Source organism: Sphingomonas tabacisoli (assembly GCF_042678385.1).
Taxonomy (GTDB): Bacteria; Pseudomonadota; Alphaproteobacteria; order Sphingomonadales; family Sphingomonadaceae; genus Sphingomonas_B; species Sphingomonas_B tabacisoli.
In genome coordinates this window covers 1-223,399 of sequence record NZ_JBHUDY010000002.1, presented here as the reverse complement: position 1 = coordinate 223,399, position 223,399 = coordinate 1, and the positions used below count along the sequence as shown (strand labels likewise).

212 protein-coding genes, 3 tRNA genes and 2 pseudogenes (1 of these 217 cut by a window edge) are annotated in these 223,399 nt (G+C 66.1%); 109 read left to right on the top strand and 108 right to left on the bottom strand.

Annotated elements, in window-relative coordinates; genetic code table 11:
• The 4 genes from ACFSCW_RS14245 to ACFSCW_RS14230 all read right to left on the bottom strand — a co-directional run.
• A protein-coding gene (locus ACFSCW_RS14245) for a class I SAM-dependent methyltransferase (RefSeq protein WP_380890573.1) crosses the window boundary here: on the bottom strand, positions 1–182 show its 5' portion. The gene continues 1,078 nt to the left of window position 1, outside the view; 182 of the gene's 1,260 nt are visible here — the first part of the coding sequence; the start codon lies at positions 180–182; its stop codon lies off the left edge, out of view.
• A 49-nt stretch (positions 183–231) separates the two neighbouring features.
• Positions 232–984: a molybdopterin-dependent oxidoreductase gene (locus tag ACFSCW_RS14240; protein WP_380890571.1), complete on the bottom strand. Its 753-nt coding sequence runs from the start codon at positions 982–984 to the stop codon at positions 232–234.
• Positions 981–1,796, bottom strand: a complete 816-nt coding sequence (locus ACFSCW_RS14235; RefSeq protein WP_380890569.1) for a cytochrome b/b6 domain-containing protein — start codon at positions 1,794–1,796, stop codon at positions 981–983. Before ACFSCW_RS14235 ends, ACFSCW_RS14240 begins: the two co-directional genes overlap by 4 nt.
• A 196-nt stretch (positions 1,797–1,992) precedes the next feature.
• Complete coding sequence (locus tag ACFSCW_RS14230) at positions 1,993–3,384, bottom strand: M20/M25/M40 family metallo-hydrolase (RefSeq protein WP_380890567.1); 1,392 nt, start codon at positions 3,382–3,384, stop codon at positions 1,993–1,995.
• 130 nt (positions 3,385–3,514) lie between these two features.
• Here ACFSCW_RS14230 and ACFSCW_RS14225 point away from each other — a divergent pair, with 130 nt between their 5' ends.
• A complete protein-coding gene (locus tag ACFSCW_RS14225) occupies positions 3,515–4,282 on the top strand; it encodes a YEATS-associated helix-containing protein (RefSeq protein WP_380890565.1) in 768 nt (255 codons plus the stop codon).
• Between the two features lie 7 nt (positions 4,283–4,289).
• On the opposite strand, the gene zapE is transcribed toward ACFSCW_RS14225, so the two are convergent.
• The 4 genes from zapE to ACFSCW_RS14205 form a co-directional block, all read right to left on the bottom strand.
• Positions 4,290–5,402, bottom strand: a complete 1,113-nt coding sequence (gene zapE, locus ACFSCW_RS14220) for a cell division protein ZapE (RefSeq protein ID WP_380890563.1) — start codon at positions 5,400–5,402, stop codon at positions 4,290–4,292.
• Positions 5,402–5,863, bottom strand: coding sequence for a PaaI family thioesterase (locus ACFSCW_RS14215; RefSeq protein WP_380890560.1), 462 nt, complete (start codon positions 5,861–5,863; stop codon positions 5,402–5,404). Before ACFSCW_RS14215 ends, zapE begins: the two co-directional genes overlap by 1 nt.
• A gap of 118 nt (positions 5,864–5,981) precedes the next feature.
• Entirely contained in the window at positions 5,982–6,767 is a 786-nt protein-coding gene (locus ACFSCW_RS14210) for a succinate dehydrogenase iron-sulfur subunit (RefSeq protein WP_380890558.1), read from the bottom strand.
• Between the two features lie 62 nt (positions 6,768–6,829).
• Positions 6,830–7,897, bottom strand: a complete 1,068-nt coding sequence (locus ACFSCW_RS14205; RefSeq protein WP_380890555.1) for a D-alanine--D-alanine ligase family protein — start codon at positions 7,895–7,897, stop codon at positions 6,830–6,832.
• A 14-nt stretch (positions 7,898–7,911) separates the two neighbouring features.
• Here ACFSCW_RS14205 and ACFSCW_RS14200 point away from each other — a divergent pair, with 14 nt between their 5' ends.
• Together ACFSCW_RS14200 and ACFSCW_RS14195 are read left to right on the top strand one after the other, a co-directional pair.
• Complete coding sequence (locus ACFSCW_RS14200; protein WP_380890553.1) at positions 7,912–9,339, top strand: hypothetical protein; 1,428 nt, start codon at positions 7,912–7,914, stop codon at positions 9,337–9,339.
• Between the two features lie 106 nt (positions 9,340–9,445).
• Positions 9,446–10,594 carry an alpha-hydroxy acid oxidase gene (locus ACFSCW_RS14195; protein WP_380890550.1) on the top strand — a complete coding sequence of 383 codons (1,149 nt, stop codon included), beginning with the start codon at positions 9,446–9,448 and terminating at the stop codon, positions 10,592–10,594.
• Between the two features lie 10 nt (positions 10,595–10,604).
• Here the strand turns inward: ACFSCW_RS14195 and ACFSCW_RS14190 are convergent, their stop codons facing one another.
• Positions 10,605–12,206 (bottom strand): methyl-accepting chemotaxis protein, encoded by a 1,602-nt coding sequence (locus ACFSCW_RS14190; protein WP_380890549.1) that lies wholly within the window; start codon positions 12,204–12,206, stop codon positions 10,605–10,607.
• A gap of 127 nt (positions 12,207–12,333) precedes the next feature.
• Here ACFSCW_RS14190 and ACFSCW_RS14185 point away from each other — a divergent pair, with 127 nt between their 5' ends.
• The 5 genes from ACFSCW_RS14185 (at position 12,334) to ACFSCW_RS14165 (ending at position 16,646) form a co-directional block, all read left to right on the top strand.
• On the top strand, positions 12,334–13,173 hold the full coding sequence (locus ACFSCW_RS14185; RefSeq protein ID WP_380890547.1) for a tetratricopeptide repeat protein: 840 nt from the start codon (positions 12,334–12,336) through the stop codon (positions 13,171–13,173).
• Positions 13,174–13,180: 7 nt separating this feature from the next.
• Positions 13,181–13,651, top strand: coding sequence for an NUDIX hydrolase (locus ACFSCW_RS14180; protein ID WP_380890545.1), 471 nt, complete (start codon positions 13,181–13,183; stop codon positions 13,649–13,651).
• Positions 13,652–13,680: 29 nt separating this feature from the next.
• Positions 13,681–14,538, top strand: a complete 858-nt coding sequence (gene panB / locus ACFSCW_RS14175) for a 3-methyl-2-oxobutanoate hydroxymethyltransferase (RefSeq protein ID WP_380890544.1) — start codon at positions 13,681–13,683, stop codon at positions 14,536–14,538.
• A gap of 96 nt (positions 14,539–14,634) precedes the next feature.
• Positions 14,635–15,303, top strand: a complete 669-nt coding sequence (locus tag ACFSCW_RS14170) for a tetratricopeptide repeat protein (RefSeq protein ID WP_380890542.1) — start codon at positions 14,635–14,637, stop codon at positions 15,301–15,303.
• Positions 15,300–16,646: an outer membrane protein assembly factor BamB family protein gene (locus ACFSCW_RS14165; RefSeq protein WP_380890540.1), complete on the top strand. Its 1,347-nt coding sequence runs from the start codon at positions 15,300–15,302 to the stop codon at positions 16,644–16,646. The genes ACFSCW_RS14170 and ACFSCW_RS14165 overlap by 4 nt, the downstream gene beginning before the upstream one ends.
• 102 nt (positions 16,647–16,748) lie before the next feature.
• Here ACFSCW_RS14165 and ACFSCW_RS14160 read toward each other — a convergent pair whose 3' ends face one another.
• Positions 16,749–17,030: a circumsporozoite protein gene (locus ACFSCW_RS14160; RefSeq protein ID WP_380890539.1), complete on the bottom strand. Its 282-nt coding sequence runs from the start codon at positions 17,028–17,030 to the stop codon at positions 16,749–16,751.
• Between the two features lie 29 nt (positions 17,031–17,059).
• Positions 17,060–18,781, bottom strand: coding sequence for an alkaline phosphatase family protein (locus ACFSCW_RS14155; RefSeq protein WP_380890537.1), 1,722 nt, complete (start codon positions 18,779–18,781; stop codon positions 17,060–17,062).
• On the opposite strand from ACFSCW_RS14155, the gene ACFSCW_RS14150 reads away from it, so the two are divergent.
• A complete protein-coding gene (locus tag ACFSCW_RS14150) occupies positions 18,752–20,785 on the top strand; it encodes a protein-disulfide reductase DsbD family protein (RefSeq protein WP_380890535.1) in 2,034 nt (677 codons plus the stop codon). The genes ACFSCW_RS14155 and ACFSCW_RS14150 overlap by 30 nt on opposite strands.
• Here ACFSCW_RS14150 and ACFSCW_RS14145 read toward each other — a convergent pair.
• From ACFSCW_RS14145 to ACFSCW_RS14105, 9 genes are all read right to left on the bottom strand, one after another.
• Entirely contained in the window at positions 20,776–21,477 is a 702-nt protein-coding gene (locus tag ACFSCW_RS14145) for a PEPxxWA-CTERM sorting domain-containing protein (protein WP_380890532.1), read from the bottom strand. The two genes, ACFSCW_RS14150 and ACFSCW_RS14145, sit on opposite strands and share 10 nt — an antisense overlap.
• 78 nt (positions 21,478–21,555) lie before the next feature.
• The gene (locus ACFSCW_RS14140) at positions 21,556–22,146 is read right to left on the bottom strand and encodes a hypothetical protein (RefSeq protein WP_380890529.1); all 591 of its coding nucleotides are present in this window, start codon (positions 22,144–22,146) and stop codon (positions 21,556–21,558) included.
• On the bottom strand, positions 22,133–23,860 hold the full coding sequence (locus tag ACFSCW_RS14135) for an amidohydrolase (RefSeq protein ID WP_380890526.1): 1,728 nt from the start codon (positions 23,858–23,860) through the stop codon (positions 22,133–22,135). The genes ACFSCW_RS14140 and ACFSCW_RS14135 overlap by 14 nt, the downstream gene beginning before the upstream one ends.
• Positions 23,861–23,904: 44 nt before the next feature.
• Positions 23,905–24,771: an NAD(P)-dependent oxidoreductase gene (locus ACFSCW_RS14130; RefSeq protein ID WP_380890524.1), complete on the bottom strand. Its 867-nt coding sequence runs from the start codon at positions 24,769–24,771 to the stop codon at positions 23,905–23,907.
• A 127-nt stretch (positions 24,772–24,898) separates the two neighbouring features.
• On the bottom strand, positions 24,899–25,510 hold the full coding sequence (locus tag ACFSCW_RS14125; RefSeq protein WP_380890523.1) for a PEPxxWA-CTERM sorting domain-containing protein: 612 nt from the start codon (positions 25,508–25,510) through the stop codon (positions 24,899–24,901).
• 244 nt (positions 25,511–25,754) lie between these two features.
• Positions 25,755–26,723 carry an SDR family NAD(P)-dependent oxidoreductase gene (locus ACFSCW_RS14120; protein ID WP_380890520.1) on the bottom strand — a complete coding sequence of 323 codons (969 nt, stop codon included), beginning with the start codon at positions 26,721–26,723 and terminating at the stop codon, positions 25,755–25,757.
• Positions 26,724–26,728: 5 nt separating this feature from the next.
• Positions 26,729–29,023 (bottom strand): UDP-galactopyranose mutase, encoded by a 2,295-nt coding sequence (gene glf / locus ACFSCW_RS14115; RefSeq protein WP_380890517.1) that lies wholly within the window; start codon positions 29,021–29,023, stop codon positions 26,729–26,731.
• Positions 29,024–29,317: 294 nt separating this feature from the next.
• Entirely contained in the window at positions 29,318–29,740 is a 423-nt protein-coding gene (locus ACFSCW_RS14110; RefSeq protein ID WP_380890516.1) for a GFA family protein, read from the bottom strand.
• The gene (locus tag ACFSCW_RS14105) at positions 29,737–31,374 is read right to left on the bottom strand and encodes an FAD-dependent oxidoreductase (protein WP_380890514.1); all 1,638 of its coding nucleotides are present in this window, start codon (positions 31,372–31,374) and stop codon (positions 29,737–29,739) included. The genes ACFSCW_RS14110 and ACFSCW_RS14105 overlap by 4 nt, the downstream gene beginning before the upstream one ends.
• Positions 31,375–31,507: 133 nt before the next feature.
• Here ACFSCW_RS14105 and ACFSCW_RS14100 point away from each other — a divergent pair, with 133 nt between their 5' ends.
• From ACFSCW_RS14100 to ACFSCW_RS14090, 3 genes are read left to right on the top strand one after another with little or no spacing between them, the layout of a single operon-like run.
• Positions 31,508–32,626, top strand: coding sequence for an 8-amino-7-oxononanoate synthase (locus tag ACFSCW_RS14100; RefSeq protein WP_380890512.1), 1,119 nt, complete (start codon positions 31,508–31,510; stop codon positions 32,624–32,626).
• Entirely contained in the window at positions 32,623–33,252 is a 630-nt protein-coding gene (gene bioD / locus ACFSCW_RS14095; protein WP_380890510.1) for a dethiobiotin synthase, read from the top strand. Before ACFSCW_RS14100 ends, bioD begins: the two co-directional genes overlap by 4 nt.
• Positions 33,249–34,499, top strand: a complete 1,251-nt coding sequence (locus ACFSCW_RS14090) for an adenosylmethionine--8-amino-7-oxononanoate transaminase (RefSeq protein WP_380890507.1) — start codon at positions 33,249–33,251, stop codon at positions 34,497–34,499. The genes bioD and ACFSCW_RS14090 overlap by 4 nt, the downstream gene beginning before the upstream one ends.
• A gap of 9 nt (positions 34,500–34,508) precedes the next feature.
• Here the strand turns inward: ACFSCW_RS14090 and ACFSCW_RS14085 are convergent, their stop codons facing one another.
• The 6 genes from ACFSCW_RS14085 to ACFSCW_RS14060 all read right to left on the bottom strand — a co-directional run bounded on the left by ACFSCW_RS14085 (position 34,509) and on the right by ACFSCW_RS14060 (position 47,489).
• On the bottom strand, positions 34,509–34,955 hold the full coding sequence (locus ACFSCW_RS14085) for a DMT family transporter (protein WP_380890504.1): 447 nt from the start codon (positions 34,953–34,955) through the stop codon (positions 34,509–34,511).
• A gap of 86 nt (positions 34,956–35,041) precedes the next feature.
• A complete protein-coding gene (ftsH, locus tag ACFSCW_RS14080; RefSeq protein WP_380890501.1) occupies positions 35,042–36,991 on the bottom strand; it encodes an ATP-dependent zinc metalloprotease FtsH in 1,950 nt (649 codons plus the stop codon).
• A 122-nt stretch (positions 36,992–37,113) separates the two neighbouring features.
• Positions 37,114–37,989: an alpha/beta fold hydrolase gene (locus ACFSCW_RS14075; protein WP_380890499.1), complete on the bottom strand. Its 876-nt coding sequence runs from the start codon at positions 37,987–37,989 to the stop codon at positions 37,114–37,116.
• Positions 37,990–38,116: 127 nt separating this feature from the next.
• Positions 38,117–42,385 carry a DNA-directed RNA polymerase subunit beta' gene (gene rpoC, locus ACFSCW_RS14070; RefSeq protein WP_380890498.1) on the bottom strand — a complete coding sequence of 1,423 codons (4,269 nt, stop codon included), beginning with the start codon at positions 42,383–42,385 and terminating at the stop codon, positions 38,117–38,119.
• Between the two features lie 134 nt (positions 42,386–42,519).
• A complete protein-coding gene (gene rpoB, locus ACFSCW_RS14065) occupies positions 42,520–46,680 on the bottom strand; it encodes a DNA-directed RNA polymerase subunit beta (protein WP_380890496.1) in 4,161 nt (1,386 codons plus the stop codon).
• Between the two features lie 335 nt (positions 46,681–47,015).
• Positions 47,016–47,489 carry a hypothetical protein gene (locus ACFSCW_RS14060; protein ID WP_380890495.1) on the bottom strand — a complete coding sequence of 158 codons (474 nt, stop codon included), beginning with the start codon at positions 47,487–47,489 and terminating at the stop codon, positions 47,016–47,018.
• A 22-nt stretch (positions 47,490–47,511) separates the two neighbouring features.
• Here ACFSCW_RS14060 and ACFSCW_RS14055 point away from each other — a divergent pair, with 22 nt between their 5' ends.
• Positions 47,512–48,162, top strand: a complete 651-nt coding sequence (locus tag ACFSCW_RS14055) for a hypothetical protein (RefSeq protein WP_380890494.1) — start codon at positions 47,512–47,514, stop codon at positions 48,160–48,162.
• A gap of 150 nt (positions 48,163–48,312) precedes the next feature.
• On the opposite strand, the gene hslU is transcribed toward ACFSCW_RS14055, so the two are convergent.
• Both hslU and hslV read right to left on the bottom strand, forming a co-directional pair.
• The gene (hslU, locus tag ACFSCW_RS14050; protein WP_380890492.1) at positions 48,313–49,614 is read right to left on the bottom strand and encodes an ATP-dependent protease ATPase subunit HslU; all 1,302 of its coding nucleotides are present in this window, start codon (positions 49,612–49,614) and stop codon (positions 48,313–48,315) included.
• A 109-nt stretch (positions 49,615–49,723) separates the two neighbouring features.
• The gene (gene hslV / locus ACFSCW_RS14045) at positions 49,724–50,287 is read right to left on the bottom strand and encodes an ATP-dependent protease subunit HslV (RefSeq protein WP_380890489.1); all 564 of its coding nucleotides are present in this window, start codon (positions 50,285–50,287) and stop codon (positions 49,724–49,726) included.
• Between the two features lie 87 nt (positions 50,288–50,374).
• Between hslV and ACFSCW_RS14040 the strand changes: the two genes are divergently transcribed.
• The 3 genes from ACFSCW_RS14040 (at position 50,375) to ACFSCW_RS14030 (ending at position 52,842) form a co-directional block, all read left to right on the top strand.
• Positions 50,375–51,016 (top strand): Yip1 family protein, encoded by a 642-nt coding sequence (locus tag ACFSCW_RS14040; protein ID WP_380890488.1) that lies wholly within the window; start codon positions 50,375–50,377, stop codon positions 51,014–51,016.
• Between the two features lie 67 nt (positions 51,017–51,083).
• On the top strand, positions 51,084–52,394 hold the full coding sequence (locus ACFSCW_RS14035) for a NupC/NupG family nucleoside CNT transporter (RefSeq protein ID WP_380890486.1): 1,311 nt from the start codon (positions 51,084–51,086) through the stop codon (positions 52,392–52,394).
• Positions 52,395–52,404: 10 nt separating this feature from the next.
• On the top strand, positions 52,405–52,842 hold the full coding sequence (locus tag ACFSCW_RS14030) for a hypothetical protein (protein WP_380890484.1): 438 nt from the start codon (positions 52,405–52,407) through the stop codon (positions 52,840–52,842).
• 266 nt (positions 52,843–53,108) lie between these two features.
• On the opposite strand, the gene ACFSCW_RS14025 is transcribed toward ACFSCW_RS14030, so the two are convergent.
• A complete protein-coding gene (locus ACFSCW_RS14025) occupies positions 53,109–53,957 on the bottom strand; it encodes a helix-turn-helix transcriptional regulator (RefSeq protein WP_380890481.1) in 849 nt (282 codons plus the stop codon).
• Between the two features lie 192 nt (positions 53,958–54,149).
• On the bottom strand, positions 54,150–55,535 hold the full coding sequence (locus ACFSCW_RS14020) for a sensor histidine kinase (RefSeq protein ID WP_380890479.1): 1,386 nt from the start codon (positions 55,533–55,535) through the stop codon (positions 54,150–54,152).
• Between the two features lie 102 nt (positions 55,536–55,637).
• On the opposite strand from ACFSCW_RS14020, the gene ACFSCW_RS14015 reads away from it, so the two are divergent.
• The 3 genes from ACFSCW_RS14015 to ACFSCW_RS14005 all read left to right on the top strand — a co-directional run bounded on the left by ACFSCW_RS14015 (position 55,638) and on the right by ACFSCW_RS14005 (position 58,158).
• Entirely contained in the window at positions 55,638–56,882 is a 1,245-nt protein-coding gene (locus ACFSCW_RS14015) for a threonine ammonia-lyase (protein ID WP_380890478.1), read from the top strand.
• Positions 56,883–56,984: 102 nt separating this feature from the next.
• Complete coding sequence (locus ACFSCW_RS14010; protein WP_380890475.1) at positions 56,985–57,734, top strand: arginyltransferase; 750 nt, start codon at positions 56,985–56,987, stop codon at positions 57,732–57,734.
• Positions 57,735–57,939: 205 nt separating this feature from the next.
• Positions 57,940–58,158 (top strand): hypothetical protein, encoded by a 219-nt coding sequence (locus ACFSCW_RS14005; protein ID WP_380890474.1) that lies wholly within the window; start codon positions 57,940–57,942, stop codon positions 58,156–58,158.
• A gap of 60 nt (positions 58,159–58,218) precedes the next feature.
• Here the strand turns inward: ACFSCW_RS14005 and ctrA are convergent, their stop codons facing one another.
• Together ctrA and ACFSCW_RS13995 are read right to left on the bottom strand one after the other, a co-directional pair.
• Complete coding sequence (gene ctrA, locus ACFSCW_RS14000) at positions 58,219–58,926, bottom strand: response regulator transcription factor CtrA (RefSeq protein WP_380890473.1); 708 nt, start codon at positions 58,924–58,926, stop codon at positions 58,219–58,221.
• A 215-nt stretch (positions 58,927–59,141) separates the two neighbouring features.
• Positions 59,142–59,217, bottom strand: a tRNA-Ala gene (locus ACFSCW_RS13995).
• 200 nt (positions 59,218–59,417) lie between these two features.
• Between ACFSCW_RS13995 and ACFSCW_RS13990 the strand changes: the two genes are divergently transcribed.
• Positions 59,418–60,482: a DUF2171 domain-containing protein gene (locus tag ACFSCW_RS13990; RefSeq protein WP_380890472.1), complete on the top strand. Its 1,065-nt coding sequence runs from the start codon at positions 59,418–59,420 to the stop codon at positions 60,480–60,482.
• A 107-nt stretch (positions 60,483–60,589) separates the two neighbouring features.
• Positions 60,590–61,576, top strand: coding sequence for an NADP-dependent oxidoreductase (locus ACFSCW_RS13985; protein WP_380890471.1), 987 nt, complete (start codon positions 60,590–60,592; stop codon positions 61,574–61,576).
• Positions 61,577–61,608: 32 nt separating this feature from the next.
• Here ACFSCW_RS13985 and ypfJ read toward each other — a convergent pair whose 3' ends face one another.
• A complete protein-coding gene (ypfJ, locus tag ACFSCW_RS13980) occupies positions 61,609–62,493 on the bottom strand; it encodes a KPN_02809 family neutral zinc metallopeptidase (protein ID WP_380890469.1) in 885 nt (294 codons plus the stop codon).
• Positions 62,494–62,843: 350 nt separating this feature from the next.
• On the opposite strand from ypfJ, the gene ACFSCW_RS13975 reads away from it, so the two are divergent.
• The 6 genes from ACFSCW_RS13975 (at position 62,844) to ACFSCW_RS13950 (ending at position 69,372) form a co-directional block, all read left to right on the top strand.
• Entirely contained in the window at positions 62,844–63,986 is a 1,143-nt protein-coding gene (locus ACFSCW_RS13975) for a patatin-like phospholipase family protein (protein WP_380890468.1), read from the top strand.
• Between the two features lie 8 nt (positions 63,987–63,994).
• Positions 63,995–64,780 carry a 3-hydroxybutyrate dehydrogenase gene (locus ACFSCW_RS13970; RefSeq protein ID WP_380890467.1) on the top strand — a complete coding sequence of 262 codons (786 nt, stop codon included), beginning with the start codon at positions 63,995–63,997 and terminating at the stop codon, positions 64,778–64,780.
• A 55-nt stretch (positions 64,781–64,835) separates the two neighbouring features.
• Positions 64,836–65,462 carry a DUF4893 domain-containing protein gene (locus tag ACFSCW_RS13965; protein ID WP_380890466.1) on the top strand — a complete coding sequence of 209 codons (627 nt, stop codon included), beginning with the start codon at positions 64,836–64,838 and terminating at the stop codon, positions 65,460–65,462.
• A 111-nt stretch (positions 65,463–65,573) separates the two neighbouring features.
• Positions 65,574–66,902: an amidohydrolase gene (locus tag ACFSCW_RS13960; protein WP_380891274.1), complete on the top strand. Its 1,329-nt coding sequence runs from the start codon at positions 65,574–65,576 to the stop codon at positions 66,900–66,902.
• Positions 66,899–67,801 carry a crotonase/enoyl-CoA hydratase family protein gene (locus tag ACFSCW_RS13955; RefSeq protein ID WP_380890465.1) on the top strand — a complete coding sequence of 301 codons (903 nt, stop codon included), beginning with the start codon at positions 66,899–66,901 and terminating at the stop codon, positions 67,799–67,801. Before ACFSCW_RS13960 ends, ACFSCW_RS13955 begins: the two co-directional genes overlap by 4 nt.
• Before the next feature lie 116 nt (positions 67,802–67,917).
• Positions 67,918–69,372, top strand: coding sequence for an amino acid permease (locus ACFSCW_RS13950; protein ID WP_380890464.1), 1,455 nt, complete (start codon positions 67,918–67,920; stop codon positions 69,370–69,372).
• Here ACFSCW_RS13950 and ACFSCW_RS13945 read toward each other — a convergent pair.
• On the bottom strand, positions 69,350–69,748 hold the full coding sequence (locus ACFSCW_RS13945; protein WP_380890462.1) for a DUF2147 domain-containing protein: 399 nt from the start codon (positions 69,746–69,748) through the stop codon (positions 69,350–69,352). The genes ACFSCW_RS13950 and ACFSCW_RS13945 overlap by 23 nt on opposite strands.
• Before the next feature lie 53 nt (positions 69,749–69,801).
• Between ACFSCW_RS13945 and ACFSCW_RS13940 the strand changes: the two genes are divergently transcribed.
• The 4 genes from ACFSCW_RS13940 to maiA all read left to right on the top strand — a co-directional run bounded on the left by ACFSCW_RS13940 (position 69,802) and on the right by maiA (position 73,540).
• Positions 69,802–70,986 carry a parallel beta-helix domain-containing protein gene (locus tag ACFSCW_RS13940; protein ID WP_380890460.1) on the top strand — a complete coding sequence of 395 codons (1,185 nt, stop codon included), beginning with the start codon at positions 69,802–69,804 and terminating at the stop codon, positions 70,984–70,986.
• Positions 70,983–71,942: an SO2930 family diheme c-type cytochrome gene (locus ACFSCW_RS13935; protein ID WP_380890458.1), complete on the top strand. Its 960-nt coding sequence runs from the start codon at positions 70,983–70,985 to the stop codon at positions 71,940–71,942. Before ACFSCW_RS13940 ends, ACFSCW_RS13935 begins: the two co-directional genes overlap by 4 nt.
• Positions 71,943–72,053: 111 nt before the next feature.
• Positions 72,054–72,920, top strand: coding sequence for an S-methyl-5'-thioadenosine phosphorylase (mtnP, locus tag ACFSCW_RS13930; RefSeq protein ID WP_380890456.1), 867 nt, complete (start codon positions 72,054–72,056; stop codon positions 72,918–72,920).
• A complete protein-coding gene (gene maiA / locus ACFSCW_RS13925; protein ID WP_380890454.1) occupies positions 72,917–73,540 on the top strand; it encodes a maleylacetoacetate isomerase in 624 nt (207 codons plus the stop codon). The genes mtnP and maiA overlap by 4 nt, the downstream gene beginning before the upstream one ends.
• A 138-nt stretch (positions 73,541–73,678) precedes the next feature.
• On the opposite strand, the gene ACFSCW_RS13920 is transcribed toward maiA, so the two are convergent.
• The 3 genes from ACFSCW_RS13920 to ACFSCW_RS13910 form a co-directional block, all read right to left on the bottom strand.
• On the bottom strand, positions 73,679–75,130 hold the full coding sequence (locus ACFSCW_RS13920; RefSeq protein ID WP_380890451.1) for a flippase: 1,452 nt from the start codon (positions 75,128–75,130) through the stop codon (positions 73,679–73,681).
• Between the two features lie 9 nt (positions 75,131–75,139).
• Positions 75,140–76,480 (bottom strand): UDP-glucose dehydrogenase family protein, encoded by a 1,341-nt coding sequence (locus ACFSCW_RS13915; protein ID WP_380890449.1) that lies wholly within the window; start codon positions 76,478–76,480, stop codon positions 75,140–75,142.
• A gap of 62 nt (positions 76,481–76,542) precedes the next feature.
• Positions 76,543–78,468, bottom strand: a complete 1,926-nt coding sequence (locus tag ACFSCW_RS13910) for a S9 family peptidase (protein ID WP_380890447.1) — start codon at positions 78,466–78,468, stop codon at positions 76,543–76,545.
• A gap of 231 nt (positions 78,469–78,699) precedes the next feature.
• Between ACFSCW_RS13910 and ACFSCW_RS13905 the strand changes: the two genes are divergently transcribed.
• Positions 78,700–79,548, top strand: coding sequence for a nidogen-like domain-containing protein (locus tag ACFSCW_RS13905; protein WP_380890446.1), 849 nt, complete (start codon positions 78,700–78,702; stop codon positions 79,546–79,548).
• A gap of 626 nt (positions 79,549–80,174) precedes the next feature.
• On the opposite strand, the gene ACFSCW_RS13900 is transcribed toward ACFSCW_RS13905, so the two are convergent.
• Positions 80,175–80,792, bottom strand: a complete 618-nt coding sequence (locus tag ACFSCW_RS13900) for a DNA-3-methyladenine glycosylase family protein (protein WP_380890445.1) — start codon at positions 80,790–80,792, stop codon at positions 80,175–80,177.
• A 74-nt stretch (positions 80,793–80,866) separates the two neighbouring features.
• On the opposite strand from ACFSCW_RS13900, the gene ACFSCW_RS13895 reads away from it, so the two are divergent.
• Positions 80,867–81,184 carry a 2Fe-2S iron-sulfur cluster-binding protein gene (locus ACFSCW_RS13895; RefSeq protein ID WP_380890443.1) on the top strand — a complete coding sequence of 106 codons (318 nt, stop codon included), beginning with the start codon at positions 80,867–80,869 and terminating at the stop codon, positions 81,182–81,184.
• Here the strand turns inward: ACFSCW_RS13895 and ACFSCW_RS13890 are convergent.
• Both ACFSCW_RS13890 and rlmB read right to left on the bottom strand, forming a co-directional pair.
• On the bottom strand, positions 81,181–81,858 hold the full coding sequence (locus ACFSCW_RS13890; RefSeq protein WP_380890441.1) for a hypothetical protein: 678 nt from the start codon (positions 81,856–81,858) through the stop codon (positions 81,181–81,183). The genes ACFSCW_RS13895 and ACFSCW_RS13890 overlap by 4 nt on opposite strands.
• A 13-nt stretch (positions 81,859–81,871) precedes the next feature.
• On the bottom strand, positions 81,872–82,609 hold the full coding sequence (gene rlmB, locus ACFSCW_RS13885; protein WP_380890438.1) for a 23S rRNA (guanosine(2251)-2'-O)-methyltransferase RlmB: 738 nt from the start codon (positions 82,607–82,609) through the stop codon (positions 81,872–81,874).
• A 97-nt stretch (positions 82,610–82,706) separates the two neighbouring features.
• Here rlmB and ACFSCW_RS13880 point away from each other — a divergent pair.
• From ACFSCW_RS13880 to ACFSCW_RS13860, 5 genes are all read left to right on the top strand, one after another.
• Positions 82,707–82,793, top strand: a tRNA-Tyr gene (locus ACFSCW_RS13880).
• A gap of 198 nt (positions 82,794–82,991) precedes the next feature.
• Positions 82,992–84,878 (top strand): pilus assembly protein TadG-related protein, encoded by a 1,887-nt coding sequence (locus ACFSCW_RS13875; RefSeq protein WP_380890436.1) that lies wholly within the window; start codon positions 82,992–82,994, stop codon positions 84,876–84,878.
• Positions 84,875–85,468, top strand: a complete 594-nt coding sequence (locus ACFSCW_RS13870; RefSeq protein WP_380890434.1) for a TadE/TadG family type IV pilus assembly protein — start codon at positions 84,875–84,877, stop codon at positions 85,466–85,468. Before ACFSCW_RS13875 ends, ACFSCW_RS13870 begins: the two co-directional genes overlap by 4 nt.
• Entirely contained in the window at positions 85,459–86,178 is a 720-nt protein-coding gene (locus tag ACFSCW_RS13865; protein WP_380890432.1) for a TadE/TadG family type IV pilus assembly protein, read from the top strand. Before ACFSCW_RS13870 ends, ACFSCW_RS13865 begins: the two co-directional genes overlap by 10 nt.
• A 401-nt stretch (positions 86,179–86,579) precedes the next feature.
• Positions 86,580–87,341 carry a PEPxxWA-CTERM sorting domain-containing protein gene (locus ACFSCW_RS13860; protein ID WP_380890430.1) on the top strand — a complete coding sequence of 254 codons (762 nt, stop codon included), beginning with the start codon at positions 86,580–86,582 and terminating at the stop codon, positions 87,339–87,341.
• 687 nt (positions 87,342–88,028) lie between these two features.
• On the opposite strand, the gene ACFSCW_RS13855 is transcribed toward ACFSCW_RS13860, so the two are convergent.
• Positions 88,029–88,796 carry a LytR/AlgR family response regulator transcription factor gene (locus ACFSCW_RS13855; RefSeq protein WP_380890428.1) on the bottom strand — a complete coding sequence of 256 codons (768 nt, stop codon included), beginning with the start codon at positions 88,794–88,796 and terminating at the stop codon, positions 88,029–88,031.
• Between the two features lie 65 nt (positions 88,797–88,861).
• Positions 88,862–90,001 carry a sensor histidine kinase gene (locus tag ACFSCW_RS13850; RefSeq protein ID WP_380890426.1) on the bottom strand — a complete coding sequence of 380 codons (1,140 nt, stop codon included), beginning with the start codon at positions 89,999–90,001 and terminating at the stop codon, positions 88,862–88,864.
• Positions 90,002–90,254: 253 nt separating this feature from the next.
• Here ACFSCW_RS13850 and ACFSCW_RS13845 point away from each other — a divergent pair, with 253 nt between their 5' ends.
• On the top strand, positions 90,255–92,300 hold the full coding sequence (locus ACFSCW_RS13845; protein WP_380890424.1) for a M13 family metallopeptidase: 2,046 nt from the start codon (positions 90,255–90,257) through the stop codon (positions 92,298–92,300).
• A gap of 3 nt (positions 92,301–92,303) precedes the next feature.
• Here ACFSCW_RS13845 and ACFSCW_RS13840 read toward each other — a convergent pair whose 3' ends face one another.
• Entirely contained in the window at positions 92,304–93,530 is a 1,227-nt protein-coding gene (locus tag ACFSCW_RS13840; protein ID WP_380890423.1) for a threonine synthase, read from the bottom strand.
• A gap of 53 nt (positions 93,531–93,583) precedes the next feature.
• Between ACFSCW_RS13840 and ACFSCW_RS13835 the strand changes: the two genes are divergently transcribed.
• Positions 93,584–93,657, top strand: a tRNA-Gly gene (locus tag ACFSCW_RS13835).
• A gap of 11 nt (positions 93,658–93,668) precedes the next feature.
• Here ACFSCW_RS13835 and ACFSCW_RS13830 read toward each other — a convergent pair.
• Positions 93,669–93,944, bottom strand: a complete 276-nt coding sequence (locus ACFSCW_RS13830; protein WP_380890420.1) for a CsbD family protein — start codon at positions 93,942–93,944, stop codon at positions 93,669–93,671.
• An 81-nt stretch (positions 93,945–94,025) separates the two neighbouring features.
• The gene (locus ACFSCW_RS13825) at positions 94,026–94,409 is read right to left on the bottom strand and encodes a hypothetical protein (protein WP_380890418.1); all 384 of its coding nucleotides are present in this window, start codon (positions 94,407–94,409) and stop codon (positions 94,026–94,028) included.
• 150 nt (positions 94,410–94,559) lie between these two features.
• Here ACFSCW_RS13825 and ACFSCW_RS13820 point away from each other — a divergent pair, with 150 nt between their 5' ends.
• The 4 genes from ACFSCW_RS13820 (at position 94,560) to ACFSCW_RS13805 (ending at position 99,494) form a co-directional block, all read left to right on the top strand.
• Complete coding sequence (locus ACFSCW_RS13820) at positions 94,560–95,102, top strand: EF-hand domain-containing protein (RefSeq protein WP_380890415.1); 543 nt, start codon at positions 94,560–94,562, stop codon at positions 95,100–95,102.
• A gap of 145 nt (positions 95,103–95,247) precedes the next feature.
• The gene (locus ACFSCW_RS13815; protein ID WP_380890413.1) at positions 95,248–95,973 is read left to right on the top strand and encodes a response regulator; all 726 of its coding nucleotides are present in this window, start codon (positions 95,248–95,250) and stop codon (positions 95,971–95,973) included.
• On the top strand, positions 95,970–97,310 hold the full coding sequence (locus ACFSCW_RS13810; protein ID WP_380890412.1) for a sensor histidine kinase: 1,341 nt from the start codon (positions 95,970–95,972) through the stop codon (positions 97,308–97,310). Before ACFSCW_RS13815 ends, ACFSCW_RS13810 begins: the two co-directional genes overlap by 4 nt.
• Before the next feature lie 45 nt (positions 97,311–97,355).
• Positions 97,356–99,494, top strand: a complete 2,139-nt coding sequence (locus ACFSCW_RS13805) for a penicillin acylase family protein (protein WP_380890411.1) — start codon at positions 97,356–97,358, stop codon at positions 99,492–99,494.
• 147 nt (positions 99,495–99,641) lie between these two features.
• Here ACFSCW_RS13805 and ACFSCW_RS13800 read toward each other — a convergent pair whose 3' ends face one another.
• Positions 99,642–101,015, bottom strand: a complete 1,374-nt coding sequence (locus ACFSCW_RS13800) for a glutamate--cysteine ligase (RefSeq protein ID WP_380890408.1) — start codon at positions 101,013–101,015, stop codon at positions 99,642–99,644.
• A gap of 35 nt (positions 101,016–101,050) precedes the next feature.
• A complete protein-coding gene (locus tag ACFSCW_RS13795) occupies positions 101,051–101,818 on the bottom strand; it encodes a 16S rRNA (uracil(1498)-N(3))-methyltransferase (RefSeq protein WP_380890405.1) in 768 nt (255 codons plus the stop codon).
• Positions 101,819–101,940: 122 nt separating this feature from the next.
• Here ACFSCW_RS13795 and ubiA point away from each other — a divergent pair, with 122 nt between their 5' ends.
• The 9 genes from ubiA (at position 101,941) to ACFSCW_RS13750 (ending at position 110,920) form a co-directional block, all read left to right on the top strand.
• Entirely contained in the window at positions 101,941–102,855 is a 915-nt protein-coding gene (gene ubiA, locus ACFSCW_RS13790) for a 4-hydroxybenzoate octaprenyltransferase (RefSeq protein WP_380890403.1), read from the top strand.
• Between the two features lie 24 nt (positions 102,856–102,879).
• On the top strand, positions 102,880–104,226 hold the full coding sequence (locus ACFSCW_RS13785) for a TldD/PmbA family protein (protein ID WP_380890401.1): 1,347 nt from the start codon (positions 102,880–102,882) through the stop codon (positions 104,224–104,226).
• Positions 104,213–104,998 carry an inositol monophosphatase family protein gene (locus tag ACFSCW_RS13780; RefSeq protein ID WP_380890399.1) on the top strand — a complete coding sequence of 262 codons (786 nt, stop codon included), beginning with the start codon at positions 104,213–104,215 and terminating at the stop codon, positions 104,996–104,998. The genes ACFSCW_RS13785 and ACFSCW_RS13780 overlap by 14 nt, the downstream gene beginning before the upstream one ends.
• Positions 104,998–106,167: a Na+/H+ antiporter NhaA gene (gene nhaA, locus ACFSCW_RS13775; protein ID WP_380891272.1), complete on the top strand. Its 1,170-nt coding sequence runs from the start codon at positions 104,998–105,000 to the stop codon at positions 106,165–106,167. Before ACFSCW_RS13780 ends, nhaA begins: the two co-directional genes overlap by 1 nt.
• Before the next feature lie 28 nt (positions 106,168–106,195).
• Positions 106,196–107,263 (top strand): LLM class flavin-dependent oxidoreductase, encoded by a 1,068-nt coding sequence (locus ACFSCW_RS13770; protein WP_380890398.1) that lies wholly within the window; start codon positions 106,196–106,198, stop codon positions 107,261–107,263.
• A gap of 68 nt (positions 107,264–107,331) precedes the next feature.
• Positions 107,332–109,092, top strand: coding sequence for a DNA helicase RecQ (gene recQ, locus ACFSCW_RS13765; RefSeq protein WP_380890396.1), 1,761 nt, complete (start codon positions 107,332–107,334; stop codon positions 109,090–109,092).
• A gap of 105 nt (positions 109,093–109,197) precedes the next feature.
• Positions 109,198–109,623: a protein tyrosine phosphatase family protein gene (locus tag ACFSCW_RS13760; protein ID WP_380890395.1), complete on the top strand. Its 426-nt coding sequence runs from the start codon at positions 109,198–109,200 to the stop codon at positions 109,621–109,623.
• Positions 109,620–109,877 carry a hypothetical protein gene (locus tag ACFSCW_RS13755; protein WP_380890392.1) on the top strand — a complete coding sequence of 86 codons (258 nt, stop codon included), beginning with the start codon at positions 109,620–109,622 and terminating at the stop codon, positions 109,875–109,877. The genes ACFSCW_RS13760 and ACFSCW_RS13755 overlap by 4 nt, the downstream gene beginning before the upstream one ends.
• The gene (locus ACFSCW_RS13750; RefSeq protein ID WP_380890391.1) at positions 109,877–110,920 is read left to right on the top strand and encodes a sterol desaturase family protein; all 1,044 of its coding nucleotides are present in this window, start codon (positions 109,877–109,879) and stop codon (positions 110,918–110,920) included. Before ACFSCW_RS13755 ends, ACFSCW_RS13750 begins: the two co-directional genes overlap by 1 nt.
• Here ACFSCW_RS13750 and ACFSCW_RS13745 read toward each other — a convergent pair.
• A complete protein-coding gene (locus ACFSCW_RS13745; RefSeq protein ID WP_380890389.1) occupies positions 110,807–111,466 on the bottom strand; it encodes an MBL fold metallo-hydrolase in 660 nt (219 codons plus the stop codon). The genes ACFSCW_RS13750 and ACFSCW_RS13745 overlap by 114 nt on opposite strands.
• A 107-nt stretch (positions 111,467–111,573) precedes the next feature.
• On the opposite strand from ACFSCW_RS13745, the gene ACFSCW_RS13740 reads away from it, so the two are divergent.
• From ACFSCW_RS13740 to rfbA, 15 genes are all read left to right on the top strand, one after another.
• On the top strand, positions 111,574–111,960 hold the full coding sequence (locus ACFSCW_RS13740; RefSeq protein ID WP_380890388.1) for a PRC-barrel domain-containing protein: 387 nt from the start codon (positions 111,574–111,576) through the stop codon (positions 111,958–111,960).
• Positions 111,961–111,997: 37 nt separating this feature from the next.
• Positions 111,998–113,701 carry an aminodeoxychorismate synthase component I gene (gene pabB / locus ACFSCW_RS13735; protein ID WP_380890386.1) on the top strand — a complete coding sequence of 568 codons (1,704 nt, stop codon included), beginning with the start codon at positions 111,998–112,000 and terminating at the stop codon, positions 113,699–113,701.
• A gap of 33 nt (positions 113,702–113,734) precedes the next feature.
• A complete protein-coding gene (locus tag ACFSCW_RS13730) occupies positions 113,735–114,937 on the top strand; it encodes a pyridoxal phosphate-dependent aminotransferase (protein ID WP_380890384.1) in 1,203 nt (400 codons plus the stop codon).
• 210 nt (positions 114,938–115,147) lie between these two features.
• A complete protein-coding gene (locus ACFSCW_RS13725) occupies positions 115,148–115,288 on the top strand; it encodes a hypothetical protein (protein ID WP_380890383.1) in 141 nt (46 codons plus the stop codon).
• A 5-nt stretch (positions 115,289–115,293) separates the two neighbouring features.
• Positions 115,294–115,974: a peptide-methionine (S)-S-oxide reductase MsrA gene (gene msrA, locus ACFSCW_RS13720; protein ID WP_380890381.1), complete on the top strand. Its 681-nt coding sequence runs from the start codon at positions 115,294–115,296 to the stop codon at positions 115,972–115,974.
• A gap of 56 nt (positions 115,975–116,030) precedes the next feature.
• Positions 116,031–119,210: a bifunctional cytochrome P450/NADPH--P450 reductase gene (locus ACFSCW_RS13715; RefSeq protein WP_380890379.1), complete on the top strand. Its 3,180-nt coding sequence runs from the start codon at positions 116,031–116,033 to the stop codon at positions 119,208–119,210.
• A complete protein-coding gene (locus ACFSCW_RS13710) occupies positions 119,207–119,626 on the top strand; it encodes a DUF1801 domain-containing protein (RefSeq protein WP_380890377.1) in 420 nt (139 codons plus the stop codon). The genes ACFSCW_RS13715 and ACFSCW_RS13710 overlap by 4 nt, the downstream gene beginning before the upstream one ends.
• A 111-nt stretch (positions 119,627–119,737) precedes the next feature.
• Complete coding sequence (locus tag ACFSCW_RS13705; protein ID WP_380890375.1) at positions 119,738–119,902, top strand: hypothetical protein; 165 nt, start codon at positions 119,738–119,740, stop codon at positions 119,900–119,902.
• 76 nt (positions 119,903–119,978) lie between these two features.
• Complete coding sequence (locus ACFSCW_RS13700; RefSeq protein ID WP_380890373.1) at positions 119,979–120,284, top strand: hypothetical protein; 306 nt, start codon at positions 119,979–119,981, stop codon at positions 120,282–120,284.
• A gap of 119 nt (positions 120,285–120,403) precedes the next feature.
• On the top strand, positions 120,404–121,894 hold the full coding sequence (locus ACFSCW_RS13695) for a WS/DGAT/MGAT family O-acyltransferase (RefSeq protein WP_380890371.1): 1,491 nt from the start codon (positions 120,404–120,406) through the stop codon (positions 121,892–121,894).
• On the top strand, positions 121,887–122,195 hold the full coding sequence (locus ACFSCW_RS13690; protein ID WP_380890369.1) for a phasin family protein: 309 nt from the start codon (positions 121,887–121,889) through the stop codon (positions 122,193–122,195). The genes ACFSCW_RS13695 and ACFSCW_RS13690 overlap by 8 nt, the downstream gene beginning before the upstream one ends.
• Positions 122,196–122,243: 48 nt before the next feature.
• On the top strand, positions 122,244–122,807 hold the full coding sequence (gene rfbC, locus ACFSCW_RS13685) for a dTDP-4-dehydrorhamnose 3,5-epimerase (protein WP_380890367.1): 564 nt from the start codon (positions 122,244–122,246) through the stop codon (positions 122,805–122,807).
• Positions 122,807–123,871: a dTDP-glucose 4,6-dehydratase gene (gene rfbB / locus ACFSCW_RS13680; protein WP_380890365.1), complete on the top strand. Its 1,065-nt coding sequence runs from the start codon at positions 122,807–122,809 to the stop codon at positions 123,869–123,871. The genes rfbC and rfbB overlap by 1 nt, the downstream gene beginning before the upstream one ends.
• Positions 123,868–124,728 (top strand): dTDP-4-dehydrorhamnose reductase, encoded by an 861-nt coding sequence (gene rfbD, locus ACFSCW_RS13675; RefSeq protein WP_380890364.1) that lies wholly within the window; start codon positions 123,868–123,870, stop codon positions 124,726–124,728. The genes rfbB and rfbD overlap by 4 nt, the downstream gene beginning before the upstream one ends.
• A complete protein-coding gene (gene rfbA, locus ACFSCW_RS13670) occupies positions 124,725–125,597 on the top strand; it encodes a glucose-1-phosphate thymidylyltransferase RfbA (RefSeq protein ID WP_380890362.1) in 873 nt (290 codons plus the stop codon). Before rfbD ends, rfbA begins: the two co-directional genes overlap by 4 nt.
• Here rfbA and fumC read toward each other — a convergent pair.
• The 9 genes from fumC to ACFSCW_RS13625 all read right to left on the bottom strand — a co-directional run bounded on the left by fumC (position 125,594) and on the right by ACFSCW_RS13625 (position 136,478).
• Positions 125,594–126,982: a class II fumarate hydratase gene (gene fumC, locus ACFSCW_RS13665; protein ID WP_380890360.1), complete on the bottom strand. Its 1,389-nt coding sequence runs from the start codon at positions 126,980–126,982 to the stop codon at positions 125,594–125,596. The genes rfbA and fumC overlap by 4 nt on opposite strands.
• A 141-nt stretch (positions 126,983–127,123) precedes the next feature.
• Positions 127,124–129,157, bottom strand: coding sequence for a 3-hydroxyacyl-CoA dehydrogenase NAD-binding domain-containing protein (locus ACFSCW_RS13660; RefSeq protein WP_380890357.1), 2,034 nt, complete (start codon positions 129,155–129,157; stop codon positions 127,124–127,126).
• A 10-nt stretch (positions 129,158–129,167) separates the two neighbouring features.
• Complete coding sequence (locus ACFSCW_RS13655; RefSeq protein WP_380890354.1) at positions 129,168–129,956, bottom strand: SDR family NAD(P)-dependent oxidoreductase; 789 nt, start codon at positions 129,954–129,956, stop codon at positions 129,168–129,170.
• Entirely contained in the window at positions 129,953–130,714 is a 762-nt protein-coding gene (locus ACFSCW_RS13650) for an SDR family oxidoreductase (protein ID WP_380890351.1), read from the bottom strand. Before ACFSCW_RS13650 ends, ACFSCW_RS13655 begins: the two co-directional genes overlap by 4 nt.
• Positions 130,711–131,784 carry a phosphotransferase family protein gene (locus ACFSCW_RS13645; protein ID WP_380890349.1) on the bottom strand — a complete coding sequence of 358 codons (1,074 nt, stop codon included), beginning with the start codon at positions 131,782–131,784 and terminating at the stop codon, positions 130,711–130,713. Before ACFSCW_RS13645 ends, ACFSCW_RS13650 begins: the two co-directional genes overlap by 4 nt.
• The gene (locus tag ACFSCW_RS13640; protein ID WP_380890347.1) at positions 131,781–132,869 is read right to left on the bottom strand and encodes a Zn-dependent alcohol dehydrogenase; all 1,089 of its coding nucleotides are present in this window, start codon (positions 132,867–132,869) and stop codon (positions 131,781–131,783) included. The genes ACFSCW_RS13645 and ACFSCW_RS13640 overlap by 4 nt, the downstream gene beginning before the upstream one ends.
• Complete coding sequence (locus tag ACFSCW_RS13635; RefSeq protein WP_380890345.1) at positions 132,866–134,164, bottom strand: acyl-CoA dehydrogenase family protein; 1,299 nt, start codon at positions 134,162–134,164, stop codon at positions 132,866–132,868. Before ACFSCW_RS13635 ends, ACFSCW_RS13640 begins: the two co-directional genes overlap by 4 nt.
• A 68-nt stretch (positions 134,165–134,232) precedes the next feature.
• On the bottom strand, positions 134,233–135,645 hold the full coding sequence (locus ACFSCW_RS13630; RefSeq protein WP_380890343.1) for an MFS transporter: 1,413 nt from the start codon (positions 135,643–135,645) through the stop codon (positions 134,233–134,235).
• Positions 135,642–136,478, bottom strand: coding sequence for an SDR family NAD(P)-dependent oxidoreductase (locus tag ACFSCW_RS13625; protein WP_380890341.1), 837 nt, complete (start codon positions 136,476–136,478; stop codon positions 135,642–135,644). Before ACFSCW_RS13625 ends, ACFSCW_RS13630 begins: the two co-directional genes overlap by 4 nt.
• Before the next feature lie 143 nt (positions 136,479–136,621).
• Between ACFSCW_RS13625 and ACFSCW_RS13620 the strand changes: the two genes are divergently transcribed.
• Positions 136,622–137,410, top strand: a complete 789-nt coding sequence (locus ACFSCW_RS13620) for an SDR family oxidoreductase (RefSeq protein WP_380890338.1) — start codon at positions 136,622–136,624, stop codon at positions 137,408–137,410.
• 137 nt (positions 137,411–137,547) lie between these two features.
• On the opposite strand, the gene ACFSCW_RS13615 is transcribed toward ACFSCW_RS13620, so the two are convergent.
• The gene (locus ACFSCW_RS13615) at positions 137,548–137,931 is read right to left on the bottom strand and encodes a PaaI family thioesterase (RefSeq protein WP_380890335.1); all 384 of its coding nucleotides are present in this window, start codon (positions 137,929–137,931) and stop codon (positions 137,548–137,550) included.
• On the bottom strand, positions 137,931–138,374 hold the full coding sequence (locus tag ACFSCW_RS13610) for a PaaI family thioesterase (protein WP_380890333.1): 444 nt from the start codon (positions 138,372–138,374) through the stop codon (positions 137,931–137,933). Before ACFSCW_RS13610 ends, ACFSCW_RS13615 begins: the two co-directional genes overlap by 1 nt.
• A 113-nt stretch (positions 138,375–138,487) precedes the next feature.
• Between ACFSCW_RS13610 and ACFSCW_RS13605 the strand changes: the two genes are divergently transcribed.
• Positions 138,488–140,020: an acyl-CoA synthetase gene (locus ACFSCW_RS13605; protein ID WP_380890330.1), complete on the top strand. Its 1,533-nt coding sequence runs from the start codon at positions 138,488–138,490 to the stop codon at positions 140,018–140,020.
• A 121-nt stretch (positions 140,021–140,141) separates the two neighbouring features.
• Positions 140,142–140,927, top strand: coding sequence for a crotonase/enoyl-CoA hydratase family protein (locus ACFSCW_RS13600; RefSeq protein ID WP_380890327.1), 786 nt, complete (start codon positions 140,142–140,144; stop codon positions 140,925–140,927).
• Here the strand turns inward: ACFSCW_RS13600 and queE are convergent.
• From queE to hemC, 4 genes are read right to left on the bottom strand one after another with little or no spacing between them, the layout of a single operon-like run.
• A complete protein-coding gene (queE, locus tag ACFSCW_RS13595; RefSeq protein WP_380890324.1) occupies positions 140,924–141,553 on the bottom strand; it encodes a 7-carboxy-7-deazaguanine synthase in 630 nt (209 codons plus the stop codon). The genes ACFSCW_RS13600 and queE overlap by 4 nt on opposite strands.
• Positions 141,554–141,561: 8 nt before the next feature.
• The gene (locus ACFSCW_RS13590; RefSeq protein WP_380890322.1) at positions 141,562–142,437 is read right to left on the bottom strand and encodes a hypothetical protein; all 876 of its coding nucleotides are present in this window, start codon (positions 142,435–142,437) and stop codon (positions 141,562–141,564) included.
• 4 nt (positions 142,438–142,441) lie between these two features.
• On the bottom strand, positions 142,442–143,095 hold the full coding sequence (locus tag ACFSCW_RS13585) for a uroporphyrinogen-III synthase (RefSeq protein WP_380890319.1): 654 nt from the start codon (positions 143,093–143,095) through the stop codon (positions 142,442–142,444).
• Positions 143,092–144,003 (bottom strand): hydroxymethylbilane synthase, encoded by a 912-nt coding sequence (gene hemC, locus ACFSCW_RS13580; protein WP_380890318.1) that lies wholly within the window; start codon positions 144,001–144,003, stop codon positions 143,092–143,094. Before hemC ends, ACFSCW_RS13585 begins: the two co-directional genes overlap by 4 nt.
• 170 nt (positions 144,004–144,173) lie before the next feature.
• On the opposite strand from hemC, the gene tsaD reads away from it, so the two are divergent.
• The 3 genes from tsaD to ACFSCW_RS13565 all read left to right on the top strand — a co-directional run bounded on the left by tsaD (position 144,174) and on the right by ACFSCW_RS13565 (position 146,652).
• On the top strand, positions 144,174–145,283 hold the full coding sequence (tsaD, locus tag ACFSCW_RS13575; RefSeq protein ID WP_380890315.1) for a tRNA (adenosine(37)-N6)-threonylcarbamoyltransferase complex transferase subunit TsaD: 1,110 nt from the start codon (positions 144,174–144,176) through the stop codon (positions 145,281–145,283).
• Positions 145,280–146,254, top strand: coding sequence for an NAD(P)H-dependent glycerol-3-phosphate dehydrogenase (locus ACFSCW_RS13570; RefSeq protein WP_380890313.1), 975 nt, complete (start codon positions 145,280–145,282; stop codon positions 146,252–146,254). The genes tsaD and ACFSCW_RS13570 overlap by 4 nt, the downstream gene beginning before the upstream one ends.
• Positions 146,255–146,322: 68 nt before the next feature.
• Positions 146,323–146,652: a hypothetical protein gene (locus ACFSCW_RS13565; protein WP_380890311.1), complete on the top strand. Its 330-nt coding sequence runs from the start codon at positions 146,323–146,325 to the stop codon at positions 146,650–146,652.
• 260 nt (positions 146,653–146,912) lie between these two features.
• Here ACFSCW_RS13565 and ACFSCW_RS13560 read toward each other — a convergent pair whose 3' ends face one another.
• On the bottom strand, positions 146,913–147,071 hold the full coding sequence (locus tag ACFSCW_RS13560; protein ID WP_380890308.1) for a DUF1674 domain-containing protein: 159 nt from the start codon (positions 147,069–147,071) through the stop codon (positions 146,913–146,915).
• Between the two features lie 56 nt (positions 147,072–147,127).
• On the opposite strand from ACFSCW_RS13560, the gene ACFSCW_RS13555 reads away from it, so the two are divergent.
• The 3 genes from ACFSCW_RS13555 (at position 147,128) to ACFSCW_RS13545 (ending at position 150,835) form a co-directional block, all read left to right on the top strand.
• On the top strand, positions 147,128–148,381 hold the full coding sequence (locus ACFSCW_RS13555) for an RsmB/NOP family class I SAM-dependent RNA methyltransferase (RefSeq protein ID WP_380891271.1): 1,254 nt from the start codon (positions 147,128–147,130) through the stop codon (positions 148,379–148,381).
• Between the two features lie 67 nt (positions 148,382–148,448).
• Positions 148,449–149,111, top strand: coding sequence for a ribulose-phosphate 3-epimerase (rpe, locus tag ACFSCW_RS13550; RefSeq protein WP_380890305.1), 663 nt, complete (start codon positions 148,449–148,451; stop codon positions 149,109–149,111).
• On the top strand, positions 149,108–150,835 hold the full coding sequence (locus ACFSCW_RS13545; protein ID WP_380890304.1) for a heparinase II/III family protein: 1,728 nt from the start codon (positions 149,108–149,110) through the stop codon (positions 150,833–150,835). Before rpe ends, ACFSCW_RS13545 begins: the two co-directional genes overlap by 4 nt.
• A 1-nt stretch (position 150,836) precedes the next feature.
• Here the strand turns inward: ACFSCW_RS13545 and ACFSCW_RS13540 are convergent, their stop codons facing one another.
• Together ACFSCW_RS13540 and ACFSCW_RS13535 are read right to left on the bottom strand one after the other, a co-directional pair.
• Positions 150,837–152,336, bottom strand: coding sequence for a flavin-containing monooxygenase (locus ACFSCW_RS13540; protein ID WP_380890301.1), 1,500 nt, complete (start codon positions 152,334–152,336; stop codon positions 150,837–150,839).
• A gap of 502 nt (positions 152,337–152,838) precedes the next feature.
• Positions 152,839–153,075, bottom strand: a complete 237-nt coding sequence (locus ACFSCW_RS13535; protein WP_380890300.1) for a hypothetical protein — start codon at positions 153,073–153,075, stop codon at positions 152,839–152,841.
• Between ACFSCW_RS13535 and ACFSCW_RS13530 the strand changes: the two genes are divergently transcribed.
• From ACFSCW_RS13530 to murA, 3 genes are all read left to right on the top strand, one after another.
• A complete protein-coding gene (locus ACFSCW_RS13530) occupies positions 153,065–153,535 on the top strand; it encodes a phasin family protein (RefSeq protein WP_380890297.1) in 471 nt (156 codons plus the stop codon). The genes ACFSCW_RS13535 and ACFSCW_RS13530 overlap by 11 nt on opposite strands.
• Before the next feature lie 185 nt (positions 153,536–153,720).
• Positions 153,721–154,068 carry an ATP-dependent Clp protease adapter ClpS gene (gene clpS, locus ACFSCW_RS13525; RefSeq protein WP_380890296.1) on the top strand — a complete coding sequence of 116 codons (348 nt, stop codon included), beginning with the start codon at positions 153,721–153,723 and terminating at the stop codon, positions 154,066–154,068.
• A 130-nt stretch (positions 154,069–154,198) separates the two neighbouring features.
• Complete coding sequence (gene murA, locus ACFSCW_RS13520) at positions 154,199–155,482, top strand: UDP-N-acetylglucosamine 1-carboxyvinyltransferase (RefSeq protein ID WP_380890293.1); 1,284 nt, start codon at positions 154,199–154,201, stop codon at positions 155,480–155,482.
• On the opposite strand, the gene ACFSCW_RS13515 is transcribed toward murA, so the two are convergent.
• The 4 genes from ACFSCW_RS13515 to ACFSCW_RS13500 are packed head-to-tail and all read right to left on the bottom strand — an operon-like array spanning position 155,483 to position 161,270.
• Complete coding sequence (locus tag ACFSCW_RS13515; RefSeq protein ID WP_380890291.1) at positions 155,483–155,692, bottom strand: hypothetical protein; 210 nt, start codon at positions 155,690–155,692, stop codon at positions 155,483–155,485. It abuts the gene before it with no gap.
• Entirely contained in the window at positions 155,689–156,939 is a 1,251-nt protein-coding gene (locus ACFSCW_RS13510) for a DUF445 domain-containing protein (RefSeq protein ID WP_380890289.1), read from the bottom strand. Before ACFSCW_RS13510 ends, ACFSCW_RS13515 begins: the two co-directional genes overlap by 4 nt.
• 38 nt (positions 156,940–156,977) lie before the next feature.
• Positions 156,978–160,073: an efflux RND transporter permease subunit gene (locus ACFSCW_RS13505; RefSeq protein WP_380890288.1), complete on the bottom strand. Its 3,096-nt coding sequence runs from the start codon at positions 160,071–160,073 to the stop codon at positions 156,978–156,980.
• A gap of 12 nt (positions 160,074–160,085) precedes the next feature.
• A complete protein-coding gene (locus ACFSCW_RS13500) occupies positions 160,086–161,270 on the bottom strand; it encodes an efflux RND transporter periplasmic adaptor subunit (protein WP_380890285.1) in 1,185 nt (394 codons plus the stop codon).
• A gap of 213 nt (positions 161,271–161,483) precedes the next feature.
• On the opposite strand from ACFSCW_RS13500, the gene ACFSCW_RS13495 reads away from it, so the two are divergent.
• Complete coding sequence (locus ACFSCW_RS13495; RefSeq protein WP_380890284.1) at positions 161,484–162,200, top strand: SIMPL domain-containing protein; 717 nt, start codon at positions 161,484–161,486, stop codon at positions 162,198–162,200.
• Positions 162,201–162,254: 54 nt separating this feature from the next.
• On the opposite strand, the gene ACFSCW_RS13490 is transcribed toward ACFSCW_RS13495, so the two are convergent.
• Positions 162,255–162,512 (bottom strand): GlsB/YeaQ/YmgE family stress response membrane protein, encoded by a 258-nt coding sequence (locus tag ACFSCW_RS13490; RefSeq protein ID WP_380890282.1) that lies wholly within the window; start codon positions 162,510–162,512, stop codon positions 162,255–162,257.
• A gap of 176 nt (positions 162,513–162,688) precedes the next feature.
• Here ACFSCW_RS13490 and ACFSCW_RS13485 point away from each other — a divergent pair, with 176 nt between their 5' ends.
• Positions 162,689–163,450, top strand: coding sequence for a class II aldolase/adducin family protein (locus ACFSCW_RS13485; RefSeq protein ID WP_380890280.1), 762 nt, complete (start codon positions 162,689–162,691; stop codon positions 163,448–163,450).
• Here ACFSCW_RS13485 and ACFSCW_RS13480 read toward each other — a convergent pair.
• Together ACFSCW_RS13480 and ACFSCW_RS13475 are read right to left on the bottom strand one after the other, a co-directional pair.
• Positions 163,447–164,247, bottom strand: coding sequence for a DODA-type extradiol aromatic ring-opening family dioxygenase (locus ACFSCW_RS13480; protein ID WP_380890278.1), 801 nt, complete (start codon positions 164,245–164,247; stop codon positions 163,447–163,449). The genes ACFSCW_RS13485 and ACFSCW_RS13480 overlap by 4 nt on opposite strands.
• A gap of 64 nt (positions 164,248–164,311) precedes the next feature.
• Positions 164,312–165,238: a bifunctional riboflavin kinase/FAD synthetase gene (locus tag ACFSCW_RS13475; RefSeq protein WP_380890276.1), complete on the bottom strand. Its 927-nt coding sequence runs from the start codon at positions 165,236–165,238 to the stop codon at positions 164,312–164,314.
• A 186-nt stretch (positions 165,239–165,424) separates the two neighbouring features.
• On the opposite strand from ACFSCW_RS13475, the gene ACFSCW_RS13470 reads away from it, so the two are divergent.
• A complete protein-coding gene (locus ACFSCW_RS13470) occupies positions 165,425–165,946 on the top strand; it encodes a CHAP domain-containing protein (protein ID WP_380890273.1) in 522 nt (173 codons plus the stop codon).
• An 18-nt stretch (positions 165,947–165,964) separates the two neighbouring features.
• Here the strand turns inward: ACFSCW_RS13470 and ACFSCW_RS13465 are convergent, their stop codons facing one another.
• The 3 genes from ACFSCW_RS13465 to sseA all read right to left on the bottom strand — a co-directional run bounded on the left by ACFSCW_RS13465 (position 165,965) and on the right by sseA (position 168,489).
• A complete protein-coding gene (locus ACFSCW_RS13465) occupies positions 165,965–166,351 on the bottom strand; it encodes a hypothetical protein (protein ID WP_380890271.1) in 387 nt (128 codons plus the stop codon).
• 105 nt (positions 166,352–166,456) lie between these two features.
• On the bottom strand, positions 166,457–167,656 hold the full coding sequence (metC, locus tag ACFSCW_RS13460) for a cystathionine beta-lyase (protein ID WP_380890268.1): 1,200 nt from the start codon (positions 167,654–167,656) through the stop codon (positions 166,457–166,459).
• Entirely contained in the window at positions 167,653–168,489 is an 837-nt protein-coding gene (sseA, locus tag ACFSCW_RS13455) for a 3-mercaptopyruvate sulfurtransferase (RefSeq protein WP_380890266.1), read from the bottom strand. Before sseA ends, metC begins: the two co-directional genes overlap by 4 nt.
• Before the next feature lie 126 nt (positions 168,490–168,615).
• Between sseA and ACFSCW_RS13450 the strand changes: the two genes are divergently transcribed.
• From ACFSCW_RS13450 to ACFSCW_RS13425, 6 genes and pseudogenes are all read left to right on the top strand, one after another.
• Positions 168,616–169,077, top strand: a complete 462-nt coding sequence (locus tag ACFSCW_RS13450) for a DUF2231 domain-containing protein (RefSeq protein ID WP_380890263.1) — start codon at positions 168,616–168,618, stop codon at positions 169,075–169,077.
• A complete protein-coding gene (locus ACFSCW_RS13445) occupies positions 169,074–170,384 on the top strand; it encodes a PQQ-dependent sugar dehydrogenase (RefSeq protein ID WP_380890261.1) in 1,311 nt (436 codons plus the stop codon). The genes ACFSCW_RS13450 and ACFSCW_RS13445 overlap by 4 nt, the downstream gene beginning before the upstream one ends.
• A gap of 57 nt (positions 170,385–170,441) precedes the next feature.
• Entirely contained in the window at positions 170,442–171,986 is a 1,545-nt protein-coding gene (locus tag ACFSCW_RS13440; RefSeq protein ID WP_380890258.1) for a winged helix-turn-helix domain-containing protein, read from the top strand.
• Positions 171,987–172,081: 95 nt separating this feature from the next.
• Entirely contained in the window at positions 172,082–172,738 is a 657-nt protein-coding gene (locus tag ACFSCW_RS13435) for a PEPxxWA-CTERM sorting domain-containing protein (RefSeq protein ID WP_380890256.1), read from the top strand.
• Positions 172,739–172,762: 24 nt separating this feature from the next.
• Positions 172,763–173,812 (top strand): annotated as a pseudogene (locus ACFSCW_RS13430) (ScyD/ScyE family protein); the annotation flags it as partial.
• 3 nt (positions 173,813–173,815) lie between these two features.
• Positions 173,816–173,929, top strand: a pseudogene (locus ACFSCW_RS13425) (PEPxxWA-CTERM sorting domain-containing protein); the annotation flags it as partial.
• On the opposite strand, the gene ACFSCW_RS13420 reads toward ACFSCW_RS13425, so the two are convergent.
• Together ACFSCW_RS13420 and ACFSCW_RS13415 are read right to left on the bottom strand one after the other, a co-directional pair.
• Positions 173,926–175,485, bottom strand: a complete 1,560-nt coding sequence (locus tag ACFSCW_RS13420) for a cryptochrome/photolyase family protein (RefSeq protein WP_380890253.1) — start codon at positions 175,483–175,485, stop codon at positions 173,926–173,928. The pseudogene ACFSCW_RS13425 and the gene ACFSCW_RS13420 sit on opposite strands and share 4 nt — an antisense overlap.
• 19 nt (positions 175,486–175,504) lie before the next feature.
• Positions 175,505–177,004 carry a S10 family peptidase gene (locus ACFSCW_RS13415; protein ID WP_380890251.1) on the bottom strand — a complete coding sequence of 500 codons (1,500 nt, stop codon included), beginning with the start codon at positions 177,002–177,004 and terminating at the stop codon, positions 175,505–175,507.
• A 137-nt stretch (positions 177,005–177,141) separates the two neighbouring features.
• Here ACFSCW_RS13415 and queF point away from each other — a divergent pair, with 137 nt between their 5' ends.
• Positions 177,142–177,588, top strand: coding sequence for a preQ(1) synthase (gene queF, locus ACFSCW_RS13410; protein WP_380890248.1), 447 nt, complete (start codon positions 177,142–177,144; stop codon positions 177,586–177,588).
• On the opposite strand, the gene ACFSCW_RS13405 is transcribed toward queF, so the two are convergent.
• From ACFSCW_RS13405 to hflK, 6 genes are all read right to left on the bottom strand, one after another.
• Positions 177,541–179,472 (bottom strand): OPT family oligopeptide transporter, encoded by a 1,932-nt coding sequence (locus ACFSCW_RS13405; RefSeq protein ID WP_380890246.1) that lies wholly within the window; start codon positions 179,470–179,472, stop codon positions 177,541–177,543. The two genes, queF and ACFSCW_RS13405, sit on opposite strands and share 48 nt — an antisense overlap.
• Positions 179,469–180,098: a hypothetical protein gene (locus ACFSCW_RS13400; protein ID WP_380890243.1), complete on the bottom strand. Its 630-nt coding sequence runs from the start codon at positions 180,096–180,098 to the stop codon at positions 179,469–179,471. Before ACFSCW_RS13400 ends, ACFSCW_RS13405 begins: the two co-directional genes overlap by 4 nt.
• On the bottom strand, positions 180,098–181,687 hold the full coding sequence (locus ACFSCW_RS13395) for a helicase HerA-like domain-containing protein (protein ID WP_380890240.1): 1,590 nt from the start codon (positions 181,685–181,687) through the stop codon (positions 180,098–180,100). Before ACFSCW_RS13395 ends, ACFSCW_RS13400 begins: the two co-directional genes overlap by 1 nt.
• A gap of 165 nt (positions 181,688–181,852) precedes the next feature.
• Positions 181,853–183,406 (bottom strand): Do family serine endopeptidase, encoded by a 1,554-nt coding sequence (locus tag ACFSCW_RS13390; RefSeq protein WP_380890238.1) that lies wholly within the window; start codon positions 183,404–183,406, stop codon positions 181,853–181,855.
• A gap of 98 nt (positions 183,407–183,504) precedes the next feature.
• Positions 183,505–184,359 (bottom strand): protease modulator HflC, encoded by an 855-nt coding sequence (gene hflC / locus ACFSCW_RS13385; RefSeq protein ID WP_380890237.1) that lies wholly within the window; start codon positions 184,357–184,359, stop codon positions 183,505–183,507.
• On the bottom strand, positions 184,356–185,444 hold the full coding sequence (hflK, locus tag ACFSCW_RS13380; protein WP_380890235.1) for an FtsH protease activity modulator HflK: 1,089 nt from the start codon (positions 185,442–185,444) through the stop codon (positions 184,356–184,358). The genes hflC and hflK overlap by 4 nt, the downstream gene beginning before the upstream one ends.
• Positions 185,445–185,517: 73 nt before the next feature.
• Between hflK and ACFSCW_RS13375 the strand changes: the two genes are divergently transcribed.
• A complete protein-coding gene (locus ACFSCW_RS13375; protein WP_380890234.1) occupies positions 185,518–186,495 on the top strand; it encodes an Mrp/NBP35 family ATP-binding protein in 978 nt (325 codons plus the stop codon).
• A 5-nt stretch (positions 186,496–186,500) separates the two neighbouring features.
• Entirely contained in the window at positions 186,501–186,932 is a 432-nt protein-coding gene (locus ACFSCW_RS13370) for a CoA-binding protein (RefSeq protein WP_380891269.1), read from the top strand.
• A 143-nt stretch (positions 186,933–187,075) separates the two neighbouring features.
• On the opposite strand, the gene ACFSCW_RS13365 is transcribed toward ACFSCW_RS13370, so the two are convergent.
• Positions 187,076–188,596 (bottom strand): fumarate hydratase, encoded by a 1,521-nt coding sequence (locus ACFSCW_RS13365; protein ID WP_380890232.1) that lies wholly within the window; start codon positions 188,594–188,596, stop codon positions 187,076–187,078.
• Between the two features lie 219 nt (positions 188,597–188,815).
• Here ACFSCW_RS13365 and ACFSCW_RS13360 point away from each other — a divergent pair, with 219 nt between their 5' ends.
• Complete coding sequence (locus tag ACFSCW_RS13360) at positions 188,816–189,427, top strand: PEPxxWA-CTERM sorting domain-containing protein (RefSeq protein ID WP_380890230.1); 612 nt, start codon at positions 188,816–188,818, stop codon at positions 189,425–189,427.
• Between the two features lie 259 nt (positions 189,428–189,686).
• Here ACFSCW_RS13360 and ACFSCW_RS13355 read toward each other — a convergent pair whose 3' ends face one another.
• Positions 189,687–190,004: a hypothetical protein gene (locus tag ACFSCW_RS13355; RefSeq protein ID WP_380890227.1), complete on the bottom strand. Its 318-nt coding sequence runs from the start codon at positions 190,002–190,004 to the stop codon at positions 189,687–189,689.
• A gap of 398 nt (positions 190,005–190,402) precedes the next feature.
• Here ACFSCW_RS13355 and ACFSCW_RS13350 point away from each other — a divergent pair, with 398 nt between their 5' ends.
• Positions 190,403–192,289, top strand: a complete 1,887-nt coding sequence (locus tag ACFSCW_RS13350) for a ribonucleoside-diphosphate reductase subunit alpha (RefSeq protein ID WP_380890224.1) — start codon at positions 190,403–190,405, stop codon at positions 192,287–192,289.
• 161 nt (positions 192,290–192,450) lie between these two features.
• Here ACFSCW_RS13350 and ACFSCW_RS13345 read toward each other — a convergent pair whose 3' ends face one another.
• Positions 192,451–192,714 (bottom strand): DUF2171 domain-containing protein, encoded by a 264-nt coding sequence (locus ACFSCW_RS13345; protein WP_380890222.1) that lies wholly within the window; start codon positions 192,712–192,714, stop codon positions 192,451–192,453.
• A 93-nt stretch (positions 192,715–192,807) separates the two neighbouring features.
• On the opposite strand from ACFSCW_RS13345, the gene ACFSCW_RS13340 reads away from it, so the two are divergent.
• The 5 genes from ACFSCW_RS13340 (at position 192,808) to ACFSCW_RS13320 (ending at position 196,696) form a co-directional block, all read left to right on the top strand.
• On the top strand, positions 192,808–193,860 hold the full coding sequence (locus ACFSCW_RS13340; RefSeq protein WP_380890220.1) for a ribonucleotide-diphosphate reductase subunit beta: 1,053 nt from the start codon (positions 192,808–192,810) through the stop codon (positions 193,858–193,860).
• Between the two features lie 22 nt (positions 193,861–193,882).
• Positions 193,883–194,890 (top strand): DNA-methyltransferase, encoded by a 1,008-nt coding sequence (locus ACFSCW_RS13335; RefSeq protein ID WP_380890218.1) that lies wholly within the window; start codon positions 193,883–193,885, stop codon positions 194,888–194,890.
• Positions 194,887–195,831 (top strand): hypothetical protein, encoded by a 945-nt coding sequence (locus ACFSCW_RS13330; protein WP_380890216.1) that lies wholly within the window; start codon positions 194,887–194,889, stop codon positions 195,829–195,831. The genes ACFSCW_RS13335 and ACFSCW_RS13330 overlap by 4 nt, the downstream gene beginning before the upstream one ends.
• A 182-nt stretch (positions 195,832–196,013) precedes the next feature.
• Positions 196,014–196,211 (top strand): hypothetical protein, encoded by a 198-nt coding sequence (locus ACFSCW_RS13325; RefSeq protein ID WP_380890214.1) that lies wholly within the window; start codon positions 196,014–196,016, stop codon positions 196,209–196,211.
• Between the two features lie 53 nt (positions 196,212–196,264).
• On the top strand, positions 196,265–196,696 hold the full coding sequence (locus ACFSCW_RS13320; protein ID WP_380890212.1) for a DUF1330 domain-containing protein: 432 nt from the start codon (positions 196,265–196,267) through the stop codon (positions 196,694–196,696).
• A 51-nt stretch (positions 196,697–196,747) separates the two neighbouring features.
• On the opposite strand, the gene ACFSCW_RS13315 is transcribed toward ACFSCW_RS13320, so the two are convergent.
• Complete coding sequence (locus tag ACFSCW_RS13315; RefSeq protein WP_380890210.1) at positions 196,748–197,440, bottom strand: PEPxxWA-CTERM sorting domain-containing protein; 693 nt, start codon at positions 197,438–197,440, stop codon at positions 196,748–196,750.
• A 142-nt stretch (positions 197,441–197,582) separates the two neighbouring features.
• On the opposite strand from ACFSCW_RS13315, the gene ACFSCW_RS13310 reads away from it, so the two are divergent.
• Positions 197,583–197,807, top strand: coding sequence for a KTSC domain-containing protein (locus ACFSCW_RS13310; protein ID WP_380890207.1), 225 nt, complete (start codon positions 197,583–197,585; stop codon positions 197,805–197,807).
• Here the strand turns inward: ACFSCW_RS13310 and ACFSCW_RS13305 are convergent.
• The 4 genes from ACFSCW_RS13305 to rpmI all read right to left on the bottom strand — a co-directional run bounded on the left by ACFSCW_RS13305 (position 197,771) and on the right by rpmI (position 198,933).
• On the bottom strand, positions 197,771–198,067 hold the full coding sequence (locus tag ACFSCW_RS13305; RefSeq protein ID WP_380890205.1) for a hypothetical protein: 297 nt from the start codon (positions 198,065–198,067) through the stop codon (positions 197,771–197,773). The two genes, ACFSCW_RS13310 and ACFSCW_RS13305, sit on opposite strands and share 37 nt — an antisense overlap.
• 40 nt (positions 198,068–198,107) lie before the next feature.
• Positions 198,108–198,257, bottom strand: coding sequence for a hypothetical protein (locus ACFSCW_RS13300; RefSeq protein ID WP_380890202.1), 150 nt, complete (start codon positions 198,255–198,257; stop codon positions 198,108–198,110).
• Positions 198,258–198,339: 82 nt separating this feature from the next.
• The gene (gene rplT / locus ACFSCW_RS13295; RefSeq protein WP_380890200.1) at positions 198,340–198,717 is read right to left on the bottom strand and encodes a 50S ribosomal protein L20; all 378 of its coding nucleotides are present in this window, start codon (positions 198,715–198,717) and stop codon (positions 198,340–198,342) included.
• A 12-nt stretch (positions 198,718–198,729) separates the two neighbouring features.
• The gene (gene rpmI, locus ACFSCW_RS13290; RefSeq protein ID WP_380890198.1) at positions 198,730–198,933 is read right to left on the bottom strand and encodes a 50S ribosomal protein L35; all 204 of its coding nucleotides are present in this window, start codon (positions 198,931–198,933) and stop codon (positions 198,730–198,732) included.
• A 148-nt stretch (positions 198,934–199,081) separates the two neighbouring features.
• Between rpmI and ACFSCW_RS13285 the strand changes: the two genes are divergently transcribed.
• Together ACFSCW_RS13285 and ACFSCW_RS13280 are read left to right on the top strand one after the other, a co-directional pair.
• Positions 199,082–201,205 carry an AsmA family protein gene (locus ACFSCW_RS13285; protein ID WP_380890195.1) on the top strand — a complete coding sequence of 708 codons (2,124 nt, stop codon included), beginning with the start codon at positions 199,082–199,084 and terminating at the stop codon, positions 201,203–201,205.
• A 99-nt stretch (positions 201,206–201,304) separates the two neighbouring features.
• On the top strand, positions 201,305–202,486 hold the full coding sequence (locus ACFSCW_RS13280; protein WP_380890193.1) for a TIGR03118 family protein: 1,182 nt from the start codon (positions 201,305–201,307) through the stop codon (positions 202,484–202,486).
• Here ACFSCW_RS13280 and ACFSCW_RS13275 read toward each other — a convergent pair.
• Genes ACFSCW_RS13275 through ACFSCW_RS13265 form a run of 3 tightly spaced genes read right to left on the bottom strand, consistent with a single transcriptional unit; the run spans position 202,468 to position 204,792 of the window.
• The gene (locus ACFSCW_RS13275; RefSeq protein WP_380890192.1) at positions 202,468–203,076 is read right to left on the bottom strand and encodes a flavodoxin family protein; all 609 of its coding nucleotides are present in this window, start codon (positions 203,074–203,076) and stop codon (positions 202,468–202,470) included. The two genes, ACFSCW_RS13280 and ACFSCW_RS13275, sit on opposite strands and share 19 nt — an antisense overlap.
• 32 nt (positions 203,077–203,108) lie before the next feature.
• Positions 203,109–203,375 carry a DUF3297 family protein gene (locus tag ACFSCW_RS13270; protein ID WP_380890189.1) on the bottom strand — a complete coding sequence of 89 codons (267 nt, stop codon included), beginning with the start codon at positions 203,373–203,375 and terminating at the stop codon, positions 203,109–203,111.
• Between the two features lie 25 nt (positions 203,376–203,400).
• Positions 203,401–204,792 (bottom strand): UdgX family uracil-DNA binding protein, encoded by a 1,392-nt coding sequence (locus ACFSCW_RS13265; protein ID WP_380890187.1) that lies wholly within the window; start codon positions 204,790–204,792, stop codon positions 203,401–203,403.
• A gap of 190 nt (positions 204,793–204,982) precedes the next feature.
• Here ACFSCW_RS13265 and ACFSCW_RS13260 point away from each other — a divergent pair, with 190 nt between their 5' ends.
• A complete protein-coding gene (locus ACFSCW_RS13260; protein ID WP_380890185.1) occupies positions 204,983–205,321 on the top strand; it encodes a P-II family nitrogen regulator in 339 nt (112 codons plus the stop codon).
• Between the two features lie 120 nt (positions 205,322–205,441).
• Positions 205,442–206,854, top strand: coding sequence for a type I glutamate--ammonia ligase (gene glnA, locus ACFSCW_RS13255; RefSeq protein WP_380890182.1), 1,413 nt, complete (start codon positions 205,442–205,444; stop codon positions 206,852–206,854).
• 54 nt (positions 206,855–206,908) lie between these two features.
• Here the strand turns inward: glnA and ACFSCW_RS13250 are convergent, their stop codons facing one another.
• Together ACFSCW_RS13250 and ACFSCW_RS13245 are read right to left on the bottom strand one after the other, a co-directional pair.
• Complete coding sequence (locus ACFSCW_RS13250) at positions 206,909–207,601, bottom strand: hypothetical protein (protein ID WP_380890179.1); 693 nt, start codon at positions 207,599–207,601, stop codon at positions 206,909–206,911.
• Positions 207,598–207,789: a hypothetical protein gene (locus ACFSCW_RS13245; RefSeq protein WP_380890176.1), complete on the bottom strand. Its 192-nt coding sequence runs from the start codon at positions 207,787–207,789 to the stop codon at positions 207,598–207,600. The genes ACFSCW_RS13250 and ACFSCW_RS13245 overlap by 4 nt, the downstream gene beginning before the upstream one ends.
• 238 nt (positions 207,790–208,027) lie before the next feature.
• On the opposite strand from ACFSCW_RS13245, the gene ACFSCW_RS13240 reads away from it, so the two are divergent.
• The gene (locus ACFSCW_RS13240) at positions 208,028–209,203 is read left to right on the top strand and encodes a BaiN/RdsA family NAD(P)/FAD-dependent oxidoreductase (RefSeq protein ID WP_380890175.1); all 1,176 of its coding nucleotides are present in this window, start codon (positions 208,028–208,030) and stop codon (positions 209,201–209,203) included.
• Positions 209,204–209,347: 144 nt separating this feature from the next.
• Here the strand turns inward: ACFSCW_RS13240 and dnaN are convergent, their stop codons facing one another.
• Together dnaN and ACFSCW_RS13230 are read right to left on the bottom strand one after the other, a co-directional pair.
• Positions 209,348–210,460, bottom strand: coding sequence for a DNA polymerase III subunit beta (dnaN, locus tag ACFSCW_RS13235; protein WP_380890173.1), 1,113 nt, complete (start codon positions 210,458–210,460; stop codon positions 209,348–209,350).
• A gap of 139 nt (positions 210,461–210,599) precedes the next feature.
• Entirely contained in the window at positions 210,600–211,178 is a 579-nt protein-coding gene (locus tag ACFSCW_RS13230; RefSeq protein WP_380890171.1) for an outer membrane protein, read from the bottom strand.
• 248 nt (positions 211,179–211,426) lie between these two features.
• Here ACFSCW_RS13230 and ACFSCW_RS13225 point away from each other — a divergent pair, with 248 nt between their 5' ends.
• A complete protein-coding gene (locus ACFSCW_RS13225) occupies positions 211,427–212,470 on the top strand; it encodes a Ppx/GppA phosphatase family protein (protein ID WP_380890169.1) in 1,044 nt (347 codons plus the stop codon).
• A complete protein-coding gene (locus ACFSCW_RS13220) occupies positions 212,467–213,132 on the top strand; it encodes an RlmE family RNA methyltransferase (protein ID WP_380890168.1) in 666 nt (221 codons plus the stop codon). Before ACFSCW_RS13225 ends, ACFSCW_RS13220 begins: the two co-directional genes overlap by 4 nt.
• Here the strand turns inward: ACFSCW_RS13220 and ACFSCW_RS13215 are convergent.
• The 5 genes from ACFSCW_RS13215 to ACFSCW_RS13195 form a co-directional block, all read right to left on the bottom strand.
• Positions 213,107–214,189 carry a PEPxxWA-CTERM sorting domain-containing protein gene (locus ACFSCW_RS13215; RefSeq protein WP_380890165.1) on the bottom strand — a complete coding sequence of 361 codons (1,083 nt, stop codon included), beginning with the start codon at positions 214,187–214,189 and terminating at the stop codon, positions 213,107–213,109. The genes ACFSCW_RS13220 and ACFSCW_RS13215 overlap by 26 nt on opposite strands.
• An 88-nt stretch (positions 214,190–214,277) precedes the next feature.
• On the bottom strand, positions 214,278–214,985 hold the full coding sequence (locus ACFSCW_RS13210) for a DsbA family protein (protein WP_380890163.1): 708 nt from the start codon (positions 214,983–214,985) through the stop codon (positions 214,278–214,280).
• Positions 214,982–216,364, bottom strand: coding sequence for a M48 family metalloprotease (locus ACFSCW_RS13205; RefSeq protein WP_380890161.1), 1,383 nt, complete (start codon positions 216,362–216,364; stop codon positions 214,982–214,984). Before ACFSCW_RS13205 ends, ACFSCW_RS13210 begins: the two co-directional genes overlap by 4 nt.
• Before the next feature lie 86 nt (positions 216,365–216,450).
• Complete coding sequence (locus ACFSCW_RS13200) at positions 216,451–217,002, bottom strand: hypothetical protein (RefSeq protein ID WP_380890159.1); 552 nt, start codon at positions 217,000–217,002, stop codon at positions 216,451–216,453.
• 187 nt (positions 217,003–217,189) lie between these two features.
• Positions 217,190–217,441, bottom strand: coding sequence for a hypothetical protein (locus ACFSCW_RS13195; protein WP_380890158.1), 252 nt, complete (start codon positions 217,439–217,441; stop codon positions 217,190–217,192).
• A 154-nt stretch (positions 217,442–217,595) separates the two neighbouring features.
• Here ACFSCW_RS13195 and ACFSCW_RS13190 point away from each other — a divergent pair, with 154 nt between their 5' ends.
• Positions 217,596–218,714, top strand: coding sequence for a sensor histidine kinase (locus ACFSCW_RS13190; RefSeq protein WP_380890156.1), 1,119 nt, complete (start codon positions 217,596–217,598; stop codon positions 218,712–218,714).
• Entirely contained in the window at positions 218,701–219,444 is a 744-nt protein-coding gene (locus ACFSCW_RS13185; RefSeq protein WP_380890154.1) for a LytR/AlgR family response regulator transcription factor, read from the top strand. The genes ACFSCW_RS13190 and ACFSCW_RS13185 overlap by 14 nt, the downstream gene beginning before the upstream one ends.
• A gap of 84 nt (positions 219,445–219,528) precedes the next feature.
• Here the strand turns inward: ACFSCW_RS13185 and ACFSCW_RS13180 are convergent, their stop codons facing one another.
• From ACFSCW_RS13180 to ACFSCW_RS13165, 4 genes are all read right to left on the bottom strand, one after another.
• Positions 219,529–219,864, bottom strand: a complete 336-nt coding sequence (locus ACFSCW_RS13180) for a UrcA family protein (protein ID WP_380890151.1) — start codon at positions 219,862–219,864, stop codon at positions 219,529–219,531.
• 215 nt (positions 219,865–220,079) lie between these two features.
• Positions 220,080–221,381 carry an APC family permease gene (locus ACFSCW_RS13175; RefSeq protein WP_380890149.1) on the bottom strand — a complete coding sequence of 434 codons (1,302 nt, stop codon included), beginning with the start codon at positions 221,379–221,381 and terminating at the stop codon, positions 220,080–220,082.
• A gap of 65 nt (positions 221,382–221,446) precedes the next feature.
• The gene (locus tag ACFSCW_RS13170; protein WP_380890148.1) at positions 221,447–222,352 is read right to left on the bottom strand and encodes a DMT family transporter; all 906 of its coding nucleotides are present in this window, start codon (positions 222,350–222,352) and stop codon (positions 221,447–221,449) included.
• Positions 222,349–223,230 carry a LysR family transcriptional regulator gene (locus ACFSCW_RS13165; protein ID WP_380890147.1) on the bottom strand — a complete coding sequence of 294 codons (882 nt, stop codon included), beginning with the start codon at positions 223,228–223,230 and terminating at the stop codon, positions 222,349–222,351. Before ACFSCW_RS13165 ends, ACFSCW_RS13170 begins: the two co-directional genes overlap by 4 nt.
• Positions 223,231–223,399 lie beyond the last annotated feature (169 nt).

Genomic DNA, 223,399 nt, shown 5'->3' with positions numbered 1-223,399 from the left:
CCGGCGCCGATCCGTGGGGCGCGGCCGATATCGCCGGGAACGCGGCGATCGGCGAAGCGGACCACCACGGACTTGAACGCGGGATCGGGACGGCCGAACGTCCGCTGCCGCCCGTCTGCATAAATGAGGGTGAGTTCGCCGCGCACGACGGCGCGCTTCAGCATCGATTCAAGCAACGACATCGATCAGGCAAACGCGCGCGAAAACGATTTGGTCGCAGGATTTTAGGGACTAAATTCCCGCATACCATTCATAGTCGACGGCATCTTCCCAGAACCCGCCCTTGCCGCCGCGAACATGGCGGAGATCGTCGACCGCTTCGACCCGCATCACATATTTGGCCTGCTTGTAGCCAAGCTGACGCTCGACCCGGAGCCGGATCGGCGCGCCGTGGCCGACGCTCAGCAACTGGTTGTTCATGCCCCAGGCGAGGATCGTCTGCGGGTGGAACGCGTCGATCAGGTCGACCGATTCATAATAAGGCTGGCCGCCGAACAGGTCCGCGCAGTGGAACACGACATAGCGGGCGTCGGAGCGTAGGCCGGCCTGATCGAGCACGAGCTTCAACGGCACGCCATGCCATTTGCCGATCGAGCTCCACCCTTCAACGCAATCGTGGCGGGTGATCTGCGTGCGGGTCGGCATGCTGCGGATCTGGGCGAGCGACAGGGCCAGCGGGCGGCGGACAAGGCCGTCCACCTGCAGCCGCCAGTTCGCGAAGCGGCTGTCGGCATGCGCCTGATATTCGGGCGTGCCGGGATTGTTGGTGCCGTTGGTGCGGAAAACCGGGCTCATCTGGTCCGGCCGGTATTCGTGGGCGAGCGCGGCGCGGTTAGAGAGTGAGCGCTGGAGGAAGCGATGCGCGTCCTCGGCCTTGAATAGGATTTTCTTGAAGCCGGGGCTCTGGTCGAGCTTGTCGCAGCCGGAAAGGAGGCCGCCGGCCGCCGCGATGCCGCCGATCAGCTTGCGCCGGGTGAGGATCATGGCCGCTCCTCCTTTGCGGGGACGCGGAGCCAGCCGGTGACCATGCCGCGCACGCCGTTGATCGGGCCGGAGAGCAGCACCAGCACGAGGTGCACGACGATGAACAGCAGCAGCAACGCCGCCGCGATGAAGTGGATCGAGCGCGCCGATTGGCGCCCGCCGAACAGGTCGAGCAGCCAGCCCCAGGCGGCGTCCATGCCCGGCGACATGGTGAGGCCGGTGAAGATCACCAGCGGGATCAGCACGAAGATCACGCCGATGTAGCTGAGCTTTTGCAGGATGTTGAAGGCGCCGGGGTCTTCCGCATTGTGGAAGCGGAGCTTCAGATGCTCGACCACGTCATGCCAGACATGGGCAGGCGCAATCTCGGCCCGCCTGAGCGTCAGGTCCTTGCGGAAATGCCGGTTGAACAGGCTGACCAGCATGAAACCGAGCAGCCCGAAACCGAGCAGCAGCGCGAAGGCCAGATGCCAGCGCCGGGCGTGGGCGAGATCGTAGTTCGAGGGGATCGTCGCCCAATAGGGGAAGGCGTTGTTGCGGAGGGAGCCGTCCTTGGCCTTGAAGCGGCCGAGCACGCCGTCGGTTTCGAAGCGGCGGTCGCCCACTTTGAGGTAGCCGCCACGCGCATCGGCGCTGATCTGGAGCCAGGGCCGATCGAAATTGGCGCCGTACTGGCCCCAATAGAGGCGCGGATGGGCGTTGAAAATCATCGCCCCACTCATCAGCAGCACGACGATCGTCAGCGCGTTCAGCCAGTGCCAGATGCGCGTGGCGAGCTTGTGCCGGTAGATCAGCTCCGTCCGTCTGGCCATCGGCCCCTCCGCGCCCGCATTATGCCTGAGAGATACGGAGCGGAGAAGCCGGCGGTTGCAAACACCTGCTCCCCTCCCTTTCAAGGGAGGGGCTTGGGGGTGGGTGTCGGCCGAAGGCCGAGCGAAACTCGGAGTTTAGCGCTCGCTGCGCTCGCCACCCACCCCTAGCCCCTCCCTAAAGGGAGGGGAAGGAAACTTACTTGGCCACCGTCGTGATCATCCGCACCCAATGGTCGACATCGTCGTCCAGCGCCTTGACCGGCAGCCGCTCGTCGCGGCCATGCGCGCGCATGTCGTCGGGCACGAGGCCCCAGCTTCCGTCGACGCCGTAGACCGGTACGCCTGCGACTCGGAATGGACGCGCGTCGCTCGCTCCTGCCGCCATGGTCGGGATCACTGGCGCGTTCGGGAACATCGCGTGGATGCTGTCGGTGTAGGTTTTCATGATGTCGGGCCGGAGCGGCGAGGCGAAGCTGGTCGCGTTCTGGTCGAGGCGCGTGACCTGCACCTTGTCGCCGGCGATCTTCTGCAGCTCGTCGCGGATCGCGTCGGGCGTGACGCCGGGCAGGATGCGGCAATTGACCGTCGCCTGGGCAAGCTGCGGCAGCGCATTGGGGGCATGGCCGCCGTTCAGCATCGTCGCGACGCAGCGCGTGCGGGTCAGGCCGACTTCGCCCGGATCGGCCTCGATCACGTCGGCCGCCCTGCCGTCATTGGGATTGGCGAGCCAGGCGCGCATGGCGTCGCCGAGCGGGCCCTTCTCCGACTTCTGCCGTTCCTGGAAATAGGCGCGGCTGGTCTCGTTCAGCGCCGGCTCGAAGCGGTAGGCGCCGAGGCGGACGAGCGCGGAGGATAGCTCGGTGATCGGGTTGAACGGCTTGGGCTTTGAGCTGTGGCCGCCCGAATCGCGGACGCTGAACGTGTAATCGGCATAGGTTTTTTCGGCCGTGTCGATCGAGAAGCCGAGCGGGGTGCCGTCCGGGCGGAACCCGCCGCCGCCGCCATCGGCGTTGAGGCCATATTCGACGCCCTTGAAGTCCGCCCATTTGGTGGCCGCGAGCTGCGCGCCATTGCCCGCCGTCTCCTCGTCGCCGGTGAACAGCACGATGATGTCGCGCTTCGGCTTGAAACCGTTGGCCTTCAGCTCCAGCAATGCGGTGGTGACGGCGACGGCGCCTTGCTTGATGTCCGTCGTGCCGCGGCCGTAATAATAGCCGTCCTTCTCGACGAAGACGAAGGGATCGGTGGTCCAGTCGTCGCGCTTGGCCTCGACCACATCCAGATGCGCCATCAGCATGATCGGCTTGGCCTTGCCGCTGCCCGGCCAGCGCACGACCAAAGCCGCCGTCTGGTCGCCCGGAGCGCCTTCATAGGACACGACCTTGATGTCGCTGTCCGCCCAGCCGGCCGCCTTGAACTGTTCGCCGAACCAGCGCGCCAGCTCCGGCACATGGCCGCGCCCCTTGACGGTCAGCACTTCTATCGCGTGCTTCAGCAGGTCGCGCGCCTTGGCATGCCATTGGTTGTTGGCCGGCGTGGCGAGCGCGGGGGTCGCGAGCAGCGCCCCCAAGGCAATGATTTTCCGCATCCCATCTCTCCTTTTTTCCTGAATAGGTGAGCGTCCTTCAGCGGTCGATATCTCCATTTCGGAGGCAGCACTCGTGGACGGCGGACGCCTTCAGGCGTAGAGTGGAAGGGTACGTCCGTGGGGGGATGCCATGAGCGACATATGGAATGTGATCGCCATCATCGTGGTGGCCGGGCTGGTTGGCGGTTGGGCGGCTTATCTCGTCGAAGGCTCCAACGCGCGAACGATCGCCGGCGCAGGCCTTAACCAAAATGCGCCCAACCCAGCCGGGCGGCCTCTCGTCCAGTTCTTGCTGTTGGGCGCGATCGCGTCGGCATGCGTGCCGCTTTTCCTGAGCCTGGTCAAAAGCGGACTCGTGGCCAGTGTGTTCGCAACGCGGCTGGCAGCCGACGGGAAGACGCCGATCCTTCCGTACGAAGATTATCTCGTCTTTACCGGGCTTTGCCTGATTGCGGCATTTTCGGCGCGCAACTTCATCGAGAGTGTCTCCAAGCAGGTGCTTCAAAAGGCCGACCAGGCGCAGAGGGCCGCAAGTGCGGCGGCGCTGGCGGCAACTGACGCGAAGGAGGCCGCCTCCGAAGCCGTCAACGAGGTTGAATCGATCGACGAGAATTCTCCTCCCCCCGTGTCGGAGAAGGCATTCGACGCCATTGAATCAGGCGATCACGGCGCGATCGGCCTCAACGATACGGAACGACGCGTCTTGAAGGCGATGACCACCAAGACATACCGCACTCGTACGGGAATTGCGGAAGACTCGGGCGTACCGCGCGACCGAATCTCTGAGATTCTGCAGGACCTCCACGAGCGAAAACTGGCTCTGCCGACCAAATCGCCGTCCACGGGCGGTCTGCGCTGGACCATTTCCGACCGGGGGCGTGCTGCCATCGGTGGCTGAACCTTGACTATCTCTCGCCATGTCCTTCGGCGAGATAGTCGTCGGATCGCATTTCCATCAGCCGGCTGACAGTGCGGTCGAACTCGAAGCGGCCATCGCCTTTCTCGTAGAGATCGGCCGGCTCGGCATCGGCGGCGGCGAGCAGCTTCACCTTCTGCTCGTAGAGCGCGTCGATCAGCGTGACGAACCGGGCGGCCTCGTTGCGGTTCTCGGGGCCGAGCTTTGGGATGCCGACGATGATGACGGTGTGGTAGCGCCGCGCGATCGCCAGATAGTCGGCTGCGCCCCTCGCCTCCCCGCAAAGCCGCTTGAACGAGAACACGGCGACGCCTTTCAGACTCTTCGGCACATGCAGCGTGCGGCCGCCGGGCACCGGAATGTCCTCGGTCGGGACGTGGGCGCGATCTTCGGGCGGATAATCGGTCATCCGGAAGAAGGCGTCCGAGAGAGCCTTCGTGGCCTCCGCGCCGTTCGGGACGTGCCAGCTTTTCAGGCCCGACATGCGCTGCATCCGGTAATCGGTCGGGCCGTTCAGCGCGATTACGTCGAGCTTCTCTTCGATCAACCCGATGAAGGGCAGGAAATGCTCGCGGTTCAGCCCGTCCTTGTAGAGGTCGCGAGGCGGCCGGTTGGAGGTCGCGACCACCGTCGTGCCCGCATTGATCAGCGAGGTGAACAGGCGCGACAGGATCATCGCATCAGGCGAATTGTTCACAACCATTTCGTCGAAGGCGATGAGGCGTGCTTCGCCCTTCAGTTCGGCGGCAACCTGCGGGATTGGATCGCCCGCCTCCTTCGCGCGCTCGATGCGCAGCCGGTCGTGCACTTCCAGCATGAACTCGTGAAAATGGACGCGGCGCTTCCTCTCGATCCGAACCTCGCCGAAGAACAAGTCCATCAGCATCGATTTGCCGCGCCCGACGCCGCCCCACATGTAAACGCCGCGCGGCTGCGCCTTGGGCTTCGAGGCCAGGCGCCAGAGGATGCTGCCGCGCGTCGGCGCCGCTTCCAGCTCGGTCGCCAGCCTGTCGAGCAGGTCGGCCGCCGCGAATTGCGCCGGGTCGCTCCTCAGCTCGCCGTCTCGAACCAGGGAATCGTAACGATCGAGGACGTGACCCATCAGCGGCTCGGCTTGCGGATCGTGCCGGAATAGCTGGCGACGATCGCGCCGTCCTGCTCGGCCAGGCCGCGGATGAAGATCAGCCGCTTGGTCTCGCGCAGCACTTCGCTGACGAAATCGAGCGGCTCGTCGAACCTGGCGGCGCCGATGAACTGCGTCGAGAGATCGAGCGTCACGGCCGTGCCTGCTTCGATCAGTCCATAGACGCGCGAGGTCGCAAACAGCGAGACGTCGATGAAGCCGAGCAACGCGCCGCCGTGAACATTGTCGCCCAGGTTCGAATGGCTGCGGCCGGGGAAAGCGCGCATGCGAACCTTCCCGTCCTCGTCGCGCCGCACGATCATCTTACCGAGCAAGGCATTGAAGCGCGTGGGGTCGCGAAAGCCCCACTTCATCCATCCGGGATTGTCGGGATCGGGTTCGTGGAGAAAGCCGGGGGTTGGGAATGGGGTGTCGGTCAAAGAGCACCCTCACGTTTCGTCATGCCGGACTTGATCCGGCATCCACCTTCTTGTTGCATCACCGCCGCATGAAAGAAGGTGGACCCCGGATCAAGTCCGGGGTGACGATCTGCGATCGTCAAATGATCCGCTCGACTTCCATTTTCTTGATCTCGGCGATCGCCTTGGCGGGGCTGAGTCCCTTGGGGCAGACGTTCGCGCAGTTCATGATGGTGTGGCAGCGATAGAGGCGGAACGGGTCTTCCAGTTCGTCGAGCCGCTCGCCCGTGTTCTCGTCGCGGCTGTCGGCGAGCCAGCGATAGGCCTGGAGGAGAATGGCGGGGCCGAGGAACTTGTCGGAGTTCCACCAATAGCTGGGGCACGACGTCGAGCAGCAGGCGCACAGGATGCACTCGTACAGGCCGTCGAGCTTGGCGCGGTCTTCCGGCGTCTGCAGTCTTTCCTTGCCGCTGGGCGGCGGCGTCACCGTCTTCAGCCAAGGCTGGATCGACGCATATTGCGCGTAGAAGCGGCTGAAATCCGGAACGAGGTCCTTGATCACGTCCATGTGCGGCAGCGGCGTGATCTGCACCTCTTTGCGGCAATCCTCGATCGCGTGGGTGCAGGCGAGGGTGTTGCGGCCGTCGATGTTCATCGAGCAGGAGCCGCAAATGCCTTCGCGGCAGGAGCGGCGGAACGTCAGCGTCGAATCCTGCTCGCTCTTGATCTTGATCAGTGCGTCCAGGACCATCGGGCCGCAGGTATCGAGATCGACCTCGTAGATGTCGTAGCGCGGGTTCTCGCCGCTGTCGGGGTCGTAGCGGTAGATCTTGAACTTCTTGACGCGCGTCGCGCCGGGCGCCGGCGGGAAATGCTTGCCGTTCTTGCGGATGACACTGTTTTTGGGCAGCGCGAACTCGGCCATTTTTTCTTCCCCGCCTGTCGGTTCCGGCCCTGATAAGCAGCCGGGCCGTCTAGCTCAACCGTTCAGATGAGTCCGTGCCGCGCGAGGCTTTCCGCGAGGATCGTCTCGATGAGCTGCTTCTGCGTCCAGCCATAGCGCTTGGCCGAGCGGCCGAACACTTTTTCCGACCAGAGATTGCAGTTCAGATTGACCTCGAGGAACTGCACGTCGCCCTTTTCCAGATCGACGCGGAACTCGTAGCGGCCGTAATCGAAGGGGAAGAATTCGCCGATCAGCTTGCGCGTCAGATCGTCGATGATCGGCCGGATGCGGTCATCCTCGAAATCGACGAGCTGATATTTCTGCGCGCGTTCGACCAGGTCGCGCTTTTCGTAATAGGTGCGCAGATGGCTGGGGTCGGCCTGCTCGAACAGCATCATCGGCATGACGAGCGGCTCGCCACGGACGGTGATGACCGGCACCTCGACGTCGCTGCCGTTCAGGAACGGCTCCATGATGGCGTCGTGACCCATATCGTGGATTTCGGCGACGGCGCGCTGGACGCCGGACCAGTCCGACGCATCCATCACGCCCCAGGAAGCGGAGGAGGCGTTGGGCTTGATCACCATGCGATCGGCCATCGGCGCGCCGGTTTCGGTGACGGGGGCGCCGCGGCGGAAGATTTTCCACGGCGCGGTCGGGATGCCGCGGGCGACGGCGCAAAGCTTGGTCAGATGCTTGTCGTCGGACAGGCCGCGCAGGATCGGCGAGGCGCCGAGATACGGGATGCCGAGCCGCGTGCAGAGGAGCGGCAGCATCATCTCGGAGTTGAGGAACCCGCCGCGGTTCAAGAGCGGGAAGACGAAATCGACGCCGGGGTCGCCGAACAGCGCATCGTATTTGTCGGCGAGGACGAGATTTAGGCCGAGCTCCTCGAGGATCGTGCGGATCTCGACGTGGTAGAGGGCGTGGTTGCCGTCTTCGGGATGCAGCCCGCCGCCCCATTTGGCGTGCTTGGCGATGAACATGATGCGGAGGCGCTCTTTCGCCTCCGCCGGGATGGTGAGCGGCTGGACGGTCATGCGGCGCACATAGGCGCGCGCATCGGTGACGCCAAGCTTACGCTGCTTGGCGGGGCCGAGAAGCCGCACTAGACCCGGCGCCCATGCGTTTCGAAGACCTGTCGCCTGCTCAAGCCCGCGCCGCCGAATTGATGACCACCGGCGGCGACGCCCGCATCGTGCTCACCCCCGAACGGCACCAGAACCGGTATTTCTCGGCACCCTACCCGCAGGACGTGCTCGCCTATGCGTCGTCGACGGCGAACGACATTTCGGCCGACGCCTTTGCGCGGGTGAGCGGGCTGGGTGCGCAGGACTATGCGGCGGGGCTCGAGGCGCTGCGCGGGCGCATCCGCGCCGCCTATTCGGTGCCCGACGATGTCGCGATCGTGTTCGCGCCTTCGGGGACGGACCTCGAATATGTCGCGCTCGCTTGCGTCGCCGACCGGTCGGAGCGGCTGCACAATGTGCTGCTGGGTGCAGACGAAGTCGGCAGCGGCTGCATCCATTCGGCGCACGGCCGCTACTTCGCGAACGAGACTGCGCTCGGCGTGAAAACGATACCCGGCGAGCCGCTGCCAGGGCTCGGCGAGCGCGTCACGATCGAGGACGTGCCGGTGCGCGATGCGCTGGGCCATGCCTTTACAAGCGCCACGATCCGCGACCGGATCGAGCAGGACATCGAGCACGCCGACGACGCGCACACGCTGGTCCATGTCGTCCACGGCTCCAAGACCGGGCTGATCCTGCCGTTGCTCGACGATATCGACGATCTGATCGCGCGGCATGGCGAACGCGTGACGCTGGTCGTCGACGCCTGCCAGGCGCGGATCACGACGCCGGCAATCGCCGACTATCTGAAGCGGGACGCGATCGTGTTCGTCACCGGCTCGAAGTTCATGGGCGGGCCGCCGTTCAGCGGCTTCGCGCTGGTGCCGGCGGCGATCGCGTCGCGCGCGCCGAAGCTGACGGAGAGTCTGGCCGCCGTGTTCCGGCGGGCGGAGTGGCCGGCTGGCTGGCCCGGGGCGGAGGTGCTGGAGGACAGCGGCAATCCGGGCCTGTTGTTGCGGCTGGAGGCGTCGGTGTTCGAGCTGGAGCGGTTCCAGCAGCTTTCGCTGGAGCGCGTGACCCGCGTGATCCTTGCTTTCCATGCGGCCGTGCGCGCCGCAATGGTCGAGCGGCTGGGCGGGCGGCGCATGGCGCCCTATCCGCCGGGCCACCGCGCCGAGGGCGACGCGCACCCGATCGAGATGCGTACGCTTTCGACGATCGACCTGTCGCGCCGACCCGGCCATCCCGACTTCGACGAAGCGACGCGTATCCACAAGGCGCTGGTCGCGCGGGGCATCCGGCTCGGCCAGCCGGTGAAGTGCGTGAAGCTGGAGGACGGCCGCTGGGGCGCGACGCTGCGGCTGGGGCTGTCGATGCCGCAGGTGGTTGCGTTCGACCGGCTGAGCGACGACGCGCTGGAAGCCAAACTCGCGGCGGACATGGACCGCATCGCGAGCGGGATCGAGGAACTCGCACCTTAAGCCGGTTCGGGCTGAGCTTGTCGAAGCCCTCCCTTCCCCTTACCCCTTCGCCAAATAAAAAGTGAGGCCTTCGACAAGCTCAGGCCAAACCGGGTGGGGGTTAGGCATGAAGTTATCGGACTGCCATAATACCGAAGACTTCCGTCGCCTTGCGAAGCGGCGGCTGCCCTACCCTGTCTTCCACTATATCGACGGCGCGGCCGACGACGAGATCACCAAGGCGCGGAACACTGCCGCCTTCGACGATTGCGACCTGATCCCGCGCGTACTGGCGGGAGTGGAGCAAGTCGACATGCGCACCACGCTGATGGGGCGCGAAGTGGCGATGCCGCTATTCTTCTCGCCCACTGCCTTGCAGCGGCTGTTCCATTGGCAGGGCGAGCGCGCGGTCGGTGCTGCGGCGGAGAAATTCGGCACCTGGTTCGGCATATCAAGCCTCGCCACCGTCAGCATCGAGGAAGTCGGCCGCACGGTCCGCGCGCCCAAGCTGTTCCAGCTCTATGTGCACAAGGACGAAGGGCTGAACCGTTCGATGATCGAGCGGTGCAAGGATGCGGGTTTCGACGCCATCGCGCTCACCGTGGATACGATCGTCGGCGGCAATCGCGAGCGGTGCCTGAGGACCGGCTTCACCTCGCCGCCGCGCCTGACGCCTGCCTCGGCCGTCAGCTTCGCCGCCCATCCCGGTTGGACGCTCAACTATTTGTTCCGCGAAGGCTTCGCGCTGCCCAACCTGCAAACGCATGTCTCGCAAGGCACCAAGGTGGCGCTGTCGGTCGCCGATTATTTCAACACCATGCTCGATCAGTCGATGGACTGGAAAGCCGCCGAGCGCATCCGCGGCGATTGGGGCGGGCAACTCTGCCTGAAAGGCGTGATGTCGGCCGAGGATGCGCGGCGGGCGGTCGATATCGGCGCGACGGCAATCATGGTGTCGAACCACGGCGGGCGGCAGCTCGACGGCTCCAGAGCGCCGTTCGATCAGCTTGCCGAGATCGTCGATGCGGTTGGCGACAGGATCGAGGTGATCTGCGACGGCGGTGTCCGGCGCGGCACGCATGTGCTCAAGGCGCTGTCAGTCGGCGCGAAGGCATGCTCGGGCGGGCGGCTCTATCTCTATGCCCTCGCCGCCGCAGGTCAGCCGGGCGTCGAGCGCGCGATGGGTAAACTTCGCGACGAGATCGAACGCGGGATGAAGCTGATGGGCGCGCGCAGCCTCGCCGACCTCGGCCGCGACAATCTGCGCTGGCGTTAGGGTACGGACCTTAAGCCGCGCGCAGATCGCGGAGGAAGGCGCGCGTCTCCGCGAGGATCGATTGGGTGCGCGCGACCAGTTCGGCGGAGCGGCCCTCGACCTTCTCCGTCAGATCGGACGAAAGCACGGCGGCCTGCTTGGCCTCGGCGACGCGGCCATGCACATCAGCCGCAAAGGAGGCCGCGATGGAAGCGTGCTCCTCCAGCTCGCCGACAATCGCTCCTTGCCCCCGAAGGGCCTCGCCCAAGGTTTGCGCCAGATCGTCGAACACGGCGAGGCAGGACTGCATCTCGGCGATCGCGGCCTCGGTGTGACCGGAGGCGAATGTAATATCGTCCGCCCTTTGCCGGACGTCGCCGGTCGCGCGGCCGGTCTGGCTGGCGAGCGACTTCACTTCGGAAGCGACCACGGCGAATCCGCGCCCCGCCTCTCCGGCGCGCGCTGCCTCGATCGTGGCATTGAGCGCCAGGAGGTTGGTGCGGCGGGCAATGTCTTCGATGGCTGTCGAGATCGCCCCGATGCCCTGCGCATTGTGCACGAGCGCGCGGAACTGTTCTTCGGCTCGGCCGGTCAGGTCATAGGCGCGCGCATTGGCTTTGGCCTGGTCGTCGACCCGGGTTTGGACCGCGGCGAGCGCTTCGCGAAGGTCGGCGGCGAGCATCGTCAGGCCGGCCAGATCGGCCTCGGACCGGTCGACCTTTTCGGCCAAGGCGACGAAGCGCTGGTGGCTTGCGACGGCGGATTGGGCGAGGTTGCGCGCCAATGCACTGGCCTGCTCGGCATCGCTGGCGACGGCCTCGATGCCCGATAGCAGACGGGTTTCGAACGACCGCGCAATCTCCGTGATCGCACGACGGCGCTCGGCATCCTGCAACTCGCGCGTCTGCGCGGCTTCGCGGGATGCCGCGGCCTCACGTGCGGCGGCCGTCTCTGCTTCGCGGGCGGCGAGGATCGCGACTTCGGCGCGCGCGCGCTCGATCTCGGCGCCGCTGTTGTACTGGGCGACAATCATCTTGTGCTGCGCGATGCTGGTCCGTCCCAGCATCAGCACGAACACGGCAAGAAACGCGTAAACTGGCCATTCGATCGCACTTGCTGTCGAATAGGCGCCGCAGACGATCGTGACGGTCCCGAGAAAGCTGGCGCTGGCCGCGGGAATCGAGGCATAGCGGGCGGAGCCGACGGCCATCACGCCGGCCATCACCGCCACAACCAGCACCTGCGTCTGCGTGTCGGCATACAAGCCGGCGCTGGAGAGGAAGACATACCAGCCGAGCGCGACGAAAGCGGCCTCCGCGGAGATCTGGCGAACGCGCGCGGCCGGATTGGCCACTTGCCAACCGGTCGCCCGATCGCGCCACCAGCGCCAGAGCATCACGAAGCATGTGAAGGTGTGAAACACCCACGCCCCGATAATCTCGGCCTGATCGGGCGAACCGAGCGTCGCGAGCAGCGTCCCCGTCGAGACGAGCAGGCTCATCGCGAAGGTCACCGGATAGGTGCGCGTGGCATAATCGATCTGGGCGCGCAGCAGCTCGTCCGACAGCCCTTTCGAGCTGAACACGTCCCGCAGCGCCGCTAACCGGCTCAGCTTGCTTTCGTTTCTGTGCACCCCGGCTGGATACCGGCCAATGGCTAAAACCCTGTTAAGCCTATTGGCTTTCGCAACCATCCCGCTTCAGGATAGGGACAGCCGGGCTTTGCAACGAACGTCCGGTGCTGCTTATGGGGCTGTATCGATGCTGAAACGATTAACCTTCCTGTTCCTCCTGGGCGCAGCAACAGCGCCGCTGGCCGCGCAGACCGCGCCCGACCTGAATGCGCGGGTCGGCAAGATCGAGAAGGAGCTGCGCGCGGTGCAGCGCAAGGTCTTCCCGAACGGCCAGCCGCTGGAGCCGGAAATCGTCGCGCCGACGCCCACGCCGCCGCCTGCGCCGACGACCTCTCCGATCGCCGACCTGACCGCGCGCGTGGATGCTATCGAGGCGCAGGTCCGCGGCATCACCGCGCAGGCCGAGCAGAACGACCATCGGATTGCCCAACTCGAGGATCAGGTGAAGCAGCTCGTCGCCGACGCCCAGGCCCGGGCCGCGGCTCCGGCACCCGCGCCTGCAGCCGCTGCGCCTTCGCAGGATGCCGCGGCGACAGCCGCCTCGGCTCCGACCGGTATCGAGCGTCCCCAGACCGGCGATGCGGCCGAGGACGGCTATCTCTATGGGTTTCGTCTGTGGCAGGCCAAGATGTATCCGGAAGCGGAGACCGAGCTGAAGCGGGTGGCGGATCAATATCCCAACCACCGCCGTGCGTCCTACGCCCAGAACCTGCTCGGCCGCGCTTATCTCGACGAAGGCAAGCCCGCACTGGCGGCGGTGGCGCTCTACGACAGCTACAAGAAATGGCCGCAAGGCGAGCGCGCGGCCGAGAGCCTTTACTGGCTGGGCCAGGCGCTGACGGAGCTCAAGAAACCCGCCGACGCCTGCAAGGTCTATGCGCAGTTCACCGACGATTACGGCGCAACCGCCGCCGCAAGCCTGAAGGCGCAGGTCGCGGCAGGCCGCAAGCGCGCAAAATGCGCCTGATCGACGCATGAGAGGTCTGAGCGCCGGGCTTTTGCTGTTCCGGCGTTCGGCGTCGACTCTGGAAGTGTTGTTGGTCCGTCCGGGCGGCCCCTATTGGCGCAAGCGCGACATCGGCGCGTGGCAAATCCCGAAGGGCGCGATCGAGGAAGGCGAGGAGCCGTTGCAGGCGGCCTTCCGCGAGGTCGAGGAGGAGTTGGGCTTCCGCCCCGAGGGAGAGCCGTTTCCGCTCGGCCGCATCCGTCAGACCGGCGGCAAGCTGGTCGAGGCTTTCGCGCTGGAGAGCGATTTCGATTGCCAGACGCTGACCAGCATCTCCTTCGAGATGGAATGGCCGCCACGCAGCGGCCGCAAGGAGAGCTTCCCGGAAGTGGAGGAAGCGCGCTGGCTCACCCTGCCTGCCGCCGCCGAACGGATCCTCCCCAGCCAGGCGCCCTTGCTCGACCGGCTGACCGAGGCGCTGCGGCTTCGGGGCTGGTGAAAACGCGCCGGACGGAGCAGAAGTCGGCCATGTCCACGACCTACACGCTCGACACCTCGACCAGCCGCGCCAATCCGACGCCCGCGCCGATGAAGCGGCTGACCGTGCCGGCGGTGCGGGCGCGCAAGGGCGGCCAGCCGCTGGTGATGCTGACGGCCTATACCGTGCGGATGGCGCAGTTGCTCGATCCGCATTGCGACATCCTGCTGGTCGGCGACAGCCTGGGCCAGGTGATCTATGGCCTGCCCTCGACGCTCCCCGTCAGCCTCGACATGATGTGCGCGCATGGCGCTGCCGTGGTGCGCGGCAGCTATCATGCGCTGGTGATCGTCGACATGCCGTTCGGCAGCTACGAGACGTCGCCCGAACATGCCTTTCGGAGCGCGTCGCGGGTGATGAAGGAAACCGGCGCCGCCGGCATCAAGCTGGAAGGCGGCGAGGCGATGGCCGAGACGGTCGCGTTCCTTTCGCGCCGCGGCATTCCGGTGATGGGGCATGTCGGGCTGACGCCGCAGGCAGTGAACGTGCTTGGCGGCCACCGGGTGCAGGGTCGCGACGATGCGACGGCGGACAAGGTGATGGCCGATGCGCGCGCGGTGGCCGACGCCGGCGCGTTCGCGGTCGTCGTCGAGGGTGTTGTCGAGCCGATCGGCAAGGCGGTGACGGAAGCGATCGCTTGCCCGACGATCGGCATTGGCGCATCGGTCGCGTGCGACGGGCAAGTGCTGGTCGCCGAGGACATGCTGGGCCTGTTCGAGCGCACGCCGCGCTTTGTGAAGCGCTACGCCGACATGGCCGCGGTGATCGACGAGGCGGCGACCGAATATGCGCGCGACGTGCGTGCCCGCGCTTTCCCGGGCGAAGAGCAGATCTACGCGCCCAAGTAGCCGCTTCCGTTATGGAAAGGGCGCGGCTAAGGATTGCGCCCATTGACCCCCAGGAGATTTGGTTTGGCCGTATCGCCCGAGACGAATGAAGCCTTCATGCGCGAAGTCGATGAGGAGCTGCGGCGCGACGAACTTGCGAACCTCTGGAAACGCTGGGGCCGTGCTCTCCTCGCAGCGATCGCCGTCGGGCTGATCGCCCTCGCCGCGTTTCTGTGGTGGCGCGATTATCAGGGCAAGCAGGCCGGCGAGGAAGGGCAGAAGCTTTCGGCCGCGATCGACCAGCTTTCGCGCGGGTCCATTGACCCGGCGCTTCCGGCTTTGCGCGAGCTCGGCACTTCGTCCCGCGCCGGCTATCGTGCGGCGGCCAGACTGGCGTCCGGCGCCATTGCCGCGCAGCGTGGCGACGCGAAGACCGCGGTCGCCGACTTCGCCGCGGTCGCCAAGGATGACAGCGCGGGGCAGCCGTTCCGCGATCTGGCGCTGATCCGCCAGACGACGATCGAGTTCGACACGCTGCCGCCCGACCAGGTGATCGCCCGCATGCAGCCGCTCGCGCAGAAAGGCAGCCCCTGGTTCGGCAGCGCCGGCGAGCTCGTCGCAGTTGCGCAACTCAAGGCCGGCAAGCCGAGCGACGCGGGCGCAACGTTCGCGGCGCTCGCTGCCGATGCGAATGTTCCACCCTCGATCCGTTCACGCGCCGCTCAGATGGCGAGCGTACTGGGCGTCGACATCAATCCCGCCGCCCAGCCGAGTTTGACCCGATGATCCGTTCTTTGCGCACTCCCCTGCTGCTCGCGACGATGCTGGCGGTGTCCGGCTGCGGCGTGTTCAAGCCGTCCAAGCCGAAAACGCCGGTGCTGGGGCACCGCATTCCGATCCTGGTCGCCGAGAGCGGCGCCGAGGTCGATCCGGCGCTGGCTTCGGTCGAGGTATCGATTCCTGCGCCTGCCGTGAACACCGAATGGACGCAGCCCGGCGGCAACGCGACGCACTCGATGGGCAACCTTGCGCTATCCGCCTCGCCGAGCCGCGTCTGGGATACGAAGATCGCCGGCGGCAACACCCGCGCGCGCCTCGCTGCGGCGCCGGTGGTGTCGGGCGGCCGAGTCTATGTCGTCGATACGGCAGCGCGGCTGCACGCGCTCGACGCGCAGACGGGACGCGAGATCTGGGCAGTGACGGTCGGCGACGCTACCGGCGGCAAAGGCAAGGGCGACAAACGCTACACCAAGTCGCTGTTCGGCGGCGGCGTCAGCGTCGAAGGCGACAAATTGTTCGCGACCAACGGCTTGGGCGACGTGGCGGCGTTCAATACCTCCGACGGTTCGACCGTGTGGCGCAAGCGCCCGGGCGGTCCTCTGCGCGGGGCGCCGACCCTGTCCAACGGCAATCTCTACGTGATGAGCCAAGACAATCAGGTCTTCGCGCTTCGCCAGAGCGACGGCAATGTCGAATGGACGGCGTCCGGCACGCTCGAAGTTTCCGGCGTGTTCGGCGCGGCGGCTCCGGCGGCGGGCCAGGGCACGGTGATCGCCGGCTTCTCGTCGGGCGAGCTCAACGCCTATCGCTACGAGAATGGTCGCATCGTCTGGCAAGACGCGCTGTCGCGGACCAGCATCTCGACGTCGGTCGGCACGATTTCCGACATCGACGCCGAGCCGGTGATCGACCAGGGACGCGTCTTCGCGATCGGTTCGGGCGGCCGCATGGTCTCGCTCGAGCTGGTGACGGGCCAGCGCATCTGGGAAATCAACGCCGGCGGCATCGCCACGCCCGCCATCGCCGGCGAATGGCTGTTCGCGGTGACCGACGACGCGCGCATCCTCTGCATCGCCCGGTCGAACGGCAAGGTGCGCTGGGCGACCCAGCTTCCGCGCTGGCGCAATCAGAAGGGCAAGAAGGGCGCGATTTCCTGGGTCGGCCCGGTGCTGGCCGGCGGGCGGCTTATCGCGGTCAATAGCCGCGGAGAGATCGCCTATATCTCGCCGATGACGGGAGCGGTCGATTCCACCGTCAAATACGGCAAGCCGCTGAGCCTGCCGCCGGTCGTGGCGAACAATACGCTTTACCTGCTTGACGAGCAGGGCCGTCTGACGGCCTGGCGGTAATCCCAATCCCGCTCGTTTCGAGCGTAGTCGAGAAACGCCGGCCCGGGAGCTAGCGCTTCTCGACTTCGCTCGACGAACGGATCTGAGTATCTCTTAAGGGGCTTAGTGGCCCTTCACGGCATTGCCCGCGTTGGTGAGCGCGTTGCCGGTGGCGTTCGCGGCATTGTCGGTCGCGTTGCCGGCGGCGTTGGCGCTGTTGTCCATCATGTTGCCGGCCGCATCCAGCGCATTGTCGACGCTGTTGGTGCCGGCGGCGGCCGTGTTGTCGATGTCGTTCCCGGCGGATTCGGCGGTGTTGCCCGCATCGCTCTGCGTCTTGTTCGAGCAGGCGGCAAGGCCGAGCGCGGCGGCGGAAATCAGCGCCAGGGCAGTGAACTTCTTCATACCTATCTCCTTGGTGACCCGGCGGCTCTCTACTGAGCGGGCGGAGAAGCGGCAACCGAACAGTTGCTCGCTTCGCTGGCGTCGAGATCCAGGCAGCGGCCGTCGATCTCGTTCGGCGGCACGGGCAAGCCGATCAGCGACGCCAGCGTGGGCATGATGTCGACCGTCTCGACGCCGAGCGGCTGCTCGAAATTCTGCACGCCTTTCCACCAGAACAGGATCGGCACCCGCCGGTCATAATTCCAGAAGCTGCCATGCGTCGCGACATAGCCTTTGGTCGGGTCTGGGATCGGAGTGACCCGTTCCTTTAGTGCGACGATCAGGTCGCCCGAGCGGGCGGGCAGGTAGGAGGCGCGAGCGCGCTCGGCGAGCGTCCAGATTTCGGGCGCTTCGGTGGCTTGCTTCATACGCGCGAGATCGCTGCCGACGAACACGTCCTCGACCAGCGGCGACTGCCGGATCAGCGCAACGGCGCGGGCGATCACCTTTGCACGGGCGCGCGTCGGCAAAGCGCGGTCGAGATAGACGTCGCCGCCCTGGCCGATCAACACCGGGCCGGACAGTCTCAGCTCGCGCCCGATCTGTGCGCCGATCGCCTTGATGTCGAATCGCGCATCGACCCGCTGCGCATCAGGCGCGGCGTGGATGCGGTTGCGTTCCGGCAGATCATGGCCCCCATGATCGGCCGTCAGCACGGCGACATAGTCGACCCCGGTGCGGTCCAGCCTGTCAAAGAATTCGCCGAGGCGCTTGTCGAGCGCGAGAAGCTGGATGCACATCTCGACGCCTTCGGTGCCGTAGGTGTGGCCGACATAGTCGGTCGCCGATTCGCCGATCGAGATGATGTCCGGCGTCGGGCCGCGGCCGAGCTGCATCGAGTCGATCAGCCCTTCGGCGAGGCGCAGGTTTGCATCGTCGATTTCGGGCGAGGCGCGGAACTTGGTGTTCTCGCCAGCACCGCGGCCGAAATGCCAGGTGCCGACGGTCTTGCCGGCTCCGATGGGAATGGCACGGTCGCGGGAGGCGCACATCGCCGGGACGGGCAGCGCCGGCTGCGGCTGCGCAAGCTCTGCAGCGAGCGACTGGCGGAAGGCACCGACTGCGGTATCAGGCGCGGGCTGGCCGGCGATGGTCACATAATCCTTGCCGTTCCAGAACCAGAGCTGGTCGACCTTGTGGCCGCCCATCATCACGGCTGCGCGGTCCTTACCGGCGACCGAGACAACGCGGGTTGCGGGATTGGCGGCCTTCATGCGCTCACCGAGCGTGGGGACGAGCAGGTGCTTTGCAGACACGGTGTAGTTGGAGGAGGTGCTGCCCGGCACCGTCTCGTCCTCGGCGCAATAGACAACCTTGTCCGCGCGGGCGACGGACTGGTCGAGCCAATCGTTGGCGATGATGCCGGTGCGGTAGGGACGGCTGCCGGTCAGGATCGTCGAGTGACCCGGGCAGGTTTCGGTCGCGGCATGGCTCTGGAAACCGGACGGGAAGACGACACCCTCGGACAGCCGCTTCAGCCCGCCGGTGAAATGCTGGCGATATTCGGCGAAGAGGTCCGCAGAAAATTGGTCGACGGAGATCGCGACGATCAGCTTGGGCCGCGGCGTCTGCGCCTGGGCTGTGGCAGCAGCGAAAGCGGCAGCAAGAATGGTAGCGAGGGGACGCAGCTTCACGCAGAAACTCCTTGGGTTTCGGGCCTGCGAACCGATAGGGAAAGCGCGATGCGGGCGAAACTCATTTTCTTGGCTCATCTGCTGTTGGCTGCTCTGTTGCTGCCGACGGCTGCGCGCGCCCAGCACATCCATCCGCGCCTGATCGCGGAGAGCGCCGCGCCCGCGTCCGGGCAGACGGTCGCGCTGGCGGTAGTGATGACGCCGGACAAGGGCTGGCACGGTTATTGGCAGAATCCCGGCGATGCCGGCGTGCCCGCGGACGTGAAGTGGCGCTTGCCCGAAGGCGCGAGCGTCGATGCGCTTCGCTACCCCGTACCGGGAACGCTGCTGATCGCCGGGCTAATGAACTATGTCTATGAGCGCGAATATGCGCTGATCGCGTCGCTGGCTGTGCCGAACGACGCGCGGCCCGGAACGCCGCTGCGGATCCAGGGCGATGCGACCTGGCTCGCCTGCACCGAGGAAGTGTGCGTGCCCGAGCAGGGTCCGATCGCGGTCGATCTGACCGTCGGCGACGGGCGGATCGAGCCGGCGACGCGCACGCAGTTCGACGGCTGGCGCGCCAGGCTGCCGCGGCCGTTGGGCGCATCGGCACGCTTCGAGGTCAGGCAAGGGCGGATGCGGATCGCGGTGCCGCTGCCGCAGGACGTTGCGGTTGCCGATCCGTATTTCTTCCCCTCCTCCGAGAACGCGGTCGACTATGCCGCGCCGCAAAGCGTCACGCGGAACGGCGACGCGCTGATCGTCGAGACCGCGGCGCGAGGGACGCCCAAGGCGCTGTCCGGCGTGCTGCGCCTCAATGGCGACACCGGCCTCTCGATTGACGCCGTGCCCGGCCCGGTACCGGCGGCGGGCGAACCGGTCGGCAGGACGAGCGCCGCGAGCTGGGGGCTGCGGACTGTGCTGATCGCTCTCGCCAGCGCCGTGCTGGGCGGGCTGCTGCTGAACGTGATGCCGTGCGTGTTCCCGATCCTGAGCCTCAAGGCGCTGGGGCTGGCGCGGGCAACGGTGGACGAGCGCGAGGCGCGGCGCGAGGCGCTCGCCTATACGGCGGGCGTGATCGTCACCTGTCTGGCGCTCGGCGGCGTGCTGCTGGCGCTGCGGGCCGGCGGCGCGGCGGTGGGATGGGCGTTCCAGTTGCAGGACCCGCGGATCATCGGACTGTTGCTGCTGCTGGTGACAGCAATCGCGCTGAACCTGGCCGGACTGTTCGAGCTGCGCACGATCGGCGCCGGCGAGGCCCTGGCGGCGCGCGGCGGTATCGGCGGGGCGTTCTGGACCGGCGCGCTAGCTGCGTTCGTGGCGACGCCGTGCACTGGCCCTTTCATGGCGGCGGCGCTCGGCGCGGCGCTGGTGCTGCCGGTGGCGGCGGCGCTGGCGGTGTTCGCCGGGCTGGGACTTGGGCTTGCCTTGCCCTTTCTCCTGATGGGCTTCGTGCCGGCGATCCGGCGGCGATTGCCGAAACCGGGGCCTTGGATGGAGACGATGCGGAGCATTCTCTCGGTGCCGATGTTCCTGACTGCGCTTGGGCTTGCCTGGATCCTGGGGCGGCAGGCCGGCGTCGACGGCATGGTGCTGGGGCTCGGCGCGGCGCTGCTGCTGAGCCTCGCCCTTTGGTGGGCCGGGGTGCGCCAGAACCGAGGCCGGCCGATCCTGCCTGCCCTGCCCGCGGCGGCGATTGCGGCCGGGCTGGTCCTGACCGCGGCCCCGGTCGCCAGCCGGGCCGAAGCGGGCGGGCCGCTCAAGGCTCAGCCGTTCAGCGAGGCGGCGCTGAAGACGGCGCGGGACTCGGGCCGCCCGGTGTTCGCCTATTTCACCGCCGACTGGTGCCTGACCTGCAAGGTCAACGAGAAGGCAGCGATCGAGCGGGCCGAGGTCGCCGACGCCTTTGCCAAGCACAAGGTCGCCGTGCTGGTTGGCGACTGGACCAATGGCGACCCTGCGATCGGCCGCTTCATCGAGGCGCACGGCCGATCAGGCGTGCCGCTCTATCTCTATTACCGCCCGGGCGTGGCGGAACCCGAGGTGCTGCCGCAGGTGCTCACCCCCGACGCCCTGATCGAACGCGCGCGTCAGTCGTAGGCGACGACCAGCCGCCGCCTGCGCATCGCACCGCCGGCCAGCGCAAAGCCGCCGACCATCATCGCCCATGTCGCCGGCTCGGGAATGCCGGCCACCAGGCTGAAGGCGCGATCGTTCGGGCGGTTGAAGTGGTTGCCATTCGTATCGGTCTGGGCAGTCAGTCCGTCCACGGTGGCCGTTGCCGGGCTCCATGAGAAGAAGGGCGTGAAGCTCGCGGCGAGCGACAGCGGCGAGAACCAGTAGGTCGTGCCCGCAACCGCCGTGAAGGTGGACGGCAGCGTGGCGCTGAAGCTGTAGAGATCGACCGGGCTGGCCCCGAACGATCCGGAACCGATCTTGGTCGCCGTCACCGATGCCGCGGGCAAGGTGATGGTATAGAGCTCCGTCCCCGGGAAGTTCGAACTGTCGGCGAAGAACCCGATCGTCCAATTGATCGTGTTGGGCACGCCCGGGGTGATCGTTTGCGACTGGTCGATATAGATGCCTTGCCAAGTCACTCGGCCGATCTGGGCGGTCGAGCCGAGCGTGAAATTGTCATAGGCGCGGAAGCCGGATGCGCCGGCATAGTGCGAGGTCCAGCAGCTTGGATTGCAGGCCTGGGTTCCGGGCTGATCGTAGACGGTCTGGGCGAAAGCGACGGACGGCGAGGCCAGAGCTGCCGCGAGCAGCAGGCCGCGAAGTTGAGCGTGCATGGACATTCCCCCCGAATGCTGCGCGAGTCGCGCCCGAAATGGTTAACAGATTCGGGCGCGAATGACGAGGCCGCCGCCTCAGCCGGGCGGCGGCGTGACGGATGGCGCCGGGGCGGGCGCAGCGACATTGGCAGGTGCGGAGGTCGCGTCCGGCGCGGGGAGATGGGGTTCGGGCGGCGTGCGGCAGAAATCGACAACGCGGCGGATCGCGACGCCGCCGGGAACGGTGAGCGCCTCCGCCCCGCCCGAGACGATGACCTGCGATTGCGGGCGCGCCATCGCATCGAGCACGCCGTCGTTCATGCTGGTCCGCGCCTGCACCCGGCCATTGCCGGCGTCGCGCGTGCCGAGACTGGCGGAGCCGCCCTCCGCGGACAGGTTCATCGCCGTGCCACCGCCCGCGCGTTCAAAGACGATCGACTGGCTTCCGCGTTCGCAGCGCAGCGCGAAAACCGGGGGCTGGTCCGCAGCGCCGTAGAAAGCGGCGCCATTCACGACGCGCCACGCCATTGGCGAGCCCTCGCCCTCCGGCGCTTCGGACACATTCTGCTCGGTGACGTTCGCGCTGGCGACGCGTGGCTCGCCGCTCCGTTCGGTGCGGTTGCCGACGGTCATCTTGTCGCAGCCGGCGAGCAGCAGCGCTATGAGGACGAGACTATTTCGCGACATAGGCGCGCTGCCCTCCGATCCAGGTTTCAAGCACCTTGGTCGCCCGAAGCTGCGCCGGCGCGCTTTCCAGCGGATCGGTGTCGACGATCACGAAATCGGCGCGCAGCCCCGGCTGGAGCATGCCGATGCGGTCCTCCGCCTGCCCGGCATAGGCCGCCTCGGTGGTGAAGCCCGCCAGCGCGACTTCGCGGCTCACCCGCTCCTGCGGCTGCCAGCCGCCAAAAGGCTGGCCCTGCGCGTCCTCGCGGCTGATCGCGGCGGCCATGCCCGGGAAAGGGTTGGGCGATTCGACCGGCGTGTCGGAGCCGAAGGCGAGATGCGCGCCGGTCTTGCGGATCGATTCCCAGGCATAGGCGCCGGCGAGGCGGTTCGGCCCAAGCCGTGCTTCCGCCATCAGCCGGTCGGACGTCTGGTGGGTCGGCTGCATCGAGGCGACGATGCCGAATTTACCGAAGCGCGCGATGTCGGCGGGATCGACGATCTGGGCGTGCTCGATCCGCCAGCGGCGGTCGTCCCTGTACGACGGCGCGACTTCCTCGATCGCGCTCAGCACCTGCGCGTTGGCGCGATCACCGATCGCGTGGACGGCGACCTGGAATTTGTCCATCGCTGCGCGGACCATCAAGTTGCGGATTTTGGCGTCGTCCATGAAACCGAGGCCGCTTTCCTTCGGCGCATCGGCATAGGGCTGCTTCAGCCAGGCGCCGCGCGAGCCGAGCGCGCCATCGGCGTAGAGCTTGATGCCGACCATCCGCAGCCGGTCGTCATAGAGCCAGGGCGTCGGCCCTGCGCCGGCAACGGCCAACGCCGGCTCCAGTCCCATCGCGTAGGAAATGATGCGGACCTTCAGCACGCCCGCATCGCCCGCGCGGCGATAGACGTTCCAATCCTCGACCGAGGTGCCCATGTCGGCGATGCCGGTGATGCCGTAGCCGAGAAGGATTGCCTGCGCCTTGGACAGCGCGATGTCGCGCTCGCGGGGTTGCGGGGCGGGCACGACTTTTTCGATGAGCTGGCGAGCGGCATCGACGAACACACCCGCGGGCTGGCCAGTGGCGGTTTTCTCGATGCGGCCGCCGGATGGGGACGGGGTCGCGGCAGACACGCCCGCCGCCTTCATTGCGACGCTGTTCGCCCAGCCGGCATGGCCGTCGACCCGGACCAGCCAGACCGGCTTGTTCGGAACGATGGCGTCGATGTCCGCGGCAGTCGGAAAACGGCCGAGACCCCATTGTTCCTGATTCCAGCCGGCACCGACGATCCAGGGCCGATCAGGATTGGCCTTGGCATACGCGGCGAGCATCGCCTTGGCCTCGTCGAGCGACTTGGCCGCAGTCAGGTCCAGCGACATCGCCTTGAAGCCCAGCTCCATGACATGGCCGTGCGCGTCGATCAGGCCGGGCATCAGCACGCGCCCCTTGCCGTCGTAGCGGAAATCGAGCCCGCGATCGGGCCGCTTGTCGCCGCGCTGGAGGAGCTTTGCGACGCGGCCATCCTTGTCGACCACCATGCCGGTGAAGCGCTCCACCTTGCCCGATTTAGTGAGCGTCAGGCCGTCGACATTGTCGATCAGGGAGTCGGCATGCGCTGGGGCTGCGAGAAGTGCCGCACCGAGCAGAAGTTGAGGAAATTGAGTAGGTGAAAAGAATGATCGGCCCCGCCCCTTTATGCGCGAAACCAGGGCGATGCGGGCGGGAAAGGAACGAGCGATCATTCCGGCTGCATAGCCGCAACAGCACGGAGTAGGACAGCCCCCAGCTATTTGGGCAGTCTTCGGATCAGGGCGCTGGTGTCCTGGCGGCCGGCGCCCATCGCCTGACAGTCGGCATAGAATTGATCGACGAGGCTCGCGACCGGGAGAGTGGCGCCGTTGGTGCGGGCTTCGTCGATGGCGAGGCCAAGATCCTTGCGCATCCAGTCGATCGCGAAGCCGAAATCGAATTCGTCGTCCGCCATCGTCTTCCAGCGATGGAGCATCTGCCAGCTTGCCGCGGCGCCGCCCGAGATCGCCTCGAACACCTTGTCTATGGCGAGATCGGCATGCTGGGCGAAGCGGAGCGATTCCGCGACGCCCTGCAGCGCGCCGGCGATGCAGATCTGGTTGCACATCTTGGTCGTTTGGCCGGCGCCCGGCGGGCCGATATGCGTGATGCGGCCGGCATAGGCCTCCATATAGGGCCAGGCCGCCTGCACCGCCTTGTCGCGACCGCCGCACATGATCGACAGCGTGCCGTTCTCGGCGCCCGCCTGGCCGCCCGAAACCGGCGCATCGACGCACAGGATTTCCTTCGACTTGCCCTCGACCGCGAGCTGGCGCGCGATCTTTGCCGAGACGGTGGTGTGGTCGATATAGATCGCGCCCGGGGCCATCGAACGGAAGGCGCCTTCGCGGCCGAGCGTCACCTCCGCCAGATCGTCGTCATTGCCGACACAAGTGATGACGACTTCCTGCCCTTCGGCCGCCTCGACCGGGCTGGCGGCCATGCGCCCGCCGTGCTCGGCGACCCAGCGCTCGGCCTTGGCCGGCGAGCGATTATAGATGGTGAGGTCGTGGCCCTTGGCGGCCAAGTGACGAGCCATCGGGCCGCCCATCACGCCGATGCCGATGAATGCGATGCGGGACATGGGATGCGATTAGTCGGAGCGAAGCAAAGAGGCTACCCCGTAGGACTATCGGCGGCGCTGACGATACACACAAAAAAGGCCCCGCCAGCGTTACACCGGCGGGGCCTGTTTTTGTTGCCGATACGGCTTAGGCGGTGACGCGAACCGCGCGGTTGCGGCGCCGCGATGCCGCACCGAGCAGGCCGAAGCCGCCCAGCATCATGGCCCAGGTCGCCGGTTCCGGAACCGCGCCGGCGGCTGGAACGCGAACCGTGCCGACCTGATAGGCCGCGGTATTCTGTTCAGCCAGCGGGTTGTTCTTCGTCGTCAGCGTGAAGAACGCGTCGAACTTCGTGCCGCCCAGCGTCGAGCGAGCGCTCAAGCCGTTAAAGTCCAGCGCCGTGAAAGGCCCGCCGGTATTGCGGAATTCCGGACCCGTGTAGGTGAACACCAGGTTCGGGATGTTCGGATCGTCGTTCTGACCCGGCGTCAGGATCACGTTGGTCGAGGTGTTTTCAACCGAGACGGCGACGTTGGTGTTGCCGTCTGCCGAGATCGAACCAGGGATGTAGCCCGCGAAGTCGAAGATCACGAGACGATCGCCCGAACGCAGACCCTCATCCGGACCCAGCGTGCCCTGATAATTGAAGGTGAAATTGCCCGGACCATTCGTGGTGATCGACTGGAGAGTGATCACCGCTGCGCTCGCAGGCCCCGCAAACGCTACTGCCGCTGCCGCGGCCAAGACCCATTTCTTCATTCACATTGCTCCCTGAGCGGATCGTTGCACCCCAATGAAGCAACCGCTTCCCGCTCTGACGCGTCGAACACACGGCTCGCGGTTCCGGTTCATTGAATCTTAAGGAATTATTTTCTTTCGGATGCGGAACCATTTTGGGATTTATGCGTGCGGTGCAGCATAGGACTGATGCGGCGCAGCATTGGTCGAAGCGGATTCGCTGCAACGCGGTGGGGGCTATCGCGAAAGTGCGTCGAAGCGCAGGTCAGCTTTGGCTTTGGCCGGCGACCTCGAAATCGGCCTTGGCCTCGGGGCGCCGGCGGTCTCGCCCGTCGGCTTCCTCCTGCCGGTTCTGGAGCCAGACGGCTGTGCCGGCAGCGGCGAGTGCGCCGACGAAGAATAGGCCGCCGATGGCGGCGGGGCCGAGGCCACCCTTGCCTTCGCCTTCGTAATCGACCGGCTGGGTCTGCGAGCGGTGCGCCTGCGCCTTCACCGGATCGGGGAAGAGCCTGATCGCGCTCGTCTCCAGCTTGTTCTTGAGGCCGCCGCCGATGACCGCGTGCTTGTCGGCCATCAGCGCGTCGATTGCCTGGCGGGCGACGAGTTCCGGGTCGTCTTTTTCCATCTGTCCGGCAGGCGTGTTGTCCATCCCGGCGCGGTGGAAGAAGTCGGTCTCGGTAGGCCCCGGCATCAGCACCGTGACCCCGATGCCCTTGGGCGCAAGCTCGTTGCGCAGGCCTTCGCCGAAGGAGCGGACGAACGCCTTGGAGGCGGCGTACACTGCCTCGAACGGGCCGGGCATGATGCCGGCGATTGAGGAAGTGAACAGGATGCGCCCTTCGCCACGCTCGGCCATGTCCTTCACGACGAGCTTGGCGAGATGCACCTGACCGCGCACATTGAGGTCGATGAGCTCCAGTTCCTTCTGGAGATCGGTCTCGGTGAAGTCGCCGCCGCCCGAGCCGACGCCGGCGTTCGCACAGAGAATGTCGATCCGGCCGGCCGCGCGGTGCAGTTCGAACACGCCCTGTTCGGTGGCGAGGTCGGCCGCGACGGTGTCGATCTCTACCTCAGGCGCACGCTCGCGGATCAACTCCGCGGCCTGCTCCAGCTTGTCGACATCCTGCGCCGCGATGAGCACGTCATGCCCGGCCTCGGCGAACTGCCGGGCCAGCTCGAAGCCGATACCCGACGATCCGCCGGTGACGAGAACGCGCGGCCGATCCTCTGCCATGTGCCTTACTCCGCTGGGGTGGCTGTCGCCTCCGTGGGTCCGGAGCGAGTAACGCCCGAGCGCGCAAAAAGCGCCGGCCGCCCTTCCGCGCTGGCCCGGAGCGCAGCACTTTCCAGCGCATCCTGCCGCTCTTCCTCCGCGGCCTTGAAGCGGCGATAGGTTGCGAGCGCCTGGCCGACCACCTGGTCCATATTGTAATAGCGGTAGGTGGCGAGCCGGCCGACGAACAGCACGTCAGGCTCGGCCAGCGCCATCGCCTCGTAGCGCTTGTACAGCGCCTGATTTTCCGGCCGCGGGATCGGGTAATAGGGGTCCCCCTCCGCCGACGGATATTCGTAGGTGATGCTGGTCTTCGGCGCCAACTGGCCGGTCAGATATTTATACTCGGTGATCCGGGTATAGGGCACATCCTCCGACGGGTAGTTCACCACCGCGACCGGCTGAAAGACTTCCTGGTCGATCGTCTCGTGGCGGAAGCGGAGCGAGCGGTACGGCAGCTTGCCGTGCCGATAGCCGAAATATTCGTCGATCGGGCCCGTGAAGACCAGCTTGTCGTAGGTCACTTCCCGGCGGACATCCTCCCACTCGACGCCGAGGCGCAGATCGATGTTGGGATGATCGAGCATGTTCTCGAACATCCGGGTGAAGCCGTCGAGCGGCATCGCCTGGAAGGTGTCAGTGAAATAGCGGTCGTCGGTGTTTGTGCGGGTCGGCACGCGGCTGGTGACCGACTTGTCGAGCTCCGACGGGTCCATGCCCCATTGCTTGCGGGTATAGCCCTGGAAGAAGAGCTTGTAGAGCTCGGTCCCGACCTTCGACACGACCACGTCGGCCGAGGTCTTGATTTCGTCGACCGGTTCGGCGCGGCTTTCGAGGAATTTCTCGGCCTCGTCTTCGGTCTGCAGGTTGGCGCCGTAGAGCATGTTCAGCGTCGTTCGGTTGATCGGCATCGGCACCAGCATGTCGCGCACGTCGGCCAGCACGCGGTGCTCATAGGGCCGCCACTTGGTGAAGCGCGACAGATAGGCGAAAATCTCTTCCGAGTTGGTGTGGAAGATGTGGGGCCCGTAGAGGTGGTAGAGAATGCCGTCCTCGTTCGGCAGGTCATAGGCATTGCCGCCGATGTGCGGACGCCTGTCGACCACCAGCACTTTCTTGCCGGCATCGTTGGCGAGCCGCTCGGCCATCACCGAGCCGGCGAAACCGGCGCCGACGACGAGCACGTCGTAATGCGGCTTGAACGAGGTCGCGGGCTGGACGGCGCGGCGCTCGGCCGCGGCCTCCGCGATCAGCGCCTGCATCTGCGCGGCGGTCTCGTCCCACGACATGGTCGAGAGCAGGGCATCGACCGGGCGCAGCCACTCGCGATTCTGCTGTGGCAGCGCCAGCGCCTTTTCGCAGGCGGCGACGAAATCGGCCGGGTTGTTGGCGATCTGGACGGCGTCGAGCTCGCCGTAATGGCGGATCACGTCCTTGATCGGCGTCGACACGACCGGACGGCCGGCGGCCAGATATTCGGGCGTCTTGGTCGGCGAGATGAACCTGGTCGCCTCGTTGATCGCGAACGGCATCATCGCGACGTCCCAGCCCGAGAGATAGGCCGGAAGCTCCGAATAATCCTTGCCGCCGAGCCAGGCGATGTTCGGCTGGGTGGGCAAATCCTCGGGGCTGATCTTCACGACCGGCCCGATCATCACGAACGTCCAGTCGGGGCGCTGCGCAGCGACGGCCGACAGCAGCTCCAGGTCCATGCGTTCGTCGATGACACCGTAAAAGCCGAAGCGCGGATGCGGCAGGCTCGCCTGGTCGGTCGGATCGGCCTGCGCGGCGCGGGCTTGGCCGAAATGCTTGACGTCGACGCTCGAGGGGAAGGCGTGGACGTTCAGGTGACGCTCGCGCTTCGCTTCGTAGAGGCTGTAGCCGCCGGTAAAGACGAGATCGGCCGCGCCCATCAGCTCCTGCTCGAGCGGCAGCAGCTCGGGCGGCGCGAACTTGAAGTTCGCCAGCTCGTCCATGCAGTCATAGACGGTGCAATCGGCGTCGAGATGCCGCGAGAAGGGCAGCATCATCGGGGTGTAATACCAGCGCACCAGCGGCCCGGCGCGGCCAGCAAGCAACTCGTCGACCAGGCGGCGGAGCTGCTTTTCGTGCAGCGAGCCTTCGTTCGGGTTGAGATGCGGCACCGCGACCGTCACGCCACTCTTGGCGCAGATCGAAAGATCGAGGCTCGGCTCCCCGGCGGCGTCGAAGATCGGTTCTTCCCAGACGATGACGCGGTAATCGCGCGCGAAGCGGCTCATCAAATGCTGCGGGCGCTGGAACACGAAATTCCATCGCAGGTGCGAAAAGCACAGAAGGGTGGGCTTAACGGAAGATCCGCCGGAGAAAGCCTGACGCTCGCGGCGACGGGAAGATCCAGATTTCATAGCGCTCCTTCGGTCGCCAGACCGCACCCCGGCGCCCGCGAGGACCGCGGCGCCTTCACTCGTTCATCGGCTGGCAAGCCGTAAAAGCGCCGAAACAGTGACTTAGTTCCCGCCGTTACGCTTCCGTTCGCCGCATCGACGAACCGATTCCGGCAGAATTAAAGTATGTTATTCCGGAACGACCTCTCCGGAGCCTCCGAATTCGGCCGGAAAATCCCGGAGCTTGGGCAGGCCGTCGCGCATGGGGAGGACGGTCTCCGCATAGTTGACGTGCACTGCAGGTGCGAACGCGAGATCGGGTAGGGTCGCGGCGAAAACGTCGACCAGCCCAAGCGGCGGATGGTTGGTCATCAGATGGCCGCCGCACTTCGCGCAATATTGGCGTTCGCTGAGCGGCGTCTTGGCGAACGTCGCGACATGTTCGGCACCTTGCGTCACGCGCACCGCCTCGGGCTTCCACAGGCTGAACGCATTGACCGGACCGCCCGACCAGGAGCGGCACGAGGCGCAATGGCAATAGCCCATCGCCTCGGGCTCGCCTTCCGCTTCGATGCGGACCGCGCCGCAGAAACATTCGCCTTGATGCGTCATGCCTTTGCTTCCTCCTCGCCTTCCGAGTTGATGTAGCGCCACACGCGCGAGACCACGACCGAGCCTTCGCCGACGGCCGACGCGACGCGCTTGACCGAGTTCGCACGGACGTCGCCGACCGCGAAGATACCGGGGTGGGAGGTCGCATAGGGCGTGTCCGCGCCCGCGGCGGCGCCGGTCAGCACGAAGCCGCACGGATCGAGCGCGACCAGCCCGTCCAGCCAGCCGGTGTTGGGTGCAGCGCCGGCCATGATGAACAGCGCGCAGGTGTCCAGCCGGCGCTCCTCGCCGGTCGCGACCTCCCGGACCGAGATCGCCTCCAGCTTGTCTTCGCCGTGCAGCGCGCAGACTTCCGCTCCATATTCGATCGTGATTGCCGGGTCGGCCTCCAGCCGTCGGGTGAGGTAGTGCGACATCGACGCGGCGAGCGACTTGCCACGCACGAGCAGGCGGACGGCGCGGGCGGCGCGGCTGAGATACATCGCCGCCTGCCCCGCCGAATTGCCGCCGCCGACGATCACCACTTCGGTGCCCTTGCAGACGCGCGCTTCCATCTCGGTCGCGGCATAATAGACGCCGGCGCCTTCGAAATCGGCGAGGCGGGGGAGCGGCAGGCGGCGGTACTGGACGCCGGTCGCGACCACGACGGCGGAGGCGCGGATGCTGTGGCCGTGATCGAGCCTGGCGCAGAAGCCGCCGTCCGGCAGCTTTTCGAGATGCTCGACGCGGTGGGGTAGCGCGAAGCGCGTGCCGAACTTCAACGCCTGCACTTCGCCGCGCCAGACCAGATCGGCGCCCGAAATGCCGGTCGGGAAGCCCATGTAATTTTCGATGCGGCTGGACGTGCCCGCCTGGCCGCCGACAGCAAGGTCTTCGACGACCAGCGCGCGCAGCCCTTCGGCGCCAGCATAGACCCCGGCCGCGACTCCCGCCGGGCCGCCGCCGACGATCAGCACGTCGAATGCGGCGCCGTCGTGCAGGTCGCGACAGAGGCCTAGGCGGCGCGCGATTTTTTCGGGCGTCGGGTCCGGCACTGGCTCGCTCGCGAAGATGACGGCAGGCTGGTCGGGCGGCACGCCGCAAGTTCGAGCCAGTTCTTCCGCTTCCGGGCTGCCGAGCGCGGCGGAGGTGAAGGGAATCCGGTTGCGACTGGCGAACTCGGCGATGCGGCGGACGTCGCGGTCTTCCTCCATGCCGATTAGGCGGAGGCTGCCTTCGCGATCGTCGAGCTGGCGCCGCCGCCGCGCGGAGAGGACCGTGATGATGATGTCGGACATTTCCGGAATGTCGGACATCAACTCCAGCAGCGCCTCGCGCGGCACCGCGATCGTGCGCGTGTCCTTCGCCGCTCGCATCGGCAGCGACCAGACGCCGCCGTCGAGCAGCGAAATCTCGCCCATGAACTGGGTCGGGCCGATCGTGGACGGCACGTGCCGCTCGCCGGTGAACGGATTGACGACCTCGATCTCGCCTTCCTCGACATAATAGAGGTGATCGGCCGGATCGCCGGGCTGCGCGACATAGGTGCCGGCGGGGAAAGTGACGATCTTGCCCACCGCACGGAGCGCCTCGACGTGCTCCGGAGCCAGCGGCGTGCGGATCATCTGGCGAAGGTCGGGCCCGATCGATTCCATTGTGGCTCCTCGAACTATCGGCGGGAGCATGGGCGAGGCGTGCAAGGTCGGCAATGGGCATAAAGCCGGACTTGAAGCGCCAACAGGCCGATGAGGCTGGACAGGCGACGATCGCAACATAAGGCGGCCGCGCATGTTGTCGCGGTATTCCGACCATCTCGAGATTCTGGCGAGCGAGCATCGCCGCCGCGCGCTGCAGCCGCGGGGCGGCGTCGACTTTTCATCCAACGACTATCTGGCGATGGCCCATGCGCCGGCGATGCGCGAGGCCGTGAGCGCCGCGCTGACCCGCGGCGTGTCGATCGGGTCGGGCGGCTCGCGGCTGCTGCGCGGCAACGATCCAGAGCACGAAGCACTGGAGCGGGAGGCTGCCGCCTTTTACGGCAGCGAGGCGGCGCTGTTCCTATCGAGCGGCTATGTTGCGAACTCGGCCTTGCTGTCGACGCTGCCTCAGCGCGAGGATCACATCTTCTACGACGCGCTGGTCCATGCCAGCGCGCACGAAGGCATGCGGCTGGCACGGTGCGGGCGGACCGAGGTGCCGCATAACGATGCCGGTGCATTCGAGGACGCGATCGTGCGCTGGCGCGGCGAAGGCCGGCGCAGGCGGCCGTGGATCGTCGTCGAGAGTCTCTACAGCATGGACGGCGATCAAGCGCCGCTGGACGCGCTAGCGGACATCGCCGCGCGGCATGAGGCATTTCTGGTCATCGACGAGGCGCATGCGACGGGCGTGTTCGGGCCTCGGGGACGCGGTTTGGCGGCGGCGCTGCAGGGCCGCGAGAACGTGATCGTGCTGCGCACCCTCGGCAAGGCGCTGGGCTGCGAAGGGGCGCTGATCTGCTGCGCGGCAGTGCTGCGCGACTTCCTGGTCAATCGGGCGCGGGGCTTCATCTTCTCGACGGCGCCGTCGCCCCTGATGGCGGCGGCCGCGCGCGCGGCCATAGGACTAGTGGCGGCCTCTGACGATCGCCGCGCCGAGCTTCGCGCGCTTTGCACCCATGCGGAAAGGCGGTTGGCGCGGCATGGCGCGGTGGCGACGGGGTCGCAGATCCTCCCTCTGGTGCTGGGCAATGACGCGCGGACGATGGCGATTGCCTGGCGGCTGCAGGCGGCCGGCTATGATGTTCGCGGCATCCGGCCGCCGACCGTCGCGCCGGGCACGTCGCGATTGCGGATCGCGCTGACGCTGAACGTCACGACGGCCGATATTGACGGGCTGGACAAGGCGCTGGAACGGGCGCTCGCATGACAAGGCAAATCGTCGTCACCGGGACCGACACGGATGTCGGGAAAACCGTGTTCGCGGCCGCGCTGACGGCGGCGATCGACGGATATTATTGGAAGCCGGTGCAAGCCGGCCTCGATCCGCGCAGCGATCGCGATATGGTGGCGGCGCTTGCCAGCATTGGGGCGGACCGGCTGCTGCCCGAAGCCTATCGCCTCGCCACGCCTTGCTCGCCGCACCGGGCGGCGGAGATCGACGGCGTGGAGATCGAGCCCAAGCGCCTGAACCCGCCAGCGTGCGACCGGCCGCTGGTGATCGAGGGCGCGGGCGGCGCGCTCGTCCCGCTGACGCGCACACTGCTCTACGCTGATGTGTTCGCGGCCTGGAACGCGCCTGTCGTGATCGTTGCCCGCACGGCGCTCGGCACAATCAACCACAGCCTGCTCACGATCGAGGCCCTGCGCGCGCGCGGCGTGCCGTTGATCGGCGTCGCGTTCGTCGGCGATGCCAATGAAGACAGCGAGGCGACGATCGCGCAGATCGGCCAGGTGCGTCGGCTCGGCCGACTTCCGCGGCTCGGTCCGCTCACGCCCGAAACGCTGCGCACGGCGTTCGCCGCCAGCTTCCGCGTCGAAGATTTCCTCGCATGACCTCTCCTGTCTGGCGCCCCTTCACGCAGCATGGCCTGGGCGAGCCGGTGCCGAAGGTCGTGCGCGCCGAGGGTACCGCGCTGTGGACCGAAGATGGCCGGCGCGTTGTCGACGCGATTTCCTCCTGGTGGGTGACGACGCACGGCCATCGCCATCCCCGGATCATGACGGCGATCGCGGAGGCGACCCAGCGGCTCGACCAGATCATTTTCGCCGGCTGGACGCACGAGCCGGCGGAACAACTCGCCGAGGAGCTGATCGCGATGCTCCCCGATCCGCTCGCCTATGTCTTTTATTCGGACAGCGGATCGACCAGCGTCGAAGTCGCGCTGAAAATGGCGCTTGGCTATTGGGCCAATACCGGCAGGCCCAGGCACCGCATCGCGGTGATGGAGTCGAGCTATCACGGCGACACGATCGGCGGCATGTCGGTGGGCGCGCGCGGCGCCTTCAACCGCAGCTATGCGCCTTTGCTGTTCGACGTCGACACGCTGCCGTTTCCGGACGAGGGCCGCGAACAGACGACGCTGGACGCTCTGGAGCGGCTTTGTCGCGGCGGCGATCTCGCCGCGCTGATCGTCGAGCCGCTGATCCTCGGCGCGGGCGGCATGCGCATCTATGCACCAACGGTGCTTGCGCAGATGCGAGCGATTTGCGCGCACCACGAGGTGCTGTTCATCGCCGACGAAGTGATGACCGGATGGGGCCGCACCGGCACTTTGCTTGCCTGCGAGCAGGCCGGCGTCGTGCCCGACATCCTGTGTCTGTCGAAAGGACTGACCGGGGGTGCGGTGCCGCTGGCGGTCACCGTCGCCACCGCGCCGATCTTCGAAGCGCACCGCTCGACCGACCGGGCGAAGATGTTCTTCCATTCGTCCAGCTACACCGCGAACCCGATCGCCTGCTCCGCTGCGCTCGCCAATCTTGAGGTATGGCGGGACGAGCCCGTCGCCGAACGGATCGCCACGCTCGCAGCGCGTCAGCAGGACCGTCTGAACCGCCTCTCCGGCCATCCAGCGATCCTGAATCGGCGCCGCCTCGGCACGATCACGGCGATGGAGCTGGGCGCGCCCGACAGCGCCTATCTGTCCGATCTCGGGCCGCGCCTGCTCGCCTTCTTCCGCGACCGCGACCTGCTGCTCCGCCCACTCGGCAACACGATCTATGTGATGCCGCCCTATTGCACCGGCGAGGACGATCTCGACCGCATCTACGATGCGATCGAAGCGGCGGTGCAGTTCGTCTGAATTAGGGCGTCAGCCGCGGCGGACCAGAAGGGCGCCGGCAAACACCAGCAACAGGCCGAGCATTCGCGTGACCGTCGCGGGCCGCGGCTCGATGCCCAGTAGTCCGAAATGATCGAGGATGAGAGCTGCTGCGAGCTGCCCCGCCACGGCGGCGGTCAGCAACGCGCCAACGCCGATCCGCGGCGCGGCAAACGCCGCCACCGCGACGAAAAACGCCCCGTAGAGACCGCCCGCCCAGGCGTACCAAGGAAGCCCACGCGTGGCGGACAATCCCCTCGGCGCGCCCGTCACCATCAGCAGCACGATCAGCGCCACCGTGCCGACCGCGAAGGAGATCAACGCCGCCAGCACCGGCGAACCCGAAGCACGCGCCAGCATCGCGTTGGTTGGCGCTTGCACCGCCATCGCGACGCCGCCGATCAAGGCGAGAAGAAGATAGGTCAGTCCAGCGGGCATATCGATGCTCTGACCACTAAGCGCCCCGCACGCAAACAAAACGGCGCCGGATTGCTCCGGCGCCGCCTTGGTGATTCTGCTTAGACTTAAGCGCCTTGCGGGGCGGGGTCGCCGAAGGGGCCGGGCTTGCGCGGCTTGGTCTTCGGGATCGAGCTGCCGCCGGCGATCAGCGGCACTGTGCGGCCCTTCTGGTCCTCGCGGCCGATATCCTCGCCCTTGATCGCTTTCTTGGCTTCTTCGCCGGTCAGCGTCTCGTATTCGAGCAGGTTTTCGGCGAGGCGGTGGAGCTCGTCGAGATTGTCGGTGAGCACCTGGCGCGCGGTGCCTTCGGCTTCCTCGATGATCCGGCGGACTTCCTGATCGATCAGGCGCGCGGTTTCTTCGGACACGGTCTGCGAGCGCGCGACTGAGTGGCCGAGGAACACCTCGTCCTGATTGTCGCGGTAGCGGAGCCAGCCGAGCTTTTCGCTCATACCGTATTCCATCACCATCGCGCGGGCCATGTCGGTCGCCTGCTGGATGTCGTTCGATGCGCCGGTGTTGAGCTCGTCCTTGCCGTAGATCAGCTGCTCCGCGATGCGGCCGCCGAAGCAAAGCGCGAGGCGCGCCTTCATCTGCTTCATCGACATCGAATAGCGGTCGCGCTCCGGCAGGTTCCAGGTCACGCCCAGCGCACGGCCGCGCGGGATGATCGTCACCTTGTGCAGCGGATCGCAGCCGGGGACATGGAGCGAGACGAGAGCATGGCCGGCCTCGTGATAGGCGGTCGCCTTCTTCTCGTCCTCGGTCATCACCATGGACTTCCTTTCGGCGCCCATCATGACCTTGTCCTTGGCTTCCTCGAACTCCTTCATCGCGACCAGGCGCTTGCCCTTGCGGGCGGCGAGCAGCGCGGCTTCGTTGACGAGGTTGGCAAGGTCGGCGCCCGAGAAGCCCGGCGTGCCGCGCGCGATGGTGCGGCTGTCGACGTCGGGCGCCAGCGGCACCTTCTTCATGTGAACCGCAAGAATCTTCTCGCGGCCCTCGATGTCCGGGCGCGGCACCACGACCTGACGGTCGAAGCGGCCCGGGCGCAGCAGCGCCGGGTCGAGCACGTCCGGACGGTTGGTCGCGGCGATGATGATGATGCCTTCGTTCGCCTCGAAGCCATCCATCTCGACGAGAAGCTGGTTCAGCGTCTGCTCGCGCTCGTCATTGCCGTTGCCGAGGCCGGCGCCGCGATGGCGGCCGACGGCGTCGATCTCGTCGATGAAGACGATGCAGGGCGCGTTCTTCTTGGCCTGCTCGAACATGTCGCGCACGCGGCTGGCACCGACGCCGACGAACATTTCGACGAAGTCGGAGCCGGAAATGGTGAAGAAGGGCACGCCCGCCTCACCCGCGATGGCGCGGGCGAGCAAGGTCTTGCCGGTACCGGGCGAGCCGACGAGCAGCGCGCCCTTTGGAATCTTGCCGCCGAGGCGAGCAAACTTCGTCGGGTCTTTCAGGAAATCGACAATCTCCTGCAACTCTTCCCGCGCCTCGTCGATGCCTGCGACGTCGTCGAACGTCACCTTGCCGTGCTTTTCGGTCAGCATCTTGGCCTTGGACTTGCCAAAGCCCATCGCGCCCGAGCCGGCGTTCTTCTGCATCTGGCGGATCACGAAAAACGCGACGCCCAGGATCAGCAGGAACGGCAGCGACTGGTAGAGCAGGATCATCCAGAAGCTCGGCTCTTCCTTCGGCTTCGCGGAGAACTTCACGTTCTTGGCGATCAGCCGGTCGATCAGGCGAGGATCGTCCGGCGCCTGGGTGCGGAAGGTCGAATCGTTCGTATAGGTGCCGCTGATGATATTGTCGGCGATCGCGACGTCCTTGACCTGGCCGTCATCGACGCGCTGCAGGAACTCGGAATAGGCGATGCCCTCGCCGCCGACGGTCCGGGTCTTCGAGTCGAACATCGAGACGAACAGCACCAACGCCAGCACAACGCCGAGCCAGATCAACAGGCTCTTCATCCAGGGATTGGTGGCGTTCGGGTCCTTCTTGTCGTTCATCGCGGTCGAATCTCTCGGGGGAACCGACCGAACATAGGTGCGCAGGGGTTAACCGACAATGGCGAGGCGTCGATCAGGGTGATCGGTTCGACGAAACGACGCTTGGCCACCGCATCAAAGCATCAGGTCGGCTCTGTCTGGCTGGCCTGATCCCACCCCATCGCCGATCCGCTTTCGCTTCCGAGGAACGACAGCAGATCGCGTTTGAGGCGATCGGGCGCGGTTGCGAACAGGCCGTGCGGCTCGCCGTCATATTCCAGCAACGTCGCGTGCGGGATGCCGCGGGCGGCGGTGTGGGCGCTGGGCTCGATCGGAACGGTCTTGTCGCCGGTGCCGTGGATGATCAGCGTCGGCACGCCGGCGAAGCTGGCGAGATCGGGCCGGAAATCGGTGCGCCCGAACGCGTCGATGCAATCGATCGTCGCCTTGGGGCTGGCCATGATCGCCAGCGCGAAAGTCCAGTCGAGCAGCGCCTCGCTGACGGGGCTCGAAACCCAGCCGACGCCGTAGAATTGCTTGGCAAAGGTCTGGAGGAAGGCGAAGCGATCCTTGCGGATCTGGTCTTTCATCCATTCGAACTGATCGGGGTCGACGCCGTCCGGATTGTCGTCGGTCTTCAGCAGATAGCCGGCGACGGAGGCAATGAGTGCCGCGCGCGCGACCTTGGCGGCGCCGTGGCGCGACAGGTAGCGCGCGATCTCGCCGCCGCCCATCGAGAAGCCGACCAGGCTGACGCGCCCCGCGCCGCAGCCGTCGATCACCGCGGCCAGGTCGTCTGCGAAGGTATCGTAATCATAGCCGGTCGCCGGGTGGCCCGACTGGCCGAAGCCGCGCCGGTCATAGGTGATCACGCGGTGCCCCGCCTCCAGCAGCGCGAGCGTCTGATATTCGAACATGTCGCCGGTAAGCGGCCAGCCGTGGATCAGAACGACAGGCTCGCCCGATCCCATGTCCTTGACGTGCAGCTTCGTTCCGTCGCGCGATTCGACATAAGGCATGGGCGGTCTCCGCGGGAAATAGTCCGCGGAGAACGGATCGAGCTGCCTGCCGTTCCGGCTTGCCCGCAACAAAAAGAGCCCCAGCGTTTCCGCTGGACCCCCTTTGTCTTGTCCTTGGCCTCGCGTCTTAGGACTCGAGGTAGTCGCCGGCGGCTTCGTCGCTGCCGTCGCCCGAGACCACAGCTACCGCGAGCGGATCGTCGCCGCTGTCGTCCTCGACCGGACGGCGCAGCTCGGCGGCATGCTCTTCGGCAGCGCTGTTCGGCGCGATCAAAGATGCCTGCCAGGTCCGCTGGGCAGCGCGGAGCGCGGCGTCGCGGCTGGAGGCGGCAACGCGGAGCCGGTTCATGCCTGCGCCGGTGCCCGCCGGGATCAGGCGGCCGACGATCACGTTCTCCTTCAAGCCCGTGAGCGTGTCGGTCTTGCCCTGCACCGCGGCTTCGGTGAGCACCCGGGTCGTTTCCTGGAAGGACGCGGCCGAAATGAAGCTGCGGGTCTGCAGCGACGCCTTGGTGATGCCCAGGAGGACCGGCTTGCCTTCCGCCGGACGCTGGCCCGGCTGAAGCTTCGCATTGGTCTCGTCCATCTCCTCGCGGTCGAGCTGTTCGCCGACCAGAAGCGTGGTGTCGCCGCCATCGGTGATCTCAACCTTTTGCAGCATCTGACGAACGATCGTCTCGATGTGCTTGTCGTTGATCTTCACGCCCTGGAGTCGATAGACTTCCTGGATTTCCGACACGAGATATTCGGCAAGCGGCTCGATGCCGAGCACTTCCAGAATGTCGTGCGGGTCCGGGCTGCCGCCGATCAGGTTGTCGCCGCGCTTGACGTAGTCGCCTTCCTGAACGTCGATCACCTTCGACTTCGGCACCAGATACTCCACGACCTCGCCGCCGTCCTCCGGCTGGATGCCGATCTTGCGCTTGGCCTTATAGTCCTTGCCGAACACGACGCGGCCCGAGACCTTCGCGATGATCGCGTTTTCCTTGGGCTTCCGCGCCTCGAACAGCTCGGCGACGCGCGGCAGACCGCCGGTGATGTCGCGAGTCTTGGCGGCTTCGCGGGACACACGAGCGAGCACGTCGCCCGCCTGCACCGTCTGACCGTCCTCGACCGAGAGCATCGCGCCCGGCGCCAGCATATAGCGGCCGGCTTCGCCCGACCCTTCGTCGAGGAGGGTGATGCGCGGACGCAGATCCTCCTTCGAACGGGTGGTCGCACGATATTCGGTCACGACGCGCTGGGCGATGCCGGTCGCTTCGTCGGTCTGCTCGGTGAGCGTCTTGCCCTCGATCAGATCCTGGAACTTCACCACGCCGGCCTTTTCGGTGATGATCGGCATGGTGAACGGATCCCATTCCGCGATCCGCTCGCCCTTGGTCACGATGTGGCCGTCCGCGATCAGCAAGTGCGCGCCGTACGGGATACGGTGCGTGGCCCGCTCGCGGCCGTCCATGTCGACGATCGCGATCTCGCCGTTGCGTGCCAAGGCGATGCGACGGCCGCGGCTGTCCTGGATCGTCGGCAGGTCGCGGAACTCGACGCGGCCGTCGCTGACCGCTTCGAGGTTCGACTGCTCGTTGAGCTGCGCCGCGCCGCCGATGTGGAAGGTCCGCATCGTGAGCTGGGTGCCCGGCTCGCCGATCGACTGCGCCGCGATGACGCCGACCGCTTCGCCGATATTGACCGGCGTACCGCGGGCGAGATCGCGCCCGTAGCAGGCGCCGCAGACGCCGCCCTTCGATTCGCAGATCAGCGGCGAACGGATGCGCACCGACTGGATGCCGATCTCTTCGATCCGCGCGACCATCGCTTCGTCGAGCAACGTCCCCTCGGCAACCAGCACTTCGTTGGTCTTCGAATCGACGATGTCTTCCGCGGTGGTGCGGCCGAGCACGCGCTCCGCAAGCGACGCGATGGTGGCGCCGCCCTGGACGATCGCCTTCATCTCGAGCGCCCGTTCGGTGCCGCAATCCTCTTCGACGACGACGCAATCCTGCGAAACGTCGACGAGACGGCGGGTCAAGTAGCCCGAGTTCGCCGTCTTGAGCGCGGTGTCGGCGAGACCCTTGCGGGCGCCGTGAGTCGAGTTGAAATATTCAAGGACGGTCAGGCCTTCCTTGAAGTTCGAGATGATCGGCGTCTCGATGATCTCGCCCGACGGCTTGGCCATCAGGCCGCGCATGCCGGCGAGCTGCTTCATCTGGGCCTGCGAACCGCGGGCGCCGGAGTGAGCCATCATGTAGATCGAATTGATCGGGGCGAGGCGGCCGGACTTGTCCTTCGGCGTCGCCTTGATCTCGTCCATCATTGCATTGGCGACCTGATCGCCGCAGCGCGACCAGGCGTCGATCACCTTGTTGTACTTCTCCTGCTGGGTGATCAGGCCGTCCTGATACTGCTGCTCGTAATCCTTCACGAGCGCGCGCGTCTCCTCGACCATCCCTTCCTTCGAAGCCGGGATGATCATGTCGTCCTTGCCGAACGAGATGCCGGCCTTGAACGCGTGACGGAAGCCGAGCGCCATGATCGCGTCGGCGAACAGCACCGTCTCCTTCTGGCCGGTGTGGCGATAGACCACGTCGATGACGTCGCCGATCTCCTTCTTGGTCAGCAGGCGGTTGACGGTTTCGAACGGCACCTTGTGCGACTTGGGCAGCGTCTCGCCGAGCAACATGCGGCCCGGCGTGGTTTCCACCCGCTTCATATAGGTGTTGCCCTGCTCGTCCGTCTGCGGGACGCGGCTGGTCACCTTGGCGTGGAGCGTGACCGCGCCCGAATCGAGCGCCTGGTGCACTTCGGCCATGTCGGAGAGGAGCATGCCCTCGCCCGGCTCGCCTTCGCGCTCCATCGACAGGTAATAGAGACCGAGCACCATGTCCTGCGACGGCACGATGATCGGCTTGCCGTTCGCGGGGCTGAGGATGTTGTTGGTCGACATCATCAGCACGCGCGCTTCGAGCTGGGCCTCGAGGCTCAGCGGAACGTGCACGGCCATCTGGTCGCCGTCGAAGTCGGCGTTGAACGCGGCGCAGACCAGCGGGTGAAGCTGGATCGCCTTGCCTTCGATCAGCACCGGCTCGAACGCCTGGATGCCGAGACGGTGGAGCGTCGGCGCGCGGTTCAGAAGGACCGGGTGCTCGCGGATGACTTCATCCAGGATGTCCCAAACTTCCTTGCGCTCCTTCTCGACCCACTTCTTCGCCTGCTTGAGAGTCATGGAGAGACCCTTGGCGTCGAGGCGGGCGTAGATGAACGGCTTGAACAGCTCCAAGGCCATCTTCTTCGGAAGGCCGCACTGGTGCAGCTTCAGCTCCGGCCCGGTCACGATGACCGAACGGCCCGAATAGTCGACGCGCTTGCCGAGCAGGTTCTGACGGAAGCGGCCCTGCTTGCCCTTGAGCATGTCGGACAGCGACTTCAGCGGCCGCTTGTTGGCGCCGGTGATCGTGCGGCCGCGGCGGCCGTTGTCGAACAGCGCGTCGACCGCTTCCTGCAGCATGCGCTTTTCGTTGCGGACGATGATGTCCGGCGCGCGCAGCTCCATCAGCCGCTTCAGACGGTTGTTGCGGTTGATGACGCGGCGATACAGGTCGTTCAGGTCCGAGGTCGCGAAGCGGCCGCCGTCCAGCGGCACCAGCGGGCGCAGCTCGGGCGGGATGACCGGCACGACGTTCAGGATCATCCATTCCGGACGGTTGCCGGAATCGAGGAAGCTCTCGACGACCTTCAGCCGCTTGATGATCTTCTTGGGCTTCAGCTCCGACTTGGTGACGGCGAGCTCTTCCAGCAGCGCCTTCTTCTCGCCTTCGAGATCAAGGCTTTCGAGCATGATGCGGACCGCTTCCGCGCCGATGCCGGCGGAGAAGGCGTCCTCGCCATATTCGTCCTGCGCGGCGAGGAGCTCGTCCTCAGTCAGGAGCTGGTAGCGCTCGAGCGGGGTCAGGCCCGGCTCGATCACGACATAGGCTTCGAAATACAGGATGCGCTCGAGCTGCTTGAGCTGCATGTCGAGCAGCAGGCCGATGCGCGACGGCAGCGACTTCAGGAACCAGATGTGCGCAACCGGGGCGGCCAGCTCGATATGGCCCATCCGCTCGCGCCGGACCTTCGAGACGGTGACCTCGACGCCGCACTTTTCGCAGACGATGCCCTTGTACTTCATGCGCTTGTACTTGCCGCACAAGCATTCGTAGTCCTTGATCGGACCGAAGATGCGCGCGCAGAACAGGCCGTCACGCTCGGGCTTGAACGTGCGGTAGTTGATCGTCTCCGGCTTCTTGATCTCGCCGAACGACCAGGAACGGATCCGCTCCGGCGACGCGATGCCGATCTGGATCTGATCGAACGTCTCCGGCTTGGCGAGCGGATTGGCGAAGGGGGTCATCTCGTTCATATTCGGTCCTCACTAGCCCCTCTCCTTTAGGGGAGGGGTTGGGGTGGGGCTGTCATCTGGTTCGCAGGCGGAGGAGCTGTCCCGAACTCCCCCACCCCCAACCCCTCCCCTGAAGGAGAGGGGCTTGCGTCATTTTACTCCGCGGCCTCGGCGAGATCGTCGCCGTCTTCCTCGTCGCCATGGGCGGCGAGTTCGACGTTCAGACCCAGCGAGCGCATTTCTTTGACGAGCACGTTGAAGCTCTCCGGAATGCCGGCCTCGAACGTGTCGTCGCCCTTGACGATCGCTTCATAGACCTTGGTGCGGCCGACCACGTCGTCGGACTTCACCGTCAGCATTTCCTGGAGCGTGTAGGCGGCGCCATATGCCTGGAGCGCCCACACTTCCATCTCGCCGAAGCGCTGGCCGCCGAACTGCGCCTTGCCGCCCAGCGGCTGCTGGGTGACGAGGCTGTACGGCCCGATCGAACGCGCGTGGATCTTGTCGTCGACCAGGTGGTGGAGCTTCAGCATGTAGATGTAGCCCACGGTCACCTTGCGGTCGAACGCCTCGCCGGTGCGGCCGTCGAACAGCGTCGACTGGCCCGACGTGTCGTAGCCCGCCAGCTCCAGCATCCGCGACACGTCCGCCTCGCGGGCGCCGTCGAACACCGGCGTCGCCATCGGCACGCCGTTCTTCAGCAGGCCGGCCATTTCGACGATGTCCTCGTCGGACCGCGACGCGATCTCGTCGGCATAGGTTTCGCCATAGACCGCGGTCAGACGGTCGCGAACTGCCTGCGGCGCCTGGCCGCCCTTGCCGTCCGGGTTCGCCTCACGCCAGGATTCCAACGCTTCGGTAATCTGGCGGCCGAGACCGCGCGCGGCCCAGCCCAGATGCGTTTCGAAGATCTGGCCGACGTTCATACGCGACGGCACGCCGAGCGGGTTGAGCACGATGTCCACATGCGTGCCGTCTTCGAGGAACGGCATGTCCTCGATAGGCAGGATGCGCGAGATCACGCCCTTGTTGCCGTGACGGCCGGCCATCTTGTCGCCCGGCTGCAGCTTGCGCTTCACCGCGACGAAGACCTTGACCATCTTGAGCACGCCCGGCGGCAGCTCGTCGCCCCGCTCCAGCTTCTCGCGCCGATCCTCGAACTTCTCGTTGATCAGCTTGACGGCCTCGTCATACTGGCCCTTCACGGCTTCCAGATCGGCCTGGACCTTGTCGTCCTGGACGGCGAACTTCCACCATTCGTGCTTCTCGACGGACTCCAGCAGATCGGCGTCGATCTCGGAGCCCTTCTTGATGCCCTTGGGCGCAGCCGTCGCCACTTGGCCGACCAGCATTTCGCGCAGGCGGCTCCAGGTGGCGCGATTGAGGATGCCGCGCTCGTCGTCCGAGTCCTTCTTCAGGCGCTCGATCTCCTCGCGTTCGATCGCCATCGCGCGCTCGTCCTTGTCGATGCCGTGGCGGTTGAACACGCGCACGTCGACGATCGTGCCGGACACGCCCGGCGGCAGGCGCAGCGAGGTGTCGCGCACGTCGGACGCCTTTTCGCCGAAGATGGCCCGGAGCAGCTTTTCCTCCGGCGTCATCGGGCTTTCGCCCTTCGGCGTGATCTTGCCGACCAGGATGTCGCCCGGCTCGACCTCGGCGCCGATGTACACGATGCCCGCCTCGTCGAGGTTGCGCAGCGCTTCCTCGCCGACGTTCGGGATGTCGCGGGTGATGTCCTCGGGCCCAAGCTTGGTGTCGCGGGCCATGACCTCGAACTCGTCGATATGGATCGACGTGAACACATCGTCCTTCACGATGCGCTCGGAGATCAGGATCGAGTCTTCGTAGTTGTAGCCGTTCCAGGGCATGAACGCGACGAGCGCGTTGCGGCCCAGCGCCAGCTCGCCGAACTCGGTCGACGGACCATCGGCGATGATGTCGCCGGCGCTGACCGTGTCGCCCACCTTCACCAGCGGACGCTGATTGATGCAGGTCGACTGGTTGGAACGCTCGAACTTCATCAGCCGGTAGATGTCGACGCCCGACTGGCCGGCCTCGACCTCGCCGGTCGCGCGGACGACGATGCGGGTCGCGTCCACCTGATCGACGATGCCCGAGCGGCGGGCAGCGATCGCCGCGCCGGAATCGCGCGCGACGGTCTCTTCCATGCCGGTGCCGACGAACGGCGCTTCGGCCTGAACCAGCGGCACCGCCTGGCGCTGCATGTTCGAACCCATCAGCGCGCGGTTGGCGTCGTCGTTTTCCAGGAAGGGAATGAGCGAGGCAGCGACCGACACGAGCTGCTTCGGCGACACGTCCATCAGGGTGATGGTGTCGGGGATCGCCATCAGGAACTCGCCCGCCTGACGCGACGAGACCAGTTCCTCGGTGAAGCGGCCTTCCTCATCCAGCTCGGCGTTCGCCTGCGCGATCGTGTGCTTCGCTTCTTCCATCGCTGACAGATAGACGACCTCGTCCGTCACCTTGCCGTCGACGATGCGACGGTATGGCGTTTCGATGAAGCCGTACTTGTTGACGCGCGAGAAACTCGCCAGCGAGTTGATCAGACCGATGTTCGGGCCTTCCGGCGTCTCGATCGGGCAGATGCGGCCATAGTGCGTCGGATGGACGTCGCGAACCTCGAAGCCCGCGCGCTCGCGGGTGAGGCCGCCCGGCCCGAGCGCCGAGACGCGGCGCTTGTGCGTCACTTCGGAAAGCGGGTTGGTCTGGTCCATGAACTGCGAGAGCTGCGACGAGCCAAAGAACTCGCGCACCGCGGCAACCGCGGGCTTCGCGTTGATCAGGTCGTTCGGCATGACGGTCGAGACGTCGACCGAGCTCATGCGCTCCTTCACGGCGCGCTCCATGCGGAGCAGACCGACGCGATACTGGTTCTCGAGCAGCTCGCCGACCGAACGGACGCGGCGGTTGCCGAGATTGTCGATGTCGTCGATCTCGCCCTTGCCGTCCTTGAGGTTCACGAGCTCCTTCACGACCGCGAGGATGTCCTCGGTGCGGAGCGTGGTGATCGTATCCTCGGCATCGAGGCCCAGGCGCATGTTGAGCTTGACGCGGCCGACGGCCGACAGGTCGTAGCGCTCCGGATCGAAGAACAGGCCGGCAAACAGCGCTTCCGCAGTCTCGCGCGTCGGCGGCTCGCCGGGGCGCATGACGCGGTAGATGTCGCTGAGCGCCTGGTCGCGATCCTCGGCCTTGTCGGCCTTCAGAGTGTTGCGGATCCAGGGGCCGGTGTTGACGTGATCGATGTCGAGCAGCTCGACGCGGTCGAGCCCGGCCTTGTCCAGCTTCTCGAGATTTTCCGCCGAGACTTCATCGCCGGCCTCGATATAGATTTCGCCGGTCGCCTCATTGATGAGATCGAGCGCCGAATAGCGGCCGTAGATTTCCTCGGTCGGGATCAGCAGCGTCTCGAGGCCGTCCTTGCCGGCCTTGTTGGCGGCGCGCGGCGTGACTTTCTGGCCGGCCGGGAACACGACTTCGCCGGTGTCGGCGTTGACGACGTCGAACATCGGCTTCTGGCCGCGCCAATTCTCGACGACGAACGGGACCTTCCAGCCGCCTTCGCCGCGCTGCCAGGACACGGTGTTGTAGAAGTGATGCAGGATTTCCTCGCCATTCAGGCCGAGGGCGAGCAGCAGCGAGGTGACCGGCAGCTTGCGCTTGCGGTCGATGCGGACGTTTACGATGTCCTTCGCGTCGAACTCGAAATCGAGCCACGAGCCGCGGTACGGGATCACGCGGGCGGCGAAGAGATACTTGCCCGAGGCATGGGTCTTGCCGCGGTCATGGTCGAACAGCACACCCGGCGAACGGTGCATCTGCGAGACGATGACGCGCTCGGTACCGTTGATGAAGAAGGTGCCGTTCTCGGTCATGAGCGGCATGTCGCCCATGTAGACGTCCTGCTCCTTGATATCGAGCACGGAGCGCGATTCCGTATCGGGATCGACCTCGAACACGATCAGGCGGAGCGTGACGCGCATCGGCGCGGCGAAAGTGATGCCGCGCTGACGGCATTCCTCGACGTCGTACTTCGGCGGCTCCAGCTCGTAATGCACGAAGTCGAGCTCGGCGGTGCCGGCGAAATCGCGGATCGGGAACACGCTGCGCAGCGTCTTTTCCAGGCCCGAGACATAGCCGATCGACGGGTCCGAGCGGAGGAACTGTTCGTAGCTTTCGCGCTGGACCTCGATCAGGTTCGGCATCTGCACCACTTCGTGGATGTTGCCGAAGACCTTGCGGATGCGCCGGGACGCGCGGCCAGCCTGCGCCGGAACTGCCTTTGTCGCCATGAGAGTTTAGTGCCTCGCCGTTGAAATCGGGACGCGGACCGGACACAAAAAGCCGCGAGTCCTCATGTCGAGAACCGCAGCTCCAAGCGTCCAGGGCAACCGACAGTCTTCCATTCGTTCGGCACGCCGCGCCATTGCGAGCCATTTCCCGAAAACTGTGGTGAAGCGCGCCATATAGGAGCGCCTGTCCGGCGTGTCAAAGGGGGACAGGTGCAAAAAGTCCAGACCCGAAAAATCGTTGGACCAAACGGCTGGTCTGACCTTCGGCACCTTTTATCGCAACGGCTGCGACCAGCCGAGCCGGAGGCCCGTTCATCCGACGCCATGAGACACAATCACAAGAGGATCGCCCTAGGCCTGCTGCTCGCCAGCGCAGCCCTTCCCGTCAACGCGCAAGAGACGCAAACCGCCGCGCCGCCGCCCGTCGCCGCGACACCGGCGCCCGAGGCTGCGACGCCCGCGCCTGCCCCGGCGCCTGCGCCATCGCCGAGCATCACTTTCGCCCCGAGCGCGCCGGTCGTGCAGAACGTGCCACCTCCGCCCGCGCCGCCGGCCGAGGCCGCCGCAGCTGCCGAGACACGCAGTGCGACGCGCGCATCCCGGCCTACCGCAAGCCGCCCCACTGCGGGCGTGCACAGCAGCGCGACGCGCTCGACCACAACGGCACGGACGACCGCTGCGCCCGCTCCCGCCCCGACCGCCGCGCCGGCACCAGCGCCCTCGCCGACGGCCGCTGCGACTGCGGCACCGGCAGCCGCCGCGCCTGAAGCGACCGCTCCCGAGGCGGCCGCGCCGGCCCCTGCCGCCAAGACGGAGACAAGCGGCAACGACATGCTGCTCTGGGCCCCGATCGTGATCGGCGGCTTCGTGATCCTGGGCCTGATCGGCTATCTGCTTTCGCGCCGCCGCCGCACCGACGATGTCGTCTATGAGGAAGAGGCTTATTACGCGCCGGTCGAGGAAGCGCCGGTGGTCGAGCCCGTCCATGTGGAGGATGCAGCCCTCGCGGCTTCGCCGGGCTATGTCGAACCTGTCTATGAAGCGCCGGCAGCCGCTGCCGCCACGACGGCTGCGACCGACGCGGCGCGCCCCTGGATCGATATCGGCCTGCGTCCGATCCGCGCCGAAAATGACGGCGCGCTCGAGGTCGAGGTGACGGTCAGCAACTCGGGCGATGTCGAGGCACACGACGTGCGCGTGTCGACCTGGATGCTGAACGGCGCCTCGTCAGAGAACGAGGACGCGCTGATCGCCGCGCGGTCGACCGCACAGGTGGCGACCGTCGACGTCGCGCCGGGCAGCGACAAGAGCGTCGACACTTCGGTCGAGCTGCCGCACGACGCGAACACGCCGTTGCTGGTCGCCGAAGCCCGCTATCCGCTGCCGCAGGGCGGCGAAGGACGCATAGCCGCGACGTTCGAGATCGACATGAGCGATAGCGACGTTGAAGCCCGGCTGCACGACGTACTGGAACGGGCGTAAGCTTTAATCCCTCTCCCCTCGAGGGGAGAGGGCGACTCGCGCCTGCGGGCGCGAGCGGGGAGAGGGGATTGAGCACCGTACCACAGGACCCTCTCCCCGCTCGGCCCCACAGGGCCGAGTCGCCCTCTCCCGCGAAGCGGGAGAGGGTTGTTACAACACGTACTTCGACAGGTCGGTGTTGCGCGCGATGTCGCTGAGCTGGCCTTCGACATAGGCGCGGTCGATCACGAGGCTTTCACCCTGGCGGTCCTCGGCGTCGAAGCTGACTTGCTCCAGCAGCTTTTCCATGACCGTCTGCAGCCGGCGCGCCCCGATATTTTCGACCTGGCCGTTCACTTCGGCGGCAATGCGCGCGACCGCGGCGATCCCATCCTCCGTGAAGTCCACTGTCACGCCCTCGGTGCCGATCAGCGCCTTGTATTGCGCCGGCAAGCTCGCCTTGGTGTCCGTGAGGATGCGGACGAAATCGGATTCGCTCAGCGCCTTCAGCTCGACGCGGATCGGCAGGCGGCCCTGCAGCTCCGGCAGCAGGTCGCTGGGCTTTGCGACATGGAACGCGCCCGACGCGATGAAGAGAATGTGATCGGTCTTCATCGGCCCGTATTTGGTCGCGACCGTGGTTCCCTCGATCAGCGGCAGCAAATCGCGCTGCACGCCTTCGCGGCTGACCGAGCCGCCGCGCACGTCGCTGACCGCGATCTTGTCGATCTCGTCCAAGAAGACGATGCCGTTGGCTTCAGCGTCGGCGAGTGCCTGACGGCTGACTTCATCCTGGTCGAGGCGTTTGTCGGCTTCTTCCTCGAGCAATTTGTCCCAGGCGGCGCGGACGTTCAGCTTGCGCTTCTTGAGCTGGCCGCCGCCCAAGGCCTTCGACATCATGTCGCTGAGGTTGATCATGCCGACCTGGCCGTTCATGCCGGGGATCTCGAACGGCATTTGCGGCTGGCCGGCAAGCTCGATCTCGACTTCCTTGTCGTCGAGCACGCCTTCGTCGAAGCGCTGGCGGAAGGCGCTGCGCGTCCCTTCGCTTGAGCCCTTGCCGGTGAGCGCGTCTAGCAGCCGGTCCATCGCCGCGGCCTGCGCCTTGTCGAGCACCGCGGCGCGGCGGCGTTCCTTTTCCAGCCGGATCGCTTCTTCGACCAGATCGCGGGCGATCTGCTCGACATCGCGGCCGACATAGCCGACCTCGGTGAATTTGGTCGCCTCGACCTTCACGAACGGCGCGTCGGCGAGCTTCGCCAACCGCCGGCTGATCTCGGTCTTGCCGCAGCCGGTGGGGCCGATCATCAGGATGTTCTTGGGCGTGACCTCGTCGCGCAGGTCAGGCGCGAGCTTCTGCCGGCGCCAGCGGTTGCGCAGCGCCACCGCGACCGCGCGCTTCGCTTCGGTCTGTCCGATAATGTGTTCGTCCAAGGCCGCGACAATGGCTTTGGGAGTGAGAGTGTCGTTCATTTTCAATCCTAAGCCCCTCCCCTTCAGGGGAGGGGTTGGGGTGGGGAATGTCTGGAGAGCGCCGGAGCGGGGACTGCCCCACCCCTGCCCCTCCCCTGAAGGGGAGGGGTTAAGTCGCGCTCTCCAGCGTTTCGATCGTAAGCTGGTCGTTGGTGTAGACGCAGATGTCGGCGGCGACGGCCATCGCCTTGCGGGCGAGGGTTTCGGCGTCCGGCTCGTACTCGGCGAGGGCGCGGGCGGCGGCGAGGGCGTAATTGCCGCCCGAGCCGATCGCGGCAATGCCGTTCGTCGGCTCAAGCACGTCGCCATTGCCGGTCAGGATCAGGCTCACGTCCTTGTCGGCGACGATCATCAGCGCTTCGAGGTTGCGTAAGTATTTGTCGGTCCGCCAATCCTTCGCCAGTTCGACCGCAGCGCGGAGGAGCTGGCCGTGGTGCTGCTCCAGCTTGCGCTCCAGCCGTTCGAACAGAGTGAAGGCGTCGGCGGTCGCGCCGGCGAAGCCGCCGATGACGCTGCCGTCGCCGAGCTTCCGCACCTTGCGCGCATTGGGTTTCATGACTGTCTGGCCCATCGAGACCTGGCCGTCGCCGATGATGACGACCTTGCCGTTCTTGCGGACCGAGAGAATGGTGGTGCCGTGCCACTGGGGCAGGCCGTGTTCGTTCCCGCTCATGGCCGGCCATATGGGAGGGCGGTTGCGCTGCCGCAACGCCAGGCGCATGATCGCTTCGCCGACCGCACCACAAGGGGAATGTGAGTCATGAGCGTCGAGTTTCCGCAGCCCGGCACCAGTTCGCTTGTCGATCGCGTGAAGAACATCCTGTTGAAACCCCAGGAAGAATGGCGGCGGATCGACGCCGAGCCCGCCACCGTGGCCGATATCTTCAAATCCTATGTGGTGCCGCTGGCGGCGATCGGGCCGGTTGCGCTGCTGGTCGGCTCCCTGCTGTTCGGCTATTCCCTGCTGCTAGTGACGTTTCGGCCGAGTATCGGCTTCGCCATTTCGGTAGCGGTCAGCCATTACATCATGGCGCTCGTGAACGTTTTCGTTCTTTCGCTGATCTTCAATCTGCTCGCGCCGAACTTTGGCGGACAGAAGAGCGACGTGCAGGCCACAAAGGTCGCCGCCTGTTCCTGCACGGCCGCGTGGGTCGCGGGCGTGTTCCTGATCTTTCCCGGCCTGGCGTTCCTCGCGATTCTGGGCGGGCTGTATAGCCTTTACCTGCTCTATCTCGGGCTGCCGCGGCTTATGAAAGTGCCGGAAGACAAGGCGCTTACCTATGTGATTGTCTCGATCGTCGCAGCGTTCGTCGTGTTCTTCATCACCAACAGGATCGCGATGAGCCTTGATTCCGTGTTCGCCCCGAGCATCATTCCCGGCGGCACGCTGACCGTCAGCTGAGATTTCCCCCTTCCCCCCGGCGGCGCGGCGTGTATCGTCCGCGCCACTTGGGGACATCATTACAGTTATGAACCGTTATCTGATTGGCCTGGCCGGCATTGCGGTCATCCTGGGCCTCGCCCTGCTTTTGTCGACCAACCGCCGCGCGATCCGGCTGCGCGTCGTCGCGCCCGCCTTCGCGCTGCAGGCGGGCTTCGCGATGCTCGTGCTGGGGACGAGCTGGGGACAGAGCGTAATCGGCGCGATGTCGCGCGGCGTCTCGAACCTCCTGGGCTACGCCAAGGCAGGCACCGATTTCATCTTCGGCCCGCTCGCCGGCCCGACGATGGGCGCGAACAGCTTCGCGATCGCAGCCCTGCCGGTGATCATCTTCTTCGCGTCGCTGATCTCGATCCTCTATTATCTCGGCGTGATGCAGTTCATCATCCGCTGGGTCGGCGGCGCGATCCGGCTGGTGACCGGCATCACGCGCGTCGAGAGTCTGGGCGCGGCCGCCAACATCTTCGTCGGCCAGTCGGAAAGCCCGCTGGTCATCCGGCCCTATCTGGCGAGCCTGACGCCATCGCAGCTCTTCTGCATGATGACGGTCGGCATGGCCGGCGTCGCCGGCACGATCCTCGGCGCCTACGCCTCGATGATCGGCGCGCAGCTCCTTCCCTATCTGCTGGCGGCGAGCTTCATGTCGGCGCCGGGCGGCGTGCTGATGGCGAAGATCATCATGCCCGACGATGTCGTCACGCCGGAGCCCGACGAGGTGGCGCTGCCCGAAACGCGGATCAGCGCCGAAGGCCCGGCCGCGCTGCTCCCCGAAGGTGGGCGCGACCCGGTGCAGATGGCCGAAGCCACGCATGACGAGGAACGGCCGGCCAACATCATTATGGCGGCCGCCCAGGGCGCGCAGACCGGCGTCAAGCTTGCCGTCGCGGTGGGCGCAATGGTGCTGGCGTTCGTGGCGCTGGTCGCGCTTGCGAATGGCTTGCTCGCCGGCGTCGGTAGCTGGTTCGGCCGGCCCGACCTCTCCTTCCAGGAACTGCTCGGCTATGTGTTCCGCCCGGTCATGGTGCTGCTGAACGTGCCATGGAACGAGGCGGGCATCGCCGGCGGCCTGTTCGGGACCAAGCTGGTGCTGAACGAGTTCGTCGCCTTTATCGAACTCGGCAAGCTGCAGAAGACACTGTCGCCGCAGACGGTGGCGGTCGTGACGTTCGCGCTGTGCGGCTTCGCCAATTTCAGCTCGATCGCGATCCAGATGGCGGTGACCGGCAACCTTGCGCCTAATCAGCGCCCGCTGATCGCGAAGCTCGGCCTGCGCGCACTGGCCGCCGGCAGCCTCGCCAATCTGATGAGCGCGGCGCTCGCCGGGCTGATCATGGGATAGGCCCGTGCGCATGATCTTCACCAAGCAGGATGGGAAGTACGACCTGCTGGAAATCGTGCGCGCAGATAGTTCGGTCGAGCGGATCGACTGCCCGAAGCAGGGCATCATCCCGCACGACATGGTGCATTACGCGGTCGAGAAGGAACTCGGCGCGCGCGGGTTCATGCGTGCGGCGGTTGCGGGCGAGGCGAGCGGCTATGCGCCGATGAGCGAGGTCGAGGCTGAGGCCATCGAGCGGCTGGTGGAAACGATGCAGGCCGATGCCTGGGGCGCGCCGGGAACGGCCGGCGACTTGCTCGACCTCTATCGGATGACATGCGAGGCGCGCGGCCACGCCTCCATTGCGGTCGAGCCGGCGAGCATCGACGCGATCAAGGACGAGATGACGCGGCTTCAGCTGGAGTGGGACGAGGTGCCGGCCGGCGGCACGATGGAGCTGAGCTTCTAGGGTCCAGACCCACAACCGGCAACGGCCAGGATCGCCCGGAGAGGCGCGCTGGCAAGGAGCGCAGTGCAGTCGCGTAGCTCCGGCTACGCGCAAGCAAGCGACGTAGCGAGCGCGCCTCTCCGAGCGACCGCGAAGCGGCGGGCGTATTTTGGCGCGATGCGGCGTCGCTCGTCAGGCAGGCAGCTTCTGCTACCTGCCTCTCCTCGCTCCTGGCCTCGCGCCAAAATACGCTCAGTCATGGCCATTGCCGGTTGTGGGTCTGGACCCTAGGCTTCCGCGACCAGCGGCGCGACTCTGCCGGCGAATTCGGTGCGCTTCATGGTCAGGCGCGTGAGTTCGTTGAGGTCGCCCTGGATGCGCGTCGGGGTGACGCCGGTGAAGCGCTTGATCTCGCGAATGCAATGCGACTGGTCGTAGAAGCCCTGGTCGAGCAGTTCGGACGTGCTCGCCTCGCCTTTCGCGAGCACGACCGCTGCGCGGAGAGCGCGATATTTGCGCGAGAGCAGTTTGGGCGGGGCGCCATAGAGTCTCTTGCACAGCCGCTCGACTTGCCGGCGCGACAATCGGGTCTCGGCGACCAGGTCGTCGACTTGCGGGTTGAGACTGCTCTGGAGCCAGTCATCGACCGTGCGGGTGAACCAGCGCGGCTGTTCATGGCCGCCGGCGATGAGCGATTTGATGAACGCGGTCGCGATCGCCACCCGTGCATCGAGCGCATCTGCCGCGCGCAGCGCGTCCAGCGCATCCCGGGCAGCGCGGCCGAACAACTCGGTCGCGTCGATGACGCGGTTCGTGACCGAGGAAGCATCGACCGCGACGATTGCCCCCCACCCGGCCGGCAGCAATCCGGCGCCGAAGACTTCGGCCGGACCGTCGACCCAGACATGGGTGGCGCCGGTGGTCGGGCCCACGATTTGGATTTCAGGCCCATCCTGCTCGTGGCCGTCGGCAAAGCGATATCGGCCGGTTCCTTTGAGCATGAATCTCAGCTGCGCGAGGTCGGCCCGGTCGTCATCTTCGAATCGCTCGATATTGACGCGGAAATCGTAGAAGACGGACAGATAATCCGTCAGCGCCGCTTCAGGTGCGGCGTAGTCGAGCGAAACCGCTGCCATAACTGCGCCCCTTTTTTCTTTGCAGCGCAGCATAGCGGCAATCTGCCGCATAAAAAAGTGGCCCGGCCGAAATGAATCGGCCGAGCCGCTAGGTCAAGAACCCCCAAGAATCTCGGGAGCCCTTCGGGTCGCAGTTCCTGACTAGGGAATAGTCCGGGATTCGGATAGGACAGAATCGACATGCGGCCCGGATTAACGGGCGATGAAAATTTCTTCAGGCGCAGGCGAAACGATCGTGCAGCGCACGCCCTCGGGCGCAAAATCGAGCGTGACCGAGCCATCGAGCTCGCTCGCCAGCGCTCGCTCGAGCATGCGAGAGCCAAAGCCGCGATGCTCCGGCGGGGCGACCGGCGGCCCTTCCCGTTCGGCCCAGACCAGATGGACGCGACCGCCTTCGATACGCCAGCGCACGTCGACAATGCCGCGGTCATTCGACAGCGCGCCGTACTTCACGGCGTTGGTGCACAGTTCGTGGACAGCGAGGGCAAGGGCGACCGCGGTCTTTGGCGGCACACGCATATCGGGGCCATCGATTCGGAAGCGGCCATCGCCGGGATCGCAAGGAGCGGCGGCCGACAGGATGACGTCCCGCATCGACGCGGCCTCCCAGCTTTCGCGCGTCAGCAGATTGTGCGCGCCGGCGAGGGCGACAAGCCGTCCTTCGAAAGCCTGCCTGCGCTCCTCGTCCGCGCTGCCCGCGAAGCTTTGGTGAGCGAGCGCCTGCACGACGGCGAGCGTGTTCTTCACCCGATGATTGAGTTCGTGAACCAGCAGCCGCTGATGCTCCTCGTCGCGCTTGCGGTCGGTGATGTCGAGCGCCACGCCGATGATCCGGTCCACCGCGCCGTCATCGGTCAGCTGGAACTCGGCGCTAACCAGGAGCCAACGCACCTCGCCTCGGCTCAGCCGGTAGCGAATCTCAGCCTGAAAATGCGGTTCGCGGCGCGCGATCGACGCCCGCGCCAACTCCGACAGGCGGACCAGATCTTCGGCCTCGATCCGACCGCGCATGTCGTCATAGGACACGTCGCGCGTCTCGATGATGCCGAGCAGGCGATTGAGGTCGCTCGAGTGAAGCACACGCCCGGCGCGCACATCATATTCCCACACCGCCATGCGCCCGGCATCCATCGCTAGCCGCAAGCGAAGCTCGCTCGCGCGCAACGCCGCTTCGGTTTCGCGCCGGCCCGTGATGTCGATGCTGGCGGCGAGCACGCCGAATGGCGAACCATCCTCTTTCCGGATGACGGTGACCGAATTATCGACCCAGAGAATCGAACCGTCCGGCCGCAAATAGCGCTTCTCGATTCGATAATGCGCGCCGTCGCGCACCGCGCGATCGAACAACGGTTCGTTCTCGGCCAGGTGATCGGGGTGCGTGATCTCCTGCATCCGGAGCGTAAGCAGTTCCTCGCGCGACCGGCCCACCATTTCGCAGAAACGGTCGTTGACGAGCGTGAAGCGGCCATTGAGATCGACTTGCGCCAGCCCCGCCGCGGTCTGGGCAAAGATCGCCGCGATCTCGGCATCCTGCTCCGGTGCCGACCACTCCGGTCGTATGTCGATCGTGGAGGTCATGACGCTCGCTTACTCTGGGAAGCGGAACCTAACCCAAGCCGGGCCGGCCTGCCAGCGCGCGCAAGGAATGACAGCCGCGCCGCGGGCCGCTAAGGCCCCGGCATGGCCACTGCAGTTTCGATCGATCGCGACACCCTGCCCGTCACGCTTGCCGATATCGAGGCGGCGGCGGCGCGGATTATGGGATCGGTCGTCCGCACGCCGACGCTCCATTCGCAGACGCTCTCGCAGCTCACGGGTGCCGAGGTCTGGCTGAAGTTCGAGAATCACCAGTTCACGGCCGCTTATAAGGAACGCGGCGCGCTTAACACGCTGCTCCAGATGAGCCCGGAAGCGCGCGCCAAGGGCGTGATCGCGGCATCTGCCGGCAACCATGCGCAGGGCCTCGCCTATCACGGCAATCGGCTGGGCATTCCGGTCACGATCGTGATGCCGAAGCCGACGCCGACCGTGAAGGTCATGCAGACCGAGGGGCATGGCGCGACCGTCATTCTGGAAGGCGAGACGTTCGATGCCGCCTATGCCCATGCGCGCAAGCTGGAGGCGGAGCGCGGGCTGACCTTCGTCCATCCTTTCGACGAGCCGAACATCATCGCGGGCCAGGGGACGGTCGCGCTCGAGATGCTCGCGGACGTGCCGGAACTCGACACGCTGGTGATCCCGATCGGTGGCGGCGGTCTTCTGTCCGGCATGGGAACCGCGGCGAGAGGGCTCAAGCCCGGCATCGAGCTGGTCGGCGTCCAGGCAGAGCTGTTCCCGTCGATGTATGCGGCCGTGAAGCATGTCGATCTTGCTTGCGAAGGCGACACGCTCGCCGAGGGCATCGCCGTCAAACAGCCGGGCACGCTGACCGCGCGGATCGTCGAAGCACTGGTGGACGACATCGTGCTCGTCTCGGAGCGCGAGCTGGAGAAGGCGTTGAGCCTGTTGCTGCAGATCGAAAAGACGGTGGTCGAAGGGGCCGGGGCGGCCGGACTCGCAGCCCTGCTCGCCGATCCGGAGCGTTTCCGGGGCAAGAACGTGGGCCTGGTGCTGACCGGCGGCAACATCGACACGCGGCTGCTCGCCAACGTGCTGCTGCGCGACCTCGCCCGCTCCGGCCGACTGGCGCGGCTGCGGGTGCGGCTGCAGGACCGGCCGGGCGCTCTGTTCCACGTCGCTCGCATCTTCCATGAGGAGCAGGTGAACATCATCGAGGTCTATCACCAGCGCGTCTTCACGACGCTGCCGGCCAAGGGCCTGATCACGGACATCGAGTGCGAGACTCGCGATCGGGCCCATCTGGACCGGCTGATGGAGGCATTGCGCGCGGCCGGGTACGAGGCGAGTCTGGTCGAATTGGCCTGAGCGACGCCGAAAGAGAGTAAACAGACTTTTCATTGAAGCTGGACTGGCCAATATGCGTTCTGGTGGCAGCGGGGTACGAGTCCCCGCCTGAGAGGGACGGCCGTGAGCGCACCATTCCGGTTTCCGCGATTCTTCGTCACCTCGCCGAATCCGTGCCCGTATTTGCCCGGCAAATTCGAGCGGAAGGTCTTTACCGAGCTGAACGGGCCGAACGCGTCCGAGCTTAACGACGCGCTTGGCCGGATCGGCTTTCGCCGCAGCCAGAGCGTCGCCTACCGGCCGAGCTGTCCCGAATGCCAGGCCTGCGTGTCGGTGCGCACCGTCGTCGACGAGTTCCGGCCGAGTGGAACGCAAAAGCGCATTCTGAAGCGCAACCGCGATCTTGAAGTCACGGCCTGCCGCCCTTGGTCCACCGACGAGCAATATCAACTGCTCCGCCGCTATCTGTCGGCCCGCCATCCCGGCGGCGGCATGTCGAACATGGACGAGATGGACTATGCCGACATGGTCGAGCAGACGCCCGTCAACACCCACATCATCGAATATCGCGAACCCCGCCAGGGCTATACGCCGGGCAAGCTGATCGGCGCGTGCCTGACCGATCGCCAAGGCGACGGGCTGTCGATGATCTACAGCTTCTACGACGCCGATCACGCGGATCGGCCCGGCCTTGGCAATTTCATCATCATGGATCACATCCTGCGCGCCCGCGCCGCCGGCCTGCCTTACGTCTATCTCGGCTATTGGGTGCGCGGGTCCAAGCGCATGGCCTACAAGGCGCGGTTCGGCCCGATCGAGCGGCTCGCCGGCGAAGGCTGGGTCCGCTTCGATCCTGAGGCTGTGGACGCCTGATTTACGGCGCAAAAGCCACACCCGGGTTCCATTCGGCACGGCTGTGGAACAGGACTCCTGCACGCGAGTTACTTGCCTGAAAACGGAGTGATTTTCGCGTCAGCTTTAGTCACAGGTCAAGAACAGGGTTAACAGACTTTAGCCATATCCTGGCTGTGCTAAGTTGTCGTCAAGTTTGGAATCACCACGCGTTAAGGAGGTGATAATGCGTACGGCGACTATTCATCCGATCGACTTGGTCCATCGCGGCTATCAAGTCATGTATCATCCGGGCGAGACCAATCGTTGCCCTGGCTGCGGCCACAGCAACTGGTTGATCGGCCGCGTCACGGCTCAGTGCGGGTTCTGCGGCACGGCGCTGGCGCTGGCGCTCAGCGCGCCGGGTCTCGGCCTGAACGACGATTATCTGGCGCTGGCGAGCTGATACGCAAAGGCCGGCGCGTTTCCGCACCGGCCTTCGGTTCCAGCCCCCGCTGGGGATGCGTTACGCGGCGACCGTTTCCGGCGCCTGCTCTTCCTGGGGATCGCGCAGCACATAGCCGCGGCCCCACACCGTCTCGATGTAATTGTCGCCGCCACAGGCCAGGCTCAGCTTCTTGCGGAGCTTGCAGATGAAGACGTCGATGATCTTCAGCTCGGGCTCGTCCATGCCGCCATAGAGGTGGTTCAGAAACATTTCCTTGGTAAGCGTGGTGCCCTTGCGGAGCGACAACAGCTCCAGCATCGCATATTCCTTGCCGGTCAGGTGCACGCGGGCACCGTCGACCTCCACTGTCTTCGCATCGAGATTGACCGCCAGCTTGCCGGTGCGGATGACCGACTGGCTGTGGCCCTTCGAACGGCGGACGACGGCGTGGATACGGGCGACGAGCTCGTCGCGGTGGAACGGCTTGGTCACGTAATCGTCGGCGCCGAAGCCGAACGAGCGGACTTTCGAATCCATCTCGCTGATGCCCGACAGGATCAGCACCGGAGTCTGGACCTTGGCGGTGCGCAGCTTCTTCAGCACGTCATAGCCGTGCATGTCCGGCAGGTTGAGATCCAGAAGAATGATGTCGTAATCGTAGAGCTTGCCCAGATCGAGGCCCTCTTCGCCCAGATCGGTCGAATAAACGTTAAGCCCCTCGGCCTGCAGCATCATCTCGATGGCCTTGGCGGTGGTCGGCTCGTCCTCGATCAGCAATACGCGCATAATGGCTGTCCCTCTCGTGGAGCGCGGCGACCCTGCTCGCGCCCCAGCGCCTCATTAACCAGTTAACCTTTGGGCTCCAAACGTTAATATCCAGTTAAGTCAGCGCGGTAGGAAATGACGGCTACAAACCGTCTGAGGCGTTGCCGATAAGCCACAGAGCCGCTGCGGCGTTCGGGCCAACGCGGCGGGAGCAAATGATTCTAAACGAAAGAAAATGGTGGAGCCGAGGGGGATCGAACCCCTGACCTCGTCATTGCGAACGACGCGCTCTCCCAGCTGAGCTACGGCCCCGCACCATCAACCGCGCCAGCCCCTGGCCGACGCGAAGCAGCGCCCTTACCCGCGCCTCCCGCGCGATGCAACACGCTTCGTCGCAAGCCCCTGAACGGGCCGGAACCAACCCATGCAAATGTGCGCTGGAACCTCGGGAGAGCGCGGCCCGGCGCGGGCTGCCATACGCCTTCCGGCTGACGACTCAGAGGAGACCTGAAATGGCCGATCGCAATGACTATCATGGCTATCGCGAACCAAGCGACCGCTATGCGGAAGCTTGGGAATTTGGACCTGAACCGATCCCGGGCGGCGGAGACCGCAATGAACGCGGTCGCTATGGCGGCGGGCGCGACAATGATCGCTATCGGATGGGAAGCGAGAGCGGCCGCAACGACTGGCGCGGCGACAATCGCGGCGGCCGCGACAACGATCGGGGCTTCTTCGAGAAGGCCGGCGAGGAAATCCGCTCCTGGTTCAGCGACGATGACGATCGCGGCCGCGACCGGCATCGCGACCGCGACCGCGACGAATGGCGCAGCCAGTCGCGGGACGACAGCCGCAACCGCGGATATGGCTATGGATCGATGATGTCGGGCATGGGCGGACGCGGCCGCGATTTCGGCCGGGACGCCAGCGAGCCCTGGGGCGGCGGCGACCGCGAACGGCGCTACGGCTCCAGCGCCTACGAGTCGCGCGGCTCTCGCTATAGCGGGTCGAGCGGCGACCGCGGCGGCCGGTTCGAGGACCGCGGCGGCTATGGCAGTGGCACGGGCGGCACTGGCGGCGGCGATTACGGCCGCAACCGCTTCGGCTCGCATCCGCACGACGAGCATTACAGCGAATGGCGCCGGCAGCAGATGGACGCGCTTGACCGCGACTATGACGAATATCGCCGTGAGAACCGCGACAAGTTCCACAACGAGTTCTCGAGCTGGCGCAGCAATCGCCAGCAGCAGCGCTCCAGCATGCGGAACGTGCGCGAGCATATGGACGTGGTCGGCTCCGACGGCGAGCATATCGGCACCGTCGACAAGGTGGCCGGCGACCGCATCATCCTGACCAAGAACGACGCGGCCGCGGGCGGCCATCATCACTCGATCCCTTGCTCCTGGATCCAGTCGGTCGACGAGCGGGTGACGATCAACAAGTCGGCGCAGGATGCCCGCCAGCACTGGCAGGACGAGGAAAACCGCCGCGCGCTGTTCGAGAATGACGATCGCCAGCGCGACGACGGTCCACATGTGCTGAACCGCAGCTTCTCCGGAACTTACGAGGACCGGTAAGGCTCGATCATGACGAGAAGGGCCCGGGGTGCACGCTCCGGGCCCTTTTCTTTGCCCGCCGAAGCGCGCAAGGTTTCGATCCGCAACGCAATAAGGGGAGGATATAAATGCGCGCCTGGGTGCTGAAGTCGCGGCCGAACGGAATGCCGCAGCCGAGCGATTTCGATTTGGTGGAGACGCCGGACCAGCCGCTCCAGGACGGACAGATCCGCGTCCGCAACCTCTGGCTGTCCGTCGACCCCTATATGCGCGGGCGCATGAACGACGCGAAGAGCTACGTTCCGCCGTTCCAGCTCGGCGAGCCGATGCAAGGCGGCGCGGTCGGCGAAGTGGTCGAGAGCCGGAATCCCGGCTTCGCGCCCGGCGACAAGGTGCTGCACATGGCCGGCTGGCGCGACACCGCGACGATCGGCGCCGAGGCGATGCCGCAGAAGCTGCCGAGCATCGGCGTCTCGGACGACACCTGGCTGCACAATCTCGGGCTGACCGGCGGCACGGCCTATTTCGGGCTACTTCGCACCGCTGAAGCCAAGGCCGGCGATGTCGTGTTCGTCTCGGCCGCGGCGGGTGCTGTCGGCTCGGCGGTGGTGCAGATCGCGAAGCTGAAAGGCATGACCGTGATCGGCTCGGCCGGCGGCGCCGACAAGGTGGCGTTCGTGAAGGAACTCGGCGCCGACGCCTGTATCGACTACAAGGCGGGGCCTGTGCTGCCGCAGCTTGCGAAGGCCGCTCCCGACGGCATCGACGTCTATTTCGACAATGTCGGCGGCGAGCATCTGGACGCCGCCTTCGCCACGGCCCGCCAATGGGCGCGTTTCGCGATCTGCGGGATGATCGACGTCTATAATGACGGCAAGCCGCAAGAGCTCAAATATATCATCCGCACCATCCCGACGCGGCTGACGATGCGCGGCTTCATCTACACCGACTATATGGCCGATTTCCCTGCCTTCACGCAGGAAATGGGCGGCTGGGTCGCGGGCGGAAAGATCAAGGCGCGGACGACGGTGCGGGATGGCCTGGATGCGACGCTCGACGCGTTCCTCGGCCTGTTCAGCGGCGCAAACACGGGCAAGATGCTGGTGCGGCTCTAATAAAACCCCTCCCCTTCAGGGGAGGGGCTTAGTCAGATCGCGCCCGAGAACGTATCGCACTGCGCGGGATCGCCGGTCTCGATGCCCTTGCGCAGCCATTTCATCCGCTGCTCGGCCGTGCCGTGGGTGAAGCTTTCCGGCACCACCCGGCCCTGGCTCGCCTGCTGCAGCACGTCGTCGCCGATCTGATGGGCGGCGCGCATGCCTTCCTCGACATCGCCCTGCTCCAGCCGGTCCTTGTTCGCCGCGGCCCAGACGCCGGCGTAGCAATCGGCCTGCAGCTCGACGCGGACCTGGATCGCGTTGCCCTCGGCCTCGCCAGCGCGCGCCTGCGCGTTATGCGCTTCGTCGAGGCGGCCCTGCAGATCCTGGACGTGGTGGCCGACCTCGTGCGCGATCACATAGGCCTGGGCGAAGTCGCCGGCGGCGCCGAAGCGCTGCGCCAGTTCGCGGTAGAAATCGGTGTCGAGATATACGCGCTTGTCGGTCGGGCAGTAGAACGGGCCCATCGCCGATTGCGCCGCGCCGCAGCCCGACTGGTCACTTTGCGAATAGAAATGCAGCGTCGTCGGCGTGTAGCGCGCGCCCGACTGCTGGAAGATGCGGCCCCAGGTGTCTTCCGTGCTTGCAAGCACCTGGCAGGAGAAGCGCCTTTCCTGGCTGCCCGAGCAGATCTGCGCGGCCGTCTCCGTGCCCTGCTGCTGCGCCGGCGATACGGCGCGCTGACCGCCCCCGCCGAACATGCCGAGCAGCCAGGCGCCGATCAGCACCACCGCGACGCCGCCGATGCCGAACCGGCTGCCGACCAGTCCCAACAGCAGGCCGAGCCCGCCGCCTCCGCCGCCGAATCCTCCGAACCCGCCGCCGCTGCGGCCTTCCTCGACATTGTCGCTGGTCCGGTAATCGTCGAGGCGCATGATCGGATTCCTTTCGCCGTCACAATGTTCGGGCAAGGCTAAGGGTCCAGACCCGGAGTCGGCAATGGCCATGACGGAGCGGATTTTGGCGCGAGGCCAGGAGCGAGGAGAGGCAGGTAGCAGAAGCTACCTGCCCGACGAGCGACACCGCATCGCGCCAAAATACGCCCGCCGCTTCGCGGTCGCCCGGAGAGGCGCGCTCGCTACGTCGCTTGCTTGCGCGTAGCCTCAGCTACGCGTCTGCGCCGCGCTCCTTGCCAGCGCGCCTCTCCGGGCGATCCTGGCCGTTGCCGGCTCCGGGTCTGGACCCTAGGTTGCCGCTGTTTAGCGCAATCGGTTACGGAGGCGATATGGCCGATGCCGATTCCCGACCGCGCCGCAGCAGGCGCGCGGCGATGCCGCTGCCGGATCAGGTCGCGCTGGTTCTGCAGGGCGGCGGTGCGCTCGGCTCCTATCAGGCCGGCGTTTACGAGGCGCTCGACGCGCAAGGCATCGAGATCGACCGGATCGCCGGCGTGTCGATCGGCGCGATCAACGCGGCGCTGATCGCCGGCAACCCGCCCGAGCGGCGGGTCGCGCGGCTGACCGAGTTCTGGGAGAAAGTATCGAGCTGGCTGCCGGGCTTCGCCATCCCGGGCGACGACTACTGGCGCGAGTGGGTGCACGAATGGTCGGCCGGCTTCGTCGCCATGGCCGGCGTGCCCGGCTTTTTCGGACCTCGGCCGCTGCCGCCCTTCTTCGCGCCCGCCGGCACGCCGGGCGCGCTCAGCTTTTATGACAATACACTGCTGAAAGAGACGCTCGACCGGTTGATCGACTGGGAGCTGCTGAACGATGGGCCGATCCATTTCTCGGTCGGCGCCGTCGAGATCGCGAGCGGCAACCTGCGCTATTTCAGCAACCGCAAGGAGCGGATCGACGCCCGGCACATCATGGCGTCGGGCGCGCTGCCGCCGGGCCTGCCGCCGGTCGAGATCGACGGACAGCTTTGGTGGGACGGCGGCATCGTCTCCAACACACCGCTGTCGGACGTGCTCGACACCCAGACCCAGCCGATGCTGGTGTTCCAGGTCGATCTGTTCTCTGCCGCCGGCGCGATCCCCAAGACGATCATGGACGTGTTCGCGCGGGAAAAGGAAATCCGCTATTCCAGCCGCACCCGCCGCGTGAGCGATCAGGCGCTGCGTCTTCGCAAGGCCAGGCGGGCGGTCGGGCGATTGCTCAAGAAGCTTCCCAAGGAGCTGCTCGACGATCCCGACGCCGTGTTCCTGCGCGACGCGGCGAAGGAGCAGCCGGTCAACGTCGTGCAACTCATCTATCGCGCGCCGGATTGGGAAAGCGGTTCGCGCGATTATGAATTCTCGGCCCGCACGATGCGCGAGCATTGGGCCGCCGGACGTGAGGCCGTGCAGGAGACGATAGACAAGTCTGCTCTGCTCGCCCGCAACATCGCCGACGGCAAAAGCGCCGCCTTCGACCTCACCCGCAAGTAGGAGTTTTCATGTTTCTGAAGGGCAAGACCGCGATCGTCACCGGCTCCACCTCCGGCATCGGCCTCGCCTATGCCAAGGCGCTCGCGGCCGAAGGCGCGGCGGTGACGATCAACGGCTTCGGCGACGCGCAGGCGATCGAGAGCGAGCGCGCCAATCTGGCGGCGATCAGCGGGGCGGAAGCGCGTTATTCGGCCGCCGACATGACCAAGCCCGACCAGATCGCGGCGATGGTCAAGGAGTGCGCGGATTCGATCGGCGGTCCCGACATCGTCATCAGCAACGCCGGCATCCAGTTCGTATCGCCAGTCGACGAATTCCCGGTCGAGAAATGGGATGCGATCATCGCGATCAACCTCTCCTCGACCTTCCACCTGATGCGCGCCGCGATCCCCTATATGAAGGCGAAGAAATGGGGCCGGATCATCTCGACCGCCTCGGCCCATTCGCTGGTCGCAAGCCCGAACAAATCGGCTTACGTCGCGGCGAAACATGGAATCGCCGGCCTGACCAAAACGGTCGCACTGGAAACGGCGACGCACGGCATCACCGTCAATTGCATCAGCCCCGGCTATGTGTGGACGCCGTTGGTCGAGAATCAGATTCCCGACACGATGCGCACGCGCGGGCTGACCCGCGAGCAGGTCATCAATGACGTGCTGCTCGACGCCCAGCCGACCAAGCAGTTCGTCCAGCCCGAACAGGTCGCGGCGCTTGCCGTGTTCCTGTGCCGCGACGAAGCGGCGCAAATTACCGGCACGAACCTGTCGATGGATGGCGGCTGGACCGCGGCTTAACGCTCTAGGCGATCCGCGCCGCGCGCGTTAGGCTCGCGGCAAAAGAGAGGGTCGCATGAAGAGAGTCGTAGCGGCGGGCGCATTGGCGCTGGTCGGATGCGCGCATAGAGAGCAGGTCGTGGCGGCCACGCCGGCAGCCCCTGATTGGCGCGCGGTCGCAACGCAGGCCGACCGCGACCGGCTGAGCCAGTGGCGCACGGCTTTCGTCACCGGCCTCGATCAGGCGCGGGCGAGCGGCCATGCCTCAGAGATCGCGCGCGAGGGGCGGCTGCTGGAACCCGATGCAGGGCGCCTGGACCCCCGGCCAGCCGCAGGCGATTATCGCTGCCGCGTCGTGAAGCTCGGGTCCAAGAATCCCGGCGGCCTCGCCTATGTCGCCTATCCGAGCTTTGCCTGCCGGATCGACGACGAAGGCGGGATCGCCAGCTTCCGCAAGATGTCCGGCTCGCAGCGGCCGGTCGGCGTCATCCTGGGCGGCGGCGAGAAATTGGTCTTTCTCGGCACGTTGGTGCTCGGCGACGAAAGCCGCCCGATCGATTACGGCCGCGATGCCGAGCGAGACATCATCGGCGCGGTCGAAAACCTGGGCGATGGCCGCTGGCGGATGATCCTCCCCTATCCGCATTTCGAAAGCGTGATGGACGTGGTGGAACTGGTGCCGATCACCCGGGCGCAATCCTAGAGCTCCGCTCGGCCTGAGCCTGTCGAAGGCCTCCCTTTCTTTTTCCCGATTTCCGAAAGAAGAAGGGAGGGCTTCGACAAGCTCAGCCCGAACGGGTTTGGGTGGTTATTTCTGGAGAACCCCGTGCGCGCTCTTGCTCTGCTTCCCCTGCTCTTCGCCGCCCCTGCCCTCGCCCAGCCGGACAGCCTCCGCGCCGATATCGCGAAGGACATGCCCGGGCTGATCACCATCTATCGCGACCTCCATGCCAATCCGGAGCTGTCGGGGCAGGAGAAGCGGTCGTCCGCAATCCTGGCTGCCGAAGCGAAGAAGGCGGGCTTCGAGGTGACGACTGGCGTCGGTGGCACCGGTGTCGTGGCGGTCATGAAGAACGGCCCCGGCCCCGTCGTGATGCTCCGCGCCGACATGGACGCACTGCCTGTGGAGGAGCAGACCGGGCTCCCGTTCGCCAGCAAGGTCCGCGCGATCGGCATCGACGGCAAGGAAACGCCGGTGATGCACGCGTGCGGCCACGACACGCACATGACCGCCTGGATCGAAACCGCGCGTCGGATGGCCGCCCTGCGCAGTGCATGGTCGGGCACGCTCATCATGATCGGACAGCCGGCCGAGGAAGTGAATGCCGGCGCATCGGCGATGCTGAAGGACGGCCTCTTCACCCGCTTTCCGAAGCCGCAATATGTCGTCGCCTTCCATGATTCCGCATCGGCTCCCGCCGGGACGGTGGGCTACACGCCGGGCTATGCCTTGGCCTCGGTCGATTCGGTTGACATGCTGGTGAAAGGTGTCGGCGGGCACGGCGCCGCGCCGGCCACGACCAAAGATCCGATCGTGCTTGCCGCGCGCATCGTCACCACGCTGCAGACGCTCTCCGCGCGCGAAATCGACCCGACCGACCCGGTGGTGGTCACGGTCGGCTCGATCCACGGCGGCACCAAGCACAATATCATCCCGTCCGAAGTGAAGATGCAGCTCACCGTGCGCAGCTATTCGAAGGAGACGCGCGCGCATCTGCTCGACGGCATCAAGCGCATCGCGCGCGGCGAGGCGATCGCTGCCGGCCTGCCGGAAGAGTTGATGCCGGTCGTCACGCCCTACGGCACCTCGGGCATCTCGACCTATAATGACGAGCCGCTCACCAATCGCCTTGGCGCGGCATTCAAGGCACGTTTCGGCGAGAGCCGCGTGATGCAGGCAAAGCCGGTAATGGTGTCGGAGGATTTTCCCGAATACCGTGAAGTCGATCCGCAGCACATTCAGTCGACCATCTTCTGGGTCGGCGGCGTGCCGCAGGCGAAATGGGACGCGGCGGGCGGCGATCCGGCCAAGCTGCCGTCCCTGCACAGCGCCTTCTGGGCGCCCGATGCGGAGAAAGTGATCGCGACCGGCAGCGAGGCGATGGTGACCGCGGCGATGGACCTGCTGGGCAAGAAGCCATGACCTACCAAACCATCATCGTCGACATCGCGGACGGCATCCAGCAGATCACGCTGAACCGGCCGGATCGGTTGAACGCGTTCAATGCGCCGATGATGCATGAGCTGATCGCTGCTTTCGACGATGCAGATGCCAATGACGACGTCCGCGCGGTGATCGTGACCGGCGCCGGCCGCGCCTATTGCGCGGGCGCCGATCTCGGCGAGGGCGGCGCTACGTTCGACTATGCCAAGCGACCGGACCAGATGGAGCAGGGCTCGCCGATCCGCGCCGACGGCAGCGTCGATTATTCGCATCCGGGCGTCCGTGACGGCGGCGGGCGGCTGACTTTGCGCATCTTCAACTGCAAGAAACCGGTGATCGGCGCGATCAATGGCCCGGCGGTCGGCATCGGCCTAACGATGACGCTGCCGATGGACTTTCGACTTGCGAGCGAGACCGCGCGGTTCGGTTTCGTCTTCACGCGCCGCGGTATCGTGCCAGAAGCGGCGTCTAGCTGGTTCTTGCCGCGCCTAGTCGGCATCGGCCAGGCGCTCGACTGGTGTTATTCGGGCCGGGTGTTCGATGCGGCGGAGGCGCTGAAGGGCGGGCTCGTCCGCTCGCTCCACGCACCCGATGACCTATTACCCGCCGCGCGGGCCTTTGCTCAGGAGATGACCGCACAGAGCGCGCCTGTGTCGATCGCTCTCACCCGCCAGATGATGTGGCGCATGATGGGCGCAGAGCACCCGATGATCGCCCACCGCCTCGACAGCCGCGCCATCTGGTCGCGCGGACAAAGCGACGATGCGCGCGAGGGGGTGCAGAGCTTTCTGGAAAAGCGCGAGGCGGCGTATCCGAACCGGGTCTCGACGGACTTTCCGGATTTCGGCGAGCTGCTCGGCGATCCCGAATATCGCTGAACTCCTCGCCCGGTTCGGCCTGAGCTTGTCGAAGGCCTCCCTTCCCCTTTACGACACGGTTTGAAGAACAAGGGAGGGCTGCGACAAGCTCAGCCCAAACCGATTGGAGGATGAGCTTGTCCAAATTACTCCGCCGCAAGGCGATCGCGACCGGCGACGCACAGCCTGCCGAGCACCGGCTGGCCCGCACTCTGTCCTGGCCGCATCTGGTCGCCCTGGGCGTCGGCGCGATTGTTGGCACCGGCATCCTGACTTTGATCGGCGTTGGCGCGGACCGGGCCGGGCCCGCCGTGCTGATCAGCTTCGCGGTTGCCGGTGCGATCTGCGCCTGCGCGGCACTTTGCTATGCCGAAATGGCGACGATGATCCCCGCTTCGGGCAGCGCCTATACCTATAGCTATTCGGTGCTGGGGGAGGTCTTTGCTTGGGTGGTTGGCTGGAGCCTGATCCTCGAATATTCGCTGGTCGTGGCGACCGTCGCAGTCGGCTGGTCCGGCTATGCCGTTGCCTTCCTGAAAGGTCTCGGCATCGTCCTTCCCGATGCGCTGACGCATGGACCGGCGGTGGCAGGCAGCCTGCTGGACGGCACCCTTCACCTGACCGCAAGCGGCGTGAACTTGCCCGCCATCTTCATCATCGCCGTCGTCGCGGGTCTGCTGATGCTGGGCACCAAGGAAAGCGCGACGATCAACACCGGCCTCGTGGTGCTCAAGATCGTGACGCTCGCGCTGTTCGTCGGCGTGGCGCTGCCGCATTTCGACCCCGCCAATCTGCACCCCTTCGCGCCCAACGGCTATGGCAGCACGCCCGGCGCGAACGGCGTCAAGTATGGGGTGATGGGGGCGGCGGCGATCATCTTCTTCGCCTTTTACGGCTTCGACGCGATCTCCACCGCTGCCGAGGAAGCCAAGAACCCCGAACGCGACCTTGCGATCGGCATCGTCGGGTCGATGGTCGCCTGCACCGCGATTTATATGATTGTCGCGGCAGCAGCGGTCGGCGCGCTGCATTATACGGGCTTCGCCAACAGCCCCGAGCCCCTGGCGCTGATCCTGCGCGAGATCGGGCAGCCAGGCGTATCGACGATCGTCGCGGCCGCGGCCGCAATCGCGCTACCGACGGTGCTGCTTGCGTTCCTTTATGGGCAAACGCGCATCTTCATGGTGATGGCGCGCGACGGCTTTCTACCAACTGGGCTGGCCAAGGTGTCGAAGCGCGGGACGCCGGCGGCAATCACGGCACTGACCGCGGTGTTCGTCGCCTTCATCGCGGCAGTGACGCCGCTCGACCTGATCGCATCGCTCGCCAATGCCGGCACACTTTGCGCCTTCATCGCGGTCGCGGCGTGCGTGCTGGTGATGCGGAAGCGGGCGCCCGAGATGAAGCGGGCGTTCCGCACCCCTGCCGCATGGGTGGTGGCGCCTGCGGCGATCTTGGGGTGCCTTTATCTGTTCACCAGCCTGCAGGGCATCACGCAGAAGAGCTTCTTCGTGTGGAACGGGATCGGGTTGGCTATTTACTTGATCTATGGCGTGGGGCGCAGCCGGGCTACGGAAGGCGGGTCCAGATAGCGGAGCGGCAGAGGAAGGCGATCAGGCAACCGCGCAGCTTCAGCGTGTTCGGGCCGAGGCGCTGGAGCGTGGTGCTGTAGCTTTTGCCCACCTTGGGATCGTAGCCCGTGCCGCGCCAGACAGCGTTGTCAGCCACGAAGCCGCTCAGCACCTGCAGCCCGACCAAGGGCCGGTTGCGCAGCGCCGGATCGGGATTGTTGCGGTCGACCGTCACGTCCTTGCGCATAGTTTTGACCAGCCGTCCGCAGAGTTTCGCCCCGCAAGGCGCGATTTCGACGACTCCATCCTTGGCATCGGTGAGCCAGCTTCCCGTCACCGGTTCGGCGGCGATGGCAGGGGTGGCGGCGAGCAAAGCGAACGAAACCAGCATCTTCATGGGAGCGAGGCAGACCCGTTGCTGACACGACTGTCAAGCGTTAGCCTCTACCCATGAAAGCGTGTCTCCTCGCCCTGCTCGTCACGGCGGCACCGCTCGCCGCCAGGACCATCACCATAGCACCCGGGCCCGACGCCCAGGGACGCCTCCAGTCCGCGCTGATCGAGGCGCAGCCGGGCGACACGGTGCAGATCGGCGCCGGGCGGTTCGACCTGACCGACGGCCTGTCGCTCGACGTGGACAAGGTCACGGTGCGCGGCGCCGGGCCGGACAAGTCGGTGCTGAACTTCAATGGCCAGAAAGGCGCCGGCGAAGGGCTGCTCGTCACGTCCAAGGATGTGGTGCTGCGCGACTTCGCGGTGGAGGACACCAAGGGTGACGGCATCAAGTCCAAGGGCGCCGACCGCATCGTCTACCACAATGTCCGCGTCGAATGGACCGGCGGCCCGAAGGAAACCAATGGCGCCTATGGCGTCTATCCGGTCAGCTCGACCGACGTGCTTATCGACCGGGTGACGGTGCGCGGCGCGTCGGACGCCGGCATCTATGTCGGGCAATCGCGGAACATCGTCGTCCGCGACTCGACCGCCGAGTTCAACGTCGCCGGGATCGAGATCGAGAACAGCTATAACGCCGACGTTCACGGCAATACCGCGCGCAAGAATGCCGGCGGCATCCTGGTCTTCGACCTGCCCAACCTGCCGCAAATGGGCGGCCATGCGATCCGGGTGTTCGGCAATCGGGCAGTGGATAACGACACGCCGAACTTCGCGCCCAAGGGCAACATCGTCGCCTCCGTGCCGACCGGAACCGGCGTGATGGTGATGGCCAATGCCGACGTGCATGTATTCGGCAACACGCTGGAGAATAACGGCAACACCAATGTGATGCTGATCGGCTACAAGCGGCCCTTCACCGACACCCACTACAACCCGCTGCTCCGCACCGTCGTGGTCCGCGACAACCGGCATGGCCGCGCCGGCTTCGCGCCGAGCTTTGCGGGCGGCAAGGAGCTGGCCGCGGCGATGGGCGGCACACTGCCGCCTGTCTTCTGGGACGGCACCGGTACCGGCGTGGTCGTCCGCGATGCCGTGCCGGCGCTGAACCTCAATCTTCCGAGCCCCGATGCGCCGGTGGCCCAGGCCAAGCCGACGCCGGCAACTTTCCCCGCGGGTGCCCTTCCCGCCGAGCCGAAGCCGGTGGTTCTCCCGCCGTCGATGGAGGCGGCCATCAAGTGAAGCGCGCCGCGGCTGCCCTCGCCTGGTTGCTGCTGGCGAGCGCTGCCCCGCCTTCGGTCGATGACGCGCTGATCGCTGGCGACACGCTGCCGCCCCGCCTGTCCGATTTCCGGTTCTTCGTCGGCGGCGAGCCCAATGCGCGCGTGCATCCTTACACGCTGAACACGCCGCTCTTTTCCGATTATGCCGAGAAGGCGCGGTTCATCTACGTGCCGCCGGGCAAGACGGCGCGCGCAATCGGCGAGGGGCTGATCGACTTTCCTGTCGGATCGGCGCTGATCAAGACCTTCGGCTATCCGGGCCGCACGCTGGAAACGCGCGTGCTGCTGCACCGGGCAAGCGGCTGGGTGGCGCTGCCTTATGTGTGGGACGGGCGCGACGCCCTGCTGAAACGCGGCGGCACGCGGATCGACGTGACCGTGCACGGCCAGCCGATCAGCTATCCGGTGCCGAACCAGAACCAGTGCAAGGAATGCCATCAGTCCGCGGGCGCGCTGCAGCCGATCGGGCCCAAGGTGCGAAACATGGCGCAGCCCCTGCTTGCCGATCTGGTGCGCGCGGGCCTACTCGACCGTGCGCCTGCCGGCATGAAGCTGCCGCATTGGGACGACACCGCCGCACCTGTGGCGGATCGGGCGCGCGCCTATTTCGACGTCAATTGCGGCCATTGCCACAACCGCGCTGGAGCCGCGAGCAACTCGGGCCTGTATCTGACCTGGGAGGAAGCCGATCCAGTCGCGCGCGGGATCGGCAAGACGCCCGTCGCTGCCGGACGGGGGAGCGGCGGGCTGGAAGTGGCGATCGCGCCGGGCGAGCCGGACAAGTCGTTTCTGCTCTATCGGATGCAAAGCACCGAACCGGGGGTGGCAATGCCGGAACTTGGGCGTTCGATGACGCACACGGAAGGCGTGGCGCTGGTGCGGGATTATATTGCGGGGATGCACGCCTCGCACTGAGTCCTCCTCCAGGTTTGGCCTAAGCTTGTCGAAGGCCTCCCTTCCCTCTTACTGACTGCGAGAAACAAGAAGGGAGGGCTTCGACAAGCTCAGCCCAAACCGGAGTGAGAGATGGGCGAGTGGTTTGTCGGAGTATTGGGCGGCTCCGGTCTGTACGGCGTCGACGCCCTCGAAAACGCTGAATGGCGCACCATCGAGACTCCCTGGGGCAGCCCGTCCGACCAGATCCTCACCGGCACCATTGAAGGCATGCGGTTCGCCTTCCTGCCGCGCCACGGCCGCGGGCATCCGATCTCTCCCTCCGAGCTCAACTATCGTGCCAATATCGATGCGCTGAAGCGGATCGGCTGCACCGACCTGATCGCACTCTCGGCGGTCGGATCGCTGCGGGAGGAGCTGCCGCCCGGCCGCTTCGTCGTCGTCGACCAGTTCATCGACAATACAAAGCTGCGGGCGAGCAGCTTCTTCGGATCGGGACTGGTCGCGCATGTGTCGATGGCCGATCCGGTGTGTCCGCGCCTCGCCGGCTTTGCCGCCGCAGCGGCCACGCGGGCTGGCGCGCAGGTGACCGAAGGCGGCACTTATGTCGCGATCGAAGGACCGCAATTCGGCACGCGCGCTGAAAGCCATATGGTCCGCGGTTGGGGCGCCGACGTGATCGGCATGACCGGCATGCCGGAAGCCAAGCTCGCCCGCGAGGCGGAGCTGCCTTATGCGCTGGTCGGCATGGTCACAGACTATGACTGCTGGCGCAGCGACGAGGCCCATGTGGAGGTCGACGAAGTGCTGCGGGTGATGCACGCCAATGCCGGCATCGCGCGGCGCACCGTCGCGGAGTTCGCACGGTTGCTGCCGCCGACGCGCGAGCCGAGCCTGATCGACACCTGCCTGGACGTCGCGATCGTGACGGCGCCGGAAGCGCGCGATGCGGGGTTGGTCAAGAAGCTGGATGCCGTTGCGGGGAGAGTGCTCCGATGATCCGCCTGTTCGACTATTTCCGCTCCTCGGCCAGCTATCGCGTGCGGATCGGGCTGAACCTCAAGGGCGTCGACTATGAGCGAGTCGATATCGCGCTACTGGAAGGCAAGCAGCGGGAGGCGGACAATCTGGCGCGCAATCCGCAAGGGTTCGTGCCGACGCTGGCGATCGACGGGCATGAGCTGACCCAGTCGCTTGCGATCCTCGATTATCTCGACGCGCGATTTCCCGAGCCGCCTTTCGTTTCGAAGGACCCGGCGCGACGGGCGAAGACGCTGGCCCAGGCGCTGCTGATCGCCTGCGACATCCATCCGCTCAATAACCTGCGCGTGCTCGGCTATCTGAAGAACGAGCTCGGCGTCGATCAGGCAGCGCGCGACGACTGGTATCGGCATTGGGTCCGCGAGGGCTTTGCCGCGCTGGAGCGGATGGCGGAGGGCAGCGGCCTGTATCTGGGCGGCGACACGCCCGATTTGGCCGACATCTGCCTGGTCCCGCAGATGTTCAACGCCCGGCGGCTGGAGCTGGACCTGACGCCGTTCCCGACGCTGGTGCGGATCGACGCGGCGTTGCAGGCGCTGCCCGCTTTCGCCGCCGCCCACCCGGAGCGAGTCGCCTAAAGCTCTTCCGCCCGTCTCGTCCAAGACCCGTCCATCCCGAGCGAAGTCGAGGGACGCACTGCCCTTGAGCTGCGATCAGAAAGTGCGTGTCTCGACTTCGCTCGACATGGACGGTGAGAGGATCGGATCAGAGTAAAGTTAGCCGACGAAGCGCGCGGGCAGGAAGCGGCGGCCCTTGTCGAGCAGCTCCGGCGGGGCGATCCGCCAGCACATCGCGCCGACGATCACGGCCAGCACCAGTCCGCTCAGCCACCACATCGGATTGGTATAGGCGAACCAGTCCGACAGGATCGCCGCCGCCAGCATCGGCACGCCCATCATCAGGATCAGCGGCGCCGGAGTGAATTTGCGCCGCGCCGCCCACCACATCATCAGGAAATCGGCGGTGTTGCGGATCGCGAACACGGCCGCGCAGCCGATCAAGCCGAACTGCTTCATGCCGAGATAGAGCAGCACGAGATAGGGCGGGATCTGGATCAGCAGCACCTTGGTGACGAGATCCGGCCGGCCGGTGCCCTGCATCCAGCTATAGGGTACGACGGCAAAGGCGTTGACCCAATAGCCGAGCACGATCAGCGAGCCGACTTCCGCCGCTTCGCCGCCGATCGCCTTGCCCACCCATAGGTCCAGAAAGGGGTGGAGAATGAAGATGCCGCCCATGATCGGCAGGCTGATCGCGGCGAGCAGCACGCGGATCGCCTTTTCGCTTAAAATGATGCGCTCTTCGGGCGAGGCCGTGGGCAGGCGCGGGAAGACGGCCATCACCAGTGCGTTCGGGAACATCGCGATGCGCTGGGCGAGCTGAAACGGCACGGTGTAGATCGTGACCGCGCGCGCGCCGAGCACGGCGCCAATCGCGAAGCGGTCGAGGATGACGAGAATCGGGCCGAAGAGGCCGGTGACCGTCACCCAGCTGCCATAGCCGAGCAGCTCCTTGATCTGCGAGCGCACGAACCGGTGCTTTTGCCCGCGCGTGATAAGGACGTGGCAGCGCCACCAGAGCACGGCGATCGCGACCGCCCGCGCCGCGATCGAGGCGATCAGCAGGTTGCTGAGATTGGGGCCCCAGGCGAGCGCCACCAGGATCGGGAAGATCTGGAACAGGCTGGTCGACATGACCGAGATCATGTTGGTTTCGAGGAACCGCTCCCGCGCCTGCAAGGCCCCGGTCAGCACGCCGGTCATCGTCGCGATCGGCACCGCGAGCGCGAGCCAGGGGACAGCGGCCATGATCTCCGGGCGGAGCCGTACGTCGACCTTGAAGATCTGGTCGAAGAAGAAGGCGGCGGCGGCCCAGAGGACGAGCGCGCCGACCGCGCCCATGATGATGTTGGTGACGATCGCAGTCCAGAACACGTCAGCGCGGTCCTGTGCGGGCGCGTCCTTCAGGGCGGCAATGCTGTAGGTCGTGGCGCGGCCCAGCCCCAGGTCGAACAGGCCGAAATAACCGAGCAGCAGCCAGGCGATCGCGAGCACGCCGTAGCGGTCGGTGCCGACCAGCTTCAGGTAGATCGGGACAGTGACGAGCGCGAGCAGGATCGGCAGCACCGCGCCGAGCAGGTTATAGGTGGCGTTGCGGCTGACGCTCATTCGGGCCGGTCAGGCGACCTTCTCGAGCGGCGCTTCCGCGCCCGCGACGCCGCGGCCGACGCCGTGATAGGCAAGGCCCGCCTTCTCGGCCTCGGCCGGGTTGTAGACGTTGCGCAGGTCGACCAGCACGGGCGCACGCATCGTGGCGGCAAGCCGCCTCAGATCGAGCGCGCGGAAGGCGTCCCATTCGGTGACGAGCACGAGGGCGTCGGCATTCTCGGCGACTTCGTACGGGCTCTGCTTATAGTCGAGCTCGCCGAGCATGAGGCGCGCCTGCTCCATGCCTTCGGGATCGTGGGCGGCAATCTCGGCGCCCGCCTCGCGCAGCACGCGGACGATGTCGAGCGACGGCGCGTCACGCATATCGTCGGTGTTGGGCTTGAAGGTGAGGCCGAGCAGGCCAACGCGCTTGCCCTGCGCGGAGCCGCCGAGCGCCTCGATCACCTTGTGGCCCATCGCTTCCTTGCGCTTGTCGTTCGCCTCGACGGTGGAATGGACGATGCGCAGCGGCACGCCATAATCCTCGGCGGTCTTCAGCAGGGCGAGCGTGTCCTTGGGGAAGCAGGAGCCGCCATAGCCGGGGCCGGCGTGCAGGAACTTCGACCCGATGCGGTTGTCGAGGCCGATGCCGCGCGACACGTCCTTGACGTCGGCGCCGACCTGCTCGGCCAGATCGGCGAGTTCGTTGATGAAGCTAATCTTGGTCGCGAGGAACGCGTTCGCCGCATATTTGATCAGCTCGGCGGTCCGCCGTCCGGTGAACAGGATCGGGGCGGCGTTGAGATAGAGCGGGCGGTAGACTTCGCGCACCACCTCTTGCGCATGCGCATCTTCGGTGCCGACGACGATACGGTCGGGGCGCTTGAAGTCGCCGATCGCGGCGCCTTCGCGCAGGAATTCGGGGTTGGAGACCACCGCCCAGGCGAAATTGGGGCGCGTTTCCTTCAGGATCGCCTCCACCTTGTCGCCGGTGCCGACGGGCACGGTCGACTTGGTGACAACGACGCAGGGCTTGTCGGCGGCCTGCGCTATCTCCTTGGCGGCGGCGAAGACATAGGAGAGGTCGGCATGGCCGTCGCCGCGGCGCGAGGGGGTGCCGACCGCGATGAACACCGCGTCCGCGCCGGCGACGCCCGCCTGCAGGTCGGTGGTAAAGGACAGGCGGCCGGCCCGGACGTTGTTCGCGACAAGGGCATCGAGGCCGGGCTCGAAGATCGGCATGCGGCCGGCTTTCAGCGCCTCGATCTTGCTCTCGTCCTTGTCGACGCAGACAACGTCATGGCCGAAATCCGAGAAACAGGCTCCGGAGACGAGCCCGACATAGCCCGATCCGATCATCGTGATTTTCATGCGCGCACCTTCTTTGGCGCGCCCTTAGCGGCGGGCGCGACCGGTTACCAACAGATTCAGGGTTACTGCGCTTTGGCGAGGAATTGCGCGGTCGAAGCGGCGAGCGTGTCGCCGGCCGGCTCGCAGCGGCCGCCGAGATTGGCCGCCAGAAACTCCTCGGTGATTGCGTTGAACGCGATATTGTTCTCCGGTCTCGCGAAGCCGTGCCCCTCGTCCGGGAACAACACATAAGTGACCGGAATGCTCCGCTCCCGCATCGCCGCGACGATCTGGTCCGATTCCGCCTGCTTGACGCGCGGGTCGTTCGCGCCCTGGCCGATCAGCAGCGGCCGCCGGATGCGGTCCGCCTTGTGGAGCGGCGAGCGCTCCTTCAGCAGCGCCAGCCCCTCCGGCGTTTCCGGATTGCCCATGCGGCGGTGGAATTGCTGCACGACCGGCTTCCAATAAGGCGGGATCGTCTGGAGGAGCGTTTCGAGGTTGGACGGGCCCACGATGTCGACGCCACACGCGAACACTTCGGGCGTGAAGGCGAGGCCCGCGAGCGTCGCATAGCCGCCATAGGAGCCTCCCATGATCGCAATCCTGTCGCGCCGGGCGATGCCGCGTTCCACCGCCCATTCGACCGCGTCGATCAGGTCCTCGTGCATCTTCGCGCCCCATTCGAGGTCGCCGGCGGCGATGAAGCTTTTGCCGAAGCCGGTCGAGCCGCGAAAGTTGACCGCAAGCACCGCATAGCCGCGATTGGCGAGCCATTGGTGATAGGGGTTGTAGCCGTGCTGGTCGCGCGCCCACGGCCCGCCATGCACCAGCAGCACCATCGGCAGCGGCGCGTCCGGAATGCCGGTGCGCTTCACGTCCGCCATGTAAGGCAGCGACAGATAGGAGACCAGCGCCAGCCCGTCGCGCGCCGGGATCTCGACCGCGTGCATCGGCACTAGAGGCGCATGCTCCAGCTCCGGCCGCGACACGTAGAACAGGTCGAGTTCGTCCTTGTTGCGGTCGTAGAGATAGACGGCGGGCGGGCCGACGACCGGGTCCACGGCCACGGTCCAGCGGCGATCGTCGTCGGTGCGCGACGTGATTTCGATGTCGCCCTTCAGCAGCGCCTTCAGCCGGTCGAGCGTTGCGCCGATGGCGGCATCGAGCGCCACCCATTCGCGCGTCAGATAATTGACCGAATAGGCCTCGACGCGACCGGTCAGCGGATGGGCGAGGACGCGCAGGATGTCCGCGCGGGCATCCTCTGCGATCACCTCGCGGGCACCACTCGCCATATCCTCGGCGATCAACGCAGCGGTGTCGCGGCCGCGGCTGTCCACCCAGTAGAGCGTCGCGCCGTCGGTGGTGAAGCCGGCGGGCTGGGTGGTCAGCGCATCCTCCAACGTCGTCGCCGCGAACGGCTCGGCGGTGACCTTGCCTTGCTCGACCCGGAAGAAATCCATGCCGCCTTCGGCGTTCGGCACCAGCGCGATCCTGAGCGCCAGCGAATCGTCGGCGAGGAAACCGGCATAGCCGTCGCCGCGCATCACTTCGGTCAGTTCGCCCGTCGCTAGGTCCAGCCGATTCACGTCGTGCCATTGCGGATCGCGATTGTTGAGGCCGACCAGGATTTCGCCGCGCTTCGTCACCGACGTGCCGACGATCACGACACGCGTGTTCTCGAACGGCGTCAGGCAGGCATCGGCACCGCTGGCGATATCGACGCGGTACAGCAGGAAATTCTCGTCGCCCGCCTTATCCTGCACATAAAGCAGCGCGCTGGAGTCCGGCGCCCACAGATATTGCCCGATCGGCCGCGCCTTTTCCGCCGTCATCGGCCGCGCGTCGGACGGATCGGAGGCCGGCGCGAGCCACAGGTTCAGCACGCCGTCGCGCGGGGCCAGCCACGACAGCCAGCGCCCGTCGGGGCTGATCTTGCCCTGGGCCTTTTGCGGGTTGCCGAACAGTTTGGCGCGCTCGATCAGCGGCACTTCGGGAGGCTGAGTCATGGCTCTCGCTTTAGGCGCTGCCGCCGCCCTGCCAAGACCTGTCCCGGATCGGGCCAGCGGTTACCGCCGCTTTAACTTCATCGAAGCGCAACGCATTTTCGTCGCGCAACCCGTTCTCTTTCCAACAGGAATCTTTCAGCCGGCACGCGACCCAAGCGGCGCAAAGCCGGGCGGGTCCAATCCAAACGTGCCGCTCGGACACACCGGCGGCGACCTACTCAGGGGTGTTTCATGTTCAAGACTGTACTTGCCGTTGCGTTCCTTTCGGCGGCGGCCACCGCCTCTTTCGCGCCGGCCTCGGCGGCCGTGGTCACCGGCTTCAGCAGCACCACGCTGCAGACCGGCGACGACTTCTTTGCAGGGCCGGTGAACCTCGGCTTCTCCGCCAATTATTTCGGCAATGCGAAGACCAGCGCGTTCATCAGCAGCAATGGATATCTGACGTTTAACTCGGGCCAGTCGGGCTATAATCCGGTCGGCCTGGGCGCCGGTTACACGGGCCAGCCGATCATCGCCGCTTTCTATGCCGATGCCGACACCGGCCGGGGCGGCACGATCGGTTATGGCACCGGCCTGTTCAATGGCCGTTCGGCGTTCGGCGTGACCTGGAACAATGTGGGCGTGTTCGGCGGATCGACCGACGACAAGCGCAACAGCTTCCAGATTCTGCTGGTCGACCGCGGCGAGACTGGCGCGGGCAATTTCGACATCGTGCTGAACTACGACAAAATCCAGTGGGAGACCGGCTCGGCGAGCAGCAGCGGCGGCCGCAACGGCCTGGGCGGCAACAGCGCGGCGGCGGGCTATAACGCCGGCACCGGCAACCAGCCGGGCACCTTCTTCGAGTTCGCCGGATCGCGCGTGAACGGCGCCTTCCTCGACGGCGGCCCGAACGCGCTGGCGCAGAACAGCAATGTCGGCCTGGCCGGCCGCTATGTGTTCAACGTGCGCGGCGGCAACGTCGCCCCGCCGCCCGCGGGCGTGCCCGAACCGGCCACCTGGGCGATGATGATCGGCGGCTTCGCCCTAGCCGGCGCGACCGCGCGGCGGCGGGGTGGGCAGAAGGCGGTGCTTGCTTGACCAATGCGGACCGCCGGGCGAGCGCTCGGCGGTCCGTTGTTCGCAATTCAGGATTGTCCGGAACAAGCAATGTCCGCTTTCGACCCATAGCGGACATAAGCCCCTCTCCCGCTCGCGGGAGAGAGTGTCAGGTAAACAGCGCCCCGCGCTGTTTAGGTCATGCCGGGGGCATGACCGGCCTGACACTGGGCCCAAGCCGTCAGGCTTGGGAGGGTGCGGGCCTGTATCGAGGACCGAACCAAGGGCCCTCACCCCGCTCGCGCCCGCAGGCGCGAGTCGCCCTCTCCCGCAAGCGGGAGAGGGGCACACGTCCGCTTTCCCACCCTTAGCGGACATTCGCGCCACTGTTTCGTCATTCCCGGGCAGGCGAATGCAATGCTGTCCTACACCCCCGGCGCTGAGGCATATGCTGCTGGATGACCCAGCCTCGCCTTGACCCGATCCCATCTTTTGCCCGTCGCTCACCATTCGTCGCGGAATCTCCACGGTTCCCCATGTTCTATTTTCCGCCAAGCACCTGTAAATAAAGGGCAATCCCGCATAAGTTCACGAAAAAGACGGCTCACCCCTGGAAGTTTGTGAACTTAAGGCCGGGCTTCCGTGCGTCCCCCGAGTTCCGGCGCCGCTCAGATCGCAACGATCTTGTAGTGGTGCCAGGCGAAGATCGCCGCGGCGCCGCGGTGGGGGCGCCAGCGTTCGGCGAGCTCGCGGGTCTTCTTTTCGTCGGGGCGTTCTTCGAGACCTAATAGCGTGCCGACTTCGCGCATGACCGCGAGGTCGCCTGCGGGCCAGATGTCGGGCCGGCCTTCGGCGAACAGCAGGTAGATTTCCGCCGACCAGCGGCCGATGCCCTTGATCCGGGTGAGCGCTTCGATCGCTTCCTCGTCGTCTTCGGGCAAATGGTCGAGGTTCAGCTCGCCGCTTGTCACCAAGGCGGCGAGGCTGCGGGCATAGCCGCTTTTCTGCCGCGACAGGCCGGCGGCGCGCAGTTCCTCGTCGGTCGCCGCGAGCAGTTTTTGGGGATCGGAGGTGTCGCCGAGCGCCGCTTCCAGCTTGGCCCACATCGAGCTTGCCGCAGCGACGCTGACCTGCTGGCCGACGATCGTGCGGAGCAGCGTTTCGTAGCCCGGCTCGCGGATGCGCGGCTCCGGATAACCGGCGCGGGCGAGCGCTTCGGCGAAGACCGGCTCGATCTTCGCCAGCGCATCCAGCGATGCTTTGAGTTGATCGGCCGTGAGTCCCATATGCTTGACCCTTACGTCCCGCCGCGACATGGCGACACCCAAAGCCTCGCTAGGCTGAACAGAAAGGGAACGCAATGCCGAAGCTGGTGGTGGTGACGCGTGACGGGAGCGAGCGTGCGGTGGAGGGCGATGTCGGCCTGTCCGTCATGGAAGTGATCCGCGAGAACGGCTTCGACGAATTGCTGGCGCTGTGCGGCGGCTGCTGCAGTTGCGCGACCTGCCATGTCCATGTCGACGAGGAATGGCTCGGCAACCTGCCGAAGATGAGCGAGGATGAGAACGACCTGCTCGATTCAAGCGACCACCGCAACGGCCAGTCGCGCCTGTCGTGCCAGATTCCGTTCACCCAGGATCTGGACGGCCTGCGCGTGACCATCGCGCCGGAGGACTAACGCAGCCGCAACACCGCCGTCGGCGCATCGCGCGTCAGCGGGCTCACTTTCCAGCTCAGCGTCTTGCGGCCGCCTGCGACCTGCGGCCCCTCCTCGTAATTGGTGCTGACGATCTCCGCGTCGGTGTCGAGCGTGAAGGTCCCGTCCATCTTGGCCGAGGCGTCGCCGCCGCCGCCCATGCCGCTCATCGGACCGGCCTGGTCCTTGCTGTCGTTAGCGAAGCCCGGCGCCTTCACTCGGATCGTGCCGTTGGCGCGCAGCTCGACCGCGACGAACGGCACGATCGCCTGCGCGTCGAGGTTGAACGGATAGATGAAGGCGTGGTCGAGCCGGCCGGAGACCTGATAGTCGATCAGGAATCTGCCCTCGCCCATATAGCGGACCGAACGGTAGCCGGCCTCTTTCGACAGCGCGTCGGCGATGGCGCGGTTCTTGGCCTCGCTGTCCGCCTTTTTCTTGGCGGCCTCGGCGGCCTTGGTCTTGTCGTCCTTGTCGGACGCGTCGGTCAGATTCGCATCCTGGTCGATCGCATAGACTTCGCCCACATAGGCATAGGTGAAGCTGCGATCGGCGTTCACGGTGAGCTTCGAGGTGAACTTGCCCGGCGCCAGCAGACAGCCGGCGAGCAGCAACGGCAGGCCAAGCACGCCCGCGATCCTGAACCAAGCCCCCATGTCTTCCCCCGTTTCAGCTCCGCGTGGCGACCGCGTAGAGCGCGATCGCCGCGGCGTTCGACACGTTCAGGCTTTCTACACGGCCGGAGATCGGAAGTCGCGCCAGTTCGTCGCAATGCTGGGCAGTGTTGTGCCGCAGCCCCTCCCCTTCCGCGCCCAGCACCAGCGCGATTTTCGCCGAGCCGAGGGTCTCCGCCAGGGTCCGCTCCGCTTCGCCGGCGAGGCCGATGCGCCAGAAGCTGGCTTCGGCCATCTCGTCGAGCGCGCGGGCGAGGTTCACGACCCGCGCCCAAGGCACGACTTCCAGCGCACCCGAGGCAGCGCGGGCAAGTGCGCCCGATTCGGGCGGGCTGTGCCGGTCCTGCGTGACGATACCGCGCGCGTCGAAGGCAGCGGCCGAGCGCAGGATCGCGCCGACATTGTGCGGGTCGGTCACCTGGTCGAGCACGAGGATCGGCCGGTCGCCCTCGCCAGTCAGCAATTCGTCGAGGAAGACGTCTTCCAACGGATCGACTTCGAGGACCAATCCCTGGTGCGGCGCGTCGGCGGGAACGAGCCGGCCGAGATCGGCGACATCGGCCAAGGTGACCGGCAGAGACGACGGCAGATCGAGACGCGCGGCCGCGTCGCGGGTGGCCCAGAGCTTCACGGCGCGTCGCTCCGGATTGGCGAGCGCAGCGGTGACGGCGTGCCGGCCCCACAGGCGGGGGCGGCCGGATGCGGCGGCGGACGGACGATGACGCTTCTTCATCTGGGCGGCACTACACCAAAGCCGAAGCGTTGACAGGCCGCGCGCGGTTCGTCATTGGCTCGCGCTCCGCTCGCCCCGGGATCACCGGGGCCGACCTGGACAGGTGGCCGAGTGGTTAAAGGCAGCAGACTGTAAATCTGCCGGGCTTCGCCCTACGCTAGTTCGAATCTAGCCCTGTCCACCATCCCCCGAAACCGTTCGGACCCTTCCAACGCCCTTGAGCTTGGTCTTGGTGAATCGCAGGTCCGTCAGGACCTGGCCATCGCGGAAGCCCTTACAAAAGCGACTGATTCCACGTCGTTTCTGATATCGTAACCATCTCTTTTCAGAGCCGCTTAGAGAAATTCCTTCAACACCTCGGATAGATTCGCCCGAGGTATCGATGAAATTATTCGGCATGGCTTTGCGGCGCAGCGATAAGCGCGGCTTCCTTCAGCGCCTGGCTCGTGACGTCGCCGGCAATACCGCCGCGATCATGGCTGCTGCGCTACTGCCGCTTGCCGGGTTCACCGGCGCCGCGGTGGATACCGCGCGGCTGTACGTCGTCAAGGTGCGTCTGCAGCAGGCGTGCGACGCGGGCGCGCTCGCCGGGCGCAAGATGATGACGGGAACGTCGCTTGACCAGAACGCGAAGGATCAAGCGAAAACATTCTTCGACAATAACTTCAAGCCCGGCTGGTTTCAGACGACCAACGTAAGCTTCCAGGCGACCGACACGGCCGATGGGCAGGTGCAGGGCGCTGCGTCGGCGACAGTACCCGTTACGCTCATGCGCATATTCGGGTCGGGCCCGACCACGCTGAACGTCACGTGCGAAGCGCGCAAGGAAATCGGCGACGTCGACGTTATGTTCGTGCTCGATACCACCGGCTCCATGGTCTGCAACACCTCGGAAGCGTCGTGCACGCAACCCGAACAGTCCTATTCCACCCCGTACGGCACGCGTTGGTATGAGCAAGAGAAGTCGGATTCCAAGATCAAGGCGCTTAGGTCAGCAGTTCTGACATTCTACGATACGCTAGCTGCCGCGGCCGATGCCAACTCCCGCATTCGTTACGGCTTCGTTCCCTATACATCGACCGTCAATGTGGGCACGCTCATCCCCGCCTCCTATATTGCGGATACTGCCACTTATCCGTCGCGGCGCGTCGTCGCCGATCAGATGACGGGCGCGGTCACGACGGCCACGATCACCAAGGTCGATTCCGCAACATGCAATGGCTATGCAACGCGCAGCAAGCCTTTCCCACAGTATCCGGCGACGAAGACGACAGTCAGTTGGACCGCCGTCACGTCGGGAGGCGGCCAACCAGGCACATGCACAACGAGCACGCAGTCGGTCATTCCGATCTGGCGGTACGAAAACGTCCCGGTGGATGTCAGCCAGTATAAGACTGGCGCGACCGTCACCAACCCCACGAAGGTCGACGGGACCACTGCCGTATGGGACGGCTGCATCATGGAGCGGACCACGACGAGTTCCGCAACCTTTACGCAGGCAGGCCTGCCCTCCGATCTCGACATCGATCTGGTTCCCTCTTCGGACACCACACGCTGGAAACCTGCCTGGATCGATGTCGTGTACGATCGCCCGAATATCGCGAGCGACGATACGACGTCGGATTACTGGCCCAGTTCATCGACCGTCTTCAGGTCCCGCAATGTCTCGACGCTGCTTCAACAGGGCTATTATGTCTGCCCGAAACGGGCCCAGCGCCTTGCCGTCATGACCCGCGGCGACGTGAGCAACTATGTCAACGCATCGGATTTCAAGGCGATCGGCGGCACCTATCACGACGTCGGCATGGTCTGGGGCGCCCGCTTCATTTCCCCGACCGGGCCGTTCGCGGCCGACACGGACTGCCGCCCGAACAGAAATTGCGGCCGCCATATCATTTTCATGACAGACGGCGCGATGTCTCCCAACAACTGCGTTTACGGCTTTCAAGGCATCGAACGCGTAGAAGGCCGGGTGATGGGTACGACTCCAGTCGGCGGATGCACCACGGCGACCAATCAGGCCGGCACCTCGGGGCTGCCAAGCGCGTTGACGGATCGCCATAATGCACGCCTGCAGGCGATCTGCACCCAGGCGAAAAATAAGGGCATTGTCATCTGGGTCGTCGCCTATGCCCAGACGCTTACGCAAGACATGAAGGACTGCGCCTCCAGCTCGTCGACGGCGATCTATGCGCCGACAGACCAGAAGCTGCAGGACGCCTTCAAGACGATCGCCGGCAAGATCGCAGAGTTGAGGATTTCCAAATGATCCGAACTCGCTTTGCCGCCCGGCTTCTGCACGATAACCGCGGTAGCCCGATCGCGGAGTTCGCCGTCGTCGCACCGACCATGCTGCTGCTGATCATGGGGGCGATGGACCTGTCCTACCGCAGCTATGCGACGTCGCTGCTGGAGGGAGAGATCCAGAAGGCCGCCCGCGACTCCGGCATGGAGAACCAGTCGGACAAGCTCGACGCGATCGAGACCAAGGTGAAGAACCAGGTCCGGCTTGTGGTGAAGGCGGCAACGTTCACTCCGCTTCGCCGTAGCTACACAAGCTATCTGACGGACAAGCCGGAGCGGTTCACTGATACCAACGGCAACGGGCAGCGCGATGCCGGCGAATGCTTCGACGACGTGAACGGAAACGGCCAGTGGGACAGCGATCCCGGCAATGCCGGCCAGGGCGGCGCCAACGACGTCGCCGCCTATACGATGACGATGAGCTATCCGCGGCTTTTTCCCATGGCGGCAATGCTCGGCTGGTCGTCAACCCAGACGATCACGGTCAAGACGTTCCTGCGCAACCAGCCCTACGCAACCCAGAACGTACCGGTGGTGAAGAACCTATGCACCTAACCAGCACCAAGGCCGTTGCGGCAATCGATGTTCTCAAGCGGTTTGGGCGAAACCGCAGCGGTCTCGCCCTCATCGAGTTCGCCTATGCAATGCCCGCAGTGATGGGCATGGGCATGTATGGCGTCGAAACGGCCAACCTTGCCCAGACCCATATGCGCGTCAGCCAGATCGCTCTGATGTTGGCGGACAATGCCTCGCGCGCGGGGGTGGACGTGAGCGGGGGTACGATCCAGCAGCTCCGCGAGATCGATATCAACGACGTCATGCAAGGCCTCAGGCTGCAGGCGGCCGACCTGAACCTGACGCAGAACGGCCGCGTTACCCTGTCCAGCCTCGAAACAAACGTCGACGGCGGTCAATGGATACATTGGCAACGCTGCGTCGGTCTCAAGAACGGCGCGGGCTGGGACTCCAGCTATGGCGTGGCGGGCCAGGGCGCGACGGGTACGGCCCTCCAAGGGATGGGACCCACCGGCGCTCAGGTAAAGGCGCCGGCGGGCGAAGCCGTGATATTCGTCGAGATCAACTATCAGTACAAATCGCTGTTCGGGAACCTGACTGCCCTGATCGGAACGCCTGTGATCAAATACACCGCGTCCTATATCGTTCGCGACAAGCGCGACCTGGCGGGGAACGGCGGCACGGGAATCTACGACCCCAGCCCCGCCGTCGGCGCGGCGAAGATGACCTGCGACAAATATACGGCCTGACCCGTTCTACACCGAAAGATCGGCACTTGGACGGGTCACAAAGCAGATCGATTATGCCCCATGCTCCCGGCGAATGACCGGGAAATGTTCACACGTGCCGTAAAGCCGGCAAACACGTCCGCCGCTCAGATCGAGCAGCGTCATCCCCCGATCCGGTTCTCGGCCTAGATCATAGCTGGCCAATCGGGAGCGCGCAGAGTTGCCGGTCCTGTTTCGGCACAGCTTCCCGAATCTTTCCGATGGAGATTTGGTTAACGGTCGAATATGATCGAAAACTGCAGCGGGGGTTTGCAGTCCGAGTCGAAGAGCGCGACGAGGATCGATCATAACGAGCCGGCAGCGTAACTTCGACGCAAGCCCTTCTGCGACAACTATTATTATTGTCAAGCAAGGGGGAACGCATGAGGACTCTGCTGACCGCGACCGCCGCGACGATCGCTTTCGCCGCTGCTACTCCTGCCGCCGCCGTGAACTTCGTCACCACCGGCAGCACTTCCACCAACGGCACATACGGCAATGCGGCGACGTTTGCGTCGCAGACCGGCGGATTCAACGTGCGCGCGTCGGCTTGGCACGCCGTCAAGGACGCGAACGGCTTCACCTACACGATCACCAATGGCTATCTTGGCAAGTATAGCTCGGGCCTTGGCGACACCGCGGCCGGAGACGGCGACGGCAGCAGCAATAACCTGCACACGGTGGACAATAGCGGCGGCTACGACTTTATCCTGTTGCAGTTCGACCGGATCGTGACGCTCACAGGCGCCGATTTGACCGCTTTTGCGGTCAGCAGCTCAACCGACAACGACGCTTGGGTCGGCGCCGGCAAGACGGCCCTGGCCTGGACCAGCACCATCGACCTGGCAGCGGCCGGTAACGGCCTCCTGGCCGCCTCGCTGATCAACGGCGGCGGCAGCGTCAAGAGCGCGTCCGGCACGCCTGCCACCCGCTCCTTCGCCAGCTATAGCACCAATCGCTCGGGCAACGTCTGGATCATCGGCGCCGACTTTAAGAACCTGGACGGCATTGACGGCTTCAAGATCAATAACATCGTGGCGGTCGCGGCGGTGCCGGAGCCGGCGAGCTGGGCAATGATGATCGGCGGTTTCGCTTTGGCAGGTGCGGCGGTCCGCCGTCGCCGGACGGCGCTCGCTTTAGCCTGATACAGTCCTGCGGATGCCGGTCCTTGACGCCGCCAGCTCAAGGCCGGCGGCCGCGGTCACCCCAAGCTACGCATCAAGGGTCGCGACGGCGCGCGCGCTTTCGACCGAACCTTGTGGTTCAGCGACACCTATGTGCGAACGAAAACGGGTGGCGCTATTGCCGGGCCAGGCCTCGCTGCAGCCACCGCCCGCGTGGGGCTTCAGCGCAGTTTGCTGCGCGCGTGGTTACGCTCGATGCGCTTCCGCCTGCGCTCCTTGCCGGCGGTCTCGTACCAGATAAAGGAACCGATCGTTGCGGCGCCCCCCGCCATCAATGCGCCAACGAGCAAGTAAACGTCTTCCACTGCGACCCTATGTGTGAAGGCAGACCCGGTGAGGGGACTACCGGCCTGCGGTAGCCAAATCAATAACGCGGTTCTGACAGTTGGTCGCGGCCAGCCGTGCGTTCGTCGACGCGGTCGCGCTTTCGTCCCCTTTTCTACTGCCGCGGTCGAGTTCCGGATGCGCCGGGCACCCATGCCGCTATCGCGCGCCTGCCGCTGATGGGCAGCGGCGACTCGATGAGGAGAAAAGTCATGAAAGCTTCCGCTTTGCGCACGACGGCGACCTGGCTCGCCGCGATGTTCGTCGGCACGATGTTCGTGGCCGCGTCGACTTCGTTCGCCAGCGTTCTCTAAGGATGCCGGCTCAAGGGAGGCCCAGCTTCTCGGTCAAAATATCGATATAGCTGGGCCCCACCTGCACATGGGCGCCGTCGTCGAGCACCAGAGTGAGGCTCCGATTGGCGCGGCGGACTTCCGCCACTTTTTCCGGCCGCACAAAGGCCGATCGATGCACTCGCATCAGCCCCGAACCTTCCAGTTTCTCTTCCAGCGCTGACATGGTTGCGCGCAGCATGTGACTGCGGGTTTCGGTGTGCAGCAGCACATAGTCGCGCGCCGCCTCGATCCAGCCGATCGTCTCGATCGGGACCCAGCGCTGGCCGTGGCGCTCCGGCACCCAAAAGCCTTCGTGGTCGTGCCGCGCGGCACCACTCTTGGCACGCAGGCTCTCCACTTCCTCCTGCAGCTTGTCGGTGCGATCGGCCTGGTCGCGCAGCTCCCGCCTGCGCCGCGCGCGCGTCACCGCCTGGCGCAACCGGTCGAAGCGAACGGGTTTCAGCAGATAGTCGGCGGCGTCCACCTCGAACGCGTCGGGCGCATAATGCTCGTGCGCGGTCACGAAGATGATCTCGGGCCGATTTTCGGATTCGAGCGCCGCGGCAGTGCGCAGGCCGTTGCGGCCCGGCATCTGGATGTCGAGAATGACAAGGTCGGGCTGCAGATTCTCGATCTGCTCAAGCGCCATATCGCCGTCGGTTGCCTGGCCGACCACTTCGACATCGTCGATATCCGCGAACAACGTGCGCAACCGGTCGAGCGCCAGCGCTTCGTCGTCGACCACCAAGACCCGCATCAGCCGAAAACCCCTAGCCCTTTCACCGCCTTATCGGACAGCAGGCGCTTCGGCTCAAGCCCCGCTCAGCGGAGCGGCACGACATTCAGGGGCAAGCGAATGATGGCGGCATAGCCCGGGTTGCGGGGACCCGCGGCAATGGTGCCGGCATCGCCGTAAAGCGCGTTCAGGCGGCGGCGGATATTCTCGAGGCCGACGCCGGTGCTGGTCGTCTTGACCGCATTGGAAGCCCCGCGGCCGTCATCCTCGACCGTAACGACGAGCTCCGCGCCCTCGCGCCTTCCCGTCACCCGGATATTGACCGGGTCTCGTGACGGCGCCACGCCGTATTTGATCGCGTTCTCGACCAGCGGCTGCAGCAGGAAGCTGGGGATCGGGGTGCCGCAGACATCGCTCGCGCAATCGATCTCGACATGCAGCCGCTCGCCGAAGCGGATCGATTCGATCTCCAGATAATCCTCCATCAGCGACAGTTCCTGATCCAGCGGGACCAACTCGGTCGGGTCGGAGGCAAGCGAGGCGCGCAGGAAGCTCGACAATTTGTCGGTCATCAGCTCGGCATCGTCGTTGCGGCGGGTGACGATCATTGCCGAAATCGCATTGAGCGTGTTGAACAGGAAATGCGGATTGAGCTGATAGCGAAGCGCCGCGAGCTGGGCGTGCTGCGCGGTCGACAGCGCATGAGCGAGTTCCTGCGCCTGCAGCACCTCATGCCGGCGGGCGCTGACCAGATGGAGCAGCGCCACGTTCACGCCGAACACGCAGACATAGTTGAACGTCGCGCGATAGGCGCGGCTGAGGTCCGTCGGCAGATTCTCCCAGGCCGTGTCCACCCGGTTGGCGACGAAGCCCGTATAGATCAGGTCGAAACAGACCTGCACGATCGATGCGCCGAGCACCGCGCCGGCAAGGGCGAGGGCGCGCGGCATCAGCTCCCAGTCGCGGGTCGACCGGAAAACGGAGAACAGCGGCATCGAAAGAAGGATGGAGACGATCAGCGTGCCTTCGTCGAGCGCGACGCTGCTCCAGCCTTCGCCGGCATGGCGCTCAAGCAGGATCGGAAGATAGATTATGCCGACAAACGACCACAAGGCGATCGACATCAGGATGGCTTCGCGCCAGCCGGTCTCGCGGACTACCGGCTGGATCGGCATTTCGGCAGGCGGTGCGGATGCGATCAACGACATCCAGTCAACCTTCAACACCGTAGCCAAAACGTATCCGCCTCACTCGTTGGTCGTAACGGGCAAGGATCGGGGGCGCTGGCGATTCGCGCCACCGTCGTAGGACAAAAGCGACATCCAGTGCGACGAACATGCCGGCAGAACGTCGCGCATCGAACATTGTCGCACCTCTGCGTTCGGCAGACTTGACCCGCCGCTGTGCATTTCATTCTCTCCATGCCGACGGAAACACAAGCGCCCTGCGCGATGGGGCGCGGATCGGAGAGGACACGCAATGAAGATAATCGCCTGCGCCGCATTGCTGGCGTCTGGAACCGCGCTTGCGGGGCCGCTCTATCCTCCCTTCGGGCTCGACCTCACCGCGCCGGACAAGAGCGTGAGGCCAGGCGACGACTTCTTCGAATACGCAAATGGCGCCTACCTTGCCCGAACGAGCATTCCAGCCGACCGCCCAACTGCCTCGCGTCGCCTGGAAATGACCGATCGGATGGAAGCCAATCTTCACGTCCTGCTGGAAAACGCCGCCAAGGCCCTGCCGGGCACGGCCGCGACCGAGACTGAGAAGGTGGGCGCTTTCTACGCGGCCTTTATGGACGAGGCGCAGGCCGATCGTCTCGGCGCGACGCCGCTGAAGCCGGAACTCGACGCCATCCGCGCAGCGCCCGATCGCCCCGCATTGGCCCAGTTGATGGGGGATGCGCCGCGGGGCCTTTATCCCAGCTTGTTCGCGATGAGCATCGACAGCGATCTGAAGGATCCAAGCCGCTATGCCGTTTATCTCGGCCAGTCCGGACTGGGCCTTCCCGACCGCGACTACTATCTGAAGCCCGAGCTGGCCGCGAAGAAGGACGCCTATCGCGTCTATGCCGCGCAGTTGCTGGAACTGGCGCGCTGGCCCGACCCGGCGAAAGCGGCGGACGCGGTGGTGGCGTTCGAAACCCGCATCGCCGAGGCGAGCTGGACGAAGGTGCAGCAGCGCGATCCCACCACCCAATACAATCCGATAGCGCCGTCCGCCCTCCCCGGCTTCGCGCCGGGATTCGACTGGGCGCCGTTTCTCGATCGCGCCGGAGTGGCCGGGAAGCCGACGCTGATCGTCGCCGAAAAAAGCGCGTTTCCGAAACTCGCGGCGCTCTATGCCGAAACGCCGGTCGAGACGCTGAAGGCCTGGATGGCGTTCCGGATCGCCGACACCGCCGCGCCTTATCTTTCGAAGCCGTTCGTCGACGCGCATTTCAACTTTCGGCTGAAGGCGCTGACCGGGCAGGCCGAGCAGCAGCCACGGTGGAAACGCGGCATACGCGCCGTGGCCGGCGGCGATTGCGGCGTCGACGCGACAAGCTGCTTCGGGACGCTGAATTGGGCAGTCGGCGAGCTTTACGCTCGGCGCTATTTCCCGCCCGAGACGAAGGCGAAAGTGGCCGCGCTCGTCGACAATGTGAAGCTCGCGATGCGCGGCCGAATCGAACGACTCGCTTGGATGGGGCCGCAGACCAAGGCCGAAGCGCTCAAGAAGCTCGACACCTATACGATCAAGGTCGGCTATCCCGACAAGCCCCAGCGCGACTATGCTTCGGTCGTTATCCGCCGGGACGATCTGCTCGGGAACGTCCGGCGCGCAGCCGCAAATGACTGGGCATTCGCCCTCAACAGGAGCGCTGGCTCTGTCGATCGCGGCGCGTGGCTGATGACGCCGCAGACCAACGACGCCTATAACGGCTCGCTTCGCGACATCGTTTTTCCAGCAGGGATTTTGCAGGCGCCGATTTTCGACGCCGATGCGGACCCGGCGATCAATTACGGCGGGATCGGCGGCGTGATCGGCCATGAGTTGACGCACGGTTTCGACGATCAGGGCCGCTCGATCGACGCCTCGGGTGCGCTGCGCGACTGGTGGACGCCGGCCGACGCCGCGGCCTTCAAGGCGCGGGCCAAGCTGCTCGGCGATCAATACGCGACGTACGAGCCGGTGCCCGGCTTCCACATCAATCCGGGCCTGACGATGGGTGAGAACATCGCAGATCTGGGCGGCCTCGCCATCGCGCTCGACGCCTATCACGCCTCGCTGAAGGGCAGGCCGGCGCCTGTGATCGGGGGTCTCACGGGCGACCAGCGCGTGTTCCTCGGCTGGGCGCAGGCCTGGGCGGGCAAGACGCTGCCGGACGCGATCAAGCAGCTCACGGTCAGCGATCCGCACAGCTTCCGCAAATTCCGGGTCAACGGCCCGGTTCGCAACATCGACGCCTGGTATTCCGCGTTCGGCGTCAAGCCGGGCGACAAGCTCTATCTGGATCCAAAGGTGCGGGCGCGAATCTGGTGACGTCTAGAGTGCATCGAAATCGATCGCGGCGTGCCGGTCCAGCGTGCGCTCGACTGCCGGCATCGGGTATTTGAGGCCGGTCGCGCAATTGAACAGCACGACTTGCTCGTCGCTCCCGAGCCATCCTTCGGCAAGCGCCTTGCGATAGGCGGCAAGGGTGGCGCCGCCTTCGGGACAGAGGAGCAGGCCGTCCTGACGTGCGGCTTCCGCGACGGCGGCCAGGGTCGCATCGTCCTCGACGGCGATGGCGCGGCCGCCGCTCTCCCGCACGGCTTTCAGGATCAGGAAGTCGCCGAGCGCCTTGGGTACGCGGATGCCGGAGGCGACGGTATGGGCGTCCGGCCAGCGCTCGGCATGGTCGGCGCCTTCGTCGAATGCCTTGACGATCGGCGCGCAGCCGGCAGCCTGCACGGCATACATGCGGGGCCGCTCGGACCCGATCCAGCCCAGCGCTTCCAGCTCGTCGAAGGCTTTCCACATGCCGATCAGGCCGGTGCCGCCGCCGGTCGGGTAGAAGATCGCGTCGGGCAGGCGCCAGCCGAGCTGCAGCGCCAGCTCCAGCCCCATCGTCTTCTTGCCCTCGATCCGGTACGGTTCCTTTAGCGTCGAGAAATCGAACCAGCGGCCCTGCCGCGCGCCTTCCGCGACGATCGCGCCGCATTCGTCGATCAGGCCGTTGACACGCCAGACACGGCCGCCCTGCAGCGCGATCTCGCGGACGTTCACGTCGGGCGTGTCCTCCGGGCAGAGGATCACCGTCTCGATCCCGCAGCGGCTCGCATAGGCGGCGAGCGCGGCGCCGGCATTGCCGTTGGTCGGCATCGCGATTTGCTTGACCCCCAGCGCCTTTGCCATCGACACCGCCATGACGAGCCCGCGCGCCTTGAACGAGCCGGTCGGCAGCCGGCCCTCGTCCTTGACGAGAACCCCCGGCCCGCCAGCGGACGGCAGTGGGATCAGCGGCGTCTCGCTCTCGCCCAGGCTGACGATGTCCTTGACGCGCCGGACCGGCAGCAGCTCGCGCCAGCGCCAGAGGTCCGCCGGCCGCCCCTCCGCATCGGCGCGCGCCCATTCGCGCGCCATCCGTTCGAGATCATAGCGCACCAGCAGCGGCTTGCCCGCTGGCGACAGCGACTGGAGCGTGTCCGCGGGCAAGCGCTCACCGGTGGCCGAGCATTGGAGATGAGTGACATAGCTCGGCCGGTCGGTCGTGAGATTCGTATCGAACATCCGGCCGGCATTGACTGACTTGCCCGGCTCGGGCAATCGGCGGCTGCCCTTGGGCGGGTATAGCACAATGGTAGTGCAGCAGCCTTCCAAGCTGAATACGCGGGTTCGATTCCCGCTACCCGCTCCAGCTTCCCTCGATCAGCGTCTTCCGCGCAGCGTGTTGAGCAGCGCGACTCCCAGAACGCCGACGAGCGTCGCGGTGGCGAGCGGCTTGGACCGTGCGAATTCCTTCGCCTGATCGACGATCGGCGCAATTGCATCGCCGGCCGCACCAACGGCTTTCTGCGCATTGCCGCCGACCTGATCGGCGACGCCTTCGCCGCGCAGGGTGGGATCGTTCGTGAGCGTTCCGGTCGTTTCCTTCACGCGGCCGCCGATATCGCGGACCTGACCTTCAAGCGTGTCGTTGTTCATTGCTGTTCCTCCGTCTTGCGACCGGCATCGACCGATGTCGGTTCGCTTGCTCAACGGATCAGGCGGCAATCGGTGCCACGGTTATTGGCCGGCACAAGCGGTCTGGACGCGGTTGAGCGCCGACTGGTCGACGGCCGAGCGCGCCAATGTCTCCGCCGTCGCGCATTGCTTCGCGGCGACCAGCGCGTCGGTTTTCATCCGGAGCGCGACCGACTCATCCTCTTGCCGCTGCCGGTCGGCGATCGCCTGCCGCGTCAGTTCGGCCTGAGCCTGTGCGCTTTCGAGCGAACGGTCGAGTTCGCGACGGATCGCGTTCGCTGGATCGTATCGGCCGATACCGGGGTCGATCAAGGACGTGCTGCCGGGGCAAGTGAGGCCCGTCCCGTTCCAGATGCACAGGCCCGTCTGAGCGTTCGCCTGGCCGGCGATCAGCAAGGTGGCGGCCGTGATGAGGAGCGATCGCATCCATAGCATCTGGGAAGCGCGCGGCCGCCCGCAAGACCCTGCCCCATTCAGCTCCGCTTCACGACATTTGGCGACAAATTCGTTCCGCCTCCGACAAACTCGCGAGAGCATTTGAGGGCAGAAGGGATGGCAATGGAAATGGAGAAGCAAATGGCGACGGCTCTGGTTGTTTCCGCTCTGGGTGCGCTGGCGCTGACCAGCGGCATCGCGCTGGCCGCGGGACAGCCGCAGGACATGCGCGATCATCCGATGGGCGACATGACCCGCGCTCAGGTGATCGAGATGGCAAACAAGCATTTCGACCGTCTTGACGTCAATCACGACGGCAAGCTCGACCGCGCAGACCGCGAGGCGATGCACGCGAAGATGGCGGCCGAAATGTTCGACCGTGCCGACACCAATCACGACGGCATGATCAGCCGCGAAGAATGGAATGCTGGGGCGGCGCGGCTCGCCGAGATGCGCGGGCATGACGGTGCGATGGGCGGCCCCGGCATGCAGGGCCGGCCGATGATGCGGCACATGGCGATGATGGCGGACGCCGACGGCGACCACGCGATCACGCGCGAAGAGTTCCAGAAGCGCGCGCTCGAGCATTTCGATCGCGTCGACACCAACCACGACGGCAAAATCAGCGCGGAAGAGCGGGAGCAGGCTCACGCCGCGATGCGGGAGCGTTTCGAGCGCAAGTAAGCGCTCCGGATGCCTCCGTCCGGCGCTCTGCGTTTTAGCCCCCTGTGACGCGGACCGCCGGAAAGAATGGGCGGACGAGGCTTTGACCCAGCCTCGTCCGCCCTTTTCTTTCGCTCCGAAGCCTGCTTGGACATGACGCAAGCCTATGGACGACAAGCCGCACATTCTCCTCGTCGATGACGAACGCTCGATCCGGGAGCCGCTTGCCACCTATCTGCAGCGCAACGGTTTCCGCGTGACCCAGGCGGCGGACGCCGGCCAGGCGCGGGAGCGATTGCACGGCTATGCGATCGACCTCGTCATCCTGGACGTGATGATGCCGGGCGAAGACGGGCTCAGCCTCTGCCGCCATATCCGCGAGACATCCGACTTGCCCGTCATCCTGCTGACCGCGATGGCGGAGGAGACCGACCGCATCGTCGGCCTCGAAATGGGCGCCGACGATTATGTCGTGAAGCCATTCAGCCCGCGCGAGCTGGTCGCGCGGATCAAGGTGGTGCTGCGCCGCATCGGTCGTGGCGGCGGCGGCGTTAAGCAGCGCGCGCCGGAGACCGGCAGCTATGCCTTTGCGGGCTGGGTGCTGAAGGCGGGCGAGCGTGCCCTGATCGACCCGGACGGCGTCTCGGTGCCGCTGTCGACCGGCGAATTCAACCTGATGCTGGCCTTCGCCACGCACCCCCACCAGGTGCTGAGCCGCGACCAATTGCTCGACCTGGCTTATGGTCGCGAAGCGCACGCCTTCGACCGCGCGATCGACAATCACATCAGCCGGCTCAGGCGCAAGATCGAGGCCGACCCGAAGAGCCCGGGCCTTATCAAGACCGTATGGGGCGGCGGCTATACGCTCTCCGCAGACGTGACCCGCCTTTGAAGCGCCTCTGGCCCAAGAGCCTAGGCGCGCAGCTCGCGATGGTGCTCGCGCTGGCGCTGGGTGTGGCGCAGGCGGTCAACTTCGTGCTGCTGCTGCAGGCGACCAAACGCCAGACCTATGTGCAGACCGCGACGCTCGCCGTCGCGCGGCTGGCCGAAGCGGTGCAGCGCACCCGCACCGGCCAGACCACGCCCGAAATGCTGCGCGGGTCGATCGCCTCGACGGTGAGCCCGATCCGGCCGGAGATGGAATTGCTGCCGGACGTGGAAAGCTATGCCCGCGAGACGCTGTCCCAGGTGAGCGTGCCCGTCGGCGAGATCCGTGCCGCCGAAGTGCCGGCACGCGAATTCCAGGTTCAGGTGGACGACAAGGGCCGGCTGCTCCGCAAGGCCGCGGTGCTCGAGCGGCGGATCATCGTCGCTTCGGCGGAGATCGGGCCGAAGCGCTGGATCACCACGGCCGCGCCGCTGCCGCCGCTGCACCTGGGCGTGTTCGTCGGCCTGATCTTCCAGACTTTCGTGCTCTACGGCTTCGTGCTGCTCGCGGCGCTGTATATTGGCGGACGGCTGGCCCAGCCGCTTGCCGAGCTGCGGCTCGCAGCGGAGCGCTTCGACCGCCGCGCCACACCCGCGCCAATCGAGGAGCGCGGGCCGGCCGACATCCAGCTTCTGATCGCCGCGTTCAATGCGATGCGCACCCGCATCGTCGCGATGCTGGACGAGAAGGACCGGATGTTGGGCGCGATCGGCCACGACCTGCGCACGCCGCTCGCCTCGCTGCGCGTTCGCACAGAGCTGGTCGAGGACGAAGGCGAGCGCGCGCGCATGGCCGTCACCATCGACGACATGAACAAGACGCTCGACGACATCCTGTCGCTGGCGAGGCTCGGGCGGCCGAGCGAGCCCGAGCAGCGCGTCGACCTGCCGGCATTGGCGGAAAGCGTTGCCGAGGAGTTCGAGGATCTGGGCGCGGATGTCTCGGTCGAGGAAACCGACCGGCTGACCGTCCCGATGCGCCCGAACCTGATCAAGCGCGCGCTGCGCAACCTGATCGAGAATGCGCTGAAATATGGCGAACGCGCGCGCGTGCGGGTGTACCACGAGGATGGCTGCGCGCTGGTCGAAGTGGACGATGACGGCCCTGGTATCCCCGAGGAAGACATCGATCGCATGTTCGAGGCGTTCACTCGGCTTGAGGCGTCGCGCAGCCGGGACACCGGCGGGTCAGGGCTCGGCCTCGCCCTCGCCCGCGCGATCGTCGAGGCGCATGGCGGATCGCTGACGCTCGCCAATCGTGAAGCCGGCGGGCTGAGGGCGGTGATGAAGCTGCCGCTGTAACGGCCGCTTCTCGACAAGCTCGAAGCGAACGGGAATGAAGGCGTCATGCTGACCCTCGCCCTGCTCCTTGCCGCCGCTTCGCCCGACCTGCCGCGCTGGAAAGCGGAGGCCGCGCGCGTTTCGATCACGCGTGACGATTGGGGCATCGCGCATATCAAAGGGCATAGCGATGCCGACGCGGTGTTCGGCGCGATCTATGCCCAGGCCGAGGACGACTTCAGCCGGATCGAGCGCAACTACCTGACGGCACTCGGGCGGCAGGCGGAAGCCGATGGCGAGGAGGCGATCTGGGACGATCTGCGCCACCGGCTCTATCTGGACGAGGGCGACCTGCGCGCCGCCTATGCGCGGACGCCGGCCAACATGCGGGCGCTGATGCAGGCCTGGGCCGATGGGTTGAACTTCTTCCTCGCCACCCACCCTCAGGTGAAGCCGAAGGTGCTGACCCGGTTCGAGCCGTGGATGGTGCTGGCCTTCACCGAAGGCAGCATCGGCGGCGACATCGAGCAAGTGGACCTCGACAAGCTGCGCGCCTTTTACGGCGGCAAGCCGCCCGCGATCGCGTCTGCCGCGCCTGCATTGATGACCGAGCCGATGGGGTCGAACGGCATCGCGATCGGCCCGGCCAAGAGCGCGAATGGCCATGCGCTGTTGCTGATCAACCCGCACACCAGCTTCTATTTCCGCTCCGAGCTGCAGATGACCAGCGACAAGGGGCTGAACGCATATGGCGCATCCACCTGGGGGCAGTTCTTCATCTATCAGGGCTTCAACGAGAAGGTCGGCTGGATGCATACCTCCAGCAACGCCGACAATGTGGACGATTTCGTGGAAATAATCGTGCGGGGGCCGAAGGGTCTTTCGTATCGCTATGGTAACGAAATCCGGCCGCTTCTCACGCGAGTGGAGCCGATCCGTTTTCGCCGGCCCGACGGGACGCTCGCGACGCGAAGCTTCACCACCTTCCGGACCCATCACGGCCCGATCGTCCGCAGTGAGGGCGGCAAGTGGATCGCGACGGCGCTGATGAACCGGCCGGTCGAGGCGATCCAGCAAAGCTGGCTGCGCACCAAGGCGGCCGACCTCGCCAGCTTCCGGCAGGTCGGCGCGACGTACCAGGCGAACTCGTCCAACATCACGATCTTCGCCGGCGCCAAGGGCGAGACGGCCTGGCTGTATCCGCAATTCATGCCGCGCCGCGATCCGCGCTTTGACTATACCAGGCCGGTCGACGGCAGCGATCCGCGCACCGATTGGCACGGGCTGATCCCGGTTGCGCAATTGCCGGAGGTCGCGAACCCCAAGGCGGGCTGGCTCTACAACACCAATAACTGGCCGTGGACGGCCGCAGGGGCGGACAGCCCGAAGGCCGCGAGCTTTCCCGGCTATATCGACACCGGCAAGGAGAATGCGCGGGGCGAGCATGCGATGATGCTGCTCGGCTCGCCCGAGCGGCTGACGCGCGACACGCTGCTGACGACGGCCTTCGATCCGAACCTGCCGGCCTTCGCGCAGGCGGTGCCGGCATTGGTCCACGCCTATGACGCCCTGCCCGCGTCCGATCCGCGCAAGGCCAGGCTGCGCGAGCCGGTCGAGCTATTGAAGGGCTGGGATTACAAATGGGGCGTGGCGTCCGAACCGACCACGCTCGCCGTTTTCTGGGCGACCGAGATGGACCGCGCCGCAGCCCCCGACATTCGCCACGAGCGCGGCGTCTATAAATGGATGGCTGTCGCGCCGCCTGCGATCCAGGTCGACGCGCTCGCCGCTGCGGTCGACCGGCTGGAGCGCGATTTCGGGCGGTGGCGGATCGCCTGGGGCGAGGTGAACCGCTTCCAGCGCATCAGCGACGACATAAAGCCGCGCTTCGACGACGCGCAGCCGAGCATCCCGATCGGTTTCGTCTCGGGAAATTGGGGCTCGCTCGCCTCGTTCGGGTCGCAGCCCTATGCGAACACGAAGCGGTGGTACGGCAATTACGGCAACAGCTTCGTCGCCGTCGTCGAGTTCGGCCCGCGCGTGAGCGCCCGCGCCGTGACGGCAGGGGGCGAAAGCGGCGATCCCAAGTCGCCGCACTTCAAGGACCAGGCGGAACGCTATGCGACCGGCAATTTCCGGGAGGTGTATTTCTATCCGGACCAGCTCACCGGGCATACCGAGCGGACGTACCGGCCGGGGGAATGACCCCTCTCCCGCTTGCGGGAGAGGGCGACTCGCGCGTCGCGCGAGCGGGGTGAGGGCCAAGAGAGGCAGCGATTGTGAAAAGCTCGCTCCCTCACCCTCCCATCGCTTCGCGACGGGCCCCTCCCTCTCCCGCAAGCGGGAGAGGGGTTAAAAGCTGAACTCTTCGTAGATGCGGTTGAGGTCGCCGTTCCAGGGGCCGTTGTAGAGGTCGAGCAGACGGCCTGCCGGCGGGCGCCCGGTGCGGACGACTTCCTGCAGCGGCTCGAGGAAGCCCACTTCGCTGCTGCCCGACGCGTCGAACGCGCCGCGGGCGCGCAGGCCCGAGGCGGCGATTTCCAGCACTTCGCCGGCAATGTCCTTGAGCTTGCCGCCGCCCTGGATCGGCGCGTCGAGGCCGAGCTTCGGCACGTCGCCCCGCAGCGCCTCGCGCGCTTCCATCGACCAGTGCTTGACCACATCCCATGCCGCATCGAGCGCGGTGTCGTCGTAGAGCAGCCCGACCCAAAGCGCCGGCAGTGCGCAGATGCGGCTCCAGCGGCCGCCATCGGCGCCGCGCATTTCGAGGAACGTCTTGAGCCGCACTTCGGGGAAGGCGGTCGAGAGATGATCCGACCAGTCGGAGAGGTGCGGCTTTTCGCCCGGAAGGGCCGGCAGCTCGCCCTTCAGGAAATCGCGGAAGCTCTGGCCGGCGGCGTCGATATATTTGCCGTCGCGGAACACGAAATACATCGGCACGTCGAGCGCATATTCGGCGTAGCGTTCATAGCCGAAGCCGTCTTCGAACACGAACGGCAGCATGCCCGTGCGGTGGGGATCGGTGTCCGACCAGATATGGCTGCGGAAGGAGAGGAAGCCGTTCGGCTTGCCTTCGGTGAAGGGCGAGTTGGCGAACAGCGCAGTGGCCAGCGGCTGAAGGGCCAGGCCGACGCGGAATTTCTTCGCCATATCGGCTTCGGACTGATAATCGAGATTCACCTGAATGGTACAGGTGCGCAGCATCATGTCGAGGCCGAGCGTGCCCACGCGCGGCATGTGGCGCAGCATGATCGCGTAGCGACCCTTGGGCATGATCGGCAGCTCGGCGCGGGTCTTGTCCGGCCACATGCCGAGGCCGAGAAAGCCGAGGCCAAGCTCGTCGCCGACGGCCTTCACCTGCTCCAGATGGCGGCCGGTTTCGGCGCAGGTCTGGTGGAGGTTCTCGAGCGGGGCGCCCGAGAGCTCGAGCTGGCCGGCCGGCTCGAGGCTCACCGTGCCGTCGGGTCCGCGCAGCGCGATGACGTGGCCGCCTTCCTCGACCGGCTCCCAGCCGAAGCGGGTCAGGCCCATCAGCAGGTCGCGGATGCCGCCTCGCTCGTGATAGGAAGGCGCGCGGTGATCGGCGGTCCGATAGACGAATTTCTCGTGCTCGGTGCCGATCCGCCAGGCGTCGCGCGGCTTCTCCCCGGTCGCGAAGAATTCGATCAGTTGGGCGCGGTCCTCGATGACCGGATCGACCTTGCCCGTTTCCTCGCGCGTGCTCATGCCGCGCGCCTTACGGTTTGGGTTCGGAAAAGCAACTAGGCGCCCGACCGGCGCGCAATACCGTTCGACCAGTCTCCCGCGGCCGCCATCCACACGCTGACCGCAGCTATGGCGGCCGTCTCGGCGCGAAGAATGCGGGGGCCGAGCGAAATCGGGACAGCGGCGGAAACGGCCCGGATCGCTTCGCGCTCGGCGGGATCGAAGCCGCCTTCGGGGCCGATCAGGATCGCGGCGGGGCCTGGCCGAATCGCCTGGGCGAGTGGCGTGCCGCCTTCCTCGTCGGCGAAGAACAGCGCGCGTTCGGCCGGCCAGTCGCGCAGCAATGCGTCGAGCGATACCATGTCCGCGATTTCCGGCAGCGCCGTCCGTTCGCACTGCTCCGCCGCCTCGATCATGTGCGCGCGCAGGCGTTCGGCATTCAGCTTGTCGACCACTGCGCGACGCGTTGCGACCGGCACGAGCCGCGCCACGCCCAGTTCGCTGGCCTTTTCGGCGACCCAGTCGATCCGTCCCCGTTTGATTGGCGCCACGCAGAGCCACAGGTCGGGCACCGCCTCGCGGTCGCGCAGCCGCGCGGCGATGCGGACGATCAGGTCGCGCTTGCCCGTCTGCGCGACTTCGCCGAGCCATTCGCCGGTGCGGTCGTCGAACAGCTTCACCGCGCCGCCCGCCTTCATCCGCATGACGGAGAGCAGGTAGTGCGCCTGGCCGCCTTCGATGCGCAGCTCCATGCCGTCGGCGAGCGGCTGGTCGATGAAGAGACGCGGCGCGCTGTGCGGAGGCCAGGCGGGGGTGGCGGGCATTCAATCTCCTATGCCACCTCCAAATACCGGCTTGGCTGAGCTTGTCGAAGCCCTCCCTTGTTCTCTACGGCGGTGAAGAAGAAGGGAGGCCTTCGACAAGCTCAGGCAAGCCGGAGTTGAGAGTGACCACTTCACCCCCAGACGCCCTCCCCGACACCGAGCACGAACGCCTCGCGCGTTCCGGATTCCTGCGGCCCTACATCCTGCTCGCGCGGCTCGACCGGCCGATTGGGTGGTGGCTGCTCTTCTGGCCCTGCGCATGGGGCGTGGCGTTGGCGGGCGGGGCGTTCGCGCGGTTCGACCTGATCCTGTACATGCTGCTGGGCGCGGTGGCGATGCGCGGCGCGGGGTGCGTCTATAACGACATTGTCGACCGCGACCTGGACGCGCAGGTGGAGCGCACCCGCGGCCGGCCGCTGGCGAGCGGGGCGGTATCGCTGAAGGCCGCCTGGGCGTGGCTGCTGATCCTGTGCGCGATCGGCTTCATCGTGCTGCTGCAACTGCCGCTGCTCGCCGCCGAGGTTGCGCTTGTCAGTCTCGTCTTCGTTGCCGCCTATCCTTTCATGAAGCGGATCACCTGGTGGCCGCAGGCTTGGCTCGGCATCGTGTTTAGCTGGGGGGCGCTGGTGGGCTGGGCGGCGGTTGCGCGGGAGCTGAGCCTGCCGATGGCGCTGCTCTATCTGGGCACGATCTCCTGGGTGATCGGGTATGACACCATCTACGCGCTGCAGGACCGCGAGGACGATGCGTTGATCGGCATCCGTTCTTCGGCGCTGAGGCTGGGGCGGTATGTGCGACTGGGCGTCGCCGGTTTCTATCTGCTCGCTCTGATCCTCTGGAGCTGGGCGATCTGGCTGATCCGTCCGGAACCGCTTGCTTTCGTCGCGCTGGCGCCGGCGGCGCTCCAGCTCGGCTGGCAAGTGGCGACGCTTCGCCCTGACGACGGCGCCGACGCGCTCTACAAATTCCGCTCGAACCGCTTTGCCGGATTGCTCGTCTTCCTTGCCTGCGCGACGGTCGGCACTGGCGCTTCGTAACGCGCCTCCCTAAGTGCCCCGGCGATGCTTTCCCTCGCCGATGCGCAATCCCGTCTGTCCGATCTGGTCGCCGCCGCCCGCACGGCCGGGGCCGATGCCGCGGATGCGCTGTATCATGGCGACCGCTCCACCGACGTTCATGTGCGGCTAGGCGCGCTCGAGAATGTCGACCAGTCCGAAGGCGAGGAAATCGGGCTGCGGGTGTTCGTCGGGCAGCGTTCGGCGAGCGTGTCCGCATCCGACCTTGCGCCCGAATCGCTCCGCTCCCTTGCGGAACGCGCGGTGGCGATGGCGCGGGAGGCTCCCGAGGACCGGTTCGCCGGCCTGGCCCCGGAAGATCGGTTGCTGCGCGGTTCAGCGCCGGACCTGCAGCTCGACGACGGTGTCGAACCCGACCCGGCCACGCTGAAGGAACAGGCGCTCGCCGCCGAGGAAGCGGCGCGCGCTGTCGCCGGCGTCACCAACAGCGAAGGCGCGAGCGCCAGCGCCGGCCGCAGCCAGATCGCGCTTGCGACGAGCCACGGTTTCTCGGGCGGCTATGGCGCGGGGGCACATTCGATTTCCGCTTCGATGCTGGCCGAACGCGACGGGCAGAAGCAGCGCGACGGCGCCTGGCATTGGGTGCGCCGCCTCGACACGCTCGACTCGCCGGAGACTGTCGGCCGCCTCGCGGGCGAGCGCGCGGTCGCCCGGCTGGGCGCGCGCAAGCTCCAGAGCGGACCGATGCCGGTGGTGTTCGACCCGCGGGTCACCGGCTCGCTGATCGGCCATTTCCTCGGCGCGATCTCCGGCGCGGCGATCGCGCGCAAGACCAGCTTCCTGCTCGAAAAGCTGGGCCAAGCGGTGTTCGCCGAGGGTATCACCATCCATGACGAGCCGCACCGCATCGCTGGGCTCCGCTCGCGACCGTTCGACGGCGAGGGGCTGCCGACCGCGCCGTCGAAGCTCATCGACGCGGGCGTGCTGACCGGCTGGCTGCTCGACAGCGCCTCCGCGCGCCAGCTTGGGGCTCAGCCCACCGGCCATGCCGCGCGCGGCGTCGGCGGGCCGCCGGGGGTGTCGGCGAGCAACGTCTATGTCGCGCCGGGCAAAGTCTCGCGCGATGCGCTGATCGGCGGCGTCAAGCGCGGCCTCTATGTCACCGAGCTGATCGGCCAGGGCGTCAACGGCGTCACCGGCGATTACAGCCGCGGCGCCGGGGGATTCCTGATCGAGGACGGGGAGTTCGCCCATCCGGTCGCCGAGATCACCATCGCGGGCAACCTGAAGGACATGTTCCTGAACATGACAGCGGCGGACGACCTGACCTTCCGCTATGCCGTCGACACCCCGACCTTGCTGGTCGAAGGAATGACGATTGCGGGCGACTGAGGACCTGGTCCGCGCGGTCGGCGACATTGCCGCCGAGGCCGGCGCGCTGGCGCGGGAGCGCTGGCAGGGCGAGTTCAGGCGCTGGGAGAAAGTGCCCGGCCATCCGGTGTGCGAAGTCGATCTGGAAGTCGACGCGCTGCTCAAGAAGCGGCTGTCAGCGCTCGATCCGGAAGCCGGCTGGCTGTCCGAAGAAACCGCCGACAGTGCCGAGCGGCTGCTCCAGTCGCGCGCCTGGGTGGTGGACCCGATCGACGGCACCCGCGACTTCCTGCGCAACCGCTCAGGCTGGGCGGTGTCGATCGCGCTGGTCGAAGGCGGCAAGGTGCGGCTGGGCGTGCTCGACGCGCCGGCGCGCGGCCAGCAATGGTGCGCCGAGGCTGGCGGCGGCGCCTGGCTGAACGGCGAGCGGCTGCGCGTCGCGGACCGTCAGGACCTGCCCGGCGCAAGGGTGCCAGCCGACACCTTGCCCAGGACCGACGCCGACCTGATCGGCGTGCCGCGCCCCAACTCGATCGCGCTCCGCATCGCGATGCTGGCGGCGGGCGAGGTCGACCTGGTCGCGACGCTGCGCTGGGGCCGCGAATGGGACATCGCCGCCGCCTATCTGATCGCGCAGGAGGCGGGCGCGATCGTTACCGACGCGCTCGGGCGGCCGATCCGGTTCAACTCGACGAGTGCCGAGGCCTTCGGCGTGCTGGCGAGCGTGCCCGGCATTCACCAGGACGCGGTGCAGCGGCTGTGGACCCGGGCGATGAAGGCCAGCGCACGCTGATGGCGCGCCGCGGCCGAACGTCCGCGCTGCGTGCCTTTATCGAAAGCGAGGCGTTCGGCGGGCTGCTGCTGATCGGGGCGGCGGCGCTGGCGCTGATCGCCGCCAACCTGCCCGCGACGCGCGCGCTGTACGTCCTTTTCGTGCATGCGCGGATCGGGCCCGCGACCGTTCATTTCTGGGTGAACGATGCGCTGATGGCGCTGTTCTTCCTGCTGGTCGGGCTGGAGATCAAACGCGAGGTGCGCGATGGCGAGCTTTCCCGCCCGGCCGACCGCCGCCTACCGGTCATCGCGGCGGCGGCGGGCATGGCGGTGCCGGCACTGGTCTATCTCGCGATCACGCGGAGCGTGGACGGACTGTCGCGCGGCTGGGCGATTCCGGCTGCGACCGACATTGCCTTCGCGATCGGCGTGCTGGCGCTGCTCGGGCGCCGCGCGCCGGCCTCGCTGAAGCTGTTCCTGACCACGGTCGCGATCGTCGACGACATGGGCGCGGTCGCGATCATCGCCGCGGTCTACACCGAGGCGCTGAATCTCGCGGCGTTAGCCGGCGCGACGGCGGTGCTGGCCGCGATGGCGCTGATGAACCGGGCGGGCGTGAAGCGCCTGCTGCCCTACTGGATCGGCTTTGCCGTGCTGTGGTCGCTGGTGCTGCTGTCGGGCGTGCATGCGACGATCGCGGGCGTGCTCGCGGCAATGACGATTCCGATCAAGCCGACGCCCGGCGCGCCCGATGCGGAGGACTCGCCGCTGCACCGGCTGGAACACGGCCTCAATCCCTGGATCGCCTATGGCATCGTGCCGCTGTTCGGCTTCGTGAACGCGGGCGTTGCGCTGGGCGGCGCGGACATTTTCGCGCCGCTGCCGCTCGGCATCGCGGCTGGGCTATTCCTCGGCAAGCAGCTCGGCGTGTTCGGCGCGGTGTGGGCGACGGTGAGGCTGGGCTGGGCCTCCAAGCCGGCGGGCGCGGGCTGGGCGCAGATCTATGGCGTCGCCTTGCTCTGCGGCATCGGGTTTACGATGAGCCTGTTCATCAGCGGCTTGGCGTTCTCGTCTCGCCCCGAATTCGTCGATGCGGCGAAGATCGGCATTCTTGGCGGCTCGCTGCTCAGCGCACTTGCAGGATGGCTGGTGCTGAGGATCACAGCCCCACCCCAACCCCTCCCCTGAAGGGGAGGGGCTTCCTATCTGCGAGCCCATGCGCCTCTCCGTCCTTGACCAATCGCCCATTCCCGCCGGCGGCACGGCTGCCGACGCCGTTCGCAACACCATCGATCTGGCACAGGCCGCGGAGCGGTTCGGCTATCATCGATACTGGATGGCCGAGCATCATGCCTCGCCGGCGCTGGCAGGGGTGTCGCCCGAGGCGCTGATCGGGCCGGTGGCGCTCGCCACCAATCGCATCCGCGTCGGTTCCGGCGGCGTCATGCTGCCGCATTATTCGCCGTTCAAGGTCGCCGAGACCTTCCGCCTGCTGGGCGCGATGGGACCGGGACGGATCGACCTTGGCTTGGGCCGGGCACCGGGAAGCGACCAGCGCACGGCTTACGCGCTGCAGCGCGACCGGTCGAAGCGGATGATGGTCAGTGATTTCCCGGAGCAGGTGACGGAGCTGCTTGGCTATCTCGAAGGCACGCTGCCCGAGGATCACCTGTTCAAGCCGCTCGAAGCCACGATGCCCTCAGGCGGGAGCGGCAGCCCGGACGTGTGGATGCTCGGCTCTTCCACCGACAGTGCGATCTGGGCCGGGCAGATGGGCCTGCCCTATTGCATCGCCGACTTCATCAACTCCGACGCGCTGCCGTTGGCGAACCTTTACCGTCAGCACTTCACTCCGTCTGCGCGCTGCCCGGAGCCGCACCTGATGGTCGCGGTCTGGGCGATCGCCGCCGAAGACCGCGCCGAAGCCGAACGGCTCGCGGGGCCGGCGCGGATGATGTTCGCGCACCTGATCCGCGGCAGCCTGATCCCTGTGCCGGCGTTTGACGAGGCCGAAGCCTGGCTCGCCGCCAACCCGCTCCCGCCCGCGCGCCGCCGCACGTTGCTCGGCACCGGCGCGGAAGTTGCGGACGAGGTGCGCGAAGTCGCCGCTCTCTATGGCGCCCAGGAAATGATGCTGGTCAACATCCTCCCCGAACACGCGCCGCGTGTGCGAAGCTATGAGCTGGTGGCGGAGGCGATGGACCTTCAACCCTCTCCCCATTGGGGAGAGGGTGGCGCGGCGAAGCCGTCGCCGGGAGAGGGGCAGAGTCGGCACGCGGGGTGACGGCCCCTCTCCCGGTCGCTCACGCGACCTGCCCTCTCCCCAATGGGGAGAGGGTTGGATAAGGGGCATTGGTGCCCGACCTTCACGACCTGCTCCATTCCACTTTCGGTTTCAGCGACTTCCGCGGGGTGCAGCGCGCGGTGGTGGACCGGGTGATGGCCGGCGAGCGGACGTTGGCGGTTATGCCGACGGGCGCGGGCAAGTCGCTTTGCTACCAGCTTCCCTCGGTGGCGCTGGAAGGCACTTGCGTCGTCATTTCGCCGCTGATCGCGCTGATGCACGATCAGCTTCGCGCCGCGACCGCGGTCGGCATCCGCGCGGCGACGCTGACCAGCGCCGACGACAATCGCGCCGAGACGATCGAGCGGTTCAAGGCGGGTGAGCTCGACCTGCTCTATGTCGCGCCGGAGCGCGCCTCGGCCGGGCATTTCCGCGAGCTGCTGGCCCGCGCCAAAGTCTCGCTGTTCGCGATCGACGAGGCGCATTGCGTATCCGAATGGGGGCATGATTTCCGCCCGGACTATCGCCTGCTCCGTCCGCTGCTCGACTCATTCCCGGACGTGCCGCGCCTGGCGCTGACCGCCACCGCCGACGCCCACACCCGGGACGATATTCTCGTCCAGCTCGGCATCCCGCGCGAGGGGCTGATCGTCGCGGGCTTCGACCGGCCGAACATCCGCTACGCGATCAGCCCCAAGGCGAACACGACGCAGCAGATCGCCGACCTGCTCCGCGAGCAGCCCGGGCCCGGCATCGTCTATGTGCAGTCGCGCGCCGGCACGGAGAAGCTCGCCGCGCAGATCGCCGCGACCGGGCGGCCCGTGCGCGCCTATCATGCCGGGCTGGAGCCGCAGATCCGTGCCGCCAACCAGGCCGCGTTCGTCGCGTCCGAGGACATGGTGATGGTCGCAACCGTCGCGTTCGGCATGGGCATCGACAAGCCGGACGTGCGCTTCGTCGCCCATGCCGGGCTGCCGAAATCGGTCGAGGCCTATTACCAGGAAACCGGCCGCGCCGGGCGCGACGGGGAGCCCGCGGTCGCACACATGTTCTGGGGCGCCGACGATTTCGCCAAGGCCCGTCAGCGCCTGTCCGAAGTCGACGACGTGCGCCTTCCGGGCGAACGCGCCCGGCTGACCGCGCTCGGCGGTCTGGTCGAGACGGCAGGCTGCCGGCGCGCGGTGCTGCTCCGCTATTTCGGCGAGCACCCGCCCGAGACCTGCGGCAATTGCGACAATTGCCTGGACGCCCCGCAATCGGTCGACGCCACCGAGCTTGCCCGCAAATATCTCTCCGCCGTGTTTCGCACCGGCCAGATGTTCGGCGCCGGCTATGTCGAGTCGGTGCTGACCGGCCAGTCGTCCGAGCGCAGCCTGATGAACGGCCACGAGGCGCTCTCGGTCTGGGGCATTGTCGATGGCGAAGAGGCGACGCTGCTGAAGCCCGTCGGCCGCGCACTGCTGCTGCGCGATGCGCTGCGGACGAACCCGCATGGCGGGCTGGAGTTCGGCCCTGGCGCCCGCGCGATCCTGAAGGGCGAGGCGGAGGTACCGCTGATCGTCCCGCCCAGGCGCGAGCGGCGCAAACGCCGCGACGCCGCGGCCAATCCGGTCGGCGATCCGCTGTTCGACGCGCTCCGCGCCTGCCGCCGCGAGCTGGCCGAGGAGGCCGGCGTGCCGCCCTATGTCGTTTTCCACGATTCGACGTTGCGGGAGATGGCGGCTGCGAAGCCCCGGACGCGCGCCGCGCTCGGTGAGATCACCGGCGTGGGGACGCGCAAGCTCGAGGCCTATGGCGATGCGTTTCTGGCGGTGTTGAAGCGGCACTGACCTGTTCCCCTCCCGCTTGCGGGAGGGGTTAGGGGTGGGCATGAGTGGAAGCTGTTCCCACCCCCGCCCCTCCCGCAAGCGGGAGGGGAGTGTTAAGGCTAGATTATGTTCCGCCGCATCGATGACACCATCCTCGTTTCGCCCCAGATCGGGCCTGACGATCTCGCCCAGGCCGCCGAGCTCGGCGTGACCATGGTCATCAACAACCGCCCCGACGACGAAGAGGCCGGTCAGCCCACCGGAAAAGACATTGGTGAAATCTGTGATGCAATCGGGCTAGCCTATGTCGAGCTGCCGGTTACGCATGCAGGCTTCAGTCACAGCCAGGTCGATGCGATGGCTCGAACATTGGAACGGGCAACTGGCCCGGTCCTCGCCTATTGTCGCTCGGGCACGCGTTCGACCTATCTCTGGGCGCTGGCGCGGGCGAAGATGGGCGACCACCCGGCGGTGCTCGCCGAGAAGGCCGCCAACGCCGGCTACGACCTGAGCGCGATCCGCCCGATGCTGGACGCGCTTTCGACCTCATGAACTGGCCGCTCCTCGCCGGATCGCTGGCGGGTGTTCTCGGCCTCGCCGCGGTCGCGCGGCTGCTCGGGCTGGGCGGTGGCGAGCTTGCGAGCGAGAAGGAGGCGATGGCGATCGCCGAGGCGGAGCTGCCCGGCTTCGTCGCCGTATCCGCCGAGTTGGCCGAAGACCGGCAAAGCGCCGTCGTGCATGGCTTGGACGGCGCCGAGCTTCGGCTCAGGCGTCACGGCGCGCAATTCGTGATAGACGGGCGCTGATGGACAAGTTCCCGAACCCCGTCGACATCGCGGTCCCCGGCTTTATCGCGCTGGTGCTGGTCGAGATGCTGATCGCGCGGGTGCGGGACCGGCGGCGCTATTGCCCCAGGGACACGCTGACCTCTCTGATGCTGGGCTTCGGCTCGACCATTGCCGGTGTGCTCACGGCCGGCGCGGTCTATGCGATGGCGGTGTGGGTCTGGGGCTTTCGCCTGACCACGATCCCCTATGCCTGGTGGAGCTGGCCTCTGTGCTTCGTGCTCGACGATTTCGCCTATTACGTCTTCCACCGCTCCGCCCACCGCGTGCGCTGGTTCTGGGCGAGCCATGTGATCCACCACAGCTCGCAGCATTATAATCTCTCGACCGCGCTGCGGCAGACCTGGACCGGGTTCCTGAGCATCGCCTTCATCTTCCGGCTGCCGCTGTTCCTGATCGGCTTTCCGCCGGCGATGGTGTTCTTCTGCGGCGCGTTGAACCTGATCTACCAATTCTGGATTCACACCGAAGTGATCGGCCGCTGCCCGCGCTGGTTCGAGGCGGTGATGAACACGCCCTCGCACCACCGCGTCCACCACGCGACCAACCCGCGCTGGTTCGAGGCGGTGATGAACACGCCCTCGCACCACCGCGTCCACCACGCGACCAACCCGCGCTATCTCGACAAGAATTATGCCGGCGTGTTCATCATCTGGGACCGGATGTTCGGGTCGTTCGAGCCGGAGCGCGACGACGACCGCCCACGCTATGGCCTGGTCAAGAACCTCGGCACGTTCAACCTGCTCTGGGCCGCGTTCCACGAATGGGTGGGAATCGCGAAGGACCTCTGGTCCGCCCCCTGGCGCGCCAAGCCCGGCTATTTGCTCGGCCCGCCCGGCTGGAGCCACGACGGCAGCCGGGAGACGAGCGAAAGCATCAAGGAGAAGTGGCTAAGCCGCCAGCACCCGGTCGGCCACGAACGGGTTCGTCTTCCGCTCATGGCCGAAAGTGGACATCGGGCCGTGGCCGGGCACGAAGGCGGTGTCGTCGCCCATCGGCCATAGCCGCGTCGTGATCGCGTGGAGCAAGTCGGCGTGGTTGCCCATCGGGAAATCCGTGCGCCCGATCGATCCCTGGAACAGCACGTCGCCGACGATCGCGAGCTTCGATTCCGGGTGGTGGAAGACGACATGGCCGGGCGTGTGGCCGGGACAGTGGCGCACGTCGAACGTCAGATTGCCGACCGTGACCTGGTCGCCATCCGTCAGCCAGCGGTCGCTTTCGAAAACCCTGCCCTGAATGCCGTAATGGCGGCCGTCATCCTCCAGCCGCGCGATCCAGAAGCGGTCGGCCTCATGCGGTCCTTCGATCGGCACGCCAAGCTCCTCGGCAAGCATGCCTGCCTGGCCGCAATGATCGATATGGCCGTGCGTCACGAGAATCTTCTCGATCTCGACGCCGGCCTGCGCGGCGGCCGCCTTCAGCCGCGGCAGGTCGCCGCCCGGATCGACGAACGCACCCTTATTGGTCTCGGTGCACCAGAGAAGCGTGCAGTTCTGCTGCAACGGCGTGACGGGAATGATCGCCGCCTTGAGCGGGGGATTGGCCATTCGCCGGACATGGCGTGCAGCCGGTCGCAACACAAGTCGCCGGGTGCGCAACGATAAGAACCGGAGCGGCAGCGGATCGTTCTGACGTAAGTTAAAAGGAGAGTCCGATGTCAGACTATAACGACACGATGAACCGCGCCGTCGCCACCGACGAGACGGATCGCCTGATCGCCTCGAACAAGGTCGAGGGCACTGCGGTTTACGACGCGGCGGGCGAGAAGCTCGGCCACATCTACAACTTCATGGTCGACAAGGTTTCGGGCAAGGTCGAGTATGCCGTGCTGGGCTTTGGCGGGCTGTTCGGCATGGGCGAAAGCTATCATCCGCTGCCCTGGAACGCGCTGACCTACGACACGAGCAAGGGCGGCTACCGCGTCGATATCGCCCGCGACCGTCTGCAGGGCGGGCCGAGCTACCGGACCGGCGAAGAACCGTTCCGCGACCGCGATTACGGGCGCCGCGTCGACGACTATTACGGCACCGGCGCGTTCTGACCTTGCGTGAACGGCGTCGCTCCGCTTCTAGGCGGGGGTGACGCCGTTCATCCTGCTCGACGACGCCCGGTCCGGCGCCAGGGCCAAGCTGTTCCGCGATCCCGTCGAGATTGTCCGCGCCGACCGGCTGGACGAGGTCGCGCCCGCGCTGGAACGGCTGCGCGGGGAACGTCGCCATGTCGCCGGTTTCATCGCATACGAGGCCGGTTGCGCGCTGGAGCCGCGGCTGCGGCCGATCTTCCGACAGGCTGAAACGCCGCTGCTCTGGTTCGGGCTGTTCGACGGGTTCGAAGAGGTCGATGCCGAAACCTGGCTGCCCGATCCCGCCGGCGCGTTTGCAGGCAGCCCCGAGCCGGAGATTGGCTACGACGCCTATCTCGACCGCATCGTCCGCGTGCAACAAGCGATCGTTGCCGGCGATATCTACCAGGCCAATCTGACCTTCCCGAACCGCGTGCCCGTTATCGGCGATCCGAGCGCGCTGTTCGCCGGGCTCAGAAGCCGCGCCAACGCGGGCTATGGCGCGCTGATCTGGACCGGCAAGGACTGGTTTCTGTCCCTCTCGCCCGAACTCTTCTTCGCGCTGGAGGACGGACGGCTCACCGCCAAGCCGATGAAAGGCACGGCCGCGGCCGACGCCGATCCCGAGACGCTCCGCGCCGATCCCAAGCAGCGCGCCGAAAACCTGATGATCGTCGACCTGCTCCGCAACGATCTCTCCCGCGTCGCCGTGCCCGGCAGCGTCGAGGTTCCCTCATTGTTCGAAGTCGAGCGCTACCCGACCGTCCAGCAGATGACCTCCACCGTCACGGCCCGCCTTGCCCCCGACCGCGACGCCATCGACGTGCTCCGCGCCCTTTTCCCATGCGGCTCGATCACCGGCGCGCCGAAGGTGCGAGCGATGGAAATCATCGCGGAAGTCGAGGATTCCCCGCGCGGTCTCTACACCGGCACGATCGGTCACATTAACCCCGAAGGCGAAGCAGCCTTTAACGTTGCCATCCGTACCCTTCACTTGAAGCCCGGCGACACCCACGCCACTGTGGGGTTGGGATCGGGGATCGTTGCGGACTCGAACCCATCGGCCGAATGGCGCGAGTGTCTGGCGAAGGGAGCCTTTGTGCGTTCGGAACGGCCGTTCGATCTGATCGAAACCATGGGCTTCGATCCGCATGACGGCCTCGCTCGCCTCGACGCCCATCTGGCCCGGATGAAGGCGAGCGCCGAGACGTTCGGCTTCCGCTTCGACCGTCACGCCGCGCGCAACGAGCTGCAGGCCGCGACTTTCCGGCTGCGCGAACGATCGCGCGTGCGGCTGCTCGCTTCTTCCGAAGGCAATTACGCGATCGAGGTTCGCCCGCTGGAATTGCCTGAAGAACCCGTCGAGGTCGCCATCGTCCCGCTTCCGGTATCGCCCGACGACTTCCGGCTCCGTCATAAGACGACCGATCGCGGCTTCTACGATGAGACGCGTCGCGCGTCCGGGTGCTTCGAAATCCTGTTCACCGATCCCGACGGCTTTCTGACCGAGGGCAGCTTCACCAACATCTTCGTCGAGCGCGGCGGCAAGCTGCTGACGCCGCCGCTCAGACGGGGGGTATTGCCGGGCGTGCTCCGCGCCGAGCTGATCGCCGAGGGCCGCGCGGTCGAGGCCGATTTGCGCCCCGTTGACCTCCCTCAAGAATTCCTTGTCGGAAACGCCGCCCGCGGGCTGTTGCGAGCGAAGCTCAAGCGGCTATAGCCGCCCCCGTTCTTGAAAAGGGGGTTCCGCTCAATGCCTCGCCTGTCCGCCGCGCTCGACCGCATCCACCCGTCGCAGACGCTGGCGATGACTGCCCGCGTCGCCGAGCTGAAGCGGCAAGGCGTGGACGTGATCGGCCTCAGCGCCGGCGAGCCCGATTTCGACACGCCGGATTTCGTCAAGGAAGCGGCAATCGAAGCGATCCGCTCAGGCAAGACGAAATACACGAATGTCGACGGCACACCCGAGCTGAAGGACGCGATCCGGGGCAAGTTTGCCCGAGAGAACGGCCTCGACTATGCCGCCAACGAGATCGTCGTCGGCGTCGGCGGCAAGCACGTCATCTTCAATGCGATCGTCGCCACTTGCGAGGCCGGCGACGAAGTCGTCATCCCCGCCCCCTATTGGGTGAGCTACCCGGACATCGTCGCCTATTCGGGCGCGACGCCGGTGCCGATCGAGGCGGGCGCTTCGCAGAACTACAAGATCACGCCCGAGCAGCTCGACGCCGCGATCACGCCGAAGACTCGCTGGCTGATCCTGAACTCGCCGTCCAACCCGAGCGGCGCCGCCTATTCGGCCGAGGAGCTGAAAGGGCTGGGCGAAGTCCTTCGCCGCCACGAGCAGGTGATGGTGCTCAGCGACGACATGTACGAGCACATCTTCTACGCGGACTTCCCGTTCACGACGCTGGCGCAGCTCTGCCCGGATCTGAAGGACCGCATCCTCACGGAAAATGGCTGCTCCAAGGCCTATGCGATGACCGGCTGGCGGATCGGCTATGCCGGCGGCCCGGCCTGGCTGATCAAGGCGATGGCGAAGCTCCAGTCGCAATCCACCTCCAACCCCTGCTCGGTCGCCCAGGCGGCCGCGGCGGCGGCGCTCAATGGTCCGCAGGATTTCCTGACAGAGCGGCAGGAGGCGTTCCGCAAGCGCCGCGATATGGTCGTGGCGATGCTGAACGAAGCGCCCGGCCTCCACTGCCCGACTCCCGAAGGGGCCTTCTACGTCTACCCGGACGCGAGCGGCTGCATCGGCAAGACCACGCCGGAGGGCAAAAGGATCGGGACGGACGAAGACCTGATCAACTATTTTCTCGATACCGCCCGCGTCGCTGCCGTTCAGGGCAGCGCGTTCGGCCTCTCCCCGGCTTTCCGCGTCAGCTATGCGACGTCGGAACGCGCGCTCCGGGAGGCCTGCACCCGTATCCAGGAGGCCTGCGCGGCGCTCCGCTGACGGGTGCGTTTCGGGAAACGATGGGTTTCCCGTTACGCCGCTAAAACGACCACTGAGGCGGCGCTACATGCTCGTCGTCTAATCCAGCGTGTTGATCGTCTCATTCTTGGCCTGTGACCCTGTTCACAGCCAGAGGTGCATCCATCTCGCTAGACGAGCCGTAACTGAAGCGAGTCGGCCGCCGAAGAGCGGCGATGAGGAAAGAAGACGATGCGTACGATGATCCGCTCCGACCTGTTCCGCAACTTCATGGGCGGGTTCCTGCTGGGCGCCGCGGCCCTGGTCGCGCTGTCTCCGGCGGAAGGGACGGATACGCTGAAGTCCAAGATCGAATCGATCTACAAGGCCTGACGACGATGCTCGCCCGCTCTTCCTTCGCGACGATCGCGGCGCTGACTTTCGCCGGCTGGCTGGTCGGCGGCGTGTCGATCGCGGAAGGCACGCGCGCGGCGAACGTCCCCGCTCCGAAAGTGAACGCTGCCCCGTCCAAAGGCTTGCAGACGGCGGTCCTAGCCGGGGGCTGCTTCTGGGGCATGGAGGGCGTGTTCGAGCATCTGAAGGGCGTCAAGAGCGTCACGTCCGGCTATGCCGGCGGCGACCAGGCCAGCGCCAATTACGATACAGTCTCGACCGAGCGCACCGGCCATGCCGAAGCGATCCGCATCCAGTACGACCCCGCGCAGATCAGCTACGGGACGTTGCTTCGCGTCTATTTCGCCGTCGCCCACGATCCGACGCAACTCAATCGCCAGGGTCCCGACACCGGCCCCAGCTACCGATCGGCGATTTTCCCGATCGGTGCGGAGCAGGATCGGGTGGCCCGCGCCTACCTGGCCCAACTTTCCGCCGCCAAGGCCTATCCGCGCCCGATCGTCACCCGCATCGAGCGTGGCAGCTTCTTTCCCGCCGAGGCCTATCACCAGGGCTTCATGCGGAAGAACCCGAACCATCCCTATATCCGCTTCAACGACGCGCCCAAGCTGGTCGCGCTGAAAGCGGCTTTCCCGTCGCTGTGGCGGGATAGCTGGAGCGGCTAGGGTTGAGCGCAAGCGCGCGCTAGGCCACTCTCCCCGCCGATAAAGGGGAGAGCGCCATGACCGATATTGCGGGCATTCCGACACCGCCGGGCCTGCCGATCGTCGGCCACCTCCGCCAGATCGCCAAGTCCGGTTTGGTCGGGCACCTGCTCGACGTCAGCCGCACCATGCCGGAAGGCATTTTCAAGCTGAAGTTCGGCAGCCGCGTCGGCCTGTTTGTGACTTCGGCCGACCTTGTCGCCGAGCTGTGCGATGAGACCCGCTTCCGCAAGATGCCGGGACCTGGCCTGCGCGTCGTTCGCCGCTTTGCCGGCGATGGGCTGTTCACGGCGTTCAGCGAGGAGCCGAACTGGGGCAAGGCGCATCGCATCCTGCTCCCGGCCTTCAGCCAGCGCGCGATGAAAGGATATTTCGACCTGATCCTCGAGGTCTGCGATCAGCTCGTTGCCAAATGGGCTCGCCTCGAAGGGCAGGACATCCTCGTCGCCGACGACATGACCCGACTGACGCTGGACAGCATCGCGATCGCCGGCTTCGGCCACCGCTTCAACAGCTTCGAGAAGGAGCAGCTCGACAGCTTCCTGGAAGCGCTTGCCCGCGCGCTCGGCGAGTCGCTGAACACGATCACGCGCCTCCCTCTCCAGAACCGGCTGGCGAAGAAGGCGAAGCGCCAGTTCGACGCCGACATCGCGGAGATGAATGCGCTCGTCGACGCGATCATCGCCGAACGCCGCAAGACGCCGGGCGATTCGAACGACCTGCTGAGCCTGATGCTGACCGCGATCGATCCCGAAACGGGCGAAGGGCTCGACGATCTCAACATCCGCTATCAGGTGCTGACGTTCCTGATCGCCGGCCACGAGACGACCTCAGGCCTGCTCGCCTTTACGTTCGCGCTTCTGCTCCGCCACCCGCATGTGCTGGCCCAGGCCTATGCCGAGGTGGACCGCGTGCTGCCTGGCGACACCCGACCCGAATTCCATCACCTTGCCCAGTTCGAGGTTATCGAGCGGATCATCAAGGAATCGCAGCGGCTCTGGCCGACTGCTCCCGCGTTCAGCCTTGCGCCGTTCGAGGACACGGTCATCGGCGGCAAGTGGCGGATGCGCAAGGACCGGCCGATCAACGTCTTCTCACCCGGCTTGCACCGCGACCCGAAGGTCTGGGCGAACCCGGACGAGTTCGACATCGACCGCTGGCTTCCCGAGGCCGAGCGCGAACGGCACCCCCACGCCTACAAGCCGTTCGGCAACGGCGCCCGCGCCTGCATCGGGCGGCAGTTCGCGCTGGTCGAGGCGAAGCTCGCGATCGCGATGATCCTGCAGCGCTTCGCGGTCAGCGATCCGCATGGGTACCGGCTCAGCATCAAGGAAACGCTGTCGATCAAGCCGGACGAATTCTACATGCGCGTCCGCAGTCGCAGCCCGCACGAACGGCTGAGCGTCGCGCCTGCGCCGGTCGCTGCCGCGGAAGAAGCGGCGCTCTCGGTCAGTGGCAAGGGCCAGCGCCTGGCGGTGCTCTACGGCACCAGCCTCGGCACTGCGCGCGATGTCGCCGAGGAGATCGCCGAACGCGCAGCCCTGGACGGCTTCGACACCGTCGTCCGGCCGATGGACGAAAGCTTCGCATTGGGCCTCGAGGCGGAGGACCGGGTGCTGGTCATCGTTACCGCCACTTACAACGGCCGGGCGCCGGACAGCGCCGTCGCGACCGAAAAGGGCATCGACTCCGGCTATTTCGACGGCAAGCACTGGCCCGACGCGCGTTTCGCCGTGCTCGGCCTCGGCAACTCGCAATGGCCGAACTTCCAGGCTTTCCCGCGCCGCGTCGACGAGACGATGGAAGCGACCGGCGCCCGCCGCCTCGTCCCCCGCGCCGAAGCCGATGCCGACGGCGACTTCGACGGCGCCATCGCCGGCTTCGTCCGCGACTTGTGGAAAGCGCTCGGCGGAGAGGCGGAGCCGGCACAGGCCCAACCCAGCCTCATCCTAAAGGTCGTCGAAACCAGGGCGATCCGCGCCCAGGCGCTGCCCGAGCATGCCGCACGGCTTGGGATCGTCGAGAATCGCGAGTTGATCCGTCCTGCCGACGGCCTGTGGGATTTCGCGATCGAGCCGCCACGCGAATCGACGCGCTTCCTTCGCCTGCAACTTCCCAAGGGCGCGTCGTACAAGACCGGCGACCATATCGCCGTCTATGCCCGCAACCGACCCGAGCTGGTCGAGCGCGCCATCGCGCGACTCGGTCTTTCGCCTGACATGCAGGTTGAGGTTGGCGGCCAAGGCAGCCGCTTCCGGCACTTGCCGCTGGGCAGCACCGTCACCGTCCGTCAGCTTCTCAGCGATTTCGTCGAGCTGCAGGATCCGGCGCCGCGCCGCGCGCTCGACCTGATCGCCGCGCACACGACGTGCCCGAACAGCCAGGCGGAGCTCGACAAGCTGATCTCAAACTGGAGCGAGCTTGCCGGCAAGCGCGTCACATTGCTCGATCTGCTCGATCTCGTCCCGGCCGCGGCGCTGCCGCTTTCCGATTTCGTCGAACTTTCCGCCGCGATTGCGCCGCGCTTCTACTCGATCGCTTCGAGTCCGCGCGTGAGCCCGACGCATGCCGAGCTGATCGTCGGCACCACCCGCGCGCCGGCATGGTCGGGCCTTGGCGAGCATCAGGGCTTCGCCTCCAGCTATATGCGCGACCTGCAGGCGAGCGACGAAGTGTTCGGCTATGTCCGCTCGCCCAACCCGCCTTTCGCCCCGCCCGAAGACCCGCGCGTGCCGCTGATCCTGATCGGCCCGGGCACCGGCTTCGCCCCCTTGCGCGGTTTCCTGCAGGACCGTGCCGCGCGAAAGGCCGCGGGCGAAGCGATCGGCGACATGCTTCTCTTCTTCGGCTGCCGCCATCCCGATCACGACTGGCTCTGTCGCGACGAAGTCGAGGCCTGGGCGTCTGACCGCGTTGTCCAACCCTTCCTCGCGTTCAGCGCCGTTCCGAGCCACCCGTGGCGCTTCGTCCAGGACGCGCTGCTCGCCGAGCAGGAACGCGTCTGGTCGTTGCTCCGGGCGGGCGCGCAGATCTTTGTCTGCGGCGACGGCCGGTTCATGGCGCCTGCGGTTCGCGACACGCTGATCGCGATTCACATGCAGCAGAACGGCACCGACCACGAGCACAGCTCTGCGTGGCTGGAGGAGATGATCGAGACCGGCCGCTACCATCAGGACGTGTTCGGGTTCGGGAAGTGAGTCGCACCGATCTCTTCCTGCTGCCGAGCGCCGTCCGAAACGACCCGCAGGTCGATGCGTGGTTCGCGGAAGGCGTGGAACCGCTGCGTCAGCTCGCGAAGGAATGGTTCGACCGCATGCGCGCCTGCGGTCCCGATGTCCGCGAGCTTCTGCATGACGGTCATCCGACCGCGTGTGTCGAGGATGCCGCCTTTGGCTACGTCAACGCCTTCACGGCGCATGTGAATGTCGGCTTCTTTCACGGCGCCGACCTGCCCGACCCGCAGCGGCTGCTTCAGGGTTCCGGCAAGCGCATGCGGCACGTGAAATTGCGCTGGGGCGAGCCGTTCGATGATCGCGCATTGGCGGACCTGATCGCTGCTGCTTACAGGGATATTCGTGTCCGGCTTGCCGCCCAGCGCGAAAGCCTAGTTTAGAAGCGGAACCGTCCCGTTTCGGGACTGCGCCATGCCGCTTTTCGCCCTGTCGGAACCGCCTTTCACCCGGCAGGTTGTGTCTGCGAAACGAAAAAGAGGTCGCGCGTGATGGTGAGGGCGTTGTTGCGGCGTGTTGCGTTCACGAAAGCAGCGCGCGGCCAGCCCGGCCGGCTGCCGGACGTCATCTATCTCGGCTATGACGATCGCGACAATGTGAGCAGCATGCGCTCGGCCATGCTCGCGCGCCTGGAACGCGGCGCGCTGGACACGCTCTGACCCCCGTTCGGAACGGCCGGAGAACCGATCCGGCCCTCATACGTTAACTTCTCTCCCAACAAGAGGAGATGGTCGCATGAAACGCCAATTGATGACCGCGGCACTTGCCTTTGCAGTCGCCGCCCCGACAGTCGTCGCGGAACCCGCCGCGGCCCGCACGCGCACGTACCAGGCCGGCACCAGCTATCACCGTGTTCATTGCGGATCGGGCAACGGCGCGGTCGGCACGGTTGCCGGTGGTGCAGGCGGCGCGCTGATCGGCCACGCGGTTGCCGGCGGCCCGGTCGGCACGATCGTCGGCGGCGTCGGCGGCGCTCTGCTTGGTCGCCACCTCGACAAGAAGCACACGGCCAACCGCAATTATCGCCGCAACGGCTGCTGATAGCCATCGAGACGGCGCTTAGCGCTTCCGAAGCGAGCGGCTTCGGAAGCGCCAGCACCGCCACGCTTGCGCACCCTGCCCCGATGAGGCAGCCTCTGGAATAACCAGGGGAGAGTCCGATGCAGCAGCTCAGCGGACAAGACGCGAGCTTCGTCTATCTGGAGACGCCGCACACGCCGATGCACATCGGCTCCGTCGGCATCTACGATCCCTCGACCGCGCCGGGCGGGTTCGTGCGGTTCAAGGACATTCTGGAATTCGTCGGCAGCCGCCTCGCCGGGGCGCGCAGCTTTCGTCAGCGGCTGGTGCGGCTGCCGCTCGACATGGATCATCCTTATTGGATCGAGGACCCCGAGTTCGACATCGAATATCATATTCGCCACATCGCCTTGCCAAAGCCGGGGGACTGGCGGCAGCTCTGCATCCAGGTGGCGCGGCTGCACGCGCGGCCGATGGACCTGTCGAAGCCGCTTTGGGAATTCACGATCATCGAGGGCCTCGACAATATCGAAGGCCTGCCCCCGGGCTGCTTCGCGCTGGTCGCGAAAGTGCATCATGCGGCGATCGACGGCATGTCGGGCGTCGAGCTTTCGGCGGCGATCCATGACCTGTCGCCGGACAAGCCGAACCGCCTCGCCAATGACGACTGGAAGGCGGACGACCTGCCGGGCGTCGCCGACCTGCTGATCAAGAGCTATTTCAACACGCTGAGGAAACCGCTCCAATATGCGGAGACGGCGGCGCGCGTGATGCCCGGCCTCGCCCGGCTTTCGCAAAGCGTGTCCAAAGGCGATGTCAGCCTCGCCAACACCAAGCTTGCGCCCAAGACGCGGTTCAACGGCAAGGTCGGCCCGCACCGGGTGTTCGACGCCGTGCCGCTGCCGCTTGGCGATGTCCGTGCGATCAAGGACGCCGTGCCGGGGGCCACCGTCAACGATGCGATCCTCGCGATCGTCGGCGGGGGGTTGCGCAAATATCTTCAGTCGAAAGGCGAGCTGCCTGGCGACAGCCTGACCGCAATGGCGCCGATCTCGGTGCGCGCGGAAGGCGAGAAATCGGCGCTCGGCAATCTCGTCTCGGCCATGGTTGTGCCGCTCGGCACCCATATCGCCGACCCGCTCGAGCGGCTGCGCTTCGTCCATGGCGAAACGGTCAACTCCAAGGCGATGACCAACGCCGTTGGCGCGAGGACCCTGACCGACACGAGCCAGTTCATGCCTGCCGGCCTCTCCGGCATCGCGGCGCGGCTCTATACGCGGCTGGGCGCCGCCAACGCGCACGCGCCGGTGTTCAATACCGTCGTGACCAACGTGCCGGGCAGCCGCGTGCCGCTCTATTTCGCCGGGGCGAAGATGGTCTCGATGTACGGCACCGGCCCGATCTTCGACTCGATGGGGCTGATCAACCCGATTTACTCCTATGTGGACACGATCGCGATCAGCTTCACTTCCGACCGCGACATCATGCCGGACCCGGAAGCCTATGCGGCCGCGCTCCGTCAGTCGTTCGAGGAGCTGAAGGCGGCCGCTATTCCCGCCGCTGCGCCCGTCAAGGCTGCGCGGCCCGCCCGCACCCCACGACCAGCGAAAGGAGCACCGCAACATGCTTGAACCCGACAAACTGAAAGCCGCGGGCGACGCGATGAAGGAAGGCGCCACCAAGGCGGCCGAGAACAGCTCCGCGCTCAGCATGAAAGTCATCGACCATGCCGAGGAGAATACGCGCCAGGCCTTCGCTGCGCTCCGCGCGGCTGCCAAGGCGGGCGGCGTGTCGGAGCTGATGAAGGTTCAGGCCGATTATGTCCGCGACCAGGGCACGCGCAGCATGGCGCAGGTGAAGGAGATCGGCGACATGATCGCGAGCTTCGGCCGCGAGGCCATGTCCGGCCTCACAGGCAAGAAGGACGGTTAACGGCGCGCTGACGGTTGACTCGGAATGGTCGCGGGCTAGGCCAGCGCCATGCCCGTCATCCGTATCGTCCCCAAGCGCTTCGAAGATCCGCGTGGCTGGTTCAGCGAAACCTGGCAGCGCGACCGTTTCGTGGCGGCCGGGATCGACGAGGATTGGGTGCAGGACAACCAGTCCTACTCCCGCCCGGCCGGCACCTTGCGCGGCATCCATTTCCAGACGCCGCCCCACGCCCAGGCCAAGTTGGTCCGCTGCCTTCGCGGCCGGATCTGGGACGTGGCGGTGGACCTCCGCTCGGGTTCGCCGACCTATGGCCGCTGGGTCGCGGCGGAGCTGACCGCGGCGAATGGCGAGCAGCTCTATATTCCCGCCGGCTTCGGCCACGGCTTCGTGACGCTCGAGCCGGATTGCGAAGTGGCCTACAAGACCTCCGACTTCTACGCGCCGGACTGCGATGGTGGCCTGGCCTGGAACGACCCCGACCTCGCAATTCCCTGGCCGCTCCCGGGCGCTGCGCCGGAACTCTCGGACAAGGATGCGCGTCTGCCCGGCCTGAAGGATTTCCTCAGCCCGTTCCCGTATGACGGCAACCCGCTCGAACCATTGGAAGATTGATGTCCCGTATTCTCGTCACCGGCGGCGCCGGCTTTATTGGCTCGGCGCTGGTCCGCCACCTGATCGCGAACACCGAGCACGAAGTGCTCAACGTCGACGCGCTGACTTATGCCGGCAATTTGTCGTCGCTGGACCCGGTGCGCGAGAGCAACCGCTACCGTTTCGCCAAGGCGGACATTTGCGACCGCGAGAAGATCGCGGCGCTGATCGCCGAGTTCCGGCCGCAGGTCGTCACGCACCTCGCCGCCGAAAGCCATGTCGACCGTTCGATCGACGGGCCGGCCGCGTTCATCGAGACCAATCTTGTCGGCACCTTCACGATGCTCTCGGCCGCGCTCGATTATTGGCGCGGGCTGGATGACGCTGAGAAGGACACCTTCCGCTTCCACCATATCTCCACCGACGAAGTGTTCGGCGCGCTTGGCGACGAGGGTTTCTTCACCGAGGAGACGCCGTACGATCCGCGCTCGCCCTATTCGGCGTCGAAGGCGGGATCGGATCACCTCGTCTCCGCCTGGCACCACACCTATGGCCTGCCGGTGCTGATCACGAACTGCTCGAACAATTACGGGCCGTATCACTTCCCCGAAAAGCTGATCCCGCTGATGATCATCAAGTGCCTCGCGGGCGAGGCGCTGCCGGTCTACGGCAAGGGCGCGAATGTCCGCGACTGGCTCTATGTCGAAGATCATGTCCGCGCACTAACCGCGGTGTTCGAACAGGGCGTGCCCGGCGAAAGCTATATGGTCGGCGGCCGGTCGGAGCGGACCAACCTCGCCGTGGTCGAGACCATCTGCGACACGCTCGACCGGCTGCGCCCCCGCGCCGACGGCAAGAGCTATCGGGAACAGATCAGCTTCGTCGCCGACCGACCGGGCCATGATTTCCGCTATGCGATCGACGCTTCCAAGCTGGAGCGCGAGCTTGGCTGGAAGCCGCAGGAAAGCTTCGAAACCGGCATCGACCGCACGATCCGCTGGTATCTCGACAATGAGGCCTGGTGGGGGCCGATCCTCGCCCGCACCTATTCGGGCGAGCGGCTGGGATTGAAGGCGGCGGGGTGAGGCCGATCCTCGTCACTGGCGGCACCGGCCAGGTCGGCACCGCGCTGCAGCAGCTTGGGCCACGCTTCGGCGTCGAGGTCGTTGCGCCGGGTCGGGACGGACTCGATCTCGCCAGCCCGCCGTCGATCGAAGCGATGCTCCGTTCGCGCGATTGGGGAGCGGTCATCAACTGCGCCGCCTATACCGCTGTCGACAAGGCGGAGAGCGAGCCTGACCAGGCGTTCGCGATCAACGCGGTCGCGCCGGAGATGCTGGCGCTGGAGACGTTCGCGCGCGGTGTGCGCCTGCTGCATGTTTCGACCGATTATGTTTTCGATGGTTCGAAGAATGGCTTCTACGCCGAGGACGATCCCGTCGCGCCGCTCGGCGTTTATGGCGCATCCAAGGAAGCCGGCGAGCGCGGGGTCCGCGCCGGCAATCCGGATCACATCATCCTGCGCACCGCCTGGGTGGTGAGCCCCTGGGGCAACAACTTCGTCAAGACGATGCTCCGGATTGGGAAAGAGCGGCCGCAGCTTCGCGTGGTCGACGACCAGCTTGGTTGCCCGACGTCCGCCGTCGACATTGCCGAAGCGCTGCTGACGATCGCCACTGGGAAGGGCCCGGCGGGCACCTATCATTTCGTCAATGCGGGCGAAGCGACGTGGTGCGAGCTGGCGCGCTTCGTCTTCGATCGCGCCGGCATGGACGTGGCGGTCGAGGCGATCACCACCGACCAATATCCGACGCCGGCCAAGCGCCCGGCCAACTCGCGGCTTTCGACCGACCGGCTGCAACAGACATTCGGCATACGCCCGCGTCCGTGGCAGGATGCCGTCGGCGAGGTCGTCGACGCGCTCATCAGGGGAACGCAGTGAAGGGCATCATTCTGGCCGGCGGGTCCGGCACGCGGCTGCATCCGGCGACGCTCGCGATCAACAAGCAGCTGCTGCCGGTCTATGACAAGCCGATGATCTATTATCCGACGTCCGCGCTGATGATGGCGGGCATCCGGGACATATTGGTCATTTCGTCCCCCGAATATCTGGACAACTACAAGCGCCTGTTCGGCACCGGTGAGCAATTCGGACTGAATATCGACTACGCCGTGCAGCCGAAGCCCGAAGGACTGGCCCAGGCCTTCATCATCGGCGCGGAGTTCCTTGCGGGCGGCCCCGGTTCGCTGGTGCTGGGCGACAACATCTTCTTCGGCGCCGGTCTTGGTGAGAAAATGACGAACGCCCGCGCACGCACCCGCGGCGCAACCGTATTCGCCTATCATGTCGAGGATCCGACCGCCTATGGCGTGGTCGAGCTGGACGGCGAAGGCCGGGCGCTCAGCATCGAGGAAAAGCCGAAGCAACCGAAATCGAGCTGGGCCGTCACAGGCCTCTATTTCTACGACGAGCGCGTCACCGACTTCGCAGCCCAGGTGAAGCCCTCCGCGCGCGGCGAGCTGGAGATCACCGACCTCAACCGCATCTACATGGAAGCGGGCGAGCTCTATGTCGAACGCATGGGCCGCGGCTTCGCCTGGCTCGACACCGGCACCCACGACAGCCTGCTGGAAGCGAGCGAGTTCGTCCGCACGCTGCAAAAGCGTCAGGGCGTCCAGATCGCGAGCCTCGAGGAAATCGCTTTCCACAATGGCTGGATCAGCCCCGACCAGCTCCGCGAACGCGGCAAGCTGTTCGAAAAGACATCCTACGGCCGCGCGCTGATCGATCTGGCGGACGGGCGCGGCTAACGGCCGACCATCGTCTCGGGCCGGACAACCCGATCGAAGGTCGCGGCGTCGACCAGCCCAAGCGCGAGCCCGGCTTCCTTGAGCGTCAGGCCGTTCGCGTGTGCGTGCTTGGCGATCTTGGCGGCGTTGTCGTAGCCGATCTCCGGCGCGAGCGCGGTGACGAGCATCAGCGAGCGTTCGAGCAGCTCTTCAATCCGCGCACGATTGGGCTCGGCGCCTTCGACCATGCGTTCGGCGAAGCTTTCCATGCCGACGCTCAGCAGGTGGATCGAGCGGAGCACGGCCGCGCCGATCAGCGGCTTGAACACGTTCAGCTCCAGATGACCCTGCAGCCCGCCGACGGTCACGGCGGTGTGGTTGCCCATCACTTGCGCCGCGACCATCGTCAGCATCTCGGCCTGGGTGGGGTTCACCTTGCCCGGCATGATCGAGCTGCCCGGCTCGTTTGCCGGCAGTTCCAGTTCGCCCAGTCCCGAACGCGGGCCGGATCCGAGCAGGCGCATGTCGTTGGCGATCTTCGTGAGCGCGACGGCGAGCGTATTCAGGCTGCCGTGGAAGTCGACGAGAGCATCGTGAGTCGATAGGGCTTCGAACTTGTTCGGAGCGGTCTCAAACTCCAGACCCGTGATCTCACTGACCTCCTTGGCGAACTCTTCGTCGAAGCCAACGGGGGCGTTGAGCCCCGTTCCTACTGCCGTCCCTCCTTGGGCTAGGTAATGCACTTCTGTCAGCTTGATGGTCAGTCTCACATCTGCAAGCGAAATCACCCGAGCATAGGCCGAGAATTCCTGACCCAAGGTCAGCGGTGTAGCGTCCTGAAGATGGGTGCGCCCGATCTTCACAATGTCGGCCCACATTTCTTCCTTCTCAAGTAACGCTCCCAACAAGCGCGCGAGAGCAGGTCTCAACTGGCGCTCAGTCGCCAGCGCCACCGCGACGTGCATTGCGGTCGGGAAGCTGTCGTTCGACGATTGCGACATGTTGACGTGATCGTTGGGATGCACCGGCGACTTGCCGCCGCGCGTGCCCGCCAGCCGCTCGTTGGCGATGCCGGCGATCACTTCGTTCACGTTCATATTGGACTGGGTGCCGGAGCCGGTCTGCCAGATGACGAGCGGGAACTGGTCGTCGAACTTGCCAGCCGCGACGTCCGCCGCCGCCGCCTCGATCGCATCGGCGATCTCGCCAGGCAGCCCGTGCTTCCGGTTTACCCGCGCCGCCGCCTGCTTCACGATCGCGAGCGCGTGGACGATGCCGATCGGCATCCGCTCGGCTTCCCCGAACGGGAAATTCTCGATCGACCGCTGCGTCTGTGCGCCCCAATAGGCGGAGGCGGGGACTTCGATGGTGCCGATGCTGTCGGTTTCGGTGCGGGTGTCGGTCATGCTTCCTCCAGCCCTCTCCCCTCCGGGGAGAGGGACGGCCGCAAAGCGGCCAGGGAGAGGGGCAGAGTCCGTAACGCACAGCCCCTCTCCCGGTCTCGCTGCGCTCGACCACCCTCTCCCCGGAGGGGAGAGGGTTAATGGCTACACAGGCCGCGTGAACCGGCCCTTGGTCTCCGCCTTTTCCTTCAGCAGCTTGGCGACCTTGAAGCCGTGCTTCTCCAGCCCCGCCGCGATCTTGTCGTTCCCTTCGATGTCGCCCCAGAACATCGGGCCGCCGCGATAGACCGGCCAGCCATAGCCGTAGATCCACACCACATCGATGTCGGACGCGCGCTGGGCGATGCCTTCCTCCAGGATCAGCGCGCCTTCGTTGACCATCGGGTAGAGCGTGCGCTCGACGATCTCTTCGTCGGTGATCTCGCGCTTCTTCGCGCCGGACTTGGCCGAGAATTCGTCGATGATCTCCTGCACCTCGGCGCTCGGCGTCGGCCGGCGCTTCTCGTCATAATCGTAAAAGCCTTTGCCGGTCTTCTGGCCCCAGCGGCCCTTGGCGCACAGCGCGTCGCGCACCGACTCTATCCGGTTCGGGTCGCGATGCCAGCCGATGTCGACGCCCGCCAAGTCGCTCATCTGGAACGGTCCCATCGGCATGCCGAAATCGACATGGACCTTGTCGATCTGCGCCGGCGTCGCGCCTTCCATCAGCAGCTTCATCGCCTCGACCTGGCGCGGCATCAGCATGCGGTTGCCGATAAAGCCGTGGCAGACCCCCGAGACTACCGCGACCTTGCCGATTTTCTTGGCCGTAGCCATCGCCGTCGCCAGCACGTCGGGCGCGGTCTTGGCGCCGCGCACCACTTCCAGCAGCTTCATCACATTGGCCGGCGAAAAGAAGTGCATGCCGAGCACGTCCTGCGGCCGGCTGGTCGATGCCGCAATCTCGTCGATATTCAGATACGACGTGTTGGACGCGAGGATCGCGCCGGGCTTGGCGATCTTGTCGAGTTTCGCGAACGTCTCTTTCTTGACGTCCATATTCTCGAAGATCGCTTCGATGATCAGGTCGCAATCGGCGAGCGCGGTCATGTCGAGCGTGGGCGTCAGTGCGCCCATGAACGCATCGACTTGTTCCGGCTTGAACCGGCCCTTGGCGGCGGAGGCGTCGTAATTTTTGCGGATGACGCCGACGCCGCGGTCCAGATTCTCCTGCGCCGCCTCGACGATCGTGACCGGGATGCCGGCCTGGAGGAAGTTCATCGAAATGCCGCCGCCCATCGTGCCGGCGCCGATCACGCCTACCTTTTTGATGTCGCGCAGCTTGATGTCTTCGGGGATGCCGTCGATCTTCGCGGCCTGGCGCTCGGCGAAGAAGATGTGGCGTTGGGCGGCCGATTGCGTGCCGAACATCAGCTTCATGAATTCCTGCCGCTCGAAGGCGATGCCTTCATCGAACGGCAGCTCGACCGCCGCCTGGACGCAGCGCAGGTTCGCGGCCGGCGCGTCGAAACCGCGGAAGCGCTTCGCATTCTCGGTCGCGAATTTCTGGATGAAAGCGGGATCGCCGTGCACCGGCATCTCGCGGCTGCGGCGGGGCTCAGTGCCAATCATGGCATAGGCAAAAGCCAGCGCGTCTTCGAGCAGCGAATCCTCGCCGGCGATCTTGTCGACGAGGCCAACTTCCGCCGCCCTTTTTGCGCTGATCGGATTGCCGGTCGCGCACATCTCGGCCGCGGCTTCGATGCCGGCGACGCGCGGCAGGCGCTGGGTGCCGCCGGCGCCGGGCAGCAGGCCGAGCTTCACTTCGGGCACGCCCAGCTTCGCCGATGGAACCGCGACACGGTAGTGGCTGCCGAGCGCCGTCTCGAGCCCACCGCCGAGCGCCGTGCCGTGGATCGCGGCCACCACTGGCTTTTTGCTCGCTTCGATCTTGTCGACGACCGCGGGCAGGCCGGGCTCCACCATCGGCTTGCCGAACTCGGTGATATCGGCGCCAGCGAAGAAGGTGCGCCCTTCGCATCGGATCACCGCCGCCTTGATCTCTTCGTCATTGGCAAGCTGGTCCATCGCCGCCCACAGGCCCTGCCGCACCGCCGCACCCAGCGCGTTCACCGGGGGGTTGTTGGACGTGACGATCAGGATGCCGTCGCGAACTTCGGTCGAAATGGGGGAGGTCATGATCTTCCTCTCAAGCTGCGGTCTTGCCCGTCTCCTGACGGGTCACGGGGTGTGAACTGGAAAGCCCGCCATCGACGGCGATGGCCTGGCCATTGACGTAGCTCGCTTCGTCCGAAGCGAGGAACAGCGCCATGTTGGCGATCTCGTCGGGCTGGCCGGCGCGGCGCAATGGGTTCAGGCGGCCGATCTTGTCGGTCACGCCCTTTTCCGCCGCATAGTCGAACGCGCGCTGGGTCATGCCGGTCTGGATCAGGCCGGGGCAGATCGCGTTGACGCGCACGCCCGTGCCCGAAAACTGCTGCGCGGCCGTCTTCACCAGATTGATGACGCCCGCCTTCGACGCCGAATAATGCGGACCGCCGGCGCCCGAGCGGATGCCGGCGACCGAGGCGGTGCAGATGATCGATCCGCGGCCGCGCTGGATCATCCTGGGCCCGGCATGCTTGATCATCAGCCAGGGTCCGATCAGGTTCACCTGCAGCAGCGCCTGCCATTCCTCGACGGTCAGGTCGAAGATACCGGTCAGGCCGCCCGACACGCCGGCATTGGCATAGGCGATGTCGAGCTGGCCGAAGCTGCCGAGCGCGGCATCGACCAGCGCGCGAACGTCGTTCTCGTCGCCGGCGTCGACCTGGAAGGCCTCGACGTCGCCGTCGATCAGATCGGCGGTCTCGTGCACCGCCGCGGTCTTGTCGCCGATCACAAGCTTCGCCCCTTCCGCGGCGAAGCGGCGCGCGGTCGCGCGGCCGATGCCCGAGCCCGCGCCGGTGATGATTGCGACTTTGCCGGCAAGTCTCATATCGTCTGCCCTCCGTCGATCACCACCGTTTGCCCGGTCATGAAGGCTGCGGCAGGCGAGGCGAGGAAAACGGCCGCGCCGGCGATCTCGTCCGGCTCACCGATTCGTTTCAGCGGCGCGACTTCGGTCGAGCGCTTCAGCGTGTCCGGATTTTCCCACAGCGCGCGGGCAAAGTCGGTGCGGATCAGCCCCGGCGCGATGCAGTTCACGCGGACATTGTCGGGCCCGAACTCGTGCGCGAGGTTGCGGGCAAGCGCCATGTCGGCCGCTTTCGAGATGCCATAGGCGCCGATCACCGGCGTGCCGCGCAGCCCGCCGATCGACGAAATGATGACGATCGCGCCGTCCTTGCGCGCCCGCATTTCCGGCGCGACCATCGCGATCAGCCAGTGGTTGGAGACGATGTTGTTGTCGAGGATCTTGCGGAACTGCTCGTCGGCGATCCCCTCCATCGGCCCGTAATAGGGATTTGAGGCGGCGTTGCAGACGAGGATGTGGATGTCGCCGTAGGCGCGCCGCGTCTCGTCGACCAGATGCTGCAGCCCCTCCTTGTCGGAGATGTTCGCGGCGACCGCGATCGCCTTTCCGGGATGGTTCGCGTTGATCTCCGCCGCGACCACATCGCAAGCGTCCTGCTTGCGGCTGGAGACGACCACGTTCGCGCCATGCTCGGCCATGCGCTCTGCGATTGCCTTGCCGATTCCGCGCGACGAGCCGGTGATGATCGCCGTTTTTCCGGTGAGGTCGAACAGGTTCATTTTGCCCCCGCGAGTTGCGCGAAATGCCAGGACGCCGCCGCCAGGCCGGGCACGCGGGCGGCCGTCGCTTCAGCCTGGGCCGAAGCGGCGGTGCCGTCGACGATCCGCTTCTTGATGCCCTGCACGATGCCTGTCAGCCGGAAGAGATTGTAGGCGAAATACCAGTTGAGGTCAGGCACGCCCGCGCGGCCGGTCTTTTCGCAATAGCGCGCGACCGCCTGCTCCAGCGTCGGGATGCCGAGCGCTTCATGGTCGAGGCCCGCGATGCCCGAGCGCCCCTCGGGCTGGGTCACCCAGTTCATCAGCAGATAGGAAAAATCAGCAAGCGGATCGCCGAGCGTCGACAGCTCCCAATCCAGCACCGCGATCACGCGATCTTCCGTCGCGTGGAAGATCATGTTGTCGATGCGATAATCGCCGTGAACGATCGACACCCGCTCCTGCGCCGGCACCGTCGTCGGCAGCCATTCGATCAGCTTGTCGACTTCCGGAATCGTCTCGGTTTCGCTCGCCTTGTACTGTTTGGTCCAGCGCGCAACCTGACGCTCGAAATAATTGCCGGGCTTGCCGTAATCACCGAGGCCGATCGCCTCGTGGTCGGTGTTGTGCAGCGCCGCCAGCGTGTCGATCATCGCGTGATAGACACCGCGGCGTTGCTCGGGGGTGTAGTCAGGGAGCGCGCCGTCCCACAGGTTTCGACCGTCGGCCAATCCCATTACGTAGAACATCGACCCGATCACTTGCGCGTCGGTGCACAGCCCATAAGGCCGCGCGACGGGGAAGCCGGTCGGATACAGCGCCGCCTGCACGCGGTATTCGCGGTCCACCGCGTGCGCGGAAGGCAGCAACGGACCGAAGGGCTGGCGGCGAAGCACATAGCTCTGTCCGGGCGTGTCGACCCGGTAGGTCGGGTTCGACTGACCGCCCTTGAAGCGCGAGAGCGTGATCGGGCCTTCGAAGCCTTCGACGTTCGCCTGCATCCATTCGGTCAGCCGCGCCTCGTCCAGACGGTCTTTCTCCGGCACCGGCATGGTACCGACCATCGTGGTCTGGGCGTTCGGCTGGGTCATGCGTCGAACACGATCACGGAGCGGGTCGTGTCGCCTTTGCGGAGCTGATCGAAGGCGTGGTTGCTCTGCGTGAGCGGCACGCGCTCGGCGATGATCGTGTCCAGGTCGAGCAGCCCGCGCATGTAGAAATCCACCAGCCGCGGGATCTCGACCGGAAAGCGGTTGGCGCCCATCAGCGCGCCCTGCAGCTTCTTGCCCGACAGCAGATCGAGCGCGGAAAGGCCGGTCTGGTGATTGAGCGGCATCATGCCCAGGATCGTCGCCGTGCCGCCGCGGCGCAGCACTTTCACCGCCAGCTCGCCCGACTGCGGACGCCCGACCGCTTCGATCGCGTGATCGACGCCGCCTTTGGTCAGCTCGACAATTTCGGCAACCGCGGTTTCGGATGTCGCGTCCACCGCATGGGTCGCGCCGAGCTTCTTCGCGATCTCCCGCTTCTCCGGCACCGGATCGACCGCAATGATGCGCCCGGCGCCGGCGATCTTCGCGGCATTGACCACCGCCAGCCCGACGCCGCCGCAGCCGACCACGGCGACGGTCTCACCCGGCGTCACGTCGGCGGCGTTGAACACGGCACCCGCGCCCGTCGTCACCGCACAACCGATCACGCAGGCGCGGTCGAGCGGCATCTCCGGATCGATGCGCACGCACGCATGCTCATGGATCAGCATCTGCTCGGCATAGGCCGACAGGTTCAGCATCTGGTTGACGGGCGTCCCGTCCGAGAACGTCAGCCGCGGCGGCTCGCCCGGCTTGCGGCGGGTGTCGCCGCCCAGGCAGAGCGACATGCGGCCCGTCACGCAGAACTCGCAATGCCCGCAAAAGGCGCTGAGGCAGGTCACGACCGCATCGCCGGGCTTCACCGTCGTCACTTCCGAGCCGACCTGCTCGACGATTCCCGCGGCCTCATGGCCCGGGATGCAGGGCATCGCGTGGGGATAGGCGCCGTCGACGAAATGCAGATCGGACCGGCACACGCCGCATGCCGCGGTGCGGATCAGGACCTCATGCGGCCCCGGCTTTGCGACGACGACGTCTTCGATGCGAAGCTCCGTCTTGGCCTCGAAAAGAACGGCTGCCTTCACCGCGAAACTCCGATGTCGCCGGAGCTGAAGCGCTCCTTCGCGGCAGCGATTGCTTCCTTGCCGCCATATTTGCCGAACTCGAGCCGGGCGATGGCGCGGTTGTGCACTTCGTCGGGGCCGTCGGCGAGGCGGAGCGTGCGGATGCCGGCATACATCTTGGCGAGGCCGGGATCCTCGGACACGCCGGCGCCACCGAACGCCTGGATCGCGTCGTCGATCAGGCGCAGCGCCATCCGCGGCGCCGCCACTTTGATCATCGCGATCTCTGCCTGCGCCGACTTGTTGCCGGCCTTGTCCATCATGTCGGCGGCCTTCAGGCACAGCAGCCGGCACATTTCGATATCGATCCGCGCCTCGGCGACGCGCTGTTCCCATACGCTATGCTCGGCGATCACCTTGCCGAACGCGACGCGCGAGAGCAGCCGCTTGCACATCCGCTCCAGCGCTTCCTCGGCGACGCCGATGGTGCGCATGCAGTGATGGATGCGGCCCGGCCCGAGCCGGCCTTGTGCGATCTCGAACCCGCGCCCCTCGCCCAGCAGCATGTTTTCTGCGGGCACGCGGACGTCCTTCAGCTCGATTTCCATATGGCCGTGCGGCGCGTCGTCATAGCCGAACACCGGCAGATGCCTGAGGATGTTCACGCCCGGCGCGTCCAGCGGCATCAGGATCATCGACTGCTGCGAATGGCGCGCCGCGTTGAAGTCGGTCTTGCCCATCGTGATCGCGATCTTGCAGCGCGGATCGCCGGCGCCGGACGACCACCATTTGCGGCCGTTCAGAACGTAAGAGTCTCCGTCGCGATCGATCCGCGTCTCGATGTTGGTTGCGTCGGACGAAGCGACCGCCGGCTCGGTCATCAAAAAGGCCGAGCGGATTTCGCCGTTCATCAGCGGGCGGAGCCACTCTTCCTTCTGCTCCCGCGTGCCGTAGCGATGCAGCACTTCCATGTTGCCGGTATCAGGCGCCGAGCAGTTGAACACTTCCGACGCCCAGCCGAGGCGCCCCATTTCCTCGGCGCACAGCGCATATTCGAGGTTGGTGAGGCCGGGCCCTTCGAACTCGAAACTGTCGTCGACGTGCGGCCGGCCGGAGCCCGGCGGCATGAACAGGTTCCAGATGCCTGCCGCCTTGGCGCGCTGCTTTTCCTCTTCGATCACCGGCAGCACTTTCCAGCGGCTGCCTTCCCTTTGCTGGGCATGATAGTCGTGATCGCGCGGCCGGACGTGCCTTTCGATGAAGTCGCGAACGCGGTCCCGCCAATAGGTTTGGCGCTCGGTCAGGTCGAAGTCCATCGGCGTCCTCCCGGTCTTGTTTGCGCGCCTTCTAGGCAACGAATCGCGGGCGTTTCCACCCCAAAAAATCACGGATTTCCGCCACTCTCCGCGGACGCTACGGCAAGCTTGGCAAGACGCGCCTCATGGTCCGCGCGTCCGATCGGAAAACGCATATAAAGCACCGCGCTGATCGCGGCGATGGCCACCGTGACGGCGGGAAAGACCGTAATCAGCCGCTCGATCACCGCCGGATCGACTCGCCCGGGCACGGCGTTTGGGGGAAAGCCGATCAGGGTCAGCACCACGCCCGACAGGAAAATGCCGACGCCGGTGACGCTCTTCTGCATGAAGAAATAGCCGGCGGCGAACAGCCCTTCCTCGCGTCGTCCGGTCTCCGCTTGCGACGCCTCGACCACATCGGCGACCATCGACCCGGTGCTGATCATGACGGCGACCCCGAAGCCCGTAGACGCTCCGACGAGCAGGAGGAACAATGGATGCGGCACGGCAACGCCGCTCAACTTCAGCCAGTAGGGCAGCGTGCCGAGCCCGGCGGAAATCAGCGAGCATGCGGCCGCGGTTGCACGCTTGCCGAACCGCACGTTCAGCAGCGTCACGCCGAAGAACGCGCCCACGACGCCCGCGAACAAGGCGAGCGAATAAGTGAAGAATTCGGCCTTCGAGAACAGCCACACGAACGTCAGCACATAGTTCGACATGGCAAAGGCGATGCCCTGATTGGCAAAGGCGAACAGCGCCGCTGCCATCAGGGTCAGGAAGGCCCGATTGGACAGCGTCGCGCGCATGTTGCGAAGCGTCTCGCCGATGCCGTGGCGCGCGACCGGATAAGGCGACCGCCTGGCGTAGCGGCGATGCGTGCCGAGCGCCGACAGCAGCACCGACGCCGCCATGATCAGACCGCCGGCGAGGCCGTAACGGGAATATCCCTGGGCTGCGAGCGCGGGCGACGCGTTGTTCGCCGGCGCCAGCAACACGCCATAGGCCAGCATCAGCATCGCTAGCCCGCCTCCCCAGCCGAATAGATAGCGATAGCGCAGGATCGAGGTGCGCTCGTGATAATCCCGCGTCATTTCAGGCACGAGGGCGATCGACGGCACTTCGTTGGTCGAAAGCGCCAGCCGCACGCCGATCGCCACGGCAAGCAGCCAGGCAAATTGCACGCTATGGCTTGCAACCGGCGGGTTCCACAGCAGCAGCCAGGCGATCAGGATCGGCAGGGCCGACCCGTAGAGCCAGGGATGGCGGCGACCCCAGCGCGTGTCGGTGCGGTCGCTGAGCACCCCGACGGCCGGGTCGATCAGCGCATCGACGATCAGCGCGATCAGAATCGCCAGGCCGACCTGGTCGGCAGGAAGGCCCACGACCTGGTTGTAGAAAATCAGCAGGAAAACCTGAAAACCATTGTCCTTGATCCCATAGGCGATCGCGCCGAAGCCGTAGGACAGCTTGGTCCCAAGCGTGACGCGCTCGCCCGTCATTCGGTCGGCGCCAGTGCGGCGAGGGCTTCGAACAGACCGGGCGTGCTCGGATCCCAGCTATGGCGCGGGCCGACGGAGATGCCGCCATCGACCAGGATGTGCGTGCCAGTGATGAAGCTGGCGTCCTCGCTCGCCAAGAACGCGACCGCAGCGGCGATGTCCTCCGGTCGCCCCGGCCGCTGGATCGGCTGCGCCTGCTGACCGACGCCCTGGATCAACGCGTTTGCCCGCTCCCGCGCCTCGCCCTCCAGCCCGATCGAGGAGGCGAAGATGTTGGTCGCGATGAAGCCGGGCAGCACGGCGTTCACCCGGATCTTGTCCTTGGCGAGGTCGGCAGCGGCCAGCTTGGTCAAGTGCAGCACGCCGGCCTTGGCAACCGAATAGGCGGTCGGCGCGGCGCCCGCAGCCAAGGCCGCGACGGAGGCGGTGTTGACGATCGCGCCGCCGCCCTTCTTCGCCATCAGCGGCGCGGCGTGGCGGATGCCGAGCGCGACCGAGCGCAGGAGCAGGTCCATCGTCCGGTCCCAGCCAGCCGCGTCGATCTCGTCTATCTTGGCGCGCAGCCCGCCTGCGCCGGCGTTGTTGAACAGGATGTCGGGCCCGCCAAGCTCGGCCGCCGCGTTCAACAGCGCGAGAATATCTGCCTCGCTGGTGACATCGGTGCGCACGAAGCGGATGCGGCCGTTCGACGTGCCGGCCAGCTCTTCGCCGCCTGCCATATCCAGGTCGCCGACGAGGACCGTCGCCCCTTCCTCCGCCAGGCGGAGCGCCGTCGCTCGGCCGATGCCGGACGCGCCGCCGGTCACGACGGCGACCTTGCCGCTGAATCGCATTGCCTCTCCTTGTTTTCACGCGAGCATAGGCGGGCCGGGTGACGCGTCAACGACGCTACGGCAGCGCCGTCTTCCGCGAAGCGCCTTGCAGCCGCCCGGAAAAGCGCGCCAAAATCGGGCAAACGATCGAGGGAGGACGCCTTATGGACATCGCTTCACTGTTCCGGCTGGACGGCCGCGTCGCGCTGGTCACCGGCGGCTCGCGCAACATCGGCCGCTGGATTGCCGAGGGCTTCATCCAGCAAGGCGCGAAGGTCTATATCTCCGCCCGCAAGGCCGAGGATTGCTTCGCGACCGCGGAGGAGCTCGGCCCGAACTGCATCGCGCTCCCGCAGGATGTCTCGACCGTCGCCGGCTGCCGCGCGCTGGCCGCCCAGTTTGCCGAGCACGAACAGCGGCTCGACATCCTCGTCAACAACGCCGGCACCGCCTGGGGCGAGCCGTTCGAGCAATTTCCAGAAAAAGGCTGGGACAAGGTCATGGACCTCAATCTCAAATCGCCTTTCTTCCTGACGCAAGCTCTGCACGGGCTGCTGAAGGCCGGTGCGGCAGCGGGCAAGCCGGCCAAGGTCATCAACATCACGTCGATCGACGGACAGCGGCTGAACCCGTGGGAAACCTATAGCTACCAGGCGTCGAAAGCGGCGTTGATCTACCTCACGAAGCGCGTGGCGGCGCGGCTGATCGAGGACGATATCGTCGTCACCTCGCTCGCACCCGGCGCTTTCCCTAGCCAGATGAACCGCGCCGCCCGCGATCATGGCGACGAGGTGGCCAAGGCGATCCCGTCCAAGCGGATCGGCGCGCCCGAGGACATGGCCGCGGCGGCGGTCTACCTCGCGGCACGGTCCGGCGATTACGTGGTCGGCGAAACCCTGACGGTGGATGGCGGTCTGGTCAGCGCCAAGGTTGGGGTCAGCATTGATGCATAACTAAACCCTCCCCCCATTGGGGAGAGGGACGGCTGCGAAGCAGCCAGGGAGAGGGGCTGTCATCCTGCGTGCCGACTCTGCCCCTCTCCCGGTCTCGCTAACGCTCGCCCACCCTCTCCCCGGAGGGGAGAGGGTTGTCAGTTCCGCACCAGCAGTACGTTCATCCGCGCGACGGCGATCGGCTTGGCGCGGTCGTCCTGCCACGCGACCGCCTCCAGGTTCGCGACGCGCGTGCCGAGCCGGGCGACCGTGCCAATCGCGAACGTCTCTGCTTCCCGGCCGCCGCGCATATAGTCGACCGTGACGGTGATCGGCTTGATGCGCGGCCGCTCGGCATCCCCGTATCGCGCGTAGAGCGCCGAAAACGCCGCCATCTCCAGCAGTCCGCCGATCGCGCCGCCGTGCAGAAAGCCGGGGCGTCCCATCACACCAATGCTCCACGGCATGAGCAGCAGCGGCGCGCCGTCTTCATCGCCGGCGATCGTCAGTCCCAGCAGGTCGGCATAGGGCGGCAGCCGCATCAGAGGTCCGTGAACATGTAGGTGCCGGCGGCATGGGCGATCGGATCGGCCGGGTCGCCGTCATGGGCCTGGCCGCGGATGAAAGCGACCGACCGCGTCAGCCGATAGCATTCGCCGCGCCCGATCACAGGCTTTCCCGGCGTCGCTGGGCGGAGATAATCGAGGCGCAGATCGAGCGTCGCCTGCCCACGAAAACGCTTCTGCTTGATCCAGATCGACATGCTGGCCGCCATGTCCATGAGGGCCAGGATCGGACCGGAAGCGAGCACGCCGCCCGCTTCCTCGCCGATCAGCCGCTCGGCATAATCGATCGCAAGCTCGGACCAATCCTCGCCATGCGCGACGTAACGCAGCCCAAGCAGTCCGCCATGCGCCCGCGACGCCAGCGTCTCGACAAAGCGTTTCGGATCGAAGGAGACGTCGACGTTCATCGAAGTGCGCATAACCGCACACCTTGCCTTCGTCACCCCGGGCTTGACCCGGGGTCTCCCTTCCTTCTCTCTTACCGAAAACAAGCGGGAACCCCGCTCAAGGCCGGGATGACGAGGAGAGAGATATGCACCCAGCGCGTCACGCCGAGGCGACGCCCGACAGGCCCGCGATCGTCGTCGCCGAAACGGGCGAGGCGATCAGCTACGCCGCGCTGAACGCCCGCTCCAACCAAGCCGCCCAGCTCTTCCGCGCCGAGGGGCTGCAGCCCGGCGACCGCGTCGCGCTGTTTCTCGAAAACACGCCCGACTATTTCGCCTTTGGCTGGGGCGCCCAGCGCAGCGGCCTGCTGTTCGTCGCCATCTCGTCCAAGCTGACCGCGCCCGAAGTGGACTATATCCTCGCCGACAGCGGTGCGAAGCTGCTGGTCGCGAGCGCCTGCCTGGCCCAAGCGGCGGGCGGCGTCACCGCCGATGTGCGCCGCTACAGCCATGGCGGTCCGATCTCCGGATTCGCGCCGATCGAAGCGGCGCTCGACTGCCAGCCGGCAACCCCGATCCCGGACGAAAGCGCCGGCGCCGCCATGCTCTATTCCAGCGGCACTACCGGCCGCCCCAAGGGCATCGTCCGACCGCCGCCGCCCGACCCTGCCATCGACGCGCCGACGCCGCTTGCGATGATCGCCAACATGTTCTTCGGGCTTGGCCCTGACAGCATCTATCTCTCGACCGCGCCGCTCTATCACGCCGCCCCGCTCGGCTGGACCATGGCCGTGCATATGCTGGGCGGCACCGTCGTGCTGATGCACCATTTCGAGCCCGAGGCTGCGCTCGCCCATATCGAGCGCTATCGTTGCAACGCCGGCCAGTTCGTTCCCACCCATTTCGTGCGGATGCTGAAGCTGCCCGAACAGGTTCGCGGGAGATACGACGTGTCGTCGATGAAGACCGCGATCCACGCCGCCGCGCCGTGCCCAGTGCCAGTCAAGCGCGCGATGATCGACTGGTGGGGGCCGGTGATCGACGAATATTATGCCGGCTCCGAAGGCAATGGCTTCACCGCGATCAAAGCGGCCGACTGGCTTGCCCGCCCCGGCTCGGTCGGCGCGGCGATCGGCGAAGCACAGCTTCACATCTGCGATGAAGAGGGCAATCCGTTGCCGCCCCGGCGCGAAGGCCTTGTCTTCTTCGCGGGCGGCCGCCCATTCGAATATCATCGGGACCCGGAAAAGACGGCCGGCAGCCGCAACGCGCACGGCTGGTCGACTCTGGGCGATGTCGGCTGGGTCGACGAGGACGGCTATCTCTACCTGACCGACCGCAAGAGCTTCATGATCATCTCGGGCGGGGTGAACATCTATCCGCAGGAGATCGAGAACCATCTCGTCACCCACCCGGCGGTGGCGGATGTGGCCGTGGTCGGCGCGCCGCACGACGAAATGGGCGAGCAGGTCGTGGCCGTGGTGCAGCCGATGGCGGGCGTCGCCGCAACCTCGGAGCTGGCCGACGAACTGATGAGCTGGTGCCGCCAGAGCCTGTCGGGCGTGAAAACGCCCCGCCGCTTCGATTTCGTCGATGAACTCCCGCGCCACCCGACCGGCAAGCTCTACAAGCGGCTGATTCGAGACCGATACTGGGGCAAGGAAAGCCGGATCGTTTAACGCCTCGCGTTTCCCCGGATCGGTTTGGGCTGAGCTTGTCGAAGCCCTCCCTTTCTTTTTGCCGGAGTTGGAAGAAGAAGGGAGGCCTTCGACAAGCTCAGGCCGAACGGAGTTTAGGAGCATGGAAGACCGAGTTCGGATCAATTTTGAGGCCGGCGTAGCCGACGTCCGCCTGAACCGGCCCGAGAAAATGAACGCGCTCGACCCGGCGATGTTCGAGGGGATCGAACGCGCGCTTGCCGAACTGCGTGAAGCCGCCGGTCTCCGCGCGGTGGTGCTGTCGGGCGAAGGGCGCGCCTTCTGCGCCGGCCTCGACATGGCGTCCATGACGTCGGGCGGGGCAAGCGCCGGCAAGAATCTGCGCGATCGCACTCATGGGCTCGCCAACATCTTCCAGCATGTCGCCTGGGGCTGGCGCGAGCTGCCGGTGCCGGTGATCGCCGCAGTGCACGGTATCGCGTTCGGCGGCGGCTTCCAGATCATGTCAGGCGCCGACATCCGCATCGTCCATCCCGCGACCCGGCTGTCGATCATGGAAATGAAATGGGGCCTGGTGCCCGACATGGCCGGCGTCGCGCTGTGGCGTACGCTGGTCCGCGACGACGTGCTGCGCGAGCTGACCTACACCAATCGCGAATTCAGCGGCGAGGAAGCGCTCCGCCTCGGCTTCGCCACGGGCCTATCCGAAGACCCGCATGCCGAGGCGCTGGTGCTGGCTCGCGAGATCGCCGGCAAGAACCCTGACGCGGTGCGCGGCGCCAAGCGCCTCTACAACGCCTACGCCCATGACGCCGAAGCCCTGCTGATGGCCGAAAGCGTGGAGCAAGCCGCCGTCATCCGCACGCCCAACCAGGTCGAAGCCGTCCGCGCCAACATGGAAAAGCGCGCGCCCTTGTTCAGGGATTAGCGAATCCCCACCACCTTGTGCGTCTGCACGGACAGCCGCCATTTGGGGTGCGTCAAGCAATAGGCGATTGCGGCCTGCGTGTTCTCGGCGAGCGCGGGGCCGTCCATCGGCTGCAGCAGGAAGTGATCGAAGGCGAGGCTCTCGAACCGCTCCGGCATCGCCTCGGCCTGCGGATAGACCAATTTCAGTTCGTCGCCGCGCATAATCGCCAGCGGCGCATCGGCCTTGGGACTGACGCAAAGCCAGTCGAGCCCGGCGGGCGGCGGCACGGTGCCGTTGGTCTCGACCGCGATCTCGAACCCGCGCGCGTGCAGCGCCTCGACCAAAGCCTCGTCCACCTGTAGCAGCGGCTCGCCGCCGGTCAGCACGACCATCTTCGCCCTGTTCCCACCGCGCCACGCCGTCTCGATTGCCGCCGCCAGTGCCTCGGCGTCGGAAAATTTGCCGCCGTCGGGGCCGGTGCCGACGAAATCGGTGTCGCAGAAATTGCAGACGGCCTCGGCCCGGTCCTGCTCCCGCCCGGACCAGAGATTGCAGCCGGCGAAGCGGCAGAACACGGCCGCGCGGCCGGCATTCCGCCCCTCGCCCTGGAGCGTGTAGAAGATTTCCTTGATCGTGTAGGCCATTGGCCCGGCTACATGGTCGGCGCCGGGTCCGGCAGCAAGGGCGGCGGATTGGCAGGCGCCTTCGGCGTCAGGATCGCCGCCGTCTCGATCACATCCAGCGCGCGCCTGGCGATGATGTAGCGCCGCGCCGCCGCCATCCAATTCTGCGCCTTGGCCCGGCCCGGCAGCCGCGCAACCTCGACCAGCGCCTTCTCGACCTGGCCGCCTTCCAGCAGCCGCTTGGCGTTGCGCAACCGGTCGCTCGCGACGGGCGAAGGCTGGCCGATCTTGCGCACCACGACGAGCGTGGAGAGCTCGCTGGTCAGCGACGGCCACCAGCCTTCGTCGCCGGTGCCGGTGGTGAGCGACGGCGACAGATCGTCGAGGCCGAGCTGCAGCTCTTCCAGCGTGATCGGGTCGCGCGCAGCGGCGATCACCGTCGCGACCGCCTGCGGCTGGGTCGCGCCGAATCGCTCGCGGAGCTGCGCCTCGATATAGCCGAGGCCCAGCCCGCGATCGACCGCGCGGCGTGCGGCAAAGGCGATCAGCAGCCCTTCGGCGCGTGCCGCATTGTCGCCGGCCGCGTTGGCGCGCTCGGCGACGCGGTCGATCCGCGCCTCGATCTCGCCGACGCGCTGGCCCAGCGCCGCGGCGGCGCTGGGATCGACGGTTGCGATCGTCTCGCTCGGCGGCAGCGTCGCGGACGGCGGCGCGACCAGCGGCGCCGGGCTCTGCGCGGCGACCGGCGCGGCGGGCTTGCCGAGCAGCCAGTCGCGGCCGGCGTCCCAGCGCGAGAACAGCCAGGCCGCGATCAGCAGGCCGGCGAGGAAGGCGGCGATGCCGATCAGCACGGGCGCACGGCTGCGCGCCGGACGCGTCTCGAGCGTCGAATAGTCGGTGCTCATCGGCCTAGTCTTGGCACAGTCGCGCCGCCGCCGCCAGCAGCGCGTCGTCGGCCGGTCGATCGGCGACTGCGGACGCCGCCCAACCCTCGCCCGCGGCCTCCAGAACGGCCGGACTGATCGCCGCGATCCGGTGCGCCGCTCCGGCCAGCTCCCGAAACCGCCGCGCCGCCCTCGCCGAGTGGAGCAAAGCGACCGCGCCGCGCTCCAATGCCTCGGCAAAGGCTGACTGCGGGTCGCAAGGCTCGGCGGCGTAAACCATGCGCGTCTCGATGCTCAGCCCGGCCGGATTGAACGGGGTCCGATCCTCCCCGGCCAAATGGAGCAACGATCGCACGCCCTCGGCACGAGCCTGCGCGACGACCGCCGCAACATCCTTTTGTCCGACAGCGATTCGGGAAAAACCCGCCGTGCGTGCCGCGTCCGCCGTCGCCTCGCCGACTGCATACACCGGCAGCGCACGGTCGAGTCGGTCATCCAGCATCCGCGCCGCATTCGCGCTGGTGAGCAGCAGCGCATCGAACGGCTCGGCCGGCATCTCCCACCCGCGCGGCATGATCCGGAACAGCGGCGCGACGATCGACCCCAGCCCCAGTGCCTTCGCCCGGGCGGCGGTCGCATCCGCGCCCGGCTGAGGGCGCAGCACCAGCACCGGCCTCATCCCTCGAATTCGGCGCGAAGCGCGGGCGATGCGCGTTCCAGCAACTGCACAGCCAGGGCAGCAGCGTCTTCCGGCGCAGCGATCACGGCCTCCCCTTCCTCGCTCTCCCGCCCATCCGGCGAAAGAATCTGCGCGCGCAGATGCAAGCCGCCCTCCGCCCGCACCGCGAGCGCCGCAACCGGCGAGCGGCACGTTGCGCCCAGCCGGGCAAGCAAGGCCCGCTCCGCCCGCACGCAAAGGCTGGTGTCCGCATCGTCGATCGCCGCGAGCAGGCCCAGCATCTCGGCATCATCCGCGCGCGCCTCGATGCCGACCGCCCCCTGTGCCGGCGCCGGCAGCATTGTCTCGACCGGCACCGGCGCGCCGATCTCGTGCCGCCCCAGCCGGTCCAGCCCCGCGGCCGCTAGCAAGGTCGCGTCCGCTTCGCCAAGGTGCAGGCGCGACAGCCGCGTGTCGACATTGCCGCGGAACAGCACGATCTCCAGATCCGGCCGCAGCCGCAGCATCTGCGCGCTCCGCCGGGGCGAGCTGGTACCGACCTTGCCGCCCTCCCGTATCGCCGCGATCGACTCCGCTCCGATCAGCCGGTCGCGGACATCGGCGCGCGGCAGCATCGCGGCGATGACGATATGCTCAGGCCGGATCGTCTCGACGTCCTTCATCGAATGGACGGCGAAGTCGATCCGCCTCTCCTCGAGCGCCAGATCGAGCTCCTTGGTCCACAGCGCCTTGCCGCCCACTTCGGCGAGCGCCCGGTCCTGGATGCGGTCGCCGCTGGTCTTGACCGTCACGATCTCGACCATCGTCTCGGGCCAGCCATGCGCCGCTTCCAGGGCCCGCTTCACCATATGCGCCTGGGTCAGCGCCAGCGGCGATCCGCGCGTGCCGAGCCGGTAAATGCTTCTCATGTCGCGCCTCGTAGCGTCGCTGCAGGCCTCCGCGAAGCGGAAGACAAAAATTTCTCGCGCAAAGCCGCAAAGCCGCGAAGAAGAGCGCCGCACCCTTGGCGTCTTCGCGTCTTCGCGCGAGATCAAAGCGACATTTCCGCTCGCGCGGATTCGACGCTACAGCGCCCGCAATGACGTTGATCCTCGGCCTCGAATCGAGCTGCGACGAGACCGCCGCCGCGCTGGTGACGGACGGGCGCGACATCCTCGCCCACCGCCTCTTGGGACAGGAAGCGGCGCACACGCCCTATGGCGGCGTCGTGCCCGAAATCGCCGCCCGCGCCCATGTCGAGGCGCTGACGCCGCTCGTCGAGGCCACGCTCGCCGACGCCGGCAAGACGCTCGACGACGTCGACGCCATCGCCGCCACCGCCGGCCCCGGCCTGATCGGCGGCGTGATGGTCGGCCTCGTCACGGCGAAGGCGCTGGCGCTGGCCGCGAACAAGCCGCTAATCGCGGTCAACCATCTCGAGGGCCACGCGCTCAGCCCCCGCCTCGCCGCGCCCGATCTCGCTTTCCCCTATCTGCTGCTGCTCGTCTCCGGCGGCCATTGCCAATTGCTGCTGGTCGAAGGCGTCGGCCGCTACCGGCGCTTGGCGACGACGATCGACGACGCGGCGGGCGAGGCCTTCGACAAGACTGCCAAGCTGCTCGGCCTCGGTTTCCCCGGCGGCCCCGCCGTTGAGCGCGCCGCTCGAGACGGCAACCCCAAGGTCGTGCCGCTCCCCCGTCCACTGGTCGGCACGGCTGACCCGCATTTCTCCTTCGCCGGCCTGAAAAGCGCAGTCGGCCGCGCCCGCGATGCAGGAACGTGGCGCGCCGAGGATATCGCCGCGTCCTTCCAGCAAGCGGTCGTCGACTGCCTGGTGGACCGAACAGACCGGGCCATAAAATCCGTTCGTTTCGAGCGCAGTCGAGAAACGCGTTTGGACGACATGCCAAGCCCGCTTCTCGACTTCGCTCGAAGCGAACGGGATGGGGTTACGGCATTAGTGGTAGCCGGCGGCGTCGCGGCGAACGGCGCGATCCGATCCGCGCTTCAGGCGCTGGCGGCAGAGCATGGCCTGCCGTTCGTCGCCCCGCCCTTGTGGCTCTGCACCGACAATGCGGCGATGATCGCCTGGGCGGGCGCCGAGCGCTTCGCCGCCGGCCTCACGGACGCGCTTGACACGCCGGCCCGCGCGCGCTGGCCGCTCGATCCGGGCGCCGCCCCGGCGCGCGGCGCAGGGGTGAAGGCATGACGATCGGCGTCATCGGCGGCGGCGCCTGGGGCACCGCACTCGCCCAGGTCGCGGCCGAGAGTAACGACGTGCTGCTCTGGGCCCGCGAGCCCGAAGTCGCGGGCGCGATCAACAGCGCCCACGAAAATATCGTCTTCCTGCCGGGCGTGCCGCTCAGCCCGGCAATCCGCGCGACGGGCACACTCGACGACCTTTCCGAATGCGAGATGCTGCTGGTGGTCGCCCCCGCCCAGCATCTGCGCGCGGTCCTGTCCGAAGCGCCCCGCGCCGACGTCCCGCTGCTGCTCTGCGCCAAGGGCATCGAGGCCGGCACGCGGCTGCTGATGTCCGAAGTCGCGGCGCAAGTGCAGCCGCGCGCGCCCATCGCCGTGCTTTCCGGCCCGACTTTCGCGCACGAAGTCGCCGCGCGCCTGCCGACCGCCGTCACCCTCGCCTGCGAGGACGAAGCGCTCGGCCGCAGCCTCGCCGAAAAGATCGCCCGCCCCTTCTTCCGCCCCTATCTGTCCACCGATGTCATCGGCGCGGAGATTGGCGGCGCGGTCAAGAACGTGCTCGCCATCGCCTGCGGCATCGTCGAGGGGCGCGGCCTCGGCCAGAACGCCCGCGCCGCGCTGATCAGCCGCGGCTTCGCCGAGATGACCCGCTTCGGCCTCGCCAAAGGCGCGCGCGCCGAGACGCTCGCCGGCCTGTCGGGCCTTGGCGATCTCGTCCTCACCTGCTCCTCGACCAGCTCGCGCAATTTTTCGCTGGGCGTCGGCATCGGCCAAGGCCGCGCCGCCTCCGAGTTGCTGGCCGACCGCAAGTCGGTGGCGGAAGGCGCTTTCACCGCCCCGGTGCTGCAGGAAGCGGCCCGCGAAATTGGCGTGGAGATGCCGGTGGTCGACGCGGTCTGCACGTTGCTCGCGGGACGCGCCGGCGTGAACGAGGTGATCGGCGCGCTCCTCTCACGGCCAATCAGGGCCGAGGGATAGGTCTCCCAATGACCCATTGCGGACATTGCGATCTTGCGGTGATGCGGGGTCATTTCTACGCTCGGCGCATGTGGGACGGTATTTCCCTCCAGACGCTTGCAGTCTGGGCAGTAGTTGCAACAACCGTTGCAAGCTGCCTCGGGCTGTTACCGCGAGGCAGGACTCGTGTCGCGCTGGTGACGCTGTGGGTCGGGCTGCCTGTTATGATCGTGTGTTGGGCCTGTGTCGTCTCGTCATTCGACGGCGAAGGTTTCGACTGGGTAGGCTTTTTCGGTCCTTTAGCGGTTTTCACGCTCTTCCTTTTGCCGCCTTGGGCCTTGCTAACCCTACTCCCGTTCAATCTTGTTCGTCGCTTTCGCGACATTCACGCTGGCATTGACTATCGGAGCGACCGCTAACCACCCATTGCAGGCGAAACTCTGTCCTACACCCGGCTTTGTGGGGCATATGCTGATGGATGACCGAACCTCTCCTTAATTCGCGTCCTAAGGTAGCCTCGCTTTTCAGCGGGCAATCACCATCCGTCGCAGAATCTCCACGGTGCGCCATTTCCTATTTTCCGCCAAGCATCTGCGATCAAAGGACGATCCCGCAAAAGTTCACGAAAAAGGCGCCTCACCCCAGGATGTTTGTGAACTTAAGCGGTGGCGCGCGTCGGTCAGAAGTCGACCGCGATGCCTTTCAGCTCCCAGTCGCCATAGCGGGTCGGATCGAGGCCGAGCGGGTCTTCCTCGCGCTTCATCGGCTCGGGTTTCGGCACCGGCGGATTGGGGCTCAGGTATTCGGGCGGCTTCACATGCGCCGGGCGCTTGCCCATCGGATAGGCTCCTTGTGCTTGGCTGCTGATGCGCGCAGAGGCGCCGCTTGACAAGCATGACCTCCCGCCCCGAACCCACTGGCGTCGATGCCCGCCGCGCCGCGCTCCGCCTGCTCGACGCCGTGCTTCGCCGGGGCCTTCCGCTCGAGGCGGCGCTGGACGCCGCCGCGCGCGATCTCGCCAAGCCCGAGGACCGCGGCCTCGCCCACGCCATTGCCGCCGAGACGTTGCGCCGCCTGCCCGATCTCGACGCAATGATCGATTCGGCGACGCAGCAGCGCTTGCCCCCCGATGCCAAGGCGCGGTTCGCGCTTCGCATCGCGCTGGTCCAGGCGCTGGCGCTCTGCACCCCGCCGCACGCCGCGATCAGCACCGTGTTGCCTTTGGTCGATGGCGGCCCGCGCCGGCTGGTCCACGGGGTGTTCGGCGCGCTGATGCGGCGCAAGGCGGCGCTGCCGTCGCCGCCGTCGCTGCCGCGCGGGGTCGAGATGCGCTGGCTGGAAAGCTGGGGACCCGAGATGATCGCCGCCGCCCGGCAGGCGCTCGCCGCCCCGCCGCCGCTCGACCTCAGCTTTAAATCCGCCGAAGCCGCCGAGCGGTTCGATGGCGACCACCTTGCCGCCCGCCACGCCCGCATCCCGGCGCAGAGCGGGATCGCCGAGCTGCCTGGCTTTGCGGAAGGGGACTGGTGGGTGCAGGACCTCGCCGCCTCGATCCCCGCGCGGCTGCTCGGGGATGGCGAAGGCCGCACCGTGCTCGACCTCTGCGCCGCGCCCGGCGGTAAGACGCTGCAGCTCGCCGCGGCCGATTGGCGCGTGACCGCGGTGGACAGCTCCGCCGCTCGCCTCGAACGGCTGCGCGAGAACCTCCAGCGCACGCGCCTTGAGGCAGACGTCATCCAAGCCGACGTCATGCAGTGGCAGCCGGCCGCCGCCGTCGACGCGATCCTGCTCGACGCGCCGTGCAGCGCCACCGGCATCTTCCGCCGCCACCCCGACGTCCTCCACCGCGTCCGCCCGCGGGTGATCGCCGAAATGGCCGAGCTACAGCGCGCGATGCTCGCCCGCGCCGCGGACTGGTTGAAGCCCGGCGGCACGCTCGTCTTCTCGACCTGCTCGCTCGAACCGGACGAAGGCGAGGCGCACCTGGAGCACTCGCCCCTGCCCCTCGATCCGGTTCGCCCGGACCAATTGCCCGGCGGCGTGACGCCGAACCCGGGTGGCTACCTCCGAATCCTGCCAACCATGCTTGCCAACAAGGGCGCGCTCGATGGATTCTTCGTCGCGCGGTTCAAGAGGAGGCACCACTAGACTTTGTGGTGGATAAGCCGTTGCCCACGCTTCAAACCCTCTTCGTGACCCACTAGGGCTTGTGTCCGTGCAACAGCCGGTCCGCATTGCCCCTTCGATCCTGAGCGCCGATTTCGCGCGGCTAGGCGAGGAAGTGCGGGCGATCGACGAAGCCGGGGCCGACTGGATCCATGTCGACGTGATGGACGGCCATTTCGTGCCGAACATCACGATCGGGCCGATGGTGGTGAAGGCGCTCCGCCCGCACACGGCCAAGCCGTTCGACGTGCATCTGATGATCTCGCCGATCGACGCCTATCTCGACGCCTTTGCCGAGGCCGGCGCGGACACGATCACCGTCCACCCAGAGGCCGGCCCGCACCTCCACCGCACGATCCAGCGCATCAAGTCGCTCGGCAAGCGCGCCGGCGTGTCGCTCAACCCGGCGACGCCCGCCAAGATGCTCGATTATGTGCTGGAGGAAATCGACCTGGTGTTGGTGATGAGCGTCAACCCGGGCTTTGGCGGGCAGAGCTTCATCGAAAGCCAGCTCCGCAAGATCGAGGCGATCCGCAAGCAGATCGACAAGCTTGGAAAGCCGATCGACCTGGAAGTGGACGGCGGCATCGATGTTGCGACCGCGCCTCGCGCAATCGCAGCGGGGGCCGATGCGCTGGTCGCTGGCACAGCGACGTTCCGCGGCGGACCATCGGCATACGCGGCGAACATTCGGGCGTTGAGAGAGGCATGACGAAGCACGAGCCGATCGATCCCGGAGCGGATGGCATCGAGCCCGGAAGGCGGCTCATCCGCGTCGACACCGACCGCGTCTCGCTCGCCCAGAAGATCGGCGAAAGCCTGCAACGCCTGACCTGGCGCACGCCGCTCCACTCGCTGAGATTGCGCGGCCGCTTTCCGTTGAAGCTGCTCGCCGCGCCCGAGGACCCGATCGTCGGCGACCCCAAGGCGGGCCAGGCGCTCCTCCAGGGCTGGATCAGCTGGCGCGGCGAACGCATCCGCATCCGCGAACTCGACTTCCGCACCCTCCAGGGCTCGCCGGGCCTGATCGACTATCTGCAAAGCTTCGCTTGGCTGCGCGATCTCTCGACCGCCGGCACCCGCCAGCAGGGCGCGCCGGTCGCCGAAGCGATCATGAGCCGCTGGCTGAAGGCGCATGCCGAGGATGTGAAAGGCATCGCCTGGCGCGCCGACCTGTGGGGCAAGCGCATCCTCTACTGGACCGCGCATGCGCCGCTGATCCTGTCGAGCCGCGACCTCGTCTATCGCTCGGCCGTGCTGAACACGCTGGCGCGGGGCGCCCGCCATCTCGACCGCGCCGCCGACAAGGCGCCGGAAGGGCTGGGCAAAGTCGCCGCCTGGTCGGGGCTAATCGTTGCCGGCCTGCTGATCCCGGGCGGCGATCCACGCCGCGCCTTCGCCGAAGCCGGCCTGACCCGAGCCCTGGGCCAAACCTTCACCGATGACGGCGGGCTGATCTGCCGCTCGCCGACTGCGCTGTTGGACGCGATCGGACTGCTCAGCCTGTTGCGCTCTGCCTACGATTCGCGGCGCCAGCCTCTGCTGCCGGTCGTCGAGGCGACGCTTGCCCGCGCCGTCCCGGCCCTGCTCGGCGTCTGTCACGGCGATGGCGGCCTTGCGAGCTGGCAAGGCGGCCTGCCGCTGGATCAGGCGCGGATCGCGGCCACGATCGACGCCTCGGGCGTGCGCGCACGCCCGCTGCGTCAATCGCGGCAATGGGGCTATCAGCGGCTCGCCGGCGGGGCGACGGTGGTCAGCGTCGATGCCGCGCCCCCGCCAGCCTCGCGTGCGGCGAGGGATGGCTGCGCATCGACCCTCGCTTTCGAAATGTCGGACGGAGCGCATCGGCTGATCGTGAGCTGCGGCGGCGCGCGACATGCCGGCGCGACGATCCCGGCGCAGCTCGCCCAGGCGCTCCGTGCCACCGCCGCGCATTCGACCTTGATCGTCGCCGACGCCAACTCGACCGCGGTGCATCCGGACGGCAGCCTCGGCCGCGGCGTCATCGAGGTCGAGATCGACCGGCAGGAACTCGAATCGGGCAGCCGGCTTGAGGCGAGCCATGACGGCTATGCCCGCCGCTTCGGCCTCACCCATCGCCGCCAGCTCGCGCTCAGCGTCGATGGCCGGCAATTGTCCGGCGAGGACATGCTGCTCCCCGCCGGGCGCCGCAAGAAGCTCGCGCCGTTCGCGATCCGCTTTCATCTGGCGCCCGAAGTCGAAGTCACTCTTACCGCCGACAGCCAAGGCGCGCTGCTCAGGGTCGACGGCGGCCCGCTCTGGCAGTTCCGCTGCAAGGGCGGTCTGCTCGGCGTCGAGGAAAGCCTGTGGGTGGACGGCACCGGCCGCATCCGTGAGACGCAGCAGCTTGTCGTCTCGGGTGAATCTCCTCCCGGCGGCGCAAATGTGAGCTGGCTGCTGAAGCGCGCCGGCTAGGTTACTCCGCCGCGATCAGCTCCGGCGCCGCTGCGCGCGCGGGCGTCCCTGCCTTGCGGAACGTCATCGCGCCGTCATCGACCTTGCCGAATTTCAGATCGAGCATGTCGAGCGCATAATTCTGGTGCACGCGCCACGGCCGCTTCGATCCCTGCTTCGGCAGATGCTCCAGCGCGCGCTGGACATAGCCGGACGTGAAGCTCAGCCAGGGCTGCTCCTCGACTTCCGGATCGTCAAGCACCGGCGTCGCGATCTGCGTGCCCGTCCGCTCCATGTGATTGAGCAGCCGCGCGACGTACATGCAGGTCAGGTCGGCCTTCAGCGTCCACGACGCATTGGTGTAGCCGAACGATGTGGCGAGGTTCGGCACGCCCTCGAACATCATCGCCTTGTAGGTCATCGTCCTGGCGAGATCGACGGGCTGGCCGTCGACGCTGAACGACGCGCCGCTCAAGAGTTGGACGTTCAGGCCGGTGGCGGTGACGATGATGTCGGCCGCCAATTCGCGCCCGTCTTTCAGCAGGATGCCTTTTTCGGTGAAGCGCTCGATCTGGCCCGTCACCACGTCGGCCGAGCCGTGCCGGATCGCTTCGAACAGATCATCGTCGGGCACCAGGCACAACCGCTGGTCCCAGACATTATAGCTGGGCGTGAAATGGGCCATGTCATAGCCCTCGGGCAGCAAGGCCTTCACCCGGTCGAGCACCCACTGGTTTACGCCCTGCGGATTGGTCCGCGTCTTGTTGTAGAAATACATGCCCCACAGCACGTTCTTCCAGCGCGTGAGGCCATAGGCGAGCTTCGACGGCAGCACCTTGCGCAGGCCGTTCGCGACTTTGTCCTCCGCCGGCCGCGAGACCATGTAGGTCGGCGAGCGCTGCAGCATCGTCACGTGCGCGGCGTCCTTCGCCATTTCGGGAATAAGGGTCACCGCGGTGGCGCCCGATCCGATCACGATCACGCGCTTGCCCTTATAGGCGAGGTCCTCCGGCCAATGCTGCGGATGGATGATCTGCCCCTCGAAGCTCTCCCGCCCCTCGAACTGGGGGGTGAAGCCTTCGTCGTAACGGTAGTAACCGCTGCACATGAACAGGAAATTGGCCGAGAAGGTCACCGGCTCGCGCTCCGGCCCACGCTCGGCGTGAATGGTCCAACGCGCCGTCTCCGAGTCCCAGGCGGCGCCCGTCACCCGGTGTTGATAGCGGATGTGCTTGTCGATGCCGTAGTCGCGGGCGGTGTCGCGCAGGTACTTCTTGATCGAAGGCCCGTCGGCGATCGCCTTGGCTTCCTTCCAGGGCCGGAAGGAAAAGCCCAAAGTATGCATGTCGGAATCGGAGCGGATGCCGGGATAGCGGAACAGGTCCCAGGTGCCGCCGAGGTCGTCGCGCGCTTCCAGGATCGCGTAGCTCTTGCCCGGGCAATAGGTCTGCAGATGATAGCCCGCGTCGATGCCGGAAATCCCGGCGCCCACCACCAGCACGTCCACCGATTCGCTTGTCATCGCCAGCTCTCCTGACGTTTACGTAAACCGGAAGCGAAACGGCGTCCAGCCCTCGCCGGCGCATCGATCGCGCGGAGGAAGTGAGGCACTGCACAGGCACGCTCAGGCCGGGCGCCAAAAGGCTGTGGCGGAAGGAAACAGGTTGCGATTGTGCAAAGCGGCGGACAGGTGCTAACCGACGCCGAAGCCGCAGGGCGACTTCATCAAGACCGAACGGGGGGATAATCCGTTTTGAATATGGAACTTTTTGCCCATCCGTAAGATATATTGTGCACCGCACAATTTCCTCTTGAACTTTGCTGCCCGCTCTTATATTGTGCACTGCAGCATAGGTTACGGGATGCATTCCGATGAGCAGCAAGGAAGTGAAGTCCGTCCCCGGAAAAGGGCCGGCGATAAAGAAGCCGGTCGCGCCGAAGCCGGCTATGCCGGTCGCTAGCAAGACAGAGGCAGCCCCGGCAGCAATCGCTGCCGCGACTGTCGCGCCGAAGCCTGTGAAGGTTCAGCCGGAACAAGCTCCGGCTACTGTGAAGACTGCTCCGATCGAGACGGCCGCAAAAGCGGCGCCGATCGAAACGCCGGTGGCTGCGAAGCCCGCGCCGGCGGTTGTTGAAACTCCGCCGGCCGAGACGCCGGCACCCGTGAAGACTACGCCGGTGGAAATGCCGGCTGTTGCCAAGACTTTGCCGGTCGAAACCCCGGCCCAACCGATCACGAAAGGATTGAGCATGACCGACACTCTGAACGCCACTGCCGAGACCGCCAAGACCTTCGCCCAGGACGCGCAGGCGCGCGCCACCCAGTTCTTCAACGACGTCAACGCCCGCTCCAAGGCGGCCGTCGAGCGCTCGCAGAAGCTGGCCGAAGGGCTGGCCGACTTCAACAAGGGCAACCTCGAAGCGCTCGTCGAGTCGGGCCGCGTCGCTGCCAAGGCGGCCGAGACGATCGGTCAGCAGGCTGCCGAGACCGCGCGCAAGAACTTCGAGACCACGACGGCGGCGCTGAAGAGCTTCGCGTCGGCCAAGACCCCGACCGAGTTCTTCCAGCTGCAGAGCGATTATGCGCGTAGCGCGTTCGACTCGATCATCGCGGAAACCTCGAAGAACAGCGAGACTTTCCTGAAGCTCGCCGGCGAAGTCTTCCAGCCGATCTCGAACCGCTTCGCGGTCGCGGCGGAGAAGATCAAGACTGCCGCCTAATCACGTCGCGTAAGCGTACCTCCGGCCGGCTTTCATCCCCTTGAGCCGTCCGGGTATTTGAACGGCCGCCCCTCCTCTTGGGGCGGCCGTTTTCTTTTGTGCGGTTAATGGGGCGGCCCGGCTCTTGCCCGCGGGAGCGCCGATGCCATATTCTGCGTTCCGCCATGCGTGACACGGACTCCATCATGACTCGCCGCCCGATACTCATGGCAGGCGAAAGCAACGGCGACGATGCCGGTACCGGCGTGGGCGTCGCCACCCGTACGCGCACCAAGGCCAAGAAGCCCTCGCTCTACAAAGTGCTGATGCTGAACGACGATTACACGCCGATGGAATTCGTCGTGCTTGTCCTCCAGCAATTCTTCCGGATGAGCATCGAGGACGCGACCCGCGTCATGCTGCACGTCCACCAGAAGGGCGTCGGCGTCTGCGGCATCTTCTCCTACGAAGTCGCGGAATCGAAGGTCAGCCAGGTGATCGACTTCGCCCGGCAGAACCAACACCCGCTTCAGTGCACGCTGGAGAAAGCGTGAGCCGCGAAGGCGGCGAGCGCCCCGGCGAAGGCCGGGGCCCAGTTGTCTAACGAACTATAGACGGAAGTGTGGACCCCGGCCTTCGCCGGGGCACGCTTGCTTGCGCCAGCCGACCCGCTAATCCCGCCACATGGATCGCATCATCATCCGCGGCGGCCGGCCGCTCGAAGGGCGTCTGCCAATTTCAGGCGCCAAGAATTCCGCGCTGACTCTCCTCCCCTGCGCGCTGTTGACCGACGAGCCGCTAACGATCCGCAACCTGCCGCGGCTCGCGGATGTCGACAGCTTCGGCCATCTGCTCAACCAGCTCGGCGTCTCGACCACGATCGAGGGCACCCGGCCCGAGGATTTCGGCCGCGTGATGACGATGCGCGCGACCAGCCTCACCGCGACGATGGCGCCCTACGATATCGTGCGGAAGATGCGCGCCTCGATCCTGGTGCTCGGCCCGATCCTCGCGCGCGCCGGCGAGGCGACCGTGTCGCTCCCCGGCGGTTGCGCGATCGGCAACCGCCCGATCGACCTGCACCTGAAGGCGCTGGAGGCCTTGGGCGCGAAACTCGAGATGAGCGCCGGCTATGTCCGCGCGGTCGCGCCGGGCGGCAAGCTGCCCGGCGGCCATGTCGTGTTCCCGATCGTCTCGGTCGGCGCCACCGAGAACGCCGTGATGGCGGCGGTGACCGCCACCGGCCGCTCCGTGATCGAAAACGCGGCGCGCGAGCCGGAGATCGTCGACCTCTGCCGCTGCCTCGTCGCGATGGGCGCGCGAGTCGACGGCATCGGCACCGAGACGCTGACGATCGACGGCGTCAAGGAACTGCACGGCGCCACCTATGCGGTGATGCCCGACCGCATTGAAGCCGGCAGCTACGCCTGCGCGGTCGGCATTGCCGGCGGCTCGCTCGAGCTCCTCGGCGCGCGTGCCGGCGAAATGCGCGCGACCGTTACGGCGCTGCAGGAAGCCGGCCTAGAAATCGAGGAACTGCGCGACGGCCTCAAGGTCACCGCCCATCAGCCGCTCAAGCCGCTGACGCTCTCGACCGCGCCTTACCCCGGCTTCGCGACCGACATGCAGGCGCAGTTCATGGCAATGCTGACCTTGGCGCAGGGCTCCAGCGTGCTGACCGAGACGATCTTCGAGAACCGCTACATGCACGTGCCCGAACTCGCGCGCATGGGGGCGGACATCACCGTCACCGGCCGCACCGCGGTCGTGAGGGGCGTCGACGGCCTCAACGGAGCGCCCGTGATGGCAACCGACCTGCGCGCCTCAATGAGCCTGATCATCGCCGGGCTCGCCGCCAAAGGCGAAACCGAAGTCCGCCGCGTCTATCACCTCGACCGCGGCTATGAACGGCTGGAAGAAAAGCTGTCGGCCGTCGGCGCGGATATCGAGCGGGATGGGGACGGCTGATCAGGCCTGCCGCCAGAAGCGGACGGCAATGAACACACCGTAACCGATAAGGGCGACCGACAGCACAATCCGAAACCAACTCTCGTTGGCGACCCCGCCGAAAAGCTGAATGAGCCCGAACCCGATAAACAGAAACGCGAAGATCGCCTGCCGCTTCCAGTCAGGCTGCACTTTACCGTCGACGCGGTCGTCCAGATCGCGATAGCTCACAACCACACCTCCACCGCGTGGATCGCGAGACCGACCAGGCCACCGACGATCGTGCCGTTCACCCGGATGTACTGAAGGTCGCGGCCGACGGCATCTTCCAGGCGGCGGGTGATGGTGCGGGTGTCCCAGCTCCGCACGGTGTCGCTGACCAGGCGCACGACGCTGGCGCCATAGTTGGCTGCGAACCCGACGGCGGTGCGGCGGACAAAGCGGTTGATGGTCACGCGCAGCCGTTGATCCTTCTGGAGCGTTTCGCCCAACTCTCGGATGGCCTCGCCGAACTTGCCGCCGAGCGCCGAGCGGGGGTTGCGGGCGGCGCGGAGCAGCGCGGCCCGCGCCTGTTCCCAAAGACCATCCAGCCAGCGGCGCATGGCCTCGTTGTCGAGCAATTCGTCGCGCAGATCGGCGACGCGGCGCTGCATGACGGGATCGAACTGCAGGTCTTCGGCAAGGCGGACCAGCCCGTCCTCGATCTTCATCCGGAGCGGATGGCCCGGATCGGCGGCGACGTCGTCGAGCAGGCGGAGCAGCCCGTCGATGATCTTGTCGGACAGCGTCTCATCTAGCCCCGTCCAGCGCAGGATCGACCCAGCGCGATCATGCACCATCTGGCGGATCAGATGCTCGTTACCGTCGAGCGTGCGCGCCGCCCAGCGGATTGCGCTTTCGAGCAACGGGATGTGCCGATCCCGGGCAATCGCGGCATTCAGCGCCTGCCCAAGCATCGGCGCCATGTCGAGCGCGCGCAGGCGACGGTCGAGCGTATCCTTGATCATGCCGCCCAGCCGTTCGGGATCGAGCGCTTCCATCACGTCGGCGACCAACAGTGCACCGGTGTCGCGGATGCGTCCCTCTCCTTCCGCCGGGGTCGCGAGGAACCGGCCGACCGAGCCGGCGACGTCGACGCCCCGCATCCGCCGCGCGACGACGCCGGGGATAAGGAAATTGTCCTTCAGGAACGTGGCGAGCGTGTCGCCGATCCGGTCCTTGTTGCGGGGAATGATCGCGGTGTGCGGAATGGGAAGACCGAGCGGGTGACGGAACAGGGCGGTGACCGCAAACCAGTCGGCGAGGCCGCCCACCATTGCGGCTTCGGCGAAGGAGCGGACGAAACCCCAAGCCGGCTCCCGGACTTCAAGCGCGCGCGCAAGGAAGAACAGCGCCGCCATCGCGACCAGCAGCCCCGTCGCGACGATGCGCATCTGCCGCGGACCCTGGCCATTGGGGATAAGAAGCGCGCGGCTCATGTCACCACAATGAGCCGCGCGCGTAATGGTTCAAGCGGCTATTCGGCGGGATGCGTCGCCGGGCGATGCGCGTCGTCCCCAGGCTTGAAGGTGAGCAACCGGCCGAGTTTTGGCCCCAGCCACTTTTCGAAACTGTCGGCCAGGCTGAACGCCGCCGGCACGATCACCAGCGTCAGCAAGGTCGACAGGACCAGGCCGCCGATCACGGTGATGCCCATCGGCTGGCGCCAGGCGCCGTCGCCGGTCAGCGAAATCGCCGTCGGGATCATGCCCGCGACCATCGCGACCGTGGTCATCACGATCGGCTGGGCGCGCTTACGGCCGGCGTCGATGATCGCCTCGAACTTGGGCACGCCGTGCGACATTTCCTCGATGGCGAAATCGATCAGCAGGATCGAGTTCTTGGCGACGATGCCCAGGAGCATCAGCAGTCCGATGAACACCGGCATCGAGATCGGCATGCCGACCAGATGCAGCGCCAGCGCACCGCCGAGCGGGGCCAGCAGCAGCGATCCCATGTTCACGAACGGCGGCATCACCCGCTTGTAGAGCAGCACCAGCACGGCGAAGACCAGCAGCACGCCGGAGATCACCGCGATGATGAAGTTGTTGATCATCTCCGCCTGGAACTTGCTGTCGCCGGCGGTGATCTTCTGCACGCCCTGAATCTTGCCGTCCAGAATCGCCTTCATGGTGGGCAGAGCGTTCAGCTTGGTCATCGCCTGGCTGGTGACGATGCCCGGCGCCAGGTCGGCGCCGACGACGACGCGACGGATCTGGTTGTAGCGGCGGATCGTCGTCGGCCCTTCGCCGAAGCGCACATCGGCGACCACCTTCAGCGGCACCGAGCCACCGCTGACCGTCGGCACCGGCATGTTCTCGATCGTCGACAGGTCACGACGCGCGTCCTCGGCCAGCGCGACGCGGATCGGAATCTGCCGGTCGGCGAGCGAGAATTTGGCGCTGTTCTGGTCGATATCGCCCAAGGTCGCGATGCGGATGGTCTGGCTGAGCGCCTGAGTGGTGACGCCCAATTGGGCGGCGAGATTGAGCCGCGGATGGATGATGATCTCGGGGCGCTTCAGGTCGCCCGCCATGCGCGGCGCGCGCAGCTCGGTCAGGCCGGACATTTCGGACACCAGCTTGTTCGCCGTCGCCTCGAGCTTCACCGGATCGTCGCTGCCGAGCATGATGATGATGTCGCGCCCGAAACCGCCGCCCGATTGCGATTGGAAGTTGACGCGCGCGTCCGCAATGTTCTGGAATTTGACGGCCGTCTTGCGCTCCCAATCGACGCTGGAGATCGGACGCGTCTTCTTCAGCGTCATGTAGATCTGCGCCTCGGTCGGCTTGATGTCGGCGAAGGCCGCGTCGACTTCGTCCTTGTCGGCGGCAAGGATGCGCGCGACCTGCAGCGTGACGCGGCGGGTTTGCTCCAGCGTGCTGCCCGGCACCATCTCGATCTGCACCTGGCTGTAATCCTGGTCCGTCGTCGGCTGGAACGTCATCGGCAGGGTCGCAAAAGCCAGGATGGTTGCGACGAACGCGCCGCCGCCGCCGATCAGCACGGTCTTCCAGCGGTTGTTTACGCACCAGGTGAGCACCGAGATGTAACGGTCGATCAGCCATCCTTCGGCATGCTTGGCCTGGCCATGCGCCTGCAGGAAATAGGCCGCGATCATCGGCGTGATCAGGCGTGCGACGGCAAGGCTCATCAGGACGGCGACGACGACGGTCATGCCGAACTGCTTGAAGAACTGGCCCGAAATGCCTGGCATCAGCCCGACCGGCAGGAACACCGCGACGATCGACATGGTGGTCGCAAGCACCGCAAGGCCGATTTCGTCCGCGGCGTCGATCGAGGCTTGATAGGCCGATTTGCCCATCCGCATGTGACGGACGATGTTCTCGATCTCGACGATCGCGTCGTCGACCAGCACGCCCGCGACCAGGCTCAGCGCCAGCAGCGAGAGCATGTTGAGCGTGAAGCCCATCATGTCCATGAACCAGAAGGCAGGGATCGCCGACAACGGAATGGCGAGGGCCGAAATCAGTGTCGCCCGTTTGTCGCGCAGGAACAGGAACACGATCAGCACGGCGAGCACCGCGCCCTCGACCATCGCGTCGATCGAGCTGTGATACTGGCCCTTGGTGTATTCGACGCTGGTGTAGAGCTGCTTGAACTTGACCTTCGGGTTCTGCTTCTGGAGCTTGTCCAGCACCTTCATCGCATCGTCATAGACGGCGACGTCCGACGCTCCCTTGGCCTTGGTCATTGAAAAGCTGGTGACCTGGCGCCCGTTCATCATCGAGAGGTTGCGCTGCTCCGCATACATGTCGCGCACGTCGGCGACATCGGCGAGCTTGATCGTGCGGCCATTGCCGACTGAGATCTGCGTCTGGCCCAGATCATAGGCGTTGCGGGCGTTGCCGAGAACGCGGACGGACTGCTCCGCCCCGGCAATCTCGGCGCGGCCACCGGCGGCATTGACGTTCACCTGCCGCAGTTGCTGGTTCACCTGAACCGCGGTGAGCCCTTGTGCCTGCAGCTTGGCCGGATCGAGGATCACGCGGATTTCTCGGCTGACGCCGCCGCTTCGCGAGACGGTCGCCATGCCGGACACGCTCAACAACTGCTTCGCAACGGTATTGTCGACGTACCAGCTCAGCTCTTCCAGCGTCATGTCGGTCGCTTCGGCGCTGAAATAGGCCATCGGCCCGCCATCGGCGTCCATTCGGGTGACCTGCGGTTCCAATATGCCTTCCGGCAATTGGCTGCGGACCTGATCGACGGCGTTGCGCACGTCGTTGACCGCGCGGTCGACCGGCGTGCCGATCGCGAACTGCACGATCGTGAAGCTCTGCCCCTCTTCGGTGCGCGACGAAATATCCTCGACGCCGCTGATCGCGCGGACCGCAGATTCGACCCGCTGCGTCACCTGGGTCTCCAGCTCTACGGGAGCGGCCCCCGGCTGGGCGACAGTGATGGTCACCGCCGGAAAGGCGACGTCCGGCATCTGGTTGACGTCCATCCGCATGAAGCTGATCAGACCGGCCAGCGTCAGCGCCACGAATAGCACGATGGGCGGAACCGGATTGCGGATCGCCCAAGCGGAAATGTTGCGGAAGCTCATGAGGACAGCCCCTTAGCGGCCGAAAGCGGTCAGGCGCGGCTTCACCGTTTCGCCCGGGTTGAGGAAGGCGCCGGCCGACAGCACGACGCGCTCCTCGCCGGTAAGCCCATCCAGGATCGCGATGCCCTTATCGGTGACTTGACCGGTCTTGACCGGGCGGCGCTGCGCCTTTTGATCGCCGTCGATGATATAGACATAGCTGCCGTTCTGGTCGCTCAGCACCGCCGTTTCGGGCAGCAGCGGCGCGTTCATCTGACCGGTAACGACCTCGGCCTGCGCAAAACCGCCCGGACGCAGCGCCGGATTATAGGAAAGCGCTATGCGGGCCATGCCCTGGCGCGTCTGCGGATCGATCACCGGAGAGACCTGCCACACCTGGCCGTTGAACGACTGGTTCGATCCGACCGGGGTGACTGTCGCGGTACCGCCGACATGCACCGCCGAAAGATCGGCCTCCGCCATCGCCGCCCGCATTTCCATCTCGCCGCCCTTGGCCAGCCGGAACAGCGTGCCGGAGCCGGAGCCGACGACCTGGCCGGGCTCGACCGAGCGCGTGAGAATGAGGCCAGCGGCAGGCGCGCGAATGTCGAGCCGGCCGGTACGGGCCAGCGATTCGCGATACTGCGCTTCGGCGACGCGGACCTGCGCCGCTGCCTGGTCGCGCGTGGCGAGCTTGCGGTCGATATCGGCGCGCGAGACGAAGCCACGGCCGGCAAGCTGCTGCGAACGCGCGAGCTCCTGCTCCGCCAGGCGAGCATTGGCGCGCGCAACGTTGATCTGCGCCTGCAGCGAGGCGCTCTGCTGCACCTGGACCGAGCGCTCGATGACAGCGAGCGTCTGGCCTGCGCGCACCCAGGCGCCGGGCTGGACGAGCACCTGCGTGACCATGCCGCCCTCGCCGACCACGCCCACCGGCATGTCGACCCGTGCGGCGAGCGTCCCCGTTGCGGAAACCGTGCTGGCGACGAGTTCGCGGCCCGGCTTGATCACCGTGACTTCCGGCGCCTGCGCCTTGCTCCCTTGGGCGGCGACGGGCGCGGGCTGGCCGCTCTTGCGGCCGAACATGACGAAGGCGAGCGCCAGGGCGAGTGCCACGACGATGCCGCCGATGATCAGCGCCCGGCGACGGCGTGCCCGCGCTTCGGAGTCGAAATCGGCCCCGATCTCTTCGGCTTTGACGCTCGTTTCGTAATTCATGTTCACTGGCCTTCCGCCCCGGCGGTATCTGTTATGTCGGAGCTGTATTACAGTAATAACTCACCCGCCTCAAGGCCCGAAATTTCGGCGATTTCGCGGGTTGGTCCGATGTTGCCATTTACCCTGAATGGAGGGCGGAAGATAGACGGCGGCGTTCACCGCCGGTGCAGCCGCCGCGCCATATCGCCTGCGAAACGGAACGGGAGAAGACGAATGAAGTCGATGATTTCCATGATCGTATTGGCGCTCGCTGCCGGCCCGGCATTCGCAGACACGCTTCCGGTGCCGGTGCAGACGATCACCGGAGCAGTGCTGGACGTCAGCGCATCGGGCGAATCGAAGCGTGTGCCCGATATCGCGACAGTCAGCGCCGGCGTGGTCACCCAGGCGGGCGACGCCGCCGGGGCGATGCGCGACAACGCGGCGCGGATGGACCGAGTGATCGCGGCACTGAAGCGCGCCGGCATCGCCGACCGGGATGTGCGCACCGCCAGCATCTCGCTGCAGCCGCAATATCGCTACGAGAACAACCAACCGCCGGTCATCACCGGCTATCAGGCCACGAACACGGTGACGGTGAAGTTCCGCGACATCGCCAAGGCCGGCGCGGTGCTGGATGCGCTGGTCGCGACCGGCGCGAACCAGATCAGCGGCCCCGAACTCGGCCTCGACAATCCGGCCGCCGCAATGGACGAAGCGCGGGTGGACGCGGTCGCCAAGGCGCGGGCGCGTGCCGATCTCTATGCTCGTGCCGCAGGTTTGCGGGTCAAGCGCATCCTGTCCATCAGCGAGGGCAGCTTCGACGTGCCGCGTCCGCTGCCGATCATGATGCGTGCGCAGGGGATGGTTGCGGACGCCGCCCAATCGAAGATCCTGCCGGGCGAGCAGGCGCTCAATGTCAGCCTTTCGGTGCGGTTCGAACTGGAATAGCAAAAGGGCCAGGCGTCGCCGCCCGGCCCTTCAGTCCGTTCATGGTCAGCTTGCTTAGCGCATGCTGCCGCGACGGAAGAGATTGACGATCGCCAGCAAGACGACGGCGCCCAGCAGCGAAACAAGGAAAGAGTAAAGCGTCAGACCGTTGCTGTTGATCGAGCCGCCCGAGAAAATAAGGCCGCCGAGAAACGCGCCGACGATGCCGACAATGATGTTCAGGAAGATGCCCTGTTGAGCATCAGTCCGCATGATGATGCTGGCCAGCCAGCCAATAATGCCGCCGACGACGAGCCAAACAATAAGTCCCATCTGTGCCTCCTGTCCGAACCCACTTATCGTAACTTATAACTTGCGGTGTAGAACCGTTCGTTTAGACGCTCGAAAGGCTGCAACGGTTCCGCAACGGACCCGAGATTGTTTCGGGTCCGCGTGTTTGCGAGGCGACCGACCGCGTGCGATAAGTCGTTTCCGAAGGAGAGGATTCGATGGCGACCGCAGTGCTGCGCAATTCCCGGATGAGCGAAGCGGAGTGGCAGGCGCGGCAGGAACTCGCCGCCTGCTACCGCGTGTTCGCGATGCTGGGCTGGGACGAGTCGATCTACAATCACATCACCGTGAAAGTGCCGGAAGAGGATGACGCGTTCCTCATCAACCCGTTCGGGCTGCACTTCAGCGAAGTGAAGGCATCGAACCTCGTCAAGATCGACATCGACGGCAACAAGCTGGACGACAATCCGTATCCGGTGAACCTCGCCGGCTTCGTCCAGCACAGCCTTTTCCACCGGCACCTGCCCGACGCCCACGCGATCGCGCACACCCACACCACGGCCGGCATGGCCGTCGCGTCGCTGGAAGGCGGGCTGCAGCCGACCAATTTCTACGCCGCCAACTGGGTCGGCCAGATCGCCTATCACGATTTCGAAGGGGTGACCGTCCGTGCCGAGGAGGGCGAGCGGCTGCTCGAGCATCTTGGTGACAAGCGCGTCATGCTGCTCAGGAACCATGGCATCCTGGTCATGGGCCGGACGCTTCCCGAGGCGTTCGTCAAACATTGGTCGCTGCAGCGCGCCTGCGAGGTGCAAATGGCGACGATGGCAATGGGCAAGCCGCTGACGATTCCGCCTGAGGTGATTGCCGTGCACCAGCGCGACATCTCGAAGGCGTCGGCACCCGGCGGGCCCGGCAAGGCCGATTTCGACGCGATGGTCCGCCGCGTCGACAAGATCGACCCGAGCTGGCGCGACTAGCCGAACCGATAGCCGCTTACGGCCCAGCCGAGCACATGCCCGGCAAAGTCGCGCTGCGCCTTGTCCTCGCCGCCGGCACCAAGTGCGACCATTAGCGGCAGCAGATGCTCCTCGCGTGGATGGGCGAAGGCGGCATGGGGAAGCGAGCGCCAGTCGGCGACGCGCCGCGCGCGGGTCGACGGGTCGGGATCGGTAACTGCCGCTGTCAGCGCATCATCCCATTCGTCCGAGGGCGTGGTCGCCTGAGTGCCGCGGACACGGAGATTGTGGAAGCTCATGCCCGAGCCGATAATCAGCACGCCTTCGTCGCGGAGAGGAGCCAGCGCGCGGCCGATCGCGATATGCGCTTCCGGATCGAGGTCCGCGCGCAGCGAGATCTGGGCCAGCGGAATGTCTGCGTTTGGGACGGCGACCTTCATCGGAATGAACACGCCGTGATCCCAGCCACGCGCCGACTCCTCCGCGACGGGAAAGCCCGCCGTTTCGAGCAGCGCTTTCGCCCTGAGCGCGACATCGGGCGCGCCCGGCGCATCCCAACGGAGCCGGTACGTGTGCTCGGGAAACCCGTAATAGTCGTAGAGCAGGGGCTGGCCGTCGCCGGTATGGACCGTGACCCGCGGTTCTTCCCAATGGCCTGAGACGAGCAGGATCGCGCGCGGCCGCTCGGGCAGCGACTCGATCAGGCCGGCAAGATAGTCCTGCATCGGCCGCCACATCGGATCAGGCGGGCCGCCATTCGGGTCCATGAAGAAGCACGGCCCGCCGCCGTGCGGCACGAACAGGGTGGGCATTTTCATGTTTGCGATATCGGCTCGCGGTGCCGGGCCCACAATGTCGCAAGCGCAAACGGACGGTTTCCCGTCAGGCGGCAAGCACCCGGCGCGCTTCCAGGCAATCGGCGTCGATCTGGGCGGTGAGTGCGTCGAGACTGTCGAACTTCTCCTCGCCGCGCAGCCAGGCGTGGAGCTCGACCTCGATCGTCTGCCCGTAGAGATCGCCGGAGAAATCGAAGAAATAGGGCTCGAGCAATTCCTTGGGCGGATCGAAGCTCGGCCGCACGCCCAGATTGGCCGCGCCATCGACCATCCGCCCGTCCGGCAGCCGTCCGCGCACGGCATAGACGCCGTATTTCGGACGCAGATAGCGGTCCAGGTCGATGTTCGCGGTCGGATAGCCGATGGTGCGGCCGAGCTTGTCGCCGTGCTGCACAATGCCTTCGATCGCGAAGGGCCGGGTCAGCAGCCGGGCCACTTCGGCGCAATCACCGGCTTGCAGCGCATCGCGGATCCGGCTGGATGATACCGGCTCACCGTCGAGCGAGACCGGCGCCACCGCTTCCGCGAAAAAGCCGTGCCGGGTCGCCAGCTCGGCCAGCACCGCGGCATTGCCGCTCCGCTTCCTGCCGAACGTGAAATCCTCGCCGGTCACCACACCGGCGACGCCGAACAGATCGACCAGCCGCTCGGCGACAAACGCTTCGGCCGAAAGCCCTGCGAGCGCGGCATCGAAATGGAAAACGATCATCGCATCGGCGCCGGCTTCTCCGAAGAGGCGCTGGCGCTGATCGAGGGTGGTCAGACGAAAGGGCGGCGCGTCGGGCTGGAAGAAGCGCACTGGATGCGGATCGAAGGTCGCGACCAGGGCAGGCCGGCCGTCGGCGCGGGCGCGATCGATCGCACGGCCGACAACCGCTTGATGCCCCCGGTGAAACCCGTCGAAATTGCCCAGCGCGACGACTCCGCCGCGCAGATGTGCCGGAGCCGCCGAGCCGCCGTCCAGCCGCTCCATGGCGGCGGGCTATAGAGATTCGCGTCGGCGCTTGGAAGCGGCGGAGGTGAAACGAAGCTCACGGTCGACGAGCTGAAAGGTTCCCCCCGTTCGTCGGCTTTCGGGTTCGAGTCGCCGCACGACGGATGACTCCCGTCGCCCACCTTCCCTACATCGCTGTCAGCGAGAGCGGGGATTTTCTCGAACATGTTGAATTTGGGTCGCAGCGCCCTTGTTGGCGCCACGCTGTTTTTTGCGTCTGTTTTCGGAATCACACCGGCCAGTGCTCAGTTCTGGCAGTGCGCCCCTTATGCGCGCATGGTTTCGGGCATCGACATTCACGGCAACGCCGGCACCTGGTGGGGCCAGGCGGTGGGCCGCTACGACCGTGGCGCGGCGCCGGAAGTCGGCAGCGTGATGGTGCTGAAGCCCTACGCCAAGATGCGGATCGGCCATGTCGCGATGGTCAGCCAGATCGTCTCGGAGCGCGAGATCAAGGTGACGCACGCCAATTGGTCGCGCCGCGGCGGCGTCGAAAAGGATGTGCGCGTGGTCGACGTGTCGCCGGCCGGCGACTGGAGCCAAGTGAAGGTCTGGTACGCCTCGATGGGCGATGTCGGCACCACCACCTATCCGGCGTTCGGCTTCATCTATCCGAAGCACCAGCAGGCCGTGCAGTTCGCAGACGCAAAGGGCGGCGCAGGAATGCCCTACGCCGCCCTCCGTTAAGCGTTTCGAGTCAGCCGCTTAGTAGCGGGTGCAGACGCGAACCCGGCGCCAGCCACCGTACCAATCGTCCCACTGACGCTCGGTCCAGCAGCGCCGCGGGGCGTAGCCGTAACCATAGCCGTAGCCGTACGGGCGGCCATAATAGCCGTCGTTATAGGCGTACGAACCGCCATAGTAGCCGTTGCCGTAATAGCCGCGATTGCCATAGTAGCCGCCGCGGTTGCTGGAGGCCACGGCCGCACCGAGGGCGAGGCCAAGAGCACCGGCGCCGAGCGCCAGGCCCGTACGATCGCCGCGATGGCCGTAGTAGCGGTTATAACGATATTGCGCCTCTGCCGGGCTCGCCGCGGCCACAAGGGTCGCGCCTGCAAGCAGACCGGCGGTGATTTTGGTCGAAATCTTCACCCTCTGTCTCCTTCAAACACACAGGGAACCGACGCGGAGCAAGCGCTCCGGTTCCACCATTCGCCTTATGGTTAAGTCCATCTGAATGCAGACGGAACGGCGCGTTCAGGAAACAGCAGGCTCGTAACGGGTGAGACCGGCGGCCAGATCGGCGATCAGGTCATCAGGGTCTTCCAGCCCGATCTGCAGCCGCACCAGCGGCCCTTCCGCCTGCCACGGCACAGCGCTGCGCAGGTTTGCGGGATCGGCGGGGATGACGAGGCTTTCAAAGCCGCCCCAGCTAAAGCCGATGCCGAACAGCTCCAGCCCGTCGATCAGCGCCGTGCGCGCAGCGTCGCGGCCGCCGTTCAGCACGAACGAAAACAGGCCCGACGCCCCTGCGAAGTCGCGTTGCCACAGCTGGTGCCCCGGGCAGCCGGGCAGCGCCGGGTGTAGCACGCGCGCAACCTGCGGCTGCTGCTGAAGCCAGCGCGCAATCTTGAGGGCGCTGTCCTGATGCTGGGCGAGTCGCACGCCCATCGTCCTCAGCCCGCGCGCGCCGAGCCACGCATCGTCGGGCGCCGCATGCTGCCCGAGCTGATAGCTGGTCTGGCGGAGCTTCGCCCATGCGGATGGCGCGGCTGTTACGGAGCCGAGCATCGCGTCCGAATGGCCCACCACATACTTGGTGCAGGCAAGGATCGAGAGATCGACGCCTTTCTCGATCGCGCGGAAATAGAGCGGCGTCGCCCAGGTATTGTCGAGTAGCGTGACGACGCCCCGTTCCTTCGCCGCCGCGCAAATCGCCGGCACGTCCTGCACTTCGAAGGTGAGGCTGCCCGGGCTTTCCATGAACACGGCGCGGGTCTTTTCGCCAATCATGCCGGCAATGCCGGCCCCGATCAGCGGATCGTAGAAGCGCGTGGTGACGCCGAAGCGCTTCAACAGCCCGTCGCAAAGCGCGCGGGTCGGCTCATAGGCGCTGTCGACCATCAGCAGCTCGTCGCCCGGGCGCAGCACCGACAGCAGCGCCGTCGAAACGGCCGCCACGCCCGACGGATAGAGCAAGGTCGCCTCGGCACCCGGCTCCAGCTCGGTCAGCGCATCGGCCAGCGACCATTGCGTCGGCGTGCCGCGCCGCCCGTAATAGAGCCGGTGGTGCGTGTCCTTGTGCCGCGCCTTCATGTCGGCGACGCTGTCGTAGAGGATCGTCGACGCCCGCCAGACCGGCGGGTTCACGATCCCCTGCGTCCATTCCGCCCGCCGCCCGGCAGTGACGAGGCGTGTCGCCGGCTTGTGGTCCTTGCCGTCCCCGCTCGCGCTCACGCTGCCGCGCCGAGTTCCTTGGGCGTGGACGGGTCTGCGCCCCACTCGCTCCACGATCCGTCGTACAGCGCCGCGTCCTTGCCGAGCAGGTGCAGGCCGAACAGCAGCACGGCGGCCGTGATGCCCGAGCCGCAGGTGGTCACGATCGGCTTGTCGAGGTCGACCCCGGCCTGCTCGAACGCGGCGCGGAGCGCGACGCCTTGCTTCCAGGTGCCGTCGGCGTTGAAGATCTGGTCGTAACGCAGGTTCCTGGAGCCAGGGATATGGCCCGGCTGCACGCCGGCGCGTTCGGCCGCTTGTCCGGCGAAACGGTCGGGCGAGCGGGCGTCGAGCACCTGTTCCGCCTTGGTGCCGACATTCGCCTTCATCTGCTCAAGGGTGCGCACGCCCTTGGCATCGTGCCAGGCAGTGAAGTGCCGGTGGCGGACCTGCGGCTTGCCGCTTTCGACTTTCCGCGCCTCGGCCTTCCATTTGGCAAGGCCGCCGTCGAGAATCGCGACATCGTGCGCGCCAAAGGTGCGGAGCATCCACCACGCCCGCGCCGCCGTCTTGTAGGGCGACTGGTCGTAAACGACGATCCGGCTGCCGTCGCCCAGCCCCAGAGATTGCATGCGGCTGGCGAATTTCTCGGCGGAAGGCAGCATGTTGGGAAGCGACGTGTTGCTGTCGGCCAGTTCGGCCAGGTCCATGAACACGGCGCCAGGAATGTGCCCCTGCTCATAGGCGGCGGCCGCGTCGCCTTCGCCCGGCATCAGCCAGGTGGCATCGACGACGCGCAGATCGAACGCGCCCAGTTCCTTTTCCAGCCAGTCCGTCGAAACCAGGGCGTCCATGAATGCTCCTCCGTTGTCGCGATTCGCTTAGTCAAACCCGTAACGCTTGGGAACCGATTCCGGCGCAAGGGAACAACGGGCCGCGCGCATCGTAAAGCGACTCTACCGCGAAGCGAGGCGCTCAGCATGCCAGAACAAGACGCCGCACCCCATCCGCGCTCCACCGCCCGACTGTTCGGCCATCCGATTCACCCGATGCTGGTGCCGTTTCCGATTGCCTTCTTCGCCGGAGCGCTCGTGACCGACATCGTCTATTCGCGGACGGCCAACCTGATGTGGCAGTATTTCTCCATCTGGCTGATCGTCGGCGGGCTGGTGATGGGCGGCCTCGCAGCGCTGTTCGGGCTGATCGACTATATCGGCAACCGCCAGGTGCGCGCCCGGCGGCCCGCGACGCCACACATGATCCTGAACATCCTGGTCTGGCTGCTCTCGCTGCTCAACGCCTTCGTCCACAGCCGCGACGGCTGGACGGCGGTGGTGCCGCAGGGGCTGATCCTGTCGGGCATCGTCGTGCTGCTGTTGCTGGTCAGCGCCTGGCTGGGCGGTTCCCTTACTTACCGGCACGGCGTGGGAGTGCGGCCATGAAGCGGCTCCTCTTTGCGCTGGCGCTGACGAGCGTTCTCGCCGCCTGCAGCGATCCGCAGTTCGACGAGGCGAGCCAGGTCGGGCCGGACCCGAAGCTCCCCGATCCGAAGCAATATTTGCTTCCCCCGATCAACGTCTCGCCGGGAGAAGGCTGGAAAGCGGGCTTCATGCCGACGGTCGCGCCTGGCCTGCGCATCCAGCCGCTCGTCACCGGGCTCCATCACCCGCGCTTCGTCTATGTGCTGCCGAATGGCGATATCCTCGCCGTCCAGGCCAAGTCGCCGCCGCCCGAGCCGGTCAAGCGGCCCAAGGACCCGATCGTCGCGATCGTGAAGAACAAGGCGACGGCTTTCCCGGGCGGACCCAAGGCCAAAAGCAGGATCACGCTGATCCGCGATGCGGACGGCGACGGCAGGCCGGAGTTCGTCACGACCCTGCTCGACCATCTGAACTCGCCGTTCGGCGTCGCCTGGGCGGATGGGATGCTGTACGTCGCCAACACCGACGCGGTCGTCCGCTACGCCTTCACGCCCGGACAGACGAGTATAACAGATCCCGGCCAGGTGCTCACGCAATTGCCGGGCGGCCCGATCGACCATCACTGGACCAAGAGCCTGGTGCTGAGCCCGGACGGGCAGCGGCTGTACGCAACGGTCGGCTCCAACAGCAACATCGTCGAGAATGGCTGGGACGCCGAGCGTGGGCGGGCCAGCGTATGGGAGATCGACCGCCAGTCCGGCCGCGCCCGCGAGTTTGCAACCGGTCTCCGCAACCCAAACAGCCCGGTCTTCTACCCCGGCTCCAACCAGCTTTGGGTGGTGGTCAACGAGCGCGACGAGCTCGGCCCGCATCTGGTGCCCGATTATCTGACATCGGTGCGCGAGAACGGCTTCTACGGTTGGCCGTACAGCTATTACGGCCAGCATCTCGACCCGCGCGTGCGGCCGCAGCGGCCGGACTTGGTGTCGCGGGCGATCAAACCCGATTACGCGCTTGGCAGCCATGTCGCGGCGCTGGGTCTGACCTTCTACACCGGCACGACCCTGCCGGCGAAGTATCGCGGCGGCGCGTTCATCGGTGAGCATGGCAGCTGGGACCGCTACACGCCGTCGGGCTACAAGGTCGTGTTCGTGCCGTTCGCGAACGGCCGTCCCTCGGGCAAGGCCGAGGACGTCGTAACCGGCTTCCTCGACACCAAACAGGGTAAGAGCTTCGGCCGTCCGGTCGGCGTCGCCATCGACCGCACCGGCGCGCTGCTAATCGCCGACGATGTCGGCAACACCATCTGGCGCGTGACTGCCGGCTGACCGGCTCGATTCCTCCATCAGGCAATGATAGGTTGCTCTTTGGGGGGAAGGGTAAAGTTGCTTCAGCAAAGCGCCGATCGACCGCGACGCGTGCAGCTTGCCGCCGAAGCTCCGTTCCAACTCGGCGGCTGGTCCGTCCATCCAGGGCTCAGGCAAATCTCACGCGGCAGCGAAAGCCGGACGCTCGAGCCGCGGGTGATGCAGGTGCTCGTCGCCCTCGCCCAGGCGCAAGGCGGGATCGTTGGCCGCGACGCTCTCGTCGATTGCTGCTGGGACGGGCGCATCGTCGGCGAGAATGCGATCAACAGGGTCATCTCGCTGCTACGCGCGGTCGGGTCGGAGACCGGCGCGTTCGAGATCGAGACGATCACCAAGGTCGGCTACCGGCTAAAGCGGGCGGCGGCGACGCCCGTCGTCCAGCCGGCTCCGCAGGAGCCGTTAGGAGCCGGACAAGCCTGGCCTCGCCGGGCGGCCATCGTTGGGATCGGCGCAACCTTGGCCGGTGGAACGGCCTATCTGATCAAGCCAGATATATTTTCGTCGCGGCGCAGGGAGGCGGAGCGGCATTACCGCGCCGGGGTCGATAGCGAGCGATTGGGCGAAGCCGCCGCGATGCAGGCGCTCGCCCATTATCAAGCGGCCGTGCGCGCCGACCCCAACTATGCTCCGGCCTGGGGCGCCGTCGCGCGTGCGCTGGTCTCGCTCCGTTCGGGCGACGACCGCCAGTCGGAACAGATCGCCCGGCAGGTGCAACAGGCCAGCCGCCGTGCGCTCCAGCTCGACCCCGACAATGCCGATGCGCTGCTTGCGCTCGTCATGATCGCGCCTTCCTATCGGAACTGGATCAACCTCGATAAGCTTGCCCGCCAGGCTTTGGCGCGCCGGCCCGATCTCAGTCTTGTGCAGCTCACCCTCGCCTTGTCCCGCGCAGACACGGGGCGATTCCGGGATGCTGTGGCGCTGATGGATAAGGCGCGCAGGCGTCAGCCGTTGTTGCCCGGCATGACCGGTCGATTCGCCTGGCTTCTCTGGCAGATCGGCCGTCCCGCGGAAGCCGCCCGGATTTTCGAATGGGCCTATCGAACCTGGCCCGAGCACAGCATGATCTGGGTCTATCGCATGATGTACCTCAGCTTCTCCGGGCAAACCGGCGAAGCGCTGCGTATGGCCGAGCGCAATAATTCCCGAGGGGCGCTCGGCGGGCCGCTGCCGCCAACCGTCGCAGCGGATTGCGCCCGCGCGCTGGCCGCCGGCGCCAACGAAGCAGATCGGAACAAGGCGGTGGACTCCATCATCGCGGCCCGGCGCGATGGAGACATCGGCTCTCAATATTCGATCATGTACCTCAGTGCGCTCGGCAATGTTGAGGCCGCCTTCGAGCAGACCTACGACTATCTGCTGGGCAGGCGTGACACCTTGACCGGAGAGCGCCAGCCGCTTTCGCCCCACGCCGACCGGGAGACCTGTTTTCTGTTTGCGAGCCAGACCGCAGCGATGCGCGCCGACCCGCGCTTTCCAAAACTGACCTCTGCGATCGGCCTCGACGACTATTGGCGCGCGACCGGATTACCGAGCAATTTGACCCATTTCGGCACGCCGTAAGCGTTCCATCACCTTTTCATCACAAACGCGGTGTGGCGGGAATCGCCGCCAGACCGAAGGGTCCGCCTGCCTGTCAATCACAGGGGGTGTTCCAAATGTATCGCTCGGTTCTGACCTTCACTGCTCTCGCTTTTGCCGCCCCGGCCGTCGCCGCAAGCGACCCGATCGGCGATTTCCTCGGCACCTATACCGGTCCGCAGACCGCCAATTTCGACATCACGGATGTGAGTGCCCGTTTCGACGGCACGAACTTCACCCTGAGCGCCACGATGAACGGCGCGATCACGCCCGGGCCCGGCATTCTTTATGTCTGGGGCGTCAATCGCGGTGCGGGCGCCGCGCGGCTGAACTTCAATACGCCGCCGCTCGATCCTTCGGTCGTGTTCGATGCACTCGCCGTGCAGTCGACCGACGGCGTGCTGCGCGTGGTCGAGATTCCTCCCGCCAGCGCGCCAATCGTCACGACGCTTGCCGGCGCCGCCGTCATCAACGGCAATACGATCTCGACCAGCGTGCCGCTGAGCCTCTGGCCGACGCGCGGCTTCGCTCCGACCAGCTATAACTTCCAGCTCTGGTCGCGCCATCGGCTCAATCCGGCAGCGGACGGCTTCAACTCCGAAATCGCGGACTTCAGCCCGCGCGTGTTCGCGAGCGTGCCCGAGCCGGCGACCTGGGCGATGATGATCGGCGGCTTCGGCCTGGCCGGCTGGTCGGCGCGCCGCCGGCGTCAGATTGCGTTCGCGATCGCCTGACGCGCTAGAAAAAGGGGAACTTCAATGCGTATGAAATACGCCGCGCGGCTGCTTGCGGCCGGAACCTTGCTGCTGTCTGCGCCAGTGTTTGCCGTGACCTACCAGAGCACGGTTGTCGCGAGCGGCCTGAACACGCCGCGCGGGCTCGCGTTCGGACCCGATGGCGGTCTCTACATTGCCGAATCCGGCACCGTTTCGCCCGGTGGCCCCACCACGATCATTCGCGGCAACACGTACAGCTATAGCGAAACCGGCTCGATCACCCGCGTGCTGAACGGCGTGCAGCAGCGGATCGTGACCGGCCTCCCCTCGCTCGGCTCGCCGACCGCAACGGACACCACCGGTCCCCAAGACATTGTGTTCGGCCCAGGCGGCACAGGCTATGTCGTAGTCGGGCTCGGCACCAATCCGAATGCCCGCTCGACCGATCTCGCCCCGAACGGCGCGAAGCTTGGCCAGGTGTTCACCTTCACGCCCGCTGGCGGCAAAGCGCTGTTCGCCGACGTGTCCGCCTATGAAGCGGCGAACAACCCCGCCGGCGGCCCGCTCGACAGCAACCCCTATCATGCGGCGGCGCTCGCCGACGGCCTGCTCGTGACGGATGCCGGCGCGAACAGCCTGATGAAGGTCGGTCTCGACGGTTCGGTGTCGCTGGTCGCTTCCTTTCCGAGCCGCTTCATCGGCCCGCCGGCGCCCGCGAGCGAGCCGGTCCCCACCGGCGTCGTCGTCGGACCGGACGGCAATTACTATGTCTCGGAGCTCACCGGCTTTCCGTTCACGCAAGGCGCCGCCCGCATCTACAAGGTGACGCCCGGCGGGAATGTCTCGGTCTTCATGGACGGATTCACGACGATAACCGACCTTGCGTTCGGCCCGGACGGCACGCTTTACGTGCTGGAGTTCGACGACAACGGCCTCGCGACGCCCGGCGGCACTGGCACGCTGCTGAAGGTTGCGCCGGGCGGCACGGCGGAGACGATCTTCAGCGGTCTCGTCGCCCCGACCGGTCTCGCTATCGGCAGCGACAACGCGCTCTACGTCACCAACTTCAGCGTGCTCGAAGGCCGCGGACAAGTGCTGCGCATTGCCGCCGTGCCCGAGCCGGCAAGCTGGGCGCTGATGCTTCTTGGCTTTGGCCTTGCCGGCGCTGCAGCCCGCCGGCGGCGGGCGCCCGCCCTCGCGATCGCTTAGCCTTCATCGCGCTCGGGGCCATAGGGCGCTTCGTCTAGACCGGCGAGGAACCCTGCGGCCTGGGCGCGAACGGCTTGCTGCACATCCCCGTCGAACCGGTCCCAGGTGCGATAGACGTTACGCACGCGCGGATTGTCTTCCAGCCTGTCGCGGTTGCGGGCGAAGAAATCCCAATAGAGGCTGTTGAACGGGCAGGCGTCCGGCCCGATGCGCTGCTTCGGATCGTAGCGGCAATGCCCGCAATAGTCGGACATGCGGTCGATATAGGCCGCGCTCGACACATAGGGCTTGGTGCCGACCAGCCCGCCATCGCCGTATTGGCTCATGCCCAGCGTGTTCGGCAGCGTCACCCATTCATAGGCGTCGAGATAAACCTCCATATACCAGAGGTGCACCGCGAGCGGGTCGGCGCCGATCAGCAGGGCGAAATTGCCCGTCACCATCAGCCGCTGGATGTGGTGGGCATAGGCATAGCGCCAGGTCTGGCCGATCGATTCCGCCAGGCAGCGCATGTCGGTCTCGCCGGTCCAGTAGAAGCTCGGCAGCCGCCGCTTCGTGCCGAAGAAGTTGCGTTCGATGTAATCGGGGCCGGCCAGCCAATAGACGCCGCGCATGAACTCCCGCCAGCCGATCACCTGGCGGATGAACCCTTCGGCACAGTTGAGCGGAACCTTGCCGGCCCGATAGCGCGCCTCGACCTCGCGGGCGAGCGCAAGAGGGTCCAACAGCCCCGAGTTGATGTACGGAGAGAGGTGCGAGTGCCACATCCGGTGCGCGCCCATCACCATCGCGTCCTGGTAATCGCCGAAACGGCACAGCGCATGATCGAGGAACAGCGCCTGCGCGCGCAGCGCATCCTCCCGGGTCACCGCCAGGTCCCAATCCTCAAGACTGCCTTGCAGCTCCGGGAAGCGCTCCTCGACCAGCGCGATCACGTCGCGTGTGATCGCGTCGGCGGGAAAACGCGGTGGCTCGGGCATGAACAGATCGACCTGAGCGGGCTTGCGATTCTCCTTGTCGAAGTTCCAGCGCCCGCCCTCGGGCTTGCCAGACGGCGTCATCAGCAGGCCGGTTTTCCGCCGCTGCTCACGATAGAAGAACTCCATGACCAGTCCGTCGCGATCCTCGACCCAGGCCTCGAACTCGGCATGGCTGGCGATGAACCGGTCGTCGGTCCGGATTTCGACCGGGATGCCGAACAGCGTCTCCCAGCTTTCCAGCATTGCCTGGACGCGCCACTCGCCCGCCTCGGTCACGACGATCCGCTCAGGCGCGTGCCGTTCGATCGCGCGGGCGAGCTCGCCGGTGAAGCTGGACGGCTCGGCAGGGTCGTCGAGCTTTACATAATCGACCGTCCACCCGTCCGCGCGCAGCGCCTCGGCGTGGTGGCGCATCGCTGACAGGATATAGGCGAGCTTGCGGCGGTGGTGGCGGACGTACCGCGTCTCGTCCGCCACCTCCATCATCAGGACGACCGTGGCCTGAGGATCGGCATCTTGAAGCGAGGAAATGCGGGGCGAGAGCTGATCGCCAAGGACGGGAATGAGCGTCGTCATATCCCGTCCAAACGCGCGATCATCGGCTGCGGATGAACGTCTTGATGTCGTTCGCGAGCTTGTGCCGATCCTCGTCGCGGACGTACATCATGTGGCCGGCATCGTAGTAATGAAACTGGATGCGGTCCTGCGGGAAGCCGGTGCGGCTGAGCGCATATTCGGCGCCGAAGAAGGGCGTCGCGAAATCGTAATAGCCCTGGCCGACGAACACCCGCAGCCCGCTATTTTCGCGCAGGGCCTGGCCGATATAGGGCGCGACCGACTTGTAATAGGTCGCGTCGCCATTCCCCAGATCCCAATCCCAGGGCTGGACCGACCCGATCGTCACGTATGACCGGTCCGATTTGAACCCGAGCGTATCGCGCACATAGGCGTTGATCGCGGCGGTGTAGCCGCCGTCGATGCCGTAGAAGCTGGGATCATTGTCGAAGCCTTCGCCGGCATTGTCGCGGTCCTTGCCGAGATAACGGCTGTCGAGCCGGCCGACGACGAGCCCGCGATCGCGCAGCAGTTCCTTCCAGAACCGGTTCGGCGAGACGCGTAGATCGGTGCGCTCGACGAACTGCTCGGACAGGCCCGTGTAGCGAGCGAGTTTCTGGCGGATCGCGTCGCGTTCCGGCCCGCTCAGCGCCTGGCCTTTCATCAGCGCGGTCGCATATTCGCCGGCCGCGAACGCCTTTGCCTCGGCCACGAACTGCGCGACCGTCGCCGGCTTGTTCGGCACCTTGTCGTGGTACCAGGCGACCGCGGCCATTGAGGGGAGCGCCACGACATAGGGCATGTCGTTGCCCTCCACTTCCGCCTGCGCGCCAAAGTCGAGGATCGTCGAGATCAGGATGATGCCGTTCAGCGCGACGTCGTTGTAGCTGCCCTCCAGCTCGTGCGCGACCGCGGCGGAACGGGTCGTGCCATAGCTCTCGCCGCCGAGGAACTTCGGGCTGTTCCAGCGGCCATTGTCGTTCAGCCACAGGCGGATCGCCTGGTTGATCGACTTGGCATCCTTGGTGACGCCCCAATAGTCCTTGGGCTCCGTCTTGCCGAGCGCGTGGGAAAAGCCGGTGCCGACCGGATCGATGAACACGATGTCGGTGACGTCGAGCAGGCAATCGGGGTTGTCGAGCAACGGGTAGGGCGGCGCGCCATCGTCGTGCGCGTCTGACGGGATCGCGACCCGCTTCGGCCCGAACGCGCCCATGTGCAGCCACACCGATCCCGAGCCCGGCCCGCCGTTGAACAGGAAGGTCACCGGCCGCGACGGATCGCGCGGCTCCTTGACATAGCTATAGTAATTGATCGCGGCCTTGGGCGTGCCGTCCTCGGCCTTCAGATAGATTTCGCCCGCCGTCGCGGTGTAGTTGATTTTCTGCCCGCCGAAGACGCCGCTGTGGTGCGAGACGACCACCTGCGGCGGCGGGATATCGGCGGCTGCGCGTTCGGCCTTGGCCTCGTCCTTCTTGTCCTGCGCGAGCGCGGGGACAGCGAGCAGCGCCGCGGCTGCGAGTAGAAACGCTTTGGTCATTATCCCTCCGGTTTGGGCTGAGCCTGTCGAAGCCCTCCCTTTCTTTTCTGAAGCAGCCGTAAGAAGAAGGGAGGCCTTCGACAAGCTCAGGCCAAACCGCGTTTGGGATTGCGGGTGGTGCGCATTATGTGCGCCCCATGAGCATCACCCATCTCGGCCAGCCCTCGACGCTGCCCGCGCGTCCCGAAGACGCGGTTCTCGATTACGTCCCGAACCCGCGGCCCGGCCGGCCCTATCTCGTCCGCTTCACCGCTCCGGAGTTCACGTCGCTCTGCCCGGTCACTGGCCAGCCCGATTTCGCGCACCTCGTCATCGACTATGCGCCGGGCGAGACGATCGTCGAATCCAAGTCGCTGAAGCTGTTCCTCGGCTCTTTCCGCAATCACGCCGCCTTCCACGAGGATTGCACCGTCGGCATCGCCGAGCGGCTGCTCGCGGAGATGAAGCCGCTTTGGCTGCGCATCGGCGGCTATTGGTATCCGCGCGGCGGCATCCCGATCGACGTGTTCTGGCAGTCGGGCGAACCGCCCGCCGGCCTATGGCTCCCGGACCAGGCCGTCCCCGGCTACCGCGGCCGCGGCTGAGGCCGTGCGGCGGTAGAGCCACGCCGTCAGCACCGCGAACAAAATCGGCGACAGGATCAGGGCGGTGGGCGCAAAGCCTTCGGACATGATCGCCAGCGGCGCGTCTTTGCCGGTCGCGACGACCAGCCCCGCGACGGCCACGCCGAACAGGCTTTCTCCGACAATCAGCCCGGTCGCGAGCAGCACGCCCATCCGTTCCGACCCTTCGGGATCTCGCTGACGCTGCGCCCAGCGGTCATAGAACCAGCCGCCGATCGCGCCGACCACGACCAGCAGGCTCGTCTGCATCGGCAAATAGATGCCGAGCCCGACGGCGAGCGGCGGCAAGCGCCAGCGCTTCATGCCCGCAAGCGCGAAGTCGATCACCACGATGACGACGCCCGCGATCGCGCCATAGCCGATCATCCGCCAATCGAGCGTCCCGCCCAGCACGCCCTTGGCAAGCGCGGAGATCAGCGCCGCCTGCGGGGCCGGCAACGCGTTCGGCCCCACACCCGGCGCGCCGGCAAAGCCATAGGCCTGGTTCAGCAGCGACAGCACCGGCGGGATCACCAGCGACCCGAAGAACACGCCGAAGATCAGCGCCACCTGCTGCTTCCAGGGCGTCGCCCCGACCAATTGGCCGGTCTTCAGGTCCTGCAGATTGTCGTTGGAGATCGTCGCGACGCCGAACACCACGGCAGTCACGGTCAGCGCATAGACGACCAGCGGTCCGCTCGGCCCCGTGCCACCTGCCACCACGCCGATCAGCAGCGAAGCGGCGATGATCGACAGGATGCCGACGCCGGAGATCGGGCTGTTCGACGCGCCGATCAGCCCAGCCATATAGCCGCACACGGCGGCGATGAACGCGCCGGCCAGCACCACGAACACCAGGCTGCCGCCGATCACCAACACCTCGTTGCCGATGCTGCCGACCTGCGTGGCGAGCAGCACGCCGATCAGCGCAAGCGCCGCGAGGCTGCCGATCGCCACAAGTCCGATCGGCAAGTCGCGCTCGTGAAGCGGCAGCTCGCCGCCGCTGCCCTTGCGATGCGCCGAAGCGGCAAGCGCCGAACGGACGCCGCGCAAGATCGGACTCAGGATGCTGAGCAAGGTCCAGATCGACGCGACGCCGATCACGCCCGCGCCGAAGAAACGCACCTGATCGCCCCAGACTTTGAGCGCGACGGCTTCAGCCGCGCCGGGAATGCCGGCGGTCAGGATCGGCACGGCGCCGGCCCAGCCGATCAGAATGCCGATGCCGATCGCCACGCCCACCGAAATGCCGACCAGGTGTCCCGCGCCCATCAGTGCGAAGGACAGGCCCGCCGATATCCCCGTCGCGCCCGCACCAACGCGGAAGAACGTCGTCGCCTCGGCCACCGCGACTTTCATCGCCGCGAGCAGCGCATAGCCCGCCGACGCAATCGCGCCGGTGGTGATAATCGCGAGGCCCGCCTTGTTGTCGCTCTCGCCGACCTTCAGAACTTCGGCCGCCGCGACGCCTTCGGGATAAGGGAGTGGCGTGTCGACGACGAGCGCGCGCCTCAAGGGAATCGAGAACATCACGCCGAGGAAGCCGCCGAGGAAGGTGATCAGCGCTGTCGTCCAGAATGGGAAATCGTGCCACGCGCCGATCATCACCAGGCCGGGCAGCACGAAGCAGATCGCGGCCAGCGTCCCCGCCGCCGATGCCACGGTCTGGACGATATTGTTCTCGAGGATCGTGCCGTTCGCGAAGGCCCGCAGCAGCGCCATCGAAATGACGGCCGCCGGGATCGACGTCGCGAACGTGAGGCCGACCCGGAGCCCGAGATAAACATTCGCCGCAGTGAAGAGCAGAGTGATGACCCCGCCGAGCAGCACGGCCCGGACGGTCAATTCCCGATGTCGTTCGATCACTTGCCTTCTTTCCTGAACGTCAATGTCCGGTCGTAGCGCCGCATGACGAGCTGGCCATTGTCGATGATCAGCGGCTCATCGCGGAAATCGGCAACGCCCAGATCGTTCGGTTCGAACCGGAAGATCAGCGTGCGGCCCACGTCCTTCAGCGGATAGGGGTCAAGCGGCACGTCATAGATCGGCAGGTCCGGCACGACCGCGACGGGGGTCAGGCCGCGCGGCAGCGGCACCGTACCGTCCTCCCCGACTTCCAGGAACATCGGCTTATCCGAGCCCTTGAATGTCACCCGCACCGTCAGGGTGACGCCGCCCAGCGCCTCCGGCTTATCGAGCGCCACAATAAGCTTGCCGTCGGACGATGGGGTGTCGCTCACGACTGTAAAGGTCGGGCGCTTGGGCGCCGGTTCGGTCGTCAGCAGGACCTTGCCGTCCCGCTCCATCCAGCGCCCCTTGGCCTGTTCGTCCAGAGCGCCATAGGACAAGCCATATTGGAACGTGCCGTCCGCGTTCAGATCGAGCCCGGCCGCGACCTCCATCTGGTGCCCGTCATAGCTGCCGACCAGCGGCGATGCGGCGAGCGCCGGACCCCCCATGCCCAGCACAAGCGCCGCGAGCGTCGTGCGCATCACTTCACCAGATTTCCGAGTACCCCGCGCAAAAGGCTTCCGACAAGCCCGCCGCTCGAGCTCTGGCTGCGGCTGCTCCCGCCGAACACGGCCCGGCCAAGCTCGTTCGCGACCTGGCGCGTCACCGCCGATGTCGCCGTGCGCGCGGCGGTCTGGATGATCTTGTCGGTGAGCGTCGGCTTGGCCGCCTCGCGTGCGGCGATCTGTGCCTGGCGTGCCTCTTCCTTGGCCTGCGCCGCCGCCTGTTTATCCGCCTCGGTCTGCGCCTTGGCCTGCGCCGCGGCGGCGGCCGCCTGGGCCGACTTGGCGGCGAGTATTTCCTCGGCCGATTCGCGATCGACGACCGCGTCGTACTTCGTGCCGACAGCATCGGTCTGGCGCAGCACGCCGCGCTCCTGCGGGCTCAGCGGCCCGACGCGCGACGAGGGCGGCTTGATCAGCGTGCGCTCGACGGGGCTGGGGCTGCCGTCCGGCTGCAGCAGCGAGACCAAAGCTTCGCCGACTTTCAGCTCGGTGATCGCGGTTGCGACATCGACACCAGGATTGGCACGGAAGGTATCGGCGGCGGCGCGGATGCCTTTCTGATCGGCCGGCGTGAAGGCGCGGAGCGCGTGCTGCACACGGTTGCCGAGCTGCGCCGCGACCTTGTCCGGCACGTCGATCGGGTTTTGCGTAATGAAATAGACGCCGACGCCCTTCGACCGGATCAGGCGCACCACCTGCTCGACCTTTTCGAGCAGCGCATCCGGCGCCTCGTCGAACAGCAGGTGCGCCTCGTCGAAGAAGAAGCAGAGCTTCGGCTTATCCGGGTCGCCGACCTCGGGAAGCTGCTCGAACAGCTCGGACAGCAGCCACAGCAGGAAGGTGGCGTACAGCTTCGGGCTCGCCATCAATTTGTCTGCGGCGAGGATGTTGACGACGCCGCGCCCGCCATCGTCGGTCTTGATCAGATCCTGGATGTCGAGCGCCGGCTCGCCGAAGAAATGATCGCCGCCTTGGCTGCGCAATTGCAGCAGCGAGCGCTGGATCGTGCCGATGCTCTGCTTGGAGACATTGCCGTAAGTGGTGGTCAGCTCGTCGGCGCGCTCGGCGCAGTTGACCAGCATCGCCTGCAAATCGTCGAGATCGAGCAGCAGCAGCCCGTCCTTGTCGGCGACGGTGAAGGCGATCGTCAGCACGCCTTCCTGCGTCTCATTGAGGTTCATCAGCCGCGACAGCAGCAGCGGCCCCATTTCGGAAACGGTCGTGCGGATCGGATGGCCTTGCTCGCCGAACAGGTCCCAGAGCTGCACCGGATTGTCGGCATAGGCCCAGTCGGTCATGCCGATCTCGGCTGCGCGCGCGGCGAAAATCTCATGCGTCTTGGCGGTCGGCGAGCCGGCCATGCCAAGGCCGGAGAGATCGCCCTTTACGTCGGCGACGAAGCTCGGCACCCCGGCTTTGGAAAAGCCCTCGACGATGCCCTGCAAGGTCACCGTTTTGCCGGTGCCGGTCGCACCCGCGATCAGCCCGTGCCGGTTGGCGCGCTTGAAGTTGAGGATCTGCGGCTGCCCGCCGCCTTGCCCGATAAAGACACCGTCGTCGCTCATGGGGAGGGGGTGTAGAGCGCGCGAGCGCAGCCGAAAAGCCCCTCTCCCTGCGGGAGAGGGAGGGGCCCGGCGCGAAGCGCTGGGAGGGTGAGGGCGACAGCCTTCGTCGCCCTCACCCCGCTCGCCCATGGCGAGTCGACCCTCTCCCGGTGGGAGAGGGTTGAGTTACCCGTTCTTGATCTTGAGCCCGATATAGCGCGCCGGATTGGTGCCGCGCTGGACGAGCAGCAGCACGCTGGAACGGTTGGCCTTGGACGCTTCGGTCACGGCCGCGCGCACATCCGCGACCGCGACGGCCGGCCGGCCGTTCACCGAGATGATCACGTCGCCGCGCTGCAAGCCCTTGGACGCCGCGTCGCTCGACGGATCGACGCCGCCGATCACCAGGCCGCGGGTGGTCGCCGGAACGCCGACCTGGCGCGCAATCGCCGGGGTCAGCGGCTGGACGGCGAGGCCGAGCGAGGCCTGCGCCGCCTGCTGTTGCGTGTTGTTGTCTTCGTCATTGCCGAAGCTGTCGTCGTCCCCGCCGCCGCCGAGCCGCGAGGCGAGCTGCTCTTCCGGCGGGCGTTCGCCGACCGTCGCGGTGACCGTCATGCGGCGGCCGTCGCGGATCAGGTCGATGGGAATACGCGAGCCGATCGGCGCGTTGGAAACGAGATAGGAGAGCGTCTCGTCCGGCGTGACCGGCTGGCCGTTCACGGCAACGATCACGTCGCCCTGGCGGATGCCGGCCTTCTCGGCGCCGCCGCCCGGCTCGACGCTGGCGATCAACTCGCCGCGATTCTTGTCGAGGCCCAGCGAGTCCGCGATCGACTGGTCGAGCTGCTGGATCTGCACGCCCAGATAGCCGCGCTTGACCCGGCCGCCCTTCATCAATTGGTCGACGACGGGCTTGGCCTGCTCGGCCGGAATCGCGAAGCCGATGCCGACATTGCCGCCGGTCGAGGACAGGATCGCGGTGTTGATGCCGATCACGTTGCCGTTGAGGTCGAACATCGGGCCGCCGGAGTTGCCCATGTTGATGGCCGCATCGGTCTGGATGTAGCGGTCATAGGCGCCGCCCTGGCCGGTGTTGCGGTGCAGCGCCGAGATGATGCCCGAGGTGACGGTGCCGCCCAGGCCGAACGGGTTGCCGATCGCCAGCACCCAGTCGCCGACGCGGGCGTGCATCGAATCGCCGAAGCGCACGAACGGCAGATTGGCGCCCGCCTCGATCTTCAGCACGGCCAGGTCGGACGCGAGGTCGCGGCCGACCAGCCGCGCCTTGTATTCGCGCCGGTCAGGCAGCGTCACGGTGATCGATTCGACGACCGCGCCCTGGCGTCCGGGCGCGACGACGTGGTTGTTGGTGACGATATAGCCGTCGGGCGAAATGATGAAGCCGGAGCCGAGCGACTGCGCCTGGCGCGTCACCGGCCGGCCATTGTTCGTCGTGCCGCCGCTGTTATCGCCGCCGAACAGGTCTGCGAAGGGCGTGCCGGCGAACGGGTTGGTGCCCTGGCTCACCTGCACGCGCTGGGTGGTCGAGATGTTGACGACGGCCGGCTGCAGCTTGGCGGTCAGGTCGGCGAAGCTCATCGGCGCGCCGCGCGGCGCCGCGGCAGCCATGGCTTGCGGAGCGTTCTGCGGCGTCTGCGCGCCCAAGGGCTGCTGCATCGCGACGGAGCTGGCGACGCCGCCCAGAAGAAGGGCCGTGGTCAAAGCATAGGCGTAACGCACGTCTTGAGTATCCTCTCAGATTCGGCACCGGCGCGGACGCGTCCGGCGCGACCGCAGGGGTGCGGCATGATTCCTGAACGATCTTTGAATGACATTTGTCATCGTGAGCGCCCGTTGAACTCCTTCAGATAGGCGTTGTTCGGGGACAGGATGATGTTGGTTTCGGCGGCATCGGACTTGAAGGTCTGCCGGTACGACTGCATCGCCCGGTAGAACTCGTAAAAGTCCGCGTCTTTCCCGAAGCTCGCTGCATAGGTGCGCGCGGCCTCCGCATCGGCTTCGGCGCGGATGATCTGCGCCTGCTTCGCGCCCTGCGCCTCGATGGTCAGCGCTTCCTGTTCGCGCGCCGAGCGCATGCGCTCGAACGCCGATTGCAGCGGCGTGCCGTCGGGCAGGTCGGTGCGCTTGATGCGCACGTCGATGATCTGCGCGCCATATTGCCGCGCGACCGTGTCCAGCCCTTCCTGGATTTCGTGCATCACGCGCGTCCGCTCCGGCGAGAGCAGCGCGGCCGCATGCACCTTGCCGAGCTCGTTGCGGAGCGCGGAGCCGAGGATCGGGCGAAGCTGGTCGGCGACCTGCTGCTCGCTGCCCGCCGTTACATAGGTGCGTAGGGGGTCGATGATGCGGAAGCGCGCATAGGCGTCGACATTCAGCCGCCGCTGGTCGGTCGACAGCACCTGCTGCCGGTCCATCGACACGTCCATCACGCGCTTGTCGAGCCAGACGAGCTGGTCGACGAACGGCACGCGCAGGATCAGGCCCGCACCGGTGCGGCCAAACGCCTCGCCCGGGCGGTAGCGATTGACGATGCTGACCGGCTCGCCGAAGCGGACGATCACCGCCTGGCGCGTCTCCGGCACCACCGCGATCGTGCTGGCAAGCAGGACGAGCAAAGCGATCGCCGCGAGCGCCAGCACGATCGGGTTACGCAGGCTGAACACCGGGCTCATTGCTGCGGCTCCTGGGCGGCCTGGGCCTTGGGCAGCCGGTCGAGCGGCAAATACGGCGTCACGCCGGGCACTTCCACGATCGTCTTGTCGACCTTGGACAGCACATCCTCCATCGTCTCGTAATACATGCGCCGGCGCGTCACTTCCGGCGCCAGCTTGTACTGTTCATAGACCTTGTCGAACGCCGCGGCCTCGCCCTGCGCCCGCGCGGTAATCTGCTGGGCATAGGCGCGCGCGCCGTTCAGATAGGCGATCGCGTTCTGCTGCGCCGCCGACACTTTCTTGAAGCTCTCGGTCACTTCGGCGGGCGGATCGGCCTGCTTGATCGCGACGCCCTGGATGCGCACGCCGGAGCGATAGGCGTTCAGCAGCTCCTGCATGCGCTGCGCGACCTGCGCCTCGATCGAGGTGCGGCCGGCGCCGATCGCGTCGTTCAACGTCACGTTCGCCATCACCGCGCGCATCGCCGATTCGGCGACTTCGCGGATCGTGTCCTCGGGGTCCTTCAACTGGAAGAGGAAGAGCGCCGGGTCGCTGATGTTCCAGCGCACCGAATAGGCGAGATCGACGATGTTCTGATCGCTGGTCAGCATCAGATTCTCGTTCTCGGCGGCGGTCGATCCGATATCGACGGTGCGGATTTCCTCGATGTTCTGCTTGACCACCTGGTCGACCGGCGCCGGGAAGCTGAAATTGACGCCCGGGCTCATCGTGCCCGCATAGCGGCCGAGGCGCAGGATCACGCCCCGTTCGCGCGGCGCGATCGAGTGGACGCTGGTGAACACGATCCAGAGCGCCAGGAAGGCGAGCAAGGCATAGGCCCAGATCGGCCGGCCGTTCAGATCGGGAAAGCCGCCGCCGGAGCCGAAGCGCTCGCGGCTGCGGCGCAGCAGCTCGTCGAGCGCCGCGGGTCCGGGCCGGTTGCCGCGCGGGCGACCGCCGCTGGGCGGCTCGCTCCACGGATTGCGCGGGCCGCCGCCATCGCCGTCTCCGCCGCCATTCCCACCGCCACGGCCGCCCCAGGGGCCGCCGCCTTCGTTCAACATGGCGCCTTGTGGCCAAAGCCACGCCGTCAGCTTGTTCATCACGCCTTTATAGGGAGGACACACAAGAAAAACAGTGTTCCGTCGGCGGAACCACTCGCCTATCCGCGCCGGCATGGCCGAACCCGATCGTCTCTACGCCGCAATCTCGAAAATCGTCGGCAGCCGCGCCGCGCCGCCGCGCCTGAAGGACGGCACCGCGTCGCTGATCCTCGACGTGACCGGCCTCGACCAGAAAACGCGCGACGCGATGGCGGATGCGGCGAAACAGGCGCTGCTCGCTTTGCCCGACGTGACCGACGTCCGCATTGCCATGACCAGCGAGAAGCGCGAACGCCGGCTGATCGCGGTGGGCTCCGGCAAGGGCGGCGTCGGCAAATCGACCCTCGCCGCCAACCTCGCCGTCGCGCTGCAGCGGCTGGGGCGCAAGGTCGGGCTTGTCGACGCCGATATCTACGGCCCCTCCGTCCCGCGCCTGATGTCCGCCGAGGGCACGCGGCCGGTCGCCGAAGACCAGAAACTGCTGCCCGTCGGGACAAAATTCGGCGTGCCGATCCTGTCGATGGGGCAGCTCGTCAAGCCGGGGCAGGCGATCGCCTGGCGGGGACCGATGGCGGGCAACGCGCTCGGCCAGTTGATCGACGCCGGGTGGGGCGAGATCGACACGCTGATCGTCGACCTGCCGCCCGGTACCGGCGACGTGCAGCTCTCGATGCTCCAGAAGCACAAGCCCGCCGGCGCCGTGATCGTCTCGACGCCGCAGGATCTGGCGCTGATCGACGCCGCCCGCGCGGTCGACCTCTTCACCCAGGCGAACATTCCGATCGTCGGCCTGATCGAGAACATGGCCGGCTATGCCTGCCCCCATTGCGGCCAGATCAGCGACCCGTTCGGCGCCGGCGGCGCGCAAGCCGCGGCGGCGGCGATGGGCCTCGATTTCCTCGGCCGCGTGCCGCTCGAGATCGCGATCCGTCAGGCCAGCGACGCCGGCGAGCCGCCGGCCGCCCATGACGGCTTCGCCGGCGCGCCGTTCCGGGCGCTCGCGGAAAAGCTGAACGCCTGGCTGGATCGCAACCACAACGAACGCGTTTGACGCTGATGCCCCTCACCCGCGACGAAGAAATCGCCGACCTCCTCCGCTCCACCCGCATCATTGCAATGGTGGGAGCCTCGGACCGCCCGGACCGCGACAGCTATCATGTGATGCGCTTCCTGCAGGATCACGGATACCGGGTCTTGCCCGTCAACCCGCAGATCACCGGCGAGCATGTCCATGGCGAATATGTCTGGCGCGAGCTCGCCCAGATCGGCGAGCCCATCGACCTGGTCGACATCTTCCGCCGCCCGCAGGCCGCCGGCGAAGCGGTCGACGAGGCAATCGCCGCCGGCGCGAAAGCCGTCTGGATGCAACTAGGCGTCATCAACGAAGAAGCCGCCACCCGCGCCGAAGCCGCCGGCCTCCAGGTCGTGATGAATCGCTGTCCCAAGATCGACATCCCGCGGCTGCGCCTGCCGAAGATCGAGCAATAGCACCTCTCCCGCTCGCGGGAGAGGGCGACTCGCGCCTGCGGGCGCGAGCGGGGTGAGGGTGCTGGGCGCTGTGCTGGACATATGCCCTCACCCTCCCACCGCTTCGCGGCGGGCCCCTCCCTCTCCCGAAAGCGGGAGAGGGGTTAAACCGTCTCCAGCAGCTTCTCCCGCGCGATCTTCTCGCGCCAGACGAGCGGCGCGGTGTGGTGGACGCTTTCGCCTGTCGCGTCGACGGCGACCGTCACTGGCATGTCCTTCACTTCGAATTCGTAGATCGCTTCCATGCCGAGGTCTTCGAAGCCGACGACCTTCGACGCCTTGATCGCGCGAGCGACGAGATAGGCCGCGCCGCCGACCGCCATCAGATAGGCCGCCTTGTGGTCGCGGATCGCCTCGATCGCGACCGGACCGCGCTCCGCCTTGCCAACCATTGCCAGCAGGCCCTGCTCCAGCATCATCCGCGTGAACTTGTCCATGCGCGTGGCCGTGGTGGGGCCGGCGGGGCCGACGACCTCGTCGCGAACCGGATCGACCGGGCCGACATAATAGATCACGCGGCCCTTGAACTCGACCGGCAGTTCCTCGCCGCGCGAGAGCATGTCCTGGATGCGCTTGTGCGCGGCGTCGCGGCCGGTGAGCATCTTGCCGTTGAGGAGCAGCCGGTCGCCCGGCTTCCAGCTCGCGACCACCTCCGGCGTCAGCGTGTTCAGATCGACATGGATCGCGGCCTTGTCCGGCGTCCAATTGACGTCCGGCCATTCGGACAGGCTCGGCGGTTCCAGATAGGCGGGGCCGGAGCCGTCGAGGTGGAAATGCGCGTGCCGAGTCGCCGCGCAATTGGGGATCATCGCGATCGGCTTCGACGCCGCGTGCGTCGGCCAGTCGAGGATCTTCACGTCTAGGATCGTCGCCAGCCCGCCAAGGCCCTGCGCGCCGATGCCGAGCGCGTTGACCTTGTCGAAAATCTCGATCCGAAGCTCTTCGATCTTGTTCTGCGGCCCGCGGGCTTTCAGCTGCGCCATGTCGATATCGCCCATCAGCGATTCCTTGGCGAGCGTCATCGCCTTTTCCGCCGTGCCGCCGATGCCGATGCCGAGCATGCCCGGCGGGCACCAGCCGGCGCCCATTTGCGGCACCATCTCCAGCACCCAGTCGACGATCGAGTCGCTGGGATTCAGCATCTTGAACTTGGACTTGTTCTCGCTGCCGCCGCCCTTCGCCGCCAGCATCACTTCGACATGATGCCCCGGCACCATCTCGACGTTGAGCACGGAGGGCGTGTTGTCCTTGGTGTTGACGCGGCTGAAGGCCGGATCGCGCAGGATCGAGGCGCGCAGCCGATTCTCGGGGTTCAGATAGGCGCGCCGCACGCCTTCATCGACGACTTCCTGCAGCGACTTGTCCGATTCCAGCCGGCAGTCCTGGCCCCATTTGACGAACACCGTCACGATGCCGGTGTCCTGGCAGATCGGCCGATGCCCCTCGGCGCACATGCGGCTGTTCGTGAGGATCTGCGCGATCGCGTCCTTCGCCGCCGGCGACGCCTCGGCCTCATAGGCCGCGCCCAGCGCCCGGATGTAATCCATCGGGTGATAGTAGGAAATGTACTGGAGCGCGTCGGCGACGCTCTCGATCAGATCGGCTTCGCGGATGATGGTCGTCATGGGCCCGCCCCCTCGCACAGCTTGGCGGCCCTTTCTAGGGCATGGGCGGACGAAGGGGAATGTCCCCGGCCGCAGGGGTCGAGGATCGTTTCACCCGCGATTACGCCCGACCCGCCGACTTGTTCCGCCAGCCGCAGAACCGAATCCCTGCGCGCGTGTTTGGCGGTCGAGCTTCGCGCTTGCCCATTGGGGGGCAACGATGCTCAGGGAGTATGATTCATGAAAAAACGGGTCTTGGCCGCCGTTGCGGCCGTTGCGTTCGCATACCCTGCCAGCGCGGCAGTGATCACGCTGCAAAGCATCACCAACAACGGTCCGAACAACTTCACGTTCAACTATCAGGGAACGCTCGGGCCGGACGAGGGGTTGCGTCCGGGCGATCGCCTGGTGATCTTCGATTTCGCCGGCTACGTCGCCAACTCGATTTCGGTCGGCAGCAATGCCTCGGTCACCGCGTCGGTTGAAAACACGTCGAACAACGTCATCCTGACGCCGGGCCAGACGGACGATCCCAACATTCCGAACCTGGTCTTCACCTATACCGGTCCGGCCTTCCAGACCTCGGGCGGCCCGTTCGCTTCGATCGACTTCAGCGGCCTCAGCGCGCGTTCGACCCTGGGCGGAACCAAGCTGGATGCGTTCTTCACGCTGACGACGAAGAACAATCCGGCCGCCGAAGCCGGCACCGCAGCCTTCCAGATCGGGACCGTCCGCGTTCCCACCGCCGCCGCCGTGCCCGAACCGGCGACCTGGGCGATGATGCTGGGCGGCTTCGGCCTGCTCGGCGCGGCCTCGCGCCGCCGCACCCGCATGACGAGCGTCGCAGCCTAAGCCAATATCACCCCGTCCGGTGCGCCGGGCGGGGTGATTTGCTGCAAGGCGATGTCTGCAATGGTAGATTGCGGACGTTTAGCCCCTCTCCCGCTTGCGGGAGAGGGCGATTCGCGCGTGTGGGCGCGAGCGGGGTGAGGGTCCTGGGTTCGGTTCTCGATACAGGCCCTCACCCTCCCAAGCCTGACGGCTTGGGCCCCTCCCTCTCCCACAAGCGGGAGAGGGGCTATGCCCGCAATAGGTCGATAGCCGACCCCGCTCAGCCGAGCATCTTCCGCTTGGCGTCCACCCAGGTCTTTCCCTCGTCGCCGCCCCAGAGCAGCCAGGCGATATAGCCGGCGGACGGCTTGTCGGGATCGGCCCAATTGCGGCCCTGCTTGTCGACCGCGTGGCGGGCGAAATAGCTGTACATCGATTTGATGTCGCGCGGGTCCAGCGCTTCGCGGGCGATCAATTGGCGGGCGCGCGCGACGCCGACATGCGTGCCGCCGCGGCCGTGCTTTTCGCGCAGGTCGAGGCCCTTTTGGGCGTTCGCGGCCATCTTCGCTGTCGGCCTGAAGTTGTCCGTTTCCGCCATTGCTGCGCTTCCCCTTTCACGATCCAGATAATCCACAAGAATCTGCGAGCCGCGGCGTTCCGTCAAACGCCGCGCCGACGCCCCCGAATCCGCACGGCGCAAGACCTCGGAACAGCGCCGAAACGAATCTTTTCAGCGACGAAATGCGGGTGCCCCCATGCATTTACCGTCTTGCGCCGGGACTCGGCTTGGCACAATCTGTTGGGGCAACGCTGGGGGCACACACAAGAGGTGGTATTCACCGCCGCGCGACACCATATCGCGTGGACGGCGGAGCCTTGCCCTGTGGAACATGGGGATCGCGCTGAAATGCCTGCCCCAGACCCGTGCCGCCGGTGTTACAGTTTGAAGGCTTGCCCGAATCGAACAGATCGGGAACATTGAGGGGCTCGGGACGCATGGATTTCAGGGACACGCAGGAGACGGACGTGAGCACGACCACGCTTGAAGCGTCGAGCACGGGAACCGGCACCGGCAGCAGCGAGGTGCGTCCCCAGCCCTTTCCGGTGGAGGTCGATCACAGCCGCGATTCGCTGCTGACCGATTTCGGCAAGGAGACGCTGAAGGACCGCTATCTGCTGCCCGGCGAATCCTATCAGGACCTGTTCGTGCGCGTGGCCTCGGCCTACGCCGACGATGCCGCCCATGCGCAGCGGCTGTATGATTATATCTCGAAGCTCTGGTTCATGCCGGCGACGCCTGTCCTGTCGAACGGCGGCACCGGGCGCGGCCTGCCGATTTCCTGCTATCTGAACTCGGTCGACGACAGCCTGGAAGGCATCGTCAACACCTGGAACGAGAATGTCTGGCTTGCCTCGCGCGGCGGCGGCATCGGCACCTATTGGGGCAGCGTGCGCGGCATCGGCGAGCCGGTCGGCCTCAACGGCAAGACCAGCGGCATCATCCCGTTCGTGCGCGTGATGGATTCGCTGACGCTCGCGATCAGCCAGGGCTCGCTGCGCCGCGGTTCGGCCGCCTGCTATCTCGACATCAGCCACCCGGAGATCGAGGAGTTCCTCGAAATCCGCAAACCCTCGGGCGACTTCAACCGCAAGGCGCTCAATCTGCACCACGGTGTGCTGATCCCCGACGCGTTCATGGAAGCGGTGCGCGACGGCGCCGAATGGGTGCTCAAATCGCCCAAGGACGGGTCGGAGCGCGCCAAGGTCGACGCGCGCGCCCTGTTCCAGAAGCTGGTCGAGACCCGCCTTGCGACCGGCGAGCCCTACATCGTCTTCTCCGACCATGTGAACAAGGCGATGCCGCGGCATCACCAGGAGCTGGGCCTGAAGGTCTCGACCTCGAACCTCTGCTCGGAAATCACTTTGCCAACGGGCCGCGACCAGCATGGCAAGGACCGCACCGCGGTCTGCTGCCTGTCGTCCTTGAACCTCGAGACCTGGGACGAGTGGAACGGCGACAAGCAGTTCGTCGAGGACGTGATGCGTTTCCTCGACAATGTCCTTTCCGACTACATCGAGCGCGCGCCCGAGGAGATGGCGCGGGCCCGCTATTCGGCGAGCCAGGAGCGCTCGGTCGGCCTCGGCGTGATGGGCTATCACTCGTTCCTGCAGGCGCGCGGCATTCCGTTCGAATCGGCGATGGCCAAGTCGTGGAACCTGAAGATGTTCAAGCACATCCGCGCCAAGGCGGACGAGGCGTCGATGCTCTTGGCGACCGAGCGCGGTCCGTGCCCGGACGCCGCCGAGCGCGGCGTGATGGAACGCTTCTCGTGCAAGATGGCGATCGCGCCGACCGCCTCGATCTCGATCATCTGCGGCGGCACGTCCGCCTGCATCGAGCCGATCCCGGCCAACATCTACACCCACAAGACGCTGTCGGGCAGCTTCTCGATCCGCAATCCGTATCTGGAGAAATTGCTAGTCGACAAGTCGAAGAACTCGGACGCGGTGTGGAACTCGATCCTTGAGAAAGGCGGCTCGGTCCAGCACCTCGACTTCCTCACGCCCGAGGAAAAGGACTGCTACAAGACCAGCTTCGAGATCGACCAGCGCTGGCTGCTCGAGCTCGCCGCCGATCGCACGCCCTATATCGACCAGTCGGCCTCGCTGAACCTGTTCATCCCGGCCGATGTCGAGAAATGGGACCTGCTGATGCTCCACTTCCGCGCCTGGGAGCTCGGCATCAAGTCGCTCTACTATCTCCGCTCCAAGTCCGTGCAGCGCGCCGGCTTCGCAGGCGGCGTCGAAGCCGACAACACCCCCGACCTGCGCCAGATCGAGGTCGAGGCGAAGGACTACGACGAATGCCTGGCGTGCCAGTAGGCATAAGGGGAAAGGGGCGCGGCCGCCTGTTTGAGGTGGCACCCCGCTCCGTTCGGCCTGAGCCTGTCGAAGGCCTCCCTTTTTCTTCCGGACATCGAGAAAAGAAAGGAAGGGCTTCGACAAGCTCAGCCCGAACGGGATTTCATCCTGGTGCTAAGGCCTTAAGCCTCGCTCTTCTCCTCCAGGAATTCGCTGACGTTGGCGCTCGCGACCGACAGGCGCACCTTGTCCCCTTCCACGCCGGCGACCAGGCCGACGGACAGATAATGGTGATGCCCGGCATGGCTCGCGCCTTCGATCGCCGCATGCCCGGAATCGCTCTTCTTCAGCTTGATCCGCTCGCCGTCCATGTGGTCGACGGTGCCGACATGCACGCCGTCGGCGCTGATGACTTCCATGTCCTCGCGGATGTTCAGATCGCTCATCGCTCGTCCTCCTTCATCGTTTCGCCCCCACAACGCACGACTCGGCAAATCGCCGCGCCGGCCCCATATTTCCGCTCATAAGGAGCTTCGTCCATGCCTCTCCTGTCCGCCTCCAAATCCTACAAGCCGTTCGAATACCCCTGGGCGTTCGAGTTCTGGAAGCGCCAGCAGCAGATCCACTGGATGCCGGAGGAAGTGCCGCTGGGCGAGGATTGCCGCGACTGGGCGCAGAAGCTGACGGATCACGAGCGCAACCTGCTGACGCAGATTTTCCGCTTCTTCACCCAGGCCGATGTCGAGGTGCAGGATTGCTACCACGACAAATATGGCCGAGTTTTCAAGCCCACCGAGGTCAAGATGATGCTGACCGCGTTCAGCAACATGGAGACGGTGCACATCGCCGCCTACAGCCACCTGCTCGACACGATCGGCATGCCGGAAAGCGAGTACTCGGCCTTCCTCCAGTACAAGGAGATGAAGGACAAGCACGATTACCTCTCCACCTTCGGCGTCGACAGCGACGAGGATATCGCGAAGACGCTGGCGATGTTCGGCGGCTTCACCGAGGGGCTGCAGCTCTTCGCCAGCTTCGCGATGCTGATGAACTTCCCGCGCTTCAACAAGATGAAGGGCATGGGCCAGATCGTGAGCTGGTCGGTGCGCGACGAGAGCCTGCACTGCGAAGGCATCACGCGCCTGTTCCACGCCTTCGTGAAGGAACGCGACTGCCTGACCAAGTCGGTGCGCGAGGACATTCTGGACGTCTGCCAGAAGACGGTGCGGCTGGAGGATGCGTTCATCGACCTGGCGTTCGAAATGGGCCCGGTGCCCGGCATGACGCCCAAGGAGATCAAGAAGTACATCCGCTACATCGCGGACTGGCGCCTGGGCCAGCTCGGCTTCGCGCCGATCTACATGATCGACGAACACCCCCTCCCCTGGCTCGCCCCGCTGCTGAACGGCGTCGAGCACGCCAATTTCTTCGAAACTCGCGCAACGGAATATTCGAAGGCCGCCACCCGCGGAAACTGGAACGAAGTGTGGGATAACTTCGACCGCCGCAAAGCCGCGAAGCTGGCCGTAGTCGCGAACGAGGACGAAGGCGGCGAGGACATGTTCGCCCGGGCGGGCGTGGCGGCGGAGTGATCTGGATTAGTAGCGCCGAACGATGAATAGGCGCGATGCCGTAGCATCCTTTGGCGTCGTCGCACTTCAGGCGACGATGCCGGGCATCTTTGGGAGTGAAGACGTGCCGCAAAAGGCTCTGAAACTAAGTTCCGAGCAATATGACCTTACGATCGAACGTGACTTTTCTGAACGATATCTCGCGAAGGGCTCTCAATTTGAAGTTGGGAAACTTTCGACTGTAGACTGCCTGGAATGGCTTTCTGCCGTTCCAGACCAATCGGTCGATTTGGTATTTGCTGATCCTCCATACAACATCGGCAAGGCTTCTTGGGATTCGTTTGAGAGCCATGATATTTATGTCGATTGGTGTTTGTCGTGGATTAAACAAAGTGCGCGCGTCCTAAAACCCACGGGCAGCCTAATGGTTTGTGGATTCACTGAAATCGTTGCCGACGTCGCTGGACCTGCACGGTCCTACTTCTCTTATCTTAAGTGGTTGATCTGGCACTATAAGAACAAGGCAAATTTGGGAAAGGACTTTGGCCGATCACATGAGAGCATCGTACATCTTAGGCACAAGGACTTTGCGCTCAACGTTGATGCCGCGAGAATTCCCTATGGACAACATACGCTCAAATATCCAAGTCACCCGCAAGCTGATTCTAGCGATTTCGCGCGTGACGGCAAAAAACACGTATGGAATCCGAACCCTTTGGGCGCAAAGCCAAAAGATGTCATAGAGATTCCGACCATTTCAAACGGAATGGCAGAGAAGACTCCCCATCCTACACAGAAGCCTGAGGAGTTGCTTCGTAAACTGATCGTGGCAACATCACAGCCCGGAGATATGATACTAGATCCGTTCTCAGGGAGCGGCACAACAGCGGTAACTGCGGAACAGCTGGGCCGCAAATGGGCAGCGTGTGATCTTGACCCTCAATATAATCGATGGGCTGCTGATCGATTAGCCAAGGTTAAGGTTCGGGACGAAGCATATTGGATGGAACAAGATCGAGTCGTGGCTCTCCGACGGGAGTCGATCCGTTGACCCTCTCGCATTTCGTAGCGAGAGCACGAAATAAAGCTAATTTTCAAGAAATAGAGGACTATCTTCAATTCACTTCTGACCTGCTTAGTAGCCAAAGTTCGTGGCTACAGGCTGAAATTGTCTGCCAGAATGAACCGAACTATCGCTTTTGGCAGCTCCTTATTGAGTCTCGTTTTCCTATCTCACGGCCGCTCAACGCGACGCTACTTTGCTCGTTAAATGACCTGCGCGATTTCAAGGCCCACCTCTTAGGAGACATCGGGCGAAGGGAGTTCATGACTTCTCTGGATCCGTCCGCCCGAGAATTGATGAATCGAGTCATCTACACCTCACAGCAGTGTATCGGCGTGGCCCTCGACGGCCTCCCCGCTGATGCAAGTAACTTTGCTCGCAAGCTCAATGGCGATCTGTTCGAGCGCCAAATGCAGCTTTGGATTCGCCGGATGGGTGTCGACTGCTCATCTGCTACTGTACGAGTTCCGGTGTATGTAGATGGCGTCAAGCAATGTGACATGAATTTTCAACATGATCTCGTTCTTACGGCGGGAGAGGAGGTTAAAGTCATTGGCTCGGTCAAAACATCAAGCAAAGATCGTCTAGGGAAAATCTTCACAGATAAGCTTTTACTCAACGCATTGACGGAAAAAGCCGTTCCCCATGTCGCGATCTTTTTGAACGATGTTCAACGTGGAAAAAAGTCGGATCGTACGTACAGAGTCGCGTCAACCTTCCTTCCAGGCCACTTCAAGGCGTTCACGATTAAGATAAACCCACTCGACGGGGTGTATTACTGTGATTTGCGACCAAGCATGAAAACAGATCCGCTATTAAATGCCTCAATCTTTCGGATAGACCGGTTGCTGTGTGAGGACCTATGGGCTCTGCTTGATCGCGATATCCATGCTCCGATAGCAATCGAAGACGATGAGGGGCTTTCGTGATGTTGCCGCATCTCACGAGCTTCCACTACCGGCTCGACAATGGAGCCTCTTATTTCGCAGGCCGCCTTTCCTGATAGACGGCCGATCCTCGACCTGCCGCGGCGCGGCATTTGCCACCGCTTCGGACCAAGTTCTACGCGCCACCGCTTGCCCCCACCGTCATCGCCGATCAGACTGACGGCATGATTCCAACAGACAAGCGCGTCACCTTCGTCTGTAATATGTGTGGTGGAACGTCCGTCACGCGCGACGCGTGGGCCGAGTGGGATGTCGCCTCGCAGGACTGGGTGCTCGGCGCAGCTTACGACTACGCCTTCTGCCACGATTGCGAGAAGGAGACGCGCTTGGTGGAGGTCGAACTCGCCCCGGCAGGCGAATAGCCGGGCGCACACCCCCCTCGCCAATCCCGCGCCGCCATGTCACCTTCCCCCGCATGGACCACCACATCGATCCCGAGCGCGCCGCCTTTGATGCCTTCAAGGCGCTGCCCCGCGACACGCCGATTCACATGCTGAACCTGGTCCGCTACCGCGAGCGCGCCGCCTATCCGGCGGATCACGCGGCGGCGGCCGAGGCGCTGTCCGGCGCCGAGGCCTATCGGCGCTACAGCGACGAAAGCGGACCGGTCTTCCGGCGCGTCGGCGGCACGATTCTTTATTCCGGCCGCCCGGAATGCGTGCTGATCGGCCCGGCCGACGAGCGCTGGGACGCGGCCTTCATCGCCGTCTATCCGAACGCCGCCGCCTTCCTCGAAATGGTGACCGATCCCGACTACCGCCGCGCCGTCGTCAACCGCCAGGCGGCGGTCGAGACCTCCCGCCTGATCCGCATGGCCCCGCGCGAAGCGGGCAGCGGCTTCGCATAAACGGCGGGCCCGGAGCCTTGGCCCCGAGCCCGCTCCCCCTTATCCGTGCATTCAGGCGATCGCCGGCCGCGCCCGTCGCCGCACGCCCAGGCCGGTCATCGCGAAGCCGGCGATCATCAGCGCCCAGCTGGCCGGTTCCGGTACGGCGCTCAGCTCGCCGAATTCGAAATTGTCGAAGCCGATCGTCGCGCCGTTCGAATAGAAGCGGACCGACTGGATGCCGGCGAGCGACAGGCTGAGGTCCGCGCCCTGGCCGAAGACATTGCCTTCGTTGACGCTGACCGAGCCAAGCAGATTGCCGCCCACGCCATAGGCTTCGAGCGTTGCGATGCTGCCGTCGGGGAATTTGTCGCCGAGCACGCGCACGAAGCCGGTCGTCGCCTTGAGCGACGTGTTGGCGGTGCTGAAGAACGCGGCCGTGATCGGGGTCGAATAGCTGAGCGTGCCATTGGCCGCAGTGCCGCCGATGATGTTCGGCGGCGTCGGCGTGCAGGTCGCGCCGCAGCCGGGCACGTGATCGACCACCGCGACATAGCCGGCGCCGGACGAGAAAGTGACGCCGTTCGTGGCGAGGAACTGGTTGCTGAGCTGCGAGCCCGCCGGGACCGCTGCGCCCGGCGAATTGGACATGGCCGGGAACGGCGTCACGCCGTCGGCCTGTGTCTCGAAGGTGATCACGGTGTTGGCGGCGGCCGGTGCGGTCAACGCCAGCACGGCCGAAGCGGCGAGAAATGCACGCGTCATCGTCGTCTCCCCCTGTGGTACCGGACTCGATGCGACACGAACTGTTTTTATGTTTGGCGACAATGACATGAATCCCCCCGGCCCGCCAGCCCGCATGCGCCGCCCTCAGGAAACAGCGACCGGCGTCCCGCATTGAGACAGCATGCCGCAAGTCGCATCCGAAGCCGTCGCGCAGATCGAGTATGACGAGGACTCGCGCACCCTGTTCGTGCGGTTCACGAGCGGCGAATGGTATGGCTATCTGGGCGTGCCGGCGCGGGTCCACGCCGCGTTCCTTGCCTCGGAGTCGAAGGGTCGCTTCTTCCAGGAGCGCATCCGCGACCGCTATGCCTATGCCGGCCCGCTCCCATCGCCCGGCGGCCGATAGCCGAGCGCCTGCAGGTCGACGCCCTGCGCCCGCAGCCGCTCGGCATCCTCGGGCGTGCCATAGCGGGCGAGCGCCTGGGCGGGATCGCGCTCGATCAGCGCGGCGATGTCGTCAGGTGGCGGCGACGGGGCGGGGGCGCGCGTCCGGCGCCGCCGCTCGCGCGCTTCGCGAATCCGCGCCCGCTCGCCGGGCGGAAGGCTCGCCTCGTACCAGATCAGCGCCGCGCACATCGTGAGCGCAATCAGGATCAGCCAGATCATGCCGGCAGCCTAGGCCCGCCGCACCGGCCGGCAAGTCCTGTCAGTGGCGTTTGAAATACTGGACTTCGCGTTCGTGCTTCTCGGCCGCGGCGCGGCTGCCGAACGTGCCCAGGTTGCGGCGCTTGCCGGTGTCGGGGTCGGTCTTCCGCGAATAGAGCCGGTATTCGCCCGATTTGAGCTTGCGGATCATGGGAGCAAAAACGCGCGGCAAAAGAAAACGGGCCCGGAGCGTGCCGCCCCGAGCCCGTTCTCTGTTCAATCCTGCGAAGGGCTTACGCCGCGACGCGGGCGCCTTCGGGAAGCGCGGCCTTCACCTGGGCGATGATCGCCGAGAAAGCCTCGCCCTCGTGCATCGCGATGTCGGCCAGGACCTTCCGGTCCAGTTCGACGCCGGCGAGCTTCAAGCCATGCATGAACACGCCATAGGTCAGGCCTTCGGCCCGCACGGCGGCGTTGATGCGCTGGATCCAGAGCGCGCGGAAGTTCCGCTTCTTCACCTTGCGGTCGCGATAGGCGTACTGGCCGGCCTTTTCGACCGCCTGGCGCGCGATGCGGATCGTGTTCTTGCGACGGCCGTAATAGCCCTTCGCCTGATCCAGAATGCGCTTATGCTTCGCCTTGGTGGTGGTGCCGCGTTTGACACGTGCCATTGTCGGTCCTCCTTACTTCAGGCCGTAGGGGGCCCAGGCCTTCACCGTCGCCGTATCGGCGTCGGAGAGGACGGAGGTGCCGCGGTTCTGGCGGATATATTTGCCGTTGTGGCTGATCAGGCGGTGGCGCTTGCCGGCCACGCCGTGCTTCAGCTTGCCGGTGGCGGTGAGCGTGAAGCGCTTCTTCACACCGCTCTTGGTCTTGAGCTTGGGCATTTTCGTCCTTTCGAGTTTATCGACGATCACGGACGGCCACGGCAGCCCACACTGGCCGGGCAGTCCTTCCTTATCGCGAAGCGGCGGCTCCTAGCGGCGAGTCCGGCAAATTGCAACCAGACCGGCCGCATAGGGGTTGATCCCGGTCATGAACGAGATGGCCCGGCCCGGCGCGTTCGAGGACGCACGCCCGATCCACCGCGATCCGGCAACGACGGCGGTGGCGAGCCTGCTTGCGCTCGTCGCCACGATCGTCGGGCTGATCCTGCTCGCCTGGACCGTGCTGTACGTGACCAAGGGCCGGTTCCTGAAGCACATGTTCGAGCGTTACGCCAGCCGCTCGGCCGAGCGCGACGTGCGTGTGGCCGGCGATTTCCAGCTCTATTTCAACCCGATCGACATTAAGTTCCTCGCCGAGGGGCTGACGATCACCAATCCGAAATGGGCGAAGCAGCCCTATTTCCTCAAGTCCAAACTGATCGACAGCAACATCGAATCGATCCCGCTGATCTTCGGCAAGCGCCGCATCGACTGGCTGATGCTGCTGAACGGCGATGTCGATCTCGCCTGGAGCCCGGACGGCAAGCAGAACACCTGGACGATGGGCAAGCCGTCGGCCAAGCCGCTCGAGCTGCCCGACATCCGCGAGGCGCTGATCCAGGGCACCCGCATCCATTATTCCGATCCGCGGCTGCGGCTGACGGCGAATCTGGGTATCGACACCGTCCGGGCGCAGGACACGCGCTTCGCCTCGGACATCCGCTTTTCGGGCAACGGCACGCTTCGCGACCGGCCGTTCAAGCTTTCCGGCAATCTGATGTCGCCGAACGAGACGGTGACCGGGGGCCGCAACCAGTTCCGCATGCACGCCGAGGCTGCACGCACGGTGCTCGACGTCTCGGGCACGCTGCCCGGCGCGACGCGGATCGAGGGCGCGCCGCTCGACTTCCGCGTCCACGGCTACAATCTCGCCAATCTGTTCGAGTTCATCGGCGTCGCCGTGCCGGAAACGCGCGCCTACAATCTGCGCGCGGTCCTCACCAAGAACGACGGCATCTGGAAGTTCGAGCGGCTGCGCGGCCGCTTCGGCAACAGCGATCTCGCCGGGCGGCTGACCGTCGCGATGCCGACGAACCGGATTAAGCTCGACGCCAATCTCGCGACGAACTCGCTCGACGTCATCGATGCCGGGCCGTTCATCGGCTACAATCCGGAACGTCTCGACGCGACGGGCGGCAAGATCGTGCAGACCGAAGGCGGGGCGCCGCGCCTACTTCCCGACGCTCCGCTCCGCGTCGACGCGATCCGCCGATTCGATGCCGACGTCCACTGGACGGTCAAGCGCGTCGCCGGTGACAAATGGCCGGTTTCGAACATCGACCTGACGCTCAGTCTCGATCACAGCCTGTTGAAGCTGTCGCCGCTGACCTTCGACCTAGACCGCGGCCATGTCTCGTCGGACATCTCGATCAATGCGCGCCGCAATCCGGTCTTCACCGATCTCGACTTGCGCCTTTCGCCGACGCCGATGGGCCGGCTGCTGAAAGGCTTCGGCGTCGAGGAAGCCGGGACGACCGGCACGCTGAAGGCACGCGTCCAGCTCGCCGGACCGGGCGACAGCGTGCGCAAATGGCTCGGCAATTCGAACGGCCGCATCGCCGTGATCATGCCGCAAGGCTCGCTCTGGGCGCGCAACGTGCAGCTTTCGGAGCTCGATATCGGGACGTTCGTCTGGAAGATGTGGAAAGGCGAGCTGAAAGAGCCGGTGCAGATCAATTGCGGACTGATCGCCTTCACCGTGCGCAACGGCATCGCCGCCGCCGATCCGATCCTGATCGACACCAAAAAGAACGTTATCCTCGGCCGCGGCGGGTTCAGCTTCAAGAACGAGGCGCTCGACCTGCGCGTCCGCGCCGACGGCAAGCGCTTCAGCCTGTTCTCGGCGCAAAGCCCGATCGGCGTCGGCGGCTATTTCGCCAAGCCGAGCATCGACGTGATCAGCCCGCAGTTGATCGCGCGCGGTGGGGCGGCGGTCGGGCTCGGCGCGGTCGTGTCGCCGCTGGCGGCGATCCTCGCCTTTGTCGACATTGGAGATGCCAAGTCCGCGGCATGCGGCCCGGTCCTTTCCGGCGCGACGGCCATGGCCCAGCGCACAAAGGGCGGCGAACCGCGCGACGATGTCGGCAAAGGCACCACCGCCAAATCGGAAAGCGGCAACCGCTCGCCCGAGGCGAAGCACAAGCAGCGGAAGAAGTTCCTCGGCATCTTCTGAGTGGCCGTAACGGCTCCAAAATGATATGAAGTCACACGCGGGGGCGCGACTCGCCCGGCGCGTCGCTGACTATCGCCGGGCGCCCAAAGGAGGGTCCCAATGCACGTGCATCGCCTTGCACCGTGCCGCGCCGTTCTGTTCGGCACAGCCTCAGCGTTTTCGCTCCTCTGCTCCTCCGTCGCCTGGTCCGCGTCGCAGCGGGTGGCCCAGACCAATCTGGTCACCGACGATGCGGCATTCCTCGCCAGCCAGGGCTTCGCGCCGGCTGCGACGGTCGATGCCAGCCTGATCAATCCCTGGGGCACGTCCTTTTCCGCGACCAGCCCGTTCTGGGTGTCGAACCAGGGTGCAGGCAACGCCACGCTCTACAATGGCGCGGGCGCCAAGCAGGGCCTGACCGTTACCATGCCCTCCTTCCCCGGCGGACCGAATGGGCCTACGGGCCAGGTGTTCAACTCGACCACCAATGATTTCGTGCTGGCGGCGGATGGCGCGAAGGCGACCTTCCTGTTCGCCAACCTGAACGGCGCTATCCAGGGCTGGAACAATGGCCTTGGCACCACGGCCGCAAACGCGGTGCTCACGCCCGGCGCGGTCTATACCGGCCTCGCGCTGGGCAATAGCGGCGGGCAGAATTTCCTCTACGCCGCGAACGTGGCCCAGAACCGCATCGACGTGTTCAACAGCGGCTTCATGCTGACGTCGCTGGCGGGGTCCTTCACCGATCCGACCCTGCCGGCGGGCCTGGCGCCGTTCAACGTCGCCAATATCGGCGGCCAGCTCTATGTCACCTACGCGCCGCCCCAGGACGCCGACGAAGCGCCGCTGGGCACCGGCGTCGTCGATGTGTTCAACACCGACGGCACCTTCGTTCGGCGGTTCGCAACCGGCGGCAATCTGCTCTCGCCCTGGGGAGTGGCGAGGGCGCCGGCCAGTTTCGGCGTGTTCGGCAACGCGATCCTGGTCGGCAACTTCGCCGAGGATGACGGCTTCATCAACGCCTTCCGCGAAAGCGACGGCACTTATCTCGGCATGCTGAACGGGCCCGGCGGCGACCCGTTCAAGATGCCGTATCTCTGGAGCCTCGCCTTCCGCACGGGCGGTGCAGGCGTCGACCCCAACGCGCTGTATTTCACCGCCGGCATCGGCGACGAAATGCACGGCCTGTTCGGACGATTGAACGCGATTCCGGAACCGGCCGCCTGGGCAATGATGGTCGCCGGCTTCGCGCTTGCCGGATGGGCAGTGCGGAAGAGCCGTCCTCAGGTCGTGCCCGGATAGGGCTGACCTGATAGAAGGCGGGCAAGGTGTGCGGCGTTCGAGGCCGCCGCCTTCGCCGTTGCAGCGATCTTCTCGGGCACTTGCGGCAGATCCTTGAAGTCCACCTTGCCCATCGCTTCGCCGACCCAATAGGTCGCGGCAGCCGCCGGCACGGTGAAGCCGACGTCGTTCAGCGCCTGGAACAATGTCGCGGCGATGTGGTGCGCGCCGTCCTCATTGCCGACGATGCCCGCAAGCGCGACCTTGCCGTAAACCGGCGTGCGGCCCTGCGCGTCGGTTTCGCTCAGGAAGGCGTCCATCCGCTCGACCACGCGCTTGGCGACGCTCGACATCTGGCCGAGCCAGACCGGCGTACCGAGGATCAGGATATCGGCGGCAAGGAGTTTGGCGCGGATAACAGGCCAGGCGTCGCCTGGCCCTTCGTCCGATGTGACGCCGGGTTTCACGTCGTGCGCGGCGACGCGGATGGTTTCGGTCAGCCGCACGTCGTGCTTTGCCAGTTCGCCGGCGATCAGCCCAATCATCTTGTCGGTGGACGATTCACCCTCGGTCTTGAGAGTGCAGTTGAGCGCGATCGCCGTCAAAGCCATGCCCGGCAGACGCGTGGAACCGGTGCGAGTTCCTAGCCGGCGTCGCTTTCCTCGCCTTGGGCCGGGGTCAGGTAATAGGGCTCGACCGGTCCGGTCAGCTTGATCGTGAGCGGCCGGCCGTGGCGGTCGACTTTCTTGCCGAGTGCCACGCGCACCCAGTTTTCGGACACCGAATATTCCTCGACGTCGGTGCGCTCGTTGCCCTTGAAGCGGATGCCGATGCCGCGGCCGAGGACATCGGCGTCATAATGCGGCGAGCGCGGATCGTTGGAAAGGCGGTCGGGAGGGGTGTCAGTCATGCGCGCGCCTTAGCCGCGAGGCCCGTCATGCCGCAAGCGCCGCGACGCGTTCGTTCGCGCGGCGCAGATCCTCGACGAACTGCGCATATTCGCGTTCCTTGTCGGCCTTGTCCTGCAGGCGCAGCAGATAGCTCGGGTGGATCGTCACCCAGCATTCGCCGCCGTCCTCCAGCTTTAGCGGACGACCGCGCGTGCCGGAGATCGTCACGACCTTGTGCAGCAGCGACCGCGCCGCGGTGGCGCCGAGCGCGACCGTCACCGGCGGGCGGATCAGCATCCGCTCCTGATCGATCCACCAGCGGCAGGCATCGATCTCGCCGCCGTCGGGCTTGGAATGGATGCGGCGCTTGCCGCGCTGCTCGAACTTGAAATGCTTCACGGCGTTGGTGACATAGGCGGTCGCGCGATCCACGCCCGCCTCGGCGAGCGCCTGATCCAGCACTTGCCCCGCCGGCCCGACGAACGGCTTCCCCGCCAGATCCTCCTGATCGCCCGGCTGCTCGCCGACCAGCATCAGCCTGGCCGACACCCTGCCTTCGCCGAACACCGTCTGCGTCGCGTGCTTGTAAAGATGGCAGCGCGTGCAGCCTGCCGCTTCCTCGCGCAGCGACTCCCAAGCGACGCGGGCATTGCCGCCGATCTCCGCACGCGATGCCGCAACCATGCCAGCCTCCCGGGCCTGCGCCCCTGCAATGAGCTTGGGGACCAACGCAGTCTCGGGCATGTTTTTCCAATATTTGCGCGGCATCTCCTTCAGCATCGTGCCGACCTTCAGCCGGGCCGGATTGAAGATCGAGGCGTAGTAGGCGCCCCATACGTCCTCGATCGGATCGCCTTCAGGCGCATCGGCCTTGGTCGCGCCCGGTCCTTCGGTAAGCGCCTCGCCGTCCCAGTGCACCGACAGCTCCGGCGTCAGGATCGACCAGCGCATCGCGGCGAAGCGGCGGACGAAGAAGCCGGCGTTCAGCCGCACGATATGATGCTCGGGCTCGAACCAGGCGACGAAGCGCGGGCCTTCCTCCGTCGCCACCTCGCGGAAGCGCAGGAAGGCGCGCATCTTGTGGATGTCGCGCCGGACCGACTTCGCCATTTCCTCCAGCCGCCGCAGCAGCGGGTCGGCATGGTCGTCGATCAGCCGCGGCTCGGCCAACAGCCGCAGCAGCATGCGGTAGAGCAGTCCGAACCGCTCCGGATCGGAATGAGCGATCGCGGTCTGCGCCAGCTCCACGAACGGCCGCGGCACCGAAAATGCGCTGGCCTCCGCCGGCGCAATCGGCTCCTCGCCGAACAGGTCGGCCGCCTGCTCGCCCACTTGCCACACCACTTGATCCGCCGCGATTCCGGCGAGGGCGAGCGCCCGCGCCGCGGCGCGCCAGCCGTCGAAATCATCCTCAGTGGCAAGGCGAACCAGGCGCATCAATCGTTCCAGCAGCGAAATCCCAATGCAAACAATCGGTTCGCGATCGGGTTGCCCGCATCGCGCCCGCGAATTCCACCACTCCGTCACTGAGCGGCTGCAACAATATTACAGATCGAATAAACGCCGCTTGCGACTCGTGACAAGGCGCGGCTATGATTTGTGCAGCGCACAATAAGCGGGGCTCCGGGTGAAGAAGGTCGAAGCGATCATCAAGCCGTTCAAGTTGGACGAAGTGAAGGAGGCCCTTCACGACGTCGGGGTCTCCGGCATCACCGTCACGGAGGCGAAGGGTTTCGGCCGCCAGAAAGGCCATACCGAACTGTATCGCGGCGCCGAATATGTCGTCGACTTCCTGCCCAAAGTGAAGCTGGAAGTCGTGGTCGACGATTCGCTGGCCGACCGGGTGGTCGAGGCGATCGCATCCGCCGCCCAGACCGGCCGCATCGGCGACGGCAAGATTTTCGTGCTGCCGGTCGAAACCGCGGTTCGCATCCGCACCGGCGAACGCGACGCCGACGCTTTGTGATTTTCTCCCCTCCCGCTTGCGGGAGGGGCCGGGGGTGGGCCTGTTCGACTGCTCCTGAGTGATGTGATTGCCCACCCCTAACCCCTCCCGCAAGCGGGAGGGGAACAGACGGAGACACCAATGACTGCCACTGCCGCCGACATTCTGAAGCGCATCAAGGACGAGGAGATCGAATGGGTCGATCTCCGCTTCACTGATCCCAAGGGCAAATGGCAGCACCTCTCGATGGTCTCCAGCGTCCTTGGAGAGGACGAGCTGACCGACGGCCTGATGTTCGACGGTTCGTCGATCGCCGGTTGGAAGGCGATCAACGAGTCCGACATGATCCTGAAGCCGGACCTGGACGCGGCCTATGTCGATCCGTTCAGCGCGACGCCGATGCTGATCCTGTTTTGCGACATCGTCGAGCCCTCGACCGGCGAGCTCTACACCCGCGACCCGCGTTCGACCGCCAAGCGCGCCGAGGCGTATCTGAAGAACACCGGCATCGGCGACACCGTCTATGTCGGGCCCGAGGCCGAGTTCTTCATGTTCGACGACGTGCGGTTCGAGAACAGCTACTCGACCAGCTATTACAAGCTCGACGATATCGAGTTGCCGACCAACACCGGCCGCGAATATGAAGTCGGCAACCTCGCCCACCGGCCGCGCGCCAAGGGCGGCTATTTCCCGGTCGCGCCGGTCGACTCCGCCGTCGACATCCGTGGCGAGATGGTCTCGACCATGCTCGAAATGGGCCTGCCCTGCGACAAGCATCACCACGAAGTCGCCGCCGCGCAGCACGAGCTCGGCCTGACCTTCGGCACGCTGGTCGAGACCGCCGACCGCATGCAGATCTACAAATACGTCGTGCACCAGGTCGCGCACGCCTATGGCAAGACCGCGACCTTCATGCCGAAGCCGATCAAGGAAGATAACGGCTCGGGCATGCACACCCATATGTCGATCTGGGAAGGCGGCAAGCCGCTGTTCGCCGGCAACGGCTATGCGGGCCTCAGCGACATGTGCCTCTATTATATCGGCGGCGTCATCAAGCACGCCCGCGCGCTCAACGCCTTCACCAACCCGACCACCAACAGCTACAAGCGGCTGGTGCCGGGCTACGAAGCGCCGGTGCTGCTCGCTTATTCGAGCCGCAACCGCTCCGCCTCGTGCCGCATCCCGTATGGCGCGGGCAGCAAGGCGAAGCGCGTCGAGTTCCGCTTCCCGGACGCGCTCGCCAACCCGTATCTCGCCTATGCGGCGCTGCTGATGGCCGGCCTCGACGGCATCCAGAACCGCATTCATCCGGGCGAGGCGATGGACAAGAACCTCTACGACCTGCCGCCCGCCGAACTCGCCAACGTGCCGACGGTGTGCGGTTCGCTGCGTGAAGCGCTCGACGCGCTGGAAGCCGATATGGACTTCCTGCTGAAGGGCGACGTGTTCAACCGCGAGCAGGTCGAGGCCTATATCGAACTCAAGCGCGAGGAAGTCGCCCGCTGGGAAATGACGCCGAGCCCGGTCGAGTTCGATATGTACTACAGCTCGTAAGGCTGGCGNGCCCCCCCAGCAGCGAGGCCCGACGGCGCGGCTCCGCCGCGCCGGTCAGACATTTTGCCGTAGCCAATCGCTAACACGCATCCAGTCCTCATTGGCCACTTGAGCACCCGTTGGGTGTAACGTCGCCACTGCAGGCAAACCGGCGATGTAGCCTTTGACCAGAAGCCGTCGCTTTCCGTTTCGATCTCTAAGGACGGTGTCCACGCCTGTGGCATAGGTGTCGAACGGATCGAGACCCAATACAAGGATCAGCCGTGGCTCTATCATGGATATCAGTTCAAACAGTTCGGCCGCGCAGATTCCTTCGAGCTTTGACCGGAGATGACCAGGCAAATTGAACCACCTGTACCTGCTTTCCTTCTTCAGCGAACTACTCTTGAAGAACAGGAAGTTTGTTTGAAGGGCATGATCTAGCAAACCGCCCTTTCCCGCCCGCTCGAAAATATATCTAAGTTTGCCGGCCAAGGGCCAAGTTGCCGAGCCTATGTAGGAGGTTGTGGGCCAACAAATCTCTACGTCTGGTCCGTGGTCATTAGCTCCGAAGCCGGGATTCGCGCCGATGACCAGTAAAGGCGGGCGATGCGCCGGTGGCCCGCTCAGGATGCTGAACCCGCATGCGCCGCCAAAAATGTCTTCGCGGTGCTCACACCAGAGCTCGTTAATGCGGGCGTACATCTGCGCCGCCCGTGCTTCTATTCTCTCCGCGCTGTTCTGCTGGCTCGATGCAACTAGCTTCATCGAACCTTCTCGATAGAATAGCATCTGGGCTCATAGGAAGTCGTCGTGCGCCGGTCGGCTTCCTTCACCAGCTTCTCGCCGAGTTCATTGCAAGCTTTCTCGGTTGCAATGTTGTCGATCGCCAATGCCTGGATCGGTTGTTCGCCGCGGACATAAAGGATGAGCAGCCAAACGGTGATGGTATTCACGTGTCCTCCCAAACAGACAGTACGCCCGTCTATAACCGCCTTCAGTCGAGATCAGCACATAAAGCATGGCATTCGCGATTTCCCGATCGGCCATGCGGGAGTCGGCTAGATAAAGTTTATAACTGAGGAGGAGTGCGGTCGAAACGACTGTGTCCCCTCCAACGCCGCGCCTTATGACTGCGTTCGACGCCCACCCGCACCCTTGCGCCGCACCCGATCCCCCTCCATCGCCGCCTCAATGCCGGCGACCCACGACCTCATCATCCTCGGCGCCGGCGCGGCCGGGTTGATGTGCGCGGCGACGGCTGGCCAGCGCGGCAGGCGGGTGCTGCTGATCGACCATGCCGATCAGCCGGGGAAGAAGATCCTGATCTCGGGCGGCGGGCGGTGCAATTTCACCAATGTCGGCGCGGCACCCGATCGCTTCCATTCCGCCAACCCGCATTTCGCCAAGTCGGCACTCAGCCGCTACACGCCCGCCGACTTTATCGCGCTTGTCGATCGGCACGGCATCGCCTGGCACGAAAAGACATTGGGCCAGCTCTTCTGCGACGGCTCGGCGCGGCAGATCGTCGCGATGCTGATGGAGGAATGCGCGAAAGGCGCGGTGCGGATCGCGCTCGGCCAGCCGATCCGCGAGGTAACGCATGCCGACGGCCTGTTTCGCGTCACGCACGACGGCACGGTCTCGACGGCACCGGCGCTGGTCATCGCGACCGGCGGGCCGTCGATCCCGAAAATGGGCGCAACGGGCTTTGCCTATGATCTTGCCCGACAGTTCGGCCTCAAGATCGTCGAGCCGCGCCCAGCTCTCGTGCCGCTCACTCTGGGCGGCGACGAAGCTTTGTTCCGCGACCTCTCCGGCGTCGCGACCGAAGTCATGGCCCGCGCCGGCAAGACTGCGTTTCGCGAGGCGGCGCTGTTCACGCACAAGGGCCTGTCCGGCCCCGCCATCCTGCAAGTCTCGTCCTATTGGCGGCACGGCCAGCCGGTCGGCATCGACTTCCTGCCGTCGCAAACCGCCGGCTGGACGATCGCCGCCAAGCGCCAGCGCCCGCGCACCCACTTTCACACGCTGCTGACCGAACAGCTCCCCGCCCGCCTCGCCGAAGTGCTGGCCAAGCGGATCGGCCTGTGGGGCGAGCTCGCCAACCTGCCTAACGCTAAGCTGGAAGACGCCGAGCGCCGCCTCGCCGACTGGCAATTCCACCCGAACGGCACCGAAGGCTTCGCCAAGGCCGAAGTCACCGCCGGCGGCATCAGCACTGCCGAGCTCTCGTCGCAGACGATGGCGGCGAAGAAAGTCCCCGGCCTCTATGCCATCGGCGAAGCGGTGGACGTCACCGGCTGGCTCGGCGGCTACAATTTCCAATGGGCCTGGGCGAGTGCCGTCGCGGCGGGGCTGGCGGTCTAGGAAAGCCTCGGCGTTCCTCCCAAACCATCCATGTCGAGCGAAGTCGAGACACGCACCTTCGCTCGAACTCGGCGCATATCCAGTGCGTCCCTCGACTTCGCTCGGGATGGACGGCTTGGTTAGGCGAGTTCCAGTTCCAGCCCCTTACACCCGCATCGGCATCAGCACATAGAGCGCCGGGGCCTTGTCGTTTTCGCGGATCAGCGTCGGGGCGGCGGCGTCGGCGAGGTGGACCTCGACCAGGTCGCCGTCGATCTGGTGGAGGATGTCCATCAGGTAACGGGCGTTGAAGCCGATCTCGAACGGCTGGGCGGCATAGTCGCCCGGCACTTCCTCGGCGGCGGTGCCGTTTTCGGGGCTGGTCACCGACAGTGTGATCTTATCGCGGTCGAGCGCCATCTTGACGGCGCGGGTCTTTTCGCTGGCGATGGTCGAGACGCGGTCGACGCCTTCCATGAAGCTCTTCGGGTCGAGCTTCAGCAATTTGTCGTTGCCGGTCGGAATGACGCGCGAATAGTCGGGGAACGTGCCGTCGATCAGCTTGGAAGTCAGGATCGCCGCGCCCAGGTCGAAACGGACCTTGGTGTTCGACAGCGACACGGTAACCCCGCCGTCCACTTCCTCGAGCAGCTTGCGCAATTCGCCCACGCACTTTCGCGGCACGATCACGTCGGGCATGCCGTCGGCGCCATCCGGCCGATGCACGGTCACACGGGCGAGGCGGTGGCCGTCGGTCGCCGCCGCCTTGAGCACCGGCTGCGCATCGTCGGAGACGTGGAAGAAGATGCCGTTCAGATAATAGCGCGTCTCTTCGGTCGAGATCGCGAAGCGGGTCTTGTCAATGATCTGGCGGAGCGTCGCGGCCGGCAGCTCGAACTTGGTCGGCAGCTCGCCCTCGGCGATCACGGGGAAATCGTCGCGCGGCAGCGTCTGCAGGTTGAAACGGGCGCGGCCGGCGTTGATCGCCATCTTGCCCTCGGCGGCGGAGAGCTCGACCTGGCTGCCTTCGGGCAGCTTGCGGACGATGTCGAACAGGGTGTGGGCCGAGACCGTGGTCGCGCCCGGCTGGTCGACCGCGGCCTCGACGGTCTCGACGATCTGCAGGTCGAGATCGGTCGCCATCAGCCGGATGCCGCCGTCCGCGGTCGCATCGATCAGCACGTTCGACAGGATCGGGATCGTGTTGCGCCGCTCGACCACCGACTGGACATGGGCCAGGCTTCGCAGAAGCGTTGCCCGTTCGATCGTCGCCTTCATGGGTCCCCCCGGGGCCGCGGCGGCCCCTAAAATCCGCTGTTGAGTGAGGCGAAAGAGCCGCCTCGGGTCACCGGATTTACTGGACAAAAAAAGGGGCCGGAGCAAGCGCCCCGACCCCTGTTTTCCACAGACGTGCTGCTTAGAAGCGGATGCCGACGCCGCCGAGCACCTGGTGACGGGACAGACCCTTCTCGTAGTTGGTGTAGCGATACTCGGCCTTGGCATAGACGTTGCCGGAGAGCTTCTGCTCGACGCCGCCACCGACGCGCAGGCCGTCATAGTTGCGCGAGGCGCTGGTGTTGTTGGCCGGCGTCGCGGTGTCCGTGTAGTTCACCTTGAAGCGCGTATTGGCGTAGCCGGCCTTGGCGTACAGCAAGGTGCGGGGCGCCACGGCGACACCGACGCGTCCGCCGACATAGAGATCGCGCTTGGCATTGGCGCAGATCCGGTCCGTGGCGGTAACGAAGCCGGTGTCGCAGCCCTTGGCCGTCGAATCCATCGCTTCGCCTTCGACGCCGAGGACAGCGCCGCCCATCTGGAAATCATAGCCGACGCCGGCGCCGTACGCGACGCCGTTGCGGTGGCCGCCATCCCCTTTGACATTGTCATAACCGACAAGACCTTCGACGCGGGCGCCGGTGAACGGCGCATCGGGTTGGGCCAGAGCGGGGGCTGCAAAGGCCGATGCCGCGAGGGCTGCGATGATGATCTTTTTCATAAAACTCACTCCACTCTTACTTTTTCTGGTCTTCTCCCCGCCCGGCCGTTGAAGGGTTGGCCGAGGCGGGGAGCCGCCAGATGCGTCCGAACGGATGAACGTCGGGCAACGAAACATGAACCTCACACAACAAGGTGAGATGTGGCATTTGCGCCACAGTCGCTTGCCCCGCCCGCCGTTCATCTGTAGAAGCGGCGCCAAGTACCGGCGGTATGATCCGATCCGGAGAATGACAGAGTGACGGCAGCATGGCGGACGTGTCGCCCCTGCCGCTGCAGTCCGGCATCGACCGGACGCGGACGGCTCCCTTTGCTCCGGCGTACGCGCCGCAGCGCCGAACCTATGGCGCGCTCGATCTCGGCACCAACAATTGCCGGCTGCTGATCGCCCGGCCTGCGCCGCAGGGCTTCGTGATCGTCGACGCCTTTTCGCGGATCGTCAGGCTCGGCGAAGGACTCGCCGCGACCGGGCGCCTCAGCGACCAGGCGATGGACCGTGCCGTGTCGGCGCTGCGCATCTGCGCGGACAAGCTGCGTCGCCGCCACGTCCATATCTGCCGCTCGGTCGCGACCGAGGCCTGCCGCCGCGCCAGCAACGGCGCGCAGTTCGTTGAGCGGGTGCGGCGCGAGACCGGCATCGCCATCGACATCATTCCCGCCGAGGAAGAAGCGCGGCTGGCGGTGATGGGCTGCCACGTGCTGCTGGAAGAAGGCGACGGCCCGGCGCTGATCTTCGACATCGGCGGCGGCTCGACCGAGCTGGTGCTGGTCGATACCAGCGGCCCGCTGCCGCGCACGCTCGACTGGTACAGCGCGCCCTGGGGCGTCGTGTCGCTGACCGAAGTCGAACCCGGCGATGCGTCCACGGCCGAGGGCCGGCTCGACATCTACCGGCGGATGCGCGCCCGCGTCTCGGAGAGCTTCTCCGCCTTCGCCGCGCGGCTGCCGCAAGGCGCGCGCGCGCATATGCGGCTGCTCGGCACCAGCGGCACGGTGACGACGCTCGCCAGTGTGCATCTCGGTCTGCCCAGCTATGACCGCAGCGCCGTCGACGGGCTGATCGTCCCTGCCGATGCGATGCGCGGCGTCAGCCAGATGCTGTCGCAAATGAGCCATGCCGAGCGCGTCGAGCTGCCCTGCATCGGGCAGGAGCGCGCCGACCTGGTCGTCGCCGGCTGCGCGATCCTGGAATCGATCCTCGACATTTTCCCCGCCGAGCGGCTGGGCGTCGCCGACCGCGGCATCCGCGAAGGCATATTGCGCACGCTGATGGCGCGCGACGGCTTCCAGTGAGAGGGTCGGGCCGCCAGCGGGTCAAGACCGCGCGCAATCGCACCGCCGCCTCGACGCGCTGGCTCGAGCGGCAGTTGAACGATCCCTATGTGAAGCGCGCCAAGGCGGAGGGCTATCGTTCCCGCGCGGCCTACAAGCTGATCGAGCTCGACGAGCGGTTCGGAATTTTGAAAGGCGCGAAGCGCATTGTCGATCTTGGCGTGGCGCCGGGCGGCTGGGCGCAGGTCGCGCGCAAACGCCACCCCGACGCGACGATCGTCGGCATCGACCTGCTGCCGACCGATCCGATTGAAGGCGTCACGCTGTTCCAGATGGACTTCACCGCCGACGAAGCGCCCGAGCGGCTGCGCGAGGCGCTGGGAGGCCCTGCCGATCTCGTCATGTCCGACATGGCGGCGAACACCGTCGGCCATGCCCAGACCGACCATCTCCGCACGATGGCGCTTGTCGAAAGCGCGGCCTGGTTCGCGATCGAGACGCTCCGGCCCGGGGGCGGGTTCATTGCCAAGGTGCTGGCCGGCGGCGCCGACAACGACCTCGTCGCGCTGCTGAAGAAGCATTTCACCACCGTCAAGCACGCCAAGCCGCCCGCCAGCCGCAAGGAATCGAGCGAGTGGTACGTGATCGCTCAGAGGTTCAAGGGCGAGCCGTTATCCCCCTGAAGCGCCGACGTGTCCGCAGCGCTGCGCCGGCAAGGCCGAAGCCGCCCAGCATCATCGCCCATGTCGTCGGTTCCGGCACGCCGCCGTTCGATGGGGGAGCGACGGCCGCGATCTCGACGCCGCCGGTGAAACCGGCATAGGGCTGGAAGCTGCCGATCATGGCGCCAAGATTCCGTCCCGCGACAGCGTCGAACACGCGAACCTGCGCGTCGCCTGAGGCGGTGGCGACATAAAGGGCGGCATGGCCGTCATAATCGCCCCAGGCCACGTTCACCCCGCCGGTGAAGCCGGCGTCAAACGCGAAAAAGCTGGCCAGCTCGGTCAGGTCGGACATCCTAAACGCCTTCACGTGTGGGCCGCCACCCGCCCCGGCGCCGACGAAAATCGCATTTTCGCCAGCCCATGTGCCGGCGGAGACGGACACGCCGCCGGTGAAGCTCGGACCGAATGCAAAGAAGCTCCTCAACTCCGCGCCGCTTGCGCCGCTGAAAACCTTCACATGCGGTCCGCCGCCCGGGCCGGCGCCGGTCACGATGTCGGCAAAGCCGTCGCCGTCCAGGTCGCCGGCTGCCACACGCACCGCGCCGGCGAAGCCGGGATAGGCGAAGAAGCTCTTGATCTCGGCCCCGGTCACGCCGTCGAAGGTCTTGACGTGCCCGCCGGCCGGGCCCGCGCCCAAGCCCGTCACGATGTCCGCGACCCCGTCATGATTGACGTCCCCGGCCGCAACGAACACGCCCGCGTTGGACCCGGCATAGGCGAGGAAGCTGCGCACTTCCGCGAGGTTCGTGCCGCTGAAGACCTTGACGTTTGTCGCGCCGCCATCGGACGGGGCGGTCACATAGTCCGGCACATGATCGCCGTTCACATCGCCGACAGCGACGCGCACGCCGCCCGCGATCCCCGGATAGGCGAAGAAGCTCGCCTCGGTGGTGAGCGACGGCGTGTCGAACGCCTTGACGTGCGGGGCGGCGGTCGCTGCCCCCGTGACCAGCTCGGCCGCTTGCGCCGAAGTGGCAGCCGCGGCGACGACCGCAATTGCAATGATCAGCTTCATGGAATCCGTCCCCCAAGGGACGAGTAAACCACGCATGACCGAGTCGCGCCAGAGCGGGCAATTGGCCGCCCCGCTCCGGGGCAAAGGCTCAGGTCTTGTTGGCCCGCGCTCGCTCCACGGCCTTTTTCAGCGCATCATAGCCAACCGCGCCGCTCAGGATCTGGTCGCCGACGACCCAGCTTGGCGTGCCGGTGAAGCCGAGGGTGCGGGCGAGTTCGATATTCTGGCCGATCTCACGTTCGGCGCGCGGGGCGTTGATCGCAGCCTGGAGCTTCGCCTGGTCGAGCCCGGCTTGTTGCGCGGCCGCCATGATCGTTGGCGCCGCCGGCCGGCCGGCGGCGTACATCGCGTCGTGGAACGCAGCGAACCTGCCCTGCTCGGCCGCGCCAAGGCTGACCCGCGCGGCGACTTCGCTGTCGCGGCTGAGGATCGGCAGTTCGCGGAACACGACCTTCACTTTCGGGTCCTCGCGGACCAGCCGCTGCACGTCGGGCAGGCTGGCTTTGCAATAGCCGCAGGCATAGTCGAAGAACTGCACGAGCGTGACGTCGCCATCCTTGGCGCCGATCCACGCGCCGGCATAGGGCGTTTCGATCTGCGCGCGATGCGGGGCGATCTGGGCGGCGCTCTGCTTCATCCGCAGCCGCTCCATCGCTTCCTGAAGCACTTCCGGATTCTGCAGCAGATAGGCGCGGACATGATCGCCGCCGCCGCGCTGAACCACCGCCGCGGTGCCGAGCGACGCCAGCACGGCGGAAAGCAGGCCGACGCCGAAATAGGGCAACCACCTACTCATTGCTGCGGTTCGTCCTTCTTGTCTTTCTTCTTCTTTTTCACGTCGGGCTCGGAGACCATATAGATGTCCTGCGCGCGCACCCAGTCGGCGGAGCCGTGCGGGATGCCGGCCATCGCCATCCGCGCGTTCACGTAGGCGAGCTTGGCATTGCCTTCCAGATTGTACCGCTCCGCAGTCGCCAGCGAGGCCCGCGCCTCGTCGCCTTTGCGCGCATAGACGATGCCGAGCTGATACCAGGCGTCGGGGTTCTGATTGTCCTTGGCGATCGCGGACTTCAGCACCCGCTCCGCCTCGGCCATGTTCTTGGGGTCCTCGGTCTCGACCAGCGCGTGACCGAACAGCGAGGTGATCAGCGGATTGAAGCCGGTCGTCTGCGTCGCTTCGCGCAGCATCGGCAGCGCTTCGTCCGGCTTGCCGGATTCGAGCAGGATCTGGCCCTTGAGCTCAAGGAAATAAGGATCGTGCGGCGCGGCCCTGAGCAGCGCGTCGGCTTCCGCCAGCGCCTTGTCCGGATAGGCGGAACGATGCCAGGCATAGGCGCGCGCATAATGGGCGGGCACGCTCAGGTCGGTCTCTGGATATTGCCGCATCACCTGTGGCGGATCGAGCACATAGCCTTTGAGCTTGGCCCTGATGCGCTGGAAACGCGCCTCGAGCGCCGGATCGGTCTTCGCATCCCAGGCCTTGGACGCCTGCAATCCTTCGGTCAGCAGCGTCACGCGCTCGCGGTCGAGCGGGTGCGTCTGCTCGTACGCGTCCTTGGGGTTGTAGCCGTAGCGGAGCGACTGGTTCTGCAGCTTCTTGAAGAAAGCGAGAAAGCCCTTGCCGCTGACGCCGGCCTTGTCGAGCGTCGAGACGGCGGCGGCGTCGGCGCTGGCTTCCTGCACGCGGGTGAAGGCGAGGAATTTGCCGAGTGCCGCGCGCTGGCCGGCCATCAGGATGCCGGCGCCGGCATCGCCGCCGCCCGCCGCGATCGCCGCCGCGCCCAGCAGCAGCGACAGCAGCATGACGCCGGTCGCCGCCCGCGCCCCTTCGGCGAAGCGGATCACATGACCGCCGCTGATATGGCCGATCTCGTGCGCGATCACGCCTTGCACCATGTCGGTGTTGTCGGCCTCGGTCAGCGTCGCCGAGTGGATATAGACGATCTGGCCGCCCGCCACGAAAGCGTTGATGTTGTTGTCGTAGAGCAGCACGACCTGGAAGTTCCGGGGGTCGAGCCCCGCCGCCACGACCAATGGCCGCGAAATGTCCTGTAGCCACTTTTCGGTCTCGGCATCGCGCAGCACCGATTGTGCGGCGACCGGCCGAACCAGCACGGCGAACGAGATGAGCAGCGCAAGCGCCGCGCGTAGCACGATCCGGAAACGCAACGTCATCGAGCCGCCTTACGCCCAACCGCGGATGAACGCCCGGTGAAAGCCGGGCCATGCAAATCTAGGCTGCGCTATGCGGCGCGTCCACCTCAGTTCGGTGCGCCGGTCGTGTCCACTTTTTCCACCCATTGCGGGTAGAAGGCGGGCGAGCGGCTCGACCAGCCGGGAGCGGTCGCCGCGGCTTCGCTGATCGACTGGAGCAGTTTGCGGCGCTTGTCCGGGTGGAGGTGCGGCAGCGCGGCAGCGGCGCAGAAGGCGCTCGGCAGCCACGGGCGCACGCTCGGCCCGATCAGCCGCTCATACAGGAATCGATAGGCAGAAAAGGTCGACAGCCGATCCTGGCCGAGATCGAACGCCGAGAGCGTCACCAGCGGGGTCATGAACGGCTCGATCGCGTCGAGCCCACTATCGTCCGGCACCAGCGCGCGGATTTCGTCCAGGCGCTCGTACATCTTGGTCTGCGCCTTGATGCTGGCCGCCTCGACCACGTCGCGCGACCAGATCTTGATCGCGTCCTCGCGCTCCAGCCCGATATCGAGTGCGCGGCGGATGTAGCGCTGCGTGCCGGCAGCGAACCCCGCGAACTCCTTCATTTCCACAAGGGCCATCGCGCCTGCGGCGGGTCCGACCTTGCTCGGCATGTTTCCGTACTCCGACCTTTTGCCGTTAACCTTATGCACTCAACAGGCTTTCCGAGCCGTTAACTGCATCACACCCCGTGCAAAGATCGAATCAGAAAAATTGCTGCAAAGCAACATTGGCTGCGACGAGGCGAGCCGCCGCGCAACAAAATGCCGTGGATAAAAGATTTATGTGGCCGCGAAGCCACTATTGCTGTGCGTTCGCCCGCTGCCGCGCGGCCTCTTCGTCCTCGTCATAGCTGGACGAAGGCGCCGGCTCCTGGCTGCCCGGCTGGGCTGCCGAAGGCGGGTCGGACGCGTCCATCGACTCGTCGGAGCCGGCGTCGATCTTGGCGTCAGGGTCGAACGGGTCGCGCTGCAGGCGCTTGTCGATCGACGGATCGCGCGCGGCATCCTGCCGCTCGTCGCGGAGCGTGTCTTGAGTTCCGGTGTCGGCCATGAAATGACTCCGCCTGATGTCTTCCGTTGACGCCCCCGTAACGAACGACTCAGGAGGGGAGTTCCTGCTGCCGTTCGATGAACCCGCCCTGCGGTTCGACCGGCGCCGCCCGCCTGCGTCGCTTTCGAGCCTGTGGAGCGTTAGGACGGGGGCAATGCAGGATGAAACCGGAGACCGCCGGCGCAGTCGGGTGGCGCTGGAGGTCGCAGCCTATTCGATTCTCGGCTTCTGGCTCTTCTACGTCGTCATCGCGACCACTCAGTCGCTGATCGTCGGATGGGACAACCAGTTCGAGCTTGCGCAGCGCCGCCTCGGAGTAACCGTGGCGGGCATCGCGATCACGTTCCTGCTCTATGGAGTCTTGCGCCGGGTCGACGATCGCTCGTTCGGCGAGCGCATCGCGGTGGCGTTCGTCGCCGCCATTCCCTGCGCGATCGGTATCGGCCTCGCCAACTATTACTTCTTCAACGCCTACAAGCCGGAGCTTCTCTACCGCGATCCCGAGATGCTGCGCGACATGATCCGGCATCCCTATCTGGCGAAGAACGTCGCCGAGATCGCAGTCTCCCGCTACTTCTTCCTGCTGGCCTGGGCGGCGATCTACCTCGCCATCTCCTATGCGAGCGAAACGCGCGAGGCAGAGCGCCGCGTCGCCGCCTTCGCCCAGACCGCAAAGGAAGCGGAGATCCGGGCGCTTCGCTATCAGGTCAACCCGCATTTCCTGTTCAATACGCTGAACTCGCTGTCGTCGCTGGTCATGACCGGCCGCAATGCCGAGGCCGAAGCGATGATCATGAACCTGTCGACCTTCTACCGGACCAGTCTCTCCGGCGATCCGATGGATGACGTGCCCTTGTCCGAAGAAGTGCGGCTGCAGCGCCTGTACCTGGACATCGAGGCGGTGCGCTTCCCAGAGCGGCTGAAGACCGAGATCGAGGTACCCGAAGAGCTGATGCCGCTCTGCGTCCCCGGCCTGATCCTGCAGCCTTTGGTCGAGAACGCGATCAAATACGGCGTGTCCCGCGCCAACCGGCCGGTGACGATCTCGATCACTGCCAGAAGCGAACGCGGCAAGCTGGTGCTCACCATTGCCGACGACGGCAAAGGTCCCGGCGAGGGCGAGGAGCACGGCACCGGCGTAGGTCTTGCGAATGTCCGCGATCGGCTCCAGGCTCGGTTCGGGAGCAAGGCGGGGCTGGTCACTCACGTGCCGAAAGGCGGGGGCTTCGTCGTGACTTTGGCGATGCCTGAGGTGAGGGATGGATGTCACTAGCGTAAAGCCGGTTCGTACTCTGATTGTCGACGACGAGCCGCTCGCGGTCGAGCGGCTGCAAGTGCTGTGCGCGCGCGAGCCGCTGATCGATCTGGTCGGCACCGCGTCCGACGGCAATGCGGCCCTGCGGCTGACCGAAGCGCTGGAGCCCGAGGCGCTGTTGCTCGACATCTCGATGCCCGAGCTCGATGGCATGGGCGTGGCGCGCGCACTGGGCCAGGCGAAGCACCGGCCGGCCGTCGTGTTCGTGACCGCCTTCGACAGCTTCGCGGTCGAGGCGTTCAACGTCGCTGCGGTCGATTACCTATTGAAGCCCGTCGCCCCCGAACGGCTGAAGCGCGCGCTGGAGCGCGTCGTCGATCGCCGCGGCACGGCCGAGCCGGGCGCGCCGGCAGTCTCATGGGTGCAGGAATTCTGGGTGCCGCACCGGTCCGAGCTGATCCGCATCGCCGCCGAGGACATCGAGCGGATCGACGCCGAGCGCGATTACATGCGGCTGCACGTGAACGGGCGGAGCTATCTGCTCCACCAGACGATCAGCGCGCTGGAAGAGCGGCTCGATCCGGACAAGTTCATCCGTCTCCACCGCTCGACGATCGTCCGGCGCGACCGGATCAAGGGACTGAAGCATGACGGCGGCGGCGTCTGGTCCGCCGATCTCGGCAACGGCGAGGAAGTGCGGATCGGCCGCACCTATCTCGACCATGCCAAAGGTATGGCCGGACGCTGACGCAAAGAAAGAGCCCCGGTCTTTCGACCGGGGCTCGGTGAAGGTCCGGATAAGGGGAAGCGACCGGACCGGAAGAGAGTGCGATCAGTTCGCGGCGACGCGGATCGAGGTGCCGGCCTGCGCGAACACCTCGACGAGGCCGCGATTGGCGTTGGCGATCGCGTCGTTCTCGCAGGCGAGGTTCGCCTTGTTCGAGAAATAGGAACGCTCATCGACCGGGCCACAGACGGTTTGGGCGGCATAGGCGATGCGCTTGCCGAGGCGGGCCTTGCCGCTGGTGGTGCTGAGGTCGAGATCGCCGAACTTGACGACCATCGAGCGCGGCGCGCCGATTTCGGCATGGGCGGGCCCCATCGCGAAGGTGACGAGGCCGGCAGCGACGGAGGCCAACAGAGCCTTGGAAACGGTACGAGTGAACATGGCGTGATCCTTCCTTCGAATGCTTCGGGGCGGCTCCGAAGGGGGCGGAGCCATTGGCGGCGGTCCGAAGGGGGCCGGGGAGCATCTTCGTCCCGCCGCGCATTTCCGGGCTACGCCTATGCGCCCGGCCATGCAGCTTCGCTTCGACCGGCCAGGGTCCGGCTTCGGCGAATGGCCGACGGACCCGACGAAGCGCTAATGGCGCTCGACGAGCGTCAGCGGCGAAGGAAGTAGAGCAGGGTGCTGAGGCCGATTGCGGCGAACAGACCGATGATTTCGTTGGGCTGGCCGAGCGCAATCAGGGCGATCATGCTGAGCACGCCGACTGCCGAAGCGATCCCGAGACCCGGTACGCGGAACGCTGGGCCGATCAGTTGCACGTCCTCGCGCCGAAGCTTCACCGCCGCGAGACATGCGCCGATATAGATGGGCGCGGTCGCCAGCGCCGAAAGCAGCACCAGCCATGTGAACTCGCCCGCCAGCGCGAGCGCGGTGCCGATCGTCGCGTGCGTCAGAATCGCCGCGGTCGGCACTTGCGTGCGATCGTTCACCTGTCCGAGCGCGACCGGCAGAAAGCCGTCGCGTGCGAAGGCGAACAGAATGCGCGGCGCGCCCAGCACATCGCTGCCGAGCCAGGCGCCGCGCGAGATCGCCGCGCCGACCGCGATCAATGGAATCAGCGCCGGATGCACTACGCCCAAGGCCTGGGCGAGCGGCTCCTTGGCGGTCGCGAGCTGCGGCCCCAGCAACCCTTGCGCGACGGTCTGGATCGCGATGTAGAGCAGCAGCACGCCGGCCATTGCCAGCATCAGCGCGCGCGGCACCGTCTTTTCAGGCCGGGACACTTCGCCGCTGGCGCTCAGCATCGTTTCCATGCCGGAGAAAGTGAAGATCGACAGGATGATCGCCGCGCCGAACGAGCCGGGATCGACCTCGCCGGTGGGCTTCAGGTTCTGCGGGTCGATCCAGAATGCGCCGACGCCGACGAACACCAGCAACGGCACCAGCTTCACCACCGTCATCACGCCCGCGAACCGCGCGCCTTCCCTCGCCCCGCGCAGGTTGATGCCGGTGACCAGCATCATCACCGCCACGATCAGCACGACCCGCTGCACGCCGGCGGGGCCGACCGGATAGAGCGCCACGATCGCATCGGCAAAGGCCGCGGCGATGCCGCCCGCCGCGAGCACGCAGCTCAGCCACAGCATCATGCCGCAGACGAAGCCCGGCCCGCGCCCGAACGCAGCTTCGACATAGGCGTAGGTGCCGCCGCTCGACGGCACGCGGCTGCCTGCTTCTGCGCAGCACAGCACGATCGCGCCCATCGCGATGCCGCAGGCCAGCAGCGCGAACGGCGCCCAGGCGCCGACCGATCCTGCCAGCGCGGCGGGCGCCGCAAAGATGCCGCCGCCCACCACCACGTTGATGATCGTCGCGGCGAAGCTCCAGACGCCGATCTCGCGCGCCAGCCCGGCGTCGCGATGAACCGCTTCTTCCTTGATCGCCGTGGTCGCCATGCCCGCCCCTTTTATCGTTCGCGACGGTTGTGCCGTATTCGCGGGCAATGGCAAGCGGTTGGCGGTCAGTCGTTCGCCACCGCGCTCGCCGTTTGCTCCAGGTGCAGCTTGTGCTCGCGATAGACGATGTAGAGGCCGCTCGCGATGATCAGCGGCGCGCCCAGCCACAGATGCGGGCTCGGCAAGGTCGCGAAGAGCAGCCAGCCGGCCAGCGCCGACCAGATCAGGCTCGAATAATCGATCGGCAGCACGACCGAAACCGGCGCGAGCCTGAGCGACGCCGTCGATGTGAGCTGGGATAAACCGCCGAGCAAGCCGAGCGCGATCAGCAGCCCATAGGTCGGCGCGTCATGGGCCTTGCCGAAGAACGGCATTAGCAGCGCCATCGGCAGCGCGGACATGATCGTGAACCAGAACACCGTGGTCGTCGCGCTCTCGGTGCGGCCGATCTGACGGAGCGTGATGTTGATCGCGGACACGGCGATCGAGGCCATCAACCCGACCGCGACGCCCTTGCCGGAGAGCGTCGACCCGCCCGGCTGCACCACGATCAGCACGCCTATGAAACCCAGGATCACCGCACCACAGCGATGGCGTCCCACCGGCTCCTTCAACACCAGCGCCGACAGGATCGTCGCAAAGATCGGCACCGTGAACAGGATCACTGTCGCCTCGGCGATCGGCAACAAGGTGTACGTCGTAAAGTTGAGTCCCATGCCGACCATGCCGAGGCCCGTCCGCCAGACATGCGCCCAAGGTCGCCTTGTTTTGACCGAACGAATACCGGGGCCGGCGACGACCAGCCCGGCCACCAGCGGCAGGGCAAACAATTGCCGATAGAACACATTCTCGAACAGCGTGACGCCATGCGCGGTGGCGATTTTCACGATCGCGAACATCGCCGTCAGGGACAGCGCGTTCGACAGGCGCAGCAGGATCGCGAGCAGGCGGCGTTCGGATGTCGGGTTCATGGTCGCCCAACCATCAGCGGGCGCATCCGGGTCACCAATCCGTCCAGCCAGTCGACGAACGCCTTGACGCGCGCCACCCCGCGCAAATCGCGGTGCATGACCAGCCAATAACTCCGGGCGATATCGACTTCTTCCGGCAACAGCCGCTCGAGCAGCGGATCCAAGTCGCCCACGAAGCAATGCAGGATGCCGATGCCGGCGCCGCTGCGAATCATCGCGGCTTGCGCATTGACGCTGGTGCTGGATAAAGTCGCGCTTAGCCCGGGCGCCGTCTCCTCGAGATAGTGCAGCTCCGGCGCATAAATGAGGTCGGGCACATAGCCGACCAGCCGTTCTTCCCCGAGATCGGCGATGCTCGACAGGGGGCGCGCGACGCCGCGGCGCCCGTAGATGCCCAGATTATAGTCGGTCAGCTTGCGGGCGACGAGCGGACCGCGCTGCGGCCTGGCGAGCATCACCGCGACGTCCGCCTCGCGCCGGGACAAGTTCAGAAAGCCGGACGAGGCGACCAGCTCCACCCCGATGCCCGGATGCGCATCGGCAAATTCATGCAGGTGCGGCGCGATCACGCTGGTGCCGAACCCTTCCGCGACGCTGACCCGGATCGTGCCGCTCGCCTGCAGCCCGGCCTGCGCGCCCTCCGCGCAGGCAATGGCCGCGCTTTCCATCGTCTGTGCATGGCCGAGCAGGTCCTGACCCCGCGCAGTGAGGATGTGACCCGCCGGCGTCACCTCGAAGAGACTGCGCCCCGCTTCGACCTCCAGCCGTCCCAACCGGCGCGCGACAGTTGTCGCGTCGAGACCGAGCCGCCGCCCGGCTGCGCTCAGCGTGCCCGTCCGTGCGACGGCGAGGAAGATGCGCAGGTCGTCCCAATTCACAAGGTTGGCCTTGGCTGCAAAATCGCAGGCCGTCCATGCATAAACGCCCGCTTGTCTGCGAAAATGCAAACGTGCATGGGACAGGCAGACTAGCCGGAGAGGATTCCCCATGCGCGACATCGACCATTTCATCGTCGGCGGCCCCGGCGGTTCTGCGGGCCGCTTCGGC

What these genes read in the sequence shown, in the direction of transcription:
- ACFSCW_RS14240 (WP_380890571.1), bottom strand. Translation starts at nt 984, where the DNA reads ATGATCCTCACCCGGCGCAAGCTGATCGGCGGCATCGCGGCGGCCGGC.
- ACFSCW_RS14235 (WP_380890569.1), bottom strand. Translation starts at nt 1,796, where the DNA reads ATGGCCAGACGGACGGAGCTGATCTACCGGCACAAGCTCGCCACGCGC.
- ACFSCW_RS14230 (WP_380890567.1), bottom strand. Translation starts at nt 3,384, where the DNA reads ATGCGGAAAATCATTGCCTTGGGGGCGCTGCTCGCGACCCCCGCGCTC.
- ACFSCW_RS14225 (WP_380890565.1), top strand. Translation starts at nt 3,515, where the DNA reads ATGAGCGACATATGGAATGTGATCGCCATCATCGTGGTGGCCGGGCTG.
- zapE (WP_380890563.1), bottom strand. Translation starts at nt 5,402, where the DNA reads ATGGGTCACGTCCTCGATCGTTACGATTCCCTGGTTCGAGACGGCGAG.
- ACFSCW_RS14210 (WP_380890558.1), bottom strand. Translation starts at nt 6,767, where the DNA reads ATGGCCGAGTTCGCGCTGCCCAAAAACAGTGTCATCCGCAAGAACGGC.
- ACFSCW_RS14200 (WP_380890553.1), top strand. Translation starts at nt 7,912, where the DNA reads ATGCGTTTCGAAGACCTGTCGCCTGCTCAAGCCCGCGCCGCCGAATTG.
- ACFSCW_RS14195 (WP_380890550.1), top strand. Translation starts at nt 9,446, where the DNA reads ATGAAGTTATCGGACTGCCATAATACCGAAGACTTCCGTCGCCTTGCG.
- ACFSCW_RS14185 (WP_380890547.1), top strand. Translation starts at nt 12,334, where the DNA reads ATGCTGAAACGATTAACCTTCCTGTTCCTCCTGGGCGCAGCAACAGCG.
- ACFSCW_RS14180 (WP_380890545.1), top strand. Translation starts at nt 13,181, where the DNA reads ATGAGAGGTCTGAGCGCCGGGCTTTTGCTGTTCCGGCGTTCGGCGTCG.
- panB (WP_380890544.1), top strand. Translation starts at nt 13,681, where the DNA reads ATGTCCACGACCTACACGCTCGACACCTCGACCAGCCGCGCCAATCCG.
- ACFSCW_RS14170 (WP_380890542.1), top strand. Translation starts at nt 14,635, where the DNA reads ATGCGCGAAGTCGATGAGGAGCTGCGGCGCGACGAACTTGCGAACCTC.
- ACFSCW_RS14165 (WP_380890540.1), top strand. Translation starts at nt 15,300, where the DNA reads ATGATCCGTTCTTTGCGCACTCCCCTGCTGCTCGCGACGATGCTGGCG.
- ACFSCW_RS14160 (WP_380890539.1), bottom strand. Translation starts at nt 17,030, where the DNA reads ATGAAGAAGTTCACTGCCCTGGCGCTGATTTCCGCCGCCGCGCTCGGC.
- ACFSCW_RS14150 (WP_380890535.1), top strand. Translation starts at nt 18,752, where the DNA reads ATGCGGGCGAAACTCATTTTCTTGGCTCATCTGCTGTTGGCTGCTCTG.
- ACFSCW_RS14155 (WP_380890537.1), bottom strand. Translation starts at nt 18,781, where the DNA reads ATGAGCCAAGAAAATGAGTTTCGCCCGCATCGCGCTTTCCCTATCGGT.
- ACFSCW_RS14145 (WP_380890532.1), bottom strand. Translation starts at nt 21,477, where the DNA reads ATGCACGCTCAACTTCGCGGCCTGCTGCTCGCGGCAGCTCTGGCCTCG.
- ACFSCW_RS14140 (WP_380890529.1), bottom strand. Translation starts at nt 22,146, where the DNA reads ATGTCGCGAAATAGTCTCGTCCTCATAGCGCTGCTGCTCGCCGGCTGC.
- ACFSCW_RS14135 (WP_380890526.1), bottom strand. Translation starts at nt 23,860, where the DNA reads ATGATCGCTCGTTCCTTTCCCGCCCGCATCGCCCTGGTTTCGCGCATA.
- ACFSCW_RS14130 (WP_380890524.1), bottom strand. Translation starts at nt 24,771, where the DNA reads ATGTCCCGCATCGCATTCATCGGCATCGGCGTGATGGGCGGCCCGATG.
- ACFSCW_RS14125 (WP_380890523.1), bottom strand. Translation starts at nt 25,510, where the DNA reads ATGAAGAAATGGGTCTTGGCCGCGGCAGCGGCAGTAGCGTTTGCGGGG.
- ACFSCW_RS14120 (WP_380890520.1), bottom strand. Translation starts at nt 26,723, where the DNA reads ATGGCAGAGGATCGGCCGCGCGTTCTCGTCACCGGCGGATCGTCGGGT.
- glf (WP_380890517.1), bottom strand. Translation starts at nt 29,023, where the DNA reads ATGAGCCGCTTCGCGCGCGATTACCGCGTCATCGTCTGGGAAGAACCG.
- ACFSCW_RS14110 (WP_380890516.1), bottom strand. Translation starts at nt 29,740, where the DNA reads ATGACGCATCAAGGCGAATGTTTCTGCGGCGCGGTCCGCATCGAAGCG.
- ACFSCW_RS14105 (WP_380890514.1), bottom strand. Translation starts at nt 31,374, where the DNA reads ATGGAATCGATCGGGCCCGACCTTCGCCAGATGATCCGCACGCCGCTG.
- ACFSCW_RS14100 (WP_380890512.1), top strand. Translation starts at nt 31,508, where the DNA reads ATGTTGTCGCGGTATTCCGACCATCTCGAGATTCTGGCGAGCGAGCAT.
- bioD (WP_380890510.1), top strand. Translation starts at nt 32,623, where the DNA reads ATGACAAGGCAAATCGTCGTCACCGGGACCGACACGGATGTCGGGAAA.
- ACFSCW_RS14090 (WP_380890507.1), top strand. Translation starts at nt 33,249, where the DNA reads ATGACCTCTCCTGTCTGGCGCCCCTTCACGCAGCATGGCCTGGGCGAG.
- ACFSCW_RS14085 (WP_380890504.1), bottom strand. Translation starts at nt 34,955, where the DNA reads ATGCCCGCTGGACTGACCTATCTTCTTCTCGCCTTGATCGGCGGCGTC.
- ftsH (WP_380890501.1), bottom strand. Translation starts at nt 36,991, where the DNA reads ATGAACGACAAGAAGGACCCGAACGCCACCAATCCCTGGATGAAGAGC.
- ACFSCW_RS14075 (WP_380890499.1), bottom strand. Translation starts at nt 37,989, where the DNA reads ATGCCTTATGTCGAATCGCGCGACGGAACGAAGCTGCACGTCAAGGAC.
- rpoC (WP_380890498.1), bottom strand. Translation starts at nt 42,385, where the DNA reads ATGAACGAGATGACCCCCTTCGCCAATCCGCTCGCCAAGCCGGAGACG.
- rpoB (WP_380890496.1), bottom strand. Translation starts at nt 46,680, where the DNA reads ATGGCGACAAAGGCAGTTCCGGCGCAGGCTGGCCGCGCGTCCCGGCGC.
- ACFSCW_RS14055 (WP_380890494.1), top strand. Translation starts at nt 47,512, where the DNA reads ATGCTGCTCTGGGCCCCGATCGTGATCGGCGGCTTCGTGATCCTGGGC.
- hslU (WP_380890492.1), bottom strand. Translation starts at nt 49,614, where the DNA reads ATGAACGACACTCTCACTCCCAAAGCCATTGTCGCGGCCTTGGACGAA.
- hslV (WP_380890489.1), bottom strand. Translation starts at nt 50,287, where the DNA reads ATGAGCGGGAACGAACACGGCCTGCCCCAGTGGCACGGCACCACCATT.
- ACFSCW_RS14040 (WP_380890488.1), top strand. Translation starts at nt 50,375, where the DNA reads ATGAGCGTCGAGTTTCCGCAGCCCGGCACCAGTTCGCTTGTCGATCGC.
- ACFSCW_RS14035 (WP_380890486.1), top strand. Translation starts at nt 51,084, where the DNA reads ATGAACCGTTATCTGATTGGCCTGGCCGGCATTGCGGTCATCCTGGGC.
- ACFSCW_RS14030 (WP_380890484.1), top strand. Translation starts at nt 52,405, where the DNA reads ATGATCTTCACCAAGCAGGATGGGAAGTACGACCTGCTGGAAATCGTG.
- ACFSCW_RS14025 (WP_380890481.1), bottom strand. Translation starts at nt 53,957, where the DNA reads ATGGCAGCGGTTTCGCTCGACTACGCCGCACCTGAAGCGGCGCTGACG.
- ACFSCW_RS14020 (WP_380890479.1), bottom strand. Translation starts at nt 55,535, where the DNA reads ATGACCTCCACGATCGACATACGACCGGAGTGGTCGGCACCGGAGCAG.
- ACFSCW_RS14015 (WP_380890478.1), top strand. Translation starts at nt 55,638, where the DNA reads ATGGCCACTGCAGTTTCGATCGATCGCGACACCCTGCCCGTCACGCTT.
- ACFSCW_RS14005 (WP_380890474.1), top strand. Translation starts at nt 57,940, where the DNA reads ATGCGTACGGCGACTATTCATCCGATCGACTTGGTCCATCGCGGCTAT.
- ctrA (WP_380890473.1), bottom strand. Translation starts at nt 58,926, where the DNA reads ATGCGCGTATTGCTGATCGAGGACGAGCCGACCACCGCCAAGGCCATC.
- ACFSCW_RS13990 (WP_380890472.1), top strand. Translation starts at nt 59,418, where the DNA reads ATGGCCGATCGCAATGACTATCATGGCTATCGCGAACCAAGCGACCGC.
- ACFSCW_RS13985 (WP_380890471.1), top strand. Translation starts at nt 60,590, where the DNA reads ATGCGCGCCTGGGTGCTGAAGTCGCGGCCGAACGGAATGCCGCAGCCG.
- ypfJ (WP_380890469.1), bottom strand. Translation starts at nt 62,493, where the DNA reads ATGCGCCTCGACGATTACCGGACCAGCGACAATGTCGAGGAAGGCCGC.
- ACFSCW_RS13975 (WP_380890468.1), top strand. Translation starts at nt 62,844, where the DNA reads ATGGCCGATGCCGATTCCCGACCGCGCCGCAGCAGGCGCGCGGCGATG.
- ACFSCW_RS13970 (WP_380890467.1), top strand. Translation starts at nt 63,995, where the DNA reads ATGTTTCTGAAGGGCAAGACCGCGATCGTCACCGGCTCCACCTCCGGC.
- ACFSCW_RS13965 (WP_380890466.1), top strand. Translation starts at nt 64,836, where the DNA reads ATGAAGAGAGTCGTAGCGGCGGGCGCATTGGCGCTGGTCGGATGCGCG.
- ACFSCW_RS13955 (WP_380890465.1), top strand. Translation starts at nt 66,899, where the DNA reads ATGACCTACCAAACCATCATCGTCGACATCGCGGACGGCATCCAGCAG.
- ACFSCW_RS13945 (WP_380890462.1), bottom strand. Translation starts at nt 69,748, where the DNA reads ATGAAGATGCTGGTTTCGTTCGCTTTGCTCGCCGCCACCCCTGCCATC.
- ACFSCW_RS13940 (WP_380890460.1), top strand. Translation starts at nt 69,802, where the DNA reads ATGAAAGCGTGTCTCCTCGCCCTGCTCGTCACGGCGGCACCGCTCGCC.
- mtnP (WP_380890456.1), top strand. Translation starts at nt 72,054, where the DNA reads ATGGGCGAGTGGTTTGTCGGAGTATTGGGCGGCTCCGGTCTGTACGGC.
- maiA (WP_380890454.1), top strand. Translation starts at nt 72,917, where the DNA reads ATGATCCGCCTGTTCGACTATTTCCGCTCCTCGGCCAGCTATCGCGTG.
- ACFSCW_RS13920 (WP_380890451.1), bottom strand. Translation starts at nt 75,130, where the DNA reads ATGAGCGTCAGCCGCAACGCCACCTATAACCTGCTCGGCGCGGTGCTG.
- ACFSCW_RS13915 (WP_380890449.1), bottom strand. Translation starts at nt 76,480, where the DNA reads ATGAAAATCACGATGATCGGATCGGGCTATGTCGGGCTCGTCTCCGGA.
- ACFSCW_RS13910 (WP_380890447.1), bottom strand. Translation starts at nt 78,468, where the DNA reads ATGACTCAGCCTCCCGAAGTGCCGCTGATCGAGCGCGCCAAACTGTTC.
- ACFSCW_RS13905 (WP_380890446.1), top strand. Translation starts at nt 78,700, where the DNA reads ATGTTCAAGACTGTACTTGCCGTTGCGTTCCTTTCGGCGGCGGCCACC.
- ACFSCW_RS13900 (WP_380890445.1), bottom strand. Translation starts at nt 80,792, where the DNA reads ATGGGACTCACGGCCGATCAACTCAAAGCATCGCTGGATGCGCTGGCG.
- ACFSCW_RS13895 (WP_380890443.1), top strand. Translation starts at nt 80,867, where the DNA reads ATGCCGAAGCTGGTGGTGGTGACGCGTGACGGGAGCGAGCGTGCGGTG.
- ACFSCW_RS13890 (WP_380890441.1), bottom strand. Translation starts at nt 81,858, where the DNA reads ATGGGGGCTTGGTTCAGGATCGCGGGCGTGCTTGGCCTGCCGTTGCTG.
- rlmB (WP_380890438.1), bottom strand. Translation starts at nt 82,609, where the DNA reads ATGAAGAAGCGTCATCGTCCGTCCGCCGCCGCATCCGGCCGCCCCCGC.
- ACFSCW_RS13875 (WP_380890436.1), top strand. Translation starts at nt 82,992, where the DNA reads ATGAAATTATTCGGCATGGCTTTGCGGCGCAGCGATAAGCGCGGCTTC.
- ACFSCW_RS13870 (WP_380890434.1), top strand. Translation starts at nt 84,875, where the DNA reads ATGATCCGAACTCGCTTTGCCGCCCGGCTTCTGCACGATAACCGCGGT.
- ACFSCW_RS13865 (WP_380890432.1), top strand. Translation starts at nt 85,459, where the DNA reads ATGCACCTAACCAGCACCAAGGCCGTTGCGGCAATCGATGTTCTCAAG.
- ACFSCW_RS13860 (WP_380890430.1), top strand. Translation starts at nt 86,580, where the DNA reads ATGAGGACTCTGCTGACCGCGACCGCCGCGACGATCGCTTTCGCCGCT.
- ACFSCW_RS13855 (WP_380890428.1), bottom strand. Translation starts at nt 88,796, where the DNA reads ATGCGGGTCTTGGTGGTCGACGACGAAGCGCTGGCGCTCGACCGGTTG.
- ACFSCW_RS13845 (WP_380890424.1), top strand. Translation starts at nt 90,255, where the DNA reads ATGAAGATAATCGCCTGCGCCGCATTGCTGGCGTCTGGAACCGCGCTT.
- ACFSCW_RS13840 (WP_380890423.1), bottom strand. Translation starts at nt 93,530, where the DNA reads ATGTTCGATACGAATCTCACGACCGACCGGCCGAGCTATGTCACTCAT.
- ACFSCW_RS13830 (WP_380890420.1), bottom strand. Translation starts at nt 93,944, where the DNA reads ATGAACAACGACACGCTTGAAGGTCAGGTCCGCGATATCGGCGGCCGC.
- ACFSCW_RS13825 (WP_380890418.1), bottom strand. Translation starts at nt 94,409, where the DNA reads ATGCGATCGCTCCTCATCACGGCCGCCACCTTGCTGATCGCCGGCCAG.
- ACFSCW_RS13820 (WP_380890415.1), top strand. Translation starts at nt 94,560, where the DNA reads ATGGCGACGGCTCTGGTTGTTTCCGCTCTGGGTGCGCTGGCGCTGACC.
- ACFSCW_RS13815 (WP_380890413.1), top strand. Translation starts at nt 95,248, where the DNA reads ATGGACGACAAGCCGCACATTCTCCTCGTCGATGACGAACGCTCGATC.
- ACFSCW_RS13805 (WP_380890411.1), top strand. Translation starts at nt 97,356, where the DNA reads ATGCTGACCCTCGCCCTGCTCCTTGCCGCCGCTTCGCCCGACCTGCCG.
- ACFSCW_RS13800 (WP_380890408.1), bottom strand. Translation starts at nt 101,015, where the DNA reads ATGAGCACGCGCGAGGAAACGGGCAAGGTCGATCCGGTCATCGAGGAC.
- ACFSCW_RS13795 (WP_380890405.1), bottom strand. Translation starts at nt 101,818, where the DNA reads ATGCCCGCCACCCCCGCCTGGCCTCCGCACAGCGCGCCGCGTCTCTTC.
- ACFSCW_RS13785 (WP_380890401.1), top strand. Translation starts at nt 102,880, where the DNA reads ATGCTTTCCCTCGCCGATGCGCAATCCCGTCTGTCCGATCTGGTCGCC.
- nhaA (WP_380891272.1), top strand. Translation starts at nt 104,998, where the DNA reads ATGGCGCGCCGCGGCCGAACGTCCGCGCTGCGTGCCTTTATCGAAAGC.
- ACFSCW_RS13770 (WP_380890398.1), top strand. Translation starts at nt 106,196, where the DNA reads ATGCGCCTCTCCGTCCTTGACCAATCGCCCATTCCCGCCGGCGGCACG.
- ACFSCW_RS13760 (WP_380890395.1), top strand. Translation starts at nt 109,198, where the DNA reads ATGTTCCGCCGCATCGATGACACCATCCTCGTTTCGCCCCAGATCGGG.
- ACFSCW_RS13755 (WP_380890392.1), top strand. Translation starts at nt 109,620, where the DNA reads ATGAACTGGCCGCTCCTCGCCGGATCGCTGGCGGGTGTTCTCGGCCTC.
- ACFSCW_RS13750 (WP_380890391.1), top strand. Translation starts at nt 109,877, where the DNA reads ATGGACAAGTTCCCGAACCCCGTCGACATCGCGGTCCCCGGCTTTATC.
- ACFSCW_RS13745 (WP_380890389.1), bottom strand. Translation starts at nt 111,466, where the DNA reads ATGGCCAATCCCCCGCTCAAGGCGGCGATCATTCCCGTCACGCCGTTG.
- ACFSCW_RS13740 (WP_380890388.1), top strand. Translation starts at nt 111,574, where the DNA reads ATGTCAGACTATAACGACACGATGAACCGCGCCGTCGCCACCGACGAG.
- ACFSCW_RS13730 (WP_380890384.1), top strand. Translation starts at nt 113,735, where the DNA reads ATGCCTCGCCTGTCCGCCGCGCTCGACCGCATCCACCCGTCGCAGACG.
- ACFSCW_RS13725 (WP_380890383.1), top strand. Translation starts at nt 115,148, where the DNA reads ATGCGTACGATGATCCGCTCCGACCTGTTCCGCAACTTCATGGGCGGG.
- msrA (WP_380890381.1), top strand. Translation starts at nt 115,294, where the DNA reads ATGCTCGCCCGCTCTTCCTTCGCGACGATCGCGGCGCTGACTTTCGCC.
- ACFSCW_RS13715 (WP_380890379.1), top strand. Translation starts at nt 116,031, where the DNA reads ATGACCGATATTGCGGGCATTCCGACACCGCCGGGCCTGCCGATCGTC.
- ACFSCW_RS13700 (WP_380890373.1), top strand. Translation starts at nt 119,979, where the DNA reads ATGAAACGCCAATTGATGACCGCGGCACTTGCCTTTGCAGTCGCCGCC.
- ACFSCW_RS13695 (WP_380890371.1), top strand. Translation starts at nt 120,404, where the DNA reads ATGCAGCAGCTCAGCGGACAAGACGCGAGCTTCGTCTATCTGGAGACG.
- ACFSCW_RS13690 (WP_380890369.1), top strand. Translation starts at nt 121,887, where the DNA reads ATGCTTGAACCCGACAAACTGAAAGCCGCGGGCGACGCGATGAAGGAA.
- rfbC (WP_380890367.1), top strand. Translation starts at nt 122,244, where the DNA reads ATGCCCGTCATCCGTATCGTCCCCAAGCGCTTCGAAGATCCGCGTGGC.
- rfbB (WP_380890365.1), top strand. Translation starts at nt 122,807, where the DNA reads ATGTCCCGTATTCTCGTCACCGGCGGCGCCGGCTTTATTGGCTCGGCG.
- fumC (WP_380890360.1), bottom strand. Translation starts at nt 126,982, where the DNA reads ATGACCGACACCCGCACCGAAACCGACAGCATCGGCACCATCGAAGTC.
- ACFSCW_RS13660 (WP_380890357.1), bottom strand. Translation starts at nt 129,157, where the DNA reads ATGACCTCCCCCATTTCGACCGAAGTTCGCGACGGCATCCTGATCGTC.
- ACFSCW_RS13655 (WP_380890354.1), bottom strand. Translation starts at nt 129,956, where the DNA reads ATGAGACTTGCCGGCAAAGTCGCAATCATCACCGGCGCGGGCTCGGGC.
- ACFSCW_RS13650 (WP_380890351.1), bottom strand. Translation starts at nt 130,714, where the DNA reads ATGAACCTGTTCGACCTCACCGGAAAAACGGCGATCATCACCGGCTCG.
- ACFSCW_RS13645 (WP_380890349.1), bottom strand. Translation starts at nt 131,784, where the DNA reads ATGACCCAGCCGAACGCCCAGACCACGATGGTCGGTACCATGCCGGTG.
- ACFSCW_RS13635 (WP_380890345.1), bottom strand. Translation starts at nt 134,164, where the DNA reads ATGGACTTCGACCTGACCGAGCGCCAAACCTATTGGCGGGACCGCGTT.
- ACFSCW_RS13630 (WP_380890343.1), bottom strand. Translation starts at nt 135,645, where the DNA reads ATGACGGGCGAGCGCGTCACGCTTGGGACCAAGCTGTCCTACGGCTTC.
- ACFSCW_RS13625 (WP_380890341.1), bottom strand. Translation starts at nt 136,478, where the DNA reads ATGCGATTCAGCGGCAAGGTCGCCGTCGTGACCGGCGGCGCGTCCGGC.
- ACFSCW_RS13620 (WP_380890338.1), top strand. Translation starts at nt 136,622, where the DNA reads ATGGACATCGCTTCACTGTTCCGGCTGGACGGCCGCGTCGCGCTGGTC.
- ACFSCW_RS13615 (WP_380890335.1), bottom strand. Translation starts at nt 137,931, where the DNA reads ATGCGGCTGCCGCCCTATGCCGACCTGCTGGGACTGACGATCGCCGGC.
- ACFSCW_RS13610 (WP_380890333.1), bottom strand. Translation starts at nt 138,374, where the DNA reads ATGCGCACTTCGATGAACGTCGACGTCTCCTTCGATCCGAAACGCTTT.
- ACFSCW_RS13605 (WP_380890330.1), top strand. Translation starts at nt 138,488, where the DNA reads ATGCACCCAGCGCGTCACGCCGAGGCGACGCCCGACAGGCCCGCGATC.
- ACFSCW_RS13600 (WP_380890327.1), top strand. Translation starts at nt 140,142, where the DNA reads ATGGAAGACCGAGTTCGGATCAATTTTGAGGCCGGCGTAGCCGACGTC.
- queE (WP_380890324.1), bottom strand. Translation starts at nt 141,553, where the DNA reads ATGGCCTACACGATCAAGGAAATCTTCTACACGCTCCAGGGCGAGGGG.
- ACFSCW_RS13590 (WP_380890322.1), bottom strand. Translation starts at nt 142,437, where the DNA reads ATGAGCACCGACTATTCGACGCTCGAGACGCGTCCGGCGCGCAGCCGT.
- ACFSCW_RS13585 (WP_380890319.1), bottom strand. Translation starts at nt 143,095, where the DNA reads ATGAGGCCGGTGCTGGTGCTGCGCCCTCAGCCGGGCGCGGATGCGACC.
- hemC (WP_380890318.1), bottom strand. Translation starts at nt 144,003, where the DNA reads ATGAGAAGCATTTACCGGCTCGGCACGCGCGGATCGCCGCTGGCGCTG.
- tsaD (WP_380890315.1), top strand. Translation starts at nt 144,174, where the DNA reads ATGACGTTGATCCTCGGCCTCGAATCGAGCTGCGACGAGACCGCCGCC.
- ACFSCW_RS13570 (WP_380890313.1), top strand. Translation starts at nt 145,280, where the DNA reads ATGACGATCGGCGTCATCGGCGGCGGCGCCTGGGGCACCGCACTCGCC.
- ACFSCW_RS13565 (WP_380890311.1), top strand. Translation starts at nt 146,323, where the DNA reads ATGTGGGACGGTATTTCCCTCCAGACGCTTGCAGTCTGGGCAGTAGTT.
- ACFSCW_RS13560 (WP_380890308.1), bottom strand. Translation starts at nt 147,071, where the DNA reads ATGGGCAAGCGCCCGGCGCATGTGAAGCCGCCCGAATACCTGAGCCCC.
- ACFSCW_RS13555 (WP_380891271.1), top strand. Translation starts at nt 147,128, where the DNA reads ATGACCTCCCGCCCCGAACCCACTGGCGTCGATGCCCGCCGCGCCGCG.
- ACFSCW_RS13545 (WP_380890304.1), top strand. Translation starts at nt 149,108, where the DNA reads ATGACGAAGCACGAGCCGATCGATCCCGGAGCGGATGGCATCGAGCCC.
- ACFSCW_RS13540 (WP_380890301.1), bottom strand. Translation starts at nt 152,336, where the DNA reads ATGACAAGCGAATCGGTGGACGTGCTGGTGGTGGGCGCCGGGATTTCC.
- ACFSCW_RS13530 (WP_380890297.1), top strand. Translation starts at nt 153,065, where the DNA reads ATGACCGACACTCTGAACGCCACTGCCGAGACCGCCAAGACCTTCGCC.
- clpS (WP_380890296.1), top strand. Translation starts at nt 153,721, where the DNA reads ATGACTCGCCGCCCGATACTCATGGCAGGCGAAAGCAACGGCGACGAT.
- murA (WP_380890293.1), top strand. Translation starts at nt 154,199, where the DNA reads ATGGATCGCATCATCATCCGCGGCGGCCGGCCGCTCGAAGGGCGTCTG.
- ACFSCW_RS13510 (WP_380890289.1), bottom strand. Translation starts at nt 156,939, where the DNA reads ATGAGCCGCGCGCTTCTTATCCCCAATGGCCAGGGTCCGCGGCAGATG.
- ACFSCW_RS13505 (WP_380890288.1), bottom strand. Translation starts at nt 160,073, where the DNA reads ATGAGCTTCCGCAACATTTCCGCTTGGGCGATCCGCAATCCGGTTCCG.
- ACFSCW_RS13500 (WP_380890285.1), bottom strand. Translation starts at nt 161,270, where the DNA reads ATGAATTACGAAACGAGCGTCAAAGCCGAAGAGATCGGGGCCGATTTC.
- ACFSCW_RS13495 (WP_380890284.1), top strand. Translation starts at nt 161,484, where the DNA reads ATGAAGTCGATGATTTCCATGATCGTATTGGCGCTCGCTGCCGGCCCG.
- ACFSCW_RS13490 (WP_380890282.1), bottom strand. Translation starts at nt 162,512, where the DNA reads ATGGGACTTATTGTTTGGCTCGTCGTCGGCGGCATTATTGGCTGGCTG.
- ACFSCW_RS13485 (WP_380890280.1), top strand. Translation starts at nt 162,689, where the DNA reads ATGGCGACCGCAGTGCTGCGCAATTCCCGGATGAGCGAAGCGGAGTGG.
- ACFSCW_RS13480 (WP_380890278.1), bottom strand. Translation starts at nt 164,247, where the DNA reads ATGAAAATGCCCACCCTGTTCGTGCCGCACGGCGGCGGGCCGTGCTTC.
- ACFSCW_RS13475 (WP_380890276.1), bottom strand. Translation starts at nt 165,238, where the DNA reads ATGGAGCGGCTGGACGGCGGCTCGGCGGCTCCGGCACATCTGCGCGGC.
- ACFSCW_RS13470 (WP_380890273.1), top strand. Translation starts at nt 165,425, where the DNA reads ATGTTGAATTTGGGTCGCAGCGCCCTTGTTGGCGCCACGCTGTTTTTT.
- sseA (WP_380890266.1), bottom strand. Translation starts at nt 168,489, where the DNA reads ATGGACGCCCTGGTTTCGACGGACTGGCTGGAAAAGGAACTGGGCGCG.
- ACFSCW_RS13450 (WP_380890263.1), top strand. Translation starts at nt 168,616, where the DNA reads ATGCCAGAACAAGACGCCGCACCCCATCCGCGCTCCACCGCCCGACTG.
- ACFSCW_RS13445 (WP_380890261.1), top strand. Translation starts at nt 169,074, where the DNA reads ATGAAGCGGCTCCTCTTTGCGCTGGCGCTGACGAGCGTTCTCGCCGCC.
- ACFSCW_RS13435 (WP_380890256.1), top strand. Translation starts at nt 172,082, where the DNA reads ATGTATCGCTCGGTTCTGACCTTCACTGCTCTCGCTTTTGCCGCCCCG.
- ACFSCW_RS13420 (WP_380890253.1), bottom strand. Translation starts at nt 175,485, where the DNA reads ATGACGACGCTCATTCCCGTCCTTGGCGATCAGCTCTCGCCCCGCATT.
- ACFSCW_RS13415 (WP_380890251.1), bottom strand. Translation starts at nt 177,004, where the DNA reads ATGACCAAAGCGTTTCTACTCGCAGCCGCGGCGCTGCTCGCTGTCCCC.
- queF (WP_380890248.1), top strand. Translation starts at nt 177,142, where the DNA reads ATGAGCATCACCCATCTCGGCCAGCCCTCGACGCTGCCCGCGCGTCCC.
- ACFSCW_RS13400 (WP_380890243.1), bottom strand. Translation starts at nt 180,098, where the DNA reads ATGCGCACGACGCTCGCGGCGCTTGTGCTGGGCATGGGGGGTCCGGCG.
- ACFSCW_RS13395 (WP_380890240.1), bottom strand. Translation starts at nt 181,687, where the DNA reads ATGAGCGACGACGGTGTCTTTATCGGGCAAGGCGGCGGGCAGCCGCAG.
- hflC (WP_380890237.1), bottom strand. Translation starts at nt 184,359, where the DNA reads ATGAGCCCGGTGTTCAGCCTGCGTAACCCGATCGTGCTGGCGCTCGCG.
- hflK (WP_380890235.1), bottom strand. Translation starts at nt 185,444, where the DNA reads ATGAACAAGCTGACGGCGTGGCTTTGGCCACAAGGCGCCATGTTGAAC.
- ACFSCW_RS13375 (WP_380890234.1), top strand. Translation starts at nt 185,518, where the DNA reads ATGGCCGAACCCGATCGTCTCTACGCCGCAATCTCGAAAATCGTCGGC.
- ACFSCW_RS13370 (WP_380891269.1), top strand. Translation starts at nt 186,501, where the DNA reads ATGCCCCTCACCCGCGACGAAGAAATCGCCGACCTCCTCCGCTCCACC.
- ACFSCW_RS13365 (WP_380890232.1), bottom strand. Translation starts at nt 188,596, where the DNA reads ATGACGACCATCATCCGCGAAGCCGATCTGATCGAGAGCGTCGCCGAC.
- ACFSCW_RS13360 (WP_380890230.1), top strand. Translation starts at nt 188,816, where the DNA reads ATGAAAAAACGGGTCTTGGCCGCCGTTGCGGCCGTTGCGTTCGCATAC.
- ACFSCW_RS13355 (WP_380890227.1), bottom strand. Translation starts at nt 190,004, where the DNA reads ATGGCGGAAACGGACAACTTCAGGCCGACAGCGAAGATGGCCGCGAAC.
- ACFSCW_RS13350 (WP_380890224.1), top strand. Translation starts at nt 190,403, where the DNA reads ATGGATTTCAGGGACACGCAGGAGACGGACGTGAGCACGACCACGCTT.
- ACFSCW_RS13345 (WP_380890222.1), bottom strand. Translation starts at nt 192,714, where the DNA reads ATGAGCGATCTGAACATCCGCGAGGACATGGAAGTCATCAGCGCCGAC.
- ACFSCW_RS13340 (WP_380890220.1), top strand. Translation starts at nt 192,808, where the DNA reads ATGCCTCTCCTGTCCGCCTCCAAATCCTACAAGCCGTTCGAATACCCC.
- ACFSCW_RS13335 (WP_380890218.1), top strand. Translation starts at nt 193,883, where the DNA reads ATGAATAGGCGCGATGCCGTAGCATCCTTTGGCGTCGTCGCACTTCAG.
- ACFSCW_RS13325 (WP_380890214.1), top strand. Translation starts at nt 196,014, where the DNA reads ATGATTCCAACAGACAAGCGCGTCACCTTCGTCTGTAATATGTGTGGT.
- ACFSCW_RS13320 (WP_380890212.1), top strand. Translation starts at nt 196,265, where the DNA reads ATGGACCACCACATCGATCCCGAGCGCGCCGCCTTTGATGCCTTCAAG.
- ACFSCW_RS13315 (WP_380890210.1), bottom strand. Translation starts at nt 197,440, where the DNA reads ATGACGCGTGCATTTCTCGCCGCTTCGGCCGTGCTGGCGTTGACCGCA.
- ACFSCW_RS13310 (WP_380890207.1), top strand. Translation starts at nt 197,583, where the DNA reads ATGCCGCAAGTCGCATCCGAAGCCGTCGCGCAGATCGAGTATGACGAG.
- ACFSCW_RS13305 (WP_380890205.1), bottom strand. Translation starts at nt 198,067, where the DNA reads ATGATCTGGCTGATCCTGATTGCGCTCACGATGTGCGCGGCGCTGATC.
- ACFSCW_RS13300 (WP_380890202.1), bottom strand. Translation starts at nt 198,257, where the DNA reads ATGATCCGCAAGCTCAAATCGGGCGAATACCGGCTCTATTCGCGGAAG.
- rplT (WP_380890200.1), bottom strand. Translation starts at nt 198,717, where the DNA reads ATGGCACGTGTCAAACGCGGCACCACCACCAAGGCGAAGCATAAGCGC.
- rpmI (WP_380890198.1), bottom strand. Translation starts at nt 198,933, where the DNA reads ATGCCCAAGCTCAAGACCAAGAGCGGTGTGAAGAAGCGCTTCACGCTC.
- ACFSCW_RS13285 (WP_380890195.1), top strand. Translation starts at nt 199,082, where the DNA reads ATGAACGAGATGGCCCGGCCCGGCGCGTTCGAGGACGCACGCCCGATC.
- ACFSCW_RS13280 (WP_380890193.1), top strand. Translation starts at nt 201,305, where the DNA reads ATGCACGTGCATCGCCTTGCACCGTGCCGCGCCGTTCTGTTCGGCACA.
- ACFSCW_RS13275 (WP_380890192.1), bottom strand. Translation starts at nt 203,076, where the DNA reads ATGGCTTTGACGGCGATCGCGCTCAACTGCACTCTCAAGACCGAGGGT.
- ACFSCW_RS13270 (WP_380890189.1), bottom strand. Translation starts at nt 203,375, where the DNA reads ATGACTGACACCCCTCCCGACCGCCTTTCCAACGATCCGCGCTCGCCG.
- ACFSCW_RS13265 (WP_380890187.1), bottom strand. Translation starts at nt 204,792, where the DNA reads ATGCGCCTGGTTCGCCTTGCCACTGAGGATGATTTCGACGGCTGGCGC.
- glnA (WP_380890182.1), top strand. Translation starts at nt 205,442, where the DNA reads ATGACTGCCACTGCCGCCGACATTCTGAAGCGCATCAAGGACGAGGAG.
- ACFSCW_RS13250 (WP_380890179.1), bottom strand. Translation starts at nt 207,601, where the DNA reads ATGAAGCTAGTTGCATCGAGCCAGCAGAACAGCGCGGAGAGAATAGAA.
- ACFSCW_RS13240 (WP_380890175.1), top strand. Translation starts at nt 208,028, where the DNA reads ATGCCGGCGACCCACGACCTCATCATCCTCGGCGCCGGCGCGGCCGGG.
- dnaN (WP_380890173.1), bottom strand. Translation starts at nt 210,460, where the DNA reads ATGAAGGCGACGATCGAACGGGCAACGCTTCTGCGAAGCCTGGCCCAT.
- ACFSCW_RS13230 (WP_380890171.1), bottom strand. Translation starts at nt 211,178, where the DNA reads ATGAAAAAGATCATCATCGCAGCCCTCGCGGCATCGGCCTTTGCAGCC.
- ACFSCW_RS13225 (WP_380890169.1), top strand. Translation starts at nt 211,427, where the DNA reads ATGGCGGACGTGTCGCCCCTGCCGCTGCAGTCCGGCATCGACCGGACG.
- ACFSCW_RS13215 (WP_380890165.1), bottom strand. Translation starts at nt 214,189, where the DNA reads ATGAAGCTGATCATTGCAATTGCGGTCGTCGCCGCGGCTGCCACTTCG.
- ACFSCW_RS13210 (WP_380890163.1), bottom strand. Translation starts at nt 214,985, where the DNA reads ATGAGTAGGTGGTTGCCCTATTTCGGCGTCGGCCTGCTTTCCGCCGTG.
- ACFSCW_RS13205 (WP_380890161.1), bottom strand. Translation starts at nt 216,364, where the DNA reads ATGACGTTGCGTTTCCGGATCGTGCTACGCGCGGCGCTTGCGCTGCTC.
- ACFSCW_RS13200 (WP_380890159.1), bottom strand. Translation starts at nt 217,002, where the DNA reads ATGCCGAGCAAGGTCGGACCCGCCGCAGGCGCGATGGCCCTTGTGGAA.
- ACFSCW_RS13195 (WP_380890158.1), bottom strand. Translation starts at nt 217,441, where the DNA reads ATGGCCGACACCGGAACTCAAGACACGCTCCGCGACGAGCGGCAGGAT.
- ACFSCW_RS13190 (WP_380890156.1), top strand. Translation starts at nt 217,596, where the DNA reads ATGCAGGATGAAACCGGAGACCGCCGGCGCAGTCGGGTGGCGCTGGAG.
- ACFSCW_RS13185 (WP_380890154.1), top strand. Translation starts at nt 218,701, where the DNA reads ATGGATGTCACTAGCGTAAAGCCGGTTCGTACTCTGATTGTCGACGAC.
- ACFSCW_RS13180 (WP_380890151.1), bottom strand. Translation starts at nt 219,864, where the DNA reads ATGTTCACTCGTACCGTTTCCAAGGCTCTGTTGGCCTCCGTCGCTGCC.
- ACFSCW_RS13175 (WP_380890149.1), bottom strand. Translation starts at nt 221,381, where the DNA reads ATGGCGACCACGGCGATCAAGGAAGAAGCGGTTCATCGCGACGCCGGG.
- ACFSCW_RS13170 (WP_380890148.1), bottom strand. Translation starts at nt 222,352, where the DNA reads ATGAACCCGACATCCGAACGCCGCCTGCTCGCGATCCTGCTGCGCCTG.